242 protein-coding genes and 1 tRNA gene (2 of these 243 only partly in view) are annotated in these 218,219 nt (G+C 66.1%); 141 read left to right on the forward strand and 102 right to left on the reverse strand.

The annotated features are described in order from the left end of the window. From mch to EGD98_RS02835, 3 genes are all read left to right on the forward strand, one after another. Positions 1-160, forward strand: the final stretch of a protein-coding gene (mch, locus tag EGD98_RS02825; protein ID WP_220586837.1) for a 2-methylfumaryl-CoA hydratase. The gene continues 965 nt to the left of window position 1, outside the view; 160 of the gene's 1,125 nt are visible here — the last part of the coding sequence; the start codon falls outside the window, past its left edge; its stop codon occupies positions 158-160. Beyond that, entirely contained in the window at positions 157-1,197 is a 1,041-nt protein-coding gene (gene citE / locus EGD98_RS02830) for an L-malyl-CoA/beta-methylmalyl-CoA lyase (RefSeq protein ID WP_220586838.1), read from the forward strand. Before mch ends, citE begins: the two co-directional genes overlap by 4 nt. Before the next feature lie 76 nt (positions 1,198-1,273). Next, the gene (locus tag EGD98_RS02835) at positions 1,274-1,723 is read left to right on the forward strand and encodes a hypothetical protein (RefSeq protein ID WP_220586839.1); all 450 of its coding nucleotides are present in this window, start codon (positions 1,274-1,276) and stop codon (positions 1,721-1,723) included. Between the two features lie 37 nt (positions 1,724-1,760). Here the strand turns inward: EGD98_RS02835 and EGD98_RS02840 are convergent, their stop codons facing one another. From EGD98_RS02840 to EGD98_RS02850, 3 genes are all read right to left on the reverse strand, one after another. Next, the gene (locus EGD98_RS02840; RefSeq protein ID WP_220586840.1) at positions 1,761-2,879 is read right to left on the reverse strand and encodes a pyridoxal phosphate-dependent aminotransferase; all 1,119 of its coding nucleotides are present in this window, start codon (positions 2,877-2,879) and stop codon (positions 1,761-1,763) included. Positions 2,880-2,920: 41 nt separating this feature from the next. Then, positions 2,921-3,064, reverse strand: a complete 144-nt coding sequence (locus EGD98_RS02845) for a hypothetical protein (protein ID WP_220586841.1) — start codon at positions 3,062-3,064, stop codon at positions 2,921-2,923. 131 nt (positions 3,065-3,195) lie between these two features. Then, on the reverse strand, positions 3,196-4,110 hold the full coding sequence (locus EGD98_RS02850) for a mechanosensitive ion channel family protein (protein WP_220586842.1): 915 nt from the start codon (positions 4,108-4,110) through the stop codon (positions 3,196-3,198). 103 nt (positions 4,111-4,213) lie between these two features. On the opposite strand from EGD98_RS02850, the gene EGD98_RS02855 reads away from it, so the two are divergent. Further along, positions 4,214-4,720 (forward strand): CinA family protein, encoded by a 507-nt coding sequence (locus tag EGD98_RS02855; protein WP_220586843.1) that lies wholly within the window; start codon positions 4,214-4,216, stop codon positions 4,718-4,720. A 37-nt stretch (positions 4,721-4,757) separates the two neighbouring features. Next, complete coding sequence (locus EGD98_RS02860; RefSeq protein ID WP_220586844.1) at positions 4,758-5,264, forward strand: metal-dependent hydrolase; 507 nt, start codon at positions 4,758-4,760, stop codon at positions 5,262-5,264. Here the strand turns inward: EGD98_RS02860 and EGD98_RS02865 are convergent. Next, positions 5,261-6,022 (reverse strand): PHP domain-containing protein, encoded by a 762-nt coding sequence (locus tag EGD98_RS02865; protein WP_220586845.1) that lies wholly within the window; start codon positions 6,020-6,022, stop codon positions 5,261-5,263. The genes EGD98_RS02860 and EGD98_RS02865 overlap by 4 nt on opposite strands. A 101-nt stretch (positions 6,023-6,123) precedes the next feature. Here EGD98_RS02865 and EGD98_RS02870 point away from each other — a divergent pair, with 101 nt between their 5' ends. Continuing rightward, positions 6,124-6,414: a DUF7565 family protein gene (locus EGD98_RS02870; protein ID WP_220586846.1), complete on the forward strand. Its 291-nt coding sequence runs from the start codon at positions 6,124-6,126 to the stop codon at positions 6,412-6,414. Here EGD98_RS02870 and EGD98_RS02875 read toward each other — a convergent pair. From EGD98_RS02875 to EGD98_RS02895, 5 genes are all read right to left on the reverse strand, one after another. After that, positions 6,411-7,058 carry a hypothetical protein gene (locus tag EGD98_RS02875; protein WP_236039216.1) on the reverse strand — a complete coding sequence of 216 codons (648 nt, stop codon included), beginning with the start codon at positions 7,056-7,058 and terminating at the stop codon, positions 6,411-6,413. The two genes, EGD98_RS02870 and EGD98_RS02875, sit on opposite strands and share 4 nt — an antisense overlap. Beyond that, positions 7,058-7,903, reverse strand: a complete 846-nt coding sequence (locus EGD98_RS02880) for an ABC transporter permease (protein WP_220586847.1) — start codon at positions 7,901-7,903, stop codon at positions 7,058-7,060. Before EGD98_RS02880 ends, EGD98_RS02875 begins: the two co-directional genes overlap by 1 nt. Continuing rightward, complete coding sequence (locus tag EGD98_RS02885) at positions 7,900-8,835, reverse strand: ABC transporter ATP-binding protein (RefSeq protein ID WP_220586848.1); 936 nt, start codon at positions 8,833-8,835, stop codon at positions 7,900-7,902. The genes EGD98_RS02880 and EGD98_RS02885 overlap by 4 nt, the downstream gene beginning before the upstream one ends. Before the next feature lie 339 nt (positions 8,836-9,174). Then, positions 9,175-9,612: a transcription elongation factor Spt5 gene (locus EGD98_RS02890; RefSeq protein WP_220586849.1), complete on the reverse strand. Its 438-nt coding sequence runs from the start codon at positions 9,610-9,612 to the stop codon at positions 9,175-9,177. A 4-nt stretch (positions 9,613-9,616) separates the two neighbouring features. Continuing rightward, positions 9,617-9,796, reverse strand: a complete 180-nt coding sequence (locus EGD98_RS02895) for a protein translocase SEC61 complex subunit gamma (protein ID WP_220586850.1) — start codon at positions 9,794-9,796, stop codon at positions 9,617-9,619. 300 nt (positions 9,797-10,096) lie between these two features. Here EGD98_RS02895 and EGD98_RS02900 point away from each other — a divergent pair, with 300 nt between their 5' ends. Continuing rightward, a complete protein-coding gene (locus EGD98_RS02900; RefSeq protein WP_220586851.1) occupies positions 10,097-10,969 on the forward strand; it encodes a helix-hairpin-helix domain-containing protein in 873 nt (290 codons plus the stop codon). Between the two features lie 9 nt (positions 10,970-10,978). Here the strand turns inward: EGD98_RS02900 and EGD98_RS02905 are convergent, their stop codons facing one another. The 5 genes from EGD98_RS02905 to EGD98_RS02925 all read right to left on the reverse strand — a co-directional run bounded on the left by EGD98_RS02905 (position 10,979) and on the right by EGD98_RS02925 (position 18,660). Beyond that, positions 10,979-12,820: a DUF7827 domain-containing protein gene (locus EGD98_RS02905; protein WP_220586852.1), complete on the reverse strand. Its 1,842-nt coding sequence runs from the start codon at positions 12,818-12,820 to the stop codon at positions 10,979-10,981. Positions 12,821-12,865: 45 nt separating this feature from the next. Beyond that, the gene (locus tag EGD98_RS02910; protein WP_220586853.1) at positions 12,866-14,632 is read right to left on the reverse strand and encodes a DUF7827 domain-containing protein; all 1,767 of its coding nucleotides are present in this window, start codon (positions 14,630-14,632) and stop codon (positions 12,866-12,868) included. A 68-nt stretch (positions 14,633-14,700) separates the two neighbouring features. Next, positions 14,701-15,867 carry a cell division protein FtsZ gene (gene ftsZ / locus EGD98_RS02915; protein WP_220586854.1) on the reverse strand — a complete coding sequence of 389 codons (1,167 nt, stop codon included), beginning with the start codon at positions 15,865-15,867 and terminating at the stop codon, positions 14,701-14,703. Between the two features lie 82 nt (positions 15,868-15,949). Next, a complete protein-coding gene (locus tag EGD98_RS02920) occupies positions 15,950-17,299 on the reverse strand; it encodes a D-aminoacyl-tRNA deacylase (RefSeq protein WP_220586855.1) in 1,350 nt (449 codons plus the stop codon). Next, positions 17,299-18,660 carry a sodium:calcium antiporter gene (locus EGD98_RS02925; protein ID WP_220588021.1) on the reverse strand — a complete coding sequence of 454 codons (1,362 nt, stop codon included), beginning with the start codon at positions 18,658-18,660 and terminating at the stop codon, positions 17,299-17,301. The genes EGD98_RS02920 and EGD98_RS02925 overlap by 1 nt, the downstream gene beginning before the upstream one ends. 640 nt (positions 18,661-19,300) lie before the next feature. Here EGD98_RS02925 and EGD98_RS02930 point away from each other — a divergent pair. The 5 genes from EGD98_RS02930 (at position 19,301) to EGD98_RS02950 (ending at position 23,886) form a co-directional block, all read left to right on the forward strand. Then, positions 19,301-20,098: a shikimate dehydrogenase gene (locus tag EGD98_RS02930; protein ID WP_220586856.1), complete on the forward strand. Its 798-nt coding sequence runs from the start codon at positions 19,301-19,303 to the stop codon at positions 20,096-20,098. A 127-nt stretch (positions 20,099-20,225) separates the two neighbouring features. Then, positions 20,226-20,834 carry a helix-hairpin-helix domain-containing protein gene (locus EGD98_RS02935; RefSeq protein ID WP_220586857.1) on the forward strand — a complete coding sequence of 203 codons (609 nt, stop codon included), beginning with the start codon at positions 20,226-20,228 and terminating at the stop codon, positions 20,832-20,834. A 102-nt stretch (positions 20,835-20,936) separates the two neighbouring features. Further along, a complete protein-coding gene (gene pabB, locus EGD98_RS02940; protein ID WP_220586858.1) occupies positions 20,937-22,409 on the forward strand; it encodes an aminodeoxychorismate synthase, component I in 1,473 nt (490 codons plus the stop codon). After that, positions 22,406-23,029 (forward strand): anthranilate synthase component II, encoded by a 624-nt coding sequence (locus tag EGD98_RS02945; protein ID WP_220586859.1) that lies wholly within the window; start codon positions 22,406-22,408, stop codon positions 23,027-23,029. Before pabB ends, EGD98_RS02945 begins: the two co-directional genes overlap by 4 nt. Continuing rightward, complete coding sequence (locus EGD98_RS02950) at positions 23,014-23,886, forward strand: aminotransferase class IV (protein WP_220586860.1); 873 nt, start codon at positions 23,014-23,016, stop codon at positions 23,884-23,886. Before EGD98_RS02945 ends, EGD98_RS02950 begins: the two co-directional genes overlap by 16 nt. 9 nt (positions 23,887-23,895) lie before the next feature. Here EGD98_RS02950 and EGD98_RS02955 read toward each other — a convergent pair whose 3' ends face one another. Beyond that, positions 23,896-24,954 (reverse strand): saccharopine dehydrogenase family protein, encoded by a 1,059-nt coding sequence (locus tag EGD98_RS02955; RefSeq protein WP_220586861.1) that lies wholly within the window; start codon positions 24,952-24,954, stop codon positions 23,896-23,898. 95 nt (positions 24,955-25,049) lie between these two features. Between EGD98_RS02955 and EGD98_RS02960 the strand changes: the two genes are divergently transcribed. Together EGD98_RS02960 and EGD98_RS02965 are read left to right on the forward strand one after the other, a co-directional pair. Continuing rightward, positions 25,050-25,466, forward strand: a complete 417-nt coding sequence (locus EGD98_RS02960; protein WP_220586862.1) for a Rieske (2Fe-2S) protein — start codon at positions 25,050-25,052, stop codon at positions 25,464-25,466. Positions 25,467-25,570: 104 nt separating this feature from the next. After that, a complete protein-coding gene (locus EGD98_RS02965; RefSeq protein WP_220586863.1) occupies positions 25,571-25,708 on the forward strand; it encodes a DpnI domain-containing protein in 138 nt (45 codons plus the stop codon). 8 nt (positions 25,709-25,716) lie between these two features. Here EGD98_RS02965 and EGD98_RS02970 read toward each other — a convergent pair whose 3' ends face one another. Then, the gene (locus tag EGD98_RS02970) at positions 25,717-26,178 is read right to left on the reverse strand and encodes a cupin domain-containing protein (RefSeq protein ID WP_220586864.1); all 462 of its coding nucleotides are present in this window, start codon (positions 26,176-26,178) and stop codon (positions 25,717-25,719) included. 89 nt (positions 26,179-26,267) lie between these two features. Between EGD98_RS02970 and EGD98_RS02975 the strand changes: the two genes are divergently transcribed. Next, positions 26,268-26,951 (forward strand): SDR family NAD(P)-dependent oxidoreductase, encoded by a 684-nt coding sequence (locus EGD98_RS02975; RefSeq protein ID WP_220586865.1) that lies wholly within the window; start codon positions 26,268-26,270, stop codon positions 26,949-26,951. Positions 26,952-26,971: 20 nt separating this feature from the next. On the opposite strand, the gene EGD98_RS02980 is transcribed toward EGD98_RS02975, so the two are convergent. After that, complete coding sequence (locus EGD98_RS02980; RefSeq protein ID WP_220586866.1) at positions 26,972-27,262, reverse strand: transcriptional regulator; 291 nt, start codon at positions 27,260-27,262, stop codon at positions 26,972-26,974. Between the two features lie 393 nt (positions 27,263-27,655). Beyond that, positions 27,656-28,726 (reverse strand): NAD(P)/FAD-dependent oxidoreductase, encoded by a 1,071-nt coding sequence (locus EGD98_RS02985; protein ID WP_220586867.1) that lies wholly within the window; start codon positions 28,724-28,726, stop codon positions 27,656-27,658. 159 nt (positions 28,727-28,885) lie between these two features. Between EGD98_RS02985 and EGD98_RS02990 the strand changes: the two genes are divergently transcribed. Next, positions 28,886-30,205: a hemolysin family protein gene (locus EGD98_RS02990; RefSeq protein WP_220586868.1), complete on the forward strand. Its 1,320-nt coding sequence runs from the start codon at positions 28,886-28,888 to the stop codon at positions 30,203-30,205. Positions 30,206-30,270: 65 nt separating this feature from the next. After that, positions 30,271-32,079, forward strand: coding sequence for a formate/nitrite transporter family protein (locus EGD98_RS02995; RefSeq protein ID WP_220586869.1), 1,809 nt, complete (start codon positions 30,271-30,273; stop codon positions 32,077-32,079). Between the two features lie 452 nt (positions 32,080-32,531). Here EGD98_RS02995 and EGD98_RS03000 read toward each other — a convergent pair whose 3' ends face one another. Continuing rightward, positions 32,532-33,167, reverse strand: coding sequence for an FAD-dependent oxidoreductase (locus EGD98_RS03000; RefSeq protein WP_220586870.1), 636 nt, complete (start codon positions 33,165-33,167; stop codon positions 32,532-32,534). A gap of 120 nt (positions 33,168-33,287) precedes the next feature. Between EGD98_RS03000 and EGD98_RS03005 the strand changes: the two genes are divergently transcribed. Then, positions 33,288-35,063 carry a 2-oxoacid:acceptor oxidoreductase subunit alpha gene (locus tag EGD98_RS03005; protein ID WP_220586871.1) on the forward strand — a complete coding sequence of 592 codons (1,776 nt, stop codon included), beginning with the start codon at positions 33,288-33,290 and terminating at the stop codon, positions 35,061-35,063. After that, positions 35,060-35,923: a 2-oxoacid:ferredoxin oxidoreductase subunit beta gene (locus EGD98_RS03010; protein ID WP_220586872.1), complete on the forward strand. Its 864-nt coding sequence runs from the start codon at positions 35,060-35,062 to the stop codon at positions 35,921-35,923. Before EGD98_RS03005 ends, EGD98_RS03010 begins: the two co-directional genes overlap by 4 nt. A gap of 186 nt (positions 35,924-36,109) precedes the next feature. Here the strand turns inward: EGD98_RS03010 and EGD98_RS03015 are convergent, their stop codons facing one another. Next, positions 36,110-36,346 (reverse strand): twin-arginine translocation signal domain-containing protein, encoded by a 237-nt coding sequence (locus EGD98_RS03015; RefSeq protein WP_220586873.1) that lies wholly within the window; start codon positions 36,344-36,346, stop codon positions 36,110-36,112. 83 nt (positions 36,347-36,429) lie between these two features. Between EGD98_RS03015 and EGD98_RS03020 the strand changes: the two genes are divergently transcribed. The 5 genes from EGD98_RS03020 to EGD98_RS03040 all read left to right on the forward strand — a co-directional run bounded on the left by EGD98_RS03020 (position 36,430) and on the right by EGD98_RS03040 (position 41,876). Continuing rightward, positions 36,430-36,636: a hypothetical protein gene (locus EGD98_RS03020; protein ID WP_220586874.1), complete on the forward strand. Its 207-nt coding sequence runs from the start codon at positions 36,430-36,432 to the stop codon at positions 36,634-36,636. 84 nt (positions 36,637-36,720) lie between these two features. Next, positions 36,721-38,091, forward strand: coding sequence for a cryptochrome/photolyase family protein (locus EGD98_RS03025; RefSeq protein WP_220586875.1), 1,371 nt, complete (start codon positions 36,721-36,723; stop codon positions 38,089-38,091). A 111-nt stretch (positions 38,092-38,202) separates the two neighbouring features. Continuing rightward, positions 38,203-39,534, forward strand: coding sequence for a metallophosphoesterase (locus EGD98_RS03030; protein ID WP_220586876.1), 1,332 nt, complete (start codon positions 38,203-38,205; stop codon positions 39,532-39,534). Positions 39,535-39,709: 175 nt separating this feature from the next. After that, positions 39,710-40,717: a DUF4352 domain-containing protein gene (locus EGD98_RS03035; RefSeq protein WP_220586877.1), complete on the forward strand. Its 1,008-nt coding sequence runs from the start codon at positions 39,710-39,712 to the stop codon at positions 40,715-40,717. Between the two features lie 97 nt (positions 40,718-40,814). Further along, positions 40,815-41,876: a DUF4352 domain-containing protein gene (locus EGD98_RS03040; RefSeq protein ID WP_220586878.1), complete on the forward strand. Its 1,062-nt coding sequence runs from the start codon at positions 40,815-40,817 to the stop codon at positions 41,874-41,876. A 24-nt stretch (positions 41,877-41,900) separates the two neighbouring features. On the opposite strand, the gene EGD98_RS03045 is transcribed toward EGD98_RS03040, so the two are convergent. Further along, entirely contained in the window at positions 41,901-43,121 is a 1,221-nt protein-coding gene (locus EGD98_RS03045) for a hypothetical protein (RefSeq protein WP_220586879.1), read from the reverse strand. A 115-nt stretch (positions 43,122-43,236) separates the two neighbouring features. Between EGD98_RS03045 and EGD98_RS03050 the strand changes: the two genes are divergently transcribed. The 3 genes from EGD98_RS03050 (at position 43,237) to EGD98_RS03060 (ending at position 46,135) form a co-directional block, all read left to right on the forward strand. Next, complete coding sequence (locus tag EGD98_RS03050) at positions 43,237-44,472, forward strand: digeranylgeranylglycerophospholipid reductase (protein ID WP_220586880.1); 1,236 nt, start codon at positions 43,237-43,239, stop codon at positions 44,470-44,472. 371 nt (positions 44,473-44,843) lie between these two features. After that, complete coding sequence (locus EGD98_RS03055; protein ID WP_220586881.1) at positions 44,844-45,563, forward strand: NAD(+)/NADH kinase; 720 nt, start codon at positions 44,844-44,846, stop codon at positions 45,561-45,563. Positions 45,564-45,673: 110 nt separating this feature from the next. Beyond that, positions 45,674-46,135 (forward strand): DUF7313 family protein, encoded by a 462-nt coding sequence (locus EGD98_RS03060; protein ID WP_220586882.1) that lies wholly within the window; start codon positions 45,674-45,676, stop codon positions 46,133-46,135. Here EGD98_RS03060 and EGD98_RS03065 read toward each other — a convergent pair whose 3' ends face one another. From EGD98_RS03065 to EGD98_RS03115, 11 genes are all read right to left on the reverse strand, one after another. Next, a complete protein-coding gene (locus tag EGD98_RS03065) occupies positions 46,136-46,477 on the reverse strand; it encodes an ATP-binding protein (protein WP_220586883.1) in 342 nt (113 codons plus the stop codon). Then, complete coding sequence (locus EGD98_RS03070; RefSeq protein ID WP_220586884.1) at positions 46,471-48,402, reverse strand: histidine kinase N-terminal 7TM domain-containing protein; 1,932 nt, start codon at positions 48,400-48,402, stop codon at positions 46,471-46,473. Before EGD98_RS03070 ends, EGD98_RS03065 begins: the two co-directional genes overlap by 7 nt. An 87-nt stretch (positions 48,403-48,489) precedes the next feature. Continuing rightward, a complete protein-coding gene (locus tag EGD98_RS03075; RefSeq protein ID WP_220586885.1) occupies positions 48,490-48,762 on the reverse strand; it encodes a DUF7314 family protein in 273 nt (90 codons plus the stop codon). Next, positions 48,755-49,093: a DUF7315 family membrane protein gene (locus tag EGD98_RS03080; RefSeq protein WP_220586886.1), complete on the reverse strand. Its 339-nt coding sequence runs from the start codon at positions 49,091-49,093 to the stop codon at positions 48,755-48,757. The genes EGD98_RS03075 and EGD98_RS03080 overlap by 8 nt, the downstream gene beginning before the upstream one ends. Before the next feature lie 362 nt (positions 49,094-49,455). Next, entirely contained in the window at positions 49,456-50,223 is a 768-nt protein-coding gene (locus EGD98_RS03085) for a cytochrome b family protein (RefSeq protein ID WP_220586887.1), read from the reverse strand. Between the two features lie 4 nt (positions 50,224-50,227). Continuing rightward, on the reverse strand, positions 50,228-51,031 hold the full coding sequence (locus EGD98_RS03090; RefSeq protein WP_220586888.1) for a cytochrome b: 804 nt from the start codon (positions 51,029-51,031) through the stop codon (positions 50,228-50,230). Positions 51,032-51,037: 6 nt separating this feature from the next. Beyond that, positions 51,038-51,892: a Rieske 2Fe-2S domain-containing protein gene (locus EGD98_RS03095; RefSeq protein ID WP_220586889.1), complete on the reverse strand. Its 855-nt coding sequence runs from the start codon at positions 51,890-51,892 to the stop codon at positions 51,038-51,040. Beyond that, positions 51,892-52,311, reverse strand: coding sequence for a DUF7318 family protein (locus EGD98_RS03100; RefSeq protein WP_220586890.1), 420 nt, complete (start codon positions 52,309-52,311; stop codon positions 51,892-51,894). The genes EGD98_RS03095 and EGD98_RS03100 overlap by 1 nt, the downstream gene beginning before the upstream one ends. Further along, positions 52,311-52,982: a halocyanin domain-containing protein gene (locus EGD98_RS03105; RefSeq protein WP_220586891.1), complete on the reverse strand. Its 672-nt coding sequence runs from the start codon at positions 52,980-52,982 to the stop codon at positions 52,311-52,313. Before EGD98_RS03105 ends, EGD98_RS03100 begins: the two co-directional genes overlap by 1 nt. A gap of 145 nt (positions 52,983-53,127) precedes the next feature. Further along, positions 53,128-53,940 carry a DUF7319 domain-containing protein gene (locus EGD98_RS03110; RefSeq protein ID WP_236039217.1) on the reverse strand — a complete coding sequence of 271 codons (813 nt, stop codon included), beginning with the start codon at positions 53,938-53,940 and terminating at the stop codon, positions 53,128-53,130. Positions 53,941-54,017: 77 nt separating this feature from the next. Further along, positions 54,018-54,182 carry a hypothetical protein gene (locus tag EGD98_RS03115; RefSeq protein ID WP_220586892.1) on the reverse strand — a complete coding sequence of 55 codons (165 nt, stop codon included), beginning with the start codon at positions 54,180-54,182 and terminating at the stop codon, positions 54,018-54,020. A 246-nt stretch (positions 54,183-54,428) separates the two neighbouring features. Between EGD98_RS03115 and EGD98_RS03120 the strand changes: the two genes are divergently transcribed. Both EGD98_RS03120 and EGD98_RS03125 read left to right on the forward strand, forming a co-directional pair. Beyond that, a complete protein-coding gene (locus tag EGD98_RS03120; RefSeq protein WP_220586893.1) occupies positions 54,429-54,911 on the forward strand; it encodes a DUF7321 family protein in 483 nt (160 codons plus the stop codon). A gap of 59 nt (positions 54,912-54,970) precedes the next feature. After that, positions 54,971-55,492, forward strand: coding sequence for a universal stress protein (locus EGD98_RS03125; protein WP_220586894.1), 522 nt, complete (start codon positions 54,971-54,973; stop codon positions 55,490-55,492). Between the two features lie 5 nt (positions 55,493-55,497). Here the strand turns inward: EGD98_RS03125 and nth are convergent, their stop codons facing one another. The 3 genes from nth to EGD98_RS03140 form a co-directional block, all read right to left on the reverse strand. Beyond that, positions 55,498-56,181: an endonuclease III gene (gene nth / locus EGD98_RS03130; RefSeq protein ID WP_220586895.1), complete on the reverse strand. Its 684-nt coding sequence runs from the start codon at positions 56,179-56,181 to the stop codon at positions 55,498-55,500. Between the two features lie 45 nt (positions 56,182-56,226). Beyond that, positions 56,227-57,906 carry a sensor histidine kinase gene (locus EGD98_RS03135; RefSeq protein ID WP_220586896.1) on the reverse strand — a complete coding sequence of 560 codons (1,680 nt, stop codon included), beginning with the start codon at positions 57,904-57,906 and terminating at the stop codon, positions 56,227-56,229. A 286-nt stretch (positions 57,907-58,192) separates the two neighbouring features. Continuing rightward, the gene (locus EGD98_RS03140) at positions 58,193-59,233 is read right to left on the reverse strand and encodes a tyrosine--tRNA ligase (protein WP_220586897.1); all 1,041 of its coding nucleotides are present in this window, start codon (positions 59,231-59,233) and stop codon (positions 58,193-58,195) included. An 81-nt stretch (positions 59,234-59,314) separates the two neighbouring features. Between EGD98_RS03140 and EGD98_RS03145 the strand changes: the two genes are divergently transcribed. Further along, positions 59,315-59,752 (forward strand): DUF7960 family protein, encoded by a 438-nt coding sequence (locus tag EGD98_RS03145; protein WP_220586898.1) that lies wholly within the window; start codon positions 59,315-59,317, stop codon positions 59,750-59,752. A gap of 61 nt (positions 59,753-59,813) precedes the next feature. On the opposite strand, the gene EGD98_RS03150 is transcribed toward EGD98_RS03145, so the two are convergent. Continuing rightward, on the reverse strand, positions 59,814-60,140 hold the full coding sequence (locus EGD98_RS03150) for a DUF5615 family PIN-like protein (RefSeq protein WP_220586899.1): 327 nt from the start codon (positions 60,138-60,140) through the stop codon (positions 59,814-59,816). Next, complete coding sequence (locus EGD98_RS03155; RefSeq protein WP_220586900.1) at positions 60,137-60,367, reverse strand: DUF433 domain-containing protein; 231 nt, start codon at positions 60,365-60,367, stop codon at positions 60,137-60,139. The genes EGD98_RS03150 and EGD98_RS03155 overlap by 4 nt, the downstream gene beginning before the upstream one ends. 159 nt (positions 60,368-60,526) lie before the next feature. Here EGD98_RS03155 and asd point away from each other — a divergent pair, with 159 nt between their 5' ends. Both asd and EGD98_RS03165 read left to right on the forward strand, forming a co-directional pair. Further along, positions 60,527-61,564, forward strand: a complete 1,038-nt coding sequence (gene asd, locus EGD98_RS03160; protein ID WP_220586901.1) for an aspartate-semialdehyde dehydrogenase — start codon at positions 60,527-60,529, stop codon at positions 61,562-61,564. A 40-nt stretch (positions 61,565-61,604) separates the two neighbouring features. Beyond that, the gene (locus EGD98_RS03165) at positions 61,605-61,991 is read left to right on the forward strand and encodes a hypothetical protein (protein WP_220586902.1); all 387 of its coding nucleotides are present in this window, start codon (positions 61,605-61,607) and stop codon (positions 61,989-61,991) included. A 125-nt stretch (positions 61,992-62,116) separates the two neighbouring features. Here EGD98_RS03165 and EGD98_RS03170 read toward each other — a convergent pair whose 3' ends face one another. Continuing rightward, a complete protein-coding gene (locus tag EGD98_RS03170) occupies positions 62,117-63,082 on the reverse strand; it encodes a D-2-hydroxyacid dehydrogenase (protein WP_220586903.1) in 966 nt (321 codons plus the stop codon). A gap of 159 nt (positions 63,083-63,241) precedes the next feature. Between EGD98_RS03170 and EGD98_RS03175 the strand changes: the two genes are divergently transcribed. Further along, positions 63,242-63,838 (forward strand): response regulator transcription factor, encoded by a 597-nt coding sequence (locus tag EGD98_RS03175; protein WP_220586904.1) that lies wholly within the window; start codon positions 63,242-63,244, stop codon positions 63,836-63,838. A gap of 48 nt (positions 63,839-63,886) precedes the next feature. Then, positions 63,887-65,242 carry an NAD(P)/FAD-dependent oxidoreductase gene (locus tag EGD98_RS03180; protein WP_220586905.1) on the forward strand — a complete coding sequence of 452 codons (1,356 nt, stop codon included), beginning with the start codon at positions 63,887-63,889 and terminating at the stop codon, positions 65,240-65,242. Positions 65,243-65,670: 428 nt separating this feature from the next. Here the strand turns inward: EGD98_RS03180 and EGD98_RS03185 are convergent, their stop codons facing one another. After that, the gene (locus EGD98_RS03185; protein WP_220586906.1) at positions 65,671-67,146 is read right to left on the reverse strand and encodes an amidohydrolase family protein; all 1,476 of its coding nucleotides are present in this window, start codon (positions 67,144-67,146) and stop codon (positions 65,671-65,673) included. Positions 67,147-67,249: 103 nt separating this feature from the next. On the opposite strand from EGD98_RS03185, the gene EGD98_RS03190 reads away from it, so the two are divergent. The 3 genes from EGD98_RS03190 (at position 67,250) to EGD98_RS03200 (ending at position 69,407) form a co-directional block, all read left to right on the forward strand. After that, on the forward strand, positions 67,250-67,918 hold the full coding sequence (locus tag EGD98_RS03190) for a helix-turn-helix domain-containing protein (protein ID WP_220586907.1): 669 nt from the start codon (positions 67,250-67,252) through the stop codon (positions 67,916-67,918). Positions 67,919-68,133: 215 nt separating this feature from the next. Continuing rightward, positions 68,134-68,355: a DUF4177 domain-containing protein gene (locus EGD98_RS03195; protein WP_220586908.1), complete on the forward strand. Its 222-nt coding sequence runs from the start codon at positions 68,134-68,136 to the stop codon at positions 68,353-68,355. Beyond that, positions 68,352-69,407, forward strand: coding sequence for a DUF7972 family membrane protein (locus tag EGD98_RS03200; protein ID WP_220586909.1), 1,056 nt, complete (start codon positions 68,352-68,354; stop codon positions 69,405-69,407). Before EGD98_RS03195 ends, EGD98_RS03200 begins: the two co-directional genes overlap by 4 nt. A 33-nt stretch (positions 69,408-69,440) precedes the next feature. Here EGD98_RS03200 and EGD98_RS03205 read toward each other — a convergent pair whose 3' ends face one another. Next, positions 69,441-70,223 carry an SDR family NAD(P)-dependent oxidoreductase gene (locus EGD98_RS03205; protein ID WP_220586910.1) on the reverse strand — a complete coding sequence of 261 codons (783 nt, stop codon included), beginning with the start codon at positions 70,221-70,223 and terminating at the stop codon, positions 69,441-69,443. A gap of 196 nt (positions 70,224-70,419) precedes the next feature. Here EGD98_RS03205 and EGD98_RS03210 point away from each other — a divergent pair, with 196 nt between their 5' ends. Further along, positions 70,420-71,232, forward strand: coding sequence for a helix-turn-helix transcriptional regulator (locus EGD98_RS03210; protein ID WP_220586911.1), 813 nt, complete (start codon positions 70,420-70,422; stop codon positions 71,230-71,232). Between the two features lie 52 nt (positions 71,233-71,284). Continuing rightward, the gene (locus EGD98_RS03215; RefSeq protein ID WP_220586912.1) at positions 71,285-71,581 is read left to right on the forward strand and encodes a hypothetical protein; all 297 of its coding nucleotides are present in this window, start codon (positions 71,285-71,287) and stop codon (positions 71,579-71,581) included. On the opposite strand, the gene EGD98_RS03220 is transcribed toward EGD98_RS03215, so the two are convergent. From EGD98_RS03220 to EGD98_RS03240, 5 genes are all read right to left on the reverse strand, one after another. Continuing rightward, positions 71,582-72,442, reverse strand: coding sequence for a CPBP family intramembrane glutamic endopeptidase (locus EGD98_RS03220; protein ID WP_220586913.1), 861 nt, complete (start codon positions 72,440-72,442; stop codon positions 71,582-71,584). A 48-nt stretch (positions 72,443-72,490) separates the two neighbouring features. Then, positions 72,491-73,030: a DUF1684 domain-containing protein gene (locus tag EGD98_RS03225; protein WP_220586914.1), complete on the reverse strand. Its 540-nt coding sequence runs from the start codon at positions 73,028-73,030 to the stop codon at positions 72,491-72,493. A 56-nt stretch (positions 73,031-73,086) separates the two neighbouring features. Continuing rightward, on the reverse strand, positions 73,087-74,586 hold the full coding sequence (locus tag EGD98_RS03230; protein WP_220586915.1) for an ATP-binding protein: 1,500 nt from the start codon (positions 74,584-74,586) through the stop codon (positions 73,087-73,089). A gap of 58 nt (positions 74,587-74,644) precedes the next feature. After that, on the reverse strand, positions 74,645-76,606 hold the full coding sequence (locus tag EGD98_RS03235) for an AMP-dependent synthetase/ligase (RefSeq protein ID WP_220586916.1): 1,962 nt from the start codon (positions 76,604-76,606) through the stop codon (positions 74,645-74,647). Positions 76,607-76,780: 174 nt separating this feature from the next. After that, positions 76,781-77,230, reverse strand: coding sequence for an Hsp20/alpha crystallin family protein (locus tag EGD98_RS03240; RefSeq protein WP_220586917.1), 450 nt, complete (start codon positions 77,228-77,230; stop codon positions 76,781-76,783). Positions 77,231-77,361: 131 nt separating this feature from the next. Here EGD98_RS03240 and EGD98_RS03245 point away from each other — a divergent pair, with 131 nt between their 5' ends. From EGD98_RS03245 to EGD98_RS03265, 5 genes are all read left to right on the forward strand, one after another. Then, complete coding sequence (locus tag EGD98_RS03245) at positions 77,362-78,204, forward strand: NOP5/NOP56 family protein (RefSeq protein ID WP_220586918.1); 843 nt, start codon at positions 77,362-77,364, stop codon at positions 78,202-78,204. Further along, a complete protein-coding gene (locus EGD98_RS03250) occupies positions 78,201-78,830 on the forward strand; it encodes a fibrillarin-like rRNA/tRNA 2'-O-methyltransferase (RefSeq protein WP_220586919.1) in 630 nt (209 codons plus the stop codon). Before EGD98_RS03245 ends, EGD98_RS03250 begins: the two co-directional genes overlap by 4 nt. Before the next feature lie 281 nt (positions 78,831-79,111). Next, positions 79,112-80,191 (forward strand): glutamate--cysteine ligase, encoded by a 1,080-nt coding sequence (locus EGD98_RS03255; protein WP_220586920.1) that lies wholly within the window; start codon positions 79,112-79,114, stop codon positions 80,189-80,191. 419 nt (positions 80,192-80,610) lie between these two features. Continuing rightward, on the forward strand, positions 80,611-81,108 hold the full coding sequence (locus EGD98_RS03260; protein ID WP_220586921.1) for a winged helix-turn-helix domain-containing protein: 498 nt from the start codon (positions 80,611-80,613) through the stop codon (positions 81,106-81,108). A 92-nt stretch (positions 81,109-81,200) separates the two neighbouring features. Next, positions 81,201-81,689 carry a phosphopantetheine adenylyltransferase gene (locus tag EGD98_RS03265; RefSeq protein ID WP_220586922.1) on the forward strand — a complete coding sequence of 163 codons (489 nt, stop codon included), beginning with the start codon at positions 81,201-81,203 and terminating at the stop codon, positions 81,687-81,689. Positions 81,690-81,698: 9 nt separating this feature from the next. Here EGD98_RS03265 and EGD98_RS03270 read toward each other — a convergent pair whose 3' ends face one another. Next, positions 81,699-82,007 (reverse strand): cyclin family protein, encoded by a 309-nt coding sequence (locus tag EGD98_RS03270; RefSeq protein WP_220586923.1) that lies wholly within the window; start codon positions 82,005-82,007, stop codon positions 81,699-81,701. An 82-nt stretch (positions 82,008-82,089) separates the two neighbouring features. Between EGD98_RS03270 and EGD98_RS03275 the strand changes: the two genes are divergently transcribed. Then, positions 82,090-82,173 (forward strand) — tRNA-Leu (locus tag EGD98_RS03275). 277 nt (positions 82,174-82,450) lie between these two features. Here EGD98_RS03275 and EGD98_RS03280 read toward each other — a convergent pair. Then, positions 82,451-82,675 carry a DUF7385 family protein gene (locus EGD98_RS03280; RefSeq protein ID WP_220586924.1) on the reverse strand — a complete coding sequence of 75 codons (225 nt, stop codon included), beginning with the start codon at positions 82,673-82,675 and terminating at the stop codon, positions 82,451-82,453. A 141-nt stretch (positions 82,676-82,816) separates the two neighbouring features. Here EGD98_RS03280 and EGD98_RS03285 point away from each other — a divergent pair, with 141 nt between their 5' ends. From EGD98_RS03285 to EGD98_RS21230, 3 genes are all read left to right on the forward strand, one after another. Next, positions 82,817-83,455 (forward strand): MinD/ParA family ATP-binding protein, encoded by a 639-nt coding sequence (locus EGD98_RS03285; protein ID WP_220586925.1) that lies wholly within the window; start codon positions 82,817-82,819, stop codon positions 83,453-83,455. A gap of 29 nt (positions 83,456-83,484) precedes the next feature. Further along, on the forward strand, positions 83,485-84,114 hold the full coding sequence (locus EGD98_RS03290; RefSeq protein ID WP_220586926.1) for an RAD55 family ATPase: 630 nt from the start codon (positions 83,485-83,487) through the stop codon (positions 84,112-84,114). 160 nt (positions 84,115-84,274) lie between these two features. Further along, a complete protein-coding gene (locus EGD98_RS21230; protein ID WP_220586927.1) occupies positions 84,275-84,415 on the forward strand; it encodes a rubrerythrin-like domain-containing protein in 141 nt (46 codons plus the stop codon). Between the two features lie 28 nt (positions 84,416-84,443). Here EGD98_RS21230 and EGD98_RS03300 read toward each other — a convergent pair whose 3' ends face one another. Next, complete coding sequence (locus EGD98_RS03300; protein ID WP_220586928.1) at positions 84,444-85,559, reverse strand: nitric oxide synthase oxygenase; 1,116 nt, start codon at positions 85,557-85,559, stop codon at positions 84,444-84,446. A gap of 174 nt (positions 85,560-85,733) precedes the next feature. Here EGD98_RS03300 and EGD98_RS03305 point away from each other — a divergent pair, with 174 nt between their 5' ends. Beyond that, positions 85,734-86,504 carry a DICT sensory domain-containing protein gene (locus EGD98_RS03305; protein ID WP_220586929.1) on the forward strand — a complete coding sequence of 257 codons (771 nt, stop codon included), beginning with the start codon at positions 85,734-85,736 and terminating at the stop codon, positions 86,502-86,504. Between the two features lie 23 nt (positions 86,505-86,527). On the opposite strand, the gene EGD98_RS03310 is transcribed toward EGD98_RS03305, so the two are convergent. Together EGD98_RS03310 and EGD98_RS03315 are read right to left on the reverse strand one after the other, a co-directional pair. Beyond that, a complete protein-coding gene (locus tag EGD98_RS03310; protein ID WP_220586930.1) occupies positions 86,528-87,487 on the reverse strand; it encodes an FKBP-type peptidyl-prolyl cis-trans isomerase in 960 nt (319 codons plus the stop codon). Between the two features lie 51 nt (positions 87,488-87,538). Continuing rightward, positions 87,539-88,570 (reverse strand): threonine ammonia-lyase, encoded by a 1,032-nt coding sequence (locus EGD98_RS03315; protein ID WP_220586931.1) that lies wholly within the window; start codon positions 88,568-88,570, stop codon positions 87,539-87,541. Between the two features lie 122 nt (positions 88,571-88,692). Here EGD98_RS03315 and EGD98_RS03320 point away from each other — a divergent pair, with 122 nt between their 5' ends. From EGD98_RS03320 to EGD98_RS03380, 13 genes are all read left to right on the forward strand, one after another. Continuing rightward, complete coding sequence (locus EGD98_RS03320) at positions 88,693-89,043, forward strand: DsrE family protein (RefSeq protein ID WP_220586932.1); 351 nt, start codon at positions 88,693-88,695, stop codon at positions 89,041-89,043. A 92-nt stretch (positions 89,044-89,135) separates the two neighbouring features. Then, positions 89,136-89,882, forward strand: coding sequence for a helix-turn-helix domain-containing protein (locus tag EGD98_RS03325; protein WP_220586933.1), 747 nt, complete (start codon positions 89,136-89,138; stop codon positions 89,880-89,882). 116 nt (positions 89,883-89,998) lie between these two features. Next, entirely contained in the window at positions 89,999-90,169 is a 171-nt protein-coding gene (locus tag EGD98_RS03330) for a DUF1059 domain-containing protein (RefSeq protein WP_220586934.1), read from the forward strand. Positions 90,170-90,392: 223 nt separating this feature from the next. After that, the gene (locus tag EGD98_RS03335; RefSeq protein WP_220586935.1) at positions 90,393-90,617 is read left to right on the forward strand and encodes a hypothetical protein; all 225 of its coding nucleotides are present in this window, start codon (positions 90,393-90,395) and stop codon (positions 90,615-90,617) included. Positions 90,618-90,621: 4 nt separating this feature from the next. After that, on the forward strand, positions 90,622-91,500 hold the full coding sequence (locus EGD98_RS03340; protein ID WP_220586936.1) for a hypothetical protein: 879 nt from the start codon (positions 90,622-90,624) through the stop codon (positions 91,498-91,500). Then, the gene (locus EGD98_RS03345; RefSeq protein ID WP_220586937.1) at positions 91,487-92,779 is read left to right on the forward strand and encodes a YcaO-like family protein; all 1,293 of its coding nucleotides are present in this window, start codon (positions 91,487-91,489) and stop codon (positions 92,777-92,779) included. Before EGD98_RS03340 ends, EGD98_RS03345 begins: the two co-directional genes overlap by 14 nt. Then, positions 92,776-93,549, forward strand: a complete 774-nt coding sequence (locus EGD98_RS03350; RefSeq protein ID WP_220586938.1) for a SagB/ThcOx family dehydrogenase — start codon at positions 92,776-92,778, stop codon at positions 93,547-93,549. Before EGD98_RS03345 ends, EGD98_RS03350 begins: the two co-directional genes overlap by 4 nt. Before the next feature lie 115 nt (positions 93,550-93,664). Continuing rightward, positions 93,665-94,207: a class IV adenylate cyclase gene (gene cyaB, locus EGD98_RS03355; protein WP_220586939.1), complete on the forward strand. Its 543-nt coding sequence runs from the start codon at positions 93,665-93,667 to the stop codon at positions 94,205-94,207. Between the two features lie 63 nt (positions 94,208-94,270). Further along, the gene (locus EGD98_RS03360) at positions 94,271-95,473 is read left to right on the forward strand and encodes a methionine adenosyltransferase (protein WP_220586940.1); all 1,203 of its coding nucleotides are present in this window, start codon (positions 94,271-94,273) and stop codon (positions 95,471-95,473) included. A gap of 163 nt (positions 95,474-95,636) precedes the next feature. Then, complete coding sequence (locus EGD98_RS20980) at positions 95,637-96,071, forward strand: carboxymuconolactone decarboxylase family protein (RefSeq protein WP_220586941.1); 435 nt, start codon at positions 95,637-95,639, stop codon at positions 96,069-96,071. A 49-nt stretch (positions 96,072-96,120) separates the two neighbouring features. Next, positions 96,121-97,308 carry a tRNA sulfurtransferase gene (locus EGD98_RS03370; protein WP_220586942.1) on the forward strand — a complete coding sequence of 396 codons (1,188 nt, stop codon included), beginning with the start codon at positions 96,121-96,123 and terminating at the stop codon, positions 97,306-97,308. A gap of 27 nt (positions 97,309-97,335) precedes the next feature. Continuing rightward, a complete protein-coding gene (locus EGD98_RS03375) occupies positions 97,336-97,827 on the forward strand; it encodes a DUF5804 family protein (RefSeq protein ID WP_220586943.1) in 492 nt (163 codons plus the stop codon). A gap of 230 nt (positions 97,828-98,057) precedes the next feature. Further along, on the forward strand, positions 98,058-98,819 hold the full coding sequence (locus EGD98_RS03380; RefSeq protein ID WP_220586944.1) for a helix-turn-helix transcriptional regulator: 762 nt from the start codon (positions 98,058-98,060) through the stop codon (positions 98,817-98,819). Here the strand turns inward: EGD98_RS03380 and EGD98_RS03385 are convergent. After that, the gene (locus EGD98_RS03385) at positions 98,816-99,739 is read right to left on the reverse strand and encodes a PLP-dependent cysteine synthase family protein (RefSeq protein ID WP_220586945.1); all 924 of its coding nucleotides are present in this window, start codon (positions 99,737-99,739) and stop codon (positions 98,816-98,818) included. The two genes, EGD98_RS03380 and EGD98_RS03385, sit on opposite strands and share 4 nt — an antisense overlap. 109 nt (positions 99,740-99,848) lie before the next feature. On the opposite strand from EGD98_RS03385, the gene EGD98_RS03390 reads away from it, so the two are divergent. The 3 genes from EGD98_RS03390 (at position 99,849) to EGD98_RS03400 (ending at position 101,766) form a co-directional block, all read left to right on the forward strand. Then, positions 99,849-100,283 (forward strand): DUF488 domain-containing protein, encoded by a 435-nt coding sequence (locus EGD98_RS03390; RefSeq protein ID WP_220586946.1) that lies wholly within the window; start codon positions 99,849-99,851, stop codon positions 100,281-100,283. Between the two features lie 41 nt (positions 100,284-100,324). After that, positions 100,325-100,717: a thioredoxin family protein gene (locus EGD98_RS03395; protein WP_220586947.1), complete on the forward strand. Its 393-nt coding sequence runs from the start codon at positions 100,325-100,327 to the stop codon at positions 100,715-100,717. A gap of 71 nt (positions 100,718-100,788) precedes the next feature. After that, the gene (locus EGD98_RS03400) at positions 100,789-101,766 is read left to right on the forward strand and encodes a hydroxyacid dehydrogenase (protein WP_220586948.1); all 978 of its coding nucleotides are present in this window, start codon (positions 100,789-100,791) and stop codon (positions 101,764-101,766) included. Positions 101,767-101,806: 40 nt separating this feature from the next. On the opposite strand, the gene cutA is transcribed toward EGD98_RS03400, so the two are convergent. After that, positions 101,807-102,115: a divalent-cation tolerance protein CutA gene (gene cutA, locus EGD98_RS03405; RefSeq protein WP_220586949.1), complete on the reverse strand. Its 309-nt coding sequence runs from the start codon at positions 102,113-102,115 to the stop codon at positions 101,807-101,809. A gap of 145 nt (positions 102,116-102,260) precedes the next feature. Between cutA and EGD98_RS03410 the strand changes: the two genes are divergently transcribed. After that, on the forward strand, positions 102,261-104,057 hold the full coding sequence (locus EGD98_RS03410) for a PAS domain S-box protein (protein WP_220586950.1): 1,797 nt from the start codon (positions 102,261-102,263) through the stop codon (positions 104,055-104,057). A 10-nt stretch (positions 104,058-104,067) separates the two neighbouring features. On the opposite strand, the gene EGD98_RS03415 is transcribed toward EGD98_RS03410, so the two are convergent. Further along, positions 104,068-104,535, reverse strand: a complete 468-nt coding sequence (locus tag EGD98_RS03415; protein WP_220586951.1) for an ester cyclase — start codon at positions 104,533-104,535, stop codon at positions 104,068-104,070. Positions 104,536-104,702: 167 nt separating this feature from the next. On the opposite strand from EGD98_RS03415, the gene EGD98_RS03420 reads away from it, so the two are divergent. Continuing rightward, entirely contained in the window at positions 104,703-105,476 is a 774-nt protein-coding gene (locus tag EGD98_RS03420) for an MSCRAMM family adhesin SdrC (protein ID WP_220586952.1), read from the forward strand. 27 nt (positions 105,477-105,503) lie between these two features. Here the strand turns inward: EGD98_RS03420 and EGD98_RS03425 are convergent, their stop codons facing one another. After that, positions 105,504-107,693 carry a thioredoxin domain-containing protein gene (locus EGD98_RS03425; RefSeq protein ID WP_220586953.1) on the reverse strand — a complete coding sequence of 730 codons (2,190 nt, stop codon included), beginning with the start codon at positions 107,691-107,693 and terminating at the stop codon, positions 105,504-105,506. Between the two features lie 124 nt (positions 107,694-107,817). Between EGD98_RS03425 and EGD98_RS03430 the strand changes: the two genes are divergently transcribed. From EGD98_RS03430 to EGD98_RS03440, 3 genes are all read left to right on the forward strand, one after another. Beyond that, entirely contained in the window at positions 107,818-108,141 is a 324-nt protein-coding gene (locus EGD98_RS03430; protein ID WP_220586954.1) for a hypothetical protein, read from the forward strand. Positions 108,142-108,222: 81 nt separating this feature from the next. Continuing rightward, entirely contained in the window at positions 108,223-109,512 is a 1,290-nt protein-coding gene (gene purD, locus EGD98_RS03435; RefSeq protein WP_220586955.1) for a phosphoribosylamine--glycine ligase, read from the forward strand. A gap of 440 nt (positions 109,513-109,952) precedes the next feature. After that, positions 109,953-110,507: an acyltransferase gene (locus tag EGD98_RS03440; RefSeq protein WP_220586956.1), complete on the forward strand. Its 555-nt coding sequence runs from the start codon at positions 109,953-109,955 to the stop codon at positions 110,505-110,507. Positions 110,508-110,532: 25 nt separating this feature from the next. Here EGD98_RS03440 and EGD98_RS03445 read toward each other — a convergent pair whose 3' ends face one another. From EGD98_RS03445 to cobT, 4 genes are all read right to left on the reverse strand, one after another. Continuing rightward, positions 110,533-111,327, reverse strand: a complete 795-nt coding sequence (locus EGD98_RS03445; protein WP_220586957.1) for a mechanosensitive ion channel domain-containing protein — start codon at positions 111,325-111,327, stop codon at positions 110,533-110,535. 2 nt (positions 111,328-111,329) lie between these two features. Continuing rightward, complete coding sequence (gene dacZ / locus EGD98_RS03450; protein ID WP_220586958.1) at positions 111,330-112,139, reverse strand: diadenylate cyclase DacZ; 810 nt, start codon at positions 112,137-112,139, stop codon at positions 111,330-111,332. 94 nt (positions 112,140-112,233) lie between these two features. Next, the gene (locus EGD98_RS03455) at positions 112,234-113,538 is read right to left on the reverse strand and encodes a cobyrinic acid a,c-diamide synthase (protein ID WP_220586959.1); all 1,305 of its coding nucleotides are present in this window, start codon (positions 113,536-113,538) and stop codon (positions 112,234-112,236) included. Continuing rightward, the gene (cobT, locus tag EGD98_RS03460) at positions 113,535-114,587 is read right to left on the reverse strand and encodes a nicotinate mononucleotide-dependent phosphoribosyltransferase CobT (RefSeq protein ID WP_220586960.1); all 1,053 of its coding nucleotides are present in this window, start codon (positions 114,585-114,587) and stop codon (positions 113,535-113,537) included. The genes EGD98_RS03455 and cobT overlap by 4 nt, the downstream gene beginning before the upstream one ends. A gap of 200 nt (positions 114,588-114,787) precedes the next feature. Here cobT and pyrB point away from each other — a divergent pair, with 200 nt between their 5' ends. Both pyrB and pyrI read left to right on the forward strand, forming a co-directional pair. Then, positions 114,788-115,702, forward strand: a complete 915-nt coding sequence (gene pyrB, locus EGD98_RS03465) for an aspartate carbamoyltransferase (protein WP_220586961.1) — start codon at positions 114,788-114,790, stop codon at positions 115,700-115,702. Then, complete coding sequence (gene pyrI, locus EGD98_RS03470) at positions 115,699-116,166, forward strand: aspartate carbamoyltransferase regulatory subunit (protein WP_220586962.1); 468 nt, start codon at positions 115,699-115,701, stop codon at positions 116,164-116,166. The genes pyrB and pyrI overlap by 4 nt, the downstream gene beginning before the upstream one ends. A 3-nt stretch (positions 116,167-116,169) precedes the next feature. Here pyrI and mobA read toward each other — a convergent pair whose 3' ends face one another. Next, complete coding sequence (gene mobA / locus EGD98_RS03475; RefSeq protein WP_220586963.1) at positions 116,170-116,763, reverse strand: molybdenum cofactor guanylyltransferase; 594 nt, start codon at positions 116,761-116,763, stop codon at positions 116,170-116,172. Positions 116,764-116,840: 77 nt separating this feature from the next. Between mobA and EGD98_RS03480 the strand changes: the two genes are divergently transcribed. Then, positions 116,841-117,389 carry a MogA/MoaB family molybdenum cofactor biosynthesis protein gene (locus EGD98_RS03480; protein WP_220586964.1) on the forward strand — a complete coding sequence of 183 codons (549 nt, stop codon included), beginning with the start codon at positions 116,841-116,843 and terminating at the stop codon, positions 117,387-117,389. A gap of 45 nt (positions 117,390-117,434) precedes the next feature. Here EGD98_RS03480 and EGD98_RS03485 read toward each other — a convergent pair whose 3' ends face one another. Both EGD98_RS03485 and EGD98_RS03490 read right to left on the reverse strand, forming a co-directional pair. Next, a complete protein-coding gene (locus EGD98_RS03485) occupies positions 117,435-118,010 on the reverse strand; it encodes a hypothetical protein (RefSeq protein WP_220586965.1) in 576 nt (191 codons plus the stop codon). Further along, positions 117,983-119,113, reverse strand: coding sequence for a hypothetical protein (locus tag EGD98_RS03490; protein WP_220586966.1), 1,131 nt, complete (start codon positions 119,111-119,113; stop codon positions 117,983-117,985). Before EGD98_RS03490 ends, EGD98_RS03485 begins: the two co-directional genes overlap by 28 nt. A 320-nt stretch (positions 119,114-119,433) precedes the next feature. Here EGD98_RS03490 and EGD98_RS03495 point away from each other — a divergent pair, with 320 nt between their 5' ends. Together EGD98_RS03495 and moaC are read left to right on the forward strand one after the other, a co-directional pair. Further along, positions 119,434-119,952: a DUF6517 family protein gene (locus tag EGD98_RS03495; protein ID WP_236039378.1), complete on the forward strand. Its 519-nt coding sequence runs from the start codon at positions 119,434-119,436 to the stop codon at positions 119,950-119,952. Positions 119,953-119,996: 44 nt separating this feature from the next. Continuing rightward, positions 119,997-120,479: a cyclic pyranopterin monophosphate synthase MoaC gene (moaC, locus tag EGD98_RS03500; RefSeq protein WP_220586967.1), complete on the forward strand. Its 483-nt coding sequence runs from the start codon at positions 119,997-119,999 to the stop codon at positions 120,477-120,479. 5 nt (positions 120,480-120,484) lie between these two features. On the opposite strand, the gene EGD98_RS03505 is transcribed toward moaC, so the two are convergent. Further along, positions 120,485-121,225: a DUF4382 domain-containing protein gene (locus tag EGD98_RS03505; RefSeq protein ID WP_220588023.1), complete on the reverse strand. Its 741-nt coding sequence runs from the start codon at positions 121,223-121,225 to the stop codon at positions 120,485-120,487. Between the two features lie 81 nt (positions 121,226-121,306). Between EGD98_RS03505 and EGD98_RS03510 the strand changes: the two genes are divergently transcribed. From EGD98_RS03510 to EGD98_RS03525, 4 genes are all read left to right on the forward strand, one after another. Next, positions 121,307-122,134 (forward strand): molybdopterin synthase, encoded by an 828-nt coding sequence (locus EGD98_RS03510; RefSeq protein WP_220586968.1) that lies wholly within the window; start codon positions 121,307-121,309, stop codon positions 122,132-122,134. A 195-nt stretch (positions 122,135-122,329) separates the two neighbouring features. Further along, positions 122,330-123,748 carry a phosphomethylpyrimidine synthase ThiC gene (thiC, locus tag EGD98_RS03515; RefSeq protein WP_220586969.1) on the forward strand — a complete coding sequence of 473 codons (1,419 nt, stop codon included), beginning with the start codon at positions 122,330-122,332 and terminating at the stop codon, positions 123,746-123,748. A gap of 197 nt (positions 123,749-123,945) precedes the next feature. After that, on the forward strand, positions 123,946-124,770 hold the full coding sequence (locus EGD98_RS03520; protein ID WP_220586970.1) for a hypothetical protein: 825 nt from the start codon (positions 123,946-123,948) through the stop codon (positions 124,768-124,770). Between the two features lie 53 nt (positions 124,771-124,823). Next, positions 124,824-125,060 (forward strand): glycine zipper 2TM domain-containing protein, encoded by a 237-nt coding sequence (locus EGD98_RS03525; protein WP_220586971.1) that lies wholly within the window; start codon positions 124,824-124,826, stop codon positions 125,058-125,060. Positions 125,061-125,103: 43 nt separating this feature from the next. Here EGD98_RS03525 and EGD98_RS03530 read toward each other — a convergent pair whose 3' ends face one another. Beyond that, entirely contained in the window at positions 125,104-125,670 is a 567-nt protein-coding gene (locus EGD98_RS03530; RefSeq protein WP_220586972.1) for an NUDIX hydrolase, read from the reverse strand. 161 nt (positions 125,671-125,831) lie between these two features. Here EGD98_RS03530 and EGD98_RS03535 point away from each other — a divergent pair, with 161 nt between their 5' ends. The 7 genes from EGD98_RS03535 (at position 125,832) to EGD98_RS03565 (ending at position 129,381) form a co-directional block, all read left to right on the forward strand. Beyond that, positions 125,832-126,011: a DUF1918 domain-containing protein gene (locus tag EGD98_RS03535; protein WP_220586973.1), complete on the forward strand. Its 180-nt coding sequence runs from the start codon at positions 125,832-125,834 to the stop codon at positions 126,009-126,011. Positions 126,012-126,014: 3 nt separating this feature from the next. Continuing rightward, positions 126,015-126,440: an RNA-binding protein gene (locus tag EGD98_RS03540; RefSeq protein WP_220586974.1), complete on the forward strand. Its 426-nt coding sequence runs from the start codon at positions 126,015-126,017 to the stop codon at positions 126,438-126,440. Further along, complete coding sequence (locus EGD98_RS03545; protein ID WP_220586975.1) at positions 126,440-127,132, forward strand: RNase P subunit p30 family protein; 693 nt, start codon at positions 126,440-126,442, stop codon at positions 127,130-127,132. Before EGD98_RS03540 ends, EGD98_RS03545 begins: the two co-directional genes overlap by 1 nt. Positions 127,133-127,186: 54 nt before the next feature. Continuing rightward, a complete protein-coding gene (locus tag EGD98_RS03550) occupies positions 127,187-127,606 on the forward strand; it encodes a hypothetical protein (protein WP_220586976.1) in 420 nt (139 codons plus the stop codon). Positions 127,607-127,689: 83 nt separating this feature from the next. Beyond that, positions 127,690-128,166: an Rpp14/Pop5 family protein gene (locus tag EGD98_RS03555; protein WP_220586977.1), complete on the forward strand. Its 477-nt coding sequence runs from the start codon at positions 127,690-127,692 to the stop codon at positions 128,164-128,166. Between the two features lie 4 nt (positions 128,167-128,170). Beyond that, positions 128,171-128,950: an archaeal proteasome endopeptidase complex subunit alpha gene (gene psmA / locus EGD98_RS03560; RefSeq protein WP_220586978.1), complete on the forward strand. Its 780-nt coding sequence runs from the start codon at positions 128,171-128,173 to the stop codon at positions 128,948-128,950. A 59-nt stretch (positions 128,951-129,009) separates the two neighbouring features. Further along, positions 129,010-129,381, forward strand: coding sequence for a hypothetical protein (locus EGD98_RS03565; protein ID WP_220586979.1), 372 nt, complete (start codon positions 129,010-129,012; stop codon positions 129,379-129,381). Between the two features lie 127 nt (positions 129,382-129,508). Here EGD98_RS03565 and EGD98_RS03570 read toward each other — a convergent pair whose 3' ends face one another. Further along, positions 129,509-130,549 (reverse strand): disk-shape morphogenesis protein volactin, encoded by a 1,041-nt coding sequence (locus tag EGD98_RS03570; protein ID WP_220586980.1) that lies wholly within the window; start codon positions 130,547-130,549, stop codon positions 129,509-129,511. Between the two features lie 153 nt (positions 130,550-130,702). Next, positions 130,703-131,608, reverse strand: coding sequence for a cell division protein CdpA domain-containing protein (locus EGD98_RS03575; protein ID WP_220586981.1), 906 nt, complete (start codon positions 131,606-131,608; stop codon positions 130,703-130,705). A 110-nt stretch (positions 131,609-131,718) separates the two neighbouring features. Here EGD98_RS03575 and EGD98_RS03580 point away from each other — a divergent pair, with 110 nt between their 5' ends. Next, on the forward strand, positions 131,719-132,444 hold the full coding sequence (locus EGD98_RS03580) for a ribosome assembly factor SBDS (RefSeq protein WP_220586982.1): 726 nt from the start codon (positions 131,719-131,721) through the stop codon (positions 132,442-132,444). 6 nt (positions 132,445-132,450) lie between these two features. Here the strand turns inward: EGD98_RS03580 and EGD98_RS03585 are convergent, their stop codons facing one another. Continuing rightward, positions 132,451-132,792 (reverse strand): FUN14 domain-containing protein, encoded by a 342-nt coding sequence (locus EGD98_RS03585; protein WP_220586983.1) that lies wholly within the window; start codon positions 132,790-132,792, stop codon positions 132,451-132,453. Between the two features lie 112 nt (positions 132,793-132,904). Between EGD98_RS03585 and hflX the strand changes: the two genes are divergently transcribed. Next, complete coding sequence (gene hflX / locus EGD98_RS03590; RefSeq protein ID WP_220586984.1) at positions 132,905-134,215, forward strand: GTPase HflX; 1,311 nt, start codon at positions 132,905-132,907, stop codon at positions 134,213-134,215. Between the two features lie 13 nt (positions 134,216-134,228). Here hflX and EGD98_RS03595 read toward each other — a convergent pair whose 3' ends face one another. From EGD98_RS03595 to EGD98_RS03620, 6 genes are all read right to left on the reverse strand, one after another. Further along, the gene (locus tag EGD98_RS03595; RefSeq protein ID WP_220586985.1) at positions 134,229-135,656 is read right to left on the reverse strand and encodes an NAD(P)H-hydrate dehydratase; all 1,428 of its coding nucleotides are present in this window, start codon (positions 135,654-135,656) and stop codon (positions 134,229-134,231) included. Between the two features lie 38 nt (positions 135,657-135,694). Next, a complete protein-coding gene (locus tag EGD98_RS03600; protein ID WP_220586986.1) occupies positions 135,695-135,970 on the reverse strand; it encodes an acylphosphatase in 276 nt (91 codons plus the stop codon). Positions 135,971-136,073: 103 nt separating this feature from the next. Continuing rightward, the gene (locus EGD98_RS03605) at positions 136,074-136,982 is read right to left on the reverse strand and encodes a DNA-3-methyladenine glycosylase family protein (protein ID WP_220586987.1); all 909 of its coding nucleotides are present in this window, start codon (positions 136,980-136,982) and stop codon (positions 136,074-136,076) included. A gap of 65 nt (positions 136,983-137,047) precedes the next feature. Continuing rightward, a complete protein-coding gene (locus tag EGD98_RS03610) occupies positions 137,048-138,448 on the reverse strand; it encodes a sodium-dependent transporter (protein ID WP_220586988.1) in 1,401 nt (466 codons plus the stop codon). Positions 138,449-138,502: 54 nt separating this feature from the next. Continuing rightward, positions 138,503-139,846: a sodium-dependent transporter gene (locus tag EGD98_RS03615; protein WP_220586989.1), complete on the reverse strand. Its 1,344-nt coding sequence runs from the start codon at positions 139,844-139,846 to the stop codon at positions 138,503-138,505. A gap of 379 nt (positions 139,847-140,225) precedes the next feature. Next, entirely contained in the window at positions 140,226-140,936 is a 711-nt protein-coding gene (locus tag EGD98_RS03620; RefSeq protein ID WP_220586990.1) for an SDR family oxidoreductase, read from the reverse strand. 174 nt (positions 140,937-141,110) lie between these two features. Between EGD98_RS03620 and EGD98_RS03625 the strand changes: the two genes are divergently transcribed. After that, positions 141,111-143,066 carry a peroxidase family protein gene (locus tag EGD98_RS03625; RefSeq protein WP_220586991.1) on the forward strand — a complete coding sequence of 652 codons (1,956 nt, stop codon included), beginning with the start codon at positions 141,111-141,113 and terminating at the stop codon, positions 143,064-143,066. 1 nt (position 143,067) lies between these two features. On the opposite strand, the gene rdfA is transcribed toward EGD98_RS03625, so the two are convergent. The 3 genes from rdfA to EGD98_RS03640 are packed head-to-tail and all read right to left on the reverse strand — an operon-like array spanning position 143,068 to position 145,801. Beyond that, positions 143,068-143,679 (reverse strand): rod-determining factor RdfA, encoded by a 612-nt coding sequence (gene rdfA / locus EGD98_RS03630; RefSeq protein WP_220586992.1) that lies wholly within the window; start codon positions 143,677-143,679, stop codon positions 143,068-143,070. Between the two features lie 54 nt (positions 143,680-143,733). Continuing rightward, entirely contained in the window at positions 143,734-144,459 is a 726-nt protein-coding gene (locus EGD98_RS03635) for a hypothetical protein (RefSeq protein WP_220586993.1), read from the reverse strand. Then, positions 144,452-145,801, reverse strand: a complete 1,350-nt coding sequence (locus EGD98_RS03640; RefSeq protein WP_220586994.1) for a protein kinase domain-containing protein — start codon at positions 145,799-145,801, stop codon at positions 144,452-144,454. The genes EGD98_RS03635 and EGD98_RS03640 overlap by 8 nt, the downstream gene beginning before the upstream one ends. A 132-nt stretch (positions 145,802-145,933) precedes the next feature. Between EGD98_RS03640 and EGD98_RS03645 the strand changes: the two genes are divergently transcribed. Then, on the forward strand, positions 145,934-148,276 hold the full coding sequence (locus EGD98_RS03645; protein ID WP_220586995.1) for a methyl-accepting chemotaxis protein: 2,343 nt from the start codon (positions 145,934-145,936) through the stop codon (positions 148,274-148,276). A gap of 2 nt (positions 148,277-148,278) precedes the next feature. Next, positions 148,279-148,983, forward strand: coding sequence for a bacteriorhodopsin (locus tag EGD98_RS03650; protein ID WP_220586996.1), 705 nt, complete (start codon positions 148,279-148,281; stop codon positions 148,981-148,983). Positions 148,984-149,169: 186 nt separating this feature from the next. Here EGD98_RS03650 and EGD98_RS03655 read toward each other — a convergent pair whose 3' ends face one another. Both EGD98_RS03655 and EGD98_RS03660 read right to left on the reverse strand, forming a co-directional pair. Continuing rightward, a complete protein-coding gene (locus EGD98_RS03655) occupies positions 149,170-151,062 on the reverse strand; it encodes a carbohydrate-binding protein (protein ID WP_220586997.1) in 1,893 nt (630 codons plus the stop codon). A 159-nt stretch (positions 151,063-151,221) separates the two neighbouring features. After that, entirely contained in the window at positions 151,222-152,181 is a 960-nt protein-coding gene (locus tag EGD98_RS03660) for a transcription initiation factor IIB (protein WP_220586998.1), read from the reverse strand. A gap of 291 nt (positions 152,182-152,472) precedes the next feature. Here EGD98_RS03660 and EGD98_RS03665 point away from each other — a divergent pair, with 291 nt between their 5' ends. From EGD98_RS03665 to EGD98_RS03685, 5 genes are all read left to right on the forward strand, one after another. Continuing rightward, positions 152,473-153,051: a DUF2391 domain-containing protein gene (locus tag EGD98_RS03665; RefSeq protein WP_220586999.1), complete on the forward strand. Its 579-nt coding sequence runs from the start codon at positions 152,473-152,475 to the stop codon at positions 153,049-153,051. A 303-nt stretch (positions 153,052-153,354) separates the two neighbouring features. After that, complete coding sequence (locus EGD98_RS03670) at positions 153,355-153,534, forward strand: HVO_2753 family zinc finger protein (RefSeq protein ID WP_220587000.1); 180 nt, start codon at positions 153,355-153,357, stop codon at positions 153,532-153,534. A gap of 2 nt (positions 153,535-153,536) precedes the next feature. After that, a complete protein-coding gene (locus EGD98_RS03675; RefSeq protein WP_220587001.1) occupies positions 153,537-153,803 on the forward strand; it encodes an elongation factor 1-beta in 267 nt (88 codons plus the stop codon). Between the two features lie 117 nt (positions 153,804-153,920). Then, complete coding sequence (locus EGD98_RS03680; protein WP_220587002.1) at positions 153,921-154,214, forward strand: 50S ribosomal protein L21e; 294 nt, start codon at positions 153,921-153,923, stop codon at positions 154,212-154,214. A 3-nt stretch (positions 154,215-154,217) separates the two neighbouring features. Beyond that, positions 154,218-154,574, forward strand: a complete 357-nt coding sequence (locus EGD98_RS03685) for an RNA polymerase Rpb4 family protein (RefSeq protein WP_220587003.1) — start codon at positions 154,218-154,220, stop codon at positions 154,572-154,574. Positions 154,575-154,586: 12 nt separating this feature from the next. On the opposite strand, the gene EGD98_RS03690 is transcribed toward EGD98_RS03685, so the two are convergent. Further along, positions 154,587-155,219 carry a hypothetical protein gene (locus EGD98_RS03690; RefSeq protein ID WP_220587004.1) on the reverse strand — a complete coding sequence of 211 codons (633 nt, stop codon included), beginning with the start codon at positions 155,217-155,219 and terminating at the stop codon, positions 154,587-154,589. A 302-nt stretch (positions 155,220-155,521) separates the two neighbouring features. Here EGD98_RS03690 and EGD98_RS03695 point away from each other — a divergent pair, with 302 nt between their 5' ends. The 6 genes from EGD98_RS03695 to EGD98_RS03720 all read left to right on the forward strand — a co-directional run bounded on the left by EGD98_RS03695 (position 155,522) and on the right by EGD98_RS03720 (position 161,003). After that, on the forward strand, positions 155,522-156,097 hold the full coding sequence (locus tag EGD98_RS03695) for a DUF655 domain-containing protein (protein WP_220587005.1): 576 nt from the start codon (positions 155,522-155,524) through the stop codon (positions 156,095-156,097). Positions 156,098-156,215: 118 nt separating this feature from the next. Further along, positions 156,216-157,067 carry a 16S ribosomal RNA methyltransferase A gene (locus EGD98_RS03700; protein WP_220587006.1) on the forward strand — a complete coding sequence of 284 codons (852 nt, stop codon included), beginning with the start codon at positions 156,216-156,218 and terminating at the stop codon, positions 157,065-157,067. After that, complete coding sequence (locus tag EGD98_RS03705) at positions 157,060-157,671, forward strand: HemK2/MTQ2 family protein methyltransferase (protein WP_220587007.1); 612 nt, start codon at positions 157,060-157,062, stop codon at positions 157,669-157,671. The genes EGD98_RS03700 and EGD98_RS03705 overlap by 8 nt, the downstream gene beginning before the upstream one ends. Positions 157,672-157,733: 62 nt before the next feature. After that, positions 157,734-158,735: a 5-methyltetrahydropteroyltriglutamate--homocysteine methyltransferase gene (locus EGD98_RS03710; protein WP_220587008.1), complete on the forward strand. Its 1,002-nt coding sequence runs from the start codon at positions 157,734-157,736 to the stop codon at positions 158,733-158,735. After that, positions 158,732-159,808 carry a methionine synthase gene (locus EGD98_RS03715; protein WP_220587009.1) on the forward strand — a complete coding sequence of 359 codons (1,077 nt, stop codon included), beginning with the start codon at positions 158,732-158,734 and terminating at the stop codon, positions 159,806-159,808. Before EGD98_RS03710 ends, EGD98_RS03715 begins: the two co-directional genes overlap by 4 nt. 682 nt (positions 159,809-160,490) lie before the next feature. Further along, on the forward strand, positions 160,491-161,003 hold the full coding sequence (locus tag EGD98_RS03720) for an HTH domain-containing protein (RefSeq protein ID WP_220587010.1): 513 nt from the start codon (positions 160,491-160,493) through the stop codon (positions 161,001-161,003). Here EGD98_RS03720 and EGD98_RS03725 read toward each other — a convergent pair. Genes EGD98_RS03725 through EGD98_RS03735 form a run of 3 tightly spaced genes read right to left on the reverse strand, consistent with a single transcriptional unit; the run spans position 161,000 to position 164,290 of the window. Continuing rightward, on the reverse strand, positions 161,000-162,145 hold the full coding sequence (locus EGD98_RS03725) for an ABC transporter permease (RefSeq protein WP_236039218.1): 1,146 nt from the start codon (positions 162,143-162,145) through the stop codon (positions 161,000-161,002). The two genes, EGD98_RS03720 and EGD98_RS03725, sit on opposite strands and share 4 nt — an antisense overlap. Then, on the reverse strand, positions 162,138-162,818 hold the full coding sequence (locus tag EGD98_RS03730; RefSeq protein ID WP_220587011.1) for an ABC transporter ATP-binding protein: 681 nt from the start codon (positions 162,816-162,818) through the stop codon (positions 162,138-162,140). The genes EGD98_RS03725 and EGD98_RS03730 overlap by 8 nt, the downstream gene beginning before the upstream one ends. Continuing rightward, positions 162,815-164,290 (reverse strand): CARDB domain-containing protein, encoded by a 1,476-nt coding sequence (locus tag EGD98_RS03735; protein WP_220587012.1) that lies wholly within the window; start codon positions 164,288-164,290, stop codon positions 162,815-162,817. The genes EGD98_RS03730 and EGD98_RS03735 overlap by 4 nt, the downstream gene beginning before the upstream one ends. A gap of 169 nt (positions 164,291-164,459) precedes the next feature. On the opposite strand from EGD98_RS03735, the gene EGD98_RS03740 reads away from it, so the two are divergent. Together EGD98_RS03740 and EGD98_RS03745 are read left to right on the forward strand one after the other, a co-directional pair. Next, complete coding sequence (locus EGD98_RS03740) at positions 164,460-165,416, forward strand: ribose 1,5-bisphosphate isomerase (protein ID WP_220587013.1); 957 nt, start codon at positions 164,460-164,462, stop codon at positions 165,414-165,416. After that, positions 165,413-166,294 (forward strand): ATP-dependent ribose-1-phosphate kinase, encoded by an 882-nt coding sequence (locus tag EGD98_RS03745; RefSeq protein ID WP_220587014.1) that lies wholly within the window; start codon positions 165,413-165,415, stop codon positions 166,292-166,294. Before EGD98_RS03740 ends, EGD98_RS03745 begins: the two co-directional genes overlap by 4 nt. A gap of 7 nt (positions 166,295-166,301) precedes the next feature. Here the strand turns inward: EGD98_RS03745 and EGD98_RS03750 are convergent, their stop codons facing one another. Next, positions 166,302-167,315, reverse strand: coding sequence for a phosphotransferase family protein (locus tag EGD98_RS03750; RefSeq protein WP_220587015.1), 1,014 nt, complete (start codon positions 167,313-167,315; stop codon positions 166,302-166,304). A 175-nt stretch (positions 167,316-167,490) separates the two neighbouring features. Here EGD98_RS03750 and EGD98_RS03755 point away from each other — a divergent pair, with 175 nt between their 5' ends. After that, entirely contained in the window at positions 167,491-168,285 is a 795-nt protein-coding gene (locus EGD98_RS03755; RefSeq protein ID WP_220587016.1) for a hypothetical protein, read from the forward strand. A gap of 39 nt (positions 168,286-168,324) precedes the next feature. Here EGD98_RS03755 and rbcL read toward each other — a convergent pair whose 3' ends face one another. The 3 genes from rbcL to EGD98_RS03770 all read right to left on the reverse strand — a co-directional run bounded on the left by rbcL (position 168,325) and on the right by EGD98_RS03770 (position 174,004). Beyond that, positions 168,325-169,605, reverse strand: a complete 1,281-nt coding sequence (rbcL, locus tag EGD98_RS03760) for a type III ribulose-bisphosphate carboxylase (protein ID WP_220587017.1) — start codon at positions 169,603-169,605, stop codon at positions 168,325-168,327. A gap of 179 nt (positions 169,606-169,784) precedes the next feature. Next, positions 169,785-172,091 (reverse strand): PAS domain S-box protein, encoded by a 2,307-nt coding sequence (locus tag EGD98_RS03765; protein ID WP_220587018.1) that lies wholly within the window; start codon positions 172,089-172,091, stop codon positions 169,785-169,787. A gap of 221 nt (positions 172,092-172,312) precedes the next feature. Beyond that, entirely contained in the window at positions 172,313-174,004 is a 1,692-nt protein-coding gene (locus EGD98_RS03770) for a sensor histidine kinase (protein ID WP_425433341.1), read from the reverse strand. A 153-nt stretch (positions 174,005-174,157) separates the two neighbouring features. Between EGD98_RS03770 and EGD98_RS03775 the strand changes: the two genes are divergently transcribed. The 4 genes from EGD98_RS03775 (at position 174,158) to EGD98_RS03790 (ending at position 178,236) form a co-directional block, all read left to right on the forward strand. After that, positions 174,158-174,655 carry a dihydrofolate reductase gene (locus EGD98_RS03775; RefSeq protein WP_220587019.1) on the forward strand — a complete coding sequence of 166 codons (498 nt, stop codon included), beginning with the start codon at positions 174,158-174,160 and terminating at the stop codon, positions 174,653-174,655. A gap of 94 nt (positions 174,656-174,749) precedes the next feature. Beyond that, a complete protein-coding gene (gene folP / locus EGD98_RS03780; RefSeq protein WP_220587020.1) occupies positions 174,750-175,931 on the forward strand; it encodes a dihydropteroate synthase in 1,182 nt (393 codons plus the stop codon). A gap of 1 nt (position 175,932) precedes the next feature. Further along, positions 175,933-177,042: a glycosyltransferase family protein gene (locus EGD98_RS03785; protein ID WP_220587021.1), complete on the forward strand. Its 1,110-nt coding sequence runs from the start codon at positions 175,933-175,935 to the stop codon at positions 177,040-177,042. A gap of 195 nt (positions 177,043-177,237) precedes the next feature. Further along, positions 177,238-178,236 (forward strand): TIGR04024 family LLM class F420-dependent oxidoreductase, encoded by a 999-nt coding sequence (locus tag EGD98_RS03790; protein ID WP_220588026.1) that lies wholly within the window; start codon positions 177,238-177,240, stop codon positions 178,234-178,236. A gap of 16 nt (positions 178,237-178,252) precedes the next feature. Here the strand turns inward: EGD98_RS03790 and EGD98_RS03795 are convergent, their stop codons facing one another. Next, the gene (locus EGD98_RS03795; protein WP_220587022.1) at positions 178,253-178,948 is read right to left on the reverse strand and encodes a 6-hydroxymethylpterin diphosphokinase MptE-like protein; all 696 of its coding nucleotides are present in this window, start codon (positions 178,946-178,948) and stop codon (positions 178,253-178,255) included. A 239-nt stretch (positions 178,949-179,187) separates the two neighbouring features. Between EGD98_RS03795 and EGD98_RS03800 the strand changes: the two genes are divergently transcribed. Then, positions 179,188-179,712, forward strand: a complete 525-nt coding sequence (locus EGD98_RS03800) for a DUF8114 family protein (RefSeq protein WP_220587023.1) — start codon at positions 179,188-179,190, stop codon at positions 179,710-179,712. Beyond that, entirely contained in the window at positions 179,709-180,437 is a 729-nt protein-coding gene (locus tag EGD98_RS03805) for an RNA methyltransferase (RefSeq protein WP_220587024.1), read from the forward strand. The genes EGD98_RS03800 and EGD98_RS03805 overlap by 4 nt, the downstream gene beginning before the upstream one ends. 12 nt (positions 180,438-180,449) lie before the next feature. Here the strand turns inward: EGD98_RS03805 and EGD98_RS03810 are convergent, their stop codons facing one another. Both EGD98_RS03810 and gatE read right to left on the reverse strand, forming a co-directional pair. Beyond that, on the reverse strand, positions 180,450-181,973 hold the full coding sequence (locus tag EGD98_RS03810; RefSeq protein ID WP_220587025.1) for a DUF7504 family protein: 1,524 nt from the start codon (positions 181,971-181,973) through the stop codon (positions 180,450-180,452). Positions 181,974-182,035: 62 nt separating this feature from the next. After that, positions 182,036-183,910: a Glu-tRNA(Gln) amidotransferase subunit GatE gene (gene gatE / locus EGD98_RS03815; protein ID WP_220587026.1), complete on the reverse strand. Its 1,875-nt coding sequence runs from the start codon at positions 183,908-183,910 to the stop codon at positions 182,036-182,038. Positions 183,911-184,029: 119 nt separating this feature from the next. Between gatE and EGD98_RS03820 the strand changes: the two genes are divergently transcribed. Beyond that, entirely contained in the window at positions 184,030-184,269 is a 240-nt protein-coding gene (locus tag EGD98_RS03820) for a hypothetical protein (protein WP_220587027.1), read from the forward strand. After that, positions 184,266-184,661, forward strand: a complete 396-nt coding sequence (locus tag EGD98_RS03825; protein ID WP_220587028.1) for a PIN domain-containing protein — start codon at positions 184,266-184,268, stop codon at positions 184,659-184,661. The genes EGD98_RS03820 and EGD98_RS03825 overlap by 4 nt, the downstream gene beginning before the upstream one ends. A gap of 75 nt (positions 184,662-184,736) precedes the next feature. Here EGD98_RS03825 and EGD98_RS03830 read toward each other — a convergent pair whose 3' ends face one another. Beyond that, positions 184,737-186,143, reverse strand: coding sequence for a class II fumarate hydratase (locus EGD98_RS03830; RefSeq protein ID WP_220587029.1), 1,407 nt, complete (start codon positions 186,141-186,143; stop codon positions 184,737-184,739). A 245-nt stretch (positions 186,144-186,388) separates the two neighbouring features. Here EGD98_RS03830 and EGD98_RS03835 point away from each other — a divergent pair, with 245 nt between their 5' ends. After that, positions 186,389-187,297, forward strand: a complete 909-nt coding sequence (locus tag EGD98_RS03835; RefSeq protein WP_220587030.1) for a hypothetical protein — start codon at positions 186,389-186,391, stop codon at positions 187,295-187,297. Here the strand turns inward: EGD98_RS03835 and fen are convergent. Then, complete coding sequence (gene fen / locus EGD98_RS03840; RefSeq protein WP_220587031.1) at positions 187,294-188,274, reverse strand: flap endonuclease-1; 981 nt, start codon at positions 188,272-188,274, stop codon at positions 187,294-187,296. The genes EGD98_RS03835 and fen overlap by 4 nt on opposite strands. A gap of 146 nt (positions 188,275-188,420) precedes the next feature. Here fen and EGD98_RS03845 point away from each other — a divergent pair, with 146 nt between their 5' ends. Together EGD98_RS03845 and EGD98_RS21120 are read left to right on the forward strand one after the other, a co-directional pair. Further along, on the forward strand, positions 188,421-188,852 hold the full coding sequence (locus EGD98_RS03845) for an outer membrane protein assembly factor BamB family protein (RefSeq protein ID WP_220587032.1): 432 nt from the start codon (positions 188,421-188,423) through the stop codon (positions 188,850-188,852). 15 nt (positions 188,853-188,867) lie between these two features. Beyond that, positions 188,868-189,938 carry an outer membrane protein assembly factor BamB family protein gene (locus EGD98_RS21120; RefSeq protein ID WP_220587033.1) on the forward strand — a complete coding sequence of 357 codons (1,071 nt, stop codon included), beginning with the start codon at positions 188,868-188,870 and terminating at the stop codon, positions 189,936-189,938. Between the two features lie 8 nt (positions 189,939-189,946). On the opposite strand, the gene EGD98_RS03855 is transcribed toward EGD98_RS21120, so the two are convergent. After that, positions 189,947-190,471, reverse strand: coding sequence for a GNAT family N-acetyltransferase (locus EGD98_RS03855; RefSeq protein ID WP_220588027.1), 525 nt, complete (start codon positions 190,469-190,471; stop codon positions 189,947-189,949). Between the two features lie 121 nt (positions 190,472-190,592). Here EGD98_RS03855 and EGD98_RS03860 point away from each other — a divergent pair, with 121 nt between their 5' ends. Then, a complete protein-coding gene (locus EGD98_RS03860; RefSeq protein WP_220587034.1) occupies positions 190,593-191,009 on the forward strand; it encodes a DUF3054 domain-containing protein in 417 nt (138 codons plus the stop codon). A gap of 53 nt (positions 191,010-191,062) precedes the next feature. On the opposite strand, the gene EGD98_RS03865 is transcribed toward EGD98_RS03860, so the two are convergent. Continuing rightward, positions 191,063-191,230 (reverse strand): DUF7331 family protein, encoded by a 168-nt coding sequence (locus EGD98_RS03865; protein WP_220587035.1) that lies wholly within the window; start codon positions 191,228-191,230, stop codon positions 191,063-191,065. A 444-nt stretch (positions 191,231-191,674) separates the two neighbouring features. On the opposite strand from EGD98_RS03865, the gene EGD98_RS03870 reads away from it, so the two are divergent. Beyond that, on the forward strand, positions 191,675-191,893 hold the full coding sequence (locus tag EGD98_RS03870; RefSeq protein WP_220587036.1) for a DUF8015 family protein: 219 nt from the start codon (positions 191,675-191,677) through the stop codon (positions 191,891-191,893). A 71-nt stretch (positions 191,894-191,964) separates the two neighbouring features. Further along, positions 191,965-192,960 (forward strand): ornithine cyclodeaminase family protein, encoded by a 996-nt coding sequence (locus tag EGD98_RS03875; RefSeq protein ID WP_220587037.1) that lies wholly within the window; start codon positions 191,965-191,967, stop codon positions 192,958-192,960. Here EGD98_RS03875 and EGD98_RS03880 read toward each other — a convergent pair. From EGD98_RS03880 to srp19, 3 genes are all read right to left on the reverse strand, one after another. After that, positions 192,957-194,021: a presenilin family intramembrane aspartyl protease PSH gene (locus EGD98_RS03880; protein ID WP_220587038.1), complete on the reverse strand. Its 1,065-nt coding sequence runs from the start codon at positions 194,019-194,021 to the stop codon at positions 192,957-192,959. The two genes, EGD98_RS03875 and EGD98_RS03880, sit on opposite strands and share 4 nt — an antisense overlap. Positions 194,022-194,093: 72 nt before the next feature. After that, entirely contained in the window at positions 194,094-194,321 is a 228-nt protein-coding gene (locus EGD98_RS03885) for an H/ACA ribonucleoprotein complex subunit GAR1 (RefSeq protein ID WP_220587039.1), read from the reverse strand. Further along, the gene (srp19, locus tag EGD98_RS03890) at positions 194,318-194,596 is read right to left on the reverse strand and encodes a signal recognition particle subunit SRP19 (protein WP_220587040.1); all 279 of its coding nucleotides are present in this window, start codon (positions 194,594-194,596) and stop codon (positions 194,318-194,320) included. The genes EGD98_RS03885 and srp19 overlap by 4 nt, the downstream gene beginning before the upstream one ends. A gap of 92 nt (positions 194,597-194,688) precedes the next feature. Here srp19 and EGD98_RS03895 point away from each other — a divergent pair, with 92 nt between their 5' ends. Further along, the gene (locus EGD98_RS03895) at positions 194,689-195,444 is read left to right on the forward strand and encodes a CAP domain-containing protein (protein ID WP_220587041.1); all 756 of its coding nucleotides are present in this window, start codon (positions 194,689-194,691) and stop codon (positions 195,442-195,444) included. On the opposite strand, the gene EGD98_RS03900 is transcribed toward EGD98_RS03895, so the two are convergent. After that, positions 195,441-195,872: a MaoC family dehydratase gene (locus tag EGD98_RS03900; protein ID WP_220587042.1), complete on the reverse strand. Its 432-nt coding sequence runs from the start codon at positions 195,870-195,872 to the stop codon at positions 195,441-195,443. The two genes, EGD98_RS03895 and EGD98_RS03900, sit on opposite strands and share 4 nt — an antisense overlap. Before the next feature lie 60 nt (positions 195,873-195,932). Continuing rightward, entirely contained in the window at positions 195,933-196,751 is an 819-nt protein-coding gene (coxB, locus tag EGD98_RS03905) for a cytochrome c oxidase subunit II (protein WP_220587043.1), read from the reverse strand. Positions 196,752-197,143: 392 nt separating this feature from the next. On the opposite strand from coxB, the gene EGD98_RS03910 reads away from it, so the two are divergent. From EGD98_RS03910 to EGD98_RS03950, 9 genes are all read left to right on the forward strand, one after another. Then, entirely contained in the window at positions 197,144-198,871 is a 1,728-nt protein-coding gene (locus EGD98_RS03910; RefSeq protein WP_220587044.1) for a hypothetical protein, read from the forward strand. 48 nt (positions 198,872-198,919) lie between these two features. Continuing rightward, positions 198,920-199,192 carry a hypothetical protein gene (locus EGD98_RS03915; RefSeq protein ID WP_220587045.1) on the forward strand — a complete coding sequence of 91 codons (273 nt, stop codon included), beginning with the start codon at positions 198,920-198,922 and terminating at the stop codon, positions 199,190-199,192. A 14-nt stretch (positions 199,193-199,206) separates the two neighbouring features. Continuing rightward, complete coding sequence (locus tag EGD98_RS03920) at positions 199,207-199,482, forward strand: hypothetical protein (protein ID WP_220587046.1); 276 nt, start codon at positions 199,207-199,209, stop codon at positions 199,480-199,482. Between the two features lie 64 nt (positions 199,483-199,546). Beyond that, positions 199,547-200,944, forward strand: a complete 1,398-nt coding sequence (locus EGD98_RS03925) for a heme o synthase (RefSeq protein WP_220587047.1) — start codon at positions 199,547-199,549, stop codon at positions 200,942-200,944. Beyond that, positions 200,941-201,639 carry a DUF7546 family protein gene (locus EGD98_RS03930; RefSeq protein WP_220587048.1) on the forward strand — a complete coding sequence of 233 codons (699 nt, stop codon included), beginning with the start codon at positions 200,941-200,943 and terminating at the stop codon, positions 201,637-201,639. The genes EGD98_RS03925 and EGD98_RS03930 overlap by 4 nt, the downstream gene beginning before the upstream one ends. Positions 201,640-201,700: 61 nt before the next feature. After that, on the forward strand, positions 201,701-201,901 hold the full coding sequence (locus tag EGD98_RS03935) for a hypothetical protein (protein ID WP_220587049.1): 201 nt from the start codon (positions 201,701-201,703) through the stop codon (positions 201,899-201,901). 47 nt (positions 201,902-201,948) lie between these two features. Continuing rightward, positions 201,949-202,179, forward strand: coding sequence for a SelT/SelW/SelH family protein (locus EGD98_RS03940; RefSeq protein WP_220587050.1), 231 nt, complete (start codon positions 201,949-201,951; stop codon positions 202,177-202,179). Positions 202,180-202,228: 49 nt separating this feature from the next. Next, positions 202,229-203,173, forward strand: a complete 945-nt coding sequence (locus EGD98_RS03945) for an ABC transporter ATP-binding protein (protein WP_220587051.1) — start codon at positions 202,229-202,231, stop codon at positions 203,171-203,173. After that, entirely contained in the window at positions 203,170-203,910 is a 741-nt protein-coding gene (locus EGD98_RS03950) for an ABC transporter permease (protein WP_220587052.1), read from the forward strand. The genes EGD98_RS03945 and EGD98_RS03950 overlap by 4 nt, the downstream gene beginning before the upstream one ends. Before the next feature lie 47 nt (positions 203,911-203,957). On the opposite strand, the gene EGD98_RS03955 is transcribed toward EGD98_RS03950, so the two are convergent. From EGD98_RS03955 to pan1, 5 genes are all read right to left on the reverse strand, one after another. After that, entirely contained in the window at positions 203,958-204,455 is a 498-nt protein-coding gene (locus EGD98_RS03955; RefSeq protein ID WP_220587053.1) for a hypothetical protein, read from the reverse strand. A 2-nt stretch (positions 204,456-204,457) separates the two neighbouring features. Next, positions 204,458-204,631, reverse strand: a complete 174-nt coding sequence (locus EGD98_RS03960) for a DUF1059 domain-containing protein (protein ID WP_220587054.1) — start codon at positions 204,629-204,631, stop codon at positions 204,458-204,460. Between the two features lie 121 nt (positions 204,632-204,752). Next, positions 204,753-205,562, reverse strand: coding sequence for a helix-turn-helix transcriptional regulator (locus tag EGD98_RS03965; protein ID WP_220587055.1), 810 nt, complete (start codon positions 205,560-205,562; stop codon positions 204,753-204,755). Between the two features lie 64 nt (positions 205,563-205,626). Further along, positions 205,627-206,256: a DUF420 domain-containing protein gene (locus EGD98_RS03970; RefSeq protein WP_220587056.1), complete on the reverse strand. Its 630-nt coding sequence runs from the start codon at positions 206,254-206,256 to the stop codon at positions 205,627-205,629. A 69-nt stretch (positions 206,257-206,325) separates the two neighbouring features. Beyond that, the gene (gene pan1 / locus EGD98_RS03975; RefSeq protein WP_220587057.1) at positions 206,326-207,540 is read right to left on the reverse strand and encodes a proteasome-activating nucleotidase Pan1; all 1,215 of its coding nucleotides are present in this window, start codon (positions 207,538-207,540) and stop codon (positions 206,326-206,328) included. Positions 207,541-207,693: 153 nt separating this feature from the next. On the opposite strand from pan1, the gene EGD98_RS03980 reads away from it, so the two are divergent. From EGD98_RS03980 to EGD98_RS04035, 12 genes are all read left to right on the forward strand, one after another. Then, the gene (locus EGD98_RS03980; protein ID WP_220587058.1) at positions 207,694-208,431 is read left to right on the forward strand and encodes an NAD(P)/FAD-dependent oxidoreductase; all 738 of its coding nucleotides are present in this window, start codon (positions 207,694-207,696) and stop codon (positions 208,429-208,431) included. Positions 208,432-208,595: 164 nt separating this feature from the next. Then, positions 208,596-209,513, forward strand: coding sequence for a diacylglycerol/lipid kinase family protein (locus EGD98_RS03985; RefSeq protein WP_220587059.1), 918 nt, complete (start codon positions 208,596-208,598; stop codon positions 209,511-209,513). A gap of 47 nt (positions 209,514-209,560) precedes the next feature. Next, a complete protein-coding gene (gene coaBC / locus EGD98_RS03990) occupies positions 209,561-210,739 on the forward strand; it encodes a bifunctional phosphopantothenoylcysteine decarboxylase/phosphopantothenate--cysteine ligase CoaBC (protein WP_220587060.1) in 1,179 nt (392 codons plus the stop codon). Between the two features lie 92 nt (positions 210,740-210,831). Continuing rightward, positions 210,832-211,878: a monovalent cation/H+ antiporter subunit E gene (locus EGD98_RS03995; protein ID WP_328761955.1), complete on the forward strand. Its 1,047-nt coding sequence runs from the start codon at positions 210,832-210,834 to the stop codon at positions 211,876-211,878. Continuing rightward, on the forward strand, positions 211,871-212,146 hold the full coding sequence (locus tag EGD98_RS04000) for a cation:proton antiporter (RefSeq protein ID WP_220587061.1): 276 nt from the start codon (positions 211,871-211,873) through the stop codon (positions 212,144-212,146). Before EGD98_RS03995 ends, EGD98_RS04000 begins: the two co-directional genes overlap by 8 nt. Next, the gene (gene mnhG, locus EGD98_RS04005; protein ID WP_220587062.1) at positions 212,143-212,454 is read left to right on the forward strand and encodes a monovalent cation/H(+) antiporter subunit G; all 312 of its coding nucleotides are present in this window, start codon (positions 212,143-212,145) and stop codon (positions 212,452-212,454) included. The genes EGD98_RS04000 and mnhG overlap by 4 nt, the downstream gene beginning before the upstream one ends. Beyond that, a complete protein-coding gene (locus tag EGD98_RS04010; protein WP_220587063.1) occupies positions 212,451-212,990 on the forward strand; it encodes a DUF4040 domain-containing protein in 540 nt (179 codons plus the stop codon). The genes mnhG and EGD98_RS04010 overlap by 4 nt, the downstream gene beginning before the upstream one ends. Then, complete coding sequence (locus tag EGD98_RS04015; protein WP_220587064.1) at positions 212,987-213,454, forward strand: Na(+)/H(+) antiporter subunit B; 468 nt, start codon at positions 212,987-212,989, stop codon at positions 213,452-213,454. Before EGD98_RS04010 ends, EGD98_RS04015 begins: the two co-directional genes overlap by 4 nt. After that, positions 213,451-213,825: a cation:proton antiporter subunit C gene (locus EGD98_RS04020; RefSeq protein WP_220587065.1), complete on the forward strand. Its 375-nt coding sequence runs from the start codon at positions 213,451-213,453 to the stop codon at positions 213,823-213,825. The genes EGD98_RS04015 and EGD98_RS04020 overlap by 4 nt, the downstream gene beginning before the upstream one ends. Beyond that, entirely contained in the window at positions 213,818-215,362 is a 1,545-nt protein-coding gene (locus tag EGD98_RS04025) for a monovalent cation/H+ antiporter subunit D family protein (protein ID WP_220587066.1), read from the forward strand. Before EGD98_RS04020 ends, EGD98_RS04025 begins: the two co-directional genes overlap by 8 nt. Beyond that, positions 215,359-217,143, forward strand: a complete 1,785-nt coding sequence (locus tag EGD98_RS04030; protein ID WP_220587067.1) for a cation:proton antiporter — start codon at positions 215,359-215,361, stop codon at positions 217,141-217,143. Before EGD98_RS04025 ends, EGD98_RS04030 begins: the two co-directional genes overlap by 4 nt. After that, positions 217,143-218,219 carry the 5' portion of a Na(+)/H(+) antiporter subunit D gene (locus EGD98_RS04035; protein ID WP_220587068.1) on the forward strand. The gene runs 705 nt beyond the window's last position, so 1,077 of the gene's 1,782 nt are visible here — the first part of the coding sequence; its start codon is at positions 217,143-217,145; the stop codon falls past the right edge of the window. The genes EGD98_RS04030 and EGD98_RS04035 overlap by 1 nt, the downstream gene beginning before the upstream one ends.

Here is a 218,219-nt window from a genome sequence, read left to right on the forward strand (position 1 = left end):
GCTCGGGGACACGATCTACGGCTTCAGCCGCGTGCTCGACTGCGACGGCGAGGCCGGTCCCGACCACACCGGCGCGGTGACCTTCGAACACGTCGCGTTCAATCAGGACAGCACCCCGGTCTACAGCGGCCGGCGAACCGCACTCATCACCCGACAATGACACGACTCTGCCGAACCTTCCAGACAGCACCAGCCGCCGTTCCACGAGACAACAGCGCGAAGTTCTTAGACTCCGGTCTGACGAGCGAGGGCTTTTCCACCCCCGACTGGCTCGTCCCCGACATCGAGGACGGGACCGCCCCGTCGATGAAAGCCGAGGCGGTCGACAACATCGTGGACCGGCTTCCCGACCACGCCCCGGACTTCGCTGGTGAGATACTCCCCCGCGTCGAGTGGGCCTACGACGACCCCGAGTTCCGTGACCGGGGTACCGAACAGGTCCACCGGCTCGCGAGCGAGGTGGGCGAGCACCTCGACGGTATCGTCTTCCCGAAGGTCGGACGGGTCGAGGACGTGCGCGAGGCAGCCGGGATGCTCGCCGAGGCCGAACGCGAGGCCGGCCTCGACGACGGCGCGCTGGATATGGCTATCATCCTCGAAACCGCGCCCGCCCGCTCGGACCTGGGGGAAATCTGCGCGTTCGCGGCCGACTCGCGGCTCGCCGGCCTGGTCTTCGGGCCGGTCGATTACACGGCGGAACTGGGCGGCCGCGCGCTCCACGGCGAGCGTCCGCGCTGGGACGGCCTGCTCGAAGCGCTATCGAACGAGACCAGCGCCGCCGGCGTCGTCGCCATCGGCGGCCCCTTCGACCAGCTGTTTCACGAGCGGGCCGGCGTCACCTACTACAACGCCGAAGGGTACGCCGACCAGGTCGAACACGAGGCCACCATCGGTATCGACGGCTCGTGGTCGCTCCATCCCAAACAGACTGCCCAGGCCAACCGAATCCATATGCCCAGTACCGACGAGCTGGACCGGGACCTCACGAAGATCGAGGCGTTCAACGAGGCCAAACGCGAGGGCACCGGCGCCGTCGTCGTGGAGGGGCAGATGGTCGACGAGGCCACCTACAAGAACTTCGCCAACACCGTCCTGCAGGTGCGGGCCATCGACGAGACCCACCCCGCACAGACGGGCGAGTTCTACGACGCCGACCTGCTGGAGCGGGCCCTCTCGGTCGAGCTGGTGTTCAACTGAGCGAGTTGTCTCACCAGAACTTCGGCGCGTTTTCGACCGAGTACGTAAGTATCGCGAGTGTCAAATGGCTAACTGTATGGAAGAAATCGAACTCGGTCAGGCGACAATCGTCTACGAGGGTACCGACGGCGAGACCGTCGAGGAGACACTCGACAACGAGGAAATAGTGTACGCTCGCGACCACTGGCACGTCCACACCGGCACCGACGAGGACGGCAACGACCTGATGACACAGATTCCCAAAGAGCGCGTCCACCGGGTCGACCGGAACGTCGAGAAGTTCGAGGACCAGGCCGGGACCGTCCGCCGGCGGGTCGAATCGCTGGCCAGCGACCTCCGCGAACGGATTCCGGTCGACGTCGGCAACGGCGGCCGCCGGGAGACGATGCAGCCCGAGACAGGTCAACAGGAGGAGGCGCGAACGATTCCCGTCGACGACGGCGGGGCACACGAGCAGGGCGCTGCGGAAGCACAATCGGACGCCGGACCCGACGTGGGGGCCGACGACGATTCCGAAGAGAAGTGACGCGGCGCAGATAGCCACCCGGTCGCCCACGCCGGTACTATCGGAAGTACTCGACCAGCCGCTCGGCTGCCGTCTCGACCCGCGGGGTCGTCAACGAGAACCGCAGCCAGTCGGCACGGGCGTCCCCGAAGGCCGCGCCCGGCATCCCCGCGACACCGGCGTCGTCTACGAGCACCTCGGCGTTCTCGAACGTCCCCGGGAACTCCGGGAACCGGGCCAGCACGTAGAAACCACCGTCGGGACGGGTGTAGGTTGCGCCCGTCGCGTCGAGGGCTCCACAGAACGTCTCGATGCGGGCCCGGAGCCGGTCGCGGGCGGCCTCGTAATACGCCGAATCGGTCGTCTCCATCGCCCGCTCGACGGCGTACTGTGCCGGCCGCGAGCCGCTGACGTTCGTCAGCATATGCCGCGTCGTCGCCCGGTCGACGAGCTCCCCTGTCGGGCCATCCGTCGGCGGGAAGACGGCGTAGCCCACCCGAAAGCCGGTGATGGCCATCGACTTCGAGAAGGCGTTCGTGGCGACGACGTTCGGCGAGCCGATATCGAGCGCCGAGGCGAACCGCCCCGAGTAATCGAACTGGTCGTACACCTCATCGGAGACGAGCAGGGCGTCGTTGTCCTCGGCGACGGTGGCAAAGGCCGCCATCGCGTCGGCGTCGTACACCGCGCCGGTGGGGTTGTTGGGCGAGTTGACGACGACGACCGCCGTCTCCGAACTCGCCGCCCCCCGCACCGCGTCGGGGTCTAACCGGCCATCGTCGGCGACCGGGACGAACGTCGTCTCGGCGTCGAGGAAGTTCGCCCGGCCGGCGTAGTAGGGGTAGACCGGGTCGGCAAGCAGTATCTCCTCGCCGTCGAACTGGTCGAGGCCACCGGTCATCGCGAGGTGGTTGGCCTCGCCCGCGCCGTTCGTGACGACGATTCGGTCCGCATCGACGCCGTGGCGATTGGCGATTCGCTCGCGGAGACCTCGGAGGCCCCGGCTCGGGGCGTACTGAAAGTCCGCCGGATCGCCGTCGGCGTACTCGCGCAGGCCCGCACGGACCCCTGCCGGGGGGTCCCAGTCCGGGCTGCCCGAGACCATGTCGACCACGTCCCGGTCGGCGCGGGCGGCGTACTGCATGACCCGGTAGAACTGCGGGGTCTCGTAATCCATACCGGGTCTGGGCAGGCCGACGGCCTTTGCTCTTCGGTGTGCTACTGTCGGATGTACAGTGTCACCAGCCCGACTACGAGGAGGAGTATCCCCCAGAACAGGTCTGTCCCCGGCAGAAAGCCCAGCAGCAGTGTGACGATACCTGAAGAGACGAGCGACCAGCCGACCGTCGTCTGATAGGCCATATGACACGTTTGTCGGCGAGACGGAAAGCTCTCCGGACTGTGTGTCGGTGTGGCGTCGCGAAAAAAGGCGCAAATCAGGCGGTCCGCGGGGTCTTCCGCCCCGCTCACGTGGGCCGAGGGACCTGCCCTCGTTAGTCGTCCGCGACGGCACTCGACTCGGTCTGATTGACGTCCAGCGAGCCGACGACTTCGGTGTGCGGGTAGGGGAACCCGATGTCCGCTTCGTCGAAGCGGTCCATGACCGTCTCGGTGAACTTGTGCTTGACGCCGCCGGCGCCGGTCTCCTGTGGGTTGATCCACATACGGGCGTTGAAGACGATGGCGGAGTCGCCGAGGGTGGTAAGCGGCGCGGCCGGTTCCGGGTCCTCGAGCACACCGTCGATGGCGGCGGCCTCTTCGAGGAGTATCTCCCGTGCCTTGTCCACGTCCGAGCCGTAGTCGACGCCGATGTCGACCGTGACACGCCGGGTCTCGTGGGCCTGCGTGTTCTTGACGACCGCGTTCGCCAGTTCGCCGTTGGGAACCGTCAGCTGCTCGTTGTCCCACGTGTCGAGCTTCGATACACGGAGGTCTATCTCGCGGACGATACCGCCGTTACCGTTCCACTCGATGTAATCGCCGATCTCGAAGGGCTTGTCCTTCAGGATGAAGATGCCGGCGACGAAGTTCTCGATGATATCGCTTGCGGCGAAGGCAAAACCGAGGGCGAGGGCCCCAGCGATGGTCGCGAACGCGCCCAGAATCACCGGGTAGCCCGCCACGACCGCCGCGACCGCCACGGCCACGAACAGCGCGATGGTGCCGGCGATGCTCGAACCGAGGCTGACTATGGCCGGCGAGAGGTCCCGCTGGTTGAGCGTCTTGCGCGTCGCCTCCGTCAAGAATCGCTTGCCGACGATGTAGATGACGCCAAACGTTATACCGAACACCAACAGGGTGATAACGAACTCCCCGATATCACCGATCAGGTCCATGATAACCGATACGATGAACTGGCCCGGATTATCCAGTGCTGGTGTCTGTAGTTGCAGTAGTGTCGATGTCACGGACCAAATATTATCTTCCAGCTACTTACCAGTATGGAGTCATAATTTGACGGAAACACGCCACGACTGAACGCTTATTCGTCGATGGAGCGAACGGGGCCGTATGAGTGACGACGACCCTATCGAACAGCGCGTCGGCGCGGCGTTGCGCGAACGCGACGAGACCCTCGCGGTCGCGGAGTCCTGTACCGGCGGGCTGGTCGGCTCGCTACTGACCGACGTGTCGGGCTCCTCGGCCTACTTCGACCGCTCGCTGGTGACCTACTCCTACGGGGCCAAACAGGAGCTACTGGCCGTCTCTCGGGAGGCACTCGACGACCACGGTGCGGTCTCCGAGCCGGTCGCGGCCGAGATGGCCCGCGGCGTCAGAGACACCGCCGGCACGGACTGGGGCGTGGCGACGACGGGCGTGGCCGGGCCGACCGGTGGGAGCCCGGAGACCCCTGTCGGGACGGTGTATATCGCCGTCGCCAGCGCGGCACCCTGGGAGACCGGTGAATCGGGTTGTACCGTCGCCCACTACGAGTTCGACGGCTCACGAACCGAAGTGAAGGCCAAAATCGCCCGGCGCGCTCTCGCGGACCTGCTGGAGACGATTCAGTCCCAGTAGCAAGACCTTTCGGTCGGCGAATCGTCGAGACGCCTGGATGAACAAGCGCGGGCACGTTCTGAACGCGGTCCTGCTGAGTATCGGGCTGGGCTACGTCCTCGACCCGTCGGGGGACGTCTCTACGTTCGCGACAATCGCCGAGGTGTTTCTCCCGGTGGTTCTGGGCGCCCTGTTCCCGGACGTGGACACTGCCTTTGGCAAACACCGCAAGACGCTCCACAATCTGCCGGTGTTGCTCATCTTCCTGGCCCATCCGGTGTACCACGGCGGCAACCTCCAGTGGGTCTGGCTCGGTGTCCTCACTCACTACATCCTCGACATGGTGGGGTCCAGGCGGGGTATCGCGCTGTTTTACCCGGTGCTGGACACGGAGTACGGCTTGCCGACCGGGGTGACGACCTCCTCCGAGCACGCCGAGGTCGTCACCGTGGCTATCACGATACTCGAACTCGCCGCCGTCGGCGCGTTAGTCCACGTCCTCCCGACGTACCTCCCACCGGCGGCGACGGAGCTGCTGGCAAACGCCGTCGGCTCGGTCGCCTAGTACACTTTCACGTCGTCGAACTTGCCGCTGTAGGCCACGTGGTCCGGATGGGTCGGCGCGGTGCCCTGCAGCATGACGCGGTCGAACTTCTCCCAGCTGTTCTCGTAGCCCAGATGGGCGAACTCCAGTCCACGACGCAGCGTGTGACGGGGACCGTCACGGTGGCTGACCTGTCGTGGCGCGCTATCCCGTAGCGCCGCCGTCAGCGCCGACTCGTCGGCGACGGGCTCGTCGAAGGCCACCCACGCTTCACCGATGGTCCCCGGCAAATGGGCGTACGACGAGGCGAACGTCGACAGCCCCGTCGCCCCCGCGAACCGCTTCGCTCGGCTGGTGTGGTGTGGCAGGTACTTGGGGTTGTACACCTCGATAGCGTCGATGGTCTCCCGGTAGGTCCGCAGCTCCTCCAGCCCGAGGCTCACCGAGAGAAAGCCCGGATGGGGGACCAGCACTGCCGCGCCCTGTCGCCGCAGTTCCGCCATCGTCCCGTCGAGTGTGAGAAAGTCGGGCACCTGCTCCTCTAAGCCGATGGCCAGCACGTGGCGCCGACGCTGCCAGGTCCCGGTGAACAGCTCCCGACCGGGGTAGACCGTGAGCTCTTCGTCGGAGAACGTCCGTGCTCTGGCTCGGATGTCCGGCAGTCGGGTGAAGTGGGGCGCGTACACCAGCGCGTCGAGGCCGCGTGCCTTCGCTCGCTGTACGACCTGCTCGTCGAGCACCTTCACGTGCAGGTCGACTGTGAACCCCTCACTCGTCACGGCAGGGGCTACCCTTGTCGCCCCATTAGGGGTTTCTATTCGCGGAAGTGTCGGTCCGCCGTGGCGAACGCTTTTATTACCGGGGTGCCTGCCTCTCTCCAATGCCACGCTGGGAGTGTGCCATCGAGGGCGACGACAGCCAGTTCGACCGCGTCGAGGAGCTCATCGTCCACCAGTCGACCGACCACGACCGCATCACCTGCAAGGTCTGTGGGACGGTCGTCCCGGACGGCTACTTCGCCATCAAGCACGCGTTCGACGAGCACTCCCGTGCCGAGTACGTCCGGGCCTACGACGCCTCCGCCGCTGAGGTCCGCCGACGCGAGAACATCAAGGAGTCCATCGAGTCCGAGGCGGACATGAACGAAGTCATCGAGCGGCTGGAAGGCTAGGGTCGCGACCGGAGGTAGCCGCCAAGACCGACACTGACTGTCCCCAACAGCACCGACCCCAGCCGCAGGAGCGTCCCGCTGTCGGTCGCCGGGGGCGTCCCCTTCCGGACGGTCATGAGGTCGTACTTCCCAACAACCTGTCGCCGCTGTTCGAGCTGTTGTGCCGCCTCCTCGCCCCGAGTCGCTGTCTCGGGCCCGCCCGCCGCCGCGCCCTCCCGCTGTGGCGGCTCGGCTCTGATACGGTCGACTGGCTCGTCGGGCGGTGGGAGGTCGGCGTCGTCTGGTCGCTCGATGACGACGCTGGTCAGCCGCTGGCGTACCGCTGGTTCCTCGGAACGGTTCACATCGCCCAGCTCGTCGGCACCGTCGTACGGGAACTCCGGCGCCCCCTGGCCGGCCGGCACGGTGTACTCTCCTCTGGATTCGAGCGCAGCCACGTATATCTCCTGGCCCCGCTCGGAGAGGTTCTCGTACCCGATGACGGTGTACCCCTGTTCGCGTAGCTCCGAGCCGTTCGACGTCGTTCCGGACCTCGTCTCGTGGTACAGCACCTGCTGGACCGGGAACAGGGCCGGCACCAACAGGGCGGCGACACCGACGATGAGCAGCACCGTCGCCGCGGTGTCGGTCAGGTCGCGGTCCATCACAGGTCAGCCCCCTCGAACCGCCAGTAGCCCAGAGCCAGCGGGACCGCCAGCCAGACGGCGAAGACGACCAGCGACAGTTCGTCGCCGAGATATCCCGGTAGCGTGTAGTCGGGTGGCTGCTGGAGCACTTGCCGTTCCACGTCGGTCGGGACGACCAGATTCATCGCCTTCCGGTAGGCGATGAGCGGGCTGGTGTAGAGGACGGCGTTGTAGAGGTCGACGTTCGGCTCGAACCCCAGCAGCGTCTGGTGGACGAACCGAACCAGCAGTGCGACGCTGACGCCGGGGATGACGTACAACATCACCAGCAGGAAGTACGAGCCGACCGCGGCGGCGATGGCCCGGCTCCGCTCGGCGACGATGGCCGACAGCGAGACGGCGACGGCCACGAAGACGGCAGCATACAACAGTGAGACGGCGAACATCCCCACGACGACGCCGACGGGGAGTGCGCCGTTGCGGGCCACGGCCATCGCAGTCGCGGTGGCGAACATGAACGCGATGCCGATAGTGACGACGCCCAGGCGGCTCGCAAGCTTCCCGAGGAACACGTCCCGGCGGCTGTTGGGCAGCCCGAGCAGGAACTTGACACCACCGCTCTCGCGCTCGCCGGCGATAGCCATGTAGCTTGCCACGAGCGCGACGATGGGCAACAGGAGACCGAAGACCCCGCCCATGGTCCGGAACAGCCGCACCACCGTCTCTTCCGGGCCGAGCCGATACCCCGAGAACCCGAAGGCGATGAGCGTCGTCAGCAGCCCCAGCAGTGTCATCACGGCCCAGAGGCCCCGCGAACGGCGCGCTGCCGTGAAATCCTTGCGGGTGATGTCGCGCAGCGTCACTGCTGGACCTCCTCGACCGGACGGGCGTCGTCGCGGCCGCCGGCAGTCAGGTCGTTGAACAGCGTCTCCAGGGAGACCGTCTCGGAACGGATGTCCTCGACGGTCGCACGTTCGGCGACGTGGGTGACGACGTCGACCTTCGCGGTCGGGTCGGTGCAGTCGACCACGAGTGTCCGGTCCTCGACGCTGGTCCCTGCGACACCGGCGAGCGCGTCCACACCGAGCCCGGTCGGCGACGACGCGCAGTCGAGGTGCAGGGTCGCGTGCCCGCCCGCGCTCTCGCGCAGCCCCTCGATGCTGTCGACCGCCACCAGTTCACCCTCGTTCATCACGCCGACGCGGTCGCTGACCGCCTCGACCTCCGAGAGTATGTGGCTGGAGAAGAAGACGGTCGTCCCGCCGGCCGCCCGCTCGCGGACCACGTCACGGAGCTGCTGGATGCCGTTGGGGTCCAGCCCCGTGGATGGTTCGTCCAGAATCAGCAGGTCGGGGTCGTCCACCAGCGCGATGGCGAAGGCCAGGCGCTGTTGCATCCCCTTCGAGTAGTCGCCGGCCAGCCGGTCGGCGTCGTCGGCCAGCCCCACGAGGTCGAGCAGGTCGTCCGCGTCGTCGTCGGCGCGTTTCGTCCGTATCGCCCACGAGAGATACTCCCGGCCCGTCAGCGGGTCGTCGAAGCCGTACCCCTCGGGCAGGACGCCGACCCGCTGGCGTATCGCTTCCGGGTTCGTCTGTGCGTCCCGCCCGAGCACCTCGACGCTGCCCTCGGTGGGCCGGATGAAATCCAGCAGGAGGTTGATGGTCGTCGACTTCCCGGCGCCGTTGGGACCCAGGAACCCGAACACCTCGCCCTCCTCGATGGTGAGGTTGAGGTCGTCGACGGCGACGACGTCGCCGAAGCGCTTCGTCAACCCTTTCGTTCGGATAGCAGCCATCGTGTAACTGGCCAATCACGAGTTACTGGGGTAAACTTTCTGTATAGTCAAAGGAAAATTTGACCGACTGCACCCGGATTGTATCGGACGCTGATGTATGTTACAGCTTCCGGGACACTCACATGTTCGCCTTCTGAGGACCGTCCAGCATTCGAATCTGTTTGCCCCGAACTGTGACGGGAATCGGGACCGTCGCCTCACGTTTTTCGAGGAGTGGTCGTGAGCGCAGCGAACGAAGGCTCGAAAGACGAGCGGAGCGAGTCTTTCGGTGGCGAAAAAGGCTGAACGCTCACTCGGTTCGCGTTCAGTGAACCGGCGACTCCGCCGCCGGACATTTCCTTACCGCTCTTCGGAATCCAGCACGCGAATCTGGTCACCACGCACCGTCACCGGAATCGGGACCGTCGCCTCGTAGAGCTCGACGGTGACCTGGTCCTTGCCCTCGTCGATGCGCTGGACCTGGGCCTTCTCGCCCTTGAACGGGCCGGCGATGAGCTCGACGATGTCGCCCTCGGCGATGCCCTCCACGTCGGGTTTCGGCGAGAGGAAGTGCTCGACTTCCGCCATCGAGGACTCCCCCTGGACGACGCCGTTGGCGTGGGGGATCTCGTCGAGGATGCGCTCGAAGACGGAGTGGTCGTCGGCCTCGACCATCACGTAGCTCGTCAGCGAGTCGGGCGCCAGCGCCGCGTGGATTTCGGGCTCCTCGCGGTTGATGATCATGTCCGCGACGGTCCGCTCCTGGCTCGCCGTGGTCTTGACTGCGTAGATTCCCATCGGATTACACCGGCTTGCTGCCCGGGACGAACGTCATCAGGGCGAAGATGATGAAGCCGATGAGCCCCACGAGGAGGATGCCGGCACCGGCAATCTTTGCAATCTGGGAGAACTCCTCCCAGTCGGGCGTACTCGCCAGTTTGAGCACGCGAACGTAGGAGGTGAGGTCGTACGGAACGTTCATATCGGGGCTTACCGCCCGGTGGCTTTTCTATATTGTGGTCGGCGCCGCCCGCTCGGGAGACACCAGAGTGGTCGCTTCGGGAGGTCTGCGTATGGCGGTCCAGCGACGGCCATTGGTTCCGAAATGCTAGAAAATACCAACCAATGATGCAATCTCTCGGTATCGATGCCGGGATAAATGCCCAGATGTGTTTTGCAAGCTCGCCGCTTATGCGTCTGAGTCCCCTCCGTTCAGATGCGAAATCAGGCGCTGGCCCCGTCATCTTCACTGGGGCCGCGGCGCCCAACACCAGAGATTCCCATGAGTGACATCACGACTCCATTCGACGTGGCCGTCGAGATGCAACGCGAATCGATCAAGCACACCCAGGGCCTCCTCCAGCAGGGACTCGAGCTCCAGCAGAACGCCTTCGAGGCGTTCATGTACAACGGCATCAGCGCCCAGCGGTCCGCCCAGCGCCAGGCCGTGGACCTCTTTCAGGGACTGTTCAACGCCCAGCTCGACGCCGTCGAGTCGTCGCTGGACGACGACGAGTTCCGGTCGACGCTCGACCGGCAGTTCCAGCAGAACGCCGAGATGACCCAGGAGCTCATGAACGCGAGCTTCGAACAGGGCGCCGAGCTGACCCAGGAGCTGTTCAACGGCCAGCTCGATGCCCTCGAGTCGGCACTGGACGACGAGGCGTTCCGTGAGGCGCTCGACAGCCAGTTCGACGACTTCGAACGGACCCAGCAGCGCGCCTGGAACAAGTTCGAGTCGGAGTTCGGCCAGACCTTCGACGAGCTGAGCGAGCGCCAGCAGGAACTCGTGGTCGAGACCGCGCTCACGGCACGGCGCGAGCCCCACGATGACACCGTCGAGGGCGTTCGCGCGGCCGAGACCGTCACCGAGAACACGTCCGACGAGGCAGAAGCCGTCGCCGAGACCACCCAGGAGGCGCTCTCGAACGACGTCCGGACGACAGCCAACGGGGGCCACCACGGCGACGCCCACAGCGAGCGACTCGAGAGTATCGACGGGCTCGGCGAGGCCTACGCCGACCGACTCCGTGGGTCGGGCATCCAGTCGGTCGACCACCTGGCCGAAGCCGACACGGCGACGGTCGCCGAGGCGGCGGAGGTCTCGGAGGACCACGCCGACGAGTGGGTCACGAGCGCGCAGGCGCAGGCGTAAGCACTGGCCTCAGCGCCGCCGGCGTGTCCCGGCCACCAACGCGAGCAGGCCCGCCACGAGCGTGGCCAGTACGCCGAATCCGGCGCCGTCGGCGGCCGTCGTCTCGGTGCCGGTAGCTGTCCCGGTACGCGTGTCCGTTCCCGACGGTACTGTCGACGTCTCCTCCTCGCTGGGTGTGGCCGACGGCTCTGTGGTCGTCTCGTTCGGCGCTGACGCCTCGTCCGCACTGACCGTGGTGATGTTGACACGCATCCCGGCCGGCGGCCCGTCAATCAGGAACGCGTTGTCGTAACTGACGCTCTCTGGGTCGATGCTCTCGTCCTCTGCCGGCACGACGACGAGGGATTCGCTGGGACCGAGTTCGGAGATAGAGAGCGATATCGTGACGTTGTGAAACTCGCCCTCATGGAGTCTCCCGCTCCGGCCGACGACGCTTCCGTCGGGGCCGATGACGTGGATGTACGCGTTGAACGGGTAGATGTCGTCCGGGTGCCAGAAGGACGGGACCTCTAACGTGCCGTCGGTGATGGACTGATTGGACGGGACGGACAGCACCGTCCGGTCAGATATCGTCTCGATGGCGGTCCCGTTGTGCAGTACCGTCAGCGTCGTGCTGTCGGTCCGGCGCGCCGCTCCTACTGCGAGGGTCGCGTCGAACTGCCGCTCGGGGCCGACAGTCGCCGACGCCGAACTGAGGGTGGTGCCGTCGGCGGCCAGACGAACGACCACGTCCGACCCTGGCGCGAGATTCGTCTCCCCCCGGACGGTGGCGGTGTCGCTGTCGTGGGTTGCGCGTGCGTCTGTCAGCAACTCCGCCTCCGGGCCGTCGATTTCGAACGCCTCTTCAACGTCGACCCGCGTCTCGCCGTCGATAGTAAACATCACTCCCAGCTCGTCACCCTCATCTATCCGGTCGTTGGTTGCCGGGGTGACGCCCGCGCCGGCCGTGTTCACCACGACGTGGAAAGTGTCGTTTCTGGTGTCGGCGATGACGGCGTCGATAGTATCCTCGTTCAGGCTGATTTTCGGTGGCGGCCGACAGAAGCCTCTTCCCTCGATTCGGAGCGACGTGTTCGTCCGGGCCAGCATCCCGCTGAAGCGGGCGGTGTCGTTCGCACCCTGGGCGGTCGCCAGGACACCTTCGAGCCCGTCGACCCGGAGGCTGAGCACGACCGTATCGCCGGTCGCCACGGAGTCCGTTACGGTGCCCAACTGGCCCCTGGCTCGTGCCCGTTCGAGGTCCTGGCGCGTGTCGAGGGTGTCCGACGCGTTCGAGCGAGCGACGGCGACGGAGAGGCGTCCGTCAGTTGGCTCTGCGAGCGCCATCTCGGTCGCGTACGTCGGCTCTCCATCGGTCACCGTCCCGTTGGCAGTCGTATTGGCGTACACCGAGATGTCGTACCGACCGGCCGTCAACTGGTCGCCGACGCTCCGGGTGACGGTTACGGTATCGTTCGCGCCGACAGTGTAGGCGGGGCCGGTCCAGTTCGCTCGCGACGCCGCGAACGTGTTCAGAGACAGGCGTATCTCTCCATCACCCGACGTGTCTGTCACCGTCACCTGCCGCCGGTACTCCAGGTCGCCGGGTCCGGTGACGTGGACCGTCGCGGTGCCGTTCTCGGCGACCGACACTGGCAGTTCGACGACGTCGCCGAGAGTCTCGTTCGTCTGGGCGTCCTCGACACCGACGCCCCGCTCCGTATCACCGTCGCCGGCGACACTACACAGGTTCTTCGTCGGCGGGTCGTCGACGTCGGTGTCCGAGTCGACGGTGGCCATGCCCGGCCCGGCCGTGACTGTGGCGAGGAGGACGACGCTACAGGTGAGGAGGGCGAGTCGCTGCGGGACCATAGCTATCGCCGTCATGTCTGGGAAAGGAAATGAATGTGGCGGTGGTCAGCGCCGCCGGCGTGTCCCGACCACCAGTGCGAGCAGCCCTGCTACCAGCGCGGCCGGCACACCGAACCCGGCGCCGTCGGCGGCCGTGGTCGCGGTGCCGGCAGCTGTCCCAGTACGCGTATCCGTCCCCGGCAGTCCAGCCGCTGTCTCGCCATCGCTGGGTGTGTCCGACGGCTTCGTGGCCGTCTCGTTCGGCGTGGACGCCTCGGTCACATCCTCAGTGGTAAGGTCGACCGCTACGCCAGCCGGTGGGCCGTCGACCAGGAAGGCGTTGTCGTAGCTGACACGGTCGGGGTCGATGGTATCGTCCTCTGCCGGCACGACGACGAGGGATTCGCTGGGACCGAGTTCGGAGATGGACAGCGATATCGTGACGTTGTAGCTCTTGCCCTCACGGAGTTCCGGGCTCCGGCCGACGACGCTCCCGTCGGGGCCGACGACGTGGACGTACGCCGTATCCGAGTATCCCGCTTCTGCCACCCAGAACAGCGGGACCTGTAGTGTCCCGTCGGCGATGGATTGGTTGGACGGGACGGACAGCGCCGTCCGGTCAGATATCGTCTCGATGACGCCGCCATCGTACAGGACCGTCAGCGTCGCGCTGTCGGCCCGCCGCTCGGCGTCCGCTGGCAGAGTCACGTTGAACCCGCCGTCCGGGCCGACGCGCCCCGCCATCGAGCTGAGAGTATCGTTAGCGACGAGACGAACGGTCACCTTCGAGGTCGGTGCGAGCGTCGTTTCGCCGCTGATGGTGACGGCCTCGCCGTCGGCTACCGGCTCCGCGGTCGTCAGCAGTTCGGCTTCGGCCTCCTCGAGCTCGAACCCCGGGTTGTCGTCTGGGTCCTCGGACAACTGGTAGGCTCCCGCGACGCGGAAATGCGGCCGGAACTCGCTCCCCTCCTCTGCGTTCTCGTCCGCGGTCGGCACGAGTCCCGCCTCGGCACTGTCGAGGACGACGTGGTACGTGTCGTTTCGGCTGTCGGTGACGACGGCGGCGATGTTGGTCCGGTCCAAACTGCGCTGTGGTTCGTCAGCCATCGGCGTATACCGCCATTCGAGAAAGAGTGACGTATCCGACCGCTCAAGCATCGTCGTGAACCGCTCGGTGTCGTTCGCGCCGGGTTGGGCGGCCAGCGCGCCCTCGATGCCCTCGACGCGGAGCGCCATTACCACCGTGTCGCCGGGGACGAACGTCGGACCGTCTCCCAGTACCCCACGTGCTCGGGCCTGCCTGAGGTCCTCGTGGGTCCGCAGCTCCGACGAGGCGTTCGCGGGGCCGACGCTGTAGGAGACGTCTCCGTACGACGGCTCGGTGACCGTTACAGCGGTCGTCTCCACCGGCTCGCCCTCGGTCGTCGGGCCGGTGTACACCGAGATGTCGTACTCGCCGGCCCGCCACTGCTCACCGGTCGTCCCCGCGACAGTCACGCTGTCGTTCGCATCGACGGTGTAGACGGGCCCGCTCCAGTTGCCTCGCGAGCTCGTGAACGTGTTCACTGCCAGGGCTACCTGGCTATCGCCCGACGTATCGGTGATTTCGAGCTGCCGGTAGTAGTCCACGTTACTGCCCTCGACGACGACCGTCGCGGTTCCGTTTTCCGGCATCGACACTGTCATTTCGACCACGTCGCCGAGCGTCTCGTTGCTCGGGCCGTCCGCGATAGCGACCTGGGAAGCCGCGCTCCCGACGCCGGCGACCATACTCACGGCGACGAGACAGCACAGTACCGTCACAAGCCGCATGGAGGGGGTGTGGAGGGCCATGTACAGTCCCAGCCCTGAGCTGACAGCTAATAAATGTGTGTTCGACGAACCGAAAAATACGCCGCCGCTCAGTCGACGTAGTCGATGTCTTCGTTGGCCTGCTGGGCGGCCCGTTCCTGCTTGGCTTCGCTCTGGCCGTATATCTGTGGGCTCTCGACGCCGGTGACGACGATCATCGTCTCCATTTTCCCCTCGAAGTCGTTGTTGACCGACGCGCCCCAGATGATGCGGGCGTCGGGGTCGATGCGGTCGTATATCTCCTCGACGACGCCCTCGGCTTCTTCGATGCTCATGTCGGGACCGCCGACGACGTTGACCAGCGCGGAGTTGGCGCCGTCGAACTCCACGTCCAGCAGCGGCGAGCGCAGCGCCGAGCGAATGGAGTCCTGGGCCTTGTTCTCGCTGTCACTTTCCCCGAGGCCGATCATCGCGACGCCGCCGTTCTCCATGATGGTGCGAACGTCGGCGAAGTCCACGTTGACCAGCCCGGGCTTCGTAATCAGCTCGGTCATCCCCTTGACCGAGCGCATCAGCACGCGGTCACAGATCTTGAACGCGTCCTGCAGGGGCATGCTGGGCGCGTAGTCCAGCAGGCGGTCGTTCGGGACGACGATGACGGTGTCAGACACCGAGCGCAGGCGTTCGAGCCCCGCGTCCGCGTTGGCGCGCCGCCGTTCACCCTCCGCGGTGAACGGAATCGTGACGATGGAAATCGTCAGTGCGCCCTCCTCCTGGGCGGCCTGGGCGACGACGGGGGCCGACCCGGTCCCCGTGCCACCGCCCAGCCCGGCGGTGACGAACACCATGTCCGACCCCGCGATTGACTGCTGGATGTCCTCGATGTCTTCCTGGGCGGCTTCCTCGCCGATTTTCGGGACCGAGCCCGCACCGCGACCACCGGTGCGCTTGCGTCCCATCAGAATCTTCGTGTCGGCCTCGACCTCGTCGGCGAGGTGCTGGGCGTCAGTGTTGGCTGCGACCAGCTTCGCGCCGTGGATGCCTTCTTCCATCATCCGGGTGACCGTGTTGCCGCCGGCGCCGCCACAGCCGACCACCGTAATCTTGGTTTCGAGGTCCTTGACGACACTCGCGAGCTCGTCGTCTGTCATCGTCCCCGACGTCGATACGTCCTCCCGGTCGGGGGTCGGTTCGTGCTGGCTGTTGGCTTCGGGGTCGGCGCCCTCCTCGGGCTCCCCTTCGGCCTCGTCGATGGCGTCGTCGATAATCGAGTCCATATTTAAATCCCCGTTGCAGACGAACACTCATTAGTTTTCCCCCTGTGTCAGACGGGTGGCCGACGGCTCTCGTCGCAGTTTCCTACAACGTAAAGCAACGTATACGCTCGCTGTGGACCGTCTCGGGGTCGATTACTCTCCCATCGACCTCGACGGACTGGCCGGCGGAAAGCTGCCCGTACTTCGGTCCTTCCGGGATACCGAGGGTGTCAGCGAGGCCCGGGTCGAACCGCTGTTCGCGGGCGCGCAGTTCGTCGCCGTCGCGCTCGACGCTGTCGTAGCGCTTTCGGAGGACGTCGGCCAGCGCGTCGACCATCGCGGCCCGGTCAGTGGTCGCGTCGAGGACGACTGGTCCAGTGACCACGGTCCCCTGCTGTTCGGTGCCAAAGGCGAGGGTGTTGGCCTCGACCCACGACCGCACGGCGTCGCCGTCGATGCCGGTCGCTTCGGCGAGCAGTTCCTCTGGGAGGGAAACGACGCGCCACTCGTCGGCGTCTCGGGCCGCCTCGCCGAATCGGAGCCCCTCGCTGACTGGTTCCACCGCCGACTCCGCTGCGTCGACGAATTCGAGCGGGACGCCGGTCGTCTCGCGGAGGAACCGCTCGTCGACGACGCGGTAGCCCAGCGACTCGACGGTGTCGACGAGCTCGGGGTGGTCGCCGGTAACCAGCCCGTACTCGGCGCCGCTTGCCGCGAAGGCGCGCTCGACGACCGCTTCGTACTGGTGGTCGCTCGCGAAGTCGTCCAGCGCGTCCAGACACCAGTCGGCGCCGATGTGGCCGACGGCCCAGTCCGTCTCCCTGACGACCCGCTCGAACCGCGGGACGTAGTGGCCGCCGCCGAACCCGACGACCTGTCGGCGGTGGCCGTCCTCCGCGGGGGCGTCCGCTGGGACGCCCCGGCAGTCGAGAATCGCCTCGGCGACAGCCCGCGCCGCCGCGGGGTCGCGCCACTGTGGCTCGGCGCTGCCGACCTCGACGAACATCGAGGGGACGCCAACCTCGGTCGGTCCGTGGTGGGTACACTCCATGCCAACGTCGTACGACTCGGGGGCGTGCGCTGCCAGCGCGTGGACGACCGTGCGATGGGCGTTGGGCGCCGCTCGCGCGAACCGACCGCTCTCGCCGCCGTATTCGGCCTCGCCGAAGTTCCCGGTGTGGTGTGCGGTCAGCAGCTCGTCCGTCTCGCCGGCGTGTTTGGAGGCGAAGACCAACAGCGACGGCTCCTCGAACGCTTCGGCCACATCTTCGAGTTCGAGGTGGCGTCCCTCGAACTCTCGGAGTTGTGCCCCGTCGGTCCGGTAGACGGTCCCGCCGCCGTCGGCGTCGGGACGACTGTCGTCGACGGTCTCGGTCCAGTCCGCGATATCCAGCAGCTGCTCGCCGATGTGGACGCTCGCCTCGTCTGCCCGTGAGACGACGATAGCGAGCATCAGTCTGCGAGTTCCTCGTGGACCGGCTCCCGGCCCAGCGCCGACCGGAACGCGTCACCTGCCAGCCCGAACAGCTGGGCGAGCGCCCGCCGCCGGACGGCAAAGAGCGCGGTCCCGATGACGAGATACAGGACGGTGTAGCCGACGAGCAGTTCGTAGCTGTCGAAGGGCAGGACCAGCAGGTCGCGGATGATGATGAACTCGACGACCACCTGCGAGATAAAGAGGCCAAAGAGGGCGACGGCCTCGCGGATGGTAATCTCGAAGTTGACCAGGATGGCCAGCGCGAAATAGGACTGGGCGGCGGTAATCCAGATTTCGGCGGCCTGCTTCTGGTCGAACGGCAACGTTCCGAGCCCGCCCAGCGCGATGGAGTAGACGACGGCGATGGTCCCGATGAGCAGCGTCCACTGGTTCAGCTTCGAGGAGATGAGCGCGTTGAAGCCGGCCGTCGAGCGGGCCTTGTTCACTAGCACTGCGACGACGATGAGTTCGGGCGATTCGCTCGCCAGTGGTGCGACCCACTGAATCATGAAGAACTCGGGGATGCCGTTCTGGAGCCCGATTTCCTCCAGGCCGTGGGCAAAGGGCTCGACGGCGGTGAAGATGAGGATGCCGGAGTACGCAAACAGCGTGAGGACGACGATGGGCCGCCACGGTAGCGACCACTTCTGGAAGTACTTGGGGACGCCGACGGTGTGGTCAGAGGTTTCGATGTCGGATTTCAGTACCAGCCCGATGTAGGTGACGTACAGCCCAACCAGGAACAGCGTGTCGACCAGCCCGATACCGCCACCGAGCGGGACGAGGAACGCCCAGCCGGTCGCCACGAAGAGGAACGCTATCTCGGTCGCGATATCCCGGTCCAGCGTCACTGCGTCCTTGAGGAACCCCCCGCGCTTCTCGACGGCCTGGTCACGAGTCTTGGTGGCCCGCCAGACGGTGAAGACGGCGATGCCGGCCCAGCCGATGCCGATGAGGATGCGGTTCGCGCCGGTCATGTTCGCGATGGCCAGGTTCGCGTCGTGACAGCCACGGGCGAGGGTCGTCTGGCTCGCCTGTATCTGCTCGGCACTCAGCTGTGCACAGGCTTCGGCCGTCGCGCCGCCGGCCCCGGCGTTCCAGGCGTACAGCGCGTCGACGGCGTACTCGGGCGCGACCGCAAGCACCGCCAGCACGGCGATGGCGAACGCTCGCGGGACGTCCTTCTCGGCAGTCTCGGCGCCCCAGGCCAGCAGGAACGACGCGCCCAGGACCGCAACCCCCGAGACGCCGACGGTCGCCAGGACGCCGAGGTCGAGGCCAAGGAGTAGCACGGCGACCCAGCCGACGGTCAACAGGGCCGCACCCCCCACCTGCACGAGCGGATGACTCAGGCGGCTCACTAGGAGAGCACAGCAGGGGTCCGGTGGAAAAGGTTGCGAAACGAACGGCTAGGAATCAGGGTGACGAACACTGTCATTGGTTCCGGTCTGCAGAACAGCCAGAAAGCCCCCGCGCTCTGGACTCCCGCGACTCGCTGCGCGTTTCCTTCGTGGTTCGAGAGAGCAAAGCTCTCTCGTCATCACGAAAGGCGCGTTGCGCCTTTCGAACGACTTCGCTCAGTCCAGTGCTTGCTACGTCGGGGTTCGTCCAGAGCGCGGCCCCTTTCAGTCCCTGGAGACGCTTCGCGCCTCCCGACCCTCGCGGAGCCTACGGCTCCGCTCAGTCCCGTCCGTATCCGGTTGGCCAACCACGTGGGTGGGACTGAAAGGGGCGGCTGCGTGGCGGCTCCGCCGCCACGACTAACGAGGTCGGCTTTGCCGACCTCGCTTGCTACACGAAGGCGGGCGACGTAAGGACCGCAGGGAGCGAAGCGAGCGAGGACCGCAACGAGCCCCCCGAGTGTAGCAGGTCGGGGCTTTCTGGCTGTCCTAAATCTTGCAGATTGCCGGGGTAAGCATACTGTCTGTTTCGACTGGGAGCGTGGCGTTCAAGAGGGACGGCACCGGTCACGCGAGTATGCAAGTCTACGGCCTCATCGGCAATCCGGTGGGACACTCGCTCTCGCCGCCGATGCACGAGGCGGGCTACGAGGCGCTGGACATCGACGCGAAGTACGTTACTTTCGAGCCACCGGCCCACGAGGGGGCGGCGGCCGTCGCGGCGGCGGAGCGACTCGGTGTGGCGGGGCTGAACGTCACCATCCCGTTCAAGCAGGACGTCCTCGACGCTGTGGAGACCGACCCGCTGGCCGAGCGCATCGGCGCGGTCAATACGGTCGACTTCTCGGGTGACGAGCCACGGGGATACAACACGGACGCCGTCGGCGCGGTCCGCGCGCTGGACCACCACGACGTATCCCTCGACGGGACGGCAGTCGTGGTCGGCGCGGGCGGCGCCGGTCGCGCCGTCGCCTTCGGGCTGGCCGACGAGGGGATGACCGTCGAGATAGCCAACCGGACGGCGTCGAAGGCCGACGACCTGGCCGCGGCGGTGCCGGGTGCGAGCGGCCACGGTCTCGACGCGCTCGCGGACCTGCTTTCCAGCGCCGACGTGCTGGTCAACTGCACCAGCGTCGGGATGGACGAGGACGAGACGCCGGTGCCGGCTGTCACGCTCCACGAGGACCTTGCGGTGCTGGACGCGGTGTACTCCCCTATCGAGACGCGGCTGCTCCGGGACGCGGACGAGGCCGGGGCCACCACCGTCGACGGAGCCTGGATGCTGCTGTTCCAGGGCGTCGAGGCGTTCGAGCGCTGGACCGGCGAGTCGGCGCCGGTCGACGCGATGAACGAGGCGCTCCGGGCGGGGCTCTGACACGACGGCCGTCCCACTTCGAAGCATTCGGCCCCCGGGGTGGCGAGTATCTTCATCGACACACAGCCGGAAGTCTGCGGAACCCTTACCAGCAAAAGATTAGTGTAGGGGCACAGAACAGGAGCGTATGGGTTTGCTTCAGAAGCTGAAATCTGCACTCGGGCTCAACGGGACCGGGTCGTCGGAGTCGGGTCGCTCCGGCGACGTTGACGTCACCGTCGAGCGCGAGCCGTCTACGGAAGACGAGGACGCTGTCAAAGGCACAGAGACGGCGAGTAGCGAGGGGGCTGCCGAACCCGGTGACTCGGCGGCGGACAGCGACGACGCCGAGGACGAGGCGCCAGCAGCCGACGAGTTCGAGACGCTGGCCGACGAGGACGAGACGGCCGAGGAAGCGGCGGCGGACGCCGAGGCAGCCGATGCCGAGGAGACGGGCGAGGCGGAGACCGAGGGGGTCGACGAAACCGAGGAGACCGATGCCGAGGAGACGGACGACGCGGATGCCGAAGCGGTCGACGAGGCCGAGGAGACGACCGATACGGAGACCGTCGAGGGAAGCACCGACCCGGTCACGGAGCTGAACGGCATCGGGCCGGCCTACGGCGACCGCCTGGCCGGCGCGGGCATCGAGACCGTCGGCGAACTGGCCGCGGCCGATGCCGCCGAGCTGGCCGACCAGATAGAGCTCGGCGAGAGCCGCGTCGCTGGCTGGATCGAGCAGGCGACCGAGTACTGATTCTGTGACAGCGCTCGCGGGCCGTCGTCGGCCGGTCGATACGCCGACTGGCTACTGCCAGAACCGCAAGCGAATTATCCGCCGGGCTGCTTTCAATCGGTAATGCCACGGGTCGAGACGAGCCGGGACACCTTCGAGGCCCTCGCGGCGGACGCCTCACCGACGGCCCGGATTCCCGTCGCCGTCACCGTCACCGTCGACGACCCCTTCACCGCCTACCGACGGGCCCGCCACCCGACCGGCGGCGTCTACCTGGGAACGACCGGCGGGCAGTCGGGCTGGGGCTACTTCGCCACCACGCCCGCCGCGTTCACCGAGGTGGGTCCCGACGACGGCCCGGCGCTGTCCGCCCTCGCAGACGCCCTGGCTGACGACCACCTCGTCCGAGGCGACTGCGACGTGCCGTACCCGTGTGGTGCCATCGGCTGGCTCTCCTACGACGTCGTTCGGGACCTGGAGTCACTGCCCGACAGCGCCGTCGCTGACCGCGCACTCCCGCGACTCCAAATTGGGACCTACGACCGCGTCGCGGCGTGGGAAGAACCCCGCGGCGAGGGGCCGGTCGAACTCACGATTACGGCCTGTCCGCGCCTCGACGACCACGATTCCGTGGGGGTGGCCTACGAGTTCGCCCGCCAGCACGCGCTGGAACTGGCCCGCGAAGTCACCGAGGGCGACCCTGCGGTGGGCGAGCCGCCGGTCGCGGCCGACAGCGCCGCCTTCGAGAGTGACTGTACGCGCGAGTCCTTCGCCGAGCGCGTACGGACGGTCCAGGAGTACATCCGCGACGGCGACACCTTCCAGGCGAACATCTCACAGCGACTCTCGGCCCCGGCGGCGGTCCACCCGGTCGAGGCCTTCGACGCCCTGCGGCGGGTGAACCCGGCGCCGTACTCGGCGCTGGTGGAGTTCCCCGGTGTCGACCTCGTCAGCGCGAGCCCCGAACTGCTCTTGGATCGGGACGGTGACGAACTGGTAACCGAACCTATCGCCGGGACCCGGCCGCGGGGGTCGACACCCGAGGACGACGAGCGGCTCGCTGACGACCTGCGGGCCGACGAGAAAGAGCGGGCCGAACACGCGATGCTCGTCGACCTGGAGCGCAACGACCTCGGGAAGGTGAGCCAGTTCGGCAGCGTCGAGGTAACTGACTACCGCCGCGTCGACCGCTACTCCGAGGTGATGCACCTCGTCAGTGAGGTCCGGGGGCGGCTTCGCTCGCGAGCCACCCTGGCCGACGCCATCGCGGCGGTGTTCCCGGGCGGGACGATAACGGGCGCGCCCAAGCCCCGGACGATGGAGATTATCGACGAGGTCGAATCGACCCGTCGGGGGCCATACACCGGTTCTATCGGTATCTTCGGCTTCGACGGCCGCGCGACGCTGAACATCGTCATCAGAACGCTGGTCCGCTACGGCGACGAGTACCACCTTCGGGTCGGTGCCGGTATCGTCCACGACTCCGAACCGGACCGCGAGTACGAGGAGACGCTGGACAAGGGGCGGGCCCTGGTGACTGCAGTCGACGAGGCGCTGGGCCAGCGTGCGGACCTCTCCGTGGAGGGCGCGAAATGACTGATTCACTTGCCCCAACTGTCCTCGTCGTCGACAACTACGATTCCTTTGCCTACAATCTCGTCCAGTACGTCGGCGAGGTGGTCCTGCGTCTGGGCGGCGACGAGGACGACGTCGTCGTCCGGCGCAACGACGCCATCACCGTCGACGACGTCCACGACCTCGACCCCGACGGCATAGTCGTCTCGCCGGGCCCGGGCACACCCCAGGAGGCGGGCATCTCGATACCGACGTTCGCCGAACTGTCGTATCCGACGCTGGGTGTCTGTCTGGGGCATCAGGCGCTGTGTGCGGCCAACGGCTCCGAGGTGGGCCACGCCGACGCCGTGGTCCACGGCAAGTCCTCGCTGGTGACCCACGACGGTGAGGGTGTCTTCGAGGGCGTCCCGGACCCGGTCGAGGTGGGCCGGTACCACTCGCTGGCGGTCGACCGTGACGCCCTGCCGGACGTACTGGAAGAAACCGCACACACGGTCGAAGACGCCGACGCCGACATCGTGATGGCCGTCCGCCACCGCGAGGCGCCCCACGTCGGCGTCCAGTTCCACCCCGAAAGCATCCTCACCGACCACGGGAAGACCATGGTCGAGAACTTCTGTCTCTCATGCAATACCACGTAGACGGCGAGCTCGTCCCCGAGGACGAGGCCACGGTGTCGGTGCTCGACCGCGGGTTCATGTACGGTGACGCAGCCTTCGAGACGCTGCGGGTGTACGGCGGCGACCCCTTCGAGTGGGCGGCCCACCGCGACCGGTTGCACCACACCGCCGAGGCGCTGGGCTTTGCCGACGCCGTCCCCGACGACCTGCGCGAGCGGGTCGCGGAGACGCTCGCCGCCAACGACCTCGACGACGCGTATCTGAAGGTCTCGGTCTCCCGCGGGGTCCAGCCCGGGAAACTCACGCCCGAGCCCGAGGTCGACCCGACGGTCGTGGTCATCACGAAGCCGCTGCCACGTGGCGGTCGCGACGGCGAGCGCGTCTGGGACGGCCCGGCGACAGTCCAGACCGTCCGAACCCGGCGGGTACCGGGCGAAGCCATACCCGGGGACATCAAGAGCCACAACTACCTGAACGGTATCCTCGGCCGGCTGGAACTCCGCCGGTCGGCGGGCGATGGCGACCCCGCCGACGAGTGTTTGCTTCGCGACGTGGACGGCAACCTCGCCGAGGGCGCGACGAGCAACCTCTTTTTCGTGACCGAGAACGGCCTCCGGACACCCAGCGCGGAGCTGGACCTGTTACCCGGCGTCACTCGGGACGTCGTCATCGAGCTCGCTCGCGAGGAGGGGTTCCCGGTCGAGACCGGCGCCTACTCGCTGGACGCGTTGCGCAACGCCAACGAGGCGTTTCTCACGAATTCTACGTGGGAGATTCGCCCCATCGCGACGGCCGACGGCATCGAGATCGGCGCCGGCCCGATGACGAAGCTCCTCCAGCGGCTCTACGACGAGCGGGTCGAGACCGCACACTACTGATTGGGGCTCTCACACCACGTCCTCGCGCTCGACACCTTCCACGTCCAGAATCAGGTCCGGGCCGTAGGCGCCAGCGGGCGTCTGGTAGCCCGCGGGCGCGTCGCCGTCGAGCGCTCGCCGGGCCGTCGCCAGCGCCGTCTCGACGGTCAGGGCGTAGGTCTGGGGGCCCCGCAGCCGCGAGACCGCCCGGTCTCCATCGTCGTTCCGGGCCTCGCCCCAGACGTAACTCTCCCCGCTCGCCCGCTCGTCGGCGTCGGGCCCCTCGGTAGTCTGCTCGATGAGCCACTGCAGGCCGGTCCGGACCGGCGGGAGCGAGAGCAGCGGCGTGACGAGCCCGGCCATCCGCTGCATCCGGACGGCCCGCCTGGGCATCGCCATGTAGGTCGTGACGTTCGGGATACCGGTGGTGTGGTAGGCCGTCGACACGTCGCCCCACGGAATCGCGGCGACGTGCTGGCTCTCCAGTCCCCAGCCAAACTCTACGGTTCGGCTCTCGTGAGCGACCGGCACGTCCTCGATGCGACCGCCACGGCGGACCGCGCCGCCGCCGTCGAGGTGCTCGACCATCGTCTTGGCCGTCCCCCGGGAGACGCCGTTCTCGGCGCGGAAGGCCAGTTCGAGCCGGTCGGCGTCGGGTAGCCGTTCGGCGAGGTGTGCGGCCAGACAGTCCGTCGGCACCACGTCGAAACCGACGCCGGGTAGCAGCATGACGCCCGCGTCGGCGGCCCGGTCGTCCTGTTCGTGGATGGCCTCGAAGACGGTGAGCTCCCCGGTGATGTCGAGATAGTGGGTTCCCGTGCGCAGGCACGCCTCGACCATCGGCTCCCAGGTCCGCGAGAACGGGCCGGCGCAGTTGAGGACGGCGGTCGCGTCTCCGAGCACCATATCCAGCACCGTCGGTTCGTCGAGGCTCGCGACCTCGAACTCGCAGTTCAGTCGCGCGGCCTGTGACTCCAGCGTCCGACGCTCGCGCCCCGCAAGCACCGGGTCCAGCCCGCGCTCGGCGGCGGCTTCGGCGATGAGATTGCCCGTGTAGCCGTAGGAGCCGTAGACGAGGAGGCCACTCATAGCCGGATTAGGAGGGCCGCCCGCAAAACGATTGGCCGCAAAAGCTGACACCAACCGGGACGTTGAAACCGCCCAGGACCGTATCGCCGCCACAGATGGACGAGGACAGCCGTATCGCGGCCGTCGATGACGTCCCGCAGGACGGGAGCTTTCTCTTTACAGTCCGGGATGGGTTCGACACCTCGGAAGCGATTCTCGTGGCGCTTGCCGATGGCGTCGTCGCCTTCGAGAACTACTGTCCCCACTGGACGGACGTGCGTCTCGACAAGGGCAGCGGTGCGACGGTGCGCGAGGACGAACTGGTGTGTGAGAAACACGGGGCGACGTTCGAGCGCGGTTCGGGGTCGTGTACCTTCGGCCCCTGTGAGGGTGCCGTGCTGGAGGAAGTCGAGACCACCGTCGAGGACGGCGCGGTCTACCTGACCGACGACCGCTACGAGTTCGAGAACCAGGGTTCCTCGGGCGACCACGACCTCTCCTCGGGAAGCCGAATCGGCTTTTCCGGCCAGTAGCAGTGGTCGGTGCGCACGTGAGCTCGCGGTAAGTTGACTGCTGGTAACCGGGGTACGAGTAAGTAACAGGCACAGTTATGACAGTATGCGTGCTACTTGGTATCATGACGCGTGAAAAACGGACACGGTCAGCGGTCTGCCCCGAATGCGACAACAACCCAGTGGTTATGGAGCACGGCGGCTACTTCTGTGACTGCTGTAACGAGGAGTTCACCCGCGCGGACCTCGTACAACTCAACTGAGTCGCGGACTACTCGAACCGACCGGTGACGCCGTCACAGTCCAGACAGCGCGCCAGGGTCCCGTCGTCGGTTCGTTCGATTGTGTGCCGGGTCCGTTCGCCACAATCGTCGCACTGTCGCCGAATCTCCGTGTCGCCCCGGTCCCGCGGGGCGCCGAGTGCGAACGCGACGACGCGCTCCTCGCCCTCGTTGACCCCGCGCTGGAACTCGCCGGGCGCGAAGCGGATCACCTCGCCCCCCTCGACCAGCACGTCCCCCGCCTCGGTCTCGAAGGTCACGGTCCCCGTCTGGACGACGAACAGTTCCTCCTGGCGCTCGTGGCGGTGGTAGCCGTAGGCGAAGCTATCCCCCGGCGCGAGTTCGTAGTAGTTCAGGGCCATCTCGGTGGCGCCCACCGCATCCGTCAGCGGGCGCGACACGGCGGCCGGTCCGGGTCGGCCCTCGACGTCCTCGATTCGGACTTTCTCCATGTCCCCGAGGGCGTCGAGCACTCCTATAGGCGTTGTCCCACCGGCGGGCTCGCCCACACGAATTAGGGTGCGGCGGCCGTCACTCCGGTATGGCACGCACAGCAGTCATCGCCGGTGTCGGCCCAGGTCTTGGCGCATCGCTCGCCCGCAAATTCGTCGCCGAGGGCTGTCAGGTCGGCCTGTTCGCTCGCTCGACCGAGTTCGTCGACGAGCTCGCGGCGGAACTGGGCGAGGACGCGCTCGCCGTCCCGACGGATATCACCGACCAGGCGGCAGTCACGGCCGGCTTCGAGGCCGTCCGTGAGCAGTTCGGTTCGGTCGATATACTCGTCAACCACGCCAGCGGCGGCTCGTGGGATGGGATACGAGAGCTCTCTTCCGAACAGTTCGAGCACGCGCTGGATGTCTCCGCCGTCGGGGCGTTCCGTTGCTCCCAGGCGGCCATCGAGGATATGCTGGCCGGGGAGGGCGACGGGACTATCATCTTCACCGGCGCGACCTCGGCGGTCCGGGGCCGGGGCGGCGCGCCGGGCTTTTCGGCCGGGAAGTTCGCCGCCCGCGGGCTCGCGGAGTCCATGGCGCGGGAACTCGGTCCCGAGGGTATTCACGTCGCTCACGTCGTCATCGATGGCGGGATAGATACGCAGGGTCGGGGCGACGAAGACCTCCTTGACCCCGACGCCATCGCCGACGCCTACTGGACGCTCGTCGAGCAGGACCGCTCGGCGTGGACGCTCGAACTGGACCTGCGCCCCCACGTCGAGGCGTTCTGAGCGGGCGACGCGGTGCCCACTTATCCGATTCGATAGGCCGGTTCCGCGACGCTCTCGGCTTTGCACTCCGGGCACCGACTGGGTCGGTTCGTCAGGTCGTCGAAGTCGGAGAAGCCACACTGGTTGCATTCGGGCGGCGCGACGAGCAGTTCCTCGTCGGTCGCGTCGAGTGACTTTGCGATGTGTTCGACGTGTGTGAGCGCGGTGCTGGTCGGTATCTCGAAGTCGTTGGCTATACTGCCCGCGGCCATGGGCTCATCGCGCAAGCGGTCGGCGATGCGCTGGCGCGTCGTGCGACTTGCCTCGCGCATACGAACGCTTGGGAAGGGTCGGATATAGCTTTTGTCGCCGGCTAGGGGGTTGTGGTTACTCAAGAAGCTTTGCCCGCAAACAGCCAGAAAGCCCCCGCGTTCTCAGCTCCCGCGACTCGCTGCGCGCCTCGCCGCGCTCGGTGCTTGCTTCGTCGGGGTTCGCTGAGAACGCGGCCCCTTTCAGTCCCACCCATGCCAGTTGGTCAAACAGCGCTGGGCGGGACTGAAAGGGGCGGCAGGCTACACGAAGGCGGGCGACACAAGCACCGCAGGAACGAACATATGAGTGACGAGGAGCGCAGCGAGCTCCCCGAGTGTAGCCTGCCGGGGCTTTCTGGCAGTTTGCTATCGAGTTTTCTTCCCAAGCAAGACTAGGGACCGCACCGCGTGTAGTCAGTCGTCGTCCGCGGCGGCTTCTGCCTCCTCGTCGACCGAGCGGGGCCCGGCGGCGTGGCCGTCGTGCTGGAGCGCCGTCGCAAAGAGCTCCGGCGAGACGGCGGGTACGTCGACGTCCTCGACCGCCCCCTCGGCCTCGATATCCTCCAGCGACCGCGGGTACTTCCGGAGGTCTTTGTGGATGGCGATGCCGGCGTCGGCGCCCTCGCCCATCGCGACGGGAATCTGGTTGTGCCCCGGGGTCAGGTCGCCGACGGCGTAGACGCCCGGAACGGACGTTTCGCCGTGGTCGTCGACGTCGACGGTGCCGTCGTCGTTACGTTCGACGCCGAGGTCGTCGGCGATTTCGGCGTGGTAGTCCGAGCCCAGCATCGGGAACCCGCCCTTGTACTCCCGGACCGACCCGTCCTCGAACTCGTAGGCTTCCAGCCAGCCGTTCTCGTCGGTACGCTTGCCCGACAGCTCGGTGTCGACGACCTCGACCGGGTGGTTGTCGAGCAGTGTCTGGGTCTCCTCGCTCCACTCGGGCTCCTCGCCACGGGTCAGGATGTCCACGTCGTCGGTGTAGTTCAGCATTATCATCGCGACGTGGGCCGCGGCCTCGCCGGTCCCCATCACGAAGACGGGCTCGCCCACGAACATGAACGCGTCACAGTGGAGACACCAGTGGAGCCCCTTCCCGGTCCGTGGCAGTGGCGGGTCCGGCCGCTCGTCGGCAAAGCCCGTCGCCAGCACGACGCGTTTCACCGTGAGGTCGCCGTCGTCTGTCGCCACGCCGAAGCCGTCGTCGTCCTCTAGCGGTTCGACCGACTCCACGAATCCGCGCCGGTAGGTTCCGCCGTAGTCCTCGACCTGTTCGCGGGCGGTCTGCAGGAACTCGTTGCCGCTCACGTCCTCGGTGACGCCGATGACGTTGTGCGTGTCGGTCATCATCGCCGCACGGCCGCCGCCGCGGTTGACCACGACGGTATCCATGCCGAGTCGGGTCGTGTACAGTGCGCTCGTCAATCCGGCGGGGCCCCCGCCGACGACTGCGACGTCGTAGTCGAACTGCTCGTCGGTGTACATTGGAGGTTCGTAGGGGCTCGACCGATAAAAACGGCCGACATCCACGCAGCAGGGGCACACAACCGGACCGGTCCTTTCCGCCACCGTTTAAGTCTCCACGTCGACACGTCCCGGTATGACTCGACGCCGTGGTCGGTTCTGGCGCTCTCGGAGGTACCGATGGTAGATATCGCGTTCGCGCTCGGGCGACTCCTCATCGCCTTCGTTCTGGTCGTGTTGAACGGTTTCTTCGTCGCGACGGAGTTCGCCTTCGTCCGGGTGCGCTCGACCTCCGTCGAGCAGCTGGCCGAGGAGGGGAAAGCCGGCGCCGAGACGCTGCAGGACGTGATGGCCAACCTCGACGACTATTTGGCGGTCACTCAGCTGGGCATCACGCTGGCCTCACTGGGGCTCGGGTGGGCCGGCGAGCCCGCCGTCGCCTCGCTCATCGAGCCGGTGCTGGGTCCGCTCCTGCCGGCGAATCTGCTCCATCTGGTCGCCTTTGCCATCGGCTTCAGCTTCATCACGTTCCTGCACGTGGTCTTCGGGGAACTCGCGCCCAAGACCATCGCCATCGCCGAGGCCGAACGGCTCTCCCTGCTGGTCGCGCCGCCGATGAAGCTGTTCTACTACATGTTCTACCCCGGGCTGGTCGTGTTCAACGGGACCGCCAACGCCTTCACCCGACTCATCGGTATCCCGCCGGCCTCGGAGACCGAGGAGACTCTCGAAGAGCGCGAGATTCGACGCGTGCTTGCCCGCTCCAGCGAGCAGGGCAACGTCGACACCGCCGAGGTCGAGATGATAGAGCGCGTCTTCGACCTCGACGACACCACCGTCCGGACCGTGATGGTTCCGCGACCCGACGTCGTCTCCATCCCGGCCGACGCCTCGCTTGCTGAGATTCGCAAGACGGCACTCGACGCCGGCCACACTCGCTACCCGGTCGTCGGTACTGACGACCAGGACGAGGTCGTCGGCTTCATCGACGTCAAGGACGTGTTGCGCGCTATCGAGGACGACGGGGAGACCACGGCGGCGGAACTGTCGCGCAGTCTCCTCATGGTCCCGGAGACGGCGACCGCCGACGACATCCTGTTGCAGTTCCGTGAGGAACACCAGCAGATGGCGGCGGTCATCGACGAGTGGGGAGCTTTCGAGGGCATCGTTACCATCGAGGACGTCGTCGAGGCCGTCGTCGGCGACCTGCGGGACGGCTTCGACGTCGACGAGCGCGAACACTCGGTCCGAGAGCTGGGCGGCGGGCGGTACGACATCGACGGGAGCGTCCCGCTGACACTCGTCAACGAGGAGCTGGGCGCGACCTTCGAGAGCGACGGCGTCGAGACAATCGGCGGGCTGGTGCTCGCGCGGCTGGGCGAGATACCGTCGCCGGGCGACGGCGTCGAGGCCGACGGCTACCGCATCGAGGTCGCGACCGTCGACGGCGCCCGCATCTCGACCGTGACGGTCGAGCCCCTCGACGCGGCTGCTGAGTAATCGCGGTTTCGGCGGTATCGGTGGAAAAACCAACCTTCTTGCCCCCGCTGGGTTATGAGCCGGTAATGGCTGACTCACACGGTCCGTCGGGGTCGGCGGGCGACGGTGCTGGGGACGAGGAGGTCCCCGTCTCGGGCGAGGTCGTTCCGGACAAGTTCTCCTCCGACGAGGTCTTCCAGCGTATCGTCGCCGACGCCGACCACGAGATAACCTCCGGCGCCCGCGAGCTGTTCTTCAGCGCGCTGGCCGGCGGGTTCGCGATTACTATCACGCTGCTCGTCTACGCCTCGATGGTACCCAAGACCGAGAGCAAGATCCTCGCGGCGATGCTCTACCCCATCGGCTTCATCTATATCATCATCGGTGGGTACCAGCTCTACACCGAGAACACGCTTCCGCCGGTCGCGCTCACCCTGGAGCGGCTGGCGTCGATTCCGGCGCTGTTGCGCCACTGGGGTATCGTCGCGGCGGGGAACTTCGCCGGTGGTGCCATCGGTGCTATCGTACTCGCCTACGGCGGTGTGTTCAGCCCCGAGGCGGCGACCGTCGCGGCAGACCTGGCCACCAAGGGGGTCTACGAGACGTCCAATCTAGAACTGTTCTTCAAGGGGGCGTTCGCTGGGCTCATCGTCGCCGGCGTCGTCTGGATGAACTTCGCGGCCCGCGACACCATCACGCGGCTGGCGGTCGTCTATCTGGCCTTCCTCTGTATCCCGCTCGCGAACCTCTTCCACGTGGTCGTCTCCTTCACCGAAGCGGTGTATCTGATGCTCGTCGGTGATCTGGGGTTCCTGCTGGCGATGACCGACTTCGTCATCCCCGTCATGCTTGGCAACACCGTCGGCGGCGTCGTGCTGGTCACCATCGTCAACTACTACCAGACGACGGAGGACCGACTCGAGACGGCCCGGTTCGAACACGTCCGGCGACTCAGCGTCCGCGAGTGGCTGCTGGGGAACCTCGCGGGCCGGTCGTACGTCCCGCTCGTCGACACCGTCGAGGACTTCGTCAGAGACCCCGAGTCCTACCGCGTGCTCGTCCCCATCGCGAACCCCCGCACCGAGTCCGGGCTGGTCGAACTGGCCTGTACCCTCGCAAGCACCAGAAAGAAAGGGACGGTCCACGTCGCCCACGTCGTTCAGGCGCCAAAACAGAGCAAAGCGGCCGACGACCGCCGGCAGCGAGAGCGCATCGTCGAGGAGTCCTCGACCCAACTGGAAGATATCGAGCGCATCGGCGAGCGCTACGACGTCACTTTCGAGACCTCGACCATCGTCTCGCACCGCTCGTTCGAGGAGGTCTTCGACCGGGCGAACCGCACCCGTCCCGACCTCGTCCTGATGAACTGGGAGAAACACGGTCTGTGGGCCAGTGCCCGCGCGGAGCGTCCGCTGGCCGAACTCACCAACCAGCTCCCCGCGGACTTCCTCGTGGTCAAGGACCGCGGCGGCGACTGTTCACGGATGCTCGTTCCGACCGCGGGCGGGCCGGCCTCGGACCTGAGCGCCGAGATTGCCCGGGGGCTGCGCGAGGCCACCGGTGGGGAGATAACACTCCTGCACGTCGCCGACCCCGGCCAGCAGGAAGCGGGCGAGGCGTTCCTCAGCGAGTGGGCCGAGGGCCACGACCTCGCCGACGCGACCCGTATCGTCGACGATTCGGGCGATATCGAGGGGGTCATCGAGCGCGAAGCCGCCGACCACACGATGGTGATGCTCGGCGCGACCGAGCAGGGTATCCTCGCCCGGCTTGTCACCGACTCGCTCCATCTGAACGTCGTCGACGACGTTGACAGCACCGTCTTGCTCACCGAACGGGAGACCGACCGGTCGTTCACAGAGCGGCTGTTCGGTGCCGGGCGGCGGAATAAGTGAAAACTACCGTTGCTGTGGAGAGGTTTTGCCTAGCAGCGATTGCGAACAGCCAGAAAGCCCCGCTAGCAGTGGACGCCAACAGCGTTGCGAACAGCCAGAAAGCCCCCGCGCTATCGGCTCGCGCGGCTCGCTGTGCTCCTCGCCTCCCTGCGGTCGGCTACGGTGCTTACTTCGCCGTGCTTCGGCGATAGCGCGGCCCCTTTCAGTCCCACCCAGCGCTGTTTGACCAACCGGCTACGGGCGGGACTGAAAGGGGCGTTCGCGGGCGGCAAAGCCGCCCGCGAGCTCGGGAGACCTCCGGTCTCCCGGTGGCTGGCTGAACGAAGGCGGACGATGCAAGCACCACAGCGAGTGCAACGAGCGAGGAGCGCAGCGAGTCCCCCAAGTTCAGCCCGCCGGGGCTTTCTGGCTGTCTCGAACGCTGTCAGAACCAATATTCGGAGCGACTGTTCCTAGCCGAAGTTCTCGACCTTGGCGTCCTCGGTGTCGACGCCGGCCGCTTCCAGCGCCGCGGTCGCGTCGTCGAGGAAGTCGGCGAAGCCGTAGATGAACACCTGGCCGCCCGCGCTCGAGGCCTCGGCCACCGCGTCGGTCAGGTCGGCGTCGCCCTCGAGCACGTGGACGAGTACGCCCTGGTCCCGGAGCGCGTCGAGACGCTCCTCGTGAATCGGCGCGTCGTCCCGGTAGACGACGGCGGCGTCGTTGCCGTCGGCGATGGCGCGCTCGGCGATGCCGATGGCCGGGCCGATGCCGGGGCCGCCGGCCAGCAGCACCGCGTGCGATTCGCCCTCGTAGTAGTCCGAGCCGAAGGGGCCCGAGATACGGACCGAGTCGCCGGCCTCGAGGTCGGCCAGCTGGGGTGCGACCTCGCCGTCGGGGTCGATGCCCACTGTCATCTCGAACTCGCCGTCGACGTCGGGCGAGGAGATGGTGTAGAAGCGAGATTCGTCCTCGCCGTCGACGGAGAGCGTGAGCTTGACGAACTGGCCGGGCTGGGCGGTAAAGTCGCCGGGGGTCTCGACGTCGATAGCGATGGCGTCGGGGCCGACTGTCCGAACAGCGGCCACAGTGAGTGAACGTTCGTCCATGTCAGGGCGGTTGGAGCACGGAGACAAGGGGATTTCGGTCGTCGCCGGGTCGAGACCGTAGCACGCGCGCGCCCGCACACAGAAGCCTTTTCACCCACCACAGGCTATCCGTGTGGTAGTATGCCAGACGACCTCAACTGGGCCATCGGCGGCGAAGCCGGCGATGGAATCGACTCTACCGGGAAAATCTTCGCGCAGGCTCTCTCCCGGGCGGGTCGACACGTCTTCACCTCCAAGGACTTCGCCTCCAGGATACGTGGCGGCTACACCGCCTCCAAGATCCGGACGTCGGTCGACCGCGTCGAGAGCGTGGTCGACCGGCTGGACATCCTCATCGCGCTGACCGAGCGCACCGTCCACGAGAACGAGGACGAACTGCACGAGGACAGCGTCGTCATCTACGACGGCGAGCGCTCGACGATGCAGGACGTCGAGGTTCCCCACGGTGCGACCGCCCTGGAAGTGCCCCTGAAACGGCTCGCCGAGGACGCCGGCGGCGCCATCATGCTCAACGTCGTCGCGCTGGGCGCGGCGTGTGAGGTGACGAACTTCCCCATCGAGAACTTAGACGAGAGTCTCCAGAAACGCTTCGGCGACAAGGGTGAAGCCATCGTCGAGAACAACAAGCAAGCCGCTCGGAAGGGCCAGGAGTACGTCCGCGAGGAGTACGACCACGAGTTCCCCTACGACGTCGAGACGACCGACGAGGACTACGTCCTGCTCAACGGCGACGAGGCCATCGGGATGGGCGCTATCGCCGCCGGCTGTCGGTTCTACGCCGGCTACCCCATCACACCGGCGACGGACGTGATGGAGTACCTGACCGGACGTATCGACCAGTTCGGCGGGAAGGTCGTCCAGGCCGAAGACGAGCTGTCGGCTATCAACATGGCGCTGGGCGCGGCACGGGCCGGCGCGCGCTCGATGACCGCCACCTCCGGGCCGGGTATCGACCTGATGACCGAGACGTTCGGCCTGGTCGCGACCAGCGAGACGCCGCTGGTCATCTGTGACGTGATGCGCTCCGGTCCCTCGACCGGGATGCCCACCAAACAGGAACAGGGCGACCTCAACATGACGCTGTACGGTGGTCACGGCGAGATTCCCCGCTTCGTCGTCGCGCCGACCACTATCTCGGAGTGTTTCTGGAAGACAATCGAGGCGTTCAACCTCGCCGAGAAGTACCAGACACCCGTCTTCCTCGTCTCGGACCTGGCGATGGCCGTCACCGAACAGACGTTCTCGCCCGACACGTTCGACATGGACGAGGTCGAGATCGACCGCGGGAAGGTCGTCGACGAGAACGACATCGACGCGTGGCTCGACGAGAAGGGTCGGTTCCAGGCGCACTTCCCCGCCGCCGACGGCGTCTCCCCGCGCGCGTTCCCCGGCACGACCGACGGCGCCCACATGACGACCGGCCTCGAACACGACGAACTCGGCCGCCGGACCGAAGACACCGAGGTCCGCGTCGAGCAGGTCGACAAGCGCAATCGGAAGGTCGAGACTGCGAAAGAACAGGAGGAGTTCGACTACCGCGAGTTCGGCGACCCCGAGGCGGACACGCTCGTCATCTCGTGGGGCTCGAACGAGGGCGCGATGCGCGAGGGCATGGAGTTCCTCGACCAGGAGGGTATCGACGTGCGCTTCATCTCGGTCCCGTACATCTTCCCGCGCCCGGACCTGACCGAGGAAGTGCAGGCCGCCGAGACGACCATCGTCGTCGAGTGTAACGCCACCGGCCAGTTCGCAGACGTTATCGAGCACGACGTCCTACAGCGAGTCGAACGCATCAACAAGTACACCGGCGTCCGGTTCGACGCCGACGAGCTGGCCGCGGAAGTGAAAGCGACAATCGCCGACGCGACCAGCACACAGGAGGTGCAAGCAGAATGAGCTCAGACATTCGATTCACGGACTTCAAGTCCGACAAGCAACCGACGTGGTGTCCCGGCTGCGGTGACTTCGGGACGATGAACGGCATGATGAAAGCGCTCGCCGAGACCGGCAACGACCCCGACAACACGTTTATCGTCGCCGGTATCGGCTGCTCGGGGAAGATCGGGACGTACATGCACAGCTACGCCTTACACGGCGTCCACGGCCGCGCCCTCCCGGTGGGTATCGGCGTCAAGATGGCCAACCCCGACCTCGAGGTGATGGTCTCCGGTGGCGACGGTGACGGCTACTCCATCGGTGCCGGCCACTTCATCCACGCCTGCCGGCGCAACGTCGACATGAGCTACGTCGTCATGGACAACCGCATCTACGGCCTCACCAAGGGCCAGGCCTCCCCGACCTCCCGGGAGGACTTCGAGACGGCGACGACGCCCGACGGGCCGAACCAGCCGCCGGTCAACCCCAAGGCGCTGGCGCTTGCCTCCGGTGCGACCTTCATCGCCCAGACGTTCTCCTCGAACTCCCAGCGCCACGCCGAAATCGTCCAGGAGGCCATCGAACACGACGGCTTTGGCTTCGTCAACGTCTACTCGCCGTGTGTCACGTTTAACGACGTCGACACCTACGACTACTTCCGGGACACCATCGAGGACTTAGACGAGACGGACCACGACCGACACGACCGCGAGCAGGCCAAGGACAAGATTCTGGAAGGCGACAAGGAGTACATGGGCGTCCTCTACCAGGACGAGAACTCGGTGCCCTTCGAGGAGCGCGAGGGCGTCGAGGGCTCCATGGCCGAGATACCCGACGGCGCCCCCGAGGGCGCGATGGACCTGGTTCGAGAGTTCTACTGAACCTTTTTCTGCGTCGGGTTCGCGTTGCGAACCCCCGCTTGCAAAAACGTTCATGAAAAAGGCGCGAATCGCCTGTGGCGATTCGCGTTGAACCGGCGGCCTCCGGCCGCCGGATGCTCACGCAGGACAGCCTGCCCTTCCCCGTCTGCGCGGCACGGAGGCCGCGCCCGGCCACCACGCCGCTCGTTACGTTGCTTCCGGCCCCTGAAGTTGCTCTTCTTCTTCCTCCTCCTCGCCCCCGCCGTCTTCTTCCTCTTCCTCGCCCCCACCGTCTTCTTCCTCCGCTTCGCCGCCGCCCTCCTCTTCCTCTTCTTCACCGCCGCCACCACCGGGAATCCCACAGCCGGCGAGACCGACCGTTCCGATTGCGACACCAGTTCCGAGCAGGAAACGACGCCGGGAGGTATCGTCGTCTCGTGTCATATCCATCCCGTCGGCGCAGGTGTATCTAAAGCTATCCCCGGCGACGGAAAGGCTGGTTAGTCCGGCGGGCGAACTGTACGCCGATGGATGTCGACCGGCTCTCCGAGTGGCAGCACTTCGTCGTCGGTATCGGCGTGGTCGTGCTGACGTTCCGACTCACGGAACCAGGGGCCGACAGCGTCACAGTCGGCCCGGTAGACGTCGATATTTTCTACTTCACAGTGCTCTCATCGCTGACTCTCGTCGCGCTCTCGGGTCACGGGCTGTGGACGATGTACACCGACCGCTGAGCGGACCCACGACCGGCCAGAACACACAGGCATACACAACAGAGTTGGGGCCCAAGTCATACCCGTCGCTCGCGTACTCCGACCATGCACGTCTTCTGGCACCAGCGGGACCTCCGAATCCGGGACAACCGCGGGCTCGCGGCCGCTGCGGCCGACGACACCGTCGTTCCGGTGTTCGTCGTCGACTCCGCCGTCCGTGACGTCGTGGGCGACCGGCAGTGGGCGTTCTGGACGAACGGCCTCCGGACACTGCGGGGCGCCTACCGCGAGCGCGGTAGTGACCTGCTCGTCCGCATCGGCGACCCCGCCGACGTCCTCCCGGCCGTCGCCGACGAGTACGACGCCGACCGGGTCTTCTACAACGAGCACTACCGACCGGTTCGCCGGGACCGTCAGCGCGCCGTCGACGAGGCCGTCCCGACCACCGCCGTCACCGACCTCGTGCTCGTCGACCCGGCCGAGCTGGAACCGCGCTACGAGAACCACCGCCGCTTCTACGACGACTGGCAGACCCACGAGAAGCCCGACCCGGCCCCGGCGCCCGACACCGGCGCGCTGGCCGATATCTCTGACCCGCGGCCCATCCCCGACGCCGAGGCCGACATCGACCTGCCCGCGGCGGGCGAACCCGCCGCGCGGCAACGCTGGGAGCGATTTCTGGCCGACGGCATCGAATCCTACAGCGACACGCGCGACGATATGCGTGCGGCCGTGGCCCGGCCCGTCGGGGCGGTTTCGCGCATCTCGCCGTATCTCGCCGCGGGGATGATAGGGATTCGAGAGCTCTGGGCCGACGCGACCGAGCGGTCCGGAGCGGTCGACGGCGACGCCCGGCGCAACGTCGATAAGTACCGCTACGAGCTCTCCTGGCGCGAGCAGAACTACAATTTGCTCGCCCACCACTCCACGCTGCCCTCGGAGAACTACAAAGCCATCCCGAACGCCATCGCCTGGGAGAACGACCCCGAAGCGCTCGACGCGTGGAAACGCGGCCAGACCGGCTACCCGCTCGTCGATGCGGGGATGCGACAGCTGAACGAGGAGGGATACCTGCACAACCGCCCCCGCCAGAACGTCGCCTCCTTTCTCACCAAGCACCTGCTGGTCGACTGGCGCGAAGGACGGCGGTATTTCGAACGGCAACTGCTGGACCACGACCCCGCGAACAACGCCGCCAACTGGCAGTGGACCGCTTCTACTGGTACGGACTCCGTCGACGTGCGCATCTTCGACCCGGTCGCCCAGATGCACAAGTACGACGACGGGGCCGACTACGTCACCGAGTACGTCCCCGAACTTCGCGGGGTTCCATCGGGTAAAGTCGTCGACTGGCCCACACTCTCGGCGGAGGAGCGGGCCGCGCTCGCCCCCGAGTATCCCGCCCCTATCGTCGACCGAGACGAGGCGTACGAGCGGGCCCAGCGGGTCTTCGAGACCGCACTGGGCAAACGGTAGCCGGGCCGGTGGTACACCGCCCATTCCGACACGGAAACCGACAGACCCGATGGGAAAGTTGACGTTAGGCACCCCCAAAGACCAATACCGTTGACGGACCAATCCAGTGCAATGGGCGAGGAGAGTGGCGACCGTGTCTACTACGTTATCAGTGACCTCCACATCGGCGGCGACGAGCAACTAGAGGAGGTCGAGTTTCTCGACGAGTTGCTCGACTTCCTGGCGCGGCTGGCCGAGACCGACGAGAACGCCGAACTGGTGATAAACGGCGACGCCTTCGGGCTCTGGGAGTTCACGAAAGTCGACGGGCTGGGGAAGTTCGAGGTCCTCGTCGACACCTATCCGGAGCTGTTCGAGCAACTGCACAGGACCGGGGCAAACATCGATATCACCCTGCTGCCGGGCAACCACGACCACGAGCTGGCGGCCTACGACGAGTACGTCGAGCGGTTCGCCGAGTACAACGTCGACCTCGTTCAGGGGCAGTCGCTCACGCGTGTGGTGGGTGACCAGGTCGTCCACTTCGAACACGGCCACCAGCACGACCCCAACAACGCAATCGAGGCCTGGGGGGATCCCAACGCGACGCCGCTTGGCTACTACTACAACACGCTCGTCACGAGCCGGGCCGGCCAGCTCTCCGACCGCGGCCGGTACAACTGGCTGAAGGACGTCCAGGCGGTGACACCCACCGAGCGGATGCCGGTGTGGCTGCTCTCGAAGTACTTCTATCGGGAGATGAACCCCGTGCTCCGGTACGCGCTGGTACCCTTCCTCCTGCTTTTCAACATCAGCGCCGTCCTCGCCGTGGTCGCGGGGCTCGATATCCTCGGCATCTGGTCGACGCCGGTCACCGTCGCGACGACGTTTCTCGCGCAGTTCGGCCCGGCTGGGACAGCCGTCTGGTTCCTGCTCGCGGCCAACGTCGCCATCACCGGCATCCTGTTGCTCGTCGCTATTCCGCTGTACTTCCTCCGACGTGACGTCCGGCAGACGATAAACCGCTTTGGCATCTTCGAGACCGGCCTCACCGTCGATGCCGAGGCGCCCTACAAGGGGGCCGCCGAGGAGATATTCGCCGAGGAGCCCCAGACCTCCATCTACTGCTACGGCCACACGCACCGCCCGACGATGCAGGCCGTCGACGGCGGTCTCATGGTGAACACCGGGACGTGGCTCAAGCGACTCCACCGTCGCGACGGTATCATCGGCATCCTCCCACCAGTGTTCTACCCGTCCTACCAGCTCTCGGCGGTCCGTATCGCACAGGCGCCCGACGGCGTCGCCGTAGAGTACGAGCCCATCCAGAAACCCAGCCCGAGCCCGGAGGAGCTCACGCTCACCGAACGCCTGCTCACGCTGGGCCGGAAACCCGATACGGACCTCCCCGACCGCGCGGTGGTGGCCGGCGAGGAGACGGTCGAAACCGTCGAAGCCGAGTGAGAGGGACGGTCTCCGCGTCCGGCACCCCTCTCGCCCGGGTTCCCCCCGGATACTGGTCCGGGGCTCTGGATATCGCCCGGTCGTTCATCGTCGACTAAACGGCGTTGCCAGGGTGCTCCCGGCGCAATCATTTTACCGAGGGGTTCTGTACCCCGGAGCAACGGACAGTTGCCTTATGGATACTCCGCCTTCTTCAACCGATGACCGGAGCCGCCGGCGGTACCTCTCCTCGCTCGTCGGTGCCGTCGGCGCGCTGTCGCTCGCCGGCTGCGCCGCCGACGATGCCACGGACTCGGACCCACCGTCTACCTCTGCGTCAACGCCGACCGGCACGCCGTCGGCGGGGAGCACCGACCGCCCAGCAGTGGGCGACGTCGTCGAAGGCGACCGGCTCGCCATGGTCGCCTACAGTGTCGGTCGGTCGGCGGATTTCGAGACCCTGGAGGTGCTCAACGGCGATGGACACGTCGTCGTCGACGTGGCCGTCAAGAACACGCACGATAGCGAGTACGTCGGCCTTTCGTATCACGGGGGATTCACGCTTCGGGACGGCGAGTCCAGAGAGTACGGCGCGACGGTGGTCGGTCCCACCCCCCGGTTACACGCCGGCGAGCTCGCTCCCGGCGAAGTCGCACGTGGCTTTGTCACGTTCGACAGGGTACCACCGGACGCGACGGGGCTGACCCTCGAAGTCACGCCCACGACGGAGCCCTCCGGCGCTGGTACGGCGACTATCACCCTCGAATCGGACGGAACGGGCCGAACGCTCACCCACGACTTCGCGGTGCCGGTCCACGAGCTGGGCGAACCCACCGAGTACGAGGACACGCGCTTTACCGCGACCGAAGTCCGCACGTCGACCGGCAGTGATACTGCCAGCCCGGCCCCGGGGAACGAGTTCGTCTTCGTGGATATCATCGTCGAGAACACCGGTTCGGACGAGCTCTTTCTCAACCACGTCCTCCAGGCGACGTTGAAGGACAGCGAGGGTCGGACGTACGACTTTTCCCCCACCGCCGTGCGGACCATCGATAACGGGGCCGTGTCCATGACCGTCGCCCCGGGCAACAGGGAACGAGCGGAACTCGGATTCGAAGTCGAGGCCGGTGTCGAACCCCTGTATCTGGTTATGGACCTCGACGACGTCTGGGTGGGCGGCCGGCGGTTCTACCAGCTCCGGTGACGGCCGCGCCTGTCCCATCGGACGAGCGTGGTGTCGCAGTTCGCAGCGGTGTCCCGGGCCGATACCTCTATATCCGGTGTTCCACGAAACCTGCCTTATGGATAATGGTGGCGCTGACGATGGCACCGTCGCCCCGACACCGAGCCGCCGAGGGTATCTGCACACACTGGCCGGGCTCACCGGCGCCGGTGCACTCGCCGGTTGTTCGTCGGACGACGTCGACCCGCCCGAGCAGGTCGACGACGAGTCCGACGAGGATGCCAGTCCGACGGCGACCGACACGGCCTCGGGAGGGGGAACGCCCGAGCAGTCGACGGGCGGGACTGCCGGCGCCGCCCTGGGCGACGTCATCGAAGGGGACCGGCTGGCGCTTGTGGCCTACAGCGCCGAGCGGACGACGACCGTCGGCGAGTACAGCGAGGCCGACGACGGCAACGAGTTCGTCGTCGTCGACATGGCCGCGAAGAACAAAGCCGACAGCGAGTACATCAACTTCTCCTCGTTTCTCCAGCTGACCGTCAGGGACAGTGAGTCCTACGAGTACGACCAGTCGTTTATTCTCTCGGATGCGGAACTCGACAGCGGTGAACTGGCGCCCGGCGAAGTGACTCGGGGTATCGTCGCCTTCGAGGTGCCCCGGGAAGCGTCGGGGTTGACACTCACTGTCGACCTCGACGACTCGCTGTTCAGCTACGACAGCGCGACGGTCGACCTCGATAGACAGGGCTCCGGGCGCACCCTCACGCAGGACCTCGCGGTCCCCGTCTACGACCTCGGCGACACCGTCGCCTACGAGGACACCGAACTCACGGTAAACTCCGTTTGGACGTCGATGGGGTCCGACTACTTCACGCCCGACGCCGGCAACGAGTTCGTCGTTATCGATATCACGGTCGCGAACACGGGCTCGGAGGAGCTGACCGTCTCGACGCTCCTCCAGCTGTCACTCAAGTCCGAAGCGGGCCGCTCGTACGACACGTCGTTCGTCGGCTCGAGCGTACTCGACCGTGAGTTCTCACAGGGCACGCCGATTCAGCCGGACAGCAAGCGCCGGGGCGAAATCGCGTTCGAGGCCCCGCGGGGACTGTCGCCGCTGTATCTGGTGATGGACTTCGACTATCTCGCCGAGGGCGACCGGACGTTCTTCGAACTGCGCTGACCCGCGAGTGAGGTCTCGCCGCCGTCAGCGGTGGCCGGGCAACACACTCGGGTCGCCGGAGCGATAGATGTACTCTACCGCCACTCCGGTCAACGGCGAGTCGGCGGCCGTGGCGTACTCCTTTGCCAGGTCCAGATACTGTTCGGTGATATCGACGACGTGGTAGTAGGCGGCCCGGTCGTCCGGGCGGAGCAGGTACTCCGCGGTGACGGGGGTCAGTTGTCCTTCGGCGCGGTCGTCGGCGTAGTCGTCGACGTCGTCTAACCACACTTGCGCGCCGATGATGGCCAGCACGATGGCCTTCGCGAAGTCGTCGTCGATGTCCAGCCCGGCGAGCCGGTAGAGGTCGAGCATTCCGTCGTAGATTACCCCAACGCGGGCGTACTGGGTCTTGCTGTAGGGCAAGGCCTGCTCGTCGGCCGACAGGGTGGCCGGCGGCTCCTCGTAGTCGGCGAACTTGTACTCCGCGCGGATGGCCTCCATCGCCTCCTCGTCGCCGGCCTCGGCCCGCTCCATCAGCTCGCGGAAGTGGTCGTCCCGGTCCTGGTGGGCTTCCGAGTAGTCGACGGCCCACTGGTAGGCTTCGGCCACCGAATCGGGGAGGTCGGCGAGCAGGCCGTCGAGATGGGACTGCAGCGTCTCCTGTGCGACTTCGGCGACCCGGCGGCGGTCCGATTCGCTCGGGCTCCACGGCTCGCTTCGCTCACCGTTTCGCTTCGAGGGCTCCCTGTGGTCGCCCTCGCCAAACTCCACCTCGAAATCCTCGAACTCGGCGTCGTTGATGGCGTCGCGCATGTCGCCGTCGACCAGCGCCTCGATGGAGAGACGGGTCATCTGTTCGGCGCGGACGACCTGTTCGCGCGGCGTGAGCGTGGGCGACTCGCCGTCGAGGGCGGCGTCCTCGACCGGTGGGACACCGGTCGCGATATCGTCGCCGACGGGGTCGGTGTCCGCTTCCTGCCGGGCCGCGCGGTAGACGTAGCCCAGTGTCAGCCGCGCGGGCAGGATGAGCTTCGTGTCGTAGCTGAAGTCGACGGGGTGGCCGAACTCCTCGGCGAGGGCGTCCTCGATACGGTCGTAGACGTCGTCGAGCATCCGCTCGGTCCGCTCGTCGATCTCGGATTTCAGCGAGAGGCTGCTGTAGTCGAACACGCCCGTGTCGGCGTAGTAGCCAAGCACCGACCGGAGCGCCGTCGGCAGCCCGCGTCTCTCGGCGAGAACGGCTGCCCCTGTTTTGAGAACCATCTGTCGTGACCCGGTATGGACACTGCTGTGACTGGCGGCTTCTTTACCCTTTCGAGAGACGGACCCGGCAGCCAATAAAGCAAGACTGATTAGATAGACGGCGTTCGGTTGAACCATGCGCGACCGCTTTGACGTGGTGATTGCCGGGGCTGGTCCCGCCGGCGGCCAGTGTGCTCGCGACCTGGCCGAGCGGAACTACGACGTGCTGGTGCTCGAGACCGAGCCCGAAGAGCAGTTCCCACGTCCGAGCAACAAATCGACGGCCGGAACCTTCCCGTCGGCGATGACAGCCTTCGCCATCCCCGACGAAGTCGTGATGCAGTACACCGACAAGGTGGTCCTGGAGTCCCCGAACGACCACTACACCCGGACCCAGACCGGTGCAGTCCTCGAATTCGCCGACTTCAAGCGCTTCCTCGTCGAGGACAGCCGTGAGAAGGGCGCGACCTACCGTTTCGACTCGCGGGTGTCGGCCCCCATCATGGAGAACGGCGAGATTGTGGGTGTGCGATACGACGGGGACAGGGAGGTCTACGCCGACATCGTCATCGACGCCACCGGCCCGGCCGCGCCGCTGGCGAAGAAACTCGACGTCTGTAACCTGGAACGGGAGCACCAGGCCATCGGCATCGAGTACGAGTTCGAGAACGTCGCCGTGAACCACGACGACTACGCCGACCTCCGGGACGCGATGATGCTTCGCCTGGACCACGACCTCGCTCCCGGCGGCTACTCCTGGATCTTCCACACCGGCGAGGATACGGCGAAAGTCGGCCTCTGTTACATCCAGAACGGCTCCCACCACAAGTACGCCAAAGAGGGCATGGGTATCGACGACTACCTCGAATACTGGCTGGACTCGGACCCGCGATTCGACGACGCCGAGAAGATCAGCGGCACCCAGGCCCACCGCGGGTCGGCCCACATCCAGAAACCCAAATCGATGAGCACGGACCGATTCATGGCCATCGGCGACACCGTCCCCACCATCGACCCGCTGTGGGGCGAAGGCATCCACAAGGGGATGAAGTCGGCCCGCGCTGCCGCCGCTACCGTCGACGCGGCGCTGACCCCCGACGAACCCCAGACCGACGCCGACACACTCTCGGTCTACGACCAGCTCTGGCACCGTGACGTCGCCCCCAAACACGACGCCCGACTGATGATGACCGAGCTGCTGTATCTCGCCCCCAACGACCGCTACGACGAGCTGATGGACGACCTCCGGCGGACCGACAGCAACACGCTCGAACAGATTAATCGAGGCGACCGGCGCGCTATCCTGGAACTCACGCACTTCTCGGACCTCTCCTTGCTCGCCCAGTACGCCAAACGACGGCTGAATCGCTAGGAACGGTTGTTTTCGCGCCCTCAAGTGGCAGTACTGATAGCCTGAACGGCCGGCTAGCAGTGTCTTCTAACAGCGTTCCAAACAGCCAGAAAGCCCCGACTGGCTCCGGTCGGGGGGCTCGTTGCGCGCTTCCTTCGCTCACTTCGTTCGCTCAGTTCAGTGCTTACGTCGCCCGCCTTCCCGGAGCCCGTCACCGGGAGACCGGAGGTCTCCCGAGCTCGCGGGCGGCCATGCCGCTCGCGAACGCCCCTTTCTGCCTCTTTGCGGTCACATACTCGGGGCCCGTGCGGTTCGCGACTCCTATTACTCCCACCGCCGTTGCTAGCGCGAGTGCGGCAACTTTTTCTCCGGGCGGCGGGGACTCTCGCCCAATGAGCGACAGCCCCGTGGGCGTGGTGGGAGACCCGGCGGTGGCCGACCGGCTCCGCGAGGCCGGTGTTCCGGTGACGACTGGGACCGTCGACAGCGTCCCGACGACGGAGCGGGTCGTCACCGTTGGCGAGCCGGCGGTTCGGGCCGTCGCGGCCGCTGCCACCGACCCGCTGGTGGTCCCGGTCGCTGCCGGTCGGGGCGTCCGCTCCGTCTCCCGCGACGACGTCGCCACCGCCGTCGCGGGGCTGGACGAGGCCGTCACGGAACACCATCCGCTCTTTGAGGTGTCCGTGGCCGGTGAGGACGTGGGGACGGTCGTCTTCGACGTGACGGCGGTCACCGCCGAAGCGGCGCGCATCTCCGAGTACGCCGTCGAGACGACATCGGACAGCGTCGGGCGGTTCCGCGCCGACGGGGTGACCCTGGCGACGCCGGCGGGGTCGCCGGGCTATGCGCGACGCATCGGCGGGCCGGTGATTGCGCCCGCCGAGTCGGTCGGCGTGGTCGCCCCCATCGCCCCCTTCCAGGTGAACCCCGACCACTGGGTGGTCTCCCTCGACGGGCTCTCGGTCTCCGTCGAGCGCGACGAAGCGACCGTCGCGCTGTACGCCGACGGTGACGAGGTGACGACGGTGGCCTGCGGGGAGACCGCGCGCCTCCAGCAGTCGGGGGCCCTGCGGGTCGCCGTCCTCGAGGCGAGCTGTTCTCGCTTTCACTGACACGAGCTGGCGTCGTGACGGGCCGACCGCAGGCTCGGCGCCGTCCGGACTAACCGTCTGACCTGCGGAAATTGGAAAGACACTAATGGGCGTCGTACAGAGAAGCACGTATGCAGCCAGACGTCATCCTCTTTGGGCCGCTGGACACCATCTTCGGGAGCGAGGCTCCCGGTGGCGTGCTCGTCATCGAGTACGTCCTGCTGGTGCTCGTCCTGGCGAACTTCGGGACGCGCCTGTTGGCCCACCGACGACACGAAGCCCAGTACGAGGACGGCGGTGCGGAGGCTATCACCCGCCATCCGGCACACATCGCAACGAACGTCCTGCTGGTCGTCACCGCCTTCTTCTACATGACCATCGCCCACCACGGCGGGATGGTCATGTCGGTGCTCGTCCTCGGTGCGGTCGTCACCGACTTCTTCGAGTTCGAGTCCCGCAAGGTCGAAGCGCGACGGGACATCCCGCTCGAACGGCCAAAGGGCGCCATCGTCGCCGTCCTGCTCGTCGCGATGTACGCGGGCTACCAGGCGCTGTTCTGGCTCATCAAGGACCCCTGGTCCGCCGTCGTCTGACTACCCACCGTGGTCTGACGCCTCGGCGCTTCTCGTGGTATCGCTCTCCGCGCTCGTCGCCTGCTCGAACGTGAGCACCGCGACGGTCCCTCGCGGCTCGTTGGCCTCGAAACGAACGTGGCCGCCGTACTCCTCCATCATCACCTTCACGAAGTAGAGTCCGAAGCCGATAGTGCCGCTCTCGTCGGCGGTGACGCCCGGCGAGAACACCTCGCCTCGGAACTTCTCCGGGATGCCCGGACCGTCGTCGGCCACACGGACGACGACTGTATCGGGCTCTGCTCGCGCTGTGACCCGAACCCACGGCTGGTCGGTGTCGTTGTGTTCGAGCGCGTTCAGCACGACGTTGTCGATGACTGCCCAACGAGCTCGTCGCCGGTCACGCGGAGTCCGTCGGGAATATCGGTATCGACGGTGGCCTGGTCGTGGCTCTCGGCGAACTTGTCGACCCGTTCTTCGAGGACGGCCGAGAGGTCTACCGCCTGTCGCGCTCGCTCGCTGTGGCCCGGGCTCGTGATAGCGTCGGTGAGCGAACTGACCGTCTCGATGAGGCTCGTCATATCGCTGACCCACGCCGAGACCGTCTCCAGGTGCGAGCGGCCCGCGTCGGTCACGTGCTCGGAGAGAAACTCCAGGTTGGCGTCGATGACCATCACCGCGTTCCGCAGGTCGTGGCGAAGGGCGCTGTTGAAAAACTGGAGCTGCTCGGTGCGCTGTTCGACTGCCTGCCGGCTTGCCTCGAGTTCCTGCTCGCGTTTGTGTCGGTCCAGTGCCGTCTCGGTGGAGTCCGCGAGCGTGCGGGCGAACCGGCGGTCCTCGTCGCTGAAGGTACCCTCGTCGGCCCGGCGACCGATACCGAAGACGCCGTGTTCGCCGAGCGGGAACAGCGCGGCCGTCACCGCCGGGTCGTCGCCGCCGGGCTCGACCCAGACCGGGACCTCGTATCTCGGCTCGCCGCGCTCGAACACCTGCCACAGCTCGTTCTCGGCTGTGAACCACGCCGCAGGATGCCCATCGGTGTTCGATTCCAGTCCGCTCTCCTCGACCAGCGTCGACAGTTCGTCGGTCAGCGTCACCAGCCGGAGCCGGTCTGCCTCCCCGTCGTAGCGGACGACGCCCGAGTACGGGCAGTCCAGCGCGCGCTGGGCCGTCTCTGTCGCGATCTCGGCGACGGTCTCCGGGTCGGTCGCGTCGAGGAACCGCTCGGTCGCGGACCTGAGCGCCTCCAGGGTCCGCTCGCGGGTCTGTTGCAGCGTCACGTCACGGAGGACCACGAGCCGCCCGCGGTAGACGTCGTGGTGGTCGTACAGCGGCGTGCTCTGGGGCTGATAGCTCCGCTGTGGCGTATCTGCCCCCGCCGGAACCAGGCCGACCGTTCCGTCCCGCTCCAGCGCACCGGGTAGCCCCGGCAGGACGGTATCGACGTGACGCCCCATCGCCGACTCGTCACAGCCGATGAGACTCGCAAGCGCCGGGTTGTAGTCGACGACCCGGTCGTCGGCGTCCAGTACCACGACGGCGTCGGCCATCTGGTCGACGATAGTGCCGGCCGTCAGCGGGACCACGTCGAGGAAGTCGTACCGGAACAGCGCCCACGCGATGACGAGGCTCTGGCCCGCGAAGGCCGCCGGCACCAGACTGAGGTCGCTGTAGGGAAAGAAGCCCGCGTAGAAGGCGACACCGGTCGCCAGCCCCAGCAGGCGTGCCCCGATTATCGCGCCGACCTGCCTGCTGTAGGGCGCTCGCGACCGATACACGAACTGAGCGAGCAGCCCGAAGGCGACGATATCGAGCAGGAAGACCAGGACGAGCAAGAGCGCGCCGATGTCGGTGAAGCTCCACGGCACCACGCTCAGTCCCTCCACCGTCTTCGCGGGGCCGTCGGTGACGAGGATGGACTGTGCCGGGGGATACAACACCGTGAAGACCACTGCGCCGGGCAGGGACCACAGCGCGAGCATCGCCGGATGGCGTATCCATTCCGAGCGGCCGGTGTACGCGAGAACGAAGGCGAACCAGACGAAGATGAGCGAGAAGACGAAAATGTTGTTGACGTGCCAGATGTAGTCGGCACCGGGGACCCCCAGTCTGGCGAGGACGGCCGTCCCACACCAGCCGGCGACGGTGACGTTCAGCAGTGCGAACTCGGCGGCTGCGGGCTGGTCACGGCGCCGGTAGGCGACGACGGCCAGTCCCGATGCCACGACCGCACCGACAGTCGTCGCGACGAGATAGAACAGCGCAAACGCCGAGAGTTGACCCCACACAGTACTGATGAGGCTCAGTAGCTAGTTATAATCTTTGGCAGAACGTCCGTATAGACGGTTTACACGTCGGGAACCGCTGGTTTCCGCTCAGGCCGACCGCTCGTCGAGATACTCGCGCAGTTCGCTGAACAGCGGGATGGCGACCCAGAAGGTCAGACAGCCGAAGATGGCGAACCAGAAGAACGCGTCCATAAGCAGCAGTGCCGCCGTGTCGAATACAGTCAGGGACTCCTGTGGCGGTAGCTCGCCGATGAGCTGTGCCCCTTCGAAGCTCGGCGTTCGGTACCAGCCCGCGATGGTCATCCAGCCCAGCCCGCCGACCATCAGCGCGGCGAACCCTTTGATGAACTCGTCAGCCATTATCAGATGGTTCGTCACCGTCGTCTTTAGACTTTCCCATCTCCGCGGTGCGAAAGCGCGTGGAAAAGGCGTACACCACGGTGCCGGCGAGAATCAATCCGATGCCCAGAATCGCTATCGGGATGTCGATTTCGGAGGCCGGGGCCGACGCCCGCTCGGTCGCCACGTCGACGAGGATGAACCCACCGACCACGCTCAGTATCGCAAACAGCGTGGAGAACACCGTGACGGTCTTGTAGAGGCGAAGTGGCACGACGACCTCTCGCTGTTTGCCCTCGCCCGAACTGGTAATCTGGGGCGGGTCCTCGGTCTCCTGGTCGGCCTCGCTCATTGACGGTGGTTAGTGTCTCAGCTACTTTACTGCGGCGAGATGGGCTAGCAACAACGGCTGAATTAGGGTCAGTGACAACCCATTGGAACAGTCAGAAAGCCCCGGCCCGCTACACTCCCGCGGCTCGTTGCGCGCTTCCTTCGCTCACTCCGTTCGCTCTGTCCAGTGCTTACTTCGCCGGGGTTCGTGTAGCAAGCGAGGTCGGCTCCGCCGACCTCGTTAAACGTGGCGGCTACGCCGCCACGCAGCCGCCCCTTTCTGGCTGTTATCAGCTGTGGTGACGCCTACTGCTAGCTTTCTGGCTGTACAGCGTCGATACTATCGAGTCAGGACGAGCCACGAAAACAGCAAAAACGGGTTCGCTATTTAGGCGGTCGGAGGCGGTAGTAGCGCCGGTTCAGCGTGAACATGTAGCCTTCACGCATGGTCTTCAGCACCGCGTAGGTGATGGTCGCGCTGACGATGGGCACCAGGAACGTCAGGTCAAAGAGGAGGTTCGAGTCCATCGGGATGAGGTTCTTGATCGAGAGCGCGGCGATGGTCAGGCTGAAGATGACGCCGGACATCCCGACGGCGGCCCAGAACGGCTGCTCGACGGGGCGTCGTGCCGACCCCTTGTTGAGGAAGGGGACGATGGCGACGAAACCCACGACCACGACGTTTGCGAGCACACCGTAAGTCCGGTCGGCCATTATCTTCGACCCGCCAAGGATGGCCAGGTCGGGGTTCAGCGGACCGAGTTTCAGCAGCCCGAACGACCAGTAGAGATACCAGTCGGGTAGGATGATAGCCGGCGTCACACCCGAGTTCGCGGGGTTTGGCATCTCCGGTGGGAGTGCTGCGGCCACGAACAGTATCATTCCGACGAAGAAGCTCGTCAGAGCCAGGTTACGCATCATTTCGTGGGGCCAGGCCGGGAACGCCAGCACGTCCCGTTCGACGTAGTCTGATTGCTGGCGCAGGTCCTGGTCCTCGCGGCGGCCGCGTTCGAAGTACTCGTAGGTGAGCCGGGAGAGGCCCTGTGTGCGTTGCTTGCGCTCGGACCACGAGGGGGTCTCGTCGTCCGGGGCGACGATACCCGAGCCCGAGCCGTCCGTGCGAACGTCGTCGTCTGATTCGTTGTCGCTCATTGTTTTAGTGTGGTTCCGCGATGCCCTGCATCCAGACGATGCCGATGTGCAAGGCGATGACGGCTGTCGTGATGAACGGCAGGAAGAACACGTGCAGGATGTACATCCGTTGCAACGTGGCCTGTGACAGGGTGAACCCGCCGAACATCAGCTGTGCGACCCACTCGCCGATGAGCGGGATGGAGAGTGACATCTCGACGCCGATCTGGCCCGCCCAGTAGGAGAGTTGGCTCCACGGGAGCAGGTAGCCGGTGTACCCGAACACGAGCGTCAGGCTGATGAGGATGATGCCGATGAGCCAGTTGAGCTCGCGCGGTTCCTTGTACGCGCCCGTGAAGTAGACACGGAGCATGTGGAGGAACACGGCGGCGACCATAATCTGGGCGGCCCAGCGGTGGACCGACCGCAGGAAATAGCCCAGGTTGAGCTGGCCCATGATGAGCAGCACAGAGTCGTAGGCCACGGTCGGCGAGCCGTCGGCCGCCGCTGCGGCGGGGGCATAGTAAAAGCCCAGCAGGGCGCCCGAAATGGCGGCGACGATGTACGCGATGGTCGAGAACGACCCGAGCGCGTACAGCGGGTACCAGTACCAGAACTTGTTGTCGAGGTTGTACTGCTCCGTGTGGCTCTTTGGCATCTGCATGTTGACCTTGTAGTAGAGATCCTCGAGGATCTCCAGGTAGTCAACGACGCGCAGGCGCTTGTCGAGCCAGATGAGTGTCGTGAGGTAGATGGTCTCGAGCGGCGATAGCTCGCGCGATTTCATCCACCCTTTGTGGTCGTGGTCGTCTTTGCGTTCGAGGCTCATGATTGGTTATCCCTCTGTCTGTGGCGGCCGCGGCAGTGCCACGAACTGTTTCTGGACGGGACTGAACGGGTCGTAGACGGACTGGTGGCACTGGCAGTAGATGGCGTTTTCCGCGCCGAAGTTCGCGCTGCCCTCCTGTGTCTTGAAACCGGGGACACAGCAGAAGTGTGTACACTTGTTGAGCCAGGCGATGAAGCCCTGGTCCGTCGCTTCCGCGATGAAGTCCTGGACGGGGCCCGGGAGGTCCGTGTTCCCGTTGGCCATCTCCTCGACCTTCTTCGACCGGATAATCTGGGCTGTGACGCCGCCCTTGTCGGTCTGGCGCCAGGTGGCGCTGGCGGGCTTGCCGAGGCCGGAAGAGCCGATACCGTTGCCCCACGACTCGTAGTCGTCGAACATGTCGACGGTCAGGGGCTCGCCCTTCCCGACGTCGCTCTGCCAGTCGAAAGCGCCCTGGCTGTTGAGGAACGCGTTCTCGGCCTCGGCCTGCGGGTAGATGCCGCTCGAGGTCTGGACACCGCAGTACTGGAACCACGCCGAGGAGTAGTCGATGCCGCTCCCGCCGAAGTCCCTGGCGATGGCGACGCCCGCTTCCTCGTCGTACTCGGGCCAGACGCCCTTGATAGTCCCACCGTCGATGGTGATGGGGATGATGGGCATCCCACGGGGCGCGGGGCCGTCCGTGTTCTGGACGGCGACGAACGTCGTCGTCCCGCCACCTTCACCGGAGGAACTCGTAAGCGAGTCCGCTGCTGCAGCGCCGCCCACACCGACTGCGGAGAGCGCTGCGCTACCTACGACACCCGATACGAATCGTCGTCTGCCCGTCTCGGCCGGATATTTGTCTTCGTCTAGCGGCATTATTTCTTGTAGTAGGGGTAGATGGCGCGTTTGACAGTCTCAACGAGTTCGCCCTGGTCGGCCATCGACGTGCCGTCGACGTCGTCCTGGCGGATGTAGAGGTCCTCCCACTTGCGACGGCGCTTCTTGACGATCATCACGTCGGGGAGGAACTCCTTGCGGTACAGCAGCATGATGAAGGCCAGGTCGATGAAGATGGCCGTCAGCACGCCGCCCAGGAACATATTGGCCTCGATGAGGCTGACCGTCAGTATCGTGCCGATACCGGACGCCCAGCCGGCGAGCATCCCGTAGGTAAAGAGGCCGACCAGTCCGATCTGGATGATGGTCAGGAGAACGATGCCGACCGCTGCCGCCGTACTCTCACGTGGCGGCTCGTAGCGGTGGATATCGCCGTAAGTGGAGCCTTCGGATGCCATCAGTTGTTCCCTCCGCTGGTGTGGGGCGACTCACCGTACTTCAGCTGGAAGAAGGTGAAGATGAGCGGGATTATCACCGCGAGACCCGCCCCGAAGCCGACGTAGTGTGGCTGGATGGGAACGCCGGCGTAGTGGGGGTCGACCTCCACCGGGCCACCGCTCTCCAGCGTCTGTGTCGGGTAGTCCTCGCCGACGACGATGGAGCCTTTCATCTGTAGGGTCTCGTGTGGCACACAGTAGTAGTTGAAGATGCCGTCCTCTTCGAACGTGTACTCGTAGTTGACGCCGGAGCTGGAGGCCGCGCTACCCGAATCGAGCGGCCCGTCGCCGTCCGAGACGACGTTGTGGCTCCCGTTACCGGTCCACTCGAACTGCACGGTCGCGCCGTTGTCGACGTGGACCGCCGGCGGACCGAACCCGTTGGGGCCGCCGTTAGCCTGTACGCCGACTTCGACCGTCACTGTGTCCGACCCCGTCTCGTCGACGGTGCTTCCGGGACCCGAGAAGTTTCCGACGTCGTCGAGGTAGCCGCCGAAGTCCGGGGCCGTGTTGCCGTCGCCGCCACCGGACTCGGTGCCCTCTTCCTGGGCCGCGGCCGGGCCGGCGGCACTGAGGGCCGCCACGCCGGCCGTGGCACCCCCCGCTGTCCGGACGAATTCCCGCCTGTTCATGTTCATCCCGATTTCAGGACTGTGTTTGTATAAACCCACCGGATACCACCCGCAGGAACCGTTACGCACCGACTTCGGTGGCGTCATCGCCGTCCCCGTCGCCTCCACTCGCGGCGTCGCCGCTCGCGTCTTCTGAGGCCTCCTCTTAGTCGGCCTCACTCTCGCGGTCGTCCTCGGGCGTGAGCTCGGGGACGAAGTCCGGTCGCTCGCCGTCCTCCAGCCCGACGGCACGCAGCCGGTCGCGGTACTCCTCGGCCCGGAACTTATCCGAGAGGCGCGCGTTCGCGACGGTGAAAAACAGCACCAGCGAGACGCCGATGAAGGCCAGCCCGCCGACGACGAGGAACTCGATATTCGCCCCCGGCCCGCCCAGCCCGAACACGTCCAGCAGGGCAAACAGCGCGCCGCCGAGCATCGCCAGGCCAGCGAGCAGCTGCACCCCGGCGATGGCCTGTAGCATCTGGTTGCCGAGTTCGCCCCCGCCCTCCGGCACGGCGTCGGGTTCGGGCAGCGGGTTGTCGGGCACCTCGTCGGGCACCTCGTAGCTGTCCATCGAACAGAGCGCGACCGTCGGCTTCACGTCTCTCAGTACGGTGCCCTCCCCCTCGACCGAGCCGTCCGGGTAGACGACGGCGTACCCCTCGTCGGAGTAGGCCAGCACGTGCTGAGGTTCCCGGTGGCGCTCGATGCGCGCGAACACGTCGCGGGTGGCCACCCGGCTTCTGAGGTCCCGTTCGACCCGGTCCAGCAGGTCCGCGCCGGTTATCCACGTCTCCTCGTCGAAGGCGACGTCCCACTCCTCGGCGGTCATCTCGGCCATGTCCGCCGGGCCGAAGTCCTCGAAGTCGTACTTCTCCTCGACCTGTTTTCGGAGCGCCTCGACGTCCTCGGAATCGGGTTCCGTGGGACGCTCGGCGTCCTCTCCCGCTCGCACCTGCTCGTCCGAGGAATCGCTCATCGGTCACGGCTACGTCGGGAACACCTGTTAGCGTGACGATTGCAGTTTCCCTCGGCGTGCAGTCCGAGCCGACGTAATCACCCGAAGTAGAGGACCCCTCCACCGGAGGGCAGGTACTCGGATTGACAGGCCTGGCAGGTCACCATCCCGAAGCGGTCGAAACACTGCTGTTCGACCTCACAGATATCACAGGTCGCGAGCTCGCCGTAGTAGTATTCGCTTCGTTTCGCCGGGGGGTTCATCCCACCTCTCCCGCCAGCCCGACGGTTTACCGATCCAATCATTTCTTGGGCAAGCGTACCGGTTCTACTGTGATAAGTCTATATCTGCACGGTTTTTCGGCCATAATAGTAATTATATGCTTAATATTGTTTGTAAAACTGGACGCGGATGGGTGGTGTCTATTTCTACAGACCGCGAGTGTACCGAGGCTACATCGGCACAGTCGCATCCGGCACGTTTTAGCGGGTCCTGTCCTAACGCCGGCCATGGTGTCGGACGCGCTGATAGCCGCCGTCGTGTTCGTGATGGTAAGCCTGAGCTTCCCCTGCTTTCTGTACGGCGCGTACTACATCATCGAGACCGAACCGGTCACGTGGGGCGTGCTCGTCCACCACCTGAAGTTCGTCGGTACGGGGCTGACCCTGACGACAGTCCCGATGCTGTTCTGGATGGTGCCACGACTCCCGGACCAGCTCGGCGGGCTCTCGGCCGTCCACGCCTATCTGGGTCTGCAGGCGTACGCTCTGTTGCTGTTCGGCGGCACCGGTATCGTCCGCATCTTCCGGGCGAAACGACAGCACGACCTCTACAACGACTACGACGAGGACGTGCTCATGGACGAAATCGGGGGCGACCGGATGTCCCACTGGCGGTCCCGTCTGCGCATCGGCGTCTTCGGCTACGTCATCTTCTGGATGCTCGCCTACGTCGTCGGCACGGCCCGCTTCGTTCTCCGGTACGTCGCCTGAGTGGTATGTCAAACAGCCATACATATTGATAGTGTCACAGATTCAACATTCTGGCTGTGATGTACCAGAACATTCTCTTTCCGACAGACGGCAGCGACGGGTCCGAGGCCGCGCTCGACCACGCCGTCGAACACGCTGGCACGTACGACGCGACCTTGCACGTCCTCTTCGTGGCCAAAGACGACTTCGGTCCGTCCGGGATGGTCGAAAAGGAACACGAGGGCGTCGAGCGCTCGGAGATGGTCGGCGGCGAGGAGATCGTGCGGGAGCGAGCGGACGCCAGCAAGACCGGGATGACCAACAAACCGCCAGCGAAGGGCGGCAGCGTGCGCGAACACGGCCTGGCACTCGTCGAGGACGTAGCCGACAGCGTGTCGGGCGTCCCGGTCGAGACGGCGGTCCTGAGCGGGGACCCGTACAAACGCATCCGCGAGTACGCCGAGGACCACGACGTCGACCTCGTTGTGATGGGGACCCACGGGCGGACCGGCGTGGACCGCTACCTGCTTGGCAGCGTCACCGAGAAAGTCGTTCGGACGGCCGACCAGCCCGTGTTGACGGTCCGGATGCGCGAGGCGTAGCGCCGTTACCAGGGTTCGCCCGACGCCAGGTCGACGTCGCTATCGCCCTTCTCGGAGGGACAGATGTCGGCCAGCACGCACTCCCCGCACTCCGCCGAGCGTGCGCCACAGACGGCCCGTCCGTGGTCGATGAGCAGGTGGGTGAACTGCTGCCACTCGCTCTCCGGGACGATATCGAGCAGGTCCTGCTCGATGGCTTCGGGGCGCTCTTCCTCGGTCAGGCCCAGCCGCCGAGAGATTCGCTGGACGTGCGTGTCGACGACGATACCCTCGACGATGTCGTGGCCGTGCTGGAGCACGACGTTGGCGGTCTTGCGCCCGACGCCCGGCAGGTCGGTCAGCGCCGACATCGTGTCGGGCACCTCGCCGTCGTGCTCGTCTACGATTTGCTCGCCGATGCCTTTCAGGTAGCCGCCCTTGTTGTTGTGGAAGGTGATGCCGTAGATGTCCTCGGCCAGCTGTTCCTCGCTCGCTTCGGCGTAGTCCTCCGGCGTCTGGTATTTCTCGAAGAGCTCCTGCGTTACGTCGTTGACCCGCTCGTCGGTACACTGGGCCGAGAGGACGACGGCGATCAGGAGTTCCAGTCGGTTGGCGTAGTTCAGCGAAATCGTCGAGTCGGGATACGCCTCGTGTAATCGGTCGACGACTTCCTCGGCCTGTGCTTCGGGACTGGCCAGCGATGTTCCCATACCCACAGCACGGGGACGCCCCGACTTTGTGCTGTCGTTCCCGCTTCAATCCGTCGGTAACACGAGCGTGAACACGTTCCCACCGTCGTACTGGTACTCGATATCGCCGTTCAGCGCTGTGAGACACCAGTTCACCACCCAGAGCCCGATCCCCTGGCCGTGCTGGAGGGGAGTCTCGTCCCCCTCGTTGAGCACCGTGATTTCGTCCTCGGAGATTCGGTCGTTGGTATCGCGGACCTCCAGGTGGGTTTCGCCGCCGTCCGGCGTCGACGACCGAACCGTCATCCGGACCGCACGGTCGCCGTCGGCGGCGTGTTTCAGCGCGTTCTCCATCAGGTTCACCAGCGCCAGTTCCAGGACCTGTGGCTGGACGTGGACCGTCGGGTCGGCCACGCCCAGCTCGGTCGTTATCGTCGCGTCGGGATACCGGACCAGGAACTCCTCGCGGACGCCCGCAATCAGGCCCTCGAGGCCGACTGGCTCGGCGTGGACGACCTGTTCCTGGATTCGGTCGAACTCCCGCACTTTCTCGCCGATAGAGAGCAGGCGGTCGCCGGCGCGGACGATGGTCGCGGCCTGTGACTGCAGCTCCGGGTCGGCGACGCTGTCCGCAAGCGACTCGGCGAACCCCTGGATGACGGTCATCTCGTTGCGGAGGTTGTGCCGCAGCACGCGGTTGAGCACCGCGAGTTGCTGTTTGCGCCGCCGTTCCTCCGAGAGGTCGTAGAGGACGACCATCCCGCCGACGGGGTCGCCGCTCGGGTCCGAAAGCGGGGTGTACGACACCGCGAACGTCCCGCCGGCGGACCCGGCGATGTCCACCTCGCCGGTCTCCCGGAGCGTCCCCAACTCGACGCCGGTCAACCGTTGCAGGGGGGCCGGCAGGGCGTCCGTCTCCCCGAACACCGCCTCGGCACTCCGGTTCAGTTTCACGACCTGGTCCTGGTTGTCGAGGACCAGCACCGGTTCCGTGAGGTTGTCGAGCCCGGTCTGTTCGGCGACCCGCTGTGTCGCCGGGTTCGTCTCGAACATATGGGTCCCGACGAACGCGTACAGGTCGAGCGCGACGTGGACGACCATCAGCGGCGCCGTGAGATGTAACTGCGGGGCCGGTCCCAGTTCGAAGAGCCACACCAACACGCCGGCGGTGGGCGGTGCCGTGCTCAGGATGACGGCTGTCGCCTCGCGCCGGTAGAGCGGTCCGTAGCTGAGAATCGCCCCGACGAGCAGGAGCGACCCGACGGCAGCGGTGCCGACACAGAACAGCACGGCGAACACGCCCCACGGCTGGATGGCGTACTCGACCGTCGCCAGCCCGAACACCGGCGCGAGCCGGAATCCTGTCCAGACCAGCCCGTGGGCCGCGTTGGTCGCCGCCAGCCCGACCGTCGCCAGCGGCACGGCCATAACAATCCCGAAAAGGGGGCTCCGGAGCAGGTCGGCACGGCCCGTGTAATCGAGGCCGAAGGCCAGGAAAAAGGGCCCCATGAAACAGAGGGCGACGAACGAAACTGTCTCGAAGGCCACGCGAAGCCCGGGCTCGAAGACCAGCAGCGAGAGCCCGTAGGCCAGACAGAACACCGCGACGGACGCGATGTTCCCCATGAACCACGCTGCGCCCGGCTTCTCGCGATGTCGGTAGAGATACCACAGCAGATACAGCGCGCCGACGCCGGCGGCGACGGAGGCGACGATCAGTCCGACGCCGAGTTCGGCCAGGCTCATCCGGCCTCACAGCGGTCAGCAATCGGGACGGCCCCGCCAGCCGCCCCCGGTACCTGGGCGGGTGTCTCGGCCCCGGTCCGTCCCCACGGCCGACCCGGCGACACGTCTGCTCGTAACATTTCTCGCACTCACCATATGCTCCGGTAGTAGTAAAACTCTGCTCCCCACTGCTGTGCTGTTTCAGTACCACCTGCTCGAGCTGCCCACAGCACGAATTGCCACGGGCGACGGCCCGGATAGCCAGGGGCAGTCGGGCCCACGTGACAGCCCGCCCGGAACGGCGCCGTTACTCCTCGCCGTAGCTCTCAGGATAGGCCTCGGCCAGCAGCTCGGGTTCGTCGTTCAGCCGGGTGCGCACGGGGTCGATGACCGTCGAGATGGCGTCGGCGACCGCGGGCTTGAGGTCCGCGGGATGGAGCTCACCGCTCAGGAAGTCCGCCTCGACCTCGTCGTAGCTCTCGTAAGTCAGGTCGCCGCCGTACTCCTCGGGGCGGGTGACGACGAAGGGCTCGTCGTCGACGGCCAGAATCGGGAAGACGAGGTGGTCCAGATATTCGAGGACGCCGTTGTCCTCGACTTCGCCCGCGGGACAGTACGCCTGGCCAATCTTCTCCTCGACGTCCTCGGGGCTGTCGGTCAGGTTCACCTTCGAAGCCGCGTCGGAGGCGCTCATCTTCCCGCCCGACAGGCCCGAGAGCAGGGGCGCGAACACGCAGACCGGCGACTCGCCGCCGTGGTCGGGGAGCACCTCACGGGAGAGCATGTAGATGCCGCGCTGGTCGACGCCGCCGTAGGCGATATCGGCGTCGAGCGCCTTCACGTCCAGGGTCTGCATCAGCGGGTAGATGAGCCCGCCGAGGTTGGGACTCTCGGACTCTCTGACCACTTCACTCGCCGCGCGCTGGCTGCGTGCGATGGTCGTCTCGGCGGCCATCCGGTACATCTCCAGGGTGTACTCCTCGTCTAACTGGAAGTCGGTGCCGCGGACGAACTCGACGTCGTCGGGGTCGGCACCAGCGGCCTCGATCATCCCTTCGATGGCCGTCTCGTAGTACGCAGAGCGGGCGTCGAGCAGGTCGAACGGGCTCTTGTTGTCGTCTAAGTGAGCGTGAAGGTCGGCGATGAGGACGGTGACCTCGATGCCGGCCCGCAGGAAGTCGGCGAGCTTGCGCATCGTGGTGAAGTGCCCGATGTGCATCTCGCCCGTGGGCGCGTAGCCGATGTACGCCGTCGGGTCGCCGGCCTCGAACAGTTCCGTCAGTTCCTCCTCCGTGACGACCTCCTGTGTGTGTCTGCTCACGAGGTCGACTCGCTCGGCCGTGTTCATACCTCGACTCCCGGGGCCGGCGATTAAAACCTTGTCAGTCCCGAGCGACGTACCCAAGTCCGTCGAGTCCTACCCTCGATTATGTACACCGGCAAGACGGAGAAGGCGTGTTGCCTCTGTGGGAACCCCGACACCAGCAGCCGGCTGGACCTGCCGCCCCGGGCCGTGCCGCTGCTGAAACACGCCGAGGCAATCGCCTGGCGGGACATCGTCGGCGAGGTGTCTATCTACTTCTGTCAGTCGGACTGGGACACGGTCCGTGACCTCGTGCTGGAAACGGGGATGAGCCCGCTCTCCCGGTGTAACGTCGCCCGTGCCTCCTTCGACCTGCGGGAGGACTTCGAGGCGTTGCTCAACGACATCCGCGACGAGCCCGACCACTCCGACCTGGAGGCTGAGATGCGCGAAGAGGCCGAGCGCGTGCTCGCCAATCGCGACGACCCCTACGTCGACGAGCGCGATATCGTCGAAGCGCGCGTGGTGCAGTGGGTGTTCGAGGACACCGAAGCGGCGGTCTGAGACGGTTCATGCAACGTTCGAGTAAAGCCCACGGCTTTCGTGGTGGGTAGCTCGACGACGGTTACAGATACGTGATGGCGTAATCATCGTCGGCACGGGTGTCGAGATGCGTATCGGCCGTTTTGACAACGTCGCCAATCTGTCGTCCACGCTGGTCGATATAGATGAGGCCCGTATGCTCCAGCCCCTGGCTGGCGACAAGTGACAGGAAATCGTCGTCGAAGGTCAGGAAAACCCACTCGTTTTCGGTCGCGTACTGGAGTTGCTGGCGGTCAGGGTCGCCGAGTGTATCCTGTCCTCTGGCCGTCTTGACAGGCCAGCCTCGGCGACGGAGCCCATCGGCGACTGGTATCCAGATACTCTCGTCACAGTACAGCGGTCTCGTCATGCTGACGCTGTCTCTGACGTATCGGTTCGGAAATCGTCGATATGGTCGAAGTAGTACGCGAGCGCCCGGTGGACGTCAGCGAGCGAGAGGTCGGGATAGAGCTGTGTAATCTCGTCAGGTTCGTAGCCACTTTGTTCGTGCGCGACGGCGATATCCTCGACGCGAATACCGGTGCCCTCGATTGTCGGTGCACCGTCACTGTGTTCGTCTCCTTCGACGATACGCATGACCGATACTACCGTTCGATGAGACTTCAAATAATGGGGTGAACGGCTTTCCGGCGAGTTTGGGGCGTATGAGAGGACAAGAGACCGAGATATACGAGGACCGTGCCAACGCGGGACAATACCCAAACCGTTTTGAATACCGGAATCAGACGGCAAGCTATGTCTGTACGCGTTGGCGTCCTCGGCGCCACAGGGGCAGTCGGACAGCGACTCATCCAGCTACTCGACCCGCACCCGGAGTTCGAGATCGCCGCACTCACCGCGAGCGAATCGAGCGCCGGGAAGACGTATCGGGAGGCCGCGAAGTGGCGCGTCGACGCGCCCATCCCGACCGACGTGGCCGAAATCGAAGTCGGCGCGACCAAGCCAGAGGCCGTCCCCGACGACGTGGACCTCATCTTCTCCTCGCTTCCCTCCAGCGTCGGCCAGCAGGTCGAACCCGAGTTCTGCGAGGCCGGCTACGTCGTCTCTTCGAACTCCTCGAACGGCCGCATGGACGAGGACGTGCCACTCACGATTCCGGAGGTCAACGCCGACCACGTCGACCTCATCGAGGTCCAGCGTGACGAGCGGGGCTGGGACGGCGCCCTGCTGAAGAACCCCAACTGCTCGACCATCACGATGGTCCCGGCGCTGGAGGCGCTGGACCGCGCGTTCGACCTGACCGACGTGCGCGTCTCGACGCTCCAGGCCGTCTCGGGCGCGGGCTATTCGGGCGTCTCCTCGATGGAGATCATCGACAACGCCATCCCGCACATCGGCGGCGAGGAGCAGAAGATGGAGACCGAATCGCGCAAGCTGCTCGGGAGCTTCGACGGCGCCGAGGTCCAGCTCCACGACATGGACGTTGCCGCCTCCTGTAACCGCATCCCGACGCTGGACGGCCACCTGGAGAACGTCTGGGCCGACACGGCCGAGGACGTGAGCGCCGAAGACGCCGCCGAGGCGATGGAAGCGGTCACCGGCGTCGACCTCCACTCCTCGCCGGACCAGCTCATCAAGGTGTTCGAGGAGCCCGACCGGCCCCAGCCCCGCCTCGACCGGAACACCGAGGGCGGCATGGGCGTCGCCGTCGGCGGGTTCCGCGAGACCACCGACGGCGTGCAGTTCAACTGCCTGGCCCACAACACGATGCGGGGCGCCGCCGGTGCATCCATTCTGAACGGCGAGTTGCTGAACAAGCGCGGCTACCTGTAGACACCGCAGCCCTTTTTTCGGCCTCGCGAGGAGTGCTAGTATGGTCTCCCGCGATACGTCAGTCCAGGTTGCGGCTGTCGTCGTCGCGACGACGCTCGCCGTCCTCTCGGCACAGTTCGGTAGCCCTACCGCCGGCACGCCGCTCCTGCTCGGCGCGGCCTCGTACATCGTCGTCTTCGCCGGCTCGCACATCTACCTCGCGCTGCGCGGTGACAGCGAGAGCGTCCCGGTGGCGGCCCGCTGGCGGTTCGCCGCGCTGGTCGTGACCGCGGTCGGGGCGATGGTCGTCGGGGTCACGTACCGCAATGTTAGCGTCGCCGGAACTGGCCTCGGAACCGTCCTCGGTCTCGGCGTCGCGGCGCTGTTCGCGGGCTACTGGCTGTACGAAGCGTGGGACGGCTACCAGGCGAGCCGGCGCGGGGCGTAGCTATAGTAGCCATCGAAATTCAATGCACACCCGACCGCACGACACCGTTCACGAGAGCAAAGCGCTCGTGAGCCCAGCAGAAATCTTCTATTTCTGAGGACGGTGCGGTCGGTGTGTAAATCGTTTCAATCGTTACTATCCAGGTCGACCTGGTTCTCCAGCCCGTCCCAGGACCCCGTCTCCTCGGCCCGCCGGACGTTCTCGGCGACGATGTCCGCGAGTCGCTCGTAGTACTCGGGCGTGTGACCGGCGTTGTGTGGCGTGAGCAGGACGTTCTCGAAGTCCCACAGCGGGTGGTCACCGGGCAGTGGCTCCGGGTCGGTCACGTCCAGCACCGCGCCGCCGACGTAGTTGTGCTGGCAGGCGTCGACCAGCGCGTCGGTGTCGACGACGGGTCCGCGGGCGACGTTGACCAGCACGCAGTCCGGATGCATCGACCGCAGCACCGACTCGTCGACGAGCCCCCGCGTCTCGTCGGTCAGCGGGCAGGCGAGTGCGACGTAGCTGGCACCGGCGACGGCCTCGTGTATCTCCTCGTAGCCGTAGACCTCGTCCGTGGCAGCGTCCTTCCCTGGGGAGTGGCGCACGGTCACGGTCTCAACGTCGAAACCGTCGAGGCGAGCAACGATGGCCTCGCCGATGGCACCCATACCGACGACACAGACGCGACTCCCGGCGAAATCACTGGCCTGGAAAGCCTGCCAGACACCCTCGCGCTGCTGGCGACGGGCCTGCAAGAACCCCCGGGCCAGCGAGAGCCACGCGCCGACGACGTACTCGGCGACGTTCGGGCCGTGGACGCCGGAGGCGGTCGTCAGCGCGACGCCGCGGTCGGCCAGCGCGCCGAGGGGCAGGTGGTCGTAGCCGGCGTAGGTGCTGGCAAAGAGGCGAAGCGACTCGGCCTGACCGAGTAGCGCCTCGTCGATGGAAGTGCCCGTGACGACCGTCGCGTCGGTCACCAGGTCGCGCTCGGCGGCCGGTGTGTGCCCGACCGCGACTTCGCGGTCGGGGAGGCGCTCGCGCAGGGCCGACGCGTACTGGTCGACGGCCATTCCGTGGACGCTGTGACGGCGGACGACGATGTCAGGCATCGGTTGAGCGGTCGCCCGGCGGCGCAAAAACGGTGACGAACAGCGCTGCCCGCAGTACCGGCATTGAGTATCAAGCCTGCCGAAAACAGGCGTTTGAACGGTCCTGAACGGTTCAAACAGTAGGGGATGTATATAGTAGCGAGGCGACACTGTCGAGCCATGACAGGGACCGCTGGGACCGTGCTGGTCATTGACGACGACAGCGACCTCCGGTCGCTATACCGTTGCTGGCTGGCGGAGTCCTTCGAGGTGCGGACGGCGGCCGACGGGGTGGCTGGGCTCGGGCGGCTCGACGAGGATATCGACGTGGTCCTCATCGACAGGCAGATGCCCAGGAAAGACGGCGTGTCGGTCGCGGAGGACCTCGACCGCCGCGAACTCGACCCCGCGGTCGTGATGATAAGCAGCGTCGAACCGGATGTCGATCTTCTGGATATCTCGGTCGATGACTACCTCCAGAAGCCCGTGGAGCGCACTGCTGTTCTCGACAGCGTCAAGCGAGCGCTCGCCGTCGCCGAGCAGCCCCGCCCGCGACGCCACCTCGTCTCGCTGGATAGGCGACGGCAAATCGTCGAAGCCACAGCCTCACCGGAGACTCTGAACGGGGAGACGGCGTACCAGCAGACCGTCGACACGCTCGACAGCCACAGCGACACCCTGGATGCGGCCTGGCGCGCGGTTCCCGTCCCGGTCCAGCGTAACGGTCGCAACCACTCGGAGCCAACGCCCGAGTCCTCGATTCGGAACTCACCGTAACGCGACCGAGACAATAGGTTTTAGCCGCCGGGGGGCACCGTAGCGGGTATGGAAGACGTAGACGTGGCCATCGTCGGCGGTGGTCCGGCGGGGTCGTCGGCCGCCGAGGCGGCCGCCGCCCGCGGCGCTGACACGGTCGTTCTAGAGAAGGGGGTTCCCCGTGCCGACCGTGCCGGTCCGGGGCCGGACTCGACTGACGCCGCCGGGTTGCTCGACTACTGGCTCGACATCATGGACTACGCGCCCGACGAGATTCCCGAGGACATCGTCCTCAGCGAACTCGACGGCGCGAAGTTCTACGGTCCCAGCTCGGAGCTGGCGATGACCGAGACCGGTATCGACGCCAGCTACGACGGCTTCGGCTTCACGTTCCACCGTGCGAAGTTCGACGACTGGCTCCGCGGCCGGGCCGAAGCGGCCGGCGCCGACTACCGCGTCGGCGTCTCCGTGACGGGCGTCGACACCACGCTCTCGGCGTCGCCCCGCCACACCGTCGAACTGGCCGACGGCGAGGATATCCAGACCGACTACGTCGTGCTCGCGGACGGCCCACAGCGGACTATCACCGGCCCGACGCTGGACCAGTTCCTGCTCGACCGGACCATGGGCGAGATTATGCCTTCGAACGAGGCCAACCACATCGCCTACCAGGAACACCGCCGGATGCCCGAGGAGCTGTTCGACCCCGACTTCATCGAGTTCTGGTGGGGGATGATGCCCGGCCACACGGCGTACCCGTGGATATTCCCGAACGACGACCACGTGGCCCGCATCGGGCTGACGATGCCTATCGGGCTCGATATCGACGACTTCGAGACAAGCGAGTGGGCGCTGTTGCGGCCCGACGACGAGGGCATCCCCCGCGGGACCCAGTACATCGAGCGCCTGCTCGAACGCCAGTTCCCCGGCTACGACCTCGACGATTTCCCCGTCGTCGAAGACCGCGGCAAGGCGAAGGGGACCGAGACCTATCCCATCTCCTCGACCCGCCCCATCGAGTCGCCCGCCGGAGCCGGTATCGCCGTCGTCGGCGGTGCGATGGGTGCCACCTCGGCGTTCCACGAGGGCGGCGACCACGTCGCCGTCCGCACCGGGAAGATTGCGGGCCGACTCGCCGCCGAGGAGTCGCTGGAGAACTACAATCGCGAGTGGCACGCCGCCATCGGCGACGAGATTCTGCGGAACGTCACGTTCGCGGACCTGGTCCGGGACTGGGGTCCTCGCGACTGGGACCGCGCGTTCGAGACGGCAAACAGCCTGATGGACAGACGGGGTATCAAGGCCGACGCCGCGCTCCGCGGTGGGGTCCACGGAATCCAGCTCGTCGCACAGTACAAGTGGGGGAAGTTCGGCTATAGAGACGGCCGCTACGTCCAGCTCCGGGAAGCCGAGTACGCCATCTGAACGCCAGCCTTAGGTACGACACTCGCGTACTACCGCTGCGTGCCTTTAATCCCCGGCCGAGGCCCCCCTTGGGGGACGATGAGAGACCGGAGAACCCGGGCGCGGTACATCCGGTGGCTCTGCCACCACGACTGGCAGGCGTGACCTGCCCGACTGGCGGTCGTCACCCGCTCGATTGGCAGTCGGAAACTGCCCGATTGCGGCCGTAAACCGCGCGCTTCGACGGCTTGCGCCGTCTCAGCAACCGTCGCCCTATCGGGCGACCTCCGAGCCGGCTGACGCCGGCTCGGCAGCTAGCGACGACTGCGTCGTCGCTCGCCCGGCACGAGGGTTTGCCGGCTGACGTGGCACACCGCCGAGGATGATGCCGGACGTTAGTGTTCCGGGCGACATTTTGCGGTCGACGCTGGCAGACCTGCAAGCACCGCTCACCAAGAGACTGTGTCTTTCACGTGTTGCACCGCCAGCCGCCCGAGTAACCTCGCCGGTCCCCGTTTCGGGATGTCACGCAGTGTCGACGCGGTGCCCGGTGGCTCGCCCCCGGCAAGCGAGAGGTCCCAGTCGGTTTCGTCCTGGAACCGCTCGACGGCAGTCTCGACGCGGTCCCGGACGGCGTCGGGCTCCATCGTCTCGACCGTACCGTCCCGGAGGAGCACGGTGCCGTCGACGAGCACCGTCACCACGTCGGCGGGCGTCGCGCCGTTGACGACCTGTGCCGGGACGTTCGTCAGCGGCGTGAACTTCGGCTTGTCTACGTCCAGTACAATGAGGTCCGCCTGTTTGCCAGGTTCGATGCTTCCAATCTGGTCGCCCACGCCGAGCGCTCGCGCCCCCTCGATGGTAAGCATCCGCAGGAGTTCCATCGACTCGTACTGGCCGGCCGTCCGCTTCAGATTGGCAGCCATTCGGGCCTGTCGCGCCTCGCCGAACATGTTGTAGGAGTCGTGCCAGTAGTGGTCGTCGATACCCAGCCCCACGTCGATGCCGGCGGCCCGCATCTCCGGGACCGGCGTCCACTGCATCTCCGGATCCGGGTTCCAGTAGGCCACCACCGAGGGGCAGTGCGCGACGGCGGCGTCGGCCGCTGCAAACCGTCGGATATCGTCGTCGTCGGCCACCCGACAGTGGGCGGCGACGAGTCGGTCGTCAAGGAGACCGACCGATTCGAGCATGTCGAGCGAGTCGTCGCCGCCGTTCGCACGGCCCATCGTGTTGCTCTCGGCCAGTTCGAGCAGGTGGGTGTGGACGAGCAGGTCGGGATAGTCGGCGGCGAGGTCGGCGGTTTGCTCCCAGAACTCGCGCGAACACGACCAGTCGTCGTGGGGACAGATGGTCGCCCTGATTCGGCCGTCGTAGGTGTCGTGGTGGGCCTCGACGAAGCTCCGGAACCGGTCGAACTGCTCCGCGACGGGCACGTCCCAGAAGAGGTCGGTCATCGCCGGGCCGAAAAACCCACGGAGCCCCGCCGACCCGAACACCTCGGCGCCCTGTCCGGGTCGAATATCCATCGCGTTGACGGTCGTGACCCCGCCACGGAGGAAGTTCAGCGCCGCGAGTTCGTACCCCGCCTGCCGAAAGTACGCGAGGGCCTCGTCGTCCAGCCGGTCGAAAAACACCGTCATCTGGAGGAGCAGTTCTCGCAGGTCCCAGTCGCTGACCGCGCCGACCAGCGGTGTCATCTCCAGATGCGTGTGCGTGTTGACCAGCCCCGGCAGCACGAGTTTGCCGTCGCCGTCGATGCTGTGGTCCGCGTCGAGTCGGTCGTCGTCCGCCCGGCTGGGGCGAACCTCGGTAATCCGGCCGTCGGTCACGACGACGGTGCCGCCGTCGAGCAACCGATTGTCGCTGTCGACTGTCAGTACCAGCGCGTCGTAGATGACGACATCCGGTGTGTGGCCTGCCATGTGGGCCACTCCGTCGCTGTCGGCGGAAAGGGTTCTGTGGGGTATGCTCAATGGGTTTATAAGAGTCGCGGGCGAGTCGGCTCCGGCACGGAGACGCTGTCGGATGAAACAGCTCGAAATCACGACGACTATCGATACGGACCTGCTGCCGCACTTCTATCAGGTCGTCTCGGAATCGCCGGCTATCGAAGAGCTACGCGTGCTCGACTGGAATCTGGCTGCGGACGACGTGGGAACGTTGGTGTACGCCGTCGATGGGGACCTAGAGCTGTTCCGGGACGCCGCCGCCGAGACCGACGGCGTCGACGGCGTCGCCTGCTCCCGCGTGGACGGCCCCGTCTCGTACGCCCTGGTGGACGCTCGGCTCGCCGCCGTCCCCTTTTTCAACGAGTTCATGCGGGCGACAGCCCGTGCCGGACTCGTCGTCCGGAAACCGCTCGTCTATCGCGACAACCGGTCGTACAGCTACGCGCTGGGCGACCCGGCGTCGCTTCAGGCGGCCATCGACGGGACACCCCCCGGCGTGGACCTGCAGATAGAACGGATTAGCCAGTTCCCGTCGGTGTTCGACGAGCCGACACGCCGGCTGAGCGACCGCCAACGCGAGACCGTCGAAGCGGCGCTCGAACTGGGATACTACGACCAGCCGCGCGGGTCGACACACGAGGATATCGCCGCGGCGCTGGACTGTGCACCGAGCACGGTGACGACGCATCTCCAGAAGGCGGAGGAGAAACTCGTCCGGGATGCGATGCGCAGCACCCAACGCTAGTGACCCTGCGGGTGGCGTGACTCTCCGCCGAGGATGATGCCGGACGTTAGTGTTCCGGGCGACATTTCACGTACCCTACTGGCGGGACTATCGCTCGCCCCAGGCTCGCTCAAGTCGATTACGGGCCCGTTCACCGGGGTGGTACGTACACGGTCGGTGGATGGCCAGCTCCCGGAGCGGTCACCGTTATACGTCTCCGCGAAGACATGTCAGTGATGGAGGTATCCGAGACCGACCGCTGGGAGTACGAGACGCGCAGACCCCCCCGCGGCGAGACCCAGAAGGAATCGGTCGACCCCAAAGCGGAACTGAACGAACTCGCCGCCGAGGGGTGGCGGTTCGTCGACACCATCGAATACACCGGTGGTGGGACGAAGTTCCTCGTGTTCGAGCGTCCGGCGCGGTCGTCAGACGACGGCGGGGACGACTCCCCGTGAGCGCCGACGGCATCGACGGCGATACGAACCCGAACGTCGACACCGATATCGACGTCAGCACCGAAAACACCATGCGCGAGCGGGCCGGGGAGAGTCGGCTCAAAATCTGGCTGTTACTCGCCGCGAACCGCTGGCACGTCACTGGCGTGCTGGCACTGTGCGTGTTCGTCCTCTTTGTTGCACTCGTGACGGTGCTCCCGCCACCAGTAGTGCCACAGCTCAGGTCCGGTGACACTATCGAGACGATGTTCTCGACCATGATCGGCGGGATAATCACCGGTGTCACACTGGTCGTGACCATCGGCCAGCTGGTGCTCTCCCAGGAGAACGGCCCGCTGGGCGACCAGCGCGAGCGCATGGAGAACGCGATGGACTTTCGCGATTACACCGAGGAACTCGTCGGCGCGCCCAGTCCGGCCGACCCGTCGGCGTTTCTCCAGAGTCTCGTCGCCCTGGCCCAACAGCGTGTGGAGGCAGTTCGGGACGGCCTGAGCGACGTCGAAAACGACCAGCTCCAGTGGGAAATCCAGGAGTTCACCGAGAGTCTCGTCGGCAACGCCGAGCTGGTCCAGGAGCAACTCGACGGTGCGAAATTCGGCAGTTTCGACGTGTTGTTCGCGGCGCTGAACTTCAACTACGGCTGGAAGATATTCCAGGTAGAACGCATCGCAAGCGACCACGCGGCTGACCTGGGAGAACCGGAACAACAGCTCCTCACCGAGCTGAAGACGGCACTCTCGATGTTCGGTCCGGCCAGAGAGCACGTCAAGACGCTGTACTTCGAGTGGGAGCTGGTCACCCTCTCGCAGCTGATTCTGTACGCGGCGATTCCGGCGCTGGTCGTCGCCGGCGTGATGCTCACCGTCGTCGAAGCCGCGACACTCCCCGGGAGCACGCTCGGTGTGGCACACATCACGGTGCTCGTCGGTATCGCGTTCACGATAACACTCACCCCGTACCTGCTGTTTACTGCGTACGTGCTGCGCATCGTCACCATCGCGAAACGAACGCTGGCTATCGAGCCGTTGATTCTGCGGGACTCACAGCGGTAACCGCCGGCTGGCGGTGGGTCATCCCCACTGGCATCAGGTGTGTGCGAACCCGCCGTCGACGACGATGCGCTCGCCGTTGACGTAGGAGGCCAGGTCGCTGGCCAGGAACAGGGCGACGTTTGCGACCTCCTGGGGTTTGCCAAAGCGACCCTGCGGTATCGCCCCCAGCAACATCTCCTGGAACCGCTGGCCCTCCTCGCCCTCCGCCATCGGCGACTCAGCCAGCATCTGGGTCTCGGTCCAGCCGGGGTTGATACAGTTGACGCGGATGCCATCGTCGCCAAAGCGGTCGGCCAGCGAGTACGTGAGCTGCTGGACGCCGGCCTTCGCCGGCCCGTACACCGGCATATCGGCGCCGGTACGCACCGCCGCCAGACTGGCCATGTTGATGATGGTCCCCGGCGTCTCCTCGTCGAGGAACTGTTTCGCGGCGGCCTGCGCGCCGAAGAAGACGCCTTTCAGGTCGATATCCATCACGTGGTCGAAGTCCTCTGGCGTGACCTCCAGGAAGTCGATGTGGGAGATGACGCCGGCGTTGTTCACCCAGATATCCAGGCCGCCGAGCTCCCCGGCGACTTCGGCGGCCACCTCGAGGTCACTGTAATCGGTCACCGAACACTCGACGTACTCGGCTCGCTGGTCCGTCTCGGCCTCGATACGTTCGTGAGTCGGGTCGCCGCCTTCCTTCGGGTCCTCGCGGATATCGGCGACGACCACGTCCGCGCCGTGGTCGGCAAACGTCAGCGAGATAGCCCGGCCGAGGCCGCTCGCGGCTCCCGTGACGACTGCAGTCTGGCCGTCGAGTAGCTTACTCATCGTGCTGGCTCCGTTCGGAACTGCGGCGTGTAACGAACTATCATGCGGGACACAGTGACAGGCAGGACCGAATCCACAATAAGTACTGTCGAAGCGCCAACAGGAACGCGCAGGCGCCCGTTTTTCGGTCCACCGCCGGTGGAACGGACCGGTCCGCGGAGTGTTTTTATTACACTGTGGCGAGTCGGTCAGAACGATGCCGACCGACTCGCCGAACGAGTTCGTCATCGCGTCCACGGTCCGGACGGCCATCGTCCAGGACCTCGCCGACAGTCCGACCACGACCGACGAACTGCTCTCAGGGATTTCTGCGAGTAGCACGGCGGTGTACGACGCGCTCTCGGCGCTCGAGGAGCGGGGTATCGCCCGCGATGTCGGGGACAGATGGGCACTGACCGCGCAGGGACAGATTGCAGCCGACAGCATCGAGGTCTGGCAGGGTACCGAGTCGTTTCTCGCGACCGACCCGGAGTACTGGCAGACCCACCGCGTCGACGTGATTCCCGACCCCTTCCGGCGTCGGCTCCCCGAGCTGGGCGATTACGAGGTCTACCGGGACGGCCCGGGCGAACCCAATCGGGCCGAGCAGATCGCCGTGAGCCGGATGGCCGCTGCGGACGCCCCAGACATCACGACCCCGTTTTACTCGCTGAACCATCAGCGAAACGTCCCGGACACCCCGGAGACGCGGATGCTCGTCACCCGCGAGGCGACGGACATCAGTGTCCAGCGCTATCGCGACGGGCACCGCGAGGAGGTGGAGGACTTGCCCGCGGTCCAGATGCGGCTCACGAGGTGTCAGTTCGCCACGGTCGTCGGCGACGAGTTCGTCCTGTTCGGGCTCCCGACGGTAGATGCAGCGGAGCCGACGCTCTCGGACACCTCGGCGACGCTGGTCTCCGAGACCGAGGCGGCGGTCGAGTGGGGCAAAGAGTTGTTCGAGTACCTCTGGGAACGCTCGGACCCGATGGAGCCGTACATGGTCGAGCACCACGCCGACGTGCTGTAGCGCCGCCCGTTCGACACCGGCCTTTTTGTCCGTCTGCCGCCAGCGTCCGTGCATGACCGACGACACCGACCCGGAGTCGAACCTGCAACAGTGGAAGGAGACGATGCAGGCCGAACACGAGGCGGCCATCCACGACCCGGACCCCGACGAGACCCACCGCATCGAGGGGGTCTCGCAGGTCAGCTACCGCGTCTACTTCGACTACGACCCCGACAGCGGGTCACTGGAGCGGGCCAGTCGGGAGCAGGTCGACGACCTCGCGGACCCGGAGCTGCTCGCCTGTGCGTGTGGCGTCCGGGGAATGACACCCGACGAGGCGACCGCCCACGTCGAAGCGGCCCGCGAGTAGTTACGGGAGGGCCAGTCCCAGCAGCGCCTGTCCCTGCTGTGGCAGTTCGTCGCCCAGCGTCAGGCTGACATAGAGGAGGGTAAACAACGTCGCGTTGTACAGGCCGTGTATCAGCGACGGGACGACGATGTTCTCGGCGTACTCGTAGGCGACGCCAAAGACCGTCGCGGTGCCAAAGAGGATGCTCACGACGACGAGGTTGCCCACCAGCGAGCCGCCCACGAGCGCGACGATGTGCAGCGCCGCGAAAAAGAGGGAGGCGATGGCGATACCCGGCACGCGGCTGAACCGCTCCCGGATGCGCGCCTGGACGACGCCGCGGAAGAGCAGTTCCTCGCCCGGACCGATGACGAGTATCGACGCTGGAATCAACAGCAGGAGTAGTTCCGGGTTCGACCGCCCGAGCTCCGCGGCGGCGTTTTCTCCCGTGTTGAGTGACTGGCCCCGGAGCTCCTGGAGGACGGTCAGCAGGATGCCGGATATCATCACCCAGACGATGGCCGCGGCGTAGCCCGCGAGGACGATACCCACCTCACGCAGGCTCGGGACCGAGACGGGAATCCCGAACGCCGGCCCCTCGCCGCCGATGTCCAGCGCGGACCGCACACGCGGCGCGATGACCGGCCTGAGCTTGTAGTAGCTCAGCGCGACGCCGCCACAGCCGATACCCTGGACGAGGACGAGACTGAGGACCAGGAAGCCGAAGGTCGACAGTCCCGACCCGGTGAGCAGCCCGATACCCAGGACCGTCAGGACGAGCAGCGCGAACCCGAGTGCAAGCCCGCCGGCCCCGAGACCCAGCGCGGAGACCAGCGCGATGGCCGACTGGAGGCGCGGACGCTCGCGTGACACGGTTGACATACCACGCAGTAGCAACGACGGCCTGAAAAGCCGTTCCCTCTCGGACGGTCAGTTTGTCCGTTCGCCGGCCTCGACGGCACCGTCGAGCCAGTTCGCCTCGGGCGGGAGCGGACACGAGAAGGTGTCGCTGTAGGCACAGAAGGGCGCGTACGCGAGGTTGAAATCCAGCGTTACGGTGTCGCCGTCGGCCAGTTCGCCGTCGTGTTCCAGCTCCATGTAGCGGCCCCGTTTGTACGTCTGCTGGCCTGTCGTCTTGTCCCGGAACGGGACAAAGAGCTGGCCCGGGTCGTCGCCGGCCTGCCGGTAGCCCTGGAGGGTGGCGGCCTCGCCGTCGATGTCGAACTCGAAGGTGACGACGTGCAGATACCGGACCACGCGCCCGTCGGTCGTCTCCATCTCGACGGGCTCGGGGTCGTCGTGGCGGGTCACCGACGCCTCGACGCGGTAGGTCGGGTCGGGGTCGAAATACGACAGCCCGTCGAAGCCATCCCGTTCCTCCGGCGGGATGGGCGACTGCGGGTGCTCGGCGAAGAAGTCGTCTTTCTCGGCGCGATTCCGGCGAAGTTCCTCGGCGTAGTCGTCGGTCATGGGCGCCCTACCCGCGCGAGCGGTTTCAGTGCGGCGGTCGCGTGGCCGGGTCGGTCTCAGAACTGTATCTCGAAGCGCGCGCCGCCGCGCTCGCTCTCCGTGACGGAAATCGACCAGCCGTGGGCCTCGACGATTTCGCCGACGATAGCCAGTCCGAAGCCGGTGCTTTCGGCGGCGAGCGCGTGGCCAAAGTCGAAGATGGCGTCGCGCTCGTCCGGTGGGATGCCGGGGCCGTCGTCGGCGACGTAGACGCCGCCGTCGATGTCACCGACGCGTATCGTCGCCGCCGGCCCGGCGTGGGTGACGGCGTTGTCCAGCAGGTTGTCGAACAGCTGTCTGAGCCGGCTGCGGTCGGCCGGGACCGTGCGCTCGGTCGTGATCTCGAGGGTCGCCCCGTCGGGCTGGCGGTCGGCCCAGCACGCCGAGAGCAGCGCGGGCAGCGAGACGGGCTCGGTCGACTCGACGGCGTCGCCCTCGCGGGCCCACGTGAGCACGTCGTCGATGAGCTCGGACATCCGGCGGTGGGCCGCGGCGACGTCGTCGAGGTGGTCGCTGGCCTGGCTGTCCTCGGCGGCCAGTTCGAGGTGGGCGCCCGCGAGGTCGAGCGGCGTCCGCAGGTCGTGCGAGACGATAGAGGCGAACTCCTCCAGGCGCTCGTTCTGGCGGGCCAGTGCCTGTTCGCGCTCACGGAGCGTCTCCTCGCGACTGGCCTGCTGGAGCCCCGACTGGATGTTCGCGGCCAGCACCTGCCCCAGCGAGCGGTCGGTCGGCTTGAACGTCGCCGGTTCGGTCGAACCGGCCACTAACACGCCGTAGTCGCCCAGTGGAAGTAGCAGCTCCGAGCGGAACGGCGTGGACGGGTTGAACACGTCCGGGTCCTCGCGCACGTCGTCACAGATGACGGCGTCCCCAGTCTCGAAGGCCCGCCACGCGATACTGCTCCCGCTGGGGAAGCTCGGGGGCTCACCGAGCAGTTCCCTGCTGCGTGCGGTCGTCGCTGCCGGGTCGAGCGTGTCTGTCTCCTCGTCGTACCGGTAAATCGCGTTTATCTCGAAGCCCAGGACGTCCCTGGCGGCGTTGACGCCGATGTCGACCACCTCGTCGGTCGTCTCGGCCGCCATCAGCTCCCGGGCCGTCTCGTGCAGGGCCGTCAGATTCGCCTCGTGAGCCGTCCGTTCGGTGATGTCAGTGTAGAGCCCGTACACCTGGTCCGAACCGTCGGCGCGGACGCGCCGGAACAGGTACTCGCGCTCCCGGCCCTCGACCGTCTCGCGACGCACCTCGCAGACGCCATCCGCCGGGCCGGCGAGTGCCCCACGTACGGCCTCGGACGACGGTGACCCGAGCAGCTCGTCAAGCGGTTCTTCGACGACCGATTCGGTGTCGTGACCGAACGCCCGCGCGAACGCGTCGTTGATGCGACGGACGCGCGGCTCGTCCGTACCGAAATCCACGAGCACCGCTGGGTCGGGGAGGACATCGAACAGCGGGTCCAGCCGACCGGTGTCACGCGACCGGCCACCGTCGGTCGCGACCCAGTGAGTCCCGTCTGTCATTGTGTACTGGAGGGGGAGTAGCTACTTCAACACCGCGGGCCAGTTATCAGCAACCATACTACTCCTCGGCGTAGATAGCGTCGACGGCGTCCTGGAACTCCTGGTGGATGTTGCGGCGCTTCTTCTTCATCGACGGCGTGAGGAGGTCGTTGCGCGCTGTCCACTCCTCGGGGACCAGCTCGAAGGCCTTGATGCGCTCGGTGCGCTCCAGTTCTGCGTTGGCCTCGTCGACGGCGGCCTGAACCCAGCCGCGAACGGCCTCGTGGTCACACTGGGCGGCCGGGTCGTCGGGCAGGTCGATACCCTCCCTGGCCGCGAGCCGTTCCATCTCCTCGAAGTCGGGAACGATGAGCGCCCCGACGAACTTCTCGTCGTCGCCGACGACCATTATCTGGTCGACTCGGTCGACCGTCGCGAACAGGTCCTCGATGGGCTGTGGGGCGACGTTCTTCCCCGTCGAGAGCACCAGGAGCTGTTTGATTCGGTCGTGATACACCAGAAAGCCGTCGTCGGTCTGCTCGACCACGTCGCCGGTCCGGAACCAGCGCTGCCCCTCAAGTTCGGTGAATCCACGGGTCGTCTCGCCCGGGTTCGCCCAGTATCCCGCGGTGACGTTGGGGCCGGCGACGAGCAGCTCGCCTAGCCGACCGCTGGCGTCGTCGAACTCCCTCTCGTCGACGACGTGTTCGTCGATGTGGATGTCGATTTCGGTTACCGGGTAGCCGAGCGTCCCCGGCCGGAGGTCCTCCGGCGGATTGATGGATATGACCGGTGCCGTCTCGGTGAGCCCGTACCCCTCGACGATGTCGATACCCATCCCGATGAACGTCTCACAGAGCTCTTTAGAGAGGCTCCCGCCGCCGCTGACCATGAACTCTACTTCACCGCCGACTCCCTCGCGGACTGTGCTGTAGACGAGACGGTCCGCGAGTCGGTGCTGGAGCGTCAACAGTGACCCCGGGTCCTCCGTGCGGGCGTGCTCTCTGGCGACGCCCAGCGCCCAGTCGAAGATGCGCTCTTTGACCGGCGAGGCGCTGGCCTGCTCGCGCATCCGCCGGAAGATGCGCTCGTAGACGCGAGGGACGCTCGCACCGAAGTGCGGGCGAACCTGTTCCAGGTCGTCGGCCAGCGTGTCCGGGCTCTCGGCGTAGCAGACGGTCACACCGGAGGCATACATGAAGAAGTGGCCCGCCAGCCGTTCGAAGACGTGGGCCAGCGGGAGGAAGGCGATAGAGCGCTTCCCGGCCGCGACCGTCGGGAGCCCAGGGGCCTTGTCCGGACGGGGCCCAAGCCGCCGCCGCGTCTGGTTGACGTTCGTCCGGAAGTTCCTGTGCGTGAGCTCTACCCCCTTCGGTTGCCCGGTGGTCCCGGAGGTATAGATGATGCTCGCGAGGTCGTCCAGTGACCGGTCGGCGAGCCAGGTCTCGTACTCGCTGGACTCGAAGGCGGCTTCGCCCCGGTCGTAGACGTCGGAAAGCGTCAGCACGTCCGCCCGGTCGGGCGCGCAGTCGTCCATCGTGACGACGGCCTCGAGGTCGAGGTCGTCCTCCACCGCTAGCACCCGCTCTAACTGCTCGTCGGTGCCCACGACCGCCAGCTCGGCGTCCGGGTCGTCGAGGAGATAGCGGACCTGTTTCTCCGAGGAGTCGGTGTACACCGTGGTCACGACCCCGCCGGCCGACAGCACGGCGAAATCGGTTAGCGCCCATTCCATCCGCGTCGACGCGAAGATGCCCACGCGGGTGTCGCTACTCACGCCGAGTTCGCGGAAGCCGGCGGCGAGATATCGAACGAGCTCGCCCATCCGCTCGTAGCTGAGCCGTCCGTAGGCACCGTCGGGCGGTCTCGGGAGTATCTCGCCCGTCAGCGAGCGGTCGTAGACGCCGCCCTTGTACTGCTGGGCGTCCCGCTCGGCGTTGCGGGTCGCGGTCGCCGCGAACAGTTCACCGAGTGTGTCCAACTCCGTGACGTCGTCGCTGTAGGCGGCCTCCGCCTCGAACCAGCTCGGTGGGGCACCCATTGCATGGTCGTTCACCGAGGACGGACAAGTATGTAATGGATGTTAACACTGTACACGTTGAAAATCGTTTGAAAACCGGATAGCAACCGTCTGGCGCGGACGACGGGCCCGCCTCCGATAGCGAATATCGGGAGGATGACAAGTCCGGCGCCGATAGCAACCGCAGACCCCAGCTTACTCGATGTGGATGTCCGTGCCGGCGTCGTCCTCGGACACCACTTCGAACTGGATTTCGAGGACGCCGTTGTGGTAGCTGGCCGTCACGTGGTCGGGGTCGACGTGGGCTGGGAGCGTAATCCGCTCGCTGACCTGTCGGCTCCGGTAGCTCATCCCGTCCCCGACCTCGTGTTCGCCGCTGAGGTGGAGCACGTCGTCGTGGAGGCGAATGGAGAGCTCGTCCCGGTCGAAACCCGGGAGGTCAGCGAGGACCACGAAGCCGTCGTCTGTCTCCTCGACGGTGACCCCAGCGTCCCAGCTCCGCTGGTCGGCGCTCTCGATGGCCGGTGCTTCTCGCCGGCTGTCACCGAACTGTCGGCTCTGGGGCCCGATGCCGCCGAACATCTCCCGGCGCATCTGGTCGAAGAACCGGTCCATGCCGTCGAAGGGGTATCGCTGGTCTCTCATAACAGCCTTATATTGGTCCCGAGCGGATATAAACAGATATGGACGTGTGATAGCAGGGCGCCGACTACCGTCACCGCCCGCTCGCCCGGCCAACCACGGGGCTTTTTCGCGTCGGGTGCGCACCCGCGAGTATGACAGACGGCTGGTTCGTCGGGCTGGACCCCGACGACACGACCGCGGCGGCCGAACGCATCGCGAGCGGGCGGGCCGAGTCCCCCGACGACTGGCCCGCCCAGGCCGTCGACGCAGGCTACGCCGCCGACACCGAGGCGTACTACGAGCGGCTCCACGCGGCGACGACGGCGGCCACCGAGACGGCCGTCACTGAGCGCGAACGGGCCGACGACCAACAGCTCGTCCACGCGGTGCGGGCCATGGCCGACTGCGAGCGCACCGCAAACGAGCTGGCCGAACGGGTCGCTGAGTGGGGCGGCAGTCGCTACGGCGAGGCTGGAAGCGGCGTGGGGTACGCCCGGCGCATCGCCGAGGGCGACGTGGGAGAGGGAGACGAGGGCGGCGACCGGGCCCTTCGCTCGCTGGCCGAGCGCGTCGTGGCGGTCGCCGAGGAGGCCGACGAGCTCCGGGCGTACATAGAGCGCACCGCGCCCGCCGTCGCGCCGAACCTCTCAGCGCTGGCCGGACCGGTCCTGGCCGCACGCCTCGTCTCGCTGGCCGGCGGGCTGGAATCGCTCGCGAAGAAGCCAAGCGGCACCGTCCAGGTGCTGGGTGCCGAGGACGCCCTGTTCGCGCACCTCCGCGGGGGCGCGCCCTCGCCCAAGCACGGCATCATCTTCACCCACGAGTACGTCAGCGGCACCCGCCGCGAGGAGCGGGGCTCCGCGGCTCGCGCGCTGGCCGGCAAACTCTCCATCGCCGCCCGAATCGACCACTACAGCGGCGATCGCCGACCAGACCTGGAGCGGGACCTCGACGAGCGCATCGAACGCATCCGAACCCGGGGAGGTGACCAATGACGCTCCCTGACGGCGTCCCTCGCCACGACTTCGACGGCACGACGAGCATCGCCACGAAGGGCCACCCAGAATACGGCGAGGCCACCGACGGCGAGTGGCGCCGGTGGGACCCGCACCGCTCGAAGCTCGGCGCGATGCTCGCCCTGGGCATGGACACTGGTCTGGAAGGCGGGCAGAAAACTCTCTACCTCGGTGCCGCCGCCGGCACGACGGTGAGCCACGTCGCGGATTTCGGCGGGCCGACCTACGCCGTCGAGTTCGCACCCCGACCCACTCGGGACTTACTCGACGTGGCCGACCACCGCGAGAACCTCTTTCCGCTGCTCAAGGACGCCCGCAAGCCCGAGACATACGCCCACGTCGTCGAACCCGTCGACGTCATCGTCCAGGACGTCGCCACCCGCGGGCAGGCCCGCGTCGCGGCGCTGAACCGCCAGTTCCTCGACGACGGCGGCCGCCTGCTCGCCGCGGTCAAGGCCCGCAGCGAGGACGTGACTGCCGACCCCGAAGACGTGTTCGACGAGGTGGTGGCCGAACTGCAAGAATCCTACGAGGTGCTCGAAACCGAGCAACTGGCCCCCTACCACGAGGACCACCTCGGCGTCGTGGCGCGACCGCTGGAGTAGGCGACTCGACTTTCTACGTGGCTTGTTGCCGATTGTCCAATCGACAGGGCGGGACTGAAAGGGGCGGCACGCTGCACGAACCCCGGCGATGCAAGCACCGGAACGACCAGCGGGAGTGAGGAGCACAGCGAGCCGCGGGAGTGCAGCGTGCCGGGGCTTTCGGGCTGTTGTGGTCTTCGCTACAGACTGAGACTCGAAATATCGCCCCATATACAGAGATAGTGCTCTCTGCTAGCCCGCGGACGGAAGGCTTTAGCGGGTCGATTGCGACGTACCGGTCGATGGACGAGACGGGGTCTCCCGAGAACTTCACCCGGATGGGCACGCTCGGTATCGAGGAGGAGTGTTACGTCGTCGACGAGCACGGCCGGCCCACCTCGGGCACGGACGAACTCGTCTACGAGGGCGAGCCGCCGGAGATACTCGACGGCCGGCTGGACCACGAGCTGTTCAAGAGCGTCATCGAGACGCAGACGCCGCTTATCGAGGCACCCGGCGACGCTCGCGAACAGCTACTGTCGGTGCGCGAGGCACTCGTCGAGTACGCCGCAAGCGAGGGGTTTGGCATCGCCGCGGCGGGGCTTCACCCGCTGGCAAAGTGGCGCGAGCTCGAACACGCCGAGAAGCCCCGGTATCGGGCGCAACTGGACCGAATCCAGTACCCACAGCACCGCAACACCACCGCGGGGCTGCACGTGCACGTCGGTGTGGACGACCCGGACAAGGCGGTGTGGGTGGCCAACGAGCTACGCTGGCACGTCCCGGTGATGCTGGCGCTGTCGGCGAACTCGCCGTACTGGAACGGCTTCGACACCGGGCTGCAGTCCGCCCGGGCGAAGATTTTCGAAGCGTTACCCAACACCGGCATCCCGACGGCGTTCGAGGACTACGCGGCCTTCGAACGGTTCGAGCGCCGGATGGTCGAAAACGGAAGCATCGACGACCGCGGAGAGCTGTGGTTCGACGTGCGCCCGCACTCGGGCCACGGAACCGTCGAGGTGCGGGCGCCGGACGGCCAGGCCGACCCCGACCGCGTGCTCGCCTTCGTCGAATACGTCCACGCGCTCGTAGAGGACCTCGCGGCCCGCTACGAGGACGGTGAGTCGGGGACCGACCTCCGGCGGGAACTGCTCGACGAGAACAAGTGGCGCGCGATTCGGAACGGCCAGTCGGCCTCGTTCCTGTCGCGCGACGGCGAGGCGACCCTGTCGCTCGAGGATATCGTCGAAGCCGACTGTGACCGCCTGGATATCGACGGGATTCGGACGCTACTTGCGGCCGAGAGCGGCGCAGAACGGCAACGGCGGCTCCGCGGCGAGGGCGTGCAATCACTCGCCGCGGCGCTCGAATTGCAGTACTGAAACGGATCCGCCCCGATGGCGGCGACGAAAGCTCTGGCTGCCACTACCTCCCCTCCCGCTAATCGGTGGTCCCCTTCTGTGTCCCCTTCGGGAATCGTCTCGGACCGACTGCGGCGCCGCCCCCAGACGGCGACCGCATCCAGCTTCGGATATCGTGTGTAGGCGCCCTCACAGCACGCCAAGCGACACTCATTCGTAGAGGATACTACAGTAAAATACCAGAGGGTCGCTCTCACGGGCGATAGTGGAGCCGGTTTTTGCCCGCCATTTATATACCACATTTTTAAATCTTCACAACAGTCGTTAATTTATATCTCTCTGTAAAGAACGATGGCGCCGCTTGGGGACGCGGCGTCCTGCGGTCGGTCCGAGCCAAGGTTTTTATCCGCCAATCACTTTCGTCCCCACAGAGACAACATATGTCCACAGACGACCCGGAGGACGACGATGACCCACTCGAGGACGCGGAGGACGTACGGAATCGCCTGGAACAGGAGGCCGACCGCGCGGTCGAACAGTTCGACGAGGGCATCGTGGAGATGCTCGCGTGGGTGCTCGACACGGAGACCCGAGCGCGTATCTACGTGAGCCTCCGCCAGCATCCGGGCAGTACGAGCGACGAGATCGCCGATGCGACGGGGCTGTACCCCAGCACAGTCCGGGAGGCCCTGGCCGCGCTCCACGAGGAAGAGAAGGTGACCCGGGAGAAACGCGAGAGCGATGGTGCCGGTAACAACCCCTACGAGTACAGCGCCATCGCGCCCAGCGAACTCGTCGAGACCATCGTGGGCGACGTCCAGGCCGAGCTGAACACGGTGTTCAACCTGGACGCACACCTCGGGGACGTGGGACCGGACGAGGACGCGGACGAGCCGGTCACCATCTCGGTCGAAGACGCTACGGACGACGACGGGTAGCCGATTACCGGCCACCGACGGCGTTGTGTGACACGCTACCGCGGGTTGCGTGAGACGACACCACTAAATCAGGCGCCGCCTTTAGCGCGGGTATGAATGTGGCGCTGGGGGGGACATTCGACCCCGTCCACGACGGGCACCGGGCGCTGTTCGAGCGCGCGTTCGAACTCGGCGACGTGACTGTGGGACTCACCAGCGACGAACTCGCGCCGAACACCCGACACGACGAGCGCCACGTCCGCTCGTTCGCAAAGCGCCGTGCCGACCTCTCGGCCGAACTGGAGCGGCTGGCAGAGAGTCAGGGCCGCTCGTGGGACATTCGCGAACTGGCCGAACCGACCGGCATCGCGACCGAACCGCAGTTCGACGTGCTCGTCGTCTCCCCCGAGACCGAGACTGGCGGCAAGCGTATCAACGAAATCCGCCGCGACCGCGGCCTCGACCCGCTGGAGCTTGAAGTCGTCCCCCACGTGCGGGCCGACGACGGCGGCATCATCTCCTCGACGCGTATCGTCAACGGCGAGATCGACGAACACGGTAATCTCACCCCCGAGCGCGACGGTCGCGAGAAGCCAACGTAGTTGTACTGGCTACCACTCCGGCGCGTCCAGCCCGACGCGCTCGATGAGGTCCTTCCAGCGCTTTTGAATGCTCAGCCGCGAGACGCCGGCGGCGTCGGCGACGGCCGTCTGTGACCGTTCTTCGCCCGCGACCAGCGCGCCGACGTAGATGCTCGCCGCCATCGACGCCCGCTTGGAGCGGTCCTCGTCGGGCAGCGTCGAGAGAAACAGGTCCACCGCGTGCGAACGCGCCTGCGTTCCCAGGTCCAGTGTCTCCGCCGTGGCCTCGATCTCGCCCAGCCACTCGTCCTGTTCGATTCGGTCGCTCGCGCGATACATACACGCAGATGGGTCCCGAAGACCGTAAACACTCGCCCGCAAGCGACGGGTTTTTAGACCACTCCCGGATACGAGGGAGTGCGCGCGGGTAGCCAAGCCAGGAAAAGGCGTAGCGCTTAGGACGCTATCCCGTAGGGGTCCGCCGGTTCAAATCCGGTCCCGCGCATTGCTGCTGCGAGCAAATCCGCGAGCAGCAGCAATCGGACGAGCGGATTTGAAGCACGGAACGAGCGAACGGAGTGAGCGAAGTTCAGGCGGTTCAAATCCGGTCCCGCGCATTTTGCGACGAACAATTCGTGAGTCGCAAATCCGGTCCTGCGCATGGCGTGGCGCGAGCGAAGTGAGCGCCTCGAAAAGACGAACGGCGAGCGGAGCGAACCGTGAGTCTCCGTGCACAGACCGCAAGCTGAGCGTCCGAGAACTGAAACAACCGTTCCGCGACGCTACCGGTGGGTGAAGATGACCACGCGGTCGTCGTGGATGGCCGTACAGAGGTCCATCTCGAAGTCCAGGTTCAGCGACGTCGGCGGGTCCTTGCAGACGACCATGTCGTCGAACGGCGTCTCACAGGCCGGGCAGGCGACGGCCGTCGTGTTCTGGTAGGATTTGATGGCCTCGTTGTCCTCGCGCGGGGTCAGCGAGGAGACAATCTCGTCGAAATCTTCCATACCCGGCTATGATAGACGATGTCGCATAAATTCTGGGTCCTCGCCGTATCGGTGTTCGATACCGCCGTGCGCGTCCTTGGGCTCACGAGTAACACCGCTCTGGCCAAGCATTCAAAACAGATGCCGAACACACCCCCCGCCATGCTCGCAATCGCCGGGGGGAAGGGAGGGTGTGGGAAGACGACGACAGCCGTCGGGCTCGCGCGCGGGCTGGCCTCGCTGGGGACGCGCCCGCTGGTGGTCGACGCGGACCTCGATATGCCTGACCTGCACCACCGCACCGGCGTCGACCGACAGCCGGGTATCGCCGCGGCCCTCGACAGCGAGGACCCGCGTGCGGTTGCACAGCCGGGCGGCCGCTTCCCGGAGATAGACGTGCTTCCGTGTGCCGGGGCCGACACGGCGACCGCCGCAGCGCTGTTCGAGCGGCTCGCGGACGAGGGGCGCCCCGGCGACCCGGTCTTGCTGGACTGTCCGGCGGGTGCGAGTCCCGACGCGGCGGTCCCGCTGCGGGCGGCCGACCGGACCGTCCTCGTCTCGACGCCCCGGGAGCGGAGCCTGCGTGACGCGGCCAAGACGGCGGCGATGGCCCGTGAGCTCGAGGCGCCACCCGTCGCCGTGGTGCTTGTCCGCAGCGACGGGCATCTCGACCCGGGTGAGTTACTGGGCTGTTCCGCCGTGGTCCACGTCCCGGAGCTATCGGAACCTCCACTCGAAACGCAGGAATCCGCCGCGAGACACCTGCAGTGTGCGAAATCGGTAACCAAGCGGAATATTTAATCGGGTGGGATGGTAAGTTTCATCAGAGTATGGTCAACCGGCTACGCACGGGCATCGATGTCCTCGACCGGAAGCTCGACGGTGGTATCCCAGCGGGGAGCATCGTCGCGCTGACGGCACAGCCGGCGAGCCAGGCGGAGCTGTTCCTCTACGAACTAACCGCCACACGCGGGACGCTGTGGCTCTCGCTGGACCGCACCGCCGAGTCGGTCGTCGCCAGTATCGAACAGACACCAGCCAACACCGGCGACCCGACGGTCCGCCACATCTCCGGGGAGGCGCCGCTGGACAACGCGGGCAAACTCGTCTCGGCGCTGCCCGAGACTTCGAACCTCATCGTCGACCCGCTCGACGTCCTCGAAGCCCAGGAACCCCACTCCCGGTTCCGGGCGTTCATGAACGACCTCCAGAACCACATCGTCAACACGGGGAGTCTCGCGATTTTGCACTGTCTCGACGGCCGCGACGTCCCGCCCCTTAGAGACACGACGGAGCACTTCGCCGACGTCGTCTTCCAACTGAAGACGCGCACGATGGGCGACGAAGTGGAGAACAAGCTCGCCATTCCCAAGTTCCGCGGCGGCCGCGCGCCCAACGACATCATCAAACTCGATCTGGTCGAACAGGTCAGCATCGACACGAGCCGGGACATCGCGTAACGTCACGGCCAACGTCCGCACACTGATTGTCGCCGCCCGTGCAACTGTTTCCGGACTAGTCGCCCGAAAAGTGTCCGGATACTGTAAATCTCGGCTGGTTCTGTGGAAAATGTTCGGTGACTTGAAAGATTTATGCGGCCGGAAGTGTTATCCATACCACATGAACGGCCGAGACCCGCTGGCCAAAGAACAGAAACAATTCAGATGTTCGGACTGCGCGTACCGGACGACAGCCCCGAGTCGGACGCTAAAGTGCAGGCGCTGTGGTGGTGTGATGAAAAATACGGCCATCCCACGGTGAGGACCGGGACGACAGACCACGGGAGAGCCTACTCGGATATCAGGTCCGGGTCCTCCTGGTAGAAGAAGTTCGGCGTCTTGACCTCTTCGTCGTAACTGGAGTGGAACACCTGTGTCGTCGCTGGGTTGGTCGGCGGAATCAGCCACGACCAGTCGCCGGTGATGTCGCGGCCTTCGGCGTTTTCGTTGTGTTCGAACTGCTCGAACTGGTCGGTCACCTCGTGGGGGTCAGTGATCCGGACGCCCGCCTCGTCGAACGAGTGGATGACCGCGCGGTGTATCGCCAGGGTCGCTTCGTCCTTCCACAGCGACCGGTCCTCGCTGGTGTCCAGTCCCAGCCGCTGTGCGACCTCGGGGAGCATATCGTAGCGGTCCTCGTCGGTGAGGTTGCGTGCGCCGATCTCCGTAGAGAGATACCAGCCGTTGAACGGCGCCGCCGTGTACCGTATCCCCCCGATTTCCAGACACATATTGGACACTATCGGCACGTCGATCCACTTCAGCCCGAGGTCGGCGAACCACTCGTAGTCGGGGTGTGTCAGTTCGACTTCCTCGACGACGGAGTCTGGGACCTCGAACATCGAGGGGTCCTCCTCGCCGACCTGGATGACGTGAGGCAGGATATCGAAGTCGGTCCGCTCTGGCTCCCACCCTCGGGAGAGACAGTACTCCGTGAACTCGGTCTCTGCGGGGTCGCCGACGATTCCGTCCTCGGTTTCGTATCCCGCGTACCGGAGCAGCTCGTAGTTCCAGATTCGGACCTGCTGTTCCCCCGGGACTATGGGTTTAAAAACCGTAATCGTCGGGACGATGTCCCCGCCGTTGCGGCCGTGCTCGATGTGTCGACAGCAGGCCTCGTGGATCTCGGCGGGCGTCTCGAGGTCCCGCTCGTCTATGACCTCCAGCGTGTCCCAGAACAACCGGCCCACACACCGATTGCTGTTGCGCCAGGCCATCTTGGCGCCGTGTTCGAGCTCTTCGTAGGTGTGGTCGTAGTGGCCCCGCTCCCGGATTTCGGCCCTGATTTCGGCTATCCTGTCTTCGATTTCCGCTTCCTTGTCTAATTCCGTGTAACACTCCCTGACGAACGACTCTGCCTCTTCGAGTAGCCCCTCCCTGTCGTAGCGGTTCTCGATGTCGTACATTTATCCAACAATCGTCCAGTCACTACCAATTTGCAGTTAAATTTTTCTAACGTAATTTAATTGGCCGCGTCGCTCCCATCGACACCACCCTCACTGCGGTTCAGCGTCGTTCCGGTCGGAACAAGCCGGCAGGCCCCCAGCAGGCTTAATTGGTCATGGTGACACATCCCACATATGTCTTCGGCGGTAGAGCAGTTGCGGGCACTCGTCGGGGAGACAGCTGCCCCGGAGCAGTCCCTCGTCGTGGTCAATCGAACGGAGGGGGACCCGATTCAGCGGTTGCTCGCGACGACGTTCGACGGGCAGTCGGTCGACATCAGGGAGTCGGACGTCCCCGACGCGGAGGACGATACGGTTGTGCTCGTCCGGGACGGTGCGGTCGTCGCCACGTCGTCACTACAGTCAGTGATGGACGCCTGCTTGCTGGTCAACAGCGACCTCTACCGGACGGGACCGGGCGGTATCGAGAAGTCACGCGCCCCGTCGGTGATTACGGAACTCGACGAGACCGTCTTCAAGCTGCGGGGGTTCCCTGCGTCAGTGAAGGAGAAGCTCATCCTGATACTCATCTCGCGGTACATAGAGACACTCGCGCTCGACCATGGAGCGGGCGTCCTCCGCGCGACGTTCCAGGAACTCTCGCGGCTCGGGACCGAGAACGGGACCCGAGAGGTATACCGACGACTGTCCGAGACCGACCTGTCAGTCCACGTCTACGGCGTCAACGACTGGGAGCTGTCCCCTGACCTCGATATCGTCGCCCACACCGGCTCCCACCGTGGCTACCGGGACTCGTGGTGTGTCGTGTTCCGCCCGCCAGACGACCGTGACCGCCACGCGGCCCTCCTCGCGCTGGAGACCGGACCAAACGAGTGGGTCGGAACCTGGACCTACGACGCACAGAAGGTTCGGCGTGTCGACGAGATACTCGTCGACGAGTTCTGAACAGCCCAAAAGGGTGTCGGGCGTTATTCGCCGGCGTTCTCGAGCTCTTCTGCGATCTCCTCTGCGTCGACGTCGGCGTCCTCTAGCTGCTCTTCGAGGCCACCCATGCCGCCGCCCATCATGCCGGGCATACCCATGCCGCCACCGCCGATCTCCTCCTGGACTATGATGCGGTCGACGCCGAGCAGCTGGGTCAGCTGCTGGGCGATCTGCTGTTTGCCCATCATCCACTGCTGGTTCATCGTCAGCTGCGGCGTCGCCTCGATGTAGAGCGTGTCCTTCTCGACCTCGACGGTCTCGTACTCGGGCTCGCTCGCTTCGGCGTCATCCGACGCCTCGCTCTCCTCGTCTTCGTCGCTCTCGACGAGCTGCTCTTCCTCGACGGTCTCCTGTTCGAACCAGACGTCGAGCTCGACGTCGAGCATCAGCGAGAGGATGCCCTGGGCCTTCTCCTCGCGGTCGGTGACCTCGGCGACGACCTCGTATTCGTACTCGACGGCCTCACCGGCGAGCGGGTGGTTGAAGTCGACGCGCGCGCGGCCGCCGATGATGGTCTCGAGACGGCCCTGCTCGCCGTCGATCTGGACCTGGGCCCCGGGGTAGCGGTCGTCCTCGTCGATCTTGTCTTTCGTGACGGTGCGGACCTGTTCTTCGTCGTACTCGCCGAAGGCGTCTTCGGCGGAGACGGTGACGGTCCCCTCGTCGCCGACCTCCTTGCCGTAGATGTCCTCCTCGACGTCCGGGAAGATGTGGCCTTCCCCCAGCACGATGGTGCGCGGGCCCCAATCTTGCTGGTCGGTGTCGATACCCTCGTCCGCGGCGACCTCCTCGTCGGTCGTGTCGACGAGCTGGCCTTCGTCGACGGTTCGGGCGGTGTAGGCGAGTTTGACGACGTCGCCGGACTGGAATCCGCTCTCGGGCTCTTCGTCGGCCGCGTCTTCCGCTTCTGGCTCTGTCTCCTCGGCCTCGGAGTCGTTGCTCATACCCCGAAGGACTGCCGTGGCACTCTTAAGAACAACGTTTCGGCCTGGGACTCACATCGGGTCGCCATACTCGGCGAGGATGGCGTCGAGCTTCCCGTAGTCGATGTTCCGGCCCGAAACCGGGACGACGACAGTCTCGCCCGCGATATCGTCCGCGCCGAGCGCGGCGGCGACGGCCGTCCCGCAGGCGCCCTCCATGACGATGCGCTCCTCGGTGAACAGCCGAGCGACGGCGTCGTGGATGGCCGCCTCCGAGACGAGCGTGAAATCCGCGAGCCCGTCACGGAGGATAGCCATCGTGAGCGCGAAGGGGACGCGGGTGGCGACGCCCTCGGCGCTGGTCTCCATCCTGTCGTGTGGCTCCAGCGTGTCCTCGTGGTAGGCCCGATGCATCGCCGGGGCCGCGGCGGACTGGACGCCCACGACGTCGGCGTCGGTCAGTGCGCCGACGGTGAGCGAGTAGCCGACGGCGGACGTGCCACCGCCGATAGGGGTGTAAAGACGGTCGACATCGGGGAGTTCTTCGACGACCTCGAGCCCGGCGGTGCCGACCCCGGCGAGGAGCTTCGGCTCGTTGCCCGAGTGGACGTAGCGTTTGCCGGTCTCGACGGCCAGTTCCTCCACGTGCTCGCGGGCCGCGTCGTAGTCCGGCCCGTGCCGGATGACCTCGGCGCCCAGTTGCTCCATGGCCGCGACCTTCCCCCCGTTCGCGTCTTCGGGCACGCCGATGGTGACGGGCACGTCGAACTCGCGGCCCGCCCAGGCGATAGAGAGGCCGTGGTTCCCGGAGCTGGCCGCGATGACGCCCCGCTCTCGGAACTCCTCCTCGAGCGTGGCGAGCAGATTGACGCCGCCACGAACTTTGAACGCACCGGTGGGCAGCGTGTCCTCGCGCTTGAGGTAGACGTCGGCGTCGAGTTCGGCCGAGAGGTGCTCGCTGCGGACCAGCGGCGTCTCGGGGAGATACCGCGAGACGACCTTCCGCGCCCGGGCCACGTCGGCCGTCGTCGGCGGCGTCAGGTCGTGATACGGGAAGACGGTCGTGTCGTCGGGTGACTCGACCGGCTCGTAGCGACCGTCCATACCCTTACCCCGGGAGCACAGACAGTAAAACTCGTGGTCTCCCGCCGGCTCACGGTAGCGGCCCTGCGACCGACACGCCACGCCCCAGCAACCCTATTGGGGATGCTCCCGATAGCCAGCCCATGGCGAAACACGCATTCCTGCTGCTGTCGTCGCCGGAGAGCCCCGGAAAGCTGGCGAACCCGCTCACCTACGCCGCGCAGTTACACGACGCGGGCCACGAGGTGGCGGTCTACTTCGACGGCGACGCGACCACCTTCTTCGATGGGGTCGAAGACCACGCGCCGCCAGCGGTCGAGGCCTACGAGGGAGCCAGAGAGCGCGGGCTCGTCGCCGGCGTCTGTGACCACTGTGCGAACGCGAAAGGCGTCGCCGACGCCGTCGAGGCCGAAGGGTTCGAGATAGACGGGAGCGAGCACTCGCCCGATACCGCCGCCCTCGTCGAGGACGGCTTCGAACTGCACATGGTCTGAGAGAGACCTCGCGCGAGAGGAACGGTCGCTGTATTGGTAATGACCGAAACAGCCCTTACGATTAAGGGATTTTGACACATCTGGTAGGAAAGATGCAAGAGTTCGTGTTCACCGTCACGTACGACCGGGGGAGCGACCCGATAGCCGACGTGTTGATAGAGTATCCCGACGTCGTGATGACGTTGCTGGACTGTAGCGTGACCGAGGACAGCGTCTGGTTTCTCAACCGTATCACCGGTCCGGCGGCGGCGCTGGACCGGCTGGACGATATCTTCCTCGATTCGACACACTGCAACGAGTGTCTCAGCACGGAACTGTGCGATACAGAGTGGACCTACGAACTGCTATCGTGCGGCGAGAACAGCCGGACCGTCTACTCCTACGGGACCGAGGGCGATGACTGTCACTCGATACCCGCCATCGGCGGGGCCCACCTCGGCGACGGCCTCATCCACGACGCCGAGCGCCGCGGCGACCAGTACCGGTGGCGCATTCTCGTTCCGGACAACGCGGAACTGGGCGACCTGTACGAGACGATACGTAGCGGCCTCCGAGACGGGCTCAGTCTTCGCCTCGACCACCTGAAAGAGCCGACCCGGTGGGGGGACACCGTCGTCTCGCTGGCCGACGTTCCCTACGAGCAGCGGACGACGCTCAGGGCGGCCGTCGAAGAGGGCTACTACGAGACGCCGCGGGAGATAACCACACAGGAACTCGCCGACGAACTGGACATCCCACAGTCGACGGTCCAGTACCGGCTCTCCCGTGCCGAAGCGTGGCTGGCGACGGAGTTCGCCTCGGAAGTGTCCTGGGGCCAGGTTGACGACACCGGTGGGTAACAGCCCCGTTTCTAGTGATTGCGGGCAGGACAGCGACGCAGTTCAGCGCCGACGGTGGCGAGTTGGTTCTAACCAGACGAACTACCAATGGGGCCCGCCCGAGACGAACAGTCGCAATGGCACAAGAACTCAGCTGTGTCGTCGATGGCTGTGAGGCAACGATTACCGAGGAAACAGCGGAAGAGATACTCGAAGTAGCCGAGGCACACGCCGCCGAGGAACATCCCGACCTCGAACTGGATGAAGCGACCGTCGAGATGCTCAAAGACAACATCGAGGAAGTCTAACCGCATTCGCGGTAGAGAGCGCATCGTTATTGTTCGGTGGCGACGGTCCCTCACGACCGCCCGCCGATGACCCTTCTGGTGTTCGGGAGCCACCACCGCCGGCCGACGCGGAAACAGGCCAGCGGGAACCTCGCGTATCCTCTCGCAATCGACGGCACGGGGAGGCTGTTGGTCGCTACCAAGTCCAGTTTTATATGCTACCGACGGCGCAAATCAGGGTGTGATGGGAGAACACACTGACATCGACCTCGAAATCACCGACGGCCTCCCGGACGAGCTCCAGTCGGACGGGGAGGAGTCCGAGGATTCGGCGGCGTCCGATGCCGAGAACGACACCCCGACCAACGTGGGCGGCGGGTCCTACGGGGGCGGGGGCGGTGGGTCCTGTGGTGGGGGCGGGAGCGGTGGCTGCAGCGCCGCTGCGCCCGGACACGGGACCGACGAGTGAACCAATGAACGCGACCGAGATAACCACCGAGTCGAAGCTGAAAGTGCCGAATCTCACAGCGATGGCCGAGTACGAGGACGACATCGTCGTCTCGGGCATCACCGGAACCAAAACACTCTCCGGTGGCGCGGCACGGTTGAGCAGTGAGATACTAGATGCGAGTGACGGGGAAACGCCGCTCCGAGAGGTCGTCCCGGCAATCGGTGACGCGGCGACGGCAGTTGCCATCGCAGAGGCCCTGTACGAGGATGGCATCCTCTATCCGGTCGAACTGCTCGACCCGTTCGACGTCGACGAGGGCCACCGGAGTCTGCTGGAATCGCTCCTCCTCGGACTCGATGTGACACAGCGCCCGGCGTTCGCCAGCCGGGTCCAGGAGACCACCATCGGGCTGTATGGTGACCCGACGGTTGCCGAGGCGCTCCGCGAACCGCTCGAGGCTATCGGCTGTTCCCTCGACGACCCTGACCCGGACGTGATGGTGTTCGTCGAGACTGAATCGACCCGGGACCGTCGCGAGGTGAATCGAGACTGGCTGGACTCAGAGGCGACCCTCGTTCGCGCCCGCCTGCGCGGCTCGACCGTCGAAATCGGCCCCCTCCTGACGCCGTCGAGTGACGCCTGCTTAGAGTGTCTGACGACCCGGGCGGAACTGAACGACGCCCACCAGCGGCTCGACTACCGAAGTATCGTCTCGGCGTCGACGTACGAGACTGCGTTCTGTGGGCACGTGCTGACGAGGCTGGCACTGCAGGCGGGGCTCGACCGCATCCCGCCGGAACTGGTCGGCGAGATACGTCGGTTCGATTGCCGGACGTTCGAGCACACCAGTGCTCGCCTGCTCGGGGTCCCAGGGTGTGAGGCGTGTGATGCCAACGACTGACCAGACCCTGCAGGCGGGGCAGGCCCTCACTGACGAGGCGATAGGCGTTTTCAGCGGCATCCGTACCGGTTCGTCGCCGCCCGACGAACCACGGGTTCACACTGCCGCAGTGAACCGGGCACACCCGACATCGCTGACCGACGGCGTCACGGTGCCACCGAGTGAAGGCGGGTGTGCGCTGGACCCGGACGCCGCACTCGCCTCGGCCATCGGTGAGGGCGTCGAGCGATACTGTGCCGCTATCTACCGGAACAGCGACCTCCGCGAATCGACCTACGGCGCCCTCAATAGTGCCATCGACCCATCGTCCGTGGTCAATTTCGCACCGGCACAGCGCGACGCCGGGACGGTTCCGTCGCCACTCTATCGGGACGGGGACGAGATACGGTGGGTCGAGGGCGAACGCCTGTCCGATGGCACCGCGGTCTACGTGCCGGCACAGCTGGTCTACCTCTCGTATGATATGCGCGACGTGCCGTTTATCCGAGCACCGATAAGTACCGGTCTGGCCGCGGGTCTGGACCGCGAAGCCGCTGTTCGGCGCGGACTGCTGGAGATAGTCGAGCGGGACGCGTTCATGATTCACTATCTCACCAGGAGCCCGTTGCCGACGCTCCGAGTCGAGAACAGGGACGGCCCGGTCGGGCGGCTCCTCGACCGGATTGGGCGGGCGGGGCTCACGTGGCATCTACTCGATGCGCGGACGGACATCGGAATTCCGGTCGTAATAGCAGTACTGGTCGACCCACACGGGACACCAGCTGTCACCGTCGCCGCATCGGCACGACCCGACGCGCGGGCTGCGGTGCAGGCTGCCCTCGAAGAGGCGATACAGACGCGACTCTATCAGCAACATCTCGGTGCGACGAGCGCGCCAGAGGGCGCTCCCGAGGGAGCAGATATCGACCGCGAGAGCCGGCTGCGTGCCTGGAGCGAGCCGGGGTCGGCAGCGGACCTCGACTTCTGGACAGAGACGGATGCGACGATGACGCTCGCCGAACTGGACGCCGAGACGGCAGCTCTCGATGCCGACGGGGTGCGGGCGACCGTCGGGCAGAAGTGGGATGTGTCCGTCGTCGACGTGACGACGCGGGACGTGGCCGAGACCGGCTTCGAGGTCGTCAGGGTCGTCGCACCGGCCGCCCACCCCCTCTATCTCAGGGAGACGCGCAGGTACTGGGAGATGAGCCGTCTCGCCACCGTACCGGTAGCGTGTGGCTACCGCGAGGAGCCGCCGACACAGTCTGACCTGACTGGACAGCCACATCCGTTCCCATGAGCAAGCTGACCGACACTCTGTTTCCGCTGTACCGTCTGTACCACAAGAATCAGCGTGGGCTCGTCGACGCCGACGCGGTCGACCAGTCGGCCAAGCGCGAAGAGTGGGAGACTGGCGGGTACAAGGAGTACACTCGACTGGAGTCTGTGAGCCCGCCAGCGTCGTTCGACCCCGACGAGAGCGAGTTCCTTCGCGCGCTCCGGTCCAGGGAATCCTTCTCGGACGCGACGGGAGCCCGCCCGGTGACCCGGACGGAGCTGTTCACCGTGCTCAGCTGTGCCTACCGCATCGACCACGAGACAGCGACCCGCCCGGTCGCGTCTCCCGGCCGGCTGTATCCACTGGAAATCTATCCGCTGGTACTGGACTCGCCGGACCTCGACACCGGGCTCTACCACTACAACCCGGCACGGAACACACTGGAGCGGCCGGCCGACCCGTCGTACATCGACGACCGATTCGGTCCTTTCGACGAGTTTCTCGCGGAGAACTGGACGCATCTGGGCCCCGACCACGAGGTCAGCGTCATGTTCTTCCTGACGGGCATTCCATCGCGTTCGACGGCGAAATACGGCGAGCGAGGCTATCTGTTCACGCTCGTCGAGGCCGGCGAAGTGATACACGCGATACAGCTCGCGGCGATGCATCTCGGCATCGGTTCGCGCCCGTACGCGGGATTCAGGTACGATGTCGCTGACGAACTACTCGGGCTCGCGAGCGACGATAGCGAGTGGGTACTCGCGAGTCTCGCCCTGGCCGGGCCCGGCTAGCCATTCCATCGGTCGACGGAGACAATCCGCGCAGGGTCACGTCACTGGACACGCCTGCGGACCTCCCGCACCGCGATAACACCGTTTTTTCACCGCCCACGCCGAGAGGAGCAGTATGTACGAAGTCGAAGTGAAAGTCGCCGCCGACCTGGCCGCCGTCGCCGAGCGCCTCGACGACCTGGGCGCCACACAGACGGGTGACGTCGTGCAGGTGGATACGTACTACGACGCGCCCCACCGGGACTTTGCCGAGACCGACGAGGCGTTGCGGGTGCGCCGCGAGACCGAAGCCGGCGACACCGAGGCCCGCATCACCTACAAGGGGCCGCTGGTCGAGGCCGAGTCGAAGACCCGCGAGGAAGAGGAGACGCGTGTCGACGACGGCGAGACGGCCGACGCTATCTTCGAGAACCTGGGCTTTTCCCCGGCCGCCACTGTCGAGAAGGACCGACGGTTCTACCGCTACGACGGCTACACGGTGACGCTGGACGACGTCGAGGGGGTCGGCGAGTTCGTCGAGGTGGAGACCGAGACCGACGAGGACGGCGTCGAAGCCGCCCGCGAAGGGGCCTACGAGGTCCTTCGCGAACTGGGACTGGACCCCGGCGACCAGACCCGGACGTCGTATCTCGGTCTGTTGCTCGAAGATTCCTCGTAGTAATCTTTGCGTGCCGAGCGGTTCCCGTAAGTTATAGGAGCGGCCGCAGTTTAGGGGCGGGCAATGACCGAGCGGAATATCCACGTCGCCCCCGAGAGCGGACTCGCAGTCGAGGAGCAGAACGTCGAAATCGTCGAGCGGAAGGGTATCGGCCACCCAGACTCCATCTGTGACGGGGTCGCAGAGAGCGTCTCCCGCGCGCTCGCACAGACCTACATCGACCGCTTCGGGAAAGTCCTGCACTACAATACGGACGAAACACAGCTCGTCGCCGGCACCGCCGCGCCGGCCTACGGCGGCGGCGAGGTGCTCGAACCCATCTACCTGCTCGTGGTCGGTCGCGCGACCAAGACCTACGACGGCGAGCGCATCCCCGCCGAGACCATCGCCCTGCGCGCCGCCCGCGAGTATCTGGGCGAGAACTTCCCGCATCTCGATCTGGGAACCGACATCGTCGTCGACGTGGAGTTCGGCGAGGGCTCTGGCGACCTCCAGACCGTCTTCGGCGAGGAAGAGGTCGTCCCGAACGCCAACGACACCAGCTACGGCGTCGGCCACGCGCCCTTCTCGGAGACCGAGCAGATCGTCGCCAACACCGAACGGTCGCTCACCGGTGAGTACGCCGCCGACAACCCCGTCGTCGGCCAGGACGTGAAGGTGATGGGCAAGCGCGAGGGTGACCACATCGACGTGACCGTCGCCGTCGCGATGGTCGACGAGTACGTCGGCGACTTAGACGAGTACAAACAGGCCGTCGAAGACGTCCGGCACTACGTCGCCGACCTGGCGACGGAGTACACCGACCGCGACGTGAGCGTCCACGTCAACACCGCCGACGACTACGAGGAGGAGTCCATCTATCTCACGGTGACCGGGACCAGCGCCGAACAGGGCGACGACGGCTCCGTCGGTCGGGGCAACCGCGCCAACGGGCTCATCACGCCCAACCGGCCGATGAGCATGGAAGCCACGTCGGGGAAGAACCCCGTCAACCACATCGGGAAGATATACAACCTCCTCTCGACGGAGATCGCCCAGTCGGTCGTCGCGGAGGTCGACGGCATCCGCCAGATTCAGATTCGCCTGCTCTCACAGATCGGCTCGCCCATCGACCAGCCCCACGTCGCCGACGCGATGGTCGTCACCGACGAGGGCGTCGCCGTCGGGGACATCGAGGCGGAAGTCCGAGCCGCCATGGACGCGGAACTGGCCGACGTGACCGCCGTCACGCGCAAGGTCATCGAGGGCGAACTCTCGACGTTCTGAAGTGGTCGTGCGCTGACCCTACCGCTGCTCGCCCACGACATTCCATGGATGCCACCGACCGCGAAGCGGCGCCAGGGGCGCGTTTTCGGTCGGTATGGTCGGCAAAGCTGACGTGTGTCAACACATAACAAAGACTTCGGCGAACTGTTAGACGACACCGGTGGTGAGCCGTCACGTTCGCCGCCTGACAGCCATGGCGACAGAGCAACCTCAGACAGACGTCGAACAGCAGATGACCGACACCTTCGGGCAGGTCCCGCCGCCACTGGGGACCATTCCCGAGGACGATGCGGCGAGCGAGTGGCCGTTCTTCGAGAAGTACACCGTCGGCGAGTCAGAGATTCCGGCGAAGTATCGCGAGCTGATGGGACTGGCAGTCGCGGCCAACATCAAGTGTCCCTACTGCGCGCACTTCCACCGCCACGCCGCACAGATGCACGGCGCGACCGACGCCGAACTCGAGGAGACGTACGCGCTGTCGAGTCTCACCTCGCGCTACAGCGCGATGCTCCACGCACAGGAGTACGACCTCGACCAGTTCAAAGTCGAGATAGCACAGATTTCCGACCACCTCCAGTCCGCGGCGGGCGAGGAATAGGTCGCTCGGCGAGCGACACCCCTTTACCTTCCTTCGGGCAACTCCGGGTATGCACCCGCCCGAGGCCGACGTCGTGCTCGTGCGCCACGGCGAGCTGGGCGTCAAGAGCGAGCAGGTCCGCCGGAAGATGGAGGACCGCCTCGCACAGAACCTGCGGGCGATGTTCGACGCTCGCGGGCTCTCTGGCGATATCGAACGCCGGCGCAATCGCCTGTTCGTTCACACCGCCGAGCCGGACGCTGTCGCGGACGCGGCCGCCGACACGTTCGGCGTCGTCTCGGCCTCGCCGGCCCGCACCGTCGAGCCGACACTCGAGTCCATCGAGGCCGCCCTGGTGGCTGCGACCGAAGCGCACTACGACGGCGGCACGTTCGCCGTCGACGCCGCCCGTGCCGGCCCCAGCGACGCCCACCCCTTCGCCAGCACCGACATCGAGTCCGAGGGTGGCGCGGCCGTCTGGGACACGATCGAATCACTTAGCCAGGACCCAGCGGTCGACCTCGACGACCCCGACTTTCGGCTGTTCGTCGAGTGTCGCCAGGACGCGGCGTACGTCTTCCTGGAGAAGCGCGCGGGACCTGGCGGGCTCCCGCTGGGCACCCAGCGGCCGGTGGTCGCGCTGGTCAGCGGCGGTATCGACTCGCCCGTGGCCGCCTGGAAACTGATGGCGCGTGGCTGTCCCGTCGTCCCGGTGTACGTCGACCTGGGCGACTACGGCGGGCCGGACCACCGGGCGCGAGCGCGAGCGACCGTCGAGACCCTGGCGAGCTACGCACCGGGCGAGGAGATGGCTATGCACGTCGTCGATGCGGGTGCCGTAGTGGCCGACCTCGAAGCAGAGATGGGCGACCTGCGGATGCTCGCGCTGCGACGATATATGCTCGTGGCGGCCGAAGCCGTCGCCGAGTCGGAGCAGGCCGTCGGCGTTGTGACCGGCGAGGCAATCGGCCAGAAGTCGAGCCAGACGAGCGCGAATATCGCGGTGACCGACGCCGCGGCCTCGCTGCCGGTCCACCGGCCGCTGCTGGCGATGGACAAGGCCGACATCACGAACCTCGCCCGACGTATCGGCACCTTCGAGGACGCCACGGTCGACACTGGCTGCAACCGGGTCGCCCCGGAGCTCCCCGAGACGAACGCCGACCTCTATGCGCTCCGAGCCGCCGAGCCGAGCGACCTCTTCGAGCGGGCGCGGGCCTGTGCCGAGGCCCGCGAGGTCGTCCTCATCGAAAGGTAAATCTCCGGGGCGCTAGTGAGTCGGGGTATGGCCCAGGTGTGTCTCGTCGGGAGCGACGACGTGAACCTCCGGTACGAGTTGCTCTCCCGGGAGACCGCGCGGAACGCACTGGTCACCTACGACCTGCGCGAGCCCTTCGAGAACACGCTCCAGCTGGAGACGGTGAGTCTGGGCGCGGCGGTCGCGCTACTCAACGACCTGAACTGGTATCTCGTCCGGTTTACCGACGCCGCCTTCGTGAAGGTTCCTTCCATCAGCGAGAGCGAGTGGCTCTCGCGGGAGCTCGCGACGGCGATACGCGACGACGAGGTCGCGCCCGACGAGACGGGGCGGTTCCTGATGGTCTACGGCATCGAGGAGTCCGAGGTCGCCTCGGAGGAGGACGAGGAGCCGGCGTCACAGAAACTCGTCGAACCCATGCTGTTGACCCGCACCGGCGAGACAATTCCGGAGTACGACCTCCGTGAGGTGGCGGACACGCTCGTCGTACGCGTCACTGAGTCGGAGTTCGGTGCCTGAAAGACGGGTGCCACGCTGCCCCTCCCCTTCGCCACGACGAGTGTGTCAGAGGCATTGCCGTGACGACTGGACAGGTGTGTGCGAGCGCTGCGGCGGCCCACCCGCTTGAGACGTGGACTGCTGGACTGAAATACCGACCTGTCGGGAGAATTCCCACCTGCTGAACATCCGGCCACAACCTGGCGACCGAACCGGAACATCCATTCCACACTGGTAATTATTCGTTATATATGCCGCCGGCGAAGAACCACGCGGGCGTCGTCGCGAAACGACAGGATGTCCTCGCGGTCCTCGAGACCGGGATGCGGAAACCGGAGCTCGTCGACCAGCTCTCGCTGTCCCGGTCGACGGTCGACAGAGCTATCGACGAACTCCAGCAGGCCAGCCTCGTCGAACGCGACGGGAGCCACTACGTGACCACGTACGCCGGGCGGGAGTCGCTCGCGGCCTACGAGGGGTATCTCGACCGACTCGACGCGCTGGCTGAGGCCCAGCCGGTGCTGTCGGCGTTGCCGCCTGACCTCGACATCGACCCGGCCGTCCTGGAGGGTGCCCAGGTCGTCGAGTCGACGCCAGAGGCACCAGAAGCACCGATGGAGGCCAACATGGAGTACGTCACGGGAGCGACGCGCTTCCAGGGAACCGGCCCGACCGTGCTCCCGCGACACTTCGAGTTGATGCGGGACCTGGTCGAACAGGGGACCGAGACCGAACTCGTGCTGACCGAGTCGGTCCTCGGGGCGCTGACCGATACATACGCCGACGACTTCGAAGCGCTGTCCGTCACCGAGGAGCTGTCGCTTTACGTGACAGACGAGGCGATGTCCTTCGCCGTCTGGACGGCGGAGTCGCCCGACCGGACCGGCAGTGGCATCGTCGTCTACGACGACACCGGCGTGGCCGGCGTCATCAACAACGACACCCAGGCGATGAACGAGTGGGCCCAATCCGTCTACGAGCGGTACAAGGCCGACGCCGAACAGGTGTTCTAGTCGAACATCCCGGTCGACATGTACCGCTCGCCGCTGTCCCAGTAGACGGTGACGACGAGCGGGTCCGCGACGCCGTCGTCCAGTAGTTCTCCGGCCACCTCGCGGGCGGCGAGGTTCGACGCACCGGAGGACTGGCCCACGAGGATACCCTCCTCGCGGGCGAGGCGGCGACACTCGGCCTCGGCGTCGTCCAGTTCCACGGTCCTGACGTCGTCGAGCAGGTCCACGTCGAGGTTGTCGCTGATAAAGCCCGGCCCCATCCCCTGGAAGCTGTCCTCGCCGGTGCCCGGCTCCATCCCCGAGAGGACGGCGTTGCCCGCCGGTTCGACGGCGACGATGTCTATCTCTGGAAATTCCTCGCGGAGTCGGCGCCCGGTCCCCGTAATCGTGCCGCCGGTGCCGACACCGGCGACGAGCGCGTCGACGGTCCGGTCCCCCACCTGCTCGATGACCTCCTCGCCCGTGGTTTCGTAGTGGGCCCGCGGGTTCGCCGGGTTCTCGAACTGGCGCAACTGGACGTGGCCGTCGCGGTCGGTCAGTTCGTCGGCACGCTCTTTCGCGGCTGTGATGTCGCCCTCGACCAGTTCGATATCGGCGCCGTAGGCTTTCATTATCTGACGGCGTTCGGGCGACTTCGAGGACGGCATCACCAGCACCACGTCGTACCCTTTCGCCGCGCCGACCATCGCCATCCCGATGCCGGTGTTGCCGCTGGTCGGTTCCACGAGCGTGTCGCCCGGGCTGATGACTCCCTCGCGCTCGGCTCGTTCTATCATGAACCGCGCCGGCCGGTCCTTCGCGGAGCCGCCCGGGTTGAACGACTCGACCTTCGCGGCCACGGTCGCCCCCTCGGGCGCGGCGACCGACACCAGCGGCGAGCCGATGGTCTCGACGATAGAGTCGCTGAGTGACTCGTGCATTGCCCGCGGCTACGCCGTCGCCGGTTAAAACCCCCCGTGGAACCGCCAAACCCGTGGGGGAGTCGCGAGTGGCGGCAGTTCTTTCCGACAGCGAGGCGAACTGCCACCTATGAGCGGTGCCGTCTCCGAGGCGTACGTCGCGGCGATACAGCACGACCTGGCAGACCTCGACGGGGCGGAGACGCTCGTCGGCGTGGTCCGGGAGCCCGCTGGTTGGTTCCACGCGACGGTCGACGAGAACCAGCCCGAACTGGGTCCGCCGACGGACCTGCTCGCGGAGACGAAACAGCGCGCCGAGGACCTACAGATGCAGGGCCTCTGTGAGGAAGGTGCCCACAACGCCGCCTGGGACGAGACGGATTTCGAGTCCCGGTATCTGGCCCATCTTGACGACGACGAGGACGCCCAGCGGGCACTCGAAGAGCTGGCGGCCCGCGTCGCCGATGGTGAAGACGTCGCTCTCGTCTGCTTCGAGGGCGACCGCAAGCGCTGTCACCGGACACTCCTTCGGGGCCGACTCCTGGACCGACTCGAGACGGCTTAGCAGTCGGGAGGTTCAAGCCAGTTGCACCGTTACTGGCGGCCATGAGCGAAACCGGCCACCTCGAAACGATGGAACCGAACCCGGTCTGGGTACAGGACGCCTACGCCGACACGGTCGACCTCCTCTCCCGATACCGGACCGAGCTGGACTACCACATCTGGGGCGGCGACTGGTGCAAGGACTGTCGGGCCCAGCTGCCCGACTTCGGCGCGGCGCTGGACGCGGCGGAAATTCCCGACAACCGTATCCACCACTACCCGACCGAAAAGGAAGAGGACGGTTCGAAGACCGGTCCCGGCGTGGAGGAGTACGGTATCGAGTACATCCCGACCGTCGTCGTCGAGCACGACGGCGAGGAGATCGCACGCTTCGTCGAGGAGGAGCGGGTACCTATCGCCGTCTATCTCGCCGACGAAATCGAGTCGGCACTCTGAGCCGGCAGGATGCTCCGTCTGTGGCGCAGCGCCACACGTACTTTTACTTCTCCCCCGCGCGGAGATGTTATATGGCTGAAACTTGGGCCGTACTGGTTCCGGAGCAGATAGACCCGTCCGGACCGGAGTCGATAGCCGACTTCGCCGACTGTACCGGTATGGACGAGTACGACAGCGTCGACGCTGCACTGGACGATATCGCCAGCTACGACGCCGTCATCGTCAGAGTCGCCGAACTCGACGCCGACGTCATCGACCGGGCCGACCGGTTACAGATTATCGCCAAACACGGGGCCGGGCTGGACAACGTCGACATCGAGGCGGCCTCCGAGCGGGGTATCGTGGTCTGTAACACACCCGGCGCGAACTCACGCTCGGTCGCGGAACACGCGATGTCGCTCCTGTTCGCACTGCGGCGCAACCACCGGGGCGCTGACCGGCACGTCCGGGGCGGCGGCTGGGACCGCGGGGCCTACACCGGCCGGGAGCTGACCGGGAACACGCTGGGTCTGTTCGGCTTCGGTGCCATCGCCAGAGAGACCTCGGACCTGGCTCACGGCATCGGTCAGGAGGTGCTCATGTTCGACCCGTACGTCCCCGACGACGACGTCCCGGCGCGGGTCGAGCGGGTCACCGATTTCGGTGAGTTGTTCGCCCGGTCGGACGCGGTGAGCGTCCACGCACCGCTGACCCAGGAGACCCGACACGCTATCTCGACCGATGAACTGGCGGCGCTGGGCGAGCACGGCATCCTCATCAACACCGCCCGGGGGCCGATTGTCGACGAAGATGCGCTCCTGGAGGCGCTCGAGACCGACACCCTGGGCGCTGCGGGGCTGGATACGTTCGCCGAGGAGCCACCGGCGGACGACCACCCGCTGTTCGACCGGGACGACGTCCTCCTGACCCCCCACGTCGGCGGGGTCACCGAGGAAGCGCTGGCCCGAATGAGCCAGCGGGCCGCCGCAAACGTCCGGACCGTCCACGACGGCGGCGTGCCCCCGTCGACGGTGAACCGAGACGCCCTCGCGGACGAGGTCACGGAGTAACCACCAGCGCCGCCGCTTGCTCGGCCCCCGGCGCGATGTCTCACCCCTCCCCGACACTCTCGGCGCGCCAGTTCCCGAACGCGTCGAGGATATCGCTCTCGTCGAACCGTTCGATACACGGGACCTCGGAGGGGTGGAGGTCGACGACACGGTCGCGGAGGGCGGCGTATCGCTCGTCGGTCGTCTTCGCCAGGAGGACCGCCTCTTCGTCGGTGAGTACCTCGCCGTCCCAGCGATAGACGGAGTCACAGGCGAGGCGGTTTACACACGCCGCCAGTCGCTCCTCGACGAGTGTGCGGGCAATCTCCGGGGCCACGTCCCGTGGTGCCGTAATGTAGACAGTCGGCATACTGACGGCAACGGGGGGCTGGGGAATCAGGCTAGGGTTGTCTGACTCGTGACGGTATCGGACCCGAGCCAGCGGACAGGGGGTCGCCAGCGAACTCCAGGAACCCGAGGAACTATCACACACAACGTGAGTGTATATGGAGAGTATGGGTGATGCGATTCGTATTCTCCACGTCGACGACGACCCCGATTTCGCCGACGTGACAGCCGAATTTCTCCAGCGCGGGGACGACCGCTTCACTATCGAGACCGCCCTGGGCGGGGCCGATGGACTGGCCCGACTCACGCCGGCGGTCGACTGTATCATCTCCGATTACGAGATGCCCGGGATGGACGGCCTCGAGTTCCTCGAAGCCGTCCGTGAGGACCACCCCGACCTCCCGTTTATCCTCTTTACCGGCAAGGGGAGCGAGGAAGTCGCGAGCGAGGCGCTCACCCTCGGGGCGACGGATTATCTCCAGAAAGCGACCGGGACGGACCAGTACGAACTCCTCGCGAACCGGGTCAGTCGGGCAGTGGCGCAGTTTCGCGCGGAGCGGGAGCTGGAACGGAAGAACGTACTGCTGGAGAAGACCCAGGACCTCGCCGACGTGGGGGCCTGGGAGTACGACCCCCGGGCGGACGCGGCGTACTTCACCGACCAGGTGTACGAGATCTACGGCGTCGATACAGATTACAAGCCCGACCCCGAACAGGACATCGAACGGTTCTACCACCCGGACGACCGTGAAACCGTTCGCGACGCCGTGGCAGGGGCCTTAGAGGACGGCGAGCCGTACGATATCGAGGTCCGCATCATCGCGGCGGACGGCACCGAAAAGTGGGTGCGTACGCGGGCCGACCCGCAGTTCGAGAACGGCACCTGCAAACGTGTCCGGGGGACGATACGGGACATCACCGAACGCAAGGAACGGGAACAGAACATCGCACAGACCAAAGAGTGGTATCAGACGCTGCTGGACGGCGCCCCGGACGCGGTCTTCGTCGCTGACGCCGACTCCGGCGAAATCCGCGAGACCAACCAGGCGGCGACACGGCTGCTCGGCCGGTCTCGCGAGGAGATTGTCGGGCTCGACCAGACGGCGCTCCATCCTCCAGAGAAGGCCGGGGAGTACGCCGACGTGTTCAGTGAACACGTCGGTGCTGACGGTGGCCGTGACGAGACGCTCGGGGAGCAGGTCGAACTCGCCGTCGTCGACACGGACGGCGAGCAGATACCTGTAGAGATCAACGCCCAGACCGTCGAAATCGACGGGGAGGAGTACAATCAGGGGTACTTCCGCGATATCTCGGCCCGGAAGGAGCGCGAACGCGAACTCAGGCGGCAGAACGACCGTCTCGACGAGTTCGTGACGGTGGTGAGCCACGACCTCCGGAACCCGCTCCGGACGCTTTCGGCGTCACTGGACCTCATCGAGACCGACGACGAAGAGTCACTCGAACGCTGTCACGACACCGTGGCTCGGATGGAGCGGCTCATCGATAATCTGGTGAACCTCGCGCGACACGGTGAGACGGACTCCGAGCCAGCGCCGGTCCGGCTTCCGGACCTTGCCAGGGCGTCTGCCCGGACGACCGGGGTGTCTGCGGACGCACTCTCAGTGACGACGGACGCGACCATCGTCGCCGAGGAATCCCGTCTCAGACACCTGTTCGAGAACCTCTTTGCCAACGCAATCAGCCACGGCGGTCAGGACGTCTCGATTACCGTCGGCCGCCTCGACGACGGCTTCTACGTGGCCGACGACGGGTCGGGCATTCCCGTGGCCGAACGCGACCGCGTCTTCAGAGTCGGCTACTCGACGAGTGGCGAAGGAACCGGCTTCGGACTGAACATCGTCAAGCAGGTGGCCGAGGCACACGGCTGGTCGATTCGGGCGACGGCGAGTGCTGAGGGGGGCGCCCGCTTCGAGATTACCGGCGTCGAGTTCACGGCGGACTGACTGGCGCGGCCTACAGCGTTCGGAGTTTCCACCGGAGCATCCGGGGCAGGTGTCCAAGCACCGCCGGGAACGAGATGCCGAGCTGTCGCTTGAACGTCGCCAGGTCCCAGTAATCCCGCCAGGTCGTAATGCCCGCATCTGACATCGTAAACAGCGAGACGGTGGGCAGTGCGAGCGACTCGCCAGTCGGGGGAACGTGTTCCAGTGACTCCTCGAACGTCCCGTAAAGCGTCGCTTGCACGGCGACCGTGCTGTCCTCGCCCCCGATAACCCGCTCGCGCTCCCACCTGGCGTCGGGGAACACGTCGAAGAAGCCGACACACATCTCGTGGAACTCGGCTTTCGCGAGCGGTTCGTCCTGGAACGGGTCGGTAAAGGTCCCTTCGGGGGCCATCTCGGCGACGATGCCGTCCGTATCGTGGTCGTTGAACGCCTCGAACACCCGCTCTACGCGCCGTACCCTCTCAGCCCGGGACATGACCGTAGCCTACTCCGGGCGGGAGTGATAACCGCTTGGACTGTGCGAACGAGTTGTCCGGGAACCGCCGTCGAATCGCGATGGCCTCGGCGTTGGGACGCCTCGCGTTCAGCCCCTGGATTCGGGGGTAAACTACACGAAGCTGGGCGATAGAAACTTGGGTACTAATGCCCGAGATAACGGTCACCGAGTCACAGCGTGAGCGTCTAGAGGCGATTCAGGAAGAGATCGAGTCGGCCTACATCGACACGTACGGCCACATCCGGACGACGGATGTCGTCCAGTATCTCCTCGACACGTACACGCCCCCCGAGCAGCAGGGCGACGTCGCCCACGAACGAATCGCCACAGCCGAGTTCGGGGCGCTCCAGGCGGTCGCGACCGACGTCGAAGGAGTCCCCGGCAGCGGCATCGACGCCGAGACCATGCGAGGGGAACTGCTCTCGACGCTGGGGGTCGGGGAGTTCGCGGCGCGACTCGCCGACGTCGAGGGCGGCGACGCAGAAAGCGGGGTCGAGGACGACGCGGCGGAGACCAGTGAGGCCGACGAGTCGTCGTCGGAGACACCGTCGACTGCGGAAACGGACGCCGATGACGATTCGGAGCCCGAGACTGATGCGGACGACGAGGCAGCGGACGAGACTGATGTGGGTGAGGAGACGGGGGACGAGACTGACGCGGGTGAGGAGGTGGGAGACGAGACTGACGCGGGCGCGGAGACGGAGAGCGACGATAGTGGCGGGAGCACGTCGACCTCGGCAGCAGCCAACGACGGGCCGGGTGCGGTCCTCTCGGCGGCCAACCAGCTACTGACCGACCACGAGGACAAGTGGCGCGAGGGCGGGAGCGACTCGCCGTACGAGGTCGACCTGCCGGACGGGACGACTGAGACGGTTCGAACGAAAGACGACGTGAGAGGATTGCTGTTCAAACACTACTGAGCCGGGGGCGACCGGTTCGGGCGGCCGCTAGTTCTCGCCCCAGTCCAGCGCCGCCCCGAGGTCGTGCTGGGGCGGCGAACAGGCGAAGTCCCGGCAGGCGTACACCGTCGGTTCGCCGTCGGCGGCGTCACGGCCGGCCCAGATTGGCGGTGCCTCGTCAAGGTCTATGGTTTCGAGCCAGGACTGGAACGCGCCGTCGTCGTCGGGCCGCCAGGCCAGCAGCCGGCGCGGGACGTACCGCTCGGCGAGCGTCTCGGTCCACTCGCTGGGCGGGTCGGCCGGGTCACAGACGAGCGTCAGTTCGAGCGACCCCTGCTCGTAGGTGTCCGTCGCGAGGGTGAGCGAGGCGTGCTGGAGCGGGTTCGCCGAGGTGCGGTCGGCGTGGCTCCGGAGGACCCGTTCGGCGACTTCACCCAGGCGGTCACCCTCTCGGAAGTGGTCGAGTTCCAGCAGGAGCGAGGCGGCCACACCCGTACTGGAGGGCGTGGACTGGTCGGTCAGTTCCTGCGGGCGGGCGACGAGCGACTCGCCGCCGGTCGGGGTGAAATACAGCGTCCCCTCCTCGCTGTCCCAGAACGCCTCGACGATAGCGTCGGCCAGCTCCAGCGCGAACGCCAGATACTCGACCTCGCCGGTGGCCTGATACAGGTCGAAGGCGCCACGGCCGAGGAACGCGTAGTCCTCGAGATAGCCGTCGATGGCAACGTCGCCGTCCTTGTAGCGACGTGAGAGCCGTTTCTCGGACTCGTCCCAGAGGTGCTCGCGGACGAAGCCCAGGGCGTCGGCGGCCACGTCGGCGTAGGCGTCGTCGAGCACCACGGCGCCCTCGGCGAGGGTGGATATCATCAACCCGTTCCAGCCGGCCAGTATCTTCTCGTCGCGGGCGGGCCGGGGGCGCTCCTCGCGGGCCTCGAAGGCCTCGTTGAGCGCCCCCTGCAGTTTCTCGGTCAACTCGGCCTCGCTCAGTTCGTACTCTTCGGCCAGCACGTCCACGGGCTTGCGAACACCCAGGACCGTCGCACCCTCGAAGTTCCCCTTCTCGCTGACACCGAAGTACTCACAGAAGATATCCGCCGCCTGCTCGTCCGCGACGGCTTCGTGGACCTGTTCGGGCGTCCAGACGTAGAAGGCACCCTCTTCAGTGTCGGCCTTGGGCTCACTTCCTGGCGGTCGACTCACTGCATCGAGCGTGCTGAAGAAGCCACCCTCCTCGTGCTGGAGTTCCCGCTGGACGAACTCGAACGTCTCCCGGACCACGGAGGCGTACCGCTCGTTGCCGATGGCCTGATACCCCGCGAGGAAGGCCCGCGGAATCTCGGCGTTGTCGTACAGCATCTTCTCGAAGTGGGGCACCGCCCACTGCATATCCGTCGAGTAGCGGTGGAAGCCGCCGCCGACGTGGTCGTACAGGCCACGGTCGGCCATCGCGTTGAGCGTCTGTTCGACGACGGTCAGGTAGTCGTCGCTGGGCTCCCCACCGCCACCCTGTGGTCCGGAGAGCCCGCCGCCGCTCGGCGCCTCGCCGTCCGCGTGAGCACGAAGCAAGGCGTGGATACGGCCGGTCTGGGGGAACTTCGGGCCGCCCGACCCCCAGCCGCCGTGGTCGCGGTCCGCACCGCGGTGGGCGATGGTCGCCGCCGTCCCGATGATGTTCTCGTCGGGGTCGCCGGGCTCGCCGACGTCTTCGAGGTCGCTCTCGATGGCGTCGGTCCACTGCTGGGCGCGGTTCTCCATCTCGCTGCGTTGTTCAGGGTCAGACCAGGAGTTTGCGAGCCGGTCCAGAAGCTGTGAAAAGCCGGGGCGACCGTGTTTCTCTTCGGGTGGGAAGTACGTCCCCACGTAGAACGGTTTCCCGTCGGGCGTGAGCCACGCGGAGAGGGGCCACCCGCCGCCGCCGGTCACCTGCTGACAGATGCTCATGTAGACCGAATCGAGGTCTGGCCGCTCCTCCCGGTCGACCTTGACGGGGACGAAGTGCTCGTTCAGCATCTCCGCGACGGCCTCGTCCTCGAAGCTCTCCTCCTCCATGACGTGACACCAGTGACAGGCGGCGTAGCCGATAGAGAGGAAGATGGGGACGTCACGTTCTTTCGCGGCCGCTAGGGCCTGCTCGTCCCAGGGCTGCCAGTTGACGGGGTTGTCCGCGTGCTGGCGCAGATAGGGGCTCTCGGCCTCGTCGAGTCGGTTCCGCTCGGTGGGGGGCGTGCTGTCGCTCATGGCTGTCACTCGGAGAGCCACACGCAAAAGCGGTGTGTCCTGTGTTCTCGGCGGCCGATGGGAGGCCCTGTCGGACTTTTCCAGCCCACACAAGACATATGCACCGATATGATGACCAACCAACATGGACAAGACAGTGGACCTCTCGCTGTCCCAGCGGACGGTGCAGTATTTCGTCGCGGCTGGCGTTACCTGGTTCTTCGCGCTGGCAGCGTTCGGCTTGCTGACCACGTTCACCGACGTGGCTATCCGAACGGCCCTCGTGGCCACGGTCGTTGCGTGGCTCGTGGTGACGGTACTGTGGGTCCGCCGGCTCGGCGGCGACGACGACGCCACGACGTGGGACGCCATTCCGGAGTGGCAGTACAACGGCCGGTTCGCCGAGGCGGGCGGACTGACCCGGAGCGAGCAGGAAGCGGCACTCGACGAACTCAACGACGAGGAGTGAGCGGTCGGGTCGACACTGGGAGGGGACAGCCTGAGCCACTGAAAGACAATACTTACGTCGAAGCCAGTCAGGCCTTGAGGTATGACAGAGACAGTGCTGCTCGTGGGTGGCGGCGGCCGCGAACACGCCGTCGCACGTGCACTCGCAGACTCCGACGCCGACCTCTACGCCTGTGCGGGCAACCGAAACCCGGGTATCGTCGAACTGGCCGAAGGGTTCGAGACCCTGGAGACGACCAACCCCCAGGCGGTTACCGAGTACGCCGAATCGGTCGACGCCACGCTCGCCGTCGTCGGTCCGGAGGCACCCCTCGCCGCCGGCGTCGCCGACGCGCTCGACGAGGCCGGCGTCTACGCCTTCGGTCCGCAGGCCGAGGAGGCCCGCATCGAGACGGACAAGGCCTTCCAGCGTCGGTTCATGGCCGAACACGACATCCCCGGCTGTCCGGACTTCGAGACGTTCGACGATATGGAGGCCGCCTGTGACTACATCGACGAGTACGACGGCGACCTCGCCGTCAAACCCGCCGGCCTGACCGGCGGCAAAGGGGTCCGTGTCATCGGCGACCAGTGCACCGCCGCGGAGGCCAAGGAGTACCTCCGTGACTCGGACTACGACCGCGTCGTCCTCGAAGAGCGACTGGTCGGCGAGGAGTTCACGGTTCAGGCCTTCGTCGCGAACGGCCAGCTTCGCGTGACGCCGGCCGTCCAGGACCACAAGCGCGCCTACGAGGGCGACGAAGGGCCAAACACCGGCGGGATGGGGAGCTACTCCGACGCCAGCCTGGAGCTGCCCTTTATGACCGAAGACGACTACGACGCTGCCGTCGACGTGCTGCGAGCCACCGTCGATGCCCTGGACGGCTACAAGGGCGTGCTGTACGGCCAGTTCATGCTGACCGAGACCGGCCCCCGCGTCGTGGAGTTCAACGCCCGCTTCGGTGACCCCGAGGCGATGAACACCCTCCCCGTGCTCAACACGGACTTCCTCGACGTGCTCGTCGCCGCCCGCGAGGAGCGCTCGATTCCACAGTTGTCCTTCCAGCCCAAAGCCACGGTCTGTAAGTACGCCGTCCCCGACGGCTACCCGACCGACCCCGAGGCTGGCGCGAAGGTCACCATCGACGCCGAGAACGCCGGCGACGCCCTGCTGTTCTACGCCTCCGTCGACGACCGCGAGGACGGCATCTACACGACGACCTCACGGTCCTACGCCGTCGTGGGCATCGCCGACTCGATTACGGAGGCCGAGGAAATCGCCGAGGGCGCCCTCCAGCGAGCGGGAACCGAGGGCCTGCGTGTGCGCCACGACATCGGCAAACCCGACCTCGTCCAGCAGCGCATCGACCACATGGACGAGATCCGGGACTAGGAGCGGTATCTGTTTTCACGACTTGCGAGATCACGATTGTTTACAGCCAGAAAGCCCCGGCGGGCTCCGGTCGGGGGTCTCGTTGCGCCCTTCACTCACTTCGTTCGTTCCAGTGCTTACTTCGTCCGCCTTCCCGGAGCCCGCCGCCCCTTTCAGTCCCGCCCCGTGGACCAGCCGACCGGGCGGGACTGAAAGGGGCCGGACGCTCAGGGAGCGAGATCGTTCGAAAGGCGCTTCGCGCCTTTCGTGATGACGAGAGAGCGAAGCTCTCTCGAACCACGACGTAAGCACGCGAGCGAAGCGAGCGCGCGCAGCGAGTCGCAGCCCCTGAGCGTCCGGGGGCTTTCTGGCTGTTTGGAACAAGAGTTTCGGCGCCGGTAACAACACTTCCTCACACTGCTAGCGGGGCGTTCAAGAGGGGAGCCGTACAAGCGACAGGCGTGAGCGACGCGACAGAGCCAGACGCCGAGCCGGAGCAGAGACACGACCGACTCCATCGCGTCGCGACCCCTGGCCCGCGCAACTCGTTGTTCCCGTGGCCGGACGGGAAAGGCCGGCTGCGAATAATGATCAACTACGTCGTCATCCTGGTCTGTCGGGTCTCGCCGAGTTTACCGCTCAAGAACTGGCTCCTGCGTCGTCTCGGTGTCACCGTCGGCGAGGGGGTCGCCTGGGGGCTCGAATCCACGCCGGACGTGTTCTGGCCGGAACTCATCACCGTGAAAGACGACGCTATCGTCGGCTACGACGCGACCCTGCTCTGTCACGAGTTCCTGCAAGAGGAGTACCGGACCGGCGAGGTCGTCGTCGGCGAGCGGGCGATGATAGGCGCGGGCGCTATCGTCCTGCCGGGGGTCGAGATTGGTCCCGACGCCCAGGTCGCGGCGAACTCGCTGGTCGTCGCAGACGTGCCGGCCGGCGAGACAGTCGCCGGCGTTCCGGCCGAGCCGCTGGGCGGCGGTGACAGTGGCGAGAGCGGGGAGCGAGTCGACTGAAAAACGGTCCGAGCGGGCCGACCGACTACTCTCGCACGCGGACGATACCCTCTTTCATCACCTGCTGGTTCGGGATAATGTGCTCTTTCCCGTCGGCCTCGACGCGGGTGACGAACATATCCACTTCCTGGACGACGCCGCGCTGGTCGCCGATGACGACCTCGTCGCCGATGCTGTAAGGTTCGGTGAGTAACAGATAGAGCCCGGCGGCGGCAGCCGCCAGCAGGTCCTTCAGCGCCAGCCCGGTGAGAAAGACCAGCCCGAAGGCGTAGGCGGCAAGCAGGATGAGCAGCGCCAGCGTCGCGACGCCCAGCTGGCCGAGTGCGATGAGGATAGCGAGATAGAAGATGCTGTACTTGACGATTTCGGGGACGATGCCCGCCTCAGGGAGCTTGACGCTGCGGAGGCGCTCGGAGACGACCAGCTTCGCTTTGTCACCGGCGATGAGGCCGATGATGATGGCGAAGACGGCGATAAAGAGGTTCGGGAGGAAGGCGGTAAAGCGGGTCCAGTAGGCCTCTGGCTGGACGAGCTGGGCGATGTTCAGGGCGACGGTGATGGAGATGATGTAGACGAACAGCGCGGCCAGATTCGAGACGATGCCGACCGTCGAGGTGCCCAGGCTGCGGGCGGTCCGCTCGAAGGGGGTCCCCTCGACGGTCTCCGGGACGCCGAGTTCCTCCATGAACTGACGGGAGGCCCGCCAGACGAGAAAGCCGGCCAGCAGGCCGATACCCAGGACGACGAGCGAGACGACGAAGGTCCCCTGCGGTGAGAACAGCGTCCGGATGAGGTCGGGCCAGTCCTGAATCGACTGCATCGTTAGTACTCCTCTGGGTCGATCTCCAGAACGAGCTCCCCACCTTTGAACGCCCGGACCAGCCCGTCGCTCTCCGAGAGGACGATTGCCGTCGCGTTCGTGTCGCGAGTGATGGCCCCGCCGGCCATGTGGCGGGCGCCAAGGCCCTTCGGGATGTCCACGCCCTCGGCGGAGGGTTCGAGATAGCGGTAGGCCGACACTATCTTCCCGGCGTCGGAGATGACGAAGGCGCCGTCGAGCCGGGAGAACTCCTTGAGCATCACGTTGACGATGGGGTCGCCGACGTGGACGTGGGACTTCTCGAAGGGGTTGTACGAGAGCGGCCGTGACTTGTTCATCACCTTGCCGGCGTCGCCGACGACGAAGAGGGCGCCGACTGGCTTGCCCTTCTGGCCTTTCTTCCCGAGTTCGACGGCCACCTCGAAGACGTCTCTGACGACGCCGGGTTCGGCCCGCGAGTTGACAAAGAGGTCATAGACGCCCGACGGCGAGAACTCGTTGGTCTGGATGCGGGCGACGGCGTTTGCCGTCCCGTTCATGAAGTCGCTCACGCAGGCCACTTCGTCGCCCTCTTCGATGAGTTCCTGCTCCATCGCGCCCTCGATGCCAAAGCGGATGCGTCCCTCGAGGTCAGTAAAATCGATGGGGAGTTGCACGAACTCGTCGGCGTCGACGGTGTTCTCCGGCCCGACCACGACTACGGTGCCGTCTACCTCTCTGAGCGTCTCGTAGTCACTCGAACTCGGCGAGAAAAGAAAGACGGCGTCGATATCTGCGACCAGTCTATCGACCAGGTCGCGCAACTCGGTCATTGTTCCTACCACGACGGCTAACAAGAAAAAACCTTATGGGCGATCAGCCGTCCGTCAGCGTTCCGTCTGACAGATTGTTCCCCAAACCGGACAGTCAGTCGGCCAGCAGGTCGTCGAAGGCGCCACTGGCCGGGTGGGCGTGACAGTAGGTCCCGACCGTGGCGTATTCGGTCAGCCCGTCGTGGTCGCCGTCGATGCCGTCGCCGCGCTCGACGTCGAACGCGAAGGTGGCGTCACCATCGACGGTCGCGGCGGAGTAGTGGAACTCGTGGCCCCGCCGACGGCTCCCCGCGGGTGCGACCGGCGAGTCGCGGCGAGCGCGCAGTTCCACGTGGTCCAGCGCCTGGTAGCGCTCGCGCATCTCGACGGTCGCCGGGAGGACGCCGGCCATTTCATAACTACGGCCCTCGACGGTTGTCAGTGACTCCGACAGGGCCATCAGCCCGCCACACTCCCCGTAGACAGGTAGTCCATCTGCCGCCCTGGCCGCGAGGTCGTCGAGCGTCGCGGAGTCCGAAAGCGTCTCGGCGTGCAGTTCCGGGTAGCCGCCGGGGAGGTAGACGGCGTCGGCGTCGGGCACCGGGTCGCCGGCCAGTGGTGAGAACGGGGCAACGGCGCCGTCGAAGCGCTCCCGCAGGCTCGGATACCGGAAACAGAACGCGGCGTCACTGGCGACGGCGAGCGTCCGTTCGGCGTCGGCCCAGCGACCGGTTTCGAGCGGGCGTTCGGGGTCCGCCGCTGGCGGCTCGCGGGCGAGGGCGGCGATGGCATCGGCGTCGATGGTCTCGGCCGCTTCGTCGAGCGCACCTTCGTCGACCGGCGACTCGGTGCCCATCTCCAGGCCGAGATGCCGGTCGGGAATCTCCAGGTCCGACGTGGGCGGGACGCGTCCGAGATACGCGATATCGTCGGGTAGCGCCTCGCGGATACCGTCGGCGTGGCGCCCCCCGTGAGCGCGCTGTGCGACGACGCCGGCGACGTCGATATCGACGCCGGAATGGGCGGCGTACTCCCTGAACCCGAGCGCCGTCGCGCCGACGCTTTGCATCCCCGCTTTGGCGTCGACCACCAGGACGACCGGGAGGTCGAGCACCTCGGCGACGCGGGCCGTCGACACCTTCGTCCCGTCGTACAGGCCCATCATCCCCTCGACGACGCAGACGTCGCCCTCGCCCCGCCAGTAGGTCCGCCGGGTGCCCTCTTCGCCGGCCAGCCAGGGGTCCAGCGACCGCGATGGTTTGCCCGCGACGGCGGTGTGGTGGCTCGGGTCGATGAAGTCCGGCCCCGCCTTCGCTGGCTGGGGGTCGTAGCCCGCTGCCTCCAGGGCCCGCATGGTCGCCATCGCTGCCACGGTCTTGCCGACGCCCGAGGCGGTCCCGCCCAGCACGACCCCCTTCATCGGGACGCACCGCCGGCGTTCGGCGTCGTGTCGGCCGCGTGCTCACCCAGCAGGTCGTCGTACACCGCCGCGAAGCGCTCGCGGACGTCGGCCATCGGTATCCCGGCCCGGTCGGCCATCGTCAGCGCCCCGCCCATGCCGACGCCCTCCTTGGCTTCGCCGGCGACGAACCGCTCCATGGCGACGTGGTCGCTCGCGTCGAAGCCGGGGTCGGTGACGGTCAGGTCGAGGTCGAGGTCTGTGGCACTGGATCGGAGGTCCACCGTCCGGTCGTCGGCGACGTAGCTCGTCGTCGCCAGTCCGAGCCGCCCCTCGTAGCCGGTGTGGCGGACCAGGGCCCCAACGGCGAGTTGCTGTGTGCCGCCGGCCAGTGTCACTGCGGTGTCGGTCTCGACGGCCCCGGTGGTGAGTCCGGCGAGCGTCGCGAGCACCGGGTCACCCATCCGCCGCACTGCTCGCTTGGGTTCACCCGCGGCGTCGCCCGGCTCCATCGAACTCGCTTCGAGCCCCTCGCGGACGGCCTGCTCCTTTCGTTCGATTGGGTTCTCGGGCAACGACGAGGAGACCATCGCCTCCTCGCCAAGCGCCCGCAAAACGCCGAGGGCGGTCGTCGTCCCGCCCGGAATCGTCTCGGCCAGCCACAGTTCGTTCGTCGGGAGCTTGCGGCCGAACTGCCGGGCCGCCTCGAACGCCCCGTACGCCGTCGGTACCGGGTCCTGCTCACCGATGTCCCGGCCGACGCCGGCACCGACCGAGACCGTGGGTGCGGCCGTGGGTTCGGCAAGCCCGCCGTCGACGACTGTCAACTCGACGTCCAGGAGCTCTCGCACTGCCCGCGTCACCAGCGCCGGCGTCGGACAGCCGCTCGGACTCACTGGGACCGTCTCGGTCCGGACCGGCCGTCCGTACGTGAGCAGTTCCGCGTCCGCCGCGGGCGTCGTCGACAGCAGGTCAGCGTCCGCGCCAGCGGCGCTGATACCCTCTCGTCGCGCCGTCTCCGTCGTCCCGGCGACCAGGACGAACCGTGTCGCCTCCGGGGACCGTGTCATACTAGTTTGGACTACTGCAACCGGACTTTAACGCTCCGGTCGTGCCAGGAAGTGTGGGCGTCGAATGCGTGGCTGGGTCGAGAGGCCGTCGGTCTCTCGTCTCGATGAGCGAGTCACGCAGGCAGCAGGAAAACCGAACATGACCGGGCGCTCGTCGTGTCGAGAGATTCAAGAGCGTCGGGGGCGGGTGTGGGAGTAAGATGCGGCACGACCACATCATCAGCGCCAAACAGCTGTCGCGGGCCGACATCGAGGCGGTGCTCGACCACGCGGCCGACATCGCGGCGGACCCGGGAGCCTACGCCGACCGGCACGCCGACACGCTGCTGGGGCTGCTCTTTTTCGAACCCAGCACGCGCACGAAGATGAGCTTCACGACGGCGATGAAGCGCCTGGGCGGGGACATCGTCGACATGGGGTCGGTGGAGTCCTCCAGCGTGAAGAAGGGTGAGTCCCTGGCCGATACGGTACGCGTCGTCGAGGGCTATGCCGACGCGCTGGTCCTGCGCCACCCGATGGAGGGGTCGTCGAAGATGGCCAGCGAGTTCGTCGACGTCCCGCTGGTCAACGCCGGCGACGGCGCCGGGCAGCACCCGACCCAGACGCTGCTTGACCTCTACACGATACGGGAGAACGCCGGCTTCGACGACCTGACTATCGGTATCATGGGCGACCTGAAGTACGGTCGCACGGTCCACTCGCTGGCCCACGCGCTGACGAACGTCGACGCCCACCAGCACTTCATCAGCCCCGAGTCCCTGCAGCTGCCCCGCTCCGTTCGGTACGACCTCCACCAGGAGGGTGCCGAAGTGCGCGAACACACCGAGCTGGACGAAGTCCTCCCGGAACTCGACGTGCTCTATGTCACCCGAATCCAGCGCGAGCGGTTCCCCGACGAGAGCGAGTACCGGGCTGTCGCCGGGCAGTACCAGATAGACAGCGAGACTCTCGAGGCCGCCAAGGACGACCTGACCGTGATGCATCCGCTGCCCCGCGTCGACGAGATCGCCCACGACATCGACGACACCGACTATGCGACCTATTTCGAACAGGCCCACAACGGCGTCCCCGTCAGGATGGCGCTGCTCGATATGCTTCTGGAGGCAAACGAATGACCGACGACGACCAGCAACTCCGCGTCTCGAAGATACGCAACGGCACCGTCATCGACCATATCACGGGCGGCCAGGCGCTGAACGTGCTGGCCATTCTGGGCATCGACGGCACCAGCGGCGACTCCGTCTCCGTCGCGATGAACATGCCCTCCGACCGGCTGGGGAAGAAAGACATCGTGAAAGTCGAGGGCAAGGAGCTCTCCCAGAACGAGGTCGACGTCCTCTCGCTTATCGCGCCCGCAGCTTCCATCAACATCGTCCGGGACTTCGAGGTCGTCGAGAAGGCCCGTGTCGAGCGCCCTTCGATGGTCGAGGGCGTCCTGGAATGTCCCAACCACAACTGCATCTCGACGGAGGACGAACCGGTCAAGTCCCGTTTTGCCGTCGTCGACGACGGCGTCCGCTGTGAGTACTGCGAGACGATTATCCGGGACAACCTGCCGGCCCACATCCTCGCGGAGTGAGCGCTACTCAACGGGCTCTAGCTCCCACAGGCGCGCCTCGGTATCGACGCTTGTGAGCGAGCGCGCCGGAACAGCGCCCTCGACGTCGGTCACGTCGAGGCGGTCGAGCAGCGACCGGAGGCTCCGCTCGCCGTCGGCCAGTGTCGCCCGCGCCGCCCGCAGTGTCGGTTCGACCCGGTACACTGCGTGCAGGGGTTCCGGGCCGCCCTCCGTTCGGGGAACGACTGCGTCGCTGCTTTCCAGTCGGCTCCGTAGCCCCGACAGTGCCTCGGCCTCGGCCAGCGGCATATCACAGCCCAGCACGACCGCACGGTCGGTGTCCACGGCGGCGAGCGCGGTCGCCAGCCCGGACAGCGGTCCCTCGTCTGGCTGCTCGTCGAGCGCCCACGCGAGGTCCACGTCGAGTCCCGCCAGCGCGTCGGCGAAGGCGGTCCGCTGGTCCGGCCGGCAGTTCACGACGACGCCGTCGCTCACCGCACCGAGGGTCGCGACGACGTGGGCGAGCATCGGTCGGCCGTCGAGTTCGGCCAGGGCCTTCTCCCGGTCCCCGAAGCGGGTCGAGCGGCCGCCCGCCACGACGACGCCGGTGGTGTTCATAGACGGGCGAACGCACGCGCTGCAGTTACCTGTAGGTATCCCCGACAGTTTTGCCCCACGGGGCCGCTGTCGGGGGTATGAGCGACCACGAGGATCACGACCACGGAGACGGCTCGCACGGGGACGACAACCACGACGACCACCACGCACACGACGAAGACGCGGTCTCGATTGCCGTCGTCACCGTCTCCTCCTCGCGCACACTGGAGGAGGACCCCGGCGGTGACGTCATCGAGGCGGCACTGACCGATGCCGGTCACGACGTAACCGACCGATTGCTCGCCACCGACGACCGGGTCGCCATCGCCCACGCGGTGACGGGCGCCCTCGAGGCAGGCGCCGACGTGGTGGTGACGACCGGCGGCACCGGGCTGACGGCCGACGACGTGACCGTCGACGCCACCCGTCCGCTGTTCGACCGCGAGATTCCCGGCTTCGGGGAGCTGTTCCGCTACGTCTCCTTCGAGGAAGTCGGCCCGATGGCGATGGCTTCGCGGGCCACTGCCGGCGTCGTCGCCGACCGGCTGGTCTTCTGTCTGCCCGGCAGCGAGAACGCGGCCCGCACCGGGAGCGAGCAGCTGGTCGCCCCCGCTGTGGGTCACCTGCTTGGACTCGTCAGGCGGTGAGCGGGCGTTAGCCCGCGAGGCATGTCAGAAAGCGGTCTGACGGTGTCAGCACTCACCGGCCCGGTCGATATCGGTCTCGCCTGCGGTCAGTTCGCTTTCGAGCGTGTCCCGGTCCCCGTCACTGCCGGCCTGGGACGCAGCCACGAAGTGGTCCATCGCGTTCCGGAGGTGGCCGACACGACACAGCGCCCGGTCAATTTCCGGGCCGTACGCCTCGCCGGCGTCCGACTGAGCCCCTGTGAAGACGCGTTCGGCCTCTCCGAGTGTGCTGTCGGCCGTCTGAAACTTCGACTTGGCCGCCTCGAAGTTCCTGCCCCGCAGTTCTTGTCGCCCTGCCTCGGCTGTCGCTCGACTCTGTACGACCAGGCCGTAGCCCTCACTCAGGGACTGCAGGACCGAGGTCCGCTGGAACGCCCGGTCGAACGCGTCGTCGAAGAAGCTGGCCTCGTCGCCGGGTTCCCCGTCCGAGAACGTCGTCTCCGCACGGTCGGCGGTGGCGCCGGCATCACTGAACGCGGTGTCTGCCTGGTCGTAGTTCTCGTCGCGGAACGCGGCCTCGCCGTCTTCGAGGTGGTCGCGCGCGTCGAGAACGTCTACGTACCCGTCCGAGAGCGACTGCATCGCCGTCGCCCGCTCCTGGGCTGTCTGGAACTCCTCGACGCACTCGTCGTCCCGGACGGTCGCCCCCTCCTCGAATCGGTCCGACGCTGTCGTCGCGTCCTCGCTCCCGTCCCTGAGAGCTGTCCGCGGGTCGCCGTCGCCCGCCTTTCGATGGCCGATTCCGCGGCGCTGACGTGGTCGCGGCTATCGAGCAACGAGATGTACCCCGCGGACAGTCGGTCGAGTGCGCGACTCCGTTCCTCACCCGTCGTGAGCTCGCTCTGGAGGTCGTCGGCCACCCCCTCCATAGCGTCCGTAAACTCCGATTCGGCGTCGCTGAAGCTCGATTGTGCCCCCGAGAACGACTCCCTGGCCGCGTCGAACTTCTCCGCGTCGACCTCGTCTTGGGCCGTCTGTACCCCGTCGATTCCCGCGACGTACGTGTCGTACCCGACTGCGAGACCCTCGACACCGACGATATACCCGAGCAGTGTGTCGACGCCAGAGCTCAGCGCATCGTACCTGGCTTCGACCGCACGGAGGCGCTCGCGGTCCGCCGATGCGAGTGCCGTCTCGGCGTCCTCCTGGTCGGTACGTGCGGCCGCGCTGGCAGTCGTCGCCTCCGCTAGCGTCGCGCTCGCGGCGTCGGTATCGATGTCGTCGCCGTCGAAACTGTCGTCTACTTCCGCCAGGCGATTGCTTGCTGTGGTGACGTTCGCAACCGCGTCGACTGTCCCACCGACGCCGTCGGCGTACCGCCTGACCGCTCGAACGTCGGCCTGCTCGGCGCCGTTGTCCTCGGCACGTGCTATCGCTTCGCGAGCGGCCGTCACTCGCTCTCGTGGCTTGCTGGCGTCGAACGTCCGTCGTTGGGTGTCGCTCTCAGAAGGCGTTCCCTCACCATCGGAGCCGTTGTCAGGACCATCGGTCCCGTCTCCGTTCTGGAACTCGTCGACCGAGAGCGCGGCCTTGTTGAGTTGCCCGACGGCCACCGCGAGATTGTCCGCGGCGCTGGGCTCGTAGGTCCCCTGTGCGTTCTCGGAGTCGCCGAGCGCACTACAGCCGGCGATACCGGCCGTGCCAGCGTGCCCAGTAGAAATTCGCGCCGTCCCATGCGTTCTCATGCGATTCGGACCACGTAACTGTTCTGGCGGTCGCGTTCGATTCGGGCGCGGTGGCATCGCCCTTGCCAGCACGCTTATTCTCTCCCACACTATCTATGTCCTATGGACGGTGACGAACGCGGACCTCCCGTCTTTATCGTGGCCGTTCTCGGCCGGATACGGGGGCTATCGCGACGAAAACTGGTAGTTGGGAGCGGTGTTCTTACCACACTCGTCGTCGTCGCCCTGCTACTCGCTCTCGTTCCGACAGGAGTCTCGGACTGGTCGTCAGCGATAGCGCCTCCCTCAGCGCCACGCCGGCGACGCCCGACAACGAGACGCTGACCGACACCGGGTACGAACTCAACGACACCGACACCGTCACCGTCGAACGGCAATTCACTGTCGCCGGGCGAGACCGGACCGTCGTGGTGAACAACCCCCAGCGCGTCTACCACAAGCCGGTCGCGGTGGGCAACCGGACGGTGACAGGCGGGGTGTTCGCCACTGCCTCGACACCGGCGATAAACGTCGCGGGCTCTCCCCGGAATCCGATCGCCGAAGAGAGCCACAGGGAACTGCTCGGCCGGTTCCAGTCGAATCTCGGCGTCGCCGATACCGCGACGGTCGAGAACGTCACGACCCACGAGGCCGTCATGCTAGGCAGTCAGACGACCGTGACGCAGTTCGAGACGAACCTCTCGGTCGACGGGGAGCGACGCGAGTTCGCTATTTACGTTACGACAGCGCGCGCGGGCGGCGATATCGTCGTCGCAATCGGCGGGCACCCGACGGCCTTTGCCGACGAGCGTGTCGCTATCATGCGGCTCATCTACGCCGTCGAGGCCGGCGGCCGGTAACGGATATCCCTATCGTTTTCCGTTCGGTCGCGGAAGGGCGACCCATGACAGAGGAGTTCACGCACGTCGACGCGGACGGCGACGCGCAGATGGTCGACGTCGGCGAGAAGGCCGACACACAGCGCCGCGCGGTCGCGCGGGGGGAGATTCGCCTCTCGACGGCCACACTCGATGCAATTTCCGCCGACGACATCGGCAAAGGCGACGTGCTGACGACGGCCCGAATCGGCGCCATCCAGGCGGTCAAGCACACCTGGGAGACGATTCCGATGTGCCACCAGATTCCCATCACGAACGTCGAGACGGACTTTTCGGTCGGGGACGGCGCCGTCGAATGCACCGTCGCCGTCGAGACGGTCGGCAAGACTGGCTGCGAGATGGAGGCCCTGGAGGGCGTGACGACGGGACTGAACGTCGTCTGGGACATGGTGAAAGCAAGCGAGAAAGACGACGACGGGCAGTACCCCACGGCGGCTATCGAAGACGTCCGCGTCGTCGAGAAGACGAAGTCGGCGCTGGGCGAGTAAGGGCCTCAGCGAGACGGTGTCGTCGCGTCGGCGGTGCCGGTACTCGTCTCGCCGTCCTCGGTCGCCGTGGTCGCGCTCGCGTCTTCGGTCGCCGTCTCGGTCATAGTCGCGTCCTCGGCGGTGTACTCTTCCTCGCCGTACAGCACTTTCGTCCCCGTGGCGACCGGCTGGATGATGTAGCCGTTGGGGCCACGCTTGACCGGCGTGAAGTCGGCGATGAACCTGGTCGTCTCTTCCTCCCGAATCTCGAACGCCGCGTTGAACTTCAGCGGCGCGTTGCCGGGGGTGTCGACCGTCGTCTCGCTCCCGTCGTCGAGGGTCCCCTCGACGCCCGTGACGTCGAGCTGGAGATACCGGTAGTCGCCCGTCTCGACCTCGGTCTCGTCCAGCAGCTGGGTGTTGGCGCCCTGCAACTGGACGAGGTCGGCCTCCTGTGGCTCCTCGAACTCGATGTAACGGCGGCCGTCGGCGTCGGTGCCGTCCTCGGTGGCCGTCTCCGGCGTCTCTTCGGCCGACTCGGTGCCAGATTCGGCGGGCTTGACCCAGATACCCGCAATCGTCACGACACAGGACTCGAAGTCGGCGATGTCGCCCGGCATATCGGTGACACTCGTCGCGAGCGTGCCGTAGGTCTTTGTACCGTCTCCGCCTGTCGAGCCGCTACAGCCGGCGATGAGGCCAGCTGTCGCGGCGACCCCTGCTGTCTGTAGATACTGTCGTCGGTTCACGCCTGATACATCGGCCAGCCTGTGAAGTGCTTGGTGGCCGACGTGGTGGTTGTTTCCCGAGCGGAAACACCTACGTGGGACGGCCAGCAAAACAGTCGTATGCAGGTCCTGGGGATCGTGGGCGACTCCGACAGCGGGAAGACGACGCTGGTCGAACGGCTCGTCGAGCGCTGTGACGGCAGCGTCGCCACCGTGAAGCACTGTACAGACTCGCCGGATATCGACACCGAGGGGAAAGACACCGCCCGACACCGGGCAGCCGGCGCCGCACAGACCGTTGCGCTGACCGACGATGGCGAGTGGTTCGCCACCGGCGAGTCACGCTCGCTGACCGACACGCTCGACGCGCTGGCGCCCGACTACGACTACACGTTCGTCGAGGGGTGCAGCGACGCCTCGCTCCCGAAGGTCGTCCTGGGTGAGCGCGAGGCCGCCGACCCGGTGCTCTCCCGGTTCGACAGCGGCCAGGGTGCCGACCTCGACGAAATCCTCGACGCGCTCGATGAACGGGACCCCTATATCACGCTGGAGACGCTCGTCGAGTCGGTCAAGCGCTCGCCCGACGAAGACCGTTCGGGGGCTATCGCCACCTTCACCGGCCGCGTGCGGGCGAGAGACGGACCCGAGGACCCGCCGACGGAGTTCCTGGAGTTCGAGCGCTACGACGGGGTCGCCCGGGAGCGGATGGCCACCCTGCGGCGGGAACTGGAAGCTCGCGACGGCGTCCACGCCGTCCGGCTCCACCACAAGACCGGCGTCGTCGAGGCCGGGGAGGACATCGTTTTCGTGGTCATCCTGGCCGGCCACCGCGGGGAGGCCTTCGCCGCCGTCCAGGACGGCATCAACCGACTGAAAGCGGAGGTCCCACTGTTCAAGAAGGAAGTCACCGTCGACGAGGAGTTCTGGGCCCACGAGCGGGAGTGTTAGCGTCTCCATACTCGATTCGGTTTACAGCAACGCTTCTTCCTGAGACGGACATCTGTGGCTGTGTCCCGGTAACCGCTCTCCCGGGAAGGTAGGAGACTGCAACCGCCCGTTCGAGCCTGACGTCTGTCCCGTTCGGTAGCGACGTATATGCGTCCTCCCCGAAATTTATAACCAAGTAGTATAACTAGATTATCGATGACGCAGCTCCAGGCGGCTCGCAACGGTACAGTGACCGAGGCGATGGAACGGGTGGCTGAACGGGAACGGACGTCGGCGGAGTTCGTTCGCGAGCAGGTCGCCGACGGGCAGGCGGTCATCCCGGCGAACGTCGACCACGACTCACTCGACCCGATGATTATCGGCCGGGAGTTCGGGACGAAGGTCAACGCCAACATCGGGAACAGCGAGGAGACCAGCGACCTCGAGGGCGAACTGGAAAAACTCCACACCGCGGTTCACTACGGTGCCGACACCGTGATGGACCTCTCGACCGGGAGCGACCTCGACGCTATCCGCGAGGCCAACGTCGAACACTCGCCGGTTCCTATCGGGACGGTCCCCATCTACGAGGCCGTCAAGCGTGTCGATGAGCCGGCCGACATCACACACGAGCTCCTGCTGGATGTCATCGCGAAGCAGGCCAGACAGGGGGTCGACTACATGACCATCCACGCCGGCGTTCGGATGGAACACCTCCCGCTTACGGACGGACGAAAGACGGGTATCGTCTCACGGGGCGGGTCGATTCTCGCGCAGTGGATGGAGGAAAACGGGATGGAGAACCCGCTGTACACGAAGTTCGAGGCGATATGCGATATCTTCGTCGACTACGACGTTACCTTCAGCCTCGGCGACGGCCTGCGACCCGGCTCGCTGGCCGACGCCGGTGACGAGGCCCAGTACGCCGAACTCGACACGCTCGGGGAACTGACCCGGACCGCGTGGGACAACGGCGTGCAGGTGATGGTCGAGGGGCCGGGCCACGTCCCGATGGACGAGGTCGCCGAGCAGGTCGAACGCCAGCAGCGCGTCTGTGACGGCGCGCCGTTCTACGTGCTTGGCCCGCTGGTGACCGACATCGCGCCGGGCTACGACCACATCACCAGCGCTATCGGGGCGACTGAAGCCGCCCGGGCCGGTGCTGCTATGCTCTGTTATGTCACCCCCAAAGAGCACCTCGGACTGCCCGAGCAGGAAGACGTACGGGACGGGCTGGCGGCCTACCGTATCGCCGCGCACTCGGCGGACGTTGCTAACGGTCGCGATGGGGCCCGTGCCTGGGACGACGCGCTCTCGGAGGCCCGCTACGCCTTCGACTGGCGCGAGCAGTTCGACCTGGCGCTCGACCCCGAGCGCGCTAAATCGTACCACGACCAGACCCTCCCCGGTGATAACTACAAGGAGGCCCGCTTTTGCTCGATGTGTGGCGTCGACTTCTGTTCGATGCGCATCGACCAGGACGCACGCGAGGACGGCGAGATGACCGACATCGAGACGGGGAGCGACGAGCGGACCGACGCTGGCGACTCGGCCGCCGCCGAGGTGAACCGTCCGCCGGTCGGCACGCACGGCGGCGCGTCGGTACCATCTGGGGCCCTCGGAGACGACGAGTAAACTCAACGCTCCGATAGTTCTTTATGAGACGGTTGTCTACGATGAAACGATGTCAAAGAAGATACTCCTCCTGCTTACGGTCGTCGCCGCCGTCGGTGCGGCGTACGTCGTCAAGAAGTAACGCGGTCTCCGCCGTCGTATCGTATCCGACCACCCTTTTCAGAACGCTTACCCGACCGACCGGTCTAGTCGTGCCTATGTACGGTGTCGTCACGCGAAACGAGGAGGAGACGGAGTGGTCCGAGTTCGACCGGGCGTTCTACGAGGTCAAAGACGTCACCGGACGGGCGACCGACCCCGTCGAGGGGGCGGTGAACATGGTGTCGTGTTTCGGGGACAACGCCGTCGAGGGCGAGGAAGAACTGCTCGCGTTCGACGACGAGGGAACCGCTGCGACACGGAACGAACCGTACTTCGACTGGACCTACGTCTGTCCGACCCACGACCGCTACCGGGAGGGGCTGCTCGACATTATCGAGGAGGCCGCCGGCGTGAACGAGGACGTGCGACTGGACGACGTCGGCTTCCCGCGCGAGGAGTACTGCCACTGTGACCGATGTGAGCGACGCTTCGCCGACAGTGAGTTCGACGACTGGGAGGCCTGGCGGACCCAGGTCATGACCGACTTCGTCGCGGCGGCCCGCGAGCGGGTCCCCGGCGACCTCTATCTGACACTCTACCCCGACCCCTATCCCGGCCATCTCGAGGCCCGCACCGGCGTCGCCGTCGACGACATCGAGCCCTACGTCGACGAGTTTGTCGTCCCCATCTACGATATGGCCTACTCGACGACCTACTGGCTGGAGATACTCGCGAAGGGCTTTCTCGACCGCCTCTCGACGCCCTTCAGTATCGAGCTGTACGCCGTCGACGTCGATATCGACGACCTCGCGAAGGCGACGGAGGTGGCCGCGGAGTACGGCCACTCGGTGCTCTTTGGCTACGACGCCAGCAACGCACGTGCGACGGTTCGCCGGCTCGGCGCGGACGCCCGCGATGGCCAGTCCTTCGGGCCCGAGTAAAGGCCCGGCAGCCGCCACGTGGCTTTTTACGTCCGTGTGCCGAACTTTCAGCTATGCGACAACGAATTAACCGCGCGTTCAGCCGTGCCAAGTACGCAGCCACCGGCGGGGCCATCGGCGGCGCTATCGGCGGACTGTTCAGTTCGAAGCTCGCGAGCACGGGCGCCGGCATCGGGGCGCTGGTCGGTGCGATGGTCGGCGAGAAGTGGGCCGACGCCGAGCCGGTGGTCGAGCGAGCCAAGGAGTCCGCGAAGGCGAAAGCCGGCGACAAACTGGGCGCGGCGGAGTGACCACGGCGGCGGAGGCCACTCACTCTCGCCGGGGCGTCCCGTCTCACGTCCGGCCGAAACGGTGCTCGCGCCAGCGCAGTATCTCCTCGCGGTCCCGCGTATCCTCGGGCAGTTCGTCGAACCAGCGAGCCTCGCTGATTTCGCCGTCCGGGTCCTGGACGTCTATCTCGGTGGTCTCGGCGCGGGCCTCGAAGACCGGGAGCAGCCCCCAGGTGTTGTTGTTCTCACAGTAAAACTCCACGCGCCCGAGCATCCCCAGCCCCTCGATACGGGCCTCGATACCGCTCTCCTCGGCCAGCTCTCGGAGGGCGGCCTCCCTGAACGATTCCCCGGGGTCGAGTTCGCCGCCGGGTAACACCCACCGACCGACGCCGTCGTGGCGCACCAGCAGGAGCTCGCCAGTAGGCCGGTAGGGGAGCGTGTGCGCGCCGAAGGGGGCGCCGTGGTCCCGGGCGTCCTCGGCGACGGTGCGAAAGCGGGGCCGCTTGACCCGCCGGTGGCGCGTAAACTCCACGAACTCGTCGTACTGCTCTCCCAGCTCGTGGTAGGTCTGTTCGGCCTGCTGACTGGCCACGTCGGCGAGATACCACAGGTCGTCGACGGTAGTCATCTGTCTCCGCGAGCTGTGACGTAGCTATCGCGCGCGGACAGCGGAGGGCAGGACGGACCAATCATGCAGGCCAGTACGCGAGAGAATTACTATAACCCTTCGACACACCGGCTTCCCGATGAATCAGTCCCTTTTTGAGCAGCCATCGAGTATCGGCGCGTATGGCATTCGAAGAAGACGACGAGGTCATTCTCCACGACGAGCACAGCGATTACGACGGCGAGACCGGGACCATCACGCAGGTCGTCGACACGATGTTCGGCGACGCCAACTACACGGTCTCCTTCGAGGACGGCCAGGAGCAGGGCGTCCCCGAGGACAACCTCGAAGCCAGCGAGTAAGCCGTGTCGTCGGTTCCGTTCCACTACGTCGACCTGCGGGCGTTCTGCTACGCCACCGAGGACGAGAAACGCGTCGAGAGCGCGCTCAGGACCTACCTCCCCGAGGAGTACCCCATCGAGCGGGCCGAGAGCGAGGGCCACTACGGCGATCGTATCGTGGTCCTCTCGGCCCGTGTCGAGAACGCAGACGAGGTGCGACAGGTCCTCTCGCAGGTGGCGACACTCGATGACATCGACGACGTGCGGGCGGAACTGGACGACCGTGTCGACGAGAACTGCTCGTTTTTCCTCACGCTGGATAAACAGGCCGCTTTCGGCGACGAGGTCCGCCGGGGCGACGGTATCACGCTCCGCGCGAAGGTCGAGGCCTATCCCGCGAAACGCGAGAACGCCGTCGAGAACGCCCGGGACCTGCTGGCCGAACTGTGATGTACGAGGCGGTTCACGCCCGGCCCGACGGGCCGAGCACCCTCGCTCGACAGGCCGAGACCGCCGCTGACTACGGCTTCGAGGGCGTCGTCGTCCGGAACCACGGCGACGAGGGCGAGCCCGACGATATCACAGCAGTCCGGGAAGCGGTCGACGTGGACGTGGTCGACGGCGTCGAGATTCGAGCCGACGACCCGTCCCAGGCCAGCGGCCTCGTGGGCAACTACCGCTCGAAACAGACGGTCGTCGTCGTCCACGGCGGCGACAGCGCGGTCAACCGCTTCGCCGTCGAGACCCCCGCTGTCGACGTGCTCGCTCACCCGATGGCGGGCGACGGCGATTTCAACCACGTGCTGGCCACGGCCGCTGCCGACAACGATGTCCGCGTCGAGTTCAATCTCCGCCCGGTCATCCAGGGCGAGGGCGGCAGCCGTGTCCGCCGGCTGCGTGGCCTCCGGAAACTCCGTGAACTCGTCGCCGACGCCGACGCACCCTTCGTCGTCAGCGCCGACCCGCGAAGTCACCTGGAGTTGCGCGCGCCGCGGGAGCTGGCCGCACTGGGCGAGGCTATCGGGTTCGACGCCGACGATATCCGGTCCGGGCTGGCCGAGTGGGGCCGGCTGGCCGCCCGCAACCGCGACCGGATGGGCGATTCGTACGTCGAGCCCGGGGTCCGACTGGACGATTCGTGATGGTTTCCTGAAACCTGATACCTTTATTTACCATGAGGGCCACAACGCTATTATATGGCAAACACGAGCCCGAAGTTCGGCGGTCTCGTGGTCGCCTCGCTCGCGGGCGTGGTGGGCACAAAGTATCTCCTGGGGGGAGCACTGGCAGCGGTCGAAGCGACGTCACTCAGTTCGGTTCTGGTCCTGGATAGCATCCCGGCGACGTTCGCGGTCGGGACAATCCTGGGACTCGTCACCGGGTCGCTGGTCAGTGGGTTCATCCTGTCTCGACATATGGCTGTCGCCGTCTTCCTCGGCGTCATCGCACTCAGCGTCCCCGCGCTCCGGGCCGCTGACCCCGTCATTATCGTCGAGACCATCGGGATGATGCTGTCGATCCTGTATCTGCTCGTCCGGAGTCCAATAGAGCGGATAGAGCCGGCCAACGTCGACGACTCCGACAGCGCCAGTCGGCACGGCTCGACGCTCCGGTGACCGCCGCGAGACGTCGATGACATCCGTTTTCACTCCGGCCCGCTAACGCGAGGTATGGACGCTGAATTCGGGGGTACTGGCTCGTGAAACACCTGCCGAAACATCTCCAGCCCCGCTGGCGCTATCTCGCGGTGGCCATCGAGACGTGGCCAGACGCCGATCTGGACCGGCGAGCCTTCCAGCGTGAGGTGTGGTACGCGACCCAGAACCTGCTGGGCGACACCGGCAGCGCCGACGCGGACATGACCGTCCTGCGCTTTACCCACGAGGACGGCGTCGGCCACGCTATCGTCCGGGTCCGACGGGGCCACACCGAGGACGCCCGCGCGGCGCTTGCCTGTCTGAACAGCGTCGACGGCGCGCCCGTGGGCCTTCGTGTCACCGGCACCAGCGGCACCGTTCGTGCCTGTGAGGAAAAATATATACGCGGCCCGGCAAAAGGCCCGGAACAGAGACAGGTCGTGTTCGAGACCCGGGACCGGCGTGCGGTCGCCCGCGACGGGCGGGTGGACGTAGCGACCGACGACGGGTTCGTCGGCGCGACAGACCTCGACATCTAACACTATGCAGGGACAAAACCAACAGCAGGCGTACGACCGCGGAATCACTATCTTCTCTCCGGACGGGCGTCTCTATCAGGTCGAGTACGCCCGCGAGGCGGTCAAACGCGGCACGGCGAGTATCGGCATCCGGACGAGCGACGGTGTCGTCCTGGCTGTCGACAAGCGCATCCGCTCGCCGCTGATGGAACGCTCCTCCGTCGAGAAGATACACAAGGCCGACGACCACATCGGTATCGCGAGTGCCGGCCACGTCGCCGACGCCCGCCAGCTCATCGACTTCGCTCGCCGGCAGGCCCAGGTCAACCACCTGCGCTACGGCGAGCCGGTCGGCGTCGAGACGCTGACGAAGGAGATTACGGACTACATCCAGCAGTACACGCAGGTCGGCGGCGCGCGACCGTTCGGCGTCGCGCTCATCATCGCCGGCATCGCCAACGGCGAGCCCCGTCTCTACGAGACGGACCCCTCGGGGACCCCCTACGAGTGGAAGGCACTGGCCGTGGGTGCCGACCGGGGTGACATCCGCGACTACCTCGAAGCACACTACGACGAGTCGATGGTGCTCTCGGAGGGCGTCGACCTCGCGCTCGAAGCGCTCGCGTCGGTCGCCGAGGACGGACTCGCTCCCGAAGGGATCGGCATCGCGACCATCGACGTCGAGACCGAGACGTTCGGCGAGCTCTCCGACGACGAGAAGCGCGAGCATCTGGAGGCGGCCGACCTGCTGGCCGACCCCGAGGCCGAGGACAGCGAGGACGCCGAGGACGTCGACGAGGAGTAGGCGGTTTCCTTTTCCCAGCCGACCATAGAATTAAGCCCCAGAGTGGCAAAGCGTGCTGTATGAACTGTCCACGGTGTGGGGGAACGCTGACGCGCTATCGGCTGGGCGAGCGGGAGACCGTCGGCTGTCAGGAGTGTGAGTACGTTGGGGTGACGGTCGACCACACGGCCGAACACGGACCGCCAGAATCCTGGGACGACGCCATCGACCGCTTCGAGGAACAGGGACAGTCAGTCGCGAAAATCAGGCGGGAGGACCTGCCGGTCGACGTGCCCGCCGCCGCCGAATCGACGGGCGAGCAACTGATCAACGGGATGGGCGACGAACTGGTCGAAGACGGCGACCTAGTCTTCCCCGTCTTCGACGAGGCCGTCTCGGACGACGAGACGGCCGCTCGCGAGAACGGCGAATCGGCCGACGCGACCCACTGAGTCGGCCCCTGCGAGTGACTGGCGCGGGCCAGGCACCCCGAGCCAGATCACACTCAGCGTGTCGGTCGCTGAACACAGCCCTGGACGGCTGCTTCGGGCGTCAAAAAACGGTACGTCGGTAGCCGGTTCAATCGTCGGCTTCGACTTCTTCTTCCTCTTCGGCTTCCTCAGAACCGCTGTGACCCGTCTCTTCCTCCTCGGAGCGGGCGGCGACGAGCGACCCGCGTGCGACGCTGTACATCGGCTCGTCGGCGTGCTGAACCTCGCTGATGGAGAACGGAATCGACGCGTCTTCGAGGTGCTGCTCGAACAGCTTCTTGAAGCCTTTCGGCGAGGAGGTCCCGCCGGTGACGACGACCGGGACGTCGAGCCCCTCCTCGATGTCTTCCTCGTCGACCTCTTCCTGAATCTTTCCGATGACGTAGTCAAGCAGATTCTCGTAGTAAATCGAGAGCGCGCCTTCGACGCCGCCGACGTCGGTCTCGAAGTCCAGCTCGAAGTCGCCCTCCTTGATGGAGGTGACCTTGTCGACGGGCTTGCCCGTCGCCGTCGAGGCCTGCTCGTCGATCCAGTCGCCACCGCGGGCGACGGAGAACTTCATCACCGGCACGGCGTAGTAGGACAGACAGACGTTCGTCATCCCGGCGCCGAAGCTGATACCCAGCCCGGTGAAGTTGTTGTCTGCCAGGTCCGAGTAGATGACTGCCATCCCCTCGTTGATGGGCTCTGCGTCGTACCCCATGTCGTTGAGGAACGACTGGATGGTCTTCTGGTGATACAGCGTGCTCAGGTCCGAGTCGATTGGGTCGGCCGGCGAGGAGAAGTACAGCTTCTCGTTCGGGTGGTCCGGCGAGCCGACGACCTGCTCGATGATGAGCTTCATCATCGGGATGGCCGACTGCTCGTCAGAGGAGAGAATCCCCTGGGACATCGGCCGCCGTGTCTCTTGATTGAAGATGTTCGCAAAGTTCAGCGCGTCGTCGCCCAGCACGTACACGTCTTCGTCTTTCCGGATGTGGAGTACGTCCGAGCGCGAGAGCATCCGCTCGGCCATGTCGCTGTACTCTATCTCCACGAACGAGTTTCGCTGCTGGACGAACACCGTGTCGTTGCCGTCCTGCTGTGCCGAGATAAGGTTCATCGTCCCAACGTCGAGTCCTTTTGCCATGAGTAGTTCACTAATATTTCCCCTATACCCCACATAAATGTACGTATCTACCTGATTTGTTATTGTTTTTAGCTGACTAGAGCGGCGCGAAGAGAACCATGAAAGATAATGCAACAGTCTCCAGAGCCCGACGAGAGGAGACGTGGTGTAGGTTCAGTTCCGACCGAGAAGCGCCGCAACGCGGTCCAGCAGGTTGCCCAGAACGGTTTCGTCCTCCTCCTGCTCGGCTTCTTTCCGTTTCTGCTCGCGGAGTTCGGCCAGCTTGTTAGTCTGGTCGTCGACCGTCGACGTCGAGCGGTCGGTCTGCTTCTGGCCGCCCTTGACCATCGCCAGGCCCTGAACCTGGTCGTCGACGCTGCTGCGGTGGACGCGTTCGGCCTCGACGTCCAGCCCAGTCGCGTCCATCTCCGCCTCGGTCTCGCTGGTCCGAATCTTCAGCTCGCTTCCTTCAGTCTTCTCGACGCCGCCCCACGTGAGGTCGACGTCTTCCATCGCGGACTCGATGTCCTGCTCGATTTGCTCGTCCGTGATCTCCTCGCCCGCGTCGTCGTCCTCGGCGGTGAAGTCACCGGGTCGGGGTTTCGCCCGGTCGATGTGGTAGGCGACCAGCGCGCCGCCGGTGGCCGCCAGCAGGGCGGCCAGACCGACGCCGTAGACGAACAGGACCTGGACGCTGTAGGTCGGGCCTGGTCCGACCGCCCAGCTGTACGGGTACGCCCAGACGAACCCGCCCAGGCCGACAAGCGAGATAGCTGAGCCGGTGGCCGCACCGTAGAGCGCGCGCTTGCTGACGGGCAGGAGTACGACGACGCTCGACAGCGTCGCGGGCAGGGCGAGCATCCCCGTCGCGATGGCCGCCTCCCGATAGATGAAGTCCGCCGACTCGCCGCCTGCTCCCGTCAACTGGCCGATGGCGCCGATGACGAACGCGGCGATACCGAACCCGATTCCCGCGAAGAACAGCGCGAACCCGAGATAGACGTCGACCTCGCGGTCCGGCTCGCCAATATACGTTCGATACCACTCGAAGAGTCGTCCGTCATCGGTGCCGTCTGTCATAGTAGTTCCTTATAGGGACCCCGTTGATAGAATCCTTTTCCGAACGCTGTGTAATCAGTCTTTCCCGCGTCGCAGTAAGGACTTTACCTGCCCCACCGCTACGCGCTGGTATGATATCACTGGACGAGGCGGTTACGGCGCGCCTCGAATCCCACGGACAGCGGTTCGAGGTACTGGTCGACCCCGACGCGGCACTGGCCATCAAACGCGAGGAGTTCGACGGCGACCTGGAGGACGTCATCGCCGCCGAGGACGTCTTCGAGGACGCCGACCGCGGCGACCGCCCGCCGGAGAACATGCTCGAAGAGGTGTTCGAGACCACCGAGCCGATGGATATCATCCCCGAAGTCATCAAGCGCGGCGAGATACAGATAACGGCCGACCAGCGCCGCGAGATGATGGAACAGAAGCACAAACAGCTCGTCCAGCGTATCACGCGCAACGCGGTCAACCCCCAGATGGACGACGCGCCCCACCCGCCCGAGCGCATCGAGTCGGCCCTGGAGGAGACTGACTTCCGAATCGACCCGATGGAGCCCGTCGAGACGCAGGTCGACGACGCCCTGGACGCCTTGCGGCCCGTAATTCCGATTCGCTTCGACGAGATAACCGTCGCCGTGCAGGTGCCCGCCGACTACGCCGGCAGCGCGCAGGCCAAAATTCGGACCTTCGGCGAACTGGAACGCGAGGAGTGGCAGGCCGACGGCTCCTGGGTCGGCGTGCTAACCTTCCCTGCGGGGATGCAAAACGACTTCTACGACGTGGTCAACGAGCACACGAGCGGCGAGGCCGAGACGCGAATCATCAAAGACGAAGACGAAATCGGAACGCGGTAAGTTCTGTTATCCTTGCTTGAAGCCGACGAGGAAGCCACCCGAGAAGCCGGCCGAGACGGGCAGGGCCGACAGCAGCGACGTAATCCAGCCCGGCGGTTGACTGGCGGCCGCGCCAGCACTGGAGGTCGTGTTCTTCGCGGCGCCGCCGATGGCCTGCCAGTTCACTTCGAGGATGCCACGAGTCTCCAGGAACTTGAACAGCGCCAGCTCGAGGCCGACGATGACCGCGATGAGCTTCGCGACCTTCTTTGCCGCGAAGCCGATGATACCACCGATGACGGCACCGGTACCCAGTTCCAGTCCGATTTGCTGGAGACTGAAATCCAGCTGTAACGCTAACCCTGCCATAGTGGATACCTACCCGTCACGCTGTATAGCCTTTGTGGGACTTCGGCCGATGTCCGGTGGTTTTCGACCCGACCCCTGAGATTAAATAATCGGACGGCCTACGTTCGGGTGAGTGACGGCGACACACACCACAGACAGCGCAGTCGTGGCCAAACGCGTCGACAGCGGCGAGGCCGACACGACGGAGATTCACGACCTCGCCCGAGCGGCTGGCTACGACGTGGTCGGGGAGATAACACAGACTCGCACCGAGGACCCGGCCTACCACCTCGGGGAGGGGAAGGTGACGCGGCTGGCAAACACCGTCGCCCGCGAGGGGGCACGGACGGTCATCTTCGACAACCAGCTGGGCCCCTATCAGACCTACAACATCGGGAACGAGCTCCCGACGGGCGTGACCGTGATGGACCGGTTCCGGCTCATCCTCGAGATATTCGGCCAGCGCGCCCAGACCCGGAAGGCACAGCTTCAGGTCGAACTCGCCGAGCTGCGCTACGAGCTGCCACGCGCGGAAGCCAAGGCCAGCCTCGCGAAACGCGACGAGCGCCCCGGCTTCATGGGGCTGGGCGAGTACGACGAGTCCCGCGAGGAGGACATCAAAAAGCAGATAGCCAACATCCGGGACGAGCTCGAATCCATCGAGGAGACCGAGCGACACCGGCGCAAACAACGCCGGGAGTCGGGCTTCGACCTCGTGGCGCTTGCTGGCTACACCAACGCCGGGAAATCGACGCTGCTGCGACGCCTCGCCGAGGACCTGGAGGTCGACCAGAACGAGGACCTGCATCCGGACCTCGACACGACCGCCGAGAGCGAGGACCGCCTGTTCACGACGCTCGGAACCACCACTCGTCGTGCCGCGGTCGGCAAGCGGGACGTGCTCGTCACCGATACGGTGGGGTTCATCGGGGACCTCCCCCACTGGCTCGTCGAGTCGTTCAAGTCCACGCTCGACTCGGTGTACCGGGCCGACCTCGTCTTGCTCGTCGTCGACATCTCCGAGTCCGTCCAGGAGATACGCGAGAAGCTGGTGACGAGTCACGATACCCTCTACGAGCGCAACGAGGCCCCTATCGTGACGGTGCTGAACAAGACCGACACGGTCGACGACGAGGAAATCGAGCGGAAACGCGAGGCTCTCTCCGCACTGGCCCCGAACCCGGTCGCAGTCAGCGCCGCCGAGGGGCTGAACATCGAGGCGCTGGCCGAGCGAATCGACCTCGAGCTACCCGATTACGAACGCGAGCGGCTGGTGCTGCCGATGACCGACGAGACGATGAGCGTCGTCTCCTGGATTCACGACCACGCCCACGTCGAGACCGTCGACTACGGCGACGAGGTGGTCATCGAGTTCGAGGCACGGCCCGCCATCGTCGAGCAGTCCCGGTCGAAGGCGGGCGACCTCGTCGGCGCGTCGGCCTGATTCCCGACCCGGCTCAGCCCCACAGCACACTCGGAATCGCTTCTGGCAGGTCCGTCGCGACCAGCCCCGAGCCGTACTCCTCGACGACTGTGTCCCCGGCGGCACCGTTGGCGTACGCCCCGACAGCCGCGGCGTGGTGCGGTTCGAGCACGCAGGAAAGCGCACCAGTCACCCCGGCCAGCACGTCGCCGGTCCCGCCGACGGTCATCCCCGCGTTGCCGGTGCGGCTGACCCGTGTCCGCTCGCCGTCGGAGACGATGTCGTAGGCGCCCTTCACGAGCAGCGTGTGGCCGACATCGGCGGCGAACGCTTCCACGAGGTCGGCCCGCTCGCGCCAGTCGTCACTGGTCTCCCCGCCCATCTTCACGAGTTCGCCCTGGTGGGGCGTACAGACCAGCTCGGCGTCGGTCTCGACCTCGGGAACGACCTGCAGGCCGTCGGCGTCGACGACGGCGGTACCGGCGAACCGCTCCAGGAGGGCGCCGACTGCGTCGACGGTGGTCTCGGCACCGCCCAGTCCCGGTCCGAGGACGAGCGTGTCGTGGTCGGCCGCGAGGTCGGCCAGCCAGTCGACGTGGGTCGGCGCGAGTCTGTCGCCGTCGTAGGCCCGGACGATGAGGTTCTCGCTGTACCCCTGTATCTCGCGGGCGACGGCGTCGGGCGCGGCGACGCGGACCAGGTCCGCACCCGCCCGGAGCGCCGCCTGGCCAGCCAGTGCCGGTGCGCCGGTGTATGGACCGCCACCGACGACCAGCACCTCGCCGTTGTCGCCCTTGTGGCTCGCTGGGTCCCGCGAGAGCCGCTGGAGGTCGCCCCGTTCGACGAACCGCTGGGCGGCCTCTGGGATGCCGATGTCGGCGACGGTGACCGACGCCGCGAGCTCGTCCAGCCCCGGCTTCGTATCGTGGAACGTGACGACGTGGTCGGCTTCGACGGCGTTGTCGACGAGCGCGCCCGTCTCGCAGTTGAGACCGGAGGGGACGTCTACCGAGAGAACCGTGGCCTCGGCGTCGTTCATCGCCGCGGCGGCGGTGGCGGCCGGTTCGCGCAGCGCGCCGCTGATACCGGTCCCGAGCATCGCGTCGACAGCGAGGTCGGGGTCGCCGAGCTCGAAGCCGGCGCTGTCGCGGACCTGTTCGGTCGGGTAGTCGGCCGACTGGAGGGCGTCCCAGTTCGCCCGCGAGATGTCGGTAGTGATGGTCTCGGGTCGGCCCAGGAGACAGATTCTCAGGTCGTGGTCGTCCAGAAATCGCGCGGCCACGAGCGCGTCGCCGCCGTTGTTCCCGCGGCCGGCGACGACGGTGACCGAGCTGCCGGGGTCCGCGTGCGCTCGGACCGCCCGCGCGACGGCGTTCCCGGACGATTCCATCAACTGCCTGCGCGGGACGCCCAGGGCCGCGGCGTTTTCGTCGACGACGGCCATCTCGGAGCCAGTGAGCATACCGGCGCTTGGCCCGCCACCGCCCTAACGATGGGGGCTCAGTACGCTATCTCGAACCCGTCTATCCCCTCGGGCTCCTCCTCCTCGACCTCGACTGTGCTGACGCTGGCCATGTCGCTGCCCTCGTAACAGAAGTCGACCATCGCGTCGACGGCCGCCGGGTCGCCCTCGAACACCGCTTCGACGCGCCCGTCGTCCAGATTCTTCACCCAGCCGTCGACGCCCTGCTCCTGTGCGTTGTCCCGCGTCGTCGCCCGGAAGAAGACGCCCTGGACTCGACCCGAGACGTACACGTGTGCTCGCTTGCGTGCCATGGGTCGGGATTCTTGCGGGTGGCAGTTATGTTCGGTGGTCGAGACACTGTTTGTGGTGTTTCGCCGGTCCGTCGTCCAATCGGCGCGCAGCGCCGCAACGGCGCTACAGGTCCCGACCGCCGGAACGGAGATAGTGGAACAGATACGTCTGCGTGTAGCCGGCGTACTCGCCGCCCAGCGTCTCCCGAATCGCCCGTGAAGTGTCGGTGTAGTTACCACGGTCACACTCTGGGTAGAACTCGGCGATGGTCGTCTGAATCCACGTATCCAGCGGGACGGCTTCGAGGTAGCCCAGCGAGAACAGCAGGATGCAGTCGGCCACCTTGTCGCCGACGCCGACGAACTGCGTGAGGTGGTCGCGGGCGTCCTCGAAGGCCATGCCCCGCGCGTCCTCGGGGTCGGCCTCGCCGCTGGCGACCAGCTCCGCCGAGCGCTTGACGTAGGGAGCGCGGTAGCCCAGACTCAACTCCCGGAGGTCGGCCTCGCTGGCGTTCGCGAGGGCCTCGGGCGTGGGGAACGCACGATACGTCCCGCCGTCGAACGCGACCGGCTCCCCGAACTCCCGGCGCAGCGCCTGCTGCATCCCGTGGATGCGACCGACGCGCATCTGGGCCGAGCAGATAAACGAGATGAGCGTCGGGAAGGGCGGGTCGCGGACGATGCGCATCCCCCAGTAGGCGTCGAAGGCCTCCTCGACGACGGCGTCAGACGGGGCCGTCTCGCGAATCGCCGGCAGGTCGTCGTCGAGGCCGAGCAGCGTGTGGAGCGCGTCGGCGGCGTCGAACGTCGCCGCCCACTCCAGGGCGCCGTCGGTCTGGCGCACCCGGACGACCTCGGGCTCGCCGTCGACCCGCAGCGTCGTCCAGTACCCGGCGTCGCCGCCGCTGGCGGCGGTCCGCTCGTACATCTGCCCGTCCTCGCGGTCCCAGAGATACGACTGGCCGCTCTCGACGGTCGCCTGCAGGTCGATACCGCCCGGCAGCGACGCCACGTCGATGGCTCCCCGTTCCATTGGCGGGTGGTTAGCGTGGAGACGCTTCGGGGTTTCTATCCGCTACCGCCGAGGGCGTCGCGGTGTCAGACCGCCGTGTCGACCCGGTGGCGCACGAGCGCGATGGCCACGACCACGCCGAGGGCCGCGATAGCGGCCGCCTGTGGTGCCGTCACCGGGACGCCGAGGACACCACCGAGGCCGGAGACGAGCGTGAACGCGAGAAACAGCGGGAGGACGACGGCGACGGTGTAGTACCACGGTCGCCCCGTCATCCGTGCGACGGTGCCGGCACCGGTCCGGTACTCGTCTATGGCCGCTGGACCGAGGACCCACCCCACGAACAGCAGGAACCCGAGCAACCCGGCGGTCAGCGCGAGGTTGGCGATGGTGTCAGCGAGCAGCGCGAACAGTCCCGGCGACAGCGCGGCGAGACTGCCCGTGAGGAGAAAGAGCCCCCCGACGCCGGCCGTCGCCCGAGCGCGCGTGATGTCGTGTTCGTCCACCAGATAGGCCACGAGCACTTCGAAGATGCTGATGGCCGAGGAGAGTGCCGCAAGCAGGACGACGCCGAAAAAGACCACGCCGACGACGCGACTGTACGGCAGGTCGGCGAACGCGCCGGCGAGACCGACAAACAGCGCGCCGGGGCCACCCTCGCCCGGCGAGACGCCCAGCGAGAACAGCAGGGGGAAGATGACCAGCCCGGCGAGGACGCCGATGCCCGTGTTCAACACGGCGATGATGGTTCCGTCGGCGGCCAGCGAGCGGTCCTCGTCGATGTAGGAGGCGTAGGTAAGCATCGCGCCGGCCCCGACCGAGAGGGTAAAGAGCGCCTGCCCGGCCGCGGCGACGAGCACGTCGAAGAAGTTCGCCCGGAGGTACGCCACGTCGAGCGAGAGGTAGAACTCGTAGCCGCCGGCGCTGCCGGGGAGGGTCCAGGCCCAGACGGCGAGGCCGCCAAACAGGACGACGATGCCCGGCACCATCACTGTCGTCGCCAGCTCGATACCTCGGTCGACGCCAGCGTAGACGACGGCCACCGTCGCGAGCAGGAACAGAGCGTGAAAGGCGGCGGCGCCGACACCGAAATCGATGGCGGCGAAGTACTGCTGGGGCGCTCCGAAGTACGCCCCGGTCGCGCTGGCGGCGGTGTAGCGGAGAATCCAGCCGCCGACTACCGAGTAAAACGAGAGGACGACCACGGACGCAAACAGCGCAACGCCGCCGAGGACGCGCCAGGGGCGGCCACCCAGCTCCCCGAAGGCACCGACCGGGTTACGGCGGCTTCGCCGGCCGATGACCATCTCGCCGAGCAGTCCCGGCACGCCGACCAGGACGATGACGAGGACGTACAGCAACAGGAACGCGGCGCCCCCGTTGGTCGCAGTCAGCCAGGGAAACCGCCATATATTGCCGAGACCGACGGCACTGCCGACGGCAGCGAGGACGAACCCGAGCCGGGTCCGCCACGTGGCTCGTGTCATCGTCTCGGGCTCCTCCCACTCACGCAAAAGCCTGTCGAGTGTGGCCGAAACACGTCAGAACGGCGCGAAGAAGGCGCCGTCCTCGACGAGGAACAGTTCGTTGATCCCGAGTGCCAGCGTGGCCAGCACAGCGACCACGACGACCACGCGGAGCGTCCAGAGCCACGCCGACCCGCCGGCGCCCAGCCCACCGGTCCCCTCGCGCAGCTCGGCGACGGCGTCGGCCCCGAGTACCCACCCGACGAAAATCGTCGTGGCGAGCACCGACAGCGGGAGAAAGAGCTGGTAGGCCACGCTGTCGAACCAGGTCAGCCATCCCGTATCCCACGCCGAGGGCAGCCCCAGCACGAAGAGCCCGACACCGATGACCGGCGCGAGCACCGTCCGGGGCACGTCGTAGTTGTCGTTGGCGTAGGCGACGGTCACCTCGAGCAGGCTGATGGCCGAGGACAGCGCCGCGATGAGGACGACGCCGAAGAAGACGACACCGAACAGCCGACCGAACGGAACAGAGCCAAAGCCCGCGGCGGTGGCGACGAACAGCGCGCCCGCGCCGCCGCTCTCGGTCGTGATCTCGGCACCGATGGTCAGCAGGATGGGGAAGACGACGAGTCCGGCCAGCACGCCGACGAGCGTGTTCGTCACGACGATGGCCCCGCCGTCGACGACGAGGTTGTCGTCGCCACCGACGTATGAGGAGTACGTCACCATGATGGCCATCCCCAGCGAGAGCGTGAAGAAGGCCTGCCCGACCGCGAAGGGGATGATGCTCCCGGCGTTTGCGACCATCTCACCCAGGTCCGGTGAGAGGAAGAAGTCGTAGCCCGCACCGGCGCCGGGCAGGGTCGTCACCCAGACGGCCAGGGCGACCATCAGGAGGAGGATGCTCGGTACCATCAGCTTCGTCGCGGTCTCGATGCCGTCCTCGACGCCGAGCGAGACGATGCCGACCACCAGTGCCAGGAAGAGCGCCTGGGCGAGCACCGCCTCCGGCCCCGCCGACACCGCGCCGAAGTAGCCCGCCGGGTCCCCGAAGTACGCGCCCCGGGCGCTCCCCAGAACGTAGCGCAGCACCCACCCGCCGACGACGTTGTAGTACGAGAGGATCCAAAAGCCCGTGAGCACGGCCAGCGCGCCCACGGCCCGCCACTGCCGGTGGCCCAGCCGCTCGAAGGCGTCGACAGCGTTGACGTGGGTCCGTCGCCCCAGCACGAACTCCGCGAGCATCGCCGGGAAGCCGATGAGCGCGACGGCGAGGAGGTAGAAGACGACGAACGCCGCTCCGCCGTTGGTCGCGGTCTTGAACGGGAACTGCCAGAGGTTCCCGAGACCGACTGCGCTCCCGATGGCTGCCAGTACAAAGCCGGGACGGGTCGCCCACGTTTCACGGTCTGCCATTTTCCGTGCCGAGCTACTCCCGCGCTGCTGTTAACAACTGCGATTGTTTTATTTTTGGCTGACTGTAGTGCCACGGCGTCCAACAGATAGCGACTGCTCAGTCACCGACCAGGCGGCGACCGGGACGCCGGGGCGCGTCGTGCGCTATTGCTGTCCGGCTCACTGCTCGCAGGTCGTTCCTCCCCGTCGTCGGGCGGCTATGCCGCCCGACTGCCTGCGGGACCTTCGGTCCCGCTCCGCTCGCAATTCGAGGAAGCTCCTTGCGGTCGCTTCTTCGCCCCGTTAGCCGTTGTCGGGCGGCTTTGCCGCCCGACTGCTTGAGGGACCTCCGGTCCCTCTCCGGTTCGCTTCGAGGTGCTTCCCTGCGGTCAGCACCTCGCTAGGCTTCACCGTAGACCGGCACGGCGGCGCCACTAGTTACCCCCGCCGCGTCGGAGCACAGAAACAGCATGACGGCGGCGATTTCCTCGGGGTCGACCCACGCGTCGAAGTCGGCGTCGGGCATCATGTCGCGGTTCATCGGCGTATCGATGACGCTCGGCATGACGCTGTTTGCTCGCACCGTGCCGAGGTTCTCCTCGGCGATGGTCTCGGTCAGGATGCGAACGCCGGCTTTGGTCGCCCGGTAGAGACCGTCTCCTTCGCCGCCCTCCAGCGAGGAGCGAGCGGAGACGGAGACGATGGCACCCCCGGTCTCTTGGACGTGCGGGAGCGCGTGTTTCGAAGCCAGGAACATCGTCTTGAGGTTGACGCCGAAGAGGAAATCGAAGGTGTCAGCGTCGGTCTCGTGGATGGGGTCGCCGCCGCGCCACGTCCCGGCGATGTTCAGGAGGTAGTCCAGCCGGCCGTGTTCCTCGACGATGGCCTCGATTGTGTCGGCGACCTCTCCCTCGTCGGTGAAGTCGCCCTGGTGGAAGTGGATGCGGCCGGGGTCGTCGAGCTGGAAGTCGTCGCTGTCGGGAGCGACGACGTCGGCGCCACAGACCGTGGCGCCCGCTTCCAGGAAGGCGTTGGCGACGGAACTGCCCAGCGCCCCGCCGACGCCGGTGACCAGTGCGACCTCACCGTCGAAGTTGAAGCTGACGGACATATGTGGATTGACGGGTCGGGACCGCAAAAAATCGGGGGATGGGCTGCGTCCCGGTGTGACAATCGGCGTCTGTGCCGCTGTCTCGGGACGCCAGACCAGATTGAGAGCCTCTCCCAGAACTCTCCGCGTGCTGCCGTAGGTTGGATTTATGATATTTCGGTATCACATACTCGTATGCACAGACAACACGGGCTGACGGAGAACAGAGGCATAAACGAGGCCGCGATGACGAACGCCGGCCCGGTCCGGAGCCACCGCTTCGGGAACCGTTTTGCCGAGCTCGACGTGTACGACCGGTCGCCGGCGTTTCTCCGTCGGCTGGGGAGTGCGGGCGGGCCGCTGTTTGGCGGCTCGGACCCCGACGACGACGCGGAGCTGCCCGCCGGTATCGCCTTCTTCGGGCAGTTCGTCGACCACGACGTCACGTTCGACCCGACCTCCGCCATCGACCGGCGTAACGACCCGGCTGCGCTACGGAACTTCAGGACACCAGCGCTGGACCTGGACTCAGTCTACGGCACTGGCCCGGAGGTCAGTCCAGAGCTGTACGACGGCCGAGACCCCGACGGGGCGAAGCTCCTTACCGGGACCGACGGCGACCCTGTGCCCGGCGACGAGGACGCCCCGCGGGTCGCCCGCTACGGTGCGACTGACCTCCAGCGCAACGAGCAGGGCGTCGCGATACTCCCCGACCCGCGGAACGACGAGAACGTTGTCATCTCGCAGTTACAGCTGGCGTTCGTCAAGTTCCACAACCGGGTTGTCGACTACGTCCGGTCCGGCCCCGGTCACGGGCTCGTCAGGGCTGGCGAGGACTACTTCGATGCCGCGGAACGACTCACCCGCTGGCACTACCAGTGGCTCGTCACCGAACTGTTCCTTCCGGCGATCTGTGACGGCTCTGTACTGGACGACATCGAGGCAACCGGTCGGCAGTACTTCCTGCTGGGCGACCGAATCGCGATACCCGTGGAGTTTGCCGGCGCCGCCTACCGGTACGGCCACAGCCAGATTCGAGACACGTACACCGTCAACAGCGAGACAACGGACGTGGAGTTCTTCCCCGGTCCCTCCGTCGAGACACTCGTTGACCTCTTTGCGGATGCCGACCCCGATAATCCGCCGGACGTGTCGGCGATGGCTGACGCAGAGAGCGGGGCGGAGATGGGGGGGCAGAGCCTCGCTGGTGGGGGACCAGTCCCGAACGAGCTGCTCGTCGACTGGGGCCATTTCTTCGACTGCGGGGACGGGACGACGCCACAGCCAGCACGCAAGATCGACCCGCAGCTCCCGCCGGCCCTGTTCCTCCTGCCGTTCGTTCCGGAGGGTGAGGAGCAGTCGCTGGCCGCCCGGAACCTGCTTCGAGGCGTCGCACTCGGCTTGCCGGGGGGGCAAGCCGTCGCCGAAGCGATGGATATCACGCCGCTCTCGAACGCCGAACTCCCGCTGACCGACGACCGGAGCTTCCAGTCGTATCTCCGGAGCCAGTGTCGCGGTGCCGACGAGGACGCCCCGCTCTGGCTGTACGTCCTCGCCGAAGCCGAGGCCCAGCAGGACGGTCACAGTCTCGGGGCGGTCGGGAGCCGCATCGTCGCGGAGGTCCTCCTCGGGATGATCGATGCCGACCCCGACGCCTATCGCAACGTCGACCCCGGATGGCGGCCCGCGCTCCCGCGACCAGTATCGAGTCCCGAACTGGACGACCCGCACACGTCGACCGCGCCATACGGGTTCGGTGACTTCCTGCAGTTCGCGACCGGTCCGGTCCCCGACGGGCTCGAAATCGCCGCTGTCGACGCCGACGGCTCCGGTGGGGCGCCGGCCCCCGACACTGTCGACGAGGCTACGGGCGGCGAGGCTGTCGTGCTGGAACATACGGGTGCCGGCCCGCTGTCGCTCGCCCACCACGCCATCGATTTCGAGGACGACCAGACGAACGAGTTCGGGGACATCACGCTGTCGCCGGGCGAGTCGCTCGTCGTCTACACCGGCAGCGACGACCTGGAGAGCGAGGACTACCGTGTCCTCACGCTGGGCTACTCACAGCCGGTCATCGACAACACCGGCGAGAGTGTCACCGTCACGACGCCGACCAACGAGGTCAGCGCGTTCGCCCGCTTCGAACCCTAGACTACGCTCGCTGACAGTCACAGCCCCGCGCTTCGAGCAGCTCGGTGACGGAGTACTGGCTCCCGCAGTCCTGACAGAGCACCTGCGCTTCGAGCAACACGTCGAAGCTGTCGATGTCGAGCCGGCCCGTCGCTTGCAGGCTCTCGATGCGGTCCTCGGTGACCGACAGCGTCCGGGACAGGAGCCGCTGGATGCTCTCGATGTCCGACTGGACCTTCTCCGCGTCGGAGGGCCCCTCGTAGGTGGCGTCGCGATACTCGGTGAGGTAGCTCCGAATCGCCTGGTAGGTGACGAAATCCCGCTCCAGCGCGTCGACATCCACACCCTCGCGAGACAGCCGGGTCCGTGTCTCGGTCCTGACCCCGGCTGTCACGTCCTCGTCGGTCAACTGCTCGTAGGTCCTCTCCACGTCGCGCCGGAGCGCGTTCGACCCGGCAGCGCGCAACGTTGCTTCCAGCAGCCGTCTGTTGAACAGCGCGGCACAGTCCCGGAGACTCAGCCGCTCCGGTCCGTCGGCGGTCCACCGTCGTTCGAGTTCGTCGCCGAGTCCGTCGAGCCCGTAGCGGTCGATGCAGTTGGCGACCTTGCTGTCCGGCCGGTCGGATGGGGCCATTGGTCGTGGCTGTGGCCCGGCGCCGTATAAACGGTGGCGGCGATTCGGGCCCGCTCAGAGGCTCGCCAGGTTCTGTCGGAGTTTGATAGTCGCCGTCATCAGGGTCGTCGCGGTCATGATGACGAAGACGACCTGGATATGCAGGACGACGATGCGGTCGAGGCCGACGAGGACGGCCAGGTCGAGCGCCGGCACCAGCGCCGCAAACAGCAACACGGGAAGCAGATGGCGCAACAGCGTATCGACGACGGTGCCCTGGACGCGGGCCTCCGCCGCCCCCCGCCGGCCGTAGAGCCCGCCCGCAAGCGCAAACCCGAGGGCACTCACGCCCATGACCGCGAGCAAGAGCGGGTGCCGACCGACCAGTGCCAACCCCGCGAAGACGACGCTGACACCGACGACGGCCGCCCGGGTCAATCCCCGCTCCGAGTCGGCCTCGCTCCCGGCCGTCGCCGGGACGACGCTGCGATACAGCACCCGAAGCGCGACGGCGAGGACGAACACCGCCGCCAGGAGCAGCCCCATCTTGAACGGCAACACGTACACTGTCAGCAGTTCGACCAGCCCCAGCAGGGCAAAGCCGACCGAACACAGCCCGGCGAGGACGAGCGACTCCCAGAGCCCGTCGCCCGTTCCGACCTCGCTCGTCTGGCGGTTCCGGTAGGCGTAGTAACTGAACCGGACGCCCAGGACCGAAAGCAGCGTCAGCGCGATGAAGAAGATGAACGTCAGGTTGGGGTTGTTCGGCGCGTACGGCAGGCCGACGGCGATGCTACGCATCGTCACCTCGCAGGCTCCGGAGCTCCTGCCGGAGGTGGGCAGCCGTCTCGTAGCGGGCGAGTTTCCGCCGGGCCATCGCCTTGCCGACGATATCGTCGACGGCGGGCGGGACGTCCGCGACGGCGGAGGGGTCCGGTGGGCCCGACGAGAGGACCTCGTCGCGGACCGCGTCGAACGCGCCGGTGTACGGGGCCTTCCCGGTGAACAGTCGGTAACACACCGCACCGAGCCCGTAGATGTCGGTGGCGTGGTCGATGCGACCGAAGCGCCGCTGGTAGTACTCCGGGGCGGCGTACCGGGGGTCGAGAAACTGTGCCGGGTCGAACTGGTGGCGGTACACCGACAGTAGCCCGAGGTTGTCGAGCAGCGGCGGCTGCCTGTCGCCCTCCTCGATGACGTTCCCGTAGTAGGCGACCGCGTCGGCGTCGATGCCGGCGTGGACAACCCCGCGCTCGTGGAGTGTCGAGACCGCCGCCGCGAGCCGCTCGGCGTGCCAGGCAGCCTCGGCCGGCGGGAACCGACCCTGGTCGGCCAGCGTCTCCGCCGTGTACTCGGTCGCCAGCCACAGCCGCGGGTCGGCTTTCCAGTCGTACAGCGTCACGACGTTGTCCACGTCGGCGACGGCCGCCCACTCTTCCAGCCGGGTCGCCAGCTGGGCGGCGAAGGCCCCGTCGCCCTCCGCCGGGCTGTCGAGTAGCCGCAGGCCGACGGCGTACTCGGTCTCGTCGACTACGCCCAGCGTCCGGTAGGTGTCGCCGTAGCGGCGGCGCTCGCGCGGGGCCAGTATCGAGAGGCGGTCGAACCGGCTCTCGTACTCCACGAGCGAGCGCCACTCGGCGTCGGCCGCCTGGGGCCGCTGCCCGATGGTGTTGCCGTCCTCGTCGTCCGCCTGGGGCTGCTTCTCGTCGTCCCCGTCGTCGGTGTACACCTGCCGGCCGTCGTCGTCGGCCCCTTCGCCGGCAATCCTGGTCCGCCCGACGTCCCGTCCGTCGGACCCGCCCCGGGTAGGCGTCGACCGGTCGACACGGTGGGTGGGTTCGACGGTCGACGCCCACTGGTCCAACCGGTCCTCGACGACCTGGGGATAGCGGTCGGCGACGTACTCGAGTGCGAGCGTGGCGGCCAGACTCTCGTCGGCGCGGGCCGCGAGTTGCCCGACCAGCGAGGCCACGTCACCGGGATGTTCGTCCGCGACGACACACAGTGCCGTCGCCGCACCCAGGCGGACCTGTCGGTCACCGGCGTCGAGGAGGTCGAGCAGCCGCGGGACGTGGTCGCGGTCCACGTCGGTCGCGGTGAGGACCTCGGCGACGAGCGCACGGGGGTCTCTCTCCGAGGTCATCAGTAGATAATCCTACCATCTACCGTCCGAACTCATCACTGTTTTGGTGAGCTCCGTTCCGGCGGGCAGCAGTTTTCACGCCTGAGAATAGCGGAGGAACGCTTTACACGGAAACTCCCCGATACTCACAGGATGTCAAAAGACCGAGATTCGCCGCTGCCGAGCGTCGTCGGCGACAGTTACGCCGCACGGCTCGGCGTCGCCCTCGCGTTCGCCATCGTCGTCGTCGTCGCCTTCGGTGCCCTCATCAGTGCCCAGGCGTCCGCGACACTCGCGGAGGACGTCGAGCGCGACACGACGGCGCTCTCAGACACACAGGCGGCACAACTAGACGGATGGCTGACGACGGCCCGCCGGGACGTCCGAACGACCTCGCGTCTCCCCGTCTTCGCTGACGGCTCGCAGTCGGCCGTTCAGGACAGACTGACGGGCCTCGTGGCGAACGAGGAGGTGCCGCCGGACGTCGTGGCGGTCCACTACGTCAACACTTCGAGCGGAACCATCACTGCCAGCTCGAACGAGCAGTTCGTCGGCGTCAACGCCACGGAACAGGGCGCAGCCTTCGCGACTGACCCGCCCGAGTTCAGCGGGCCCGACGACACCCACGTCACCGACCCGTTCTCGGTGTCCGTCGTCGACCACCCGATAATCGCCGTCGTCTCGCCGGTGGCCGGGGCCGAGAACCGCGCCATCGTCTACATGACCGACCTCGAAGCGCGGGCCGAGTCGATATCTAACCAGCGCGAGGGGTCCTACACGACAGTCGTCAACGGGGACGGCGAGTTCATCGCCCACCCGAACACCTCGCGTATCGGCTCTAGCGCACCGGTCGCGTCGGGCGCGGACGACCCGGTGAGCTCACTCGACAGCGGCCAGAGTACGTTCGTCGAGACCGACGAGACGCTGCTGGGAATCTCCCGGCTCGAGAGCCACGACTGGTCGGTGATGGTCCACGCCGACCGGGCCCAGGCCTACGCCCTCTCGGACCAGATTAACTCCGACCTCGTGGGGCTCATCCTGCTTGCGGTCATCAACCTCGGGCTGGTCGGGGTGACCATCGGCGGCAGCACAATCGCCTCGCTGCGCCGACTCTCCTCGAAGGCAGAGGCGATGGCCGGCGGTGACCTCGAGGTCGACCTCGAAACCGCTCGGTCGGACGAGTTCGGCACGCTGTACGGCGCCTTCGACAATATGCGGACGAACCTCCGGTCGAAGATATCCGACGCGGAAGCCGCCCGTGAGGAGGCGGAGTCGGCGAAACAATCGGCCGAAGCCGCCAGGGAGGAGGCCGAGCAGGCACGGACGGAGGTCGAGGCCGAGCGCAACGAGATGGAGGCCCTCTCGAGTCACCTCGAACTGAAAGCAGCGGAGTACTCCACCACGCTGGAATCGGCCGCTGACGGTGACCTCACCGCTCGCGTCGACACCGATAGCATGAGCGATGCGATGGCCGACGTCGGCCGGGAGATCAACGCGACCCTCGACGCGCTCGCTGGCACTATCGCCGATATGCAGGACTTCGCCGACAACGTGATGGGGGCCAGCGACCGGGTCGAGACCAACGCCGAGCGCGTCGGAATGGCGAGCCAGCAGGTCTCACAGTCCATCGAGGAGATATTCGAGGGTGCGACCGAGCAGAGCGAGCGCCTCCAGGAGGGGTCGGCCGAGATGGACAACCTCTCGGCGACCGCCGAGGAGGTAGCTGCCTCGGCCCAGGAGGTCGCGAACACGTCCCAGTCGGCCGCCGAAGTCGGCGAGGACGGCCGCGAAGCCGCTCAGGACGCCATCAGTGAGATGAGCGCCATCGACGAGGAGACCGCCGAGACGGTGAGCGAAATCAACGCTCTGGAGGACGACTTAGAGGAGATCGGTGACATCGTGAGCGTCATCACGAACATCGTCGAGCAGACGAACATGCTGGCGCTGAACGCCTCTATCGAGGCCGCACACGCCGACAAGGACGGCGACGGGTTCGCGGTCGTCGCCGACGAGATAAAGGGACTCGCCGAGGAGACGAAAGCCGCCGCCGCGGACATCGAGGACCGCATCGAGCGCATCCAGTCCCAGGCCGGCGACACCGTCGACACCATCGAGTCGACGAGCGAACGCATCTCCGAGGGGGTCGAGACCGTCGAGGAGACCGTCGACGCCCTGGAGACCATCGTCGAGTACACCGAGGAGGTCGATACCGGCATTCAGGAGATAGACCGCGCAACTGAGGAACAGGCCCGAACCGCACAGGACGTGCAGGCGACAATCGACGAGCTGAGCACCATCTCCCAGCAGACGGCGGCAGAGGCCGACACGGTCGCCGGCGCGGCCGACGACCAGGCGGCCTCCATCGAGACGGTGACCGACTCGGCCCAGGACTTGCGCGCCCGCGCAGAGGACCTCGAATCCGTCCTCGAACAGTTCGAGGTCGACGAGGCCGGGCTGGACGACACGAGCGAGGCGGCCGCTGCGGGGGACGACTGACAATGGCTACGATAACGACCTGGTTCACGCTGGGACTGCTCGGTGAACTGCTCGGGACCGCGCTGCTGGCCTATGGGTACCGGCTGGTCCCCGAAGCGACGCGGAAACGGTATCTCCTGCTGGTCGCGATTCCCGGCATCGCCATTTTCGCGTATCTCCTCTTGGTTCTCGGTATCGGCGCCATCGACGGCGGCGGCCACACTGTCTACGTGGTCCGGTACGTCGACTGGCTACTGACGACGCCGATAAACGTCCTCTATCTGGGGCTGCTCGCCAACGCGAACCGCGAGGCCATCGGCAAACTGGTCGGCCTCCAGGCGCTCACCATCGTCTTTGGCTTCGCCGGCGCGGTCGCCAGTGGGGCGCTCGCATACGCCCTGTTCGCGCTCGGGGCCGCGGCCTTCGCCGGTGTCGTCTACCTGCTGTACTACGATGTGGCCGATGCGGCCGTCGCCTCGCTCTCGGACGTGGAGGCCAGCCTCTACCGCACACTCAGGAACTTCGTCGTCGTCCTCTGGTCGGTCTACCCCGTCGTCTGGCTGCTCGGCGCCGCGGGTGTCGGCCTGATGGACGTCGAGACGGCCTCGCTCGTCATCGTCTACCTGGACGTGGTGACGAAGGTCGGGTTCGGAATCATCGCACTCAACGCGTGGCTGACGATAGACAGCGTCACGACTGCCGACGGCAGTAGCGTCGCGGCAGACTGAGCGGTCTCGGGTGCGAACTCGCCCGCGTCCCGGTGTCGACTCCCTCACGATGGGGGGTGGTCGTTGCTGCCGTCGTCGCCTTCACTACCACCAGCGTCCTCCGTTCGATCGTCACCGGACCGGTCCATCACTCGCTATCGTCTGTGCTCCGAGCGACACTCCGGGGGTCAGTACCCGGGGACCGGGTCACGTGCCACCGCCGTTTTGCCAGCGCTCGACCAGTTCGAGCAGCGTCTGGTCGTCGATTGTCCGGCCGTCGGTGCCGGGGACAGGCGCCTCGTCGTGCCAGTAGTCGACCGCGTCTAGAATCTCAGCGTCGTCTATCTCACCGTCGTCGTCTTCGTCGAGAGCTGTCGCCATCGACACCGCCTCATCGTCGTCGCCAGGGGCCACGGTTACGGTCCCCTGCATCTCGCTTCGGTGGGGCCGACAGGAGTACTCGTATGTTCCCGCGACGTCGAACGTGTGCGTGTGGCTATGGCCGGCGCTCTGGGTGCCGTCGACGCCAGCCCACTCTGCGCCGTCGGGCTGTGCATCGACGGAAAGCGTGTGGCCGTCGGCGTCCCACTCGAAGGCGACCACGGTGCCAGGCTCGATTTGCAGGGTCGCCGGCGAGAACTCGCGGGCGCCGTCGGGTGCGACCGTCACCGTCTCGTCGGCGTCGGGATGTGGCTCCGCCTCTTCGAGTTCGAACCAGTTGAGATTCCAGTACGGTTCCTCTGCACGGATACGGAGGACGCACTCTCCGGCCCCGAGCTGGATTTCGCCGGCGGAGACGGTGGTGTAGCGCTGCCAGCCGCCGGTCCCGTCGAAGGAGGTCGACGCTACGCGGTCGCCGTCGACCGCTACCGAGAAGCCGACGACGTCGTACTCGTCTTCCGATGCCACACGCGCCCTGAGTTCGTACGCGCCCGTCTCGGCCACCTCCACCGTGTACTCCCACCACTCGCCGCTTTCGACGTCACAGATGTTGTAGCCGTTTTCGCTGGCCGCCTCGAGGTCGACGCTCTCTTCGGGCCGGTAGGGCTCGCCGGTGGTCCCCTCGGTGCCGTCGCTGTAGGCGACACCCGCGCCCCCGATGTCGAAGTCCTCGGCCGCGACGCGGCCGGGGACAGCGTGTGGCCCCTCGTAAGGCCGCTGTTCGGGGTCGCCCTGGCCGAGTTTGTCGTAGACGACGTCGAAGTAGTCGGTCTTCTCGTAGCTCTCGCTCCCGCAGTCGTCCCCCCAGTACGGCGAGGTCATGTTCATATCCTCGCCATCGCCGTTCCACGCCCAGCCAAGTACCGGCCAGCCCAGCGACGCAGCTCGATCGACCAGCGCCGACCAGTCTGCCTCACCGTCCCGGCGGCTGCCGAACTCGCCGACGATACAGGGGTAGTCGCTGTTCTCGTCCATGTACTCGACGTCGCTCGTTTTCACCCAGCGTCCCTGGTCGTCGTTCCAGGCGCTGGGGTAGATGTGGGCCGAGAGGATGAGGTTGTCGTCGTCGAGCGACGCGGACGCGTCCGCGCCGACCTGGTACGCCTGTCCCCAGCCGGGGATGTCGATCACGATTGGCCCGGTGTAGTCGGTGCCGGACCGGACCGTCGAGACGGCCTCGTTGTACGCCCCGGAAAACTCCTCGCGGGTCGTCTCGTGGTTGCCCCACTCGTTGTGGAGGTTGACGACGAACGAGGAGTTCGCAGCGAGATAGTCGTAGTTGTCGACCCACCACTGGGCGGCGTCCAGCAGGTCCTCCTTGCTGTTGGACCCGTTGTTCGGGTAGTGGTGGCAGGTCGCGACGACCTGGAGCCCGTTGTCGGCGGCCTCGTCTAGCCACCGTCTGGCGTCGGCGAGGTCGGCCGACGTCTCCCCCCACGACGGCGGTTCTATTTCTATCCGGACCGTCTCTATCTCGGGGTGGTCGGCCAACAGGCCCCAGCCGAGGTCCTGAGTCCCGTCACAGAAGTACGACGGCTGGAGGTTGACGCCGTCGCCGAACCCGACCGACGCGGTCGAGAGACCGGCACCGACGCCCAGCCCGGACCCGATAGCCACACCAGCGCCAGCCGCTCTGAGGAAGTCGCGTCGCGCGAACATGGTTTCAGGAGAAACAACGCGAAGAAAAATGTGCCGGTCCGGTTGTGGCTCCGCGGTCGGTGCGCGGGCGACGGTCGGGGGGCGCGGGAGCGACGGACAACCGGACGGCTACCGGGAAGTGCGGAAGTACGGGGACGGACGATCGTCAGCGTGGGGGCGTCAGTGGATGCCCATCGCTTCGATCTGTTCCTGGTACCGGTTCCGGATGGTGACTTCCGTCACCTGGGCCACGTCGGCGACCTCGCGCTGGGTCTTTTTCTCGTTACACAACAGCGAGGCGGCGTAGATGGCGGCGGCGGCATAGCCAGTGGGGGACTTGCCCGAGAGCAGGCCCTGCTCGGCGGTGGTGTCGATTATCTCGTTGGCCTTCGACTGGACCTCCTCCGAGAGGTCCAGTTCCGAGGCGAAGCGCGGAACGTACTGCTTGGGGTCGACCGGCTCCATCTTCAGTTCTAGTTCCTGGGCGACGTAGCGGTAGGTGCGGCCGATCTCCTTCTGTTCGACGCGGGAGACGTCCGACACCTCCTCCAGGCTGCGGGGGATGCCTTCCTGCCGACAGGCGGCGTACAGGCAGGCGGTGGCGACACCCTCGATGGAACGCCCGCGGATGAGGTCCTCGTTGAGGGCGCGCCGATAGATGACCGAGGCGACCTCCCGCACCGAGCGCGGGACACCCAGTGCGGAGGCCATGCGGTCGATCTCCGACAGCGCGAACTGCAGGTTGCGTTCGCCGGCGTCCTTCGTGCGAATGCGTTCCTGCCACTTGCGCAGTCGGTGCATCTGTGAGCGTTTCTCCGAGGAGAGTGAGCGGCCGTAGGCGTCCTTGTCCTTCCAGTCGATCTGTGTCGTCAGCCCCTTGTCGTGCATCGTCTGTGTCGTGGGGGCCCCGACACGGGATTTCGACTGTCGTTCGGAGTGGTTGAACGCGCGCCACTCCGGCCCGCGGTCGATGTTCTCGTCTTCGATGACCAGTCCGCAGTCCTCACAGACGAGTTCGCCACCACCATCGCTGGTAATGGACTCCGACTCACACTCGGGGCAGGTCTGCTGGCCCGTGCTCTCGGACGACTGCTCAGCCTCCTCCTGTTCCGTGTCCCGCTGGCGCGTCGGCCGTTCCATGTGTTCTTTTACGGAGAACAGCTAATTACGTATAAATGTTTGGGAGAAATGGGTGGGTACCGAGCGTACGTCCCGCCTACATCGCGGTCACAGGGGGGCGAACAAAGCCTTAACCCCCGGGCGTGTGCAGTTATCTGAATACATGAGGTCGCTCAGGTGGCCAACTGACGCTGTCGACCGACCACGTGACAGCGCGCGCGACACTATCTCGAACCACGACTGGGGTCCCTTCGGGGAGTCGAAGGCGATGGCTACTCCCGTGAAACCGGCACAGTACGGGTCGGGCGACCGATGAGCGAGCGGTCACCCGAGAAGGAGGGTATCGGCGAGCTGTTCGACGAACTGGAGGAACTGGAGGACATCGTCGACAGCGAGGCCGAACGCAAACAGGTTCGCGAGGCGATGCGGGCCGCCGCCGACGCACAGGACGACGACCCGGCCGTGTTCGGCCGCGTCATCTGGGGGTTCGACCGCGAGGACTTCGCCGAGGCGGTGCTCGGGTCGCTGCTCTTTGGCATTCCGATGGCCGTCGAGGGCGGGACCGTCGACGCCGGACTCCACATCGCACGGCATCCGCTCTACTTCCTCGGGACCGTCGTGACGGCGGTCGCGATGGTCGTCGGCATCCTCTACGTCGCCGACTTTCAGGACGTGCGCGTCGCCCATCGCATCTTCGGTGTCGTCCCCCGGCGGCTGGCGGGTGTGACCCTGACGGCCCTTGGCACCTCGGTCGCCCTGCTGACCGGCTGGGGGTTGGTGGACTGGTCCAGCGACCCGGTGCTCGTCTGGGAATCGCTGTGTATCTGTGCCGTCGCCTTTGTCCCGATGGCCATCGGTGCGGCGCTGGGCGATATCCTGCCTGGGAGCTAGCGAGACATCGACTGCAAGGAGATGTCTCGGACCAGGCGAGCTGGGAACGGAGTGACCCGCGAGCAGTAGCGAGGTCGGAGCGAAGCGACGACCTCGGAACGGAACGGGGAGCGATAGCGAGGCGCGAGCTGGGCGAGCGCCTCGGCAGCAAACGGTGGGACCGTGAGCGTAGTGACCTGTGGAGTAGCGAGGAAGCGATTACCGGGAGCTTCCTCGAGCCGCGGTAGTGCGTCGTGCCACCGTGTGTCGTGGCGCTCACGGCGTTTGACAACCGTTAAAAGCGGCGGTCGGGTACGGGGTGGTATGAGCGAGAGCCAGCAGAAGCGAGCGCAGAAATGCGTCTCGTGTGGCATCAACATCGCCACGACGAACGCGGCCGCGTTCAAGTGCCCGGACTGCGGACAGCAGATTTACCGCTGTTCGAAGTGCCGCAAGCAGAGCAACCTCTACAAGTGCCCCGACTGCGGATTCACGGGACCATAACAATGGGAAAAGTAGCAGCCAAGATCAAGATCATGCCGCAGAGCCCGGAAGTCGACCTCGACGCGCTCCAGGAGCGTCTCGAAGGTGCACTTCCCGAAGGAGCGAAGATCAAGGGATTCGAGCGTGACGACGTGGCCTTCGGTCTGGTCGCGCTGTTCCCGACGGTCATCATCCCCGACGAAGCCGGCGGCACGGACGCCGTCGAGGACGCCTTCGCCGACGTGGACGGCGTCGAATCGGTCGACGTCGACACCGTCGGTCGTCTGTAACGCGGCTCGCGTTTTCCGTCTCGCCACCCGATAAGCGATAGCGCCGGTGGTTACCCCCCAGTCGCCGACCGCGGAACGCACGTTTTATATGGGCGAGTAGACAACCGATGACCAAGAATGCCTAGTTCAAACGGCCCCCTCGAAGGAACACGAAACAAACTGAAGAACAAGCCCCGCGACCGCGGTACCTCGCCGCCCCAGCGCGCCGTCGAGCAGTACGAGGCCGACGAGAAGGTCCACCTGAAGATCGACCCCTCGGTGCCCGAAGGCCGATTCCACCCGCGCTTCGACGGCCAGACCGGCACCGTCATCGGCGAGCAGGGGACGGCCTACAAAGTCGAGATCGTCGACGGCGGCAAGACCAAGACGGTCATCGTGAAGCCGGCTCACATGCGCCGCCAAGAGAACTGAGCGATGACGATATTCAAGGAGAAAGTCTCCGAGGAGTATCTCACGACCGCCGAGACCAAGGAGATACTGGCTGACCTGGAGATGGAGCGAGCGGCCGACGAGGACCGCGAGATGCGCTACGAGCTCAAACGTTCCATCGAACACGTCAACCACTTCGCGATGCTGGACGTCGAGGAGTCTCTGGAGTTCGTCGACCAGCTTCAGGAACTGGAGAAGGTCGACGAGGCGACCGCCTACAAGATCGCGAACCTGCGCCCGCTAGACCGCGACGAGCTGCGCGCCATCTACGCTCAGGAGCGGTACTCGCTGTCTGGCGAGGAACTCGACGATATCCTCGCCATCGTCAAGCAGTACGCCTGAGCCGGACGCCGCTCAGACCGTCTTTCTCCGAACTCGTCTGTATCCCCAGTAGACCGCCGGCACGCCCAGCGGAAGCGACAGCACGCCAAACAGCACGGCGAGCCAGCCCTGTCGGGCCCAGTCGCGCTCCGCGCTGACCCAGGCGAGTGCGCCCAGGCCAGCGACGGCAGCGGTGACCGTCCCCCAGATCGGGGCGCCGGTGGCACAGAACGCGTAGCAGACTGCCGTCGCGGCCGGTCCGAGCGGCGCTGGCGAGACGAGAGGGACGTACACCAGCGAGCAGTACGCCAGCAACGTGGTCATGTACGCCACGGGGAGACCGACCAGCAGGCGTCGCTGCCACGGTTCGGCGAGTTCGAAACGGTCGTACGCCGCGAGTAGCAACAGGGGGAAGGTGAACTCGAACAGCCACATACCGACGAAGTAACTCGCGACGGAGTGGCCAAGGTCGGGCTGGGAGACGGGCAGTGTCACCGGGAGTCCGACGCCCGGCAGGTCTTTGGTCGGGGTCGGGTCGGTCAGGAAGGCGATGACAATCAGGGCGACGGCGACGCCGGAGAGCCGGGCCCCAACCGACGCAACATTCGACAGGCGGTTCGAGAGACCGATGCTGGTACGGTGGCCGGGTGAGTCGGTCACGCTCATCGCAATCGTAGTGACGGGTGCATTCTTTTCCACGTTTTCTCCTGTCAACGGAAACCCGATATAGCCGGCTTCTGGGTTCTCAATGGCTCGTTTCGCGATACTGTGGCCACGCGGTGTGGCTCACAGTTTCCGTCGCAAAGACGCGACCAGTCTGGCGGACGGAATCGAAAGCGCTCGATACATAAATGCCGCTGACGGTGAGACGGCCCGGTGGCGCTGGCTACGTGGCGGGAACGCCGGGACGGTTCTGTCTTCCTGCCATCATCCAATGCATTAAGTGTACTCTCGTCATACAGTTCCGCATGAGCAGCACCGAGAGCGGTGGTGAGGATCTGGTGGCGGCAGTGCTCGACGTGCTCCCGCACGGCCGGAGCGACGACGACCGCCCCCAGCACCAGAAAGAGCCGCTCGCGTACGCCCTCGGGATCGACGAGTTCCACATCTACGAGCTCTCGCTCGACGAGGACGACGATATCGCCTTCGGCGACCGTATCGATCTGACAGCGTTCGGTCGGTTGACCGAAGTCGACTTCGAGGACCTGCCCAGCGGTGCCCGGCAGGAACTGGAATACGCCGTCGAGGAGATCGTCGACGCCGACGAACAGCGGTTCGTCGACTTCTACAACGACGCCCAGCCAATCACGCTGCGACTCCACCAGCTGAACCTGCTGCCGGGTATCGGGAAGAAACTCCGCAACACTATCCTCGACGAGCGCAAGCGCAAGCCCTTCGAGAGCTTCGAAGACCTCGAAGAGCGCGTCAGCGGTCTCCACAACCCACGGGAGGTCCTCGTCGACCGGATTCAGGAGGAACTGCGCGACGACGACCTGAAGTATCGGATTTTCGTGCGGCGCAGCGAACAAGGCGAGGGTGAGTGAGCGGAGCGAACGAACTCTCGAAGTGAAGCGGTGAGCGGAGCGAACCGCAGAACAGAGCGAGTAATCGCCCCGCCGCGAGTAGCGGCCTTTTTCACTCGCCGACCGTCTACGGAGGGTAATGACCGAGTACGGAAGCCGCGACCCAGACGCGCTGGTCCGGCGGGCGGGCAAGCGGGCCGACACGCGACAGGACCAGCACTTCCTGGTCGACGACCGCGTGCTGGACCGGATTCCGACCTACGCCGAGGAGATGGACCTATCGCACGTCCTCGAAATCGGCGGCGGGCCGGGGGCACTGACGGACCGACTGCTCGCGGTGGCCGACCGGGTGACCGTCGTCGAGCGGGACCCCGACTTCGCGGCGCACTTGCGCCAGGAGTTCGCCGACGCCATCGCGACGGACCGGCTGACTGTCGTCGAAGGCGACGCGCTGGACGTCGAACTCCCCGAATTCACCGCGAGCATTTCGAACCTGCCCTACGGTGCGTCCTCCGAAATCGCGTTCCGCCTGCTGCCCGAGGGGAAGCCTTTGGTCTTGATGTTCCAGCAGGAGTTCGCCGAGCGGATGGTCGCCGAGCCTGCGACTGACGACTACGGTCGGCTGTCGGTGACGGCGGGACACTACGCCGAGGCCGAAATCGTCGAGACAGTCCCGAAGCAAGCGTTCGACCCACAGCCCCGCGTCACGAGTGCGCTCGTTCGGACGACGCCACGCGAGCCGGACTACTCCGTTCCGAGCGACGAGTTCTTCCTGACGTTCCTGAAGGCGGTGTTCACCCAGCGCCGGAAGACGATGCGCAACGCGGTCCGGAACACGGCACACATCTCCGGACTCTCCGACCCCGACGCCGTCGTGGACGCCGCCGAAGAGGGGCTCATGAGCGCCCGCGCCGGCAAACTCACACCGGCCGACTTCGCTGGCCTGGCGACGCTGGCCTACGAGGTCGGCGAGCCCGACGACGATGACTGAGGAGGGAGCCGACGAGGGCACTGACAGCGGTCGCCCCGCCCTGGCCGACCAGCGCGGCGTCGAGACGGTGTACCAGCCCGCCGAGGACTCGGACCTGCTCGCCCGGACGGCCGCCGAGCGGGTAACGTCGGGCGACCGGGTGCTAGACGTGGGAACCGGGTCGGGCTACGTCGCCGCGACGCTGGCCGAGGCAGGTGCCGAGGCAGTCGGCGTCGACCTCAGTCCCCTGGCCTGCCGCGAGGCGGCCGAGAACGGACTCCCCGTCGTCCGTGGCGACCTCGTCTCGCCGTTTCACGAGAACAGCTTCGACCTCGTCGCGTTCAACCCGCCCTACCTCCCGACGCCCGCCGAGGCCGAGTGGGACGACTGGATGGAACACGCGCTGTCGGGCGGCGAGGACGGCCGCCGGCTCGTCGACCCGTTTCTGGCAGCTGTGAGTCGGGTGCTCGCACCCGGCGGCGAGGCCCTGCTGCTCGTCAGTAGTCTCACCGACCCCGACGCTGTCCGGGCATACGCTCGCGAGAACGGGCTCGGAAGCGAGGTGCTTGCTACCGAGAAACACCCCTACGAGGAGCTCGTCGTCCTGCGTTTCTCCGAAATATAATTACCAGAGGACATTTTCTTGAATAGGAAATATTAAAGCTCGTCATTTCATAGCTTCGTCTAATGCCAGAGATTGTTGCGACGACACCGGGCCTGTTTCCGTTACCGGACTGGGCCAAGGACGAGCTGTCCGACCTGAAAGGACACCAGAAGACAGACCTCATCAGCGGTGACGAGGGCGAGGCCATCACGGACGCCTACGAGCGCGCCCGCGAAGAGGTCGTCTCCCTCCAGACCGATGCCGGCCTCGACCGCATCAGCGAGGGCCAGCTGCGCTGGGACGACATGCTCGCGCACCCGCTGGCGGTCCACGACAGCGTCGAGACCCGCGGCATCGTCCGCTACTACGACAACAACAACTTCTACCGAGAGCCCGTGGTCACGGACGACCTGACCGCCGACGGCGACGTCGCCACAGAGCTCGACGCCGCTGCCGAGCTGGTCGATTCGGGGCTGCAAGCGGTCCTGCCCGGTCCGTACTCGCTCGCGGACCTTGCGACCGACGAACACTACGGGGACGAGGCCGCGTTCCTCGACGCCGTCGCCGACTTCCTCGTCGGCGAGGTCGAGCAGTTCCCCGACGTCGAGACGCTGTTCCTGCTGGAGCCATCGCTCGTCGAGAGCCCGCCCGAGGACGGCACAGACGAGCGCGCCAGCGAGGCCATCGACGCCGTCGCGAACGCCGTCGACGCCGAGGTCGTCACCCACACCTACTGGGGCCCAATCGAGGAGAAGACCTACGCGCATCTGATGGACGCCGACGTCGACGCCATCGGCTTCGACCTCGTCGCCGACCACGACAAGAACGTCTACAACGTCCAGGAGTACGGCACCAAGGACGCCGTCGCGCTGGGCGTCGTCGACGGGCAGAACACCCGCGTCGAGTCGCCCGAGACGATTCGGGACCGCGTCGACTGGTTCGAGGCCCAGACCAACACCGCCTACGACACCGTCTACGCGACCACGAACACCGAGACCTTCTACCTGCCCGTCAACAAGTTCGAGGACAAGATCCGGTCGCTGGCCAACGCCGCGACCCTGGAAGCCCCGGAGGCAGACCAATGACAGGACCACGAGAGCAGTTCCGACCGGAGGACCACGAGAACGAGCACTTCCTGCTGACGACCGTCGTCGGCTCCTACCCCAAGCCAAAGTGGCACGACCGCGCCCGCGAGCTGTTCGAGGACGAGGACGCAGACTTCGGCGAGGAGGAGTGGGAAGAATCGAAAGACGACGCCTCGCGGCTCATCACCCACGAGCACGAACGCTGTGGCATCGACGTCGTCTGTGACGGCGAGATGCGCCGCAACGAGATGGTCGAGTACTTCGCCCACCGCATCGACGGCTACGAGTTCAACGGCCGCGTGAAGGTGTGGGGTCACAACTACTTCGACAAGCCCTCCGTCGCCGACGAGGTCGAGTACGGCGAGCAGTGGCTCGTCGAGGAGTTCGAGTTCACCGACGAGGTCGCCGAACGACCCGTCAAGGTCCCCATCACGGGCCCGTACACGCTGGCGAACTGGTCGTTCAACGAGGTCTACGACAGCGAGGAGCAGCTGGCCTACGAACTGGCCGACCTCGTCAACGAGGAGATAGAGGCACTGGTCGAGGCCGGCGCGCGCTACATCCAGATAGACGAGCCCGCCCTCGCGACGACGCCGGACGACCACGCCATCGTGGGCGAGTGTCTCGAACGCATCGTCGACGAGATTCCCGACGACGTGCGCCTGGGTCTGCACGTCTGCTACGGCGACTACTCCCGCATCTACCCCGAGATTCTGGACTACCCGGTCCACGAGTACGACCTGGAGCTCGCCAACGGCAACTACGAACAGCTCGACGTTTTCAAGGAGCACGAGTTCACCAAGGACTTCGCTATGGGCGTACTGGACGCCCACACCGCCGAAGTCGAGTCCGTCGAGGAGATCAAGGAGAACATCAAGAAGGGTCTGGAGGTCGTGCCCCCGGAGCGCCTGACTGTCTCGCCCGACTGCGGCGTGAAGCTCCTGCCCCGCGAGATCGCTCGCGGCAAGATGGAGAACATGGTCACGGCCGCCCGCGAGGTCGAACAGGAGCTCGACACCGGGGAAATCGAGGTCCTCGCCGGCAGTGGTGCGGAAGCGAGTGCAGACGACTAGCGTGGTTCGAACGGAGTGAGAACCACGTTATAGCGAACGGGGAGCGAAGCGACCCGTGAGCAGCGAGATTTGAGCGAAGCGAAAATCTCGAAAATGTCGAGCGGGGAACGAACTGACCCGCGAGACGATTGAACCGGTGAGCGGGTTCAGACGCGAACAGTCAGTAGTCTGTACAGCGGACGACTAGCGAGACGCGACCGCAGGGAGCGTCTCCTTATAGCGAACGGCGAACGTAGCGAGCCGTGAGCAACGCAGTCACGCAGCGCCCGTATCTTTCGAACGGGAGCGAGGGGCCCAGTCAGCCACGAGACTTCCACAGTCGAGCCTCGAAACGGTGGTTGTGGATTGCTGTGAGCGATTGTTTCTGTGGGATGACTGGCTGTCCTCAGCATAGTGTCTATTTCCTACGTGTGAGGTATAATTTCGCAAACGCGATGAATATTTGGTTGACATATGTGTCGGGAAAGTTCGACGATAGACGAATATTGAATCGACCAGCGCAAAAATTAAACTATCACTTAGAAATCAAATTGTGGCAATAGTTCTTAGGACAGAATTAATTTAGAGGATCTAAAGCGCCATCTGAGTCGAATTACCTTTGTGAGCAAATATACGTATGCTAACTACTGTCGCTGGGAAAGAGTTTAGTTATACTCGACAGATATCCCAGACGAGATAACCGATGACCGACGAAACACACCTCCGAGCGGAACTGTATCTTCGCGGTGACACCTATGGGACATTCGACGCCCAGCAGCAGGTGTTGAACCGGGTCAACCGACTGGAGGCCAACGGCGTCTTCACCGAGTCGATGGTGGCGGGCGAGTGGCAGCGCATCCGGACGATGGCCGAGGACACCCGTTCGGGGGCGCTGGCGACCTACGAGGAGTTCGCCGACTGGGCTGACCGCAACGGGTCGTCCCTGGAGCCGGCCTTCGAGCAGCGCACGCGCACCTACGTGGGCATGGACCGCGTCGACGAGGTCGTCGTCTTCCCCGTGGTCTCGCTGGCTATCTACGACGAGAAGCGCCTGCAGTCCGTCTTCCCCTGTGCGGACGGCGAACACGTCTACACGGTCGGTGACGCGCTGGAGGCCTTCGAGCGCGGCGACGAGGGGTGGCTCGCCCAGTTCGACACCGTCACCGTCGACCGCACCGAGCCGTGGCTCGAGGCGGGCGTCGAAGCGCTGCCCTAGCCTCTGAGCGCCTCTACCGGTTCTTCGCTCGCCGCTTTCCACGCCGGATAGAGGCCGCTGAGTACGCTGACCACGACGGCAAAGGCGAAGGCGGACAGGAGATACCAGAGATTCGCCAGCCGGAACAGCGCCGTCGCGTCGTCGAGCGTATAGTGGTTGATAGCGAGACCGACGAGGGTGCTGACGCTGACGCCGACGAGGCCGCCGAAGACGCCGAGCAGCGTCGCTTCCATGAGCATCACCTTCATCACGTCCCGTTTCTGGTAGCCAACGGCCCTGAGAACGCCGATCTCCTCGCGGCGTTCGACGGTCGACATCAGCATGACGTTGAGGATGGAGATGCCGGCCACGAACAGGGAGATGGCGGCGATACCGACGAGCACGGTGTTGATGACCTGGAATTGTTCGTTGATCTGGTCCACGATCGAGCCCAGTTCCTGGACGTTGACCCGCTGTTCACGGTCGTTGAGCGCGTCCCGAATCGCCACCGCCGACTCGTTGGCGTCCGTCCCGGACTCGGCGGTGACGTACACCTGCTGATAGCCGCGCTCTTCGAACGAGGTAACCGGGAGGTAGATGCGGTTCTCAGGGTTCAGCTGTGAGAACGACCCCGTCGATTCCAGCACCGCGCGCACACGCATAGACGAGCCGTTGACGGTGATCGTGTTGCCCGGCTGCAGCCCCTCGTTCTCGGCGACGGTTTCGCCGACCAGGACCCCGCTCTGGAACGGGTCGGGAATCCGACCCTCGGAGGCGTTGTACACCGACGCCGGGTCTTCGATACCGTAGACGACTTCCGTCTGATTGGGGCCGCGGTCGTAGGAGACGGGCTCGGACGTCCGTTTCTCCGACGAGACCGAGACGTCCGGACCGACGACCCGTCGGATCTCCCGAACGTCCCGTTCGGTGAGGTTCTGCACACCGGCCTCGGAGTTTGGCGAGACCGTCACCTGGTTGCCCAGACCGCCCAGGTTCTCGGAGAAGGAGTACTGCAGGGCGACACCGAACATCCCGAGCGAGGCGATGGCGATGACGCCGATGACGATACCGAGCGACGCCAGCGCCGAGCGTACTTTCGTCCGCGTCAGGTTCCGGCGGGCCATCAGAGCCGCCGGGAACCGGCGATAGAGCGGGTCAAGCATCGACTTGCTCCCGTCCGAGTGACCCGTCGACCAGGTGGACCGTCCGGTCGACGTACTCGTTGACCAGTTCGTCGTGGGTGACGGCGACGATACCGACGTCCTGCTCGTCGGCGATGCGCCGGAACTCGTCGAGGATCTGGCGGCCCGTCTCCCGGTCGAGGCTCCCCGTCGGCTCGTCGGCGAGGACGATCATAGGGTCGTTGATGAGCGACCGGGCGATGGCGACGCGCTGTTTCTGCCCGCCCGAGAGCTGGTCGGGGCGGTGGTCGAGCCGGTCGCCGAGCCCGACCCTGGTCAGCAGGTCACGGGCCCGGGCCCGGCGATTACGGTCGCGGTCGAACAGCCGCGGGACTTCGACGTTCTCGACGGCCGACAGCGTCGGTAACAGGTAGAAATGCTGGAAGACGAACCCGATGCTACGCTTCCGTAGCAGTGTCCGTTTCCGGTCCCCCAGGTCGGTTACGTCACGGTCTTCGAGCACGAGTCGTCCCTCGGTGGGCGTCGAGAGCAGACCGAGGATGTTCAGCAGTGTCGTCTTTCCACTCCCGCTCGGGCCCATGATGGAGACGAACTCGCCGGGCTCCAGCGCGAAGTCGATGCCCTTCAGCGCTTCGAGGGTCTGTCCGCCGGTCCGGTAGCGTTTGACCAGCTGCTGGGCGTCGATGACGGTCATAGGTCCACGTCGTCGTCACCCCGCCGGTAGCGACGGACGAGGAATCCGGCCACCACCAGCACTGTGACGGCACCGAGTCCGAGAACCGCTAGCAGGACGGCACCCGGACCGCCGCTTGCCTGTCGCTCCGGTTCCCCCGATAGCCCCGAATCGACGGGTACTGAGAAGGTCTCTTTCGTCCGCTCGCCCTCGACGAGGTAGCTCACCTCCAGCGGTATCTCGGAGACGTTCCCGGTGGTCCTGGCAGTCAGGTCGAACGAGCTGAAGTCGCTACCCGGCACTTCGCCGACGAAGAAGTCCCTGTTCGGGGCCGCGGGCTCGACGTTCTCGCCCGGGAGGACTCGGACTGTAACGCTCCGTGCCATCGTCGTCCCGACGTTGCTCGTGCTACCGGTTATCTGTAACACGCCGTCTTCCCGCGAGATATCGAGCCCGGTCAGTTCGATGGCGGCGGGCGTCGCGCGGAGGGTCCTGGTCGTTTCGACCGAGCGCTGGACCGACGCGCTCTCGTAGTCCGCCGTGACGACCACGTCCGCACTCGCGGCCAACAGCGACGCGTTCAGCCGGACCTGCTCCGTCGAACTCGGAGGGACAGCGTCGACGATTGTCCTGCTGACAGTCGCGTTCTCGGAGCGACCGGTGACGACGATGTCCTCCGCTCGCGTGTTCCCCTGATTGATGATATCGACGGCGAGGGTCTGGTCGCTGCCGCTGCCGGACTGTGACGTTTCGAGGACGACGCTACTGCGAGCGGCCTCGGTCTCGATGGTCCGGGTCTGGGTCACCGTCCGCTCGGTGCCACTCGGGAGCGTGTAGTTGATGGTCGCTCGGAGCTCGTCGGTCCCGGCTCGCTGGGGCCGGAACCGGAACTCGGCGGTCTCGGTCGCCCCCTGGGGCACCGACGCGAACACCGACCGGTCTTCGAGCACCGTGACGCCGTCGCCCGAGACGGTGACCTCGACGTTCGAGATGCTCGTATCGAGCCCGTTCGCTATCTCGACTGACCCGTTCGACGCCACGCCGGCAACCGAGTCGTCTGTCTGGATGTCTAGCTGTGGCTGTCGCTCCCTGACCGAGAGCGAGACCGGATACCGGAGCTCGACTGGCTCGCTGGTGTTGGCGTTCCGGGCGTCGACGTAAACACGAAGGTCGCGTGTGCCCGGCTCTTCGAACGTGTACGTCAGCGGGACAGTCACTTCGGCACCGGGCGAGAGCGTCCCCACGTTCCGGACGCGGGTGTACACCGGCAATCCGCTCGAACTGCCGGGGCGGAGCTCGACGCTGTCGATTATCAGGGCGTCGCCGCTGCCCTGGAGGTTCCGAATCGTCGGCGTGAACGTGACCGTCTCGTTGGGGGCCGGGCTCTGTGGCGAGACCGTGACGCCGGTAATCGAACCGTTGGCCTGTGTGCCGGCGACGACCGGCGGGACGGCTGCCAGTACGACCAGCGCAGCGACGATCAGTCGTCGCATTGTCTTTCACCATCGGTTCGACTCGTTCGATTTCGGACGAGACGACTGGAGGGCGTCTCTACGGGGGACTCTCCCATATTATCCCTCGGAGAGGTGATGTAATAAACCCGACGAATTATTAGATGGGTCGGCCGCGGTATTTTAGTCGCGTGGCAAGGTACCTATCACCATGGACCGGGGAGCGCTCCAGCCGCGTGTGCACGACGTGGCCGGGGCCATCGAGACGATGGAGACGCGAGGGGCGGCGAACATCGCCACTGCGACCGCCGATGCGCTCGAGACGCAGGCTGTCGAGAGCGACGCGGAGACGGCCCCGGAACTGCTGGCGGAGCTTCGGACTGCCGCTCGCTTCCTGCTTTCGACCCGCCCGACAGCGGTCAGCCTCCCAAACGCCTGCCGATACGTCCTGCGCCGAGCGACGGGTGACACCGTCGAGGCGGTTCGCACGAACGCCGTCGAGAGCGCCGCGGAGTTCCGGGCCAGGCTGGAGACCGCACAGGACGACCTCGGACGGGTCGGCGCCAACCGACTGCGCGACGGCGACACTATCATGACTCATTGTCACTCGACCGACGTGCTGGCCTGCGTCGAGGCGGCCGTCGAGGATGGCAAGCAGCTCTCGGCCATCGTCAAGGAGACCCGTCCGCGCCAGCAGGGCCACATCACCGCCCGCGAACTGCGCGAGCTCGGCGTCGACGTGACCCTGGTGGTCGACAGCGCCGCGCGACGGTATCTGGACGACGTGGACCACGTCCTCGTCGGGGCGGACGCTATCGCCGCCGACGGGAGCGTGGTGAACAAGGTCGGCACCTCGGGGTTGGCGGTCGTCGCCCGGGAACGCGGGACGCCAATCGTCGTCGCCGCCGGGACGCTGAAGCTCGACCCCGCGACGATGACTGGCAACGCCGTCGAGATAGAGATGCGTGAGGAGTCGGAAGTCCTCGAGGAGACCGACCGGGAGACCATCGGTGACGTCACCGTCGAGAACCCGGCCTTCGACGTGACACCGCCCCGGTACATCGACGCTATCGTCACCGAACGCGGCCAGTTCCCGCCCGAGAGCGTCGTCACGCTGATGCGCGAGCTCTTCGGCGAGGGCCCGACTGAACCGTGGCAAGAGCCATGAGCGCCGAGTCCCTGCGGGTCGTCTGTGCCGGCCACGTCAACTGGGACGTGACGCTGCGGGTCGACCGGCTCCCCGACCCCGACGGCGAGGCCTGCATCGCCGACCAGTACCAGTCCGGCGGCGGCAGCGCCTCGAACGTGGCCGTCGCGCTGGCGGGACTCGACGCCAGCCCGCTGTTGCTTGGCAGTGTCGGTCGGGACGAGAACGGCTGGCTGGTCCGCCGCGAACTCGAGGATGTCGGCGTCGAGACGAAGCTCGTCGAGACCGACGGCGAGACGGCCGTGAAGTATCTCGTGGTCGACGACACTGGCGAACTGCTGATGTTTGGCAACGACGGGGCCAACGAAGCCTACGCCGCCGACGACCTCTCGGAGCGCCAGCTCACCACTGCCGACCATCTTCATCTGACCAGCCAGCGGCCCGAGACGGCCGCCGAACTGGCGCGGGCGGCGACACGCGAGGGTCTCTCTGTGAGCTTCGACCCCGGCCGGCGGCTGGCCGACCGGGACTACACCGAGACGCTCCGCCGGACCGACCTGCTGTTCTGTAACGAGCGCGAAGCGACCGTCCTCCGCGAGGAGGGACTCGCCGACGCGGTTTCGACACTGGTCATAAAGCAGGGGTCGGGCGGTGCGACGGTTTTCGACGGTAGTCGGGAGGTGTACCATCCTGGGTTCGCCGTCGACCCGGTCGACACGACGGGCGCGGGCGACGCCTTCGCCGCGGGCTTTCTCGTGGCCCGAGACGAGGGACTGGAGCGCGCGCTCGCGGTCGGCAACGCGTGCGGGGCGCTGGCCGCCCGGACACCCGGCGCCAGGGTGCAGGTGGGCTGGCGCGACGTCGATGCGCTGCTGGATATCGGGCCGAGTGGTGGGTGAGACGGCGCTACTCCGGAACCGCGTCCACTAGCCGCTCGAACTGCTGGCGGTACTGGGCCTCGGCGCGGGCCCGGACGAGCCCGGAGTCGTCGTCGAAGACGGCGTCGAAGCCGGCCATCCGCCACAGCAGCGTCGAGAGCTGGTAGAGCGGCCGGCGGTCGGCGTAGCCGTCCTCGAAGTCCATCGGCCGGTGTTCGGTGTACCCCTCGTGGAACTCCGTACGCAGACCTTCACGTACGTCGGGGTCGGTAAAGGACGAATCGATAAAGAGGAACTCGGTCTGTGCGAGGTTGTACTCGGGCAGGGCCGCGAGCACGTCCTGCCAGTCGAGCACGGCCGTAATCGGTCGCTCGGTGCCGGCCTCGAAGAGGAGGTTCGCCGGCCGGAAGTCGTCGTGGACTAGCCTGGGGACGCCGTCCTCGGGGACGAATTCGAGGGCCGGCTCTATCGTCTCCAGCGCGCGGCCTTTCACGTCCGCGAACGGCGTATCGTCGAGTCGGGAGAGGTGCGCCCGCGTGAGTTGCTCGAAGTACTCCCGCCAGCTTCCCATCCAGTCCCGGACGATGAGCCGGCCGTTGTGGAGGTCCAGCCGGCCGAAAGCCTCGAAGCCGATCTCGGAGTGGAGGTCGCCGAGGATGTGGCCGGCCTGTTGCATAACGCGGCGCCGGTCCTCGGCTGAGAGCGTCGCGAACTCCTGTGAGAGGTTCTCCCCGTGGACCCGCTCGGTGACGAAGTACGGTCGCACGTCGACTGCCGGCTGCTGTTTGAACACCAGAATGCGCGGGACGGGCACGTCGGTCCGGTTGGCGACGTACTCGTGGAGTTTCGGCTCGATGTCGAACGGGATGTCACCGTCCGGCTTGAACTTCACCACGACCTCGTACTCCTCGCCGCCGTGGTCCAGCGTCACCATATAGACGTCACTCTGGTGACCGCCGCCCGGGGTCTCGAACGTGAATCCGTTGTAGTCCGGTCCCGACTCGTCGAGGACAGCACGGATATCGTCTTCCGGCGTCGACACTGCGACCGGCTAAGAGGGTTGGCTAAATAAAACTGTCAGTGTCAGCCCGCCGTGGGGGACCGATACGAGCGCGTCGGGCAACGGCACCGCTGTCCCAACACGCCCGGAGTTGCCGCGTTTTCTCGACTGAAACGAGAGGAACATTTATCAGCCGTGTAACCTTTCACTCGAGTGAATGGGGAACGAGGGTGGGCCAGGTCCCGTGGGAGGGACCGGCAACGGTAGCGGTGAGGAAATAGCGGACACAGAGCAATCAGCAGCGCCGGCGGACGTGCCGACAGCGGCCGACCAGTCAAAGACCAGCACCTGTGCGACCTGCTGGCAGGAGATTCCGCCGGACAGTGTCCGGTGCCCACACTGTGTCACGCCGGACGGGGACTGCCGGGACGACGCGGCACAGTGGTCGTACGACCGCGTCGTACTCGCGGTCGTCCCCGCCGACGGGGCCCGTTCGGCCAGGGCATCGGCTGTCACCGCCTTCAGCCGAGCCCGGACACTCGTGAGCGGGCCGGAGTTCTCCCACGGCGAGGTGACCCTGTGGGGCGAGTTCGAGACGTCGCCGCCGACTACGCTCACCGAGGGATGGCCGACGCTTCCCGGTGCAGTCCCACTGGCGTCTACAGCTGGGCGCTCGCTCTTCGAGACGGCAGCGACTCGGTGCGAGGCGACCGAGCCGACGGACCCGACGATTTACTGTGAGGACGGCACGGCCGTGGCCGACGGCGACGATGTAGCGACGCTTTCGGCGGTCATCGAGGATGCGGAGGTCTCGTACTGGGTGGTCCCCGGAGTCGTCAAGCGATACGCGATGCCCGAGGAACCCGACGCGTTCGGCGACCCGCTGTACTGTGCCCGCTGTGACGCCGTGACCGAACACGATGTGTCGGACCAGCGGGCGGACGCGCCCGACCAGCCAGGACGACTCTGGGCCTGTCGCGTCTGTGGTACAGAGCGATACGGCCCGGAGTGACCGTCGAGCGTCGAATCCGGTGCGGTGCTGTCACCGGAGCTACCGTGGCGTCTCTGTCCCCCACGTCTCCAGGGCCGTCGCCAGTTCGGGCGTCTCCTCGGCGGCCGTCTCGATGTCGCGACCGGCGGCCACGGCGTCGACGGCCGCACGCAGTGCTTTCGCGCCGGCGTGGGTGCCGTCCGGGTGGCCGTGGACGCCGCCGCCGGCCTGGACGCCAATCGTCGTCCCGCAGCGGTCGACCAGCTCCGGGACCAGCCCCGGATGCAGACCGCCCGACGCCATCGGCAACACGTCAGCGAGTCCGTGCAGGTCCGCGTAGAGCCACTCGTTGATGCCCACCGTGTCCTCGTTGGCCAGCTTCCCGAGGTCGGCGGTCCCGGTGTGAATCTGGTCGACGCCACAGAGCCGGGCTATCTGGGCGACGACCCGCATCGAGACGCCGTGGTCCGGCAGGCGGTCGAAGGCGGCGTGCATCGCGCGGTGGGCGTGGATGGCCAGTCCGTGGTGCTCGCAACGCTCCCGGACCTGCTGGACGGCGGCCCACCCACAGGTCACGACGTCGACCATGACGTACTCACAGCCGTGCTCGGCGGCCATGTCCACTCGTTCCAGCATATCCGACCCGGTTCCGGTGACGTTCAGCAGGTAGGACTTTTTCTCGCCGGTCTCGTCTTCGGCCCTGTCGCGCATCGCCAGCGACTCGGTCAGGCGGTCCTCGAAGGGGTTGAAATCCTGGTCGGTGAGGTTCTCGTCGTCCTTGAGCAGGTCGAGCCCACCGGTCCAGGCCTCGTAGCCGATCTGGGCGTGTTGGGCCGTCGAGAGACCGACCTTCGGTTTGGGGACCGTCGCCGTGATGGGCCGGTCCCCGGCGTCGAAGATTTCCGTTCTGACGCCGGTGCCAAACTGTGGCCCCGGGAAGGACGTGGCCAGCGGCTCGGGCCACTCGCAGTCCTGCAGCCGGATGCGGTCGACGGCTTTCATCCCGAGGATGTTGCCCGCGATGCAGGAGAGCACCTGGGGCATATTGCCCGGCTCGAAGAGCGCGTCGGGGTACGCGACGGTGACGCGGTAGCCGTCGCGGTCCGCCCGCCCGGCCACCGTCGCCTCCTCGATACCGCAGGCCGTCGCCGAGAGGTCAGTCACCGACCCCTCGACCTGCAGCTCGGCCCAGGTGCCGTTCGAGGACTCACTCGCGACGCGGCTGGCCGCCGACTCCGGGCTCTGGTCGGCGGCCGGTTCGACGTAGAACGCACAGACGAGTTCGGTGTCGTCGGGGTCGTGGTCCAGGTCGAGGAAGTCCTCGTAGGTGATACCTACCATGGTAACAATACGCACGCCTGCGCCATAAATGTAGGTCGACCCGGGGAACGTCTCTCGTTGGCCCCGTCGAACAGCAAATTCAGGTGTGCGTTCCGGAAACCACGCTGGAGAGAGAGCCCACTGTCAGCGTTGCACTGGAGACGGACCAACAGTATCGCGTCGCCGAACGCACGGGCGACTCACCCAGTCTGTTCGCTGTCTGTGTAGTCGGTGCTCTCCCTGGCGACGGCCATCACGCCGGTGACTGTTCCGGATTCGCCACGGAGCGGTGCCGTGTACAGACGCAACTGGATGGGGTCTCCGTCGCTCTTCCGGCGCTGTATCTCGTAGCCACTGATTTTCTCGCCGGCGAGTGCACGCGCTACCTGTGCTTCGAACGCTGACTGCTGGCCGTCCCTGTGGATACCGACGGACTGAATCTCCTCACCGAGCACCGCCTCCGCAGCGTATCCGAAGACCTCCTCGGCTGCCTCGTTCCACAGCTCGATGCGCCCGTCCGCATCGACTGCCACGATAGGGTCCGGAGAGACTTCGATGATAGCCTCGAGTCGGTCGGTCGCGTCGCTGAGTTCCGCCTCACGCTCGATTCGCTCGGTGACGTCCTCCTGGAATCCGACCCAGTTCGTGACTTGGCCGTCGCTGTCCTCGACGGGAGCGATGGTCAATCGGTTCCAGAACTGCGTTCCGTCTTTCCGGTAGTTCCGAAGCGTCTCCGTCACCGGCTCCGCTGCATCAATCGCCGCCCGTATCTTCGCGACACTCGCAGCATCCGTCTCCGGACCCTGCATGAACCGACAGTTTCGACCGAGTATCTCCGCTTCGTCGTACCCGCTCAGTTCGCAGAACTTCTGGTTCGTGTACACCATCGGATTGTCCTCCTGGTTCGGGTCGGCGAGCGTTATTCCGACAGGTGCCTGCTCCATCGCCTCGGTCTTCACGCTGAGTTCCGCTTCACGCTCGATGCGCTCGGTCACGTCCCGGCAGATGACGAGATGTTGGCCGGGGACGATATCGGCCTTCGCGGAGTACTCGATAGTGTGTTCCGCACCGGTCGCGTCGGTCACGGTGACGGTGCCACGTTCGGTCCCAGTGTCCCTGAACTGCGTCCACGTGGCTTCGAAATCGAACTCCTCCGGGAGAAAGTCCCTGATTGGCTGCCCGAGCAATCGCTCTCGACACAGGCCGGACATCCTGGCCGCTTCCGGATTCCCGTCCACTATCCGTGCGTCGTCGTTGAGCATGACGATGGCATCGTTGGCGTCCTCGAAGGCCGCCTTGTACTGGTCGCGTGCCTGGGTGAGCTTCGACAGCCGCTGCTCGAGATTTCCGGTCGATTTTCGTGGAATGGAGACGGTCATCGTCGTTCCGTCTTCCGACACCGTTGCCTCGATGGAGCCGTCGTGGCTCGACACTATCCAGTGGGCCAACCACAGTCCCAGTCCGGTCCCGTGAGCCAGCGGCGTCTCGGCGCCCGATTCGAGCACCTTGGCCTCTGTGTTGGATAGACCGGGCCCATCATCCGCGATCTGGAGCGTGAACGCGTTCGGCACGATATCCACCGAGACGACGACCGTCGGGTCCGAACCGCTGTGTTTGAGCGCGTTGTCGATCAGCTCTTCGACGGCCCGTTCGAAGCTCGGGAAAACGGATGCAGTTATCTCTTTGTCGGATTCGACCGAGACCGTCCCGTTACGGTACCGGCCACTGACCCGCTCGGCCACCTCCGTGACGACCGCAACGACGTCCGCCGGCTCTCGTTCGAACGGCGTCGCAACAATCCTGTCTAGCGTTCGTGCCTTCTCGCTCAACTCGATGAGACCGTCGATGTTGTCGAGCGCTATCTCGGCGTATCTATCGTTGTCCAGCTGGTCCGCCATGTGCTGGGTGAGGCCGCGGATGACGGACATGTCGTTCCGGAGGTTGTGGCGAAGGACGCGGCTGAGGACAGTCGAGAGGTTCGCTTGCCTCGTGAGCGCGGCTTCGGTCCGGTCGTGTTCTATCTCCCGTTCGAGGAGCCGGGCGATGAGTTCGGCGAACATCTTCTCGCTGTCGCTGAAGGGTTCCTCTCGTGGATCTTCGGCGACAAAACAGATGGTCCCAAAGGATTCCCCTTCGACGACCAGGGTCGTTCCGAGATAACAGTTGAACCCGTGTGTCGTGTACGCCGGGTCCGCTTCCCACCCCTGGTCCGGGGCATCGTAGACCGCAATCTGGGAGTCCGATTCGAGTGTTCGACGGCAGTACGTCGTCGCGGTGTCGAGTTCCAGCCCGGGGGGAATCAGGTCCTTCCCCGACTCGGTACTGACAAGCGCCTCCCAGTGACCTGTTTCAGTATCTATCCGTGCGAGATGCCCGTTGTCGGCTTCGAGGTACGCGACGCCGAGTTCGAGCGCGGCACGTGCTTTCTCTTCGAACGGGATGTCCCTCCGAATGGCCTCGTAGAGCTTCTTCCGTGCCTCCTGGGACGTTACCGGAGCGTCAGTCACAGGGAACCCACCTCGGACGGGCCCTGCCCTGCAGTGGACAGACCGCTCCACGCCGGGTAGCCAACGACGGCGTGACGTCTGAACACATGATTTCAAAGATTACCACGGGTTTGGTACACATAACAGTACGGTAAAAGGAATATAACGAGTAGCGAGCCATACCGAGAGTGGCCGCTAGAGGCGTATCTCTCTCCACCTACCGTCGGAATACTTCACCCACGTCACTCCTCGAAACTGATGCCGATAATCTCGAAGCGTGCCCCGCCCTCGTCGCTACCTGTCACGCGTATCTCCCAGCCGTGGGCCGAGACAATCTCGGTCACGATCGCCAGTCCCAGGCCCGTTCCGTCGCTCGACGTCGAGAAGCCAGATTCCAGGACCGATTCGCGGTCTTCGACAGGGATACCGGTCCCATCGTCGGCGACGAAGAACCCGTCGTCGAGGACACCGAGAGTGATCTCTATATGGTCCCCGCCGTGTTCTACAGAGTTCCGGAAGAGGTTCTCCAGTAGCTGTTGGAGTCGCGTGGCATCAGCCATGAACCGACCGTCGCTCTCGACGGTGAGCGTCGCCGCGTCCGACTCGATGACCTCCCAGGCGTCCCGCGCTACGGCCGAGAGCGTGACCCGCTCGCGCTCGGCTATCGGTTGCCCTTGCCGGGCGAGCGCGAGCACGTCACCGATGAGCACTTCCATCCGGTCGAGGGCGCGGGCCGTCGCTTCGAGGTGTTCGTTGTCGCCCTCCTCCTCGCGGAGGAACGCCACCCGCCCCTGTGCGACCGTCAACGGGTTTCGGAGGTCGTGTGAAACCATGCTCGCGAACTGCTCCAGCCTGTCGTTCTGTTGCTCTAGCTCCTGCCGGTACTCCTCGCGCTCGGTCACGTCGGTGAGCGTCACCGACCGCCCGAGGCGGCTCCTGTCGGTCGTGAACGGTCTGATACCGAGGTGATAGTAGCGGAACCCGCCGGTGGCCTCGTGTTCGAAGATGATGTCCTCCTCGGTCTCCTCGAGGGACTTACCGAGTCTGGGGTCGACCGATTCGATGGGTTCGCCCACCTCGAGGGCCGGAAACAGCTCTCTGGCCTGTAAATTGAAATCGCGAACCAGTCCGTCGTCGTCCAGCACGATGACCGGGTCGTCCTGCTCGCCGGTCAGCTGGACGGTCTGGAAATCGTCGACGAAGACGAAGAGGACGCCGACGGCGAAGGCGGCCACGCCCAGCGGCGTGTAGGTGATGTTGAGTATCGTCGGACTCACGGTCGCGAGCGCGTCGAGGACGATAGGGAGCCCGGTGAGCCCGACCAGTCCCAGCAGCGGCGTGGTGTCGTGACCCACCTGCCGGAACAGCTCGTAGAGCATGAAATAGCCGACGATAGAGAGCGCGTACGCAAAGCCCATGGCGAGCCAGTGCAGCTCCTGAGAGACGATTGAGATGTGGGGGAACGGGGTGAGCAAGACCTCCGACTGGAAGTATCGGTGGTGGAGCGGATTCGTGACCTTGACGAGCGAGACGAGGACGAACACACCGATGGCCGCCCGCCGTATCGGGACGGATTTATGCAGGTTCCGGCCCGTGTAGGCCGAACAGAAGTACAGCCACGGGCCGACGGTACTGAGCCCGACAAAGAGCCCGACGTGATAGAAGACCAGTTTGAGCTCTACCGTCGGTGCGAGGAGGAATCCGAGGTGAGCGACCGACCAGAACCCGCTCGTCAGCAGGAGGCCGACGAGTCCCTGTCGGGTGCCCTCGTGGTCGATAGCACGAGCCCGGGGGATACTCACGAAACAGGCGGCCGCTGCGGCGGCAAAGAGGAGAACGTAACCCAGGAAATACGGGTTGGTAGCAGGTAGGGAGTCGGATAGTAAAATGATGAACGGGAATAGGCTCTGGGAACGTAAAATCGTTGTCGACACATGTCAGAATGATGGATTTTCTGATTGACTGTGCGATACTGCTCGAAACGTGATACACGCCCGACCGTAGGCAGTGGTCCCATCGGGTGTGTTGCTGCGCAACGGCTCCTGCAGCAGCGACACTCGCTTAGGAGGCCCACCCCAACACTGCCCATGGTCGAACTCAGACTTATCGCCGGCGTGGCCCGTACTGGAGCAATCGGCGACGGCGAGACGATTCCCTGGCACTACGACGAGGACGAACAGCAGTACAAGAACCGCGTCGCCGACCACCCCGTAATCGTCGGTCGCAAGACCCACATGGGGATGACGCGGGTCCGTGGGACCCACCCGGTCGTCGTCACCGGGAGTCCCGACGAGTACGAGGAAGACGACGCCACTTTCGTCTCGACCGTCCCTGGGGCCGTCGAGGCCGTCGCCGCCGAGGGCGACGTCGGCTACGTCATCGGCGGCCAGTCCATCTACGCGATGTTTCTCCCGTATGCCGACCGGGCCTTCGTCTCGGAACTGCCCGAGCGCAAGGTCCCGAGTCGGGTGTTCCCCTATCTGGGGACGAACTGGGCGGTGACCGAGCGCCACGAGTACGACGAGTTCGACGTCGTCGAGTACGTCAACGAGGAGCCGCTGGACCCGGCGGAAGCGCCTGTCTGAGGGGACGAGACGGACCGCTTCGACCCGCCCTGTCCACCCCGACGGCAGTGCCGGAAACACCAACGCTTACCGTCCCCAGTCCCTGGTGACGGCTATGCAAACGGTCGACGCAGCAGGGCTGCAGATCGGTGACGACCACCCCCCACGCATCATGGGCGTGCTGAACGTCAGCAAGGAGTCGCCGTACTCGCCCTCGGTGTACGACGACCCGGCCGAGGCCGCCCAGTACGTCGACGAGGAGCTCATCGGCGAGGGCGCCGACATCGTCGACGTGGGCCTGGAGTCGGCCAACAAGCGCCTCGATGTCCTGTCGGCCGAGGACGAACTCGACCGGCTCGACACCGCTATCGAGACCATCGAGTCGGTCAGCGACGACGCTATCTTCTCCATCGAGACCCGTTACGCCGAGGTCGCCGAGGCCGCCATCGAGGGCGGCTTCGACATGGTCAACGACATCTGTGGCTTCGCGGACCCGGAGATGCCCGAAATCTGCCGGGAGTACGACGTGGCCGTCGCGAAGATGGCGAGCCCGCCGGACCTCGAACGGCCCGGGGCCGTCGAGGAGACCGACTGGGCCGCCCGCAAGTCACCCGACTGGGCCAACTCGGCCGATTACGTCGACCAGGTCTACGAGGCGCTCAAACAGAACGGCCTCACCGAGAAGACCATCGTCGACCCGGCCTTTGGCGGCTGGAGCGAGGCAAAGACCATCGCCGAGGACCACGCGACCTTCGAGCGCCTGCGTGAGTTCCGCGGCTTCGGCCGTCCAATCCTCGTCTCCATTAACCGGAAGAACTTCCTGCGAACTATCGCCGACCGCTCGACCGAAGAAGCCCTGCCCGTCAGCCTCGCCGCGACTGCGCTGGCCGTCGAGCGCGGTGCACACATCGTCCGCACCCACGACGTCGAAGAGACCGTCGACGCCGCGAAAATCGGCTCGGCCTTTACCGAGCGGGCCGCCGTCGTCGGCGACGGGGCCACGGTGACCGAACTGGACGCCCGCCGTGGGACCGAGGTCGCGCGCCACCTCGAGACCATCGGTGCGTCGACCGACGACAGCGAGGCCTACGTCAGCCGCGTCTTCGAGGTGTCCGGGCTCGACCCGGACGCCGCCGCGGAACTGGCCGACGTCGCCGAGTCGGCAGGCCTCGTCGCTACCACCGGCGACGGTGGGGTCCTGCTGGGCGGCCGACCCGACGCGCTCCGAGCGGCGGCCAGCGAACTCGCCAGCAAGCCCGCATTCGCACCGGTCGTCGAGGCTATCCGCACCGACTGATATGGACTACCTACAGGAACGCATCACGACGCTGCACGACCTGACCGACGCGGTGCCGGCGATGCCCGAGGGCGAGAGTTCGGTCGTCGTTCCCATCGCCGGGGAGAGTGAGGCGGCCGTCACGCCCACGCACGTCTTCGAGGCGCTCGAAACCGTCGGCCCCGACGCAGTCGTGGTCCCACTGCGGAGCGACGCCGAGACAGCCGCCGCCTTCGACCACTGGGCCGCCGAGTTCGACCTCGACGTGACGACGCTGTGGTGTAACGCCCCCACTCTCCCGACGCTGCTCGAGGACCACGGGCTCGACGGCGCGATGGGGAAGGGTAGGGACGTCTGGCTCGGACTCGGGCTGGCCGCGAGTCGGGCCGACTACGTGGCCGTCCACGACGCCGACGCCTCGACGTACTCCCCGAAACACGTGCCGCGCTTGCTCGCCGGGCTGGAGATGGGCTACGAGTTCGTGAAGGGGTACTACGCCCGCGTCGAGGACGGCCAGCTCTACGGCCGACTCGCGCGGCTGTTCGTCGCGCCGCTACTGGGTGCGCTGTCGAGTGCCCACGACGACCCGCTACTCGACTATCTCTCGGCGTTTCGCTATCCGCTGGCCGGTGAGTTCGCCGTTACCGCCGACGCGGCCCGCTCGATTCGGGCCCAGCGGGCCTGGGGGCTGGAGATAGGGATGCTCGGCGAGGCCTACGACGTGGTCGGCGAGACCGCCACCGCACAGGTCGACCTCGGGATGCACCGCCACGACCACCGACCCGTCGGCGGCCGCGGCGGGCTCTCGACGATGGCCGCGGAGGTCGGCGAGGCGCTCTTTCGCGTCCTCCAGGACCACGGCCTGCAGCCGGACTACGAGCGCCTGCCCGACGCCTACCGGGACGCGGCCGATACGCTCATCCGGCAGTATGGCGCCGATGCCGCGGTCAACGGGCTCACCTACGACCACGATGCAGAGCGCTCACAGGTACAGTCCTACGCGGAGAGCATCCGGGCCCCGGGGCCGGACGACAGACTCCCCGCGTGGACGGAGACGACGCTGTCGCCGTCGAGCGTGCTGGCGGCCTCGCGGGAGGCACTCGGGCGCCCAAGCAGCTCTCGGGTGGATTGAAACGGGCGACCGGCACCCGAGTTGGGTAGCGCCGTCAACGGGGCGCCGGTTGGAACCTGTTTCAACGGCGCTGGGTTGGTGTGCCTGTCATTTTATACCATGCCGGTCCGGAGATACGGGTATGTCGGCGAAACGTCTCACAGCACCGTCACGAGCCGCGCCTACCGTTCGACCACCACGACGGCGGCCACACCGATGACGGCCAGAGATATCTATCTCCCCGTCGCCGCCCAGCCGTCGGTGTCGACGCTGGTCGGGTTGAGCCAGCTCGCCGACGTCGAAGGGTACGAACGGGTCTGGCTGCCCGAGACCTGGGGCCGGGACGCCGTGACCACACTGACAAGCATCGCGCACGGAACCGACGATGTCGGTATCGGCACTTCGCTGTTGAACGTCTACTCGCGTTCGCCGGCGCTCATCGGCCAGACCGCCGCCACGCTCCAGGAGGCCTCGGACGGGCGCCTGCGCGTCGGGCTCGGGCCGTCGGGGCCGCGCGTCATCGAGGGGTGGCACGGGGAGTCGTTCGAGCGACCGCTGCGCCGGACCCGGGAGACTATCGACATCGTCAAGCAGGTGCTGTCGGGCGAAGCCGTCGAGTACGACGGCGACATCTTCGAGCTCTCGGGGTTGCGGCTGCGCTCGGACCCGCCCGACCCAGTTCCGCCGATAGACGCCGGTGGGCTGGGGCCAAAGGCCGTCGAACTCGCAGGGCGCTTTGCCGACGGCTGGCACGCCCTGCTGTTGACCGTCGAGGGCATGGCCGACCGCCTCGACGACTTCGACCGCGGGGCCGAACTCGGCGACCGCGACCGGGCGAGCCAGCGGGTCACCTTCTCGGTGCCCTGCTGTGCCCTGGCGGACCGCGAGCGGGCCCGTGCCATGACTCGCCAGCACGTCGCCTTCTACGTGGGCGGCATGGGCACCTACTACCGCGATGCGCTCGCACGGCAGGGGTACGAGGACACCGCGACGACGGTCTTCGAGCAGTGGAACGACGGCGACCGCGAGGCAGCGAAAGCCGCTATCGACGACGAGTTGCTCGACGCCCTCGCCGTGGCCGGGACCCCCGAGGAGTGTCGGGACCACATCGAGCGCTTCGAGCGTATCGACGGCGTCGACGCTATCAACGTCTCGTTCCCCAGAGCGGCCGAGCGGGCCGATATCGAGGCGACGATGGCCGCGCTGGCGCCCTAGATGTGGGTGCCGGGCGCTACCCCGTCTCGGCTACCGGGATGATGTCGTCCCGACGGCCGTCCAGGACGGCAAAGCGGTCGTCGCGGCGCCGTTCCAGCCAGTACAGCAGCCGTTCGGCCCACCGGAGTTTCTCGCGTTTCTCGGCAGTCACGTCCGGGTCGTCGAAGTCCCAGCCGACGAACCGGATTTCGGCGGCGCCGAAGTGGTCGGCGGTGAAGGCCGCCCGGTCGCCGTCGGTGAAGCCGCCGAAGTTGTGGACTCGCTCGGTCGGGCCGGCCTGTGTGGTCGGCACGACGAAGGCGGGGTCGTAGGTCGGGACGTGTTCCTCGACGGCGGGGACGTTGTCGCCGTGGGCGTGGGCGAACACCGGCGTCCCCGATTCCGTGAGTTCCCGGCCTGTCTCGGGGTTCTTGTCGAGGTCGGTGACCATCGCGTCGACGACGACACCCAGTTCGTGCAGGCGGTCGACGGCCGTCGAGGCGGCCAGCACCGCGTCCGCCCCGGCCGCCCTGTCGGCCTCGCGCTCCAGGGACGGGCCGGCGCCGGCGATAGCGACCGTCTTCCCGCGGAGATTCAGCGTCGCCGGGTCGTAGGTCTCCGTGTCGCCAAGCAGCTCACCGAGTCGGTCTCGGGCCCGTTCGTCTCCGTCGCGGGGGTAGCCAAACGCCGCGAGCAGCCCCTCGTACACCGGTTCCCAGGTCTGAAAGTCCATAGCTGTCGCTGAAGTGCTGGTACCAGATAAAGCGGATTGAGCCGAAATGGCACGTCCGTGTACCCCTACCCGGGTGCCCTTTCGGCTTTCACGCCAGACTACTGACGCCTCCGGTATAAGCTTTCTCTTACTCACACCTGCGGTCCACATGGTCCACAACTCGATATCACCACCTGCGACGTGCCCACCCAGACCCGAACATCGGGCCATTTTAATCTCGCAACCGCCCACCTTTGGCTATGGGCAAGGTCAACATCGGGTTGCGCGGCTGGCGGTTCGACGAGGACGTGCTGGGCGAGGACGGCCGGGTGCGCCCGCTGGCGACGATGGAACCGGAGGACCGCCAGCGCATCCTCGTGCTCGCCGACCGCGTCGTCGACCCCTGTGACGCCTGCTGGCTGGAGTACGGCGAGGACCAAATCGAGGAGTGCAACGTCGCCGAGGTCATCTACGGCGAACCCCGCGGCGAGGTAGTGCTGTGTTCGGCCCACGAGCCGGACTTTCTCTACTGGTTCCGCGAGGCAGGTGGCAAAGAGTTCGCCGGTGAACTCGAACTCCGTGACGCCTTCCACCAGTGGATTCTCGACGGGCATCGTGCCCCCGAAGAGTACGAGGGGCTCGAACACGTCGACGAGGACCCGACATCGCTGCCGGAGGCCCCGGGGCGAAACGAGGCCATCCCCGGCTTCGAGGAGGAGATAGCGGGGCTCGACGAGGAGGACCTCGACGCGATGGACATCGACCTCGACGACCTGGACGTATGATATCGGTCGCCGTCGTCGACGCCGAGACGCCGGGCAACGTCGGGACCATCGCCCGGTCGATGAAGAACTTCGGCCTCTCGGAACTGCTGCTCGTGGACCCGCCGGAACTCGACCCCGACGGCGAGGCCTACGGCTTCGCCGGGCAGGCTCGCGAGGACATCCTCCCGAACGCTCGCGAGGTAAGCTTCGACTATCTCGTCGAGAACTACCACACCGTCGCCTGCACCGCGACGACGAACGAGGACGACTCAAGTCACGTCCGCTACCCCGCGAAGACGCCCCGAGAACTGGCCGACTCGCTGGCCGACGTCGAGGCCGACACTGCCATCGTCTTCGGCCGCGAGCGGGTCGGCCTGACCAACGACGAACTCGAACGACTGGACGAGATCTGCTCGATTCCGGCCAGTGCCGACTACCCCGTGTTGAACCTCGGCCAGGCCGCGACCATCGTCCTCTACGAACTGCGCGAACTGACCGTCGAGCGCGACCAGCATCCCGAGGACATCCACGTCAGAGCCGACGAAGCCGCCGTCGAGGGGCTCCACGAGGAGTTCGCGACGTTCCTGGACAGCATCGACCACCCCGAGGAGAAACGCCACCGCGTCCGGCGGCTCTTCCGCCGGCTCGTGGGCCGTGCCCATCCGACCGGCCGCGAGGCGAAGACGCTCAGAGGTGTGTTCCGTCGGGCCAGCGGGCGAGTCCAGCGGGCTGAAAACGACGACTGACGGTATAACCGCTCAGTCGGAGCGCCCGCCAACGGTGGCGCCGTCGAGATACGTCGCGGTCAGGTAGTCGTCGATTCTGGTGACGATGTCGCTCTTGTACGTCCAGAACCCGTCGTAGACGTTGTCGGTATCGAGTTCGTGGGCCAGCAGCGCCGACTGTCGCTCCGGGTCGCCGTCGCCGTCGTAGACGACGAACCACGACTCGGCCATCTCTTCGGTGTCTTCCTCGTGGACGGTCACGCCCGGCACTGTCGCCTCCGTGTCCGGCGTGCCGTAGACGTGGACCTCGACACCGCTGCTGGCGAGTCGCTCGTAGATGCGAGCGGCCTGGGCGTCGTCGACGAGGTTCGACAGCCGCTGGAAGCCGGCGTGGAGCCGTCCCGAGCCAGTCCGGTTCGCCAGCAACTCGACGTTGTGGCTCACGTCGATGAGGAGCCCCTTGTCGGCCGCGGAGGCACCGTACACCGACCGCTCCAGGTTCGTCAGGAGGTCGCTCGTGTGGCGCTTTTCGAAGGTGTCCGTGGTCCCCGCATCGATGTCGATGGCTCCCCGGAGCGCGGGCACGGACTCGCTTGCCAGCAGGTCGTCACCGCGGTGTAACAGCGCCACGGATTTCGGTTCTGCGACGTCCATCGAGGCCTCCCTGACCTCGACGCCGTGGCGGTCGAAGTACCGTTCGACGACCGCGAGCTCTTCGGGCGGGCCACTGTAGTTGGTCACGGTCAGCGTCGGCGCGTCGGCCCGTACCGCGTCGAATATCTCGCGGAGCGAGCCGTCGACGGGCGTCGCCGTGGTCGTCGAACCGCCCGCGTCCGCCGCCGCTGGCTCGCTGTCGGTCGTGGCCTCCCTGCCGACGGCCGCCGAAGGCGGTTCGGCCCTCGACCGCTGGTCCGTCTTGCGACTCGTCCACTCGGTGTTGCCCTCGGGCAGGCCCAGCACCCGGAGTTGCATCTCGTCGTCGTGTTCGCGGACTTCGACGACGCCGTCGACGAACGAGCGCAGGCGCTGGAGGTGCGCTTCCTCCATCGTGTCGGCGTGGGCGACGACGAACCCGATGCCGTCGGCCTCCCTGATACGGTTGGTGACGACGTGGAGAAAGCGGACGACCTGTTCGGGCGCGGCGTACATCGACATCGTCGTCAGCGAGAGCAGCCCGACGCGGAGGCGCGAGGAGTACTCGCCGTAGAGCCGTTCCATCAGCGTCGTCAGCTCCATGCCGATACCGGTGAGGTCGGCCGGCGAGCTGACGCGGCTGTCGAGAGGACCCAGCGACTCCGAGCCGTGGGAATCACCCACGCAGTCGACGACACCCAGCGGCAGCTGGTCGGCCGGGATATCGGTGTACTGGGTCACGGCCTCGCGCACGTCCGCGGCGCTGCTGTCCGTCGAGACGACGGCGGCCGCTTCGTCGTCGAACCCCGCGGCCAGCAGCTCCATCGCGAGTGTCCGCTTGCCGGTCATCGGGGGGCCGACAATGAGTAATGTCGACCCGGGGGGAACCCCCTCGACCGGTAGCAGCGACCCAACTCTAAACATATCGGGGCTACGCCCGGGTGGATTAGAAGTCTATCGCTCGAAATTGTTGACGAACGAACTACTCACGCCCGTTTCTGTATCTCTTCTCGCAGCACGGAACTGACGGTATCGCCGTCGGCCTTCCCGCGCAGTGCGCCCATACACTCGCCCATCAGCCCGGAGAACGCACCCATCCCTTGCTGGGCCACCTGGTCGGCGTTGCGCTCGACGACCTCCGTGACTGCCTCGCGCACCTCGTCGTCGCTGACGCCGCCCAGCCCCTCGCGGTCGACGGCTTCCTCGGCGGTGAGGTCGGGCTCTTCGGCCAGGGCCGTGAGCAGGTCCTCGACCCCCTCGCGGGGCACGTCGCCGCCGTCGACGAGTGCGAGCGTCTCCCGGAGGTGCGTGTCGGACAGCTGCTCGACCGGCACGTCGTCCCGCCGGAGTTCGGTCAGCGTCGATTCGAGGACCCCCGCCGCGAGCGTCGCGTCGACGCCCTCGGCGACGACTGACTCGAACAGCGGCCACCGCTGGCCGTAGGCCACCTGCTCGGCCAGCCCCGAGTCGAGACCGTGGTCGGCCTCGTAGCGAGCGACCTTCTCAGTCAGCAGTTCCGGGGTCTCGACCTCGCTCGGGTCGGGTTCGACGGGCGGGACGTCCGTCTCGGGGTACATCCGCGCCGCGCCGGGCAGCGGGCGGAGATACCGGGAGGTCCCGTCCTGCAGGGCGTCGCGGGTCTCCTCGGGCACGCCCTCGAGGGCGGTCTCGGCCCGCTCGACGACCGCCTCGATAGCCTGCTCGGCCGTCTGTGGGTCGTCGGCCACGAGCGCGACGGCGTCTTCGGGCCCGGCGTCGACTGCCGCCCGGAGGTCCGTGACCTCGCTCTCGGTGACGCCGTAGGCCGGCAGCTCGTCCGTATGGAAGATACCGCCGGCGCCGTGACGCTTGGCGTGGTCGGAGAACTCGGTCCCCAGGCGACGGTCGGGCTGTATCTCCCGGCCGACGAGGCCGTCGAATCCCGCCAGGCGAACCGCCTGGACCGCACCGCCACTGTCGAGTGCGCCGCCGATGACGCCCGAGTCAGTTCCCTCGAAGACACCCGTCACGTCCTGTGGTTCGGCGACTGCGGCGTCGCGCTCGCCCAGTTCGTCGGCGATGTCGACGAGTTCGACCTGCCGGCGGACTTCGTTCCGAACGAGGTCGTCGATGTCGTCGAGGCTCTGGACGCCCTTCAGTTCGATGCGGGCGCCCTCGGCGATGGAGACGTTGACGTCCTGGCGGATGGTGCCAAGGCCGCGTTTGACCTTCCCGGTCGAACGCAGGAGCATGCCGATACGCTGGGCGGCCTCACGGGCCTGTTCGGGGCTGCTGATGTCGGGTTTGGTCCCGATTTCGACCAGCGGGATACCCAGCCGGTCCAGGGAGAACCGCACCCCGTCGTCGGTCTCCGCGACGCGCTGGCAGGACTCCTCCTCCAGCAGCATGTCCTCGATACCGACCGGCCCGCCACTGGTCTCTATCTCGCCGTCGTTGGCGACGAGCATCGAGCGCTGGAACCCGGTCGTGTTCGAGCCGTCGACGACGATTTTGCGCATCACGTTCACCTGGTCGACGACGTTCATCTCCATCAGCTGGCCGATCTCCATGGCCGTCTCCATGGCTTCCCGGTCGACCCGGTGGGGTGGCTCGTCGTCCTCCTCGACGAGACAGGTGGTGTCGTAGGCGAGATACTCGAACTCGCGGTCGACCATACTCTCCTCCAGGGCGGCGTCGTCTATCTCACCGAGCTCGCTCTTGGTCGGGTGGAGGTACCTGGTGAAGGTGTGGTCGGCGGCCTCGGGCTCGCGCAGCTCGGTCGGACAGGCACAGAACAGCTTCGTGGCCGTGTCGAGCTGCTGGTGGATCTCCAGGCCGGCTACGAGTCCGAGGTCCTCGTAGTCGAAATCGGCGTCAGTCATTATCGTCGTCTGCGGGACCGGGGGCCAAAAAACGCTCCCTTCGGCTTCCACTCCGGGGACACCGAAGGCTCATGCGGCGGCGAAAACTGTAAATCGGCGCTCGTATAATCAGTTATACGATGAGTAAAACGATTCGTGTCTCCGAGGAGTTTCACGAACTCGTCCGGGCGCACAACCAGGAGGGCGAGACGATGGAGGAGACGCTCCGGCGGCTCACGCGCGGGCCGGACCCCGATGTGCTGGCCGAGGTCATCAGCGGCGGTGACGAACGGGAGGCAGCCACACTGCGGGACGCTATCGAACGGAGACGCGATCGCGGCCGGGAGCGACGTGACGGGATTCGCGAGCGGTTCGAATGATACTGGACACCTCGTTCTTGCTCGACCTCAAGGATGGCGACGACGCCGCGTTCGAGCGAGCGACCGCTCTGTACGACAAGGGTATCGTCCAGCGGGTCGCGATGCCATCGGTGTGGGAACTCCACTACGGTGCGGCGTACATCGATTCGGCCGACGAACGTCGTCGTATACGGAATCTCCTGTTGATGTATCCCCAGGCCGATATCGACCAGGAGATGGCACGCAGTGGGGCCGAACTGCTGGCGAAAGCGGACCGTGAAGCTGATGGCGCGAGCGCGGTCGATACTGAGGACGGATTGATAGGGGCCGTCGCGGAGCGATACGACGAGCCGGTTCTGACCGACAACGTAGACGACTTTGACCGGCTGGGCGTCGAGTACGAGACGTACTAGCGGGGCTGAACGCAGTCTCGCTACTCGTCTCCTGCTGGACGATGACTGCGGGTCGGCGACGAGACGCCTCCCCGGTTACTCATCGCCCAGAATCCCCCGATGGGTCATCTTCTCCGGGTCCAGCACCTCGTCGACCTCGTCCTCGTCGAGGTACCCCTCGTCGAGCACGACCTCCCGAATCGTCTTGCCCTCGGCGAGGGCCTTTTTCGCGACCTTGCTGGCCTTGTCGTAGCCGATGGCGGGATTGAGCGCGGTCGCCAGCGCCATCGACTGCTCGACGCGCTCGGCGCAGTGGTCGGCGTCGGCTTCCAGCTTGGCGACGAACTTCTCTGCGAACACCTCGCTGCCGTTCGCGATGAGCCGCGCGGACTGGAGGAAGTTCGAGGCCAGCACGGGTTTGTAGAGGTTGAGGTCTATCTGGCCCTCGCTCGCCCCGGCCGCGACGGCGGCGTCGTTGCCGACGACCTGCTTGTGGAGTTGGTTCACCGACTCGGCGACGACGGGGTTTATCTTCCCGGGCATGATGGAGGAGCCGGGCTGGTTCTCGGGCTGGTCTACCTCGCCCAGTCCGTTGCGCGGGCCGGAGGCCAGCAGGCGCAGGTCGTTGGCGATCTTGTTCAGCGAGCCCGCCACGGTGCGGAGCGCCCCGTGGGCCTCGCTCATCGCGTCGTGAGCCGCCTGGGCCTCGAAGTGGTTGTCGGCCTCGCGGAAGTTGAGGTCGGTCTCTTCGCTGATGTACTCGGCCGCTTTCGCGGGGAAGTCGGGGTGGGTGTTCAGCCCCGTCCCGACGGCGGTCCCACCGAGTGCGAGCTCCGCGAGCCGGCTGTGGGTGTCCTCGACGCGAGAGATGCCCTTCTCGACCTGCGTGCGGTAGCCCGAGAACTCCTGGCCGAGCGTGATGGGCGTCGCGTCCTGGAGGTGGGTCCGGCCGGTCTTGACGACGGTGTCGAACTCGTCTTCTTTCTCCGCGAGCGCGTCACGCAGCGTCTTCAGCGCCGGAACCACGTCCTTCTCGACGGCCTCCAGGCTGGCGACGTGCATCGCGGTCGGAATGACGTCGTTGCTGGACTGCCCGAAGTTGACGTGGTCGTTGGGGTGAATCTCGCGGGTGCCGACCTCGCCGCCGTAGATTTCGGTCGCACGATTCGAGATGACCTCGTTGGCGTTCATGTTCGAGGACGTGCCCGACCCGGTCTGGAACACGTCGACCGGGAACTGGTCGTCGTGGTCGCCCGCGATGACCTCGTCTGCGGCCGCGACGATACAGTCGGCCTTCTCTTCGTCGACGAGCCCGAGGTCCCGGTTGGCCTGGGCGGCGGCCTTCTTGACGATACCGAGCGCGCGGACGAACCGCCGCCCGAAGGTCACGTCGCTGATAGGAAAGTTCTCGATGGCCCGCTGTGTCTGGGCCCCCCAGTAGGCGTCGGCCGGTACCTGCATCTCCCCGAGGCTATCCCGTTCGGTTCTGAACTCGTCGCTCATGTCTCGGGGGTCGGTCGCACAGTCGTAAAAGCCACCGGTCCGCGCCGCCGTCGCCAATTTTGCCGGCCACCGGGCGACCCGCTACGTCCAGCGGCCCAGCCAGGTCTGGACGACCGACCGGACGACAACTGCGGCCGGCCGCACTGTCGTCTGTTCCGTCGGTTTTATTGAAATATAGGCTGAATTTACCCATAATGGGTCGGGATTTTTCACGACGGAACGTGTTGCGTGCCGGGAGCACCGCTGTGGGAACCGCTGTTCTGGGGAGCTTTGCCGGCTGTGCACAGTTCGACCAGTCCGCGAGCGGCGGGGACGGCTCGAACGGCGAAGCGACCGAAACGGAAGCGGAAGCCGACGAGCCCACCGGGCCGTATCGGGCGTGGCTCCCGGAACCGGACGCCTTCGGCGAGGACCACTACTATTTCTGGTATATCGATTACGCTCAGCTCCGGGCGAACGAGTCCCACTTCGACCCGGAGGTGTACGACGTGTACACGGAAGACGAAGCGCTGTTTGCGAGGTCCGACTTCTCTGCAGCGGACGTCGACGGGGCTGTCTCGCTCACCCCGGTCAACGACGGTAACACGTATGCCGTCGTCACCGGGAGTTTCTCGGCGACCGCTGTCGCGGATTCGCTCACCGAGAGGGAGTTCGAGGAAGACCGCGATATCGACGAGTACACAGTCTATCGGAACCCCGGTCGGGGCGAATTCGGCGTCAAGGACGGGACGATAGTCCTCACGGGTAACCCCGATTCGGACCACGTCCGAACACTCATCGAGACGAAAAACGGCGAGGTGTCACGCTACACCGAGGCGAGCGAGGCCATGGCGACGCTGTTGCAGCCCGTCGGTCCCGAGACGTTCGTCGGTGGGGACACGAGCGACCCATACACTGATGAGCAAGCGGAGCCGGAGAGTTTCCAGTTCGCCGGTCAGGTCGGGTACTCGTTCGGGGAGACAGTAGACGGTGACAGGACGACCAGGGAGATCGTCGTGCTGTTCGAGACGGCCGACGACGTCGACATGGACGCAATCGCCCAGTTCACCGGGAGCGACTGGTTCGCTACGTCCACCGACGTTTCCTCGAAGCAGGAGGGACGACTGGTTACCATCACCGCCGAACTACCGACCGACGAGTTCTACGCCAACTAGGTCCAGCGGTCCAGCCCGGTCTGGACGACCGACTCGTCGATTCGCTCGAACCCGCGGCGGACTTCCTCGGCGTCGACCTCCCACTCCTCCGTGACGAACGCGCGGGCGGCCTCCAGGTCCGGGTCCAGCTCCGTCGGAATCTCGTAGTCGTCGCTCACGGTGGGGTCGAGAAACAGCGACCGGATGCGGTCGGCGTGGTCGATATGGTCGCCGCGTGCCTCCAGCACGGCGAAGAGGTCGCCGTGCTCGTCGAGCAGCTTGACGGCGGTCTTCGGGCCGATGCCAGAGATACCCTCGTTGAAGTCCGTCCCCATCAGGATGGCCGCGTCGACCAGCTGCTCCCAGGTCAGTCCCGTCGATTCCAGGGTCGCCTCGAAGTCCATCAGCTCCGGGTCGCCACTGGAGGTGAGCTGTCGCAGGGTGTATGGCGCGCCAAAGAGCAGGGCGTCGTAGTCCTCGGTGCCGACGTAGTCCACGTCGCCCTGCCGGGCCATGTAGGCGGCCTGCCCCTCGCCCTCGGCGGGGGCGTCCACCACTGGGACGTCGAGCAGTTCGAGCAGGTCCCTGGTCGTCTGGACGATGGTGTCGGTGAGTCGCTGCGTGCGCGAGTCGAGCTTGGCCACCCGGACCGAGTCACCGGCCTCCCGTGCGTCTTCCAGCTCCTCCTCGTACTTCTCGCGCTGTTCGCGACGTTTCTCGACCTCGTCGTCCTTGAGTTCGGTCACGGCACCGTCGAAGACGAAGACGGGAGTGAGGTCGTGCTCGAAGAACTTCGGGAGCCCCTGGACGACGCCGATGAGGTTCGCCACCTCTTCGCCGTCGTCGGTGGTGTACTTGTGGTCACTCGTGAACTTGACCGTCGTCGTGAGATACCGGTAGAGCCAGTTGTGCGCGTCGACGGCGACGACGTTGCCGTCTAAGTCCTCGAAGGCCACGTCCTCGATGGCCGCAAGCGAACGGAGGTCAGCGTTTCCCATTGCCAGTCGTTGTGTGGACAGGCGCTTGAATCTCCCGGGAGCGTCCGGCCGGCAGGCCGACTGGACTCGGGCACCGAGTCGTTACGGCTGGCCGACATCAAAAGACATTTGCTGTCACACTGTGGCACATCTCTGACAGTCGTACGATGAGCAACGGTCCCCAGCGGTCTTCCAGCCGTTCCACTCGCCGGGCCCTCCTCCAGGCCGTCGCGGGCAGTGGGCTGCTCGCGACCGGCGTCGCCGAGTACAGCGGGAGTCGCGGCTGTAGACCGGCCGACCACGACCTCTCGGAGCAGACCGGCTCTGACCCCGTGGAACGCTGGCGGTTCGAGCGAGCAGACGAGCAGTTCAGCGCGCCGACCGTCGTCGACGGCACCGCCTACGTCGGCGGCGAGTCGGCGATATACGCTATCGATACGAGCGACGGGAGCCAGCGGTGGCGCTTCGAGACCGACTCCAGCCCCGTTTCTGCGCCGACGGTCGCCGACGGCACCGTCTTCGCGGCAGACCGGCTCCTCTACGCGCTGGATGCCGAGGACGGCAGCGTGCAGTGGCGGTACGAACCCATCGGTCTGTAGTGGGAAGCCCCGACGGTGGCGACACGCGGCGGGACGGACACGCTCGTTCTGGGCGCCGAAGGCGATACCCTGTACGCGCTGGACGCCGAGACCGGCGATGTTGCATGGCGAAAGTGGGCAGACGGTCGTATCTCGGCTGCCCCGACAGTGGTGAACGACGCTGTCTATTTCCCCGGAGACGAGCAGCAGCTCTACGCGGTCTCTGTCCAGGACGGCCAGGGACTGTGGCGTCACGACCTCGATGCAACTGTGGCGGCGTCCCCGACTGTGGCGTACGGCACCGTGTTCGTGGCCGGCGGTCCCACGTTAGAGGCAGTCGACACGAGTGATGGGAGTCGACGGTGGAAGACCGACGTCGAGTACGAGTTCGAAACGGCACCGACTGTGCGAGACGGGACGGTCTATGTCACCGGTTCGGAGTACCGCTGTGGTCCATACCCGTTCGTGTACGCGATAGACGCCACTGACGGCACCGAACGGTGGTCGGTCGGGGCAGAGGACCATCCCGGGACAGTGCCGACAGTCGCGGGCAGTCGACTGTTCCTCGCAGACGACGGGTATCTGTTCGCGATAGATGCGGTCGACGGCACCCTCGTCTGGAAGCGACAGTTCGACGACATCGGAACGTCGCCGACAGTGGTCGACGGTGACATCTACGTCTGTGGCGACGGGCACCTGTACGCTCTGGATGGCCACATCCAGCGGTCGGCCGACGCCTCGCGGGCGATACTGGGTGGGGTCGGCCATCACGACGAGTGGCGCTACACCGGCGACACGCTCGCCGAGGCCGGGATGGACGCGAGTGCGTGGCCGCCCGAGGACGCCTGGCCGCCGACGGTCGAGATGCAGACGGAACCGCCGGAGCCGACGCCCAGACCCACGCCGACGCAAACCCGGACGGCAGAGGCTGGCCAGTCCTCGCCCACGTCGACCGACCCGGCGACACCCGAAAATGCCTCGTCGACGCCGACCGGCACAGCCCAGTCGACGACCGGCGGCGACGGGCCGGGGTTCGGTATCGTAGGCGCGCTCGCGGGGCTCGGTGGCGCCGGCTACCTCCTCCGGCAACGCACCGACGAGGAGTAACCGACCGCTCAGCCCGGCGGGTCGACCACAGCCGGCGGCTCGCTGTCCAGTTTGGCCGCCAGAAACGCCCCCTCGTCCGCTGAGAGGTCTCGTTCGCTGAACACCGAAAGCCCCGACTGATACCGCTCGGTGCTCCGGTCGCCGGGCCATTCGAGGGTGAGCTCCGCGATACCGGCTTCCTCACCGGTGAAACAGAACCCCGCACGATAGGAAGCTTCGTAGGAGTAGGGATTGTTCGCCGCGATGGTGACCCGCTCGTAGCCCCGTTCCCTCGCCCGTTCGCGCACAAACCGTAACAGCCGCGGTCCGAGCCCCTCGCCCTGGCGGTCGCGCCGGACGGTGATGTAGCGGATACAGAGGGTATCGGAGTCAGTCCGGTCGTCGTCGAACGCCGCGGCGGCCACGACACCGTCGTCGCCCACGACGGCCTTCCCAGTCGAGGTCATGACGAACTTGCCGGCGTAGGCGAACTCCCGGTAGTCCAGGCGGAGGGGGTGCTCGTCGTCGGGCCAGCCCAGCAGCGCGAACTCCATACCCATCGTAGCGGCGCCCGTCATGTAGTTCCCACCCCAACGTTGCGCTTCGCTGCGGGCGAGGGCCCGCGAGCACGGCGGAAAACGGGAAACCGAAGTACGAGGAGTTCCAACCCCGGATATGAGCGTAGCGACGGCCGACCGGAGCCGTATCGACCTCTCCCAGAAGACGGCCCTGCTGGCGGCCGGTGACCTCGCCGCGATACTGGCGTTCATCGTCCTCGGTAGCTCCTCGCACTCGTACGGACCGTTCGATGTCGTCCACATCGCCGGGGCGTTTGCCCCCTTCCTCGTCGGCTGGCTCCTGGTGGCCGGCCCCGCCGGCCTCTACGCCAGCGACGCTCCGGGGACGCTCGCGAACTCGACGCTCGTGACCCTGCTCGTCTGGATCGTCGCCGTCGCCATCGCCCAGGCGCTCCGGGCCACGGGCCTCTTTCCCGGGGGCGCCGCGCTCACCTTCGCCGTTGTCTCGGTGCTCGTTGGCGGGCTGTTGCTCACGCTGTGGCGCATCGTTGCGACGGTGACACTCGCGAGATAATCGACCGTAGAACTGTTCGGTTCGTCAGCGGCGGTCCGCCCGTGTGGCGACAGTTACCGGAGGTCGGCTACGTCGAGGGACGTCGACGACTGGATCCACGCCTGATGGTTCTCCCGGTCGTAGATGACGAACTCCTCGTCACCGATGTTCAACTCGGCGTATCGCCGTGCCGGTTCCTCGCTTCGGGCGTCGTTCGTATCGTCCGTGGCGTTCGTACTCATTGGTTTCGCCGGGGCAGACCCCGGGAACTCCCTCCAGTGCTTGCTATCTCGTTACCGACTATAAGCACTCGGACCCAGTTATCATTCGATAAAATAACGTCCGCACCCGAATCAAAAGGGTGGATGACCGATTTCACATTCTGAAAACGGCGTATACGCCGGACGCTGACAGGTGCGTTTCCGACCGGACGATGCGGTCATCTGTGGGTGTGGGTTATACCCACAATAGGTATCAGAACGAAATGCGGTCACGAGCGCTTCTACGTCAGTATATCGACAATCTCGTCGTCTGGGTTTTGGCGTCGACCACTCGCCCATATCTTCATAACTTATGAAAATAGCACCAATATTAATCGGAAGAAGTATCTGGTGCCTACAAAAAATCCTATGCAAGATTTACGCGAAACTCTTATGTACCCCTCTCCCATAGTATAATTTACAATCATGACGGGTTATTACGACATTGTTCTCGGGCTTATCCCACTTGCTATGGCCGGTATCACTGGCGTCCTCGTCCTGGCCGGCTTCGCGCTGACGACGGCGATTCCGCTGGCGTCGGTCGTCGCCGTCGGCCTCATCGGCCACGCCATGTTCGTGAACGCACCGGTCGACCCCGTCCCGACCGAGACCGTTCAATCCGACCCGGTCCAGACCGCAGACTGACCCCGACCCTCTCGCCTCTCGTTTTTCTCTCGCCCATCGCCGTTAAGTCGCCGACGGACCTACTGTCTGCTATGTCGACCGCCCTCTTTCTGTCGAGTGCCGAAATCGCCGAGCTGGCTCGTCCCGAGGAGTACGTCGACCCGGTCCGTGCGGGCTACCGAGAACGCGGCCACGGCGCCCCGGCGGAGCCCCGGACGACGCTGTTTTCCGACGCCCCGGCTGGGATGCTGACTGGCTATCTGGCCATCCTCCCGGAGACGGGCGCGATGGGCGGATACACGTACGCCGCCGGCTTCGAGGACCGGGACGCCCACTTTGCCCTGCCTCTCTTCGACGCCGACTCCGGCGCACCGCTGGCCCTGCTGGACGGCGCGAGCATGAACCCCCACAAGACGGGTGCAGCCGGTGCCGTCGGCGTCGACGCCCTGGCCCCGGTCGACGCCTCGGACCTGGCAGTCATCGGGAGTGGCACCCAGGCCCGCGGCCAGCTCCGGGCGACCGCGACGGTGCGGGAGTTCGACCGCGTCGAGGTGTACTCGCCCACGCAGTCACACCGCCAGGCCTTCGCTGCCGAGATGAACGAGGAGTTAGACGCCACCGTGGCCGCGGTCGCCTCCTCGGCTGCCGCCGTCGAGGGCGCTGACGTCGTCATCACCGCGACCAACGCCGACGAGCCCGTCTTCGATGGTGAGATGCTGGACCCAGGGACCCACGTCACGGCGATGGGACAGTACCACCCGGGCAAACGCGAACTCGATACGACGACCATCGAGCGGGCGACCTACGTCCCCGACCTCCGCGCCCGTGTCACACAGGACGCCGGGTCGTTCATCCACGCCGTAGAGGAGGGGGTCGTCGACGAGGACCACGTCCACGCCGAACTCGGCGAGGTGCTCGTCGGCGATGCACCCGGACGGGAGTCGCCCGACGATATCACCGTCTTTGACTCCGGCGGGACGGCTATCGAGACCGTGGCCGCGGGCAAGATGCTGTACGACCGCGCCGTCGAGGCGGGCGTCGGCGAGGAGATCGACTTCGCGCCCGCGAGCGAGGCGATGGACCGCTAGACGTACGGTGTCAGTCCGAGCGCTTCCACGAGGCCGATGCCGGCCACCACCGCTCCCAGCAGGTAGCCCGCGATAGTGCCGCCGTTCAGAAGTGGGAGTCCCGCGTGCGCACGACCTTTGAGTACCAGCCACAGCAACACCGCGAGGCCGAGGAAGGTTCCGACCATGGCCGTGACCGCCGGGAGTGGCACGCCCAAGACTGTTCGCACGCCCGCGGGCGCGAAGAAGGCGGCACTGGCGACGAGGATAGCCGGGATGATGGCGTCGCCGAGGCCGATAAAGAGTGCGTCCCGCTCTAGGGGTCCCTGGTGCATCTCGTCGTCGGCCGGTTCCGCGTCCGTCGCCGGCGCCGCGTCGTCGGCTCCCGTCTCGTCCGCTTCGTCGTCCCCAGTCTCGGACGCTCCACCGTCGTCCGTTTCAGCCGTCTCCCCGTCTTCGCCCGCCGGGTCCGGTGTCGTCGCGTCGAGGAAGGAGTACGACAGCGACAGGGGAATCACGAGCACAACGGGGACTCTGAGGTCCATCACTCCCGAGGCGAGTGTCAACATATGTTCGGTACCGTACACGCTGATAGCGTCGTACACCGCGAGTACCGACAGCAACAGCAGGGCGGGGAGGATACCGAAGCTGATGCCAAAGAGGCCGGCCGCGGCCGCGCCCATCACCGCGCCGGCGGTATCGATGACGTACCACTCCGGGTACACGAGCAGTGCGACGCCCAGCAGCGTCGCCAGGGCGAGGGCGACGACGTTGAAGCCACCGACGTACACCGGCGGCGCGACCAGGCGGAAGATGTACAGCGAGAGCCACGCGCTGGAGAAGACGATGAGTCCGCGGATGAGCTGGTCGGCGTCGTATTTGAACGCGAGCAACATCCCGCCCGTTGCCAGGAGGATGGCACCGACGTAGACGATGCTGTTGGTCGGGTCCGACGGGTCCTCGACGGCCTGGTAGCCGGCCGTCTTGAACGGCTCGACCAAGGCGAGTGCGCCCACCTGGACGAACAGGAATATAAATCCGATGAGCGTACACCCGGCGACGGCACGCCAGCGTCTGTCCATGCCATCCGTCGCACAGGGCCGGATTTCAGCGTTACGGACTGCTCTGATGGGACCCAGCCACACGGCTGTCCGTCATCGCGCGTACAGCGGCGACCCCAGCAGCGCCGGGAGGTGGACCCCACTGCTCGGCGAAACAGCCATGTAGGGTTGCTCGACCGGCCCGAACACGTCGACGACCTCGCCGACCGACGTGAGCTCGTCGTCGACGACTCGCGTGCCGATGTCGGCGTAGCTCTCGTCGGTGGCCCGGACCACGGCCAGCCCCTGTGCCAGCCGCTCGACCGAGCCCACGCGCCTCATTCGCGCAGCACCTGGACGTAGGCGGCGACGGCGCCCAGCAAGTCGGTCTTCGTGGCGTCGTCGGCGTCCTTGACGACCACGCGGCCGCGCTGTTCGCGTTCGCGGGGGTACGTCTTGTCCCGTTCGATGACGGCGTCGTAGCCCACCTGCTGGACTGCCTTCGCTATCTCGTCGACCGTCGGCTCTGTCACCGCCAGGTCGCTGGGGACGCGACGTCCCTCGCTGCGCGAGCGCTCCGCGTCGAACGCGACCGGCCAGATGACGTTCTCGACCATGTCGGACAGTCGCCACCCCTGAGTTAAGTGCTTTTCCGACGGTCCCGGGGAAGGTATACACTTACATGATTGTGCATACAAGTCGGGGCCAGATGGTCAACAAAGCCTTCCTCAGTCTAGCCGCAGTCGTGCTGTTTGCCGTGTTCGGAACAGGGGTCTTCGTCGGGATGCAGGTCGGCGGGCTATCCGAGGAGGGGCCCGACGGCCCAGAAGCCTCGGAGACGAGCCCAGAGACAACCGACACACAGGTCACTTCGACGCCCTCCGGGTCCGACTCGACGACCGAACCGTCGGACGACAGTGACGTCGACGACGAAGATATCGTCGAGCGCGAAACGATTCCACCGCGTGAGTTCAACGAACGCAACATCAGTGCCAGTGTCGTCGAGAGCATCAACGACGCCCGCGAGGCAGAAGGGTTAGAGCGGCTCTCGACCACCGGCAGCACGGCCGAGGACCTGCGCCTTATGGCAGGTAGTCACAGCGACGCCATGGCGGACGCCGGCCTCGTCAGACACACGATAGACGGCCTCACCAGCACCGAACGATACGAGCAATACGGCCTCTATGACACCTGTCAGTTCCAGGTCGAGAGCTACATCGAGAACGCCGATAACAACGATCTGGAGGTCATCGGGCGGACCTACGCCGGGCAGAACTACCCCGACAACGGGACTCAGCGGTTCAACGAGAACGACACCGAGGTCGGTAACGCGCTGACCGAAGACTGGCTGTCGACCCCGGTTTTCGAGGACCGGCTACTCCTCCCTAACGCCGGCCGTATCGGCGTCGGCGTCACCGTCACGAACACCGGCTCTGTCTACGCGACGGTCAACATCTGTAGCTAACGTCGTTCCCACAGGACCTGGGCCACCATCGAGAGGACGGTGTCACCGCGCTGTGTCGTCGTCGTCACCTCGATGGCGACCCTGCCGCGATCATCGTCGAACGGCTCTTTCTCGCGAATCTCCGTACTGACCGAGAGCCTGTCGCCGGGGCGGACCGGCTCGGGCCACCGGAGCGAATCGACACCGAGTGCCCCCAGCGCTCGGGAGTCGGTCAGCCAGCCATCGACCAGGAGCCGCATCGTCATCGCAGCCGTGTGCCAGCCGCTGGCGACCAGCTCGCCGAACATCGACGCCGCTGCGGCCTCCGGGTCGGTGTGTATCGGCTGTGGGTCGTACTGCCCCGCGAAGCTCGTCACCTCCTCGGCTGTGACCTCGTACTCGCCAAAGCTGTCGGTGTCTCCGACGGCAAGCGCTTCGAAGTACTCCATAGTGCCGAAAGGGTCGGTCGCGGCCTAACGGTACCGGAAAAACAGCTCGAGGAAAACGTATCAGGCCGGAGTGGGCGTCGGGGTCGCCGTGCCCGACGTACTGTTGTCGGCCGTGCTGTTGTCACTGCTGGTCTCGTTTCCGCTACTCGAGGACTGCTGATCCTGTATCCACTGGTCGTACTCGTCCTGTGGCATCACCTGGACGGTCCCGAGCATCTTGGAGTGGCCCGAGCCACAGTACTCCGCACAGTAGAGCTGGTAGGTGCCCGTCTCCGTCGGGACGGTCCGGAGCTGGTTGTACTGGCCCGGGAAGGCGTCGGCCTTCAGCCCGAGGCTGGGCACGTGGAACGCGTGGAGCCAGTCGGTGGACGTGACCCGCAAGTTCACTTCCTGATTGGCCGGCAACCGGAGCGTGCCCGTGGAACTCACCGCCGTCGACTGGTCGAAACTGGAGCCGTTGTAGTAGAACGTCCAGCCGTAGCGGTACGCTTCGACCTCGATGTGCTCGACCTCCTCGGTCTGGAGGTCCGCCTGATTGGTCGATTCGGCCGTCACGAAGGGGCTGGCCAGCACCTGGTAGGACGCGATGCCGACGAACAGGAGGATGACGGCCGTCGCGACCGTCCAGGTGATCTCCAGTCGCCGGTTCTCCATCGTCGGCAGCGGCTCCTCTTGCTTGCGGAACTTCCAGACGGTGTAGATGAGAATCCCCTCGACCAGCACGGTGATCGGGATGGCCACGTAGAGCAGATTCATGTTGAGGTTCCAGATCTGCTCGACCGTCGTGGAGGCCGATGGCTGTGCGGCGACGGGTTCGGCGGCAAGCGCGAGCAACGCAGCGCCGAACAGCGCGACCAGACCGGCGCGTCTCCGAGTCATGTGCGCGGCTTAGGATTTCGGGGATAAATAACTGCTGTCTCTGTCCTGTCCGACGGTACCGTTCGTGAGACCGCTTGGCTGTCCTATCTTTATACGGCGACATCAGCAACCGCCCTCGGTGGCCGTTCCGTCACGAGCATATACGACAGTGACAAAGATGGTCGGCGTGACTCCCGTGGTGCGGACTCGATCGACGAGGGCAACGGGACGCTGGGAACATAAATCAACCATATCGACGCGGAGAGCGAGCACAGAGGACCGCGGTTCCAGCATCAACATTGCGTCGACAGCTGTACCGACGACGGACATATTTTCATATGAAAGAATCTAAAAGAAAGACAGTCGATACACTCTACATGCCTCAATCCTCCCCTGATAGTCGACTTGCGGAGATGGAATCGCGACTCGACCGACTCGAAGCGGAAAACGAAGCGCTCCGGGCTGCCCTCGACGACAGCGGTCGCCCAGCCATCTCTCGGCGGACAGCTCTGGGTGCCGTCGCCGGGCTGGCCGGTCTCGCATCGGTCGGCTCCACGAGCGCCGACATAAAGCAGTCTGACGACGGATACGACCTGGGCTCCGATGCGGCTCCCCTTGACGTCCGTGCCGGCGAGCTTCGGGCAGACAGTATCACTACTGACTCCCTCACGGGACCCGATGCTGGCAACTCCATCACGCAATCGCTCCGTGACGGCTACATCGTCGGCGTCACAAACGGGTATCAACTCACCGTGGACCCGAGAGACTACACGGATGCTGGGAGTGCCATCGATGATGTCAACAAGAAACTCGTGGCCAACATGATTGGCCATAACATCGGTTTTGTCTACTTTAGCCCCTACGACCCGGACGGCAATATCCTCACAATCACGCAGCCGATTAAATTCGGGAGCGGCAAAGGCGAGGGGACCGTCCTGCCGCGAGGTTGGGGTTTCGGCGGCGGAGGCCACTCAGCCATACAGTGCAACGTCCCGCAGGGTGAGATGACGATGGAGGTTCGGGGCGACAAAAAAAACGGGAAGACCGTTGCACTACAGGGAACGTGGTTTGGGGGTTTCGTGCTTGATGGGGCGACCAGCGGCAGTCCGAACAACATCGGCGGTATTGAATTAAACTTCCTTGGCGGCTTCTACATGAAAGACATCTTGCTCAAGGATTTTGACACTACAGGCAACTCTGATAATGATGATGTGCCAAACCCAAAGGGTGCATTTGTCTTCAACACGCGCTGTTTCAACTCTTTTGTTGACCACACGACGTATCAAAACTACTACGAAACCCCGAACACGGACGTGTGGGTCTTCCGCGACGACTACGACGCAGAAAAGAGTAACCCCGGCGAAATAGTCCTGGGTCACAATAACGGGACGTACTCTAAAACCAGTACAAATGGATTCAACAGTGGGGTTCGGATTGACTCGACTGACGCCGACACGATAACCTTCAACGGCCGCATCGAGGGTGTCGGCGGCGACGGCATGATATATCTCGACAACTCTGAGGCATATCTCAATATCGGCTCGGGGGCAGAGTTGGACCGTATGGAGGACCAAGACGGCACGGGAACGCCGAAGGTGTACGCCAAGAACTGCTATGGCCTCTACATATCGCCGAATGCCTACATCAAGACAAACAAGACCGGAGCCCCTCTCGTCAAAATAGACAATATCACTCGGGGGTACATCATGCCGATTAACAACGATATCGGGGACGAGACCAGCGCAAAAGCAATAGCCCTGAACGACGATTCAAGCCCTTCGAACCCGATTGTCGTTCCGCGTGAGACTATGCTGCCTGGCCCTGTTGAGTATCCAGACCCGAGCTGGCAGGGGATTGTCTACCCAGACGGCTGGCAACTCTACCGCGAGGGGACGACGGAGCTCTCTGCTGGCGGAGACACTCAGGCTAATCAGTTCGCGGGGAAACCCGAAGAGAGGGTCCGTGGCCCCCACGAAGGAGCCGGGTGGGCCGTCCAAAATGAAAAACAGAACGCCGGCCACGAGCCGGAATTCTACTGGAAGTTCGCCAACAACAACGCCCAGCGAGAGCTGTTCGTGCGCGACAACTCCACGTCTTCCACCGGGTCAATTACCATCGACTGGCAGATAGAGCGGAGCTAGTAAACCGCGTCGGCCATACGACATGAGGCTCTATGCAGTAGCCTGGCTATGACCACCGACAACCGGCAGTTGCAGCAGACACGAGATGCCTTCGATAATGTCTATTTCAACCGGACGAACGCCTTCGATATTGCCTCGCATTACCCAAACACGCCCGTTCGCTGGCGGATTTGTGTTGACGGGAACAGAGTGGTTCCCGAATACGATTCTGTTAGTTGGTACAATCATGCTGACGATTTCCGCGAGATAACCCAGAATGCTGGCGAGACAGTCGTGTTTGAGACGCTAGAACAGCCGAGATACGTTTCCAATACGAATTAGCCCTAGCTTCGCGTGTGCACTCAACAAAGCAGGCGATGATTTGCAAGGCGACGATCGAGGCCAACTCGACGACACTCGTTACCAGGTTTGCCGGCCTCCCCGGCGAGGAGTTCAAGCTGACCAACCTCACAGTCGATTCCAACCCGGACGCAGACGTCGAGTTCCAGAAGGTGTATGGCTGGCGCGAAGTCTCTAACGAGGACGGGAAACAGGCCGTCAAGATAAACGAGACGGCGGGGACCTCGTTCGACCTGTCGTGGGAACTGCACAAACGACCCGCTGAGGACTGAGATCGCTGGTCGGAGGGCCACGAAAAGCGAGGAGTCTAAGTGTGCGCCGTCAAAGGGTGTAGCAATGGCAGAGAGTCGGACCTTCACCGGGTTGTTGGCCGCGACGGCAGTAGGTGTCTATCTGCTGGTCATCGCCGGTGCAACGGCGACCATCACGGACGCCGTCACAGCCTGTAGCTCCTGGCCACTGTGTCAGGGGCCGGTGACGCTCGCCGAGCCCGACCTGCTGATAGCGCGCGGGCACCGCTTGATTGCGGCGGTCGTCGGAGCCCTCGCACTGGGAACGGTCGGGCTGGGCCTGCGGACGACGACGCGCAGACGGGTCAAAGCCGCTCTGCTCGTCGGTATAGCCCTCTATCCCGTCCAGATTGCGCTGGGTGCGTTCGTCGCGACCTCCGGGGCGACCGCCGTCCCCGGTGTCCATCTCGGCGTCGGCATGGCTATCTTCGTCTCGTTCGTGCTCGCGCTCGCGTGGCAGCTGGAGTTCGAGACGGGCGACGACGACGAGACGCCGGTCGAGGACCTCTCCCCGGCGCCGATACCCGACGAAGACGAGACGGACTCGCCGACCCCGGTCGCCGCGCTCTCGACGAAAGAGCGCGTGCTGGGCACCCTGGGCGCGTACTTCCGGCTGATGAAACCGCGACTGATGTGGCTGTTGTGTCTGGTCGCCGCCGCCGGGATGGCGCTGGCGGCCGGGCCCGCGCTGACGACCCGGACCGTCCTGCTGACCCTCGGTGGGGGCGTGCTGGCTATCGGCTCCTCGGGGACCTTCAACCACGTGCTCGAGCGCGATATCGACAAGCGGATGGACAGGACCTCGGACCGACCCATCGCGACCCACCGGATTCCGGTGGCCAACGCGATGGCCTTCGGCGTCGCGCTCGCGGCCGCAGCCCTCGTCCTGTTCTGGCAGGTCAACGTGCTGGCGGCGGCGCTGGGACTCACCGCAATCGTATTCTACAGCGTCATCTACACGCTTGTCCTGAAACCGAACACCGTCCAGAACACGGTCATCGGCGGGGCCGCAGGGGCGCTGCCGGCGCTCATCGGCTGGGTCGCCGTCGAGGGGTCGCTGGGGCTGCCCGGCATCGCGCTGGCCGGCGTCATCTTCCTGTGGACGCCCGCCCACTTCTACAACCTCGCGCTGGCGTACAAGGACGACTACGAGGCCGGCGGCTTCCCGATGATGCCGGTCGTCCGCGGCGAGACGGAGACACGCAAACACATCGTCTACTACCTGGGCGCGACGCTCGTCGGGTCGGGCGTCCTGGCGGCGCTGACATCGCTGGGCTGGCTGTACGCCCTGACCTCCGCGTCAGTGGGGGCCGTCTTCCTCTGGACAGTCATCCGGCTGCACCGCGAGCAGACCGAGGGGGCCGCCTTCCGGGCGTTCCACGCCTCGAACGCCTATCTGGGCCTGCTACTGGTGGCCATCGTCGTCGACTCACTCGCCCTATGAGCACGCTCGAGAACGACTGGCGCGGGCTGGTTCCGGAGGGCCGCTCGCTCGCGCTCTGGGCGGTCGTCCTGAACACGGAGCTACTGCTAGTGATGCTGTATCTCCTCTTGCTCCCCGGCGCCGCGACGGACCCGTTCCTGCTTGCCTTCCCCTTTATCTGGCTCAACGTCGCCGCCTGGGTGCTCCTGCGAGTGCGACCCGCGCCCGCCTCCGACCGCCGTCGATACCTCGCCGCGGCCGTCGCCGTCGGTTACGGCCTCCTGCTGGGCTACGTCGGTGGCGTCTTCGGCACCGGTGGGGCGGGGACGGGACTCCGCGTCGTTCTCGCGGCACCGCCCGGCTTTGCCCCGTCGTTCGTCTACAGCGGCGCGACCCTCGCGGTCGTAGTCACGCCGTGGAAGGTGGCTGGCTATCTCGCCCTGTCGTATCTCGTCTACGTCACCGTCGTCGACGCCAGCGGCGGCCTCGCCGGCGGCGTGGTCGGCCTCTTCTCGTGTGTGAGCTGTGTGCTCCCCATCGTCGCCTCGGTCGTCGGCGGGGCCATCGGCGCCGGCGGGGCGCTGTACCAGGTCGCGCTCGCCCAGTCCTACGGCCTCTCGACGGCTGTCTTTCTCGTCTCGGTGGGCCTGCTGTACGCCGTCCACCGGTTCGATATCACCGTCGTGAGTGGGCTCCGGCGTGCGATAAGCCGCTGAGCCCCTGTTCTTTCAGGCCGTCTTGCGACAGCTTTTCGGGCGCGCCGCGAGTCTGACGGCTGTGGACCTCCCCCTCCCGCTGCTCGACGTCGCCGAACGGACCCTCATCACCCTCGGTCTCGTGGCTGGTGCCGGCTCGCTTCTGCTGTGGGCCGTCGGTGGCGTCTCGCCGGTCATGGTCCCGGTCGGTGTCCTGTTGCTCCTCCAGTCCGTCCACTACCTGCGAGAGCGGACCGCCACAGAACACGGGCTGTCGGACTGAAAGCCCGTGTCGGTGGTTTTGTCACCACTCGCGCCCTACGAGCGGGCATGACGGACGTCGAAGTCGAATACTGCGTGCCCTGTGGCTTTCGCGACCGGGCACTGGACGTACAGCGAGCGATTCTGAACGCACTGGAGACCGACCTCGACCGCGTGAGTCTGGTGACGGGCGACCACGGGGTCTTCCGGGTCACGGTCGATGGAGAGGTGGTCTACGAGAAAAGCGAGGACGACTACGACGTCGACGGTATCGTGCGGCAGGTCCGCGAGCGGCTGTAGCCGCCGGGAGAACGGAACGGCTTTCGGCCATCGATTCTGACCCACAGGTATGACCGAGGTACTCGTCGCCGAAGACGTCCGCCGTAGCTACGGCGACACCGTCGCGCTGGACGGCGTGTCGCTGTCGGCGACGGCGGGCGAAGTGCTGGCGCTGGTCGGCCCGAACGGGGCGGGCAAGACGACGCTCGTTCGCGCGCTGACCGGAACCACGGAGGCTCAGGGGCGCGTCGAGCTGTTCGGTGAGGCGCCGACGGTGGTCGACCGCGACCGCATCGGCCTGCTGCCCCAGTCCTTTACGCCCCACGAACGGCTCACTGCCCGAGAACTGGTCGCCTACTACGCCGGGCTCTACGACGAGACACGGGACGTCGACGCCGTGCTTGAAGACGTGGGCCTGGCCGACACCGCCGATACCCACTACGAGAACCTCTCGGGCGGCCAGCAGCGTCGGACCTGCGTGGCGACGGCGCTCATCAACGACCCCGACCTGCTGGTGCTGGACGAGCCAACGACCGGCATCGACCCGGCCGGTCGGCAGGCGCTGTGGGAACTACTGGAGGGGCTGGCAGACCGCGGCGTCACCATCCTCGTGACGACCCACTACATGGAGGAGGCACAGCGACTGGCCGACCGCGTGGGACTGCTGGCCGACGGACGGCTCGTCGCGCTCGACGCCCCGGAGGCACTGGTGGCCGACCACGGCGGCGATAGCCAGCTCCTCGTCGACGGGGAGTTCGACGCGGCCGCTGTCGACGCCATCGACTACCCGGCCGAGACGACGCTCCGCAACGGCCGACTCGTCGTCTACGGGGTCCGCCCGGAGTCCATCGGCGGCGTCGTGGACGCGCTCGACGCGGTCGGGCTGGGCTACGACAGCCTGACGTGGAAACAGCCGGACCTCGAAGATGTCTATCTGGAACTGACCGGGACCGGTGTCGGCCGGGCGGGCGAACCGAAGGAGACTGCCTCCGCGGCCGCTGGAGGGGCCAGATGAGCCGCCTCGGGCGACTCCAGTCGGAGTCCAGAGCGGCGAGCCGTGCGTTCCTGCGCCGCCGGACCGCCGTCTTCTTCACCTTTTTCTTCCCGCTCATCATCGTCGTCATCTTCGGGGTGCTGGTCCAGACGCGGCCCGGTGGCGGCGGGCTGTTCACCCGCGAGCCGGCGTACTACGTGCCGGGCTATCTCGCAGTGGTCGTCCTCTTCACGCCGCTCTCGCGGGTCGGCAGCGAGGTCGCACGCCACCGCGACGGCAACCGCTTCGAGAAGCTGGCGACTACCCCGCTCACCCGACCGGAATGGCTGCTGGCCCAGACGCTGGTGAATACGGTCATCATCGGGCTGGCGGGACTCCTCCTGCTCGGACTGATGGTGGTCCTGACCGGTGCAGACATCGTGTTCTCGCCGGTCTTGCTCCCGTTCGTCGTGCTCGGCGTCGCACTGTTCTGTGGCGTCGGCGCGATGCTGGGGAGTCTCGCGAGTTCCCAGGACGGCGTCATCTCTGCGAGCAACGGTATCGCCCTGCCCTTGCTCTTCCTCTCGGAGACGTTCGTCCCGCCGGAGTTGCTCCCGGCGTGGTTCCCCACGTGGCTCTCGCCGCTGACCTATTTCTCCCGGGGTGTGCGCGCGGTGAGTACGGGCGACGGTGCGGTCCTGGTGCCGCTGGCAGTGCTCTCGGTCTGTGCCGTCGTGTCCTTCGCCGTGGGCGCGACGCTGTTGCCCCGGACGGACTGAGCCGACGGGACGCGAGTGTTCTGCTGGAAAAAATACGGCGGTTGTCCTTACGATTCGGCCATCCCCTGGTAGGAACGGATGGCACCCGCAACGAAGACCAGCGTGGCCAGGTATATGGGGCCGAGATGGGTCAGCCAGTCGTGGGCGAACGCCCCGCCGGTCCAGTGCATCGGGAGGGCGATGGCGAGGGCGACCACAGCGGCGACGATGGCCGTGGCCCACGCCCACCTGCGCCGCTCCTGGACGCCGTACCAGGAGAGGGCCGTGATCGCGATACCTGTCGAGATGATGAAGGCGGCCGTGGCGACGTGCAGATGACTGATGTAGTAGGCGACGGCCGGGTTCAGCTCTGCAGGCGTCAGCCCGCCGAGCGTGCTCACGCCGAGTTCGAAGCCGCTCCCCAGGAAATTCAGCGCCAGGAAGACGACGCCGTAGCCGACGAAGGCCAGGCCCGCAAGCGACATCAGGATGGACCCCTGCTGGAGCGCCGAGCCGTGCTCGACGCTGGTCGATTCCTCGGTGACTGATTGGCCGGTTTCTGGCATGGTCAGACGGTCTCTAGGTGTTCGGTCCTGAGTTCGTCGTCCGTGACTTCCTGTCCGTGGACCTCCTGCATGTGGTCACTGGCCAGTTCGACGGCCTCCGATTCCTTCTCCGACTGGACGATAAATCGGCAGTCGGCCGCTGCGCTCTCACAGTCGAGTCTGTATGCGTCAGTCATTGTCTATCACACCTCGGTAGATGAGACGACGAGAGCGAGGCTGAGGTAGCTACCGGTTGACAGATTCCCAGCCACTGACGGCCCGGCAGCCGGTGGGAACCGGTCACTGTCTGCACGGGTATCACCTCGTCGACGGTTCCACTGCGAGCGGGGTGCTCTCGCGACGGAACGACTGGTACCGGGACTCGACCCAGTCGCGGGCCGTCGGGTCGTCGGTGTCGACGAGCACGCGGACGGTCCCGCTGTCGGGGTCACAGCCGGTGAGTGCGACGCGGTCGTCGAAGCGCCCGAACCCGTAGGACGGGACGTCGTCGTGTGTCCGAACCGTAAGCCCCGGGCTGTGGACCGCGTTGCCGGACCGCTCGGCCGGTTTCGCCCGGAGGCAATCGACGACGTCCGGCGGCTCGATAATCTCGGCGTCCAGACCGTCCTGACACCGCTTTCGGAGCTCGGCCAGACACGGTTCGAACGTAGCGAGGCCGAAGCCCACGAACCGAAACCGGTCAGCTCCCCGGAGCAGCGACAGGAACCGGTTCACCGGCCGGTACGGGGCGGCGGGCTCGGCGGTCGTGACCACCGCGTTCGACCACAGCGAGACGGTGAAGCCGTTCGCCTCGGTCGGGAGCAGGTGCCAGACGTCCCGGAGCGCTCGCTCGGTCTGCAGTCGGTCGAGCAGCTCCGCCATCCCCGACGCGACGAACGCACCCAGCTCCGTCGCTTCGTACTGGCCGCCGTCTCTGCGGACCCAGTTGCGGTCTTCGAACACTCGCAGGGTGCGCCTGATAGTCGACTGCGACACGCCGGTGCGCTCGCGAAGCGCGGCCCGGTCCACCGGGCGCTCGGCCAGCGTACTGAGCGCGGTCACGCGATGTGGCGACCGTGCGAGATACTCGACGTCGGTGAGTGGTGAACTCGACGCGCTCGTGGCCATGTGATATATTCGCACACCAACAAGTTAGCTCATTCGCCCGGCGTGTCCGAGCCTGGCTGTCGGCTCAGCGTCGCAGTTTCGGGCCGACGATGGCGAGCAGCAGTGCGGCCTCGCCACGCGGCTCCCACATATAGATGTGGTTCAGCATGACGTAGGTGACGATACCGAGAAAGAGCGAGAGCCCCCAGGCGGCGACGGCGATGCGGCCCACCTTCGCGTGGGCTGTTTGCCGGAGTTCGTCGGGCGTGTGTGACAGCCCCAGCACGACGGCGTGGACCACGACGGGGACCGAGATAGCCGACAGCAGGATGTGAATCGCCAGCATCACGAGGTAGGCGTAGTAGACGGGCCCCTCGACGAGGATGGCTTTCTCGAAGCCGCCGCCGACCTTCAGGAGGTACATCGCGAGGAAGAGCACGATGAGCCCGAAGGCGCTCAACATCGCCGCCCGGTGTTTGCGGACCTGGTCGGTCCGGATGAAGTAGACGCCAGCGACGATGGCTGTCAGCGCTGCGGTGTTGACGACCGCGATGGCGTCGGACAGCAGGATGACGGTCTCGTTACTGATGGAGGGGAACGGGAAGACCCCGCCGAAGGTCCCGAACACGAGGACGTAGCCGACGAGCGATACGACGGCGGTGACACGGCGCGGGGAGGCTCTCGCCTGCGACTGGAGTCTGTCTGCGACGGCCATACCGGAACTGAGAATTCGAGGGGTTTCCGTGTTCTGGAACGCGAATCGAAAGCAGGTGGAGCGAGCGCTCTAGGCGAACGTCTTCGAGACGTCCTCGTCTTCCTCTTCGTCCTGCTGGATTTTCTCCCAGGCGTCGTGGAAGTCGGCCATCCGGACCTCGGTGCGGTCGTCGCGGATGGCGAACATCCCGGCCTCCGTACAGATGGCCTTCACGTCGGCACCGGATGCGTCCTCGATCTCGGCGGCGAGGTCGGCGAAGTCCACGTCGTCGGCGATGTTCATGCTGCGGGTGTGAATCTGGAAGATCTGCTCGCGACCCTCGACGTCCGGATTCGGAACTTCGATGAGGCGGTCGAACCGGCCCGGGCGCAGGATGGCGCGGTCGAGCATATCGAAGCGGTTGGTGGCCGCGATGATGCGGATGTCGCCGCGGTCGTCGAAGCCGTCCATCTCCGAGAGGAGTTGCATCATCGTCCGCTGGACCTCGGCGTCACCGGAGGTCTTCGAGTCGGTCCGCTTGGCCGCGATGGCGTCTATCTCGTCGATGAAGACGACGGCGGGCTCCTCCTGACGGGCGAGCTCGAAGAGGTCCCGGACGAGCTTGGCGCCCTCGCCGATGAACTTGTGGACCAGCTCGGAGCCGGCCATCTTGATGAAAGTGGCGTCGGTCTCGTTGGCGACGGCCTTGGCCAGCATCGTCTTGCCGGTGCCGGGCGGGCCATGTAGCAGGACGCCGCTCGGCGGCTCGATGCCCACGTCCTCGAACATGCCGGGGTTGATGAGCGGCATCTCGACGGTCTCGCGTACCTCCTCCATCTGCTCTTCGATGCCGCCGATGTCGGCGAAGGTGACGTCGGGCGACTGGTCGACCTGCATCACGCGAGCGCGGACGTCCGTCTCGTCGTTGAGCTGTTTGACGATAGACAGCGAGTTGTTGACGGCGACGCGGTCGTCTGGCGCGAGGTCCTCGCGCATCTCGTCGGTGACCTCGGTCAGGGCCTCCTGGTTGTTGCCGTGCTGTTTGATGATAGCACCGTCGTCGTTGAGCTCCTGGACCGTGGCGACAAACAGCGGCGACTGCTTGAGCTTCTTGTTCTCGTGAGTGAGTCGCTCCAGTTTCTGCTGGTACTTGTTGTTCTCGGCGTTGGCGTCCAGCAGCTTGTCCCGCATCTCCTCGTTCTGGGATTCGAGCACCTCCAGACGCTCCTGCAGCGCCTCTATCTTCTTTTGCATGGAGGCGCCCTCGTCGTAGGGCAGGTCCACCTCGTCGACGGTGTCGGTCATTATGCCCCCACTAGTGGGTGAATCATTAAGAGGCTTCGGGTAGTGCCAGAAACCGATACCGGCGGTAGCGACCCGGAGAACACCGAAGACGGCAGTCGCTCCGACCGCTCCTGAACCGGCAGTTTTCTTTCCGGCCGTGGGCAACCGTCCCCTATGGCAACATCGGACACCTCGGTAGTCGTCGTCGGTGGCGGCGTCGCGGGGCTCTCGGCGGCCCTCTACACCGGGCGTGCGGGACTCCAGACGACCGTCGTTTCGACCGGCGACTCCATCTTGCGGCGCAACGCCCACCTCGAGAACTACCCGGGCTTCCCGGCTGGCATCAACCCCCGGCTCCTGCTGGACCTGTTGGAAGAACAGGTCGCAGACGCCGGCGTCACGTTCGCAGACGGTCGTATCCAGCGGGTGACCAGCGAGGGCGACGGGTTCGAACTGCTTTCCGCCGACGGCGACAGCTACGACGCCGACTACGTCATCGCGGCCTCGTGGGCCGACGCAACCTATCTGGAGGGGCTGGACGTGGAGTTCGTCGACCGCGGGTCGAAGACGTTCGTCGGCGTCGACGACTTCGGCTCGACGACGGTCGAGGGCCTGTACGCGGCGGGCCGCCTGGCCGAACAGCACCACCAGACCGTCGTCGCCGCCGGCCACGGCGCACAGGTCGGTATCGCGGTCGTCGAGGACAGCGACGTCGACTTCTACCACGACTGGACGGTCCCGGAGGGGTATTTCACCGGCCGGGGCCGCGAGGTCCCGCCGGGGTGTGAGGAGATTGACGAGGCGGAGCGCGAAGACCGGGAGGCCGCGTCGCTGGAGCGGATGCGCGAGGCGTTTGCCGAGCCACATCCCGAGGCGCCGACGATGCATCCCAGTGTCGCCGAAGACGAGTGACGCCGGTAAGCACGGATTTCCCGCACGAGTCGTGGATCCGCCGAGCTTACGCTGGATATCGACGACATAACCAAGCGGTCCTCTCCCATTCGGGTGACCGTGGTGGGTCACGCGAAAGCGCCGGATAGCAGCACGCCCCCGGGGTTGTGGACGTCGAGTTGCCGATGACGCACTCGCCAGACGAGACCGTCGTCATCCTGAACCCGGAGAGCGGGAGCGGGAGCCACGGCGCCAACGTCCGACAGCGCGCGAACCGCCTGGGGTACACCGTCGTGGAGACCGACACCGACGGCGACGCGGTGGCCCTGGCCGCCACGGCCGCCGAACGGGGCGTCGAGACGCTGGTCGCGGCTGGCGGCGACGGGACGGTCAACGAGGTCGTCCGAGGTATCCGGCGGGCGGGTGCCCTCGACAGCGTCACGGTCGGCGTCGTCCCCGTCGGGACCGGGAACAACTTCGCGAAGCAAATCGGCGTCACGGACGTGGCGACGGCGTTCGACGTCGTCGAGTCCGGCGACCGACGCCGCATCGACCTCGGGCAAGCCAACGGCCATCTGTTCGTCAACTCCTGTGTCGCCGGACTGACCGCGGACTCGAGCAGCAAAACGTCGCCGGCGATGAAACAGCGCCTGGGTGTCCTTGCGTACGTCGTCACGACGCTCCGGACGGTCACCGACTTCGAATCGCTCCGGCTCACCGTCGCTATCGACGGTCACGAGCGGGCGGCCCCGGCCTGGACCGGTGACGCGCTCAGTGTCCTCATCGGGAACGCCCGGCAGTTCGGCCCGAACCGGACGGGCCCTGCCAACGTCGAGGACGGGCTGTTCGACGTCACCGTCATCGAGGACGTCCCGGTTCTCAGCCTCATGAGCGACGCCGTCGTCGAGCGGCTGCTCGGACGCGACTCCGCATATATCACCCGATTCCGGGCCCAGTCGCTCGCTATCGAGGTCCACAATCCCTCGTCGGTCAGGTTCAGCCTGGACGGCGAGATAATCCAGGAGCGGCGCCTGGCCTTCGAGACCCTGCCGCGAACGCTCTCGGTGGCCGTCGGCGACGGCTACACCCCTCCCCCGGAGTAGGGTATCGACCGGGCGAACTTTTAGGCCGCGACGGCCAAGGGAGGCATATGTTGGAGGGAGTCAACGTCGTTCTCGGTGTTTCGGGCTCCATCGCGGCGGTCAAGACGGTGGAACTGGCCCACGACCTTCGCCGGCACGGAGCCGAGGTCCGGGCGGTCATGACCGACAGCGCGACGGGTATCGTCCACCCCTGGGCCGTCGAGTTCGCAACCGAGAACGACGCCGTCACCGACCTCACCGGTCGGGTCGAACACGTCGAGCTCTGTGGTGTCGACGGCTGGGGCGACCTGCTCCTGCTCGCGCCGGCGACCGCGAACACAGTGGGGAAGGTCGCCGCCGCCATCGACGACACGCCGGTAACGACGACGGCCACGACGGCGCTGGGGGCGGACGTCCCGGTCGTCGTGGCCCCGGCGATGCACGAGCCGATGTACGACCACCCCGGCGTGCTCGACGCCATCTCTCGGGTCGAGTCCTGGGGCGTCGATTTCGTCGACCCCAGAATCGAGGAGGGGAAAGCCAAAATCGCGACCCAGGACGCCATCGTCACGGCGGTCGCGCGGGCGGCGGGCGCACAGCCGCTGGCGGGCCGCCACGTCGTCGTCACCGCTGGCGCGACCACGGAGGAAATCGACCCGGTTCGGACCCTCTCTAACCGTGCCTCGGGCCGGACTGGCCGGGCGGTCGCGCGGGCCTGTCACGTCCTCGGGGCCGACGTGACGCTCGTCCACGATGGTACGGAGGTACCCTACGCGACCGTCGAACGCGTCGAGTCGGCCGCCGAGATGACCGCCGCCGTCGGAGATATCGCCGACGAAGCGGACGCGCTCGTCTCCGCGGCCGCCATCTCGGACTACACCGTCGACGCCGCCGACGAGAAGATACGCAGCGGCCAGGAGCGACTGACCCTCGAACTCGAACCGACGCCGAAGCTCATCGACACCGTCCGGGCCGACCACCCAGACCTGCCTATCGTCGGCTTCAAAGTCGAGTCAACGGGCGGGGACGAGGGGTTGCTCGCCCGCGCTCGCGACCTCATCGAACGGGTCGACCTCGCCTTCGTCGTCGCCAACGACGCCAGCGTGATGGGCGAGTCTGGGACCAGAGCACTGCTCGTCGAGAGCGAGGGCCACACCGAGTACACCGGCGACAAACAGGGGCTGGGCACCGCTGTCGCCGAGAAACTGGCCGCGAAACTGGGCGAACAATCATCCGTGGCCGAGTGATTGCGAAATAGTTTTGCGTATCCCGACGTTCGCTTGGGGTAACGACTGTAGCGCCTCTCAGACACACAGATTCAGGATTCTCACAACCCATCGTGACTACTCCCGACGCCTTCCGCCTGCTGGTGCCCGTCGCCGACTCCGTGACGGTGCGAAATACCATCGCGTACGCGGTCGACGTGGCCACCGAAGCGGCCGCCGACCGGCCGGTCGAACTCCACGTCGTCGACGTTGCCTCGACCCGCGCGGTCGACCCGGACGCGCCGGAGGAACTGGCCGCCGCCAGCGACCTGTTGACGCGGGTCGAGGCCTGGGTCGACGAGGACACGGGCGGGGAGCAACCGTCGAATTTCTCCCTGGTCACCGAGGTCCTCGGCGCCGACCAGTACCTGTTTAGCCCCGGCGACTACGCCGACGTCTTGCTCTCCTACGCAGACGAACAGGACATCGACCGCATCGTCCTGGACTCCGAGTACAGCCCCGGGGGCGCGGGCCCCATGCTGCGGCCCCTGACAATCGAGCTGGCCCGCGGCGACGTGGCGATAGAGGAAGCGCCGGTCGAGCGCCGGACGGAACGGACAGTGCTCACCCGGGCCGCCTCGCTCCCGAAGTACCTCGCCGTCTTCGCTGCCTCCTACCTGTTTTACATGCTGCTCTCGTCGTGGAAACCCATCGACGTTTTCACCGGCTTTCTCACGGCGACACTCGTCGCCGTCCTGCTCGCTCCGGTCGCGTTCAGCGACCAACCGTCCTTCGCCCGGGTGGGCAAACAGACCGTCAGGATGGCCATCTACACGCCCTACCTGTTCAAGGAGATCGCCGTCGCGAACCTCCAGATCGCCTACGTCGTCCTCCACCCCGACCTCCCCATCGACCCCGAAATGGTCGAGCTCGAGGCGGCCGTCTGGGGCGACACCGCGGTGACGACGCTGGCAAACAGTATCACGCTCACGCCGGGGACGCTGACGGTCAGTGTCACCGACCGGGCCTTCGCCATCCACTCGCTGACCGCCGGCTCGCGGGCAGACCTCTTCGACGGCGGGCTGGAACGCGCCGTTCGGTTCGTCTTCTACGGCCGGGAGGCCGCGGCCATCGCGACCCCGCGCGAACGCGGGGACGACGGGGGGCACAGCGATGGTTGAGTTCTCGACTGCGCTGCTGGCCATCGCCGCGGCCTTCGTCCTCTTCGCCGTCGTCGCCCTCTACCGGGTGTTCGTCGGTCCGACCATCCACGACAGGGTCATCGCCGTCAACGTCGCCGGCACCAACACAGTGATAGCCATCGCGCTGGTCGCCGCGGCCTTCGAGGAGTCGGCGTTTCTGGACGTCGCGCTCGTCTACGCACTGCTCAACTTCCTGCTCTCGATAGCCTTCTCGAAGTTCAACGTCGAGCACGGAGGTGTGCTATGACGCCCGTCGAGTGGGCCATCGTCGTGCTGGCGTTGCTTGGCGCGTTCTTCGGCGCCGTCGCCGCTATCGGTATCATCCGGATGCCGGACATATACACTCGCGCACACGCGGCATCGAAGAGTGACACGCTCGGTGCGGTGCTCACTATCGCTGCGGTCGCCCTTGCCCTCGAGTCAGGGCTCTCGACAGTCAAGGCCGCCTTCCTGGTCATCTTCATGTTCATCACGAACCCGACGGCGGCCCACGCCATCGCCCGCGCCGCAGAGGACCAGGGTATCGAGCCGTGGACGACGGAGGACGAGCAATGAGTCTGACGCTGCTCGAGGGGTCGTTGCTACTCTTCGTCCTCGCCTGCGCCCTCGGCACGGCGCTACTGAAAGACACGATGGCGGCAGTCATCGCCTTCGCGGCCTACAGCCTGGGCATCTCCGTCATCTGGCTCGTTCTCCAGGCCCCCGACGTGGGGCTGACCGAAGCCGCCGTCGGCGCCGGTATCATGACCGTCCTGTTCCTGCTGGCGCTTGCCAACACTGTCACGCCGGACGCGGACCGCCTCTTCGAGTCGGTGCGCTGGCGGACGGTCTTCTTCGTCGGTGGGTTCGTCCTCGTGATGGCCGCGACGGTGCCGTCGTTGCCGGCCATCGGCGACCCGACCGCGCCCGTCGTCGGCGGCGAGGTCACCCAGTACTACCTGGAAAACGCCAAAAAGGAGACGCAGGTGAAAAACGCGGTGACGGCGGTGCTTGCGGCCTATCGTGGCTTCGACACGCTCGGGGAGGCCGTCGTGGTCTTCTCGGCCGGCGTCGTCGCGCTCTCCGTGCTCCGTCGGGAGGTGTTCGCATGAGCGCCGACGAGCAACCGGGGCTGTACGTCGAGTCGACCATCATCATGACGACGGTCCGGGTCGTCGCGCCCTTCGTGTTGACCTTCGCCCTCTTTATCATGTTCCACGGCGCGGACACGCCCGGGGGCGGGTTCCAGGGCGGCGTCATCGCCGGCTCGGTCGTGATGATGCTCGCCTTCGCCTACGGCATCGACTCCACGCGGCAGTGGGTCGACGTGCGCGTCGTCGCAGCACTTGCCTCCGGCGGCGTCCTCGTCTTCGCCGGCATCGGGCTGGGCGCGATGGCACTCGGCGGCCAGTTCCTCCAGTACAACGAGTACCTGCCGCTCTACTCGAAAGCCAGCAAGTACGGTATCGAGCTGGTCGAGCTCGGTATCGGCGGGATCGTCGCCAGCATCGCCATCGGCCTCTTTTTCCTGCTCGCGGCCGGGTTCGGCCACGTCACGGGGGATGATGAGCGATGACGGCGGACGTGTTACAGCTCGACCTGCTGACGAGCCGGTACAACTACTACGCGGTCGTCCTGCTGCTCGGTATCGGGCTGTACACACTCATCGAGTCGCCCAACCTCGTGAAGAAGGTCATCGGGATGAACATCTTCCAGACGGGTATCTTCCTGTTTTTCATCACGCTGGCGTTCCGGACCGGCGCGAACCCGCCAATCGTGACGAAAGGCGGGGGACCCTACGTGAGCCCGTTGCCACACGTCCTCATCCTGACCGCCATCGTCGTCGGGGTGAGTCTGACGGCGGTGGCGCTCGCCCTCATCGTCCGCATCTACTCGGAGTACGGCACGCTCGACGAAGACACGCTGGAGGAACTCTACTATGATTGAGCATCTCCCCGTTCTGCTGGTCGTCCTGCCAATAATCGGCGCCTCGGTGCCGCTGGTCGCGAGTCTGTACACCGACCGCTCCGGCTGGTCCATCGCCGTCGTCACGATGCTTGGCCACGCCGCGCTCGCGGGCTTGCTCGCCGAGCGGGTCTGGACCGACGGCGTCGTCAGCTACGCCGTCGGCGGCTTCGCACTGCCCTACGGCATCGAACTGGTCGTCGACGGGCTCTCACTTGCCGTGGTGTTGCTCATCAGCGCCATCTCGCTGGGTGTGCTCGCGTACGCGAGACACGCCGGGCCCCACGAGAACACGTTCTACAGCCAGCTTCTCCTGCTGGTCACCGGCCTCACGGGGATGACGGTGACCGGCGACGTGTTCAACCTCTACGTCTTCCTCGAGATTACCGGTCTCGCGGCCTACGGCCTCGTCGCCAGCGGTCGCGAGGCCAGCGCGGCCGTCGCCGCGCTGAAGTACCTAATCGTCGGCACTGTCGGCGCCTCGCTGTATCTGCTGGGCGTGGGCTACGCGCTCGCCGCGACGGGCACGCTCAACATGGCGGACATGAGCGGGAAACTCGCCGCGGTCGGCTACGACTCGACGCTGGTCCTGACCGCCTTCGGGCTGATGGTCGGCGGCCTCTCGGTGAAAGTCGCGCTGTTCCCGCTGCACACCTGGCAGCCAGACGCCTACGCGAACTCACCCGACAGCGTCAGCGCGTTCATCTCGGCGCTGGTCTCGACGGTGTCGGCGTACGCGCTCGCTCGCTTGCTGTTCTCGGTCTTTACCGTCGACTTCCTGACGGCGGTGCCCGCAGCGCGGTGGGCGCTCATCGTCGTCGCGTCGGTGAGCATCGTCGCCGGGTCGGCGCTGGCCGTCTCCCAGGCCAGCGTCCAGCGTATGCTGGCCTACTCCTCGGTGTCGCAGTTCGGTCTCGTCATCGCCGGATTCGCCGTCGCGACGCCCATCGCGGTCGTCGGCGCGACCGTCCACCTCGTCGGCCACGCGGTGATGAAGGGCGGCCTCTTTGCCGCCACCGGCATCATCGAGCGCGAGACGGGCGCCACGACAATCGGCGGCTACGCCGGGATGGGCGGGCGGACGCCGCTTGCCGCCAGCGCCTTTACGGTCCTCGCACTCGGCATGGTCGGCGTCCCGCCCGCCATCGGCTTCGTCGGCAAGTGGTACATCCTCGTCGGCGCCGTCGAGGCCGAGCTGTGGCCGGTCGTCGCCGTGTTGCTCGCGAGTACACTGCTGACGCTGGCCTACTTCGCCCGGCTCGGTGAACGCCTCTACTTCGCCGAGCCGACCATCCGCGAGGAGGGGTCCATCGCCGACGGCGGTGAGGAGTCCGATGGACTGCGAGCCTCGTCAGAACCCCGTTTTGACGGCGGTGACGGGGACGACGGTGAGGAAGCCGTCTCCACCGGTATGCTCGCCGTGGTCGTCGTCGCCGCCGTCCTCGCGGTCGCGCTGACAGCCGCCGTCCCGGCGCTCGAACAGCTCCTGACAGAGACACTGCCGCCACTCATACAATGACAGACGTCGCATCCCTCAGACCACTGGCCGCCGTGCTCGTCTCAGCGCTCGCTATTCCCGTGATTCTCTCGCTGAAATCGCGACCCAACGTCCGCGAGGGGGTCACCCTTCTGGTGGCCGGGTCCAAGCTCGCCATCGTGGCCAGCATGGTCCCCGGCGTGCTGTCGGGGACCGTCTACGTCACCGAGGTGGTCGACCTGGGCAACGGGCTCGTATTCGCACTCCGGGCCGACGCGCTCGGTATCCTCTTTGGCCTGCTCGCGAGCCTGCTGTGGGTGGTCACCAGCTTCTACTCCATCGGCTACATGCGCGGACTGAGCGAACACGCCCAGACCAGATACTTCGCCTCATTCGCCGCGAGCGTCGCCACGGCCATCGGCGTGGCCTTCGGTGCGAACCTGCTGACCCTCTTTGTCTTCTACGAACTGCTGACGGTGTCGACGTATCCGCTGGTCACCCACGACGAGACCGACGAGGCCCGCGCCGCCGGCCGGAAGTATCTGACCTACACCTTCGGCGGCGGGGTGGCCGTCCTCGGCGGGACGCTGCTGGTCTACTTCCTGACTGGGTCGGGGGCGATGGCTGGGACCACGGCGTTCACGCCGGGCGGTATCGAGGCGCTGGCGACGGCCGACCCCACGCTCGCGAAGGCCGCCTTCGCGCTGCTCGTGGCCGGATTCGGCGTGAAGGCCGCGCTGATGCCGGCCCACTCCTGGCTCCCCGACGCGATGGTCGCGCCGACGCCCGTGTCGGGGCTGCTCCACGCTGTCGCGGTCGTCAAGAGCGGTGTCTTCGGCATCGCTCGCGTCGTGCTGGACGTCTTCGGCACCGACCTCATGGCCGACCTCGGAGTCGCCGTGCCCCTCGCTGCGGTCGCCGCGTTCACCCTGCTCGCCTCGAGTATCATCGCCCTGCGCCAGGACAACCTCAAGCGCCGGCTGGCCTACTCCACTATCAGCCAGCTCTCCTACATCGTGCTGGGGCTTGCGCTGCTTGAGGGCAACGCGCTGATAGGCGGCCTGCTCCATATCCCCGCCCACGCCTTTATGAAGCTCACCCTGTTCTTCTGTGCGGGCGCCATCCACGTCGAGACCCACACCGACGACATCAGCGACATGGCCGGTATCGGGACACGGATGCCCCTGACGATGGCAGCCTTCGCCGTCGCCGCGGCGGGGATGGCCGGCATCCCGCTCGTTGCGGGCTTTGTCAGCAAGTGGTATCTCGTCATCGGGGCGCTGGAAGGCGGGCAGTCGATTTTCGCCGCCGCCCTGCTGGTTTCCGGGGTTCTGAACATCGCGTACTTCTGGCCCATCGTCTACCAGGCGTACTTCGAGACGCCCGAACACCACGACGAGAAGCCCCTCGTCAGCGCCGTCCTCGGGGGGAGCGAGGCCATTCGGTCTGATGGCGGCGAGGGGACCGACAGTCCCCGCTCCCCGTCGGGCTCGCCCGACCTGACCCAGGAAGAGTCAGTCGACGACGCCGAACACCTCGGTGATGGGGACGAACCGGATTCCGAGGCCGACGAGTCGGTGCCCGACCCAGCCCACGTCGACCATCTGGGCAAGCGTCACGAGGACGAGGAACATCACGGCGGCCCGCCCGAGCGCGGGTGGGAACGCCGGGGCTGGCAGGGTCAGGAGAGCACCTGGTTCATGCTCGGCCCCATCCTTACGGCGGCGACGCTGTCGCTGGCACTCGGTATCGCGCCGCGGCTGGCGGTGTTCCTGCGTATCGTCGAGACCATCGTCGGCGGACTGCCGGGGGTGATGGGCTGATGGCGGGACCGCTGACCACCGTGCCGCCCGTGGTCGTCCTGCTCGCCGTGGCTATCGCCATCGCGTTCTTGCCCCGCAAGGCCGGTCACGCGCTGGGTATCGTCGCCTCCGTGGCGGCGCTCGCGTGGTCGTGGGCAGTCCCCTCCGGGGCCTTCATCCGGACGACGTTCCTGGGATTCGACGCCGTCCTGCTGAACGTCGACGACTTCTCGCGGCTGATGGGCATCATCTTCGGCATCATCGGCATCGCAGCGGTGCTGTATTCGTACGCTAGCGAGGCCGAATGCGTCCAGACCGCCTTCGCGTACTCCTACGTCGCCACCAGCTTCGGTGCGGTCTTTGCCGGCGACTGGCTCACGCTGCTGTTCTTCTGGGAGCTGATGGCCGTCACGAGCACGCTGCTGGTCTGGCACCACCGCGGGAAGGCGGTCCGTGCGGGCTACCGGTACGCCATCTTCCACGGTATCGGCGGGACCCTGCTGATGGCCGCGATCCTCCAGAACTACGCCATCAAGGGTACCTTCCTCTTTGGTTCGGTGCCGGGCGGGCCCGAGACAGCGGGTATTGCTCCCGGATTGCCAGCGGCCCTCGCGGCGGTGGGTATCGGCGTCAACGTCGGCTTCATCGGCCTGCACGCGTGGCTCCCCGATACGTATCCGCGGCCACACATCGCCGCCAGCGTCTTCCTCTGCGTGTTCACCACGAAGACAGGCGTCTACGGAATGTACCGGGCGTTCCCCGACGGCCACGTCGCTATCGCCTACATGGGCGGTGGGATGGCTGTCTTCGGGGCGACCTTCGCCCTCTTCCAGAACGATATGCGCCGACTGCTCTCCTATCACATCCAGTCCCAGGTCGGCTACATGATAGCCGGCGTCGGCATCGGGTCGGCACTCTCGCAGGCCGGCGCTTTCGCTCACGTGTTCAACCACATCCTCTACAAGGGGCTGTTGTTCATGACCGCCGGCGTCGTCGTCTACCGTACCGGTGAGGAGAACCTGAAGAAACTCGGCGGACTGGCCCGGCAGATGCCGATTACGGCGGGCGCGTTCACCGTGGCGGCGCTCTCTATCGCC

It is taken from the genome of Haloarcula salinisoli, from assembly GCF_019599405.1.
GTDB classification, from domain to species: Archaea; Halobacteriota; Halobacteria; order Halobacteriales; family Haloarculaceae; genus Haloarcula; species Haloarcula salinisoli.

Excerpts from the sequence above, each read along its gene's own strand:
- citE (WP_220586838.1), top strand. The coding sequence starts at position 157 with ATGACACGACTCTGCCGAACCTTCCAGACAGCACCAGCCGCCGTTCCA.
- EGD98_RS02835 (WP_220586839.1), top strand. The coding sequence starts at position 1,274 with ATGGAAGAAATCGAACTCGGTCAGGCGACAATCGTCTACGAGGGTACC.
- EGD98_RS02840 (WP_220586840.1), bottom strand. The coding sequence starts at position 2,879 with ATGGATTACGAGACCCCGCAGTTCTACCGGGTCATGCAGTACGCCGCC.
- EGD98_RS02845 (WP_220586841.1), bottom strand. The coding sequence starts at position 3,064 with ATGGCCTATCAGACGACGGTCGGCTGGTCGCTCGTCTCTTCAGGTATC.
- EGD98_RS02855 (WP_220586843.1), top strand. The coding sequence starts at position 4,214 with ATGAGTGACGACGACCCTATCGAACAGCGCGTCGGCGCGGCGTTGCGC.
- EGD98_RS02860 (WP_220586844.1), top strand. The coding sequence starts at position 4,758 with ATGAACAAGCGCGGGCACGTTCTGAACGCGGTCCTGCTGAGTATCGGG.
- EGD98_RS02870 (WP_220586846.1), top strand. The coding sequence starts at position 6,124 with ATGCCACGCTGGGAGTGTGCCATCGAGGGCGACGACAGCCAGTTCGAC.
- EGD98_RS02875 (WP_236039216.1), bottom strand. The coding sequence starts at position 7,058 with ATGGACCGCGACCTGACCGACACCGCGGCGACGGTGCTGCTCATCGTC.
- EGD98_RS02885 (WP_220586848.1), bottom strand. The coding sequence starts at position 8,835 with ATGGCTGCTATCCGAACGAAAGGGTTGACGAAGCGCTTCGGCGACGTC.
- EGD98_RS02890 (WP_220586849.1), bottom strand. The coding sequence starts at position 9,612 with ATGGGAATCTACGCAGTCAAGACCACGGCGAGCCAGGAGCGGACCGTC.
- EGD98_RS02895 (WP_220586850.1), bottom strand. The coding sequence starts at position 9,796 with ATGAACGTTCCGTACGACCTCACCTCCTACGTTCGCGTGCTCAAACTG.
- EGD98_RS02900 (WP_220586851.1), top strand. The coding sequence starts at position 10,097 with ATGAGTGACATCACGACTCCATTCGACGTGGCCGTCGAGATGCAACGC.
- EGD98_RS02905 (WP_220586852.1), bottom strand. The coding sequence starts at position 12,820 with ATGGTCCCGCAGCGACTCGCCCTCCTCACCTGTAGCGTCGTCCTCCTC.
- EGD98_RS02910 (WP_220586853.1), bottom strand. The coding sequence starts at position 14,632 with ATGGCCCTCCACACCCCCTCCATGCGGCTTGTGACGGTACTGTGCTGT.
- ftsZ (WP_220586854.1), bottom strand. The coding sequence starts at position 15,867 with ATGGACTCGATTATCGACGACGCCATCGACGAGGCCGAAGGGGAGCCC.
- EGD98_RS02920 (WP_220586855.1), bottom strand. The coding sequence starts at position 17,299 with ATGCTCGCTATCGTCGTCTCACGGGCAGACGAGGCGAGCGTCCACATC.
- EGD98_RS02930 (WP_220586856.1), top strand. The coding sequence starts at position 19,301 with ATGCAAGTCTACGGCCTCATCGGCAATCCGGTGGGACACTCGCTCTCG.
- EGD98_RS02935 (WP_220586857.1), top strand. The coding sequence starts at position 20,226 with ATGGGTTTGCTTCAGAAGCTGAAATCTGCACTCGGGCTCAACGGGACC.
- pabB (WP_220586858.1), top strand. The coding sequence starts at position 20,937 with ATGCCACGGGTCGAGACGAGCCGGGACACCTTCGAGGCCCTCGCGGCG.
- EGD98_RS02945 (WP_220586859.1), top strand. The coding sequence starts at position 22,406 with ATGACTGATTCACTTGCCCCAACTGTCCTCGTCGTCGACAACTACGAT.
- EGD98_RS02950 (WP_220586860.1), top strand. The coding sequence starts at position 23,014 with ATGCAATACCACGTAGACGGCGAGCTCGTCCCCGAGGACGAGGCCACG.
- EGD98_RS02955 (WP_220586861.1), bottom strand. The coding sequence starts at position 24,954 with ATGAGTGGCCTCCTCGTCTACGGCTCCTACGGCTACACGGGCAATCTC.
- EGD98_RS02960 (WP_220586862.1), top strand. The coding sequence starts at position 25,050 with ATGGACGAGGACAGCCGTATCGCGGCCGTCGATGACGTCCCGCAGGAC.
- EGD98_RS02965 (WP_220586863.1), top strand. The coding sequence starts at position 25,571 with ATGACGCGTGAAAAACGGACACGGTCAGCGGTCTGCCCCGAATGCGAC.
- EGD98_RS02970 (WP_220586864.1), bottom strand. The coding sequence starts at position 26,178 with ATGGAGAAAGTCCGAATCGAGGACGTCGAGGGCCGACCCGGACCGGCC.
- EGD98_RS02975 (WP_220586865.1), top strand. The coding sequence starts at position 26,268 with ATGGCACGCACAGCAGTCATCGCCGGTGTCGGCCCAGGTCTTGGCGCA.
- EGD98_RS02980 (WP_220586866.1), bottom strand. The coding sequence starts at position 27,262 with ATGCGCGAGGCAAGTCGCACGACGCGCCAGCGCATCGCCGACCGCTTG.
- EGD98_RS02985 (WP_220586867.1), bottom strand. The coding sequence starts at position 28,726 with ATGTACACCGACGAGCAGTTCGACTACGACGTCGCAGTCGTCGGCGGG.
- EGD98_RS02990 (WP_220586868.1), top strand. The coding sequence starts at position 28,886 with ATGGTAGATATCGCGTTCGCGCTCGGGCGACTCCTCATCGCCTTCGTT.
- EGD98_RS02995 (WP_220586869.1), top strand. The coding sequence starts at position 30,271 with ATGGCTGACTCACACGGTCCGTCGGGGTCGGCGGGCGACGGTGCTGGG.
- EGD98_RS03000 (WP_220586870.1), bottom strand. The coding sequence starts at position 33,167 with ATGGACGAACGTTCACTCACTGTGGCCGCTGTTCGGACAGTCGGCCCC.
- EGD98_RS03005 (WP_220586871.1), top strand. The coding sequence starts at position 33,288 with ATGCCAGACGACCTCAACTGGGCCATCGGCGGCGAAGCCGGCGATGGA.
- EGD98_RS03010 (WP_220586872.1), top strand. The coding sequence starts at position 35,060 with ATGAGCTCAGACATTCGATTCACGGACTTCAAGTCCGACAAGCAACCG.
- EGD98_RS03015 (WP_220586873.1), bottom strand. The coding sequence starts at position 36,346 with ATGACACGAGACGACGATACCTCCCGGCGTCGTTTCCTGCTCGGAACT.
- EGD98_RS03020 (WP_220586874.1), top strand. The coding sequence starts at position 36,430 with ATGGATGTCGACCGGCTCTCCGAGTGGCAGCACTTCGTCGTCGGTATC.
- EGD98_RS03025 (WP_220586875.1), top strand. The coding sequence starts at position 36,721 with ATGCACGTCTTCTGGCACCAGCGGGACCTCCGAATCCGGGACAACCGC.
- EGD98_RS03030 (WP_220586876.1), top strand. The coding sequence starts at position 38,203 with ATGGGCGAGGAGAGTGGCGACCGTGTCTACTACGTTATCAGTGACCTC.
- EGD98_RS03035 (WP_220586877.1), top strand. The coding sequence starts at position 39,710 with ATGGATACTCCGCCTTCTTCAACCGATGACCGGAGCCGCCGGCGGTAC.
- EGD98_RS03040 (WP_220586878.1), top strand. The coding sequence starts at position 40,815 with ATGGATAATGGTGGCGCTGACGATGGCACCGTCGCCCCGACACCGAGC.
- EGD98_RS03045 (WP_220586879.1), bottom strand. The coding sequence starts at position 43,121 with ATGGTTCTCAAAACAGGGGCAGCCGTTCTCGCCGAGAGACGCGGGCTG.
- EGD98_RS03050 (WP_220586880.1), top strand. The coding sequence starts at position 43,237 with ATGCGCGACCGCTTTGACGTGGTGATTGCCGGGGCTGGTCCCGCCGGC.
- EGD98_RS03055 (WP_220586881.1), top strand. The coding sequence starts at position 44,844 with ATGAGCGACAGCCCCGTGGGCGTGGTGGGAGACCCGGCGGTGGCCGAC.
- EGD98_RS03060 (WP_220586882.1), top strand. The coding sequence starts at position 45,674 with ATGCAGCCAGACGTCATCCTCTTTGGGCCGCTGGACACCATCTTCGGG.
- EGD98_RS03075 (WP_220586885.1), bottom strand. The coding sequence starts at position 48,762 with ATGGCTGACGAGTTCATCAAAGGGTTCGCCGCGCTGATGGTCGGCGGG.
- EGD98_RS03080 (WP_220586886.1), bottom strand. The coding sequence starts at position 49,093 with ATGAGCGAGGCCGACCAGGAGACCGAGGACCCGCCCCAGATTACCAGT.
- EGD98_RS03085 (WP_220586887.1), bottom strand. The coding sequence starts at position 50,223 with ATGAGCGACAACGAATCAGACGACGACGTTCGCACGGACGGCTCGGGC.
- EGD98_RS03090 (WP_220586888.1), bottom strand. The coding sequence starts at position 51,031 with ATGAGCCTCGAACGCAAAGACGACCACGACCACAAAGGGTGGATGAAA.
- EGD98_RS03095 (WP_220586889.1), bottom strand. The coding sequence starts at position 51,892 with ATGCCGCTAGACGAAGACAAATATCCGGCCGAGACGGGCAGACGACGA.
- EGD98_RS03100 (WP_220586890.1), bottom strand. The coding sequence starts at position 52,311 with ATGGCATCCGAAGGCTCCACTTACGGCGATATCCACCGCTACGAGCCG.
- EGD98_RS03105 (WP_220586891.1), bottom strand. The coding sequence starts at position 52,982 with ATGAACAGGCGGGAATTCGTCCGGACAGCGGGGGGTGCCACGGCCGGC.
- EGD98_RS03110 (WP_236039217.1), bottom strand. The coding sequence starts at position 53,940 with ATGAGCGATTCCTCGGACGAGCAGGTGCGAGCGGGAGAGGACGCCGAG.
- EGD98_RS03115 (WP_220586892.1), bottom strand. The coding sequence starts at position 54,182 with ATGAACCCCCCGGCGAAACGAAGCGAATACTACTACGGCGAGCTCGCG.
- EGD98_RS03120 (WP_220586893.1), top strand. The coding sequence starts at position 54,429 with ATGGTGTCGGACGCGCTGATAGCCGCCGTCGTGTTCGTGATGGTAAGC.
- EGD98_RS03125 (WP_220586894.1), top strand. The coding sequence starts at position 54,971 with ATGTACCAGAACATTCTCTTTCCGACAGACGGCAGCGACGGGTCCGAG.
- nth (WP_220586895.1), bottom strand. The coding sequence starts at position 56,181 with ATGGGAACATCGCTGGCCAGTCCCGAAGCACAGGCCGAGGAAGTCGTC.
- EGD98_RS03135 (WP_220586896.1), bottom strand. The coding sequence starts at position 57,906 with ATGAGCCTGGCCGAACTCGGCGTCGGACTGATCGTCGCCTCCGTCGCC.
- EGD98_RS03140 (WP_220586897.1), bottom strand. The coding sequence starts at position 59,233 with ATGAACACGGCCGAGCGAGTCGACCTCGTGAGCAGACACACACAGGAG.
- EGD98_RS03145 (WP_220586898.1), top strand. The coding sequence starts at position 59,315 with ATGTACACCGGCAAGACGGAGAAGGCGTGTTGCCTCTGTGGGAACCCC.
- EGD98_RS03150 (WP_220586899.1), bottom strand. The coding sequence starts at position 60,140 with ATGACGAGACCGCTGTACTGTGACGAGAGTATCTGGATACCAGTCGCC.
- EGD98_RS03155 (WP_220586900.1), bottom strand. The coding sequence starts at position 60,367 with ATGCGTATCGTCGAAGGAGACGAACACAGTGACGGTGCACCGACAATC.
- asd (WP_220586901.1), top strand. The coding sequence starts at position 60,527 with ATGTCTGTACGCGTTGGCGTCCTCGGCGCCACAGGGGCAGTCGGACAG.
- EGD98_RS03165 (WP_220586902.1), top strand. The coding sequence starts at position 61,605 with ATGGTCTCCCGCGATACGTCAGTCCAGGTTGCGGCTGTCGTCGTCGCG.
- EGD98_RS03170 (WP_220586903.1), bottom strand. The coding sequence starts at position 63,082 with ATGCCTGACATCGTCGTCCGCCGTCACAGCGTCCACGGAATGGCCGTC.
- EGD98_RS03175 (WP_220586904.1), top strand. The coding sequence starts at position 63,242 with ATGACAGGGACCGCTGGGACCGTGCTGGTCATTGACGACGACAGCGAC.
- EGD98_RS03180 (WP_220586905.1), top strand. The coding sequence starts at position 63,887 with ATGGAAGACGTAGACGTGGCCATCGTCGGCGGTGGTCCGGCGGGGTCG.
- EGD98_RS03185 (WP_220586906.1), bottom strand. The coding sequence starts at position 67,146 with ATGGCAGGCCACACACCGGATGTCGTCATCTACGACGCGCTGGTACTG.
- EGD98_RS03190 (WP_220586907.1), top strand. The coding sequence starts at position 67,250 with ATGAAACAGCTCGAAATCACGACGACTATCGATACGGACCTGCTGCCG.
- EGD98_RS03195 (WP_220586908.1), top strand. The coding sequence starts at position 68,134 with ATGGAGGTATCCGAGACCGACCGCTGGGAGTACGAGACGCGCAGACCC.
- EGD98_RS03205 (WP_220586910.1), bottom strand. The coding sequence starts at position 70,223 with ATGAGTAAGCTACTCGACGGCCAGACTGCAGTCGTCACGGGAGCCGCG.
- EGD98_RS03210 (WP_220586911.1), top strand. The coding sequence starts at position 70,420 with ATGCCGACCGACTCGCCGAACGAGTTCGTCATCGCGTCCACGGTCCGG.
- EGD98_RS03215 (WP_220586912.1), top strand. The coding sequence starts at position 71,285 with ATGACCGACGACACCGACCCGGAGTCGAACCTGCAACAGTGGAAGGAG.
- EGD98_RS03220 (WP_220586913.1), bottom strand. The coding sequence starts at position 72,442 with ATGTCAACCGTGTCACGCGAGCGTCCGCGCCTCCAGTCGGCCATCGCG.
- EGD98_RS03225 (WP_220586914.1), bottom strand. The coding sequence starts at position 73,030 with ATGACCGACGACTACGCCGAGGAACTTCGCCGGAATCGCGCCGAGAAA.
- EGD98_RS03230 (WP_220586915.1), bottom strand. The coding sequence starts at position 74,586 with ATGACAGACGGGACTCACTGGGTCGCGACCGACGGTGGCCGGTCGCGT.
- EGD98_RS03235 (WP_220586916.1), bottom strand. The coding sequence starts at position 76,606 with ATGGGTGCCCCACCGAGCTGGTTCGAGGCGGAGGCCGCCTACAGCGAC.
- EGD98_RS03240 (WP_220586917.1), bottom strand. The coding sequence starts at position 77,230 with ATGAGAGACCAGCGATACCCCTTCGACGGCATGGACCGGTTCTTCGAC.
- EGD98_RS03245 (WP_220586918.1), top strand. The coding sequence starts at position 77,362 with ATGACAGACGGCTGGTTCGTCGGGCTGGACCCCGACGACACGACCGCG.
- EGD98_RS03250 (WP_220586919.1), top strand. The coding sequence starts at position 78,201 with ATGACGCTCCCTGACGGCGTCCCTCGCCACGACTTCGACGGCACGACG.
- EGD98_RS03255 (WP_220586920.1), top strand. The coding sequence starts at position 79,112 with ATGGACGAGACGGGGTCTCCCGAGAACTTCACCCGGATGGGCACGCTC.
- EGD98_RS03260 (WP_220586921.1), top strand. The coding sequence starts at position 80,611 with ATGTCCACAGACGACCCGGAGGACGACGATGACCCACTCGAGGACGCG.
- EGD98_RS03265 (WP_220586922.1), top strand. The coding sequence starts at position 81,201 with ATGAATGTGGCGCTGGGGGGGACATTCGACCCCGTCCACGACGGGCAC.
- EGD98_RS03270 (WP_220586923.1), bottom strand. The coding sequence starts at position 82,007 with ATGTATCGCGCGAGCGACCGAATCGAACAGGACGAGTGGCTGGGCGAG.
- EGD98_RS03280 (WP_220586924.1), bottom strand. The coding sequence starts at position 82,675 with ATGGAAGATTTCGACGAGATTGTCTCCTCGCTGACCCCGCGCGAGGAC.
- EGD98_RS03285 (WP_220586925.1), top strand. The coding sequence starts at position 82,817 with ATGCTCGCAATCGCCGGGGGGAAGGGAGGGTGTGGGAAGACGACGACA.
- EGD98_RS03290 (WP_220586926.1), top strand. The coding sequence starts at position 83,485 with ATGGTCAACCGGCTACGCACGGGCATCGATGTCCTCGACCGGAAGCTC.
- EGD98_RS21230 (WP_220586927.1), top strand. The coding sequence starts at position 84,275 with ATGAACGGCCGAGACCCGCTGGCCAAAGAACAGAAACAATTCAGATGT.
- EGD98_RS03300 (WP_220586928.1), bottom strand. The coding sequence starts at position 85,559 with ATGTACGACATCGAGAACCGCTACGACAGGGAGGGGCTACTCGAAGAG.
- EGD98_RS03305 (WP_220586929.1), top strand. The coding sequence starts at position 85,734 with ATGTCTTCGGCGGTAGAGCAGTTGCGGGCACTCGTCGGGGAGACAGCT.
- EGD98_RS03310 (WP_220586930.1), bottom strand. The coding sequence starts at position 87,487 with ATGAGCAACGACTCCGAGGCCGAGGAGACAGAGCCAGAAGCGGAAGAC.
- EGD98_RS03315 (WP_220586931.1), bottom strand. The coding sequence starts at position 88,570 with ATGGACGGTCGCTACGAGCCGGTCGAGTCACCCGACGACACGACCGTC.
- EGD98_RS03320 (WP_220586932.1), top strand. The coding sequence starts at position 88,693 with ATGGCGAAACACGCATTCCTGCTGCTGTCGTCGCCGGAGAGCCCCGGA.
- EGD98_RS03325 (WP_220586933.1), top strand. The coding sequence starts at position 89,136 with ATGCAAGAGTTCGTGTTCACCGTCACGTACGACCGGGGGAGCGACCCG.
- EGD98_RS03330 (WP_220586934.1), top strand. The coding sequence starts at position 89,999 with ATGGCACAAGAACTCAGCTGTGTCGTCGATGGCTGTGAGGCAACGATT.
- EGD98_RS03335 (WP_220586935.1), top strand. The coding sequence starts at position 90,393 with ATGGGAGAACACACTGACATCGACCTCGAAATCACCGACGGCCTCCCG.
- EGD98_RS03340 (WP_220586936.1), top strand. The coding sequence starts at position 90,622 with ATGAACGCGACCGAGATAACCACCGAGTCGAAGCTGAAAGTGCCGAAT.
- EGD98_RS03345 (WP_220586937.1), top strand. The coding sequence starts at position 91,487 with ATGCCAACGACTGACCAGACCCTGCAGGCGGGGCAGGCCCTCACTGAC.
- EGD98_RS03350 (WP_220586938.1), top strand. The coding sequence starts at position 92,776 with ATGAGCAAGCTGACCGACACTCTGTTTCCGCTGTACCGTCTGTACCAC.
- cyaB (WP_220586939.1), top strand. The coding sequence starts at position 93,665 with ATGTACGAAGTCGAAGTGAAAGTCGCCGCCGACCTGGCCGCCGTCGCC.
- EGD98_RS03360 (WP_220586940.1), top strand. The coding sequence starts at position 94,271 with ATGACCGAGCGGAATATCCACGTCGCCCCCGAGAGCGGACTCGCAGTC.
- EGD98_RS03370 (WP_220586942.1), top strand. The coding sequence starts at position 96,121 with ATGCACCCGCCCGAGGCCGACGTCGTGCTCGTGCGCCACGGCGAGCTG.
- EGD98_RS03375 (WP_220586943.1), top strand. The coding sequence starts at position 97,336 with ATGGCCCAGGTGTGTCTCGTCGGGAGCGACGACGTGAACCTCCGGTAC.
- EGD98_RS03380 (WP_220586944.1), top strand. The coding sequence starts at position 98,058 with ATGCCGCCGGCGAAGAACCACGCGGGCGTCGTCGCGAAACGACAGGAT.
- EGD98_RS03385 (WP_220586945.1), bottom strand. The coding sequence starts at position 99,739 with ATGCACGAGTCACTCAGCGACTCTATCGTCGAGACCATCGGCTCGCCG.
- EGD98_RS03390 (WP_220586946.1), top strand. The coding sequence starts at position 99,849 with ATGAGCGGTGCCGTCTCCGAGGCGTACGTCGCGGCGATACAGCACGAC.
- EGD98_RS03395 (WP_220586947.1), top strand. The coding sequence starts at position 100,325 with ATGAGCGAAACCGGCCACCTCGAAACGATGGAACCGAACCCGGTCTGG.
- EGD98_RS03400 (WP_220586948.1), top strand. The coding sequence starts at position 100,789 with ATGGCTGAAACTTGGGCCGTACTGGTTCCGGAGCAGATAGACCCGTCC.
- cutA (WP_220586949.1), bottom strand. The coding sequence starts at position 102,115 with ATGCCGACTGTCTACATTACGGCACCACGGGACGTGGCCCCGGAGATT.
- EGD98_RS03410 (WP_220586950.1), top strand. The coding sequence starts at position 102,261 with ATGGGTGATGCGATTCGTATTCTCCACGTCGACGACGACCCCGATTTC.
- EGD98_RS03415 (WP_220586951.1), bottom strand. The coding sequence starts at position 104,535 with ATGTCCCGGGCTGAGAGGGTACGGCGCGTAGAGCGGGTGTTCGAGGCG.
- EGD98_RS03420 (WP_220586952.1), top strand. The coding sequence starts at position 104,703 with ATGCCCGAGATAACGGTCACCGAGTCACAGCGTGAGCGTCTAGAGGCG.
- EGD98_RS03425 (WP_220586953.1), bottom strand. The coding sequence starts at position 107,693 with ATGAGCGACAGCACGCCCCCCACCGAGCGGAACCGACTCGACGAGGCC.
- EGD98_RS03430 (WP_220586954.1), top strand. The coding sequence starts at position 107,818 with ATGGACAAGACAGTGGACCTCTCGCTGTCCCAGCGGACGGTGCAGTAT.
- purD (WP_220586955.1), top strand. The coding sequence starts at position 108,223 with ATGACAGAGACAGTGCTGCTCGTGGGTGGCGGCGGCCGCGAACACGCC.
- EGD98_RS03445 (WP_220586957.1), bottom strand. The coding sequence starts at position 111,327 with ATGCAGTCGATTCAGGACTGGCCCGACCTCATCCGGACGCTGTTCTCA.
- dacZ (WP_220586958.1), bottom strand. The coding sequence starts at position 112,139 with ATGACCGAGTTGCGCGACCTGGTCGATAGACTGGTCGCAGATATCGAC.
- EGD98_RS03455 (WP_220586959.1), bottom strand. The coding sequence starts at position 113,538 with ATGAAGGGGGTCGTGCTGGGCGGGACCGCCTCGGGCGTCGGCAAGACC.
- cobT (WP_220586960.1), bottom strand. The coding sequence starts at position 114,587 with ATGACACGGTCCCCGGAGGCGACACGGTTCGTCCTGGTCGCCGGGACG.
- pyrB (WP_220586961.1), top strand. The coding sequence starts at position 114,788 with ATGCGGCACGACCACATCATCAGCGCCAAACAGCTGTCGCGGGCCGAC.
- pyrI (WP_220586962.1), top strand. The coding sequence starts at position 115,699 with ATGACCGACGACGACCAGCAACTCCGCGTCTCGAAGATACGCAACGGC.
- mobA (WP_220586963.1), bottom strand. The coding sequence starts at position 116,763 with ATGAACACCACCGGCGTCGTCGTGGCGGGCGGCCGCTCGACCCGCTTC.
- EGD98_RS03480 (WP_220586964.1), top strand. The coding sequence starts at position 116,841 with ATGAGCGACCACGAGGATCACGACCACGGAGACGGCTCGCACGGGGAC.
- EGD98_RS03485 (WP_220586965.1), bottom strand. The coding sequence starts at position 118,010 with ATGCAGTCGCTCTCGGACGGGTACGTAGACGTTCTCGACGCGCGCGAC.
- EGD98_RS03490 (WP_220586966.1), bottom strand. The coding sequence starts at position 119,113 with ATGAGAACGCATGGGACGGCGCGAATTTCTACTGGGCACGCTGGCACG.
- moaC (WP_220586967.1), top strand. The coding sequence starts at position 119,997 with ATGACAGAGGAGTTCACGCACGTCGACGCGGACGGCGACGCGCAGATG.
- EGD98_RS03510 (WP_220586968.1), top strand. The coding sequence starts at position 121,307 with ATGCAGGTCCTGGGGATCGTGGGCGACTCCGACAGCGGGAAGACGACG.
- thiC (WP_220586969.1), top strand. The coding sequence starts at position 122,330 with ATGACGCAGCTCCAGGCGGCTCGCAACGGTACAGTGACCGAGGCGATG.
- EGD98_RS03520 (WP_220586970.1), top strand. The coding sequence starts at position 123,946 with ATGTACGGTGTCGTCACGCGAAACGAGGAGGAGACGGAGTGGTCCGAG.
- EGD98_RS03525 (WP_220586971.1), top strand. The coding sequence starts at position 124,824 with ATGCGACAACGAATTAACCGCGCGTTCAGCCGTGCCAAGTACGCAGCC.
- EGD98_RS03530 (WP_220586972.1), bottom strand. The coding sequence starts at position 125,670 with ATGACTACCGTCGACGACCTGTGGTATCTCGCCGACGTGGCCAGTCAG.
- EGD98_RS03535 (WP_220586973.1), top strand. The coding sequence starts at position 125,832 with ATGGCATTCGAAGAAGACGACGAGGTCATTCTCCACGACGAGCACAGC.
- EGD98_RS03545 (WP_220586975.1), top strand. The coding sequence starts at position 126,440 with ATGTACGAGGCGGTTCACGCCCGGCCCGACGGGCCGAGCACCCTCGCT.
- EGD98_RS03550 (WP_220586976.1), top strand. The coding sequence starts at position 127,187 with ATGGCAAACACGAGCCCGAAGTTCGGCGGTCTCGTGGTCGCCTCGCTC.
- psmA (WP_220586978.1), top strand. The coding sequence starts at position 128,171 with ATGCAGGGACAAAACCAACAGCAGGCGTACGACCGCGGAATCACTATC.
- EGD98_RS03565 (WP_220586979.1), top strand. The coding sequence starts at position 129,010 with ATGAACTGTCCACGGTGTGGGGGAACGCTGACGCGCTATCGGCTGGGC.
- EGD98_RS03570 (WP_220586980.1), bottom strand. The coding sequence starts at position 130,549 with ATGGCAAAAGGACTCGACGTTGGGACGATGAACCTTATCTCGGCACAG.
- EGD98_RS03575 (WP_220586981.1), bottom strand. The coding sequence starts at position 131,608 with ATGACAGACGGCACCGATGACGGACGACTCTTCGAGTGGTATCGAACG.
- EGD98_RS03580 (WP_220586982.1), top strand. The coding sequence starts at position 131,719 with ATGATATCACTGGACGAGGCGGTTACGGCGCGCCTCGAATCCCACGGA.
- EGD98_RS03585 (WP_220586983.1), bottom strand. The coding sequence starts at position 132,792 with ATGGCAGGGTTAGCGTTACAGCTGGATTTCAGTCTCCAGCAAATCGGA.
- EGD98_RS03595 (WP_220586985.1), bottom strand. The coding sequence starts at position 135,656 with ATGCTCACTGGCTCCGAGATGGCCGTCGTCGACGAAAACGCCGCGGCC.
- EGD98_RS03600 (WP_220586986.1), bottom strand. The coding sequence starts at position 135,970 with ATGGCACGCAAGCGAGCACACGTGTACGTCTCGGGTCGAGTCCAGGGC.
- EGD98_RS03605 (WP_220586987.1), bottom strand. The coding sequence starts at position 136,982 with ATGGAACGGGGAGCCATCGACGTGGCGTCGCTGCCGGGCGGTATCGAC.
- EGD98_RS03610 (WP_220586988.1), bottom strand. The coding sequence starts at position 138,448 with ATGACACGAGCCACGTGGCGGACCCGGCTCGGGTTCGTCCTCGCTGCC.
- EGD98_RS03615 (WP_220586989.1), bottom strand. The coding sequence starts at position 139,846 with ATGGCAGACCGTGAAACGTGGGCGACCCGTCCCGGCTTTGTACTGGCA.
- EGD98_RS03620 (WP_220586990.1), bottom strand. The coding sequence starts at position 140,936 with ATGTCCGTCAGCTTCAACTTCGACGGTGAGGTCGCACTGGTCACCGGC.
- EGD98_RS03625 (WP_220586991.1), top strand. The coding sequence starts at position 141,111 with ATGCACAGACAACACGGGCTGACGGAGAACAGAGGCATAAACGAGGCC.
- rdfA (WP_220586992.1), bottom strand. The coding sequence starts at position 143,679 with ATGGCCCCATCCGACCGGCCGGACAGCAAGGTCGCCAACTGCATCGAC.
- EGD98_RS03635 (WP_220586993.1), bottom strand. The coding sequence starts at position 144,459 with ATGCGTAGCATCGCCGTCGGCCTGCCGTACGCGCCGAACAACCCCAAC.
- EGD98_RS03640 (WP_220586994.1), bottom strand. The coding sequence starts at position 145,801 with ATGACCTCGGAGAGAGACCCCCGTGCGCTCGTCGCCGAGGTCCTCACC.
- EGD98_RS03645 (WP_220586995.1), top strand. The coding sequence starts at position 145,934 with ATGTCAAAAGACCGAGATTCGCCGCTGCCGAGCGTCGTCGGCGACAGT.
- EGD98_RS03650 (WP_220586996.1), top strand. The coding sequence starts at position 148,279 with ATGGCTACGATAACGACCTGGTTCACGCTGGGACTGCTCGGTGAACTG.
- EGD98_RS03655 (WP_220586997.1), bottom strand. The coding sequence starts at position 151,062 with ATGTTCGCGCGACGCGACTTCCTCAGAGCGGCTGGCGCTGGTGTGGCT.
- EGD98_RS03660 (WP_220586998.1), bottom strand. The coding sequence starts at position 152,181 with ATGGAACGGCCGACGCGCCAGCGGGACACGGAACAGGAGGAGGCTGAG.
- EGD98_RS03665 (WP_220586999.1), top strand. The coding sequence starts at position 152,473 with ATGAGCGAGCGGTCACCCGAGAAGGAGGGTATCGGCGAGCTGTTCGAC.
- EGD98_RS03670 (WP_220587000.1), top strand. The coding sequence starts at position 153,355 with ATGAGCGAGAGCCAGCAGAAGCGAGCGCAGAAATGCGTCTCGTGTGGC.
- EGD98_RS03675 (WP_220587001.1), top strand. The coding sequence starts at position 153,537 with ATGGGAAAAGTAGCAGCCAAGATCAAGATCATGCCGCAGAGCCCGGAA.
- EGD98_RS03680 (WP_220587002.1), top strand. The coding sequence starts at position 153,921 with ATGCCTAGTTCAAACGGCCCCCTCGAAGGAACACGAAACAAACTGAAG.
- EGD98_RS03685 (WP_220587003.1), top strand. The coding sequence starts at position 154,218 with ATGACGATATTCAAGGAGAAAGTCTCCGAGGAGTATCTCACGACCGCC.
- EGD98_RS03690 (WP_220587004.1), bottom strand. The coding sequence starts at position 155,219 with ATGAGCGTGACCGACTCACCCGGCCACCGTACCAGCATCGGTCTCTCG.
- EGD98_RS03695 (WP_220587005.1), top strand. The coding sequence starts at position 155,522 with ATGAGCAGCACCGAGAGCGGTGGTGAGGATCTGGTGGCGGCAGTGCTC.
- EGD98_RS03700 (WP_220587006.1), top strand. The coding sequence starts at position 156,216 with ATGACCGAGTACGGAAGCCGCGACCCAGACGCGCTGGTCCGGCGGGCG.
- EGD98_RS03705 (WP_220587007.1), top strand. The coding sequence starts at position 157,060 with ATGACTGAGGAGGGAGCCGACGAGGGCACTGACAGCGGTCGCCCCGCC.
- EGD98_RS03710 (WP_220587008.1), top strand. The coding sequence starts at position 157,734 with ATGCCAGAGATTGTTGCGACGACACCGGGCCTGTTTCCGTTACCGGAC.
- EGD98_RS03715 (WP_220587009.1), top strand. The coding sequence starts at position 158,732 with ATGACAGGACCACGAGAGCAGTTCCGACCGGAGGACCACGAGAACGAG.
- EGD98_RS03720 (WP_220587010.1), top strand. The coding sequence starts at position 160,491 with ATGACCGACGAAACACACCTCCGAGCGGAACTGTATCTTCGCGGTGAC.
- EGD98_RS03725 (WP_236039218.1), bottom strand. The coding sequence starts at position 162,145 with ATGCTTGACCCGCTCTATCGCCGGTTCCCGGCGGCTCTGATGGCCCGC.
- EGD98_RS03730 (WP_220587011.1), bottom strand. The coding sequence starts at position 162,818 with ATGACCGTCATCGACGCCCAGCAGCTGGTCAAACGCTACCGGACCGGC.
- EGD98_RS03735 (WP_220587012.1), bottom strand. The coding sequence starts at position 164,290 with ATGCGACGACTGATCGTCGCTGCGCTGGTCGTACTGGCAGCCGTCCCG.
- EGD98_RS03740 (WP_220587013.1), top strand. The coding sequence starts at position 164,460 with ATGGACCGGGGAGCGCTCCAGCCGCGTGTGCACGACGTGGCCGGGGCC.
- EGD98_RS03745 (WP_220587014.1), top strand. The coding sequence starts at position 165,413 with ATGAGCGCCGAGTCCCTGCGGGTCGTCTGTGCCGGCCACGTCAACTGG.
- EGD98_RS03755 (WP_220587016.1), top strand. The coding sequence starts at position 167,491 with ATGGGGAACGAGGGTGGGCCAGGTCCCGTGGGAGGGACCGGCAACGGT.
- rbcL (WP_220587017.1), bottom strand. The coding sequence starts at position 169,605 with ATGGTAGGTATCACCTACGAGGACTTCCTCGACCTGGACCACGACCCC.
- EGD98_RS03775 (WP_220587019.1), top strand. The coding sequence starts at position 174,158 with ATGGTCGAACTCAGACTTATCGCCGGCGTGGCCCGTACTGGAGCAATC.
- folP (WP_220587020.1), top strand. The coding sequence starts at position 174,750 with ATGCAAACGGTCGACGCAGCAGGGCTGCAGATCGGTGACGACCACCCC.
- EGD98_RS03785 (WP_220587021.1), top strand. The coding sequence starts at position 175,933 with ATGGACTACCTACAGGAACGCATCACGACGCTGCACGACCTGACCGAC.
- EGD98_RS03790 (WP_220588026.1), top strand. The coding sequence starts at position 177,238 with ATGACGGCCAGAGATATCTATCTCCCCGTCGCCGCCCAGCCGTCGGTG.
- EGD98_RS03795 (WP_220587022.1), bottom strand. The coding sequence starts at position 178,948 with ATGGACTTTCAGACCTGGGAACCGGTGTACGAGGGGCTGCTCGCGGCG.
- EGD98_RS03800 (WP_220587023.1), top strand. The coding sequence starts at position 179,188 with ATGGGCAAGGTCAACATCGGGTTGCGCGGCTGGCGGTTCGACGAGGAC.
- EGD98_RS03805 (WP_220587024.1), top strand. The coding sequence starts at position 179,709 with ATGATATCGGTCGCCGTCGTCGACGCCGAGACGCCGGGCAACGTCGGG.
- EGD98_RS03810 (WP_220587025.1), bottom strand. The coding sequence starts at position 181,973 with ATGTTTAGAGTTGGGTCGCTGCTACCGGTCGAGGGGGTTCCCCCCGGG.
- gatE (WP_220587026.1), bottom strand. The coding sequence starts at position 183,910 with ATGACTGACGCCGATTTCGACTACGAGGACCTCGGACTCGTAGCCGGC.
- EGD98_RS03820 (WP_220587027.1), top strand. The coding sequence starts at position 184,030 with ATGAGTAAAACGATTCGTGTCTCCGAGGAGTTTCACGAACTCGTCCGG.
- EGD98_RS03825 (WP_220587028.1), top strand. The coding sequence starts at position 184,266 with ATGATACTGGACACCTCGTTCTTGCTCGACCTCAAGGATGGCGACGAC.
- EGD98_RS03830 (WP_220587029.1), bottom strand. The coding sequence starts at position 186,143 with ATGAGCGACGAGTTCAGAACCGAACGGGATAGCCTCGGGGAGATGCAG.
- fen (WP_220587031.1), bottom strand. The coding sequence starts at position 188,274 with ATGGGAAACGCTGACCTCCGTTCGCTTGCGGCCATCGAGGACGTGGCC.
- EGD98_RS03845 (WP_220587032.1), top strand. The coding sequence starts at position 188,421 with ATGAGCAACGGTCCCCAGCGGTCTTCCAGCCGTTCCACTCGCCGGGCC.
- EGD98_RS03855 (WP_220588027.1), bottom strand. The coding sequence starts at position 190,471 with ATGGAGTTCGCGCTGCTGGGCTGGCCCGACGACGAGCACCCCCTCCGC.
- EGD98_RS03860 (WP_220587034.1), top strand. The coding sequence starts at position 190,593 with ATGAGCGTAGCGACGGCCGACCGGAGCCGTATCGACCTCTCCCAGAAG.
- EGD98_RS03865 (WP_220587035.1), bottom strand. The coding sequence starts at position 191,230 with ATGAGTACGAACGCCACGGACGATACGAACGACGCCCGAAGCGAGGAA.
- EGD98_RS03870 (WP_220587036.1), top strand. The coding sequence starts at position 191,675 with ATGACGGGTTATTACGACATTGTTCTCGGGCTTATCCCACTTGCTATG.
- EGD98_RS03875 (WP_220587037.1), top strand. The coding sequence starts at position 191,965 with ATGTCGACCGCCCTCTTTCTGTCGAGTGCCGAAATCGCCGAGCTGGCT.
- EGD98_RS03880 (WP_220587038.1), bottom strand. The coding sequence starts at position 194,021 with ATGGACAGACGCTGGCGTGCCGTCGCCGGGTGTACGCTCATCGGATTT.
- EGD98_RS03885 (WP_220587039.1), bottom strand. The coding sequence starts at position 194,321 with ATGAGGCGCGTGGGCTCGGTCGAGCGGCTGGCACAGGGGCTGGCCGTG.
- srp19 (WP_220587040.1), bottom strand. The coding sequence starts at position 194,596 with ATGGTCGAGAACGTCATCTGGCCGGTCGCGTTCGACGCGGAGCGCTCG.
- EGD98_RS03895 (WP_220587041.1), top strand. The coding sequence starts at position 194,689 with ATGGTCAACAAAGCCTTCCTCAGTCTAGCCGCAGTCGTGCTGTTTGCC.
- EGD98_RS03900 (WP_220587042.1), bottom strand. The coding sequence starts at position 195,872 with ATGGAGTACTTCGAAGCGCTTGCCGTCGGAGACACCGACAGCTTTGGC.
- coxB (WP_220587043.1), bottom strand. The coding sequence starts at position 196,751 with ATGACTCGGAGACGCGCCGGTCTGGTCGCGCTGTTCGGCGCTGCGTTG.
- EGD98_RS03910 (WP_220587044.1), top strand. The coding sequence starts at position 197,144 with ATGGAATCGCGACTCGACCGACTCGAAGCGGAAAACGAAGCGCTCCGG.
- EGD98_RS03915 (WP_220587045.1), top strand. The coding sequence starts at position 198,920 with ATGACCACCGACAACCGGCAGTTGCAGCAGACACGAGATGCCTTCGAT.
- EGD98_RS03925 (WP_220587047.1), top strand. The coding sequence starts at position 199,547 with ATGGCAGAGAGTCGGACCTTCACCGGGTTGTTGGCCGCGACGGCAGTA.
- EGD98_RS03930 (WP_220587048.1), top strand. The coding sequence starts at position 200,941 with ATGAGCACGCTCGAGAACGACTGGCGCGGGCTGGTTCCGGAGGGCCGC.
- EGD98_RS03940 (WP_220587050.1), top strand. The coding sequence starts at position 201,949 with ATGACGGACGTCGAAGTCGAATACTGCGTGCCCTGTGGCTTTCGCGAC.
- EGD98_RS03945 (WP_220587051.1), top strand. The coding sequence starts at position 202,229 with ATGACCGAGGTACTCGTCGCCGAAGACGTCCGCCGTAGCTACGGCGAC.
- EGD98_RS03950 (WP_220587052.1), top strand. The coding sequence starts at position 203,170 with ATGAGCCGCCTCGGGCGACTCCAGTCGGAGTCCAGAGCGGCGAGCCGT.
- EGD98_RS03955 (WP_220587053.1), bottom strand. The coding sequence starts at position 204,455 with ATGCCAGAAACCGGCCAATCAGTCACCGAGGAATCGACCAGCGTCGAG.
- EGD98_RS03960 (WP_220587054.1), bottom strand. The coding sequence starts at position 204,631 with ATGACTGACGCATACAGACTCGACTGTGAGAGCGCAGCGGCCGACTGC.
- EGD98_RS03965 (WP_220587055.1), bottom strand. The coding sequence starts at position 205,562 with ATGGCCACGAGCGCGTCGAGTTCACCACTCACCGACGTCGAGTATCTC.
- EGD98_RS03970 (WP_220587056.1), bottom strand. The coding sequence starts at position 206,256 with ATGGCCGTCGCAGACAGACTCCAGTCGCAGGCGAGAGCCTCCCCGCGC.
- pan1 (WP_220587057.1), bottom strand. The coding sequence starts at position 207,540 with ATGACCGACACCGTCGACGAGGTGGACCTGCCCTACGACGAGGGCGCC.
- EGD98_RS03980 (WP_220587058.1), top strand. The coding sequence starts at position 207,694 with ATGGCAACATCGGACACCTCGGTAGTCGTCGTCGGTGGCGGCGTCGCG.
- EGD98_RS03985 (WP_220587059.1), top strand. The coding sequence starts at position 208,596 with ATGACGCACTCGCCAGACGAGACCGTCGTCATCCTGAACCCGGAGAGC.
- coaBC (WP_220587060.1), top strand. The coding sequence starts at position 209,561 with ATGTTGGAGGGAGTCAACGTCGTTCTCGGTGTTTCGGGCTCCATCGCG.
- EGD98_RS04000 (WP_220587061.1), top strand. The coding sequence starts at position 211,871 with ATGGTTGAGTTCTCGACTGCGCTGCTGGCCATCGCCGCGGCCTTCGTC.
- mnhG (WP_220587062.1), top strand. The coding sequence starts at position 212,143 with ATGACGCCCGTCGAGTGGGCCATCGTCGTGCTGGCGTTGCTTGGCGCG.
- EGD98_RS04010 (WP_220587063.1), top strand. The coding sequence starts at position 212,451 with ATGAGTCTGACGCTGCTCGAGGGGTCGTTGCTACTCTTCGTCCTCGCC.
- EGD98_RS04015 (WP_220587064.1), top strand. The coding sequence starts at position 212,987 with ATGAGCGCCGACGAGCAACCGGGGCTGTACGTCGAGTCGACCATCATC.
- EGD98_RS04020 (WP_220587065.1), top strand. The coding sequence starts at position 213,451 with ATGACGGCGGACGTGTTACAGCTCGACCTGCTGACGAGCCGGTACAAC.
- EGD98_RS04025 (WP_220587066.1), top strand. The coding sequence starts at position 213,818 with ATGATTGAGCATCTCCCCGTTCTGCTGGTCGTCCTGCCAATAATCGGC.
- EGD98_RS04030 (WP_220587067.1), top strand. The coding sequence starts at position 215,359 with ATGACAGACGTCGCATCCCTCAGACCACTGGCCGCCGTGCTCGTCTCA.